The 230,686-nt window shown below is 53.0% G+C and carries 201 protein-coding genes, 8 tRNA genes, 6 rRNA genes, 1 other RNA gene, 14 pseudogenes and 1 riboswitch (1 of these 231 only partly in view); of the genes and pseudogenes, 148 read left to right on the forward strand and 82 right to left on the reverse strand.

What is annotated here, in order from left to right; genetic code table 11:
• Positions 1-31: 31 nt before the first annotated feature.
• Positions 32-1,864, forward strand: a complete 1,833-nt coding sequence (recQ, locus tag JEM67_RS01300; protein ID WP_037433859.1) for an ATP-dependent DNA helicase RecQ — start codon at positions 32-34, stop codon at positions 1,862-1,864.
• Positions 1,865-1,876: 12 nt separating this feature from the next.
• Positions 1,877-2,503: a threonine export protein RhtC gene (rhtC, locus tag JEM67_RS01305; protein WP_199636456.1), complete on the forward strand. Its 627-nt coding sequence runs from the start codon at positions 1,877-1,879 to the stop codon at positions 2,501-2,503.
• 50 nt (positions 2,504-2,553) lie between these two features.
• Here rhtC and rhtB read toward each other — a convergent pair whose 3' ends face one another.
• Positions 2,554-3,174, reverse strand: coding sequence for a homoserine/homoserine lactone efflux protein (gene rhtB / locus JEM67_RS01310; RefSeq protein WP_013811061.1), 621 nt, complete (start codon positions 3,172-3,174; stop codon positions 2,554-2,556).
• Between the two features lie 136 nt (positions 3,175-3,310).
• Here rhtB and pldB point away from each other — a divergent pair, with 136 nt between their 5' ends.
• Both pldB and yigL read left to right on the forward strand, forming a co-directional pair.
• A complete protein-coding gene (pldB, locus tag JEM67_RS01315; protein WP_199636457.1) occupies positions 3,311-4,348 on the forward strand; it encodes a lysophospholipase L2 in 1,038 nt (345 codons plus the stop codon).
• Between the two features lie 11 nt (positions 4,349-4,359).
• On the forward strand, positions 4,360-5,160 hold the full coding sequence (gene yigL, locus JEM67_RS01320) for a sugar/pyridoxal phosphate phosphatase YigL (RefSeq protein ID WP_199636458.1): 801 nt from the start codon (positions 4,360-4,362) through the stop codon (positions 5,158-5,160).
• 153 nt (positions 5,161-5,313) lie between these two features.
• On the opposite strand, the gene glpQ is transcribed toward yigL, so the two are convergent.
• Entirely contained in the window at positions 5,314-6,393 is a 1,080-nt protein-coding gene (gene glpQ / locus JEM67_RS01325) for a glycerophosphodiester phosphodiesterase (RefSeq protein ID WP_199636459.1), read from the reverse strand.
• A 90-nt stretch (positions 6,394-6,483) separates the two neighbouring features.
• A complete protein-coding gene (gene glpT / locus JEM67_RS01330) occupies positions 6,484-7,839 on the reverse strand; it encodes a glycerol-3-phosphate transporter (protein ID WP_199636460.1) in 1,356 nt (451 codons plus the stop codon).
• Positions 7,840-8,201: 362 nt separating this feature from the next.
• Here glpT and glpA point away from each other — a divergent pair, with 362 nt between their 5' ends.
• The 3 genes from glpA to glpC are packed head-to-tail and all read left to right on the forward strand — an operon-like array spanning position 8,202 to position 12,302.
• Positions 8,202-9,845 (forward strand): anaerobic glycerol-3-phosphate dehydrogenase subunit A, encoded by a 1,644-nt coding sequence (gene glpA / locus JEM67_RS01335; protein ID WP_199636461.1) that lies wholly within the window; start codon positions 8,202-8,204, stop codon positions 9,843-9,845.
• Positions 9,835-11,106, forward strand: coding sequence for a glycerol-3-phosphate dehydrogenase subunit GlpB (glpB, locus tag JEM67_RS01340; protein WP_199636518.1), 1,272 nt, complete (start codon positions 9,835-9,837; stop codon positions 11,104-11,106). Before glpA ends, glpB begins: the two co-directional genes overlap by 11 nt.
• A complete protein-coding gene (glpC, locus tag JEM67_RS01345) occupies positions 11,103-12,302 on the forward strand; it encodes an anaerobic glycerol-3-phosphate dehydrogenase subunit GlpC (protein WP_199636462.1) in 1,200 nt (399 codons plus the stop codon). Before glpB ends, glpC begins: the two co-directional genes overlap by 4 nt.
• A 47-nt stretch (positions 12,303-12,349) precedes the next feature.
• On the opposite strand, the gene JEM67_RS01350 is transcribed toward glpC, so the two are convergent.
• The 3 genes from JEM67_RS01350 to JEM67_RS01360 all read right to left on the reverse strand — a co-directional run bounded on the left by JEM67_RS01350 (position 12,350) and on the right by JEM67_RS01360 (position 14,136).
• On the reverse strand, positions 12,350-12,913 hold the full coding sequence (locus JEM67_RS01350; protein WP_013811070.1) for a DcrB family lipoprotein: 564 nt from the start codon (positions 12,911-12,913) through the stop codon (positions 12,350-12,352).
• 80 nt (positions 12,914-12,993) lie between these two features.
• Positions 12,994-13,428 (reverse strand): GNAT family N-acetyltransferase, encoded by a 435-nt coding sequence (locus JEM67_RS01355; protein ID WP_199636463.1) that lies wholly within the window; start codon positions 13,426-13,428, stop codon positions 12,994-12,996.
• Positions 13,429-13,470: 42 nt separating this feature from the next.
• The gene (locus JEM67_RS01360) at positions 13,471-14,136 is read right to left on the reverse strand and encodes a 7-cyano-7-deazaguanine/7-aminomethyl-7-deazaguanine transporter (protein ID WP_013811072.1); all 666 of its coding nucleotides are present in this window, start codon (positions 14,134-14,136) and stop codon (positions 13,471-13,473) included.
• 220 nt (positions 14,137-14,356) lie between these two features.
• Here JEM67_RS01360 and tusA point away from each other — a divergent pair, with 220 nt between their 5' ends.
• Complete coding sequence (tusA, locus tag JEM67_RS01365) at positions 14,357-14,602, forward strand: sulfurtransferase TusA (RefSeq protein ID WP_199636465.1); 246 nt, start codon at positions 14,357-14,359, stop codon at positions 14,600-14,602.
• Between the two features lie 55 nt (positions 14,603-14,657).
• Here the strand turns inward: tusA and JEM67_RS01370 are convergent, their stop codons facing one another.
• Positions 14,658-16,973, reverse strand: coding sequence for a zinc/cadmium/mercury/lead-transporting ATPase (locus JEM67_RS01370; RefSeq protein WP_199636466.1), 2,316 nt, complete (start codon positions 16,971-16,973; stop codon positions 14,658-14,660).
• A gap of 682 nt (positions 16,974-17,655) precedes the next feature.
• On the opposite strand from JEM67_RS01370, the gene JEM67_RS01375 reads away from it, so the two are divergent.
• Positions 17,656-19,122 (forward strand): serralysin family metalloprotease, encoded by a 1,467-nt coding sequence (locus JEM67_RS01375; RefSeq protein ID WP_199636468.1) that lies wholly within the window; start codon positions 17,656-17,658, stop codon positions 19,120-19,122.
• Positions 19,123-19,174: 52 nt separating this feature from the next.
• Entirely contained in the window at positions 19,175-19,552 is a 378-nt protein-coding gene (locus JEM67_RS01380; protein WP_013811076.1) for an AprI/Inh family metalloprotease inhibitor, read from the forward strand.
• A 37-nt stretch (positions 19,553-19,589) separates the two neighbouring features.
• Here the strand turns inward: JEM67_RS01380 and JEM67_RS01385 are convergent, their stop codons facing one another.
• Complete coding sequence (locus JEM67_RS01385) at positions 19,590-20,216, reverse strand: lysoplasmalogenase (protein ID WP_004950964.1); 627 nt, start codon at positions 20,214-20,216, stop codon at positions 19,590-19,592.
• Between the two features lie 161 nt (positions 20,217-20,377).
• On the opposite strand from JEM67_RS01385, the gene JEM67_RS01390 reads away from it, so the two are divergent.
• Positions 20,378-20,731, forward strand: coding sequence for a DUF2500 domain-containing protein (locus JEM67_RS01390; RefSeq protein ID WP_199636469.1), 354 nt, complete (start codon positions 20,378-20,380; stop codon positions 20,729-20,731).
• Position 20,732: 1 nt separating this feature from the next.
• On the opposite strand, the gene JEM67_RS01395 is transcribed toward JEM67_RS01390, so the two are convergent.
• The gene (locus tag JEM67_RS01395; RefSeq protein WP_006323063.1) at positions 20,733-21,005 is read right to left on the reverse strand and encodes a DUF1145 family protein; all 273 of its coding nucleotides are present in this window, start codon (positions 21,003-21,005) and stop codon (positions 20,733-20,735) included.
• Positions 20,995-21,615, reverse strand: a complete 621-nt coding sequence (gene rsmD / locus JEM67_RS01400) for a 16S rRNA (guanine(966)-N(2))-methyltransferase (RefSeq protein ID WP_062791193.1) — start codon at positions 21,613-21,615, stop codon at positions 20,995-20,997. Before rsmD ends, JEM67_RS01395 begins: the two co-directional genes overlap by 11 nt.
• Positions 21,616-21,836: 221 nt before the next feature.
• Here rsmD and ftsY point away from each other — a divergent pair, with 221 nt between their 5' ends.
• From ftsY to rpoH, 4 genes are all read left to right on the forward strand, one after another.
• Entirely contained in the window at positions 21,837-23,378 is a 1,542-nt protein-coding gene (gene ftsY, locus JEM67_RS01405; RefSeq protein ID WP_199636470.1) for a signal recognition particle-docking protein FtsY, read from the forward strand.
• A gap of 5 nt (positions 23,379-23,383) precedes the next feature.
• Positions 23,384-24,055 (forward strand): cell division ATP-binding protein FtsE, encoded by a 672-nt coding sequence (gene ftsE, locus JEM67_RS01410; protein ID WP_004950974.1) that lies wholly within the window; start codon positions 23,384-23,386, stop codon positions 24,053-24,055.
• Complete coding sequence (gene ftsX / locus JEM67_RS01415) at positions 24,045-24,998, forward strand: permease-like cell division protein FtsX (protein WP_006323072.1); 954 nt, start codon at positions 24,045-24,047, stop codon at positions 24,996-24,998. The genes ftsE and ftsX overlap by 11 nt, the downstream gene beginning before the upstream one ends.
• Before the next feature lie 316 nt (positions 24,999-25,314).
• Positions 25,315-26,172: an RNA polymerase sigma factor RpoH gene (gene rpoH, locus JEM67_RS01420; protein WP_199636472.1), complete on the forward strand. Its 858-nt coding sequence runs from the start codon at positions 25,315-25,317 to the stop codon at positions 26,170-26,172.
• Between the two features lie 65 nt (positions 26,173-26,237).
• On the opposite strand, the gene JEM67_RS01425 is transcribed toward rpoH, so the two are convergent.
• From JEM67_RS01425 to panM, 3 genes are read right to left on the reverse strand one after another with little or no spacing between them, the layout of a single operon-like run.
• Positions 26,238-28,319 carry a hypothetical protein gene (locus JEM67_RS01425; protein WP_199636473.1) on the reverse strand — a complete coding sequence of 694 codons (2,082 nt, stop codon included), beginning with the start codon at positions 28,317-28,319 and terminating at the stop codon, positions 26,238-26,240.
• On the reverse strand, positions 28,306-29,523 hold the full coding sequence (locus JEM67_RS01430) for a DUF3142 domain-containing protein (RefSeq protein WP_199636474.1): 1,218 nt from the start codon (positions 29,521-29,523) through the stop codon (positions 28,306-28,308). Before JEM67_RS01430 ends, JEM67_RS01425 begins: the two co-directional genes overlap by 14 nt.
• Complete coding sequence (gene panM, locus JEM67_RS01435) at positions 29,520-29,912, reverse strand: aspartate 1-decarboxylase autocleavage activator PanM (protein ID WP_013811083.1); 393 nt, start codon at positions 29,910-29,912, stop codon at positions 29,520-29,522. The genes JEM67_RS01430 and panM overlap by 4 nt, the downstream gene beginning before the upstream one ends.
• Positions 29,913-30,318: 406 nt before the next feature.
• Between panM and JEM67_RS01440 the strand changes: the two genes are divergently transcribed.
• The 12 genes from JEM67_RS01440 (at position 30,319) to JEM67_RS01495 (ending at position 42,834) form a co-directional block, all read left to right on the forward strand.
• Complete coding sequence (locus JEM67_RS01440) at positions 30,319-31,434, forward strand: branched-chain amino acid ABC transporter substrate-binding protein (protein WP_013811084.1); 1,116 nt, start codon at positions 30,319-30,321, stop codon at positions 31,432-31,434.
• A 116-nt stretch (positions 31,435-31,550) separates the two neighbouring features.
• Entirely contained in the window at positions 31,551-32,477 is a 927-nt protein-coding gene (gene livH, locus JEM67_RS01445) for a high-affinity branched-chain amino acid ABC transporter permease LivH (protein ID WP_004950984.1), read from the forward strand.
• Positions 32,474-33,745, forward strand: a complete 1,272-nt coding sequence (locus tag JEM67_RS01450; RefSeq protein WP_199636475.1) for a high-affinity branched-chain amino acid ABC transporter permease LivM — start codon at positions 32,474-32,476, stop codon at positions 33,743-33,745. The genes livH and JEM67_RS01450 overlap by 4 nt, the downstream gene beginning before the upstream one ends.
• Entirely contained in the window at positions 33,742-34,509 is a 768-nt protein-coding gene (gene livG, locus JEM67_RS01455; RefSeq protein WP_013811086.1) for a high-affinity branched-chain amino acid ABC transporter ATP-binding protein LivG, read from the forward strand. The genes JEM67_RS01450 and livG overlap by 4 nt, the downstream gene beginning before the upstream one ends.
• A 2-nt stretch (positions 34,510-34,511) precedes the next feature.
• On the forward strand, positions 34,512-35,213 hold the full coding sequence (gene livF, locus JEM67_RS01460) for a high-affinity branched-chain amino acid ABC transporter ATP-binding protein LivF (protein ID WP_013811087.1): 702 nt from the start codon (positions 34,512-34,514) through the stop codon (positions 35,211-35,213).
• A gap of 134 nt (positions 35,214-35,347) precedes the next feature.
• Positions 35,348-36,535 carry a PLP-dependent aminotransferase family protein gene (locus JEM67_RS01465; protein WP_013811088.1) on the forward strand — a complete coding sequence of 396 codons (1,188 nt, stop codon included), beginning with the start codon at positions 35,348-35,350 and terminating at the stop codon, positions 36,533-36,535.
• A 190-nt stretch (positions 36,536-36,725) separates the two neighbouring features.
• A complete protein-coding gene (ugpB, locus tag JEM67_RS01470; RefSeq protein ID WP_199636477.1) occupies positions 36,726-38,045 on the forward strand; it encodes a sn-glycerol-3-phosphate ABC transporter substrate-binding protein UgpB in 1,320 nt (439 codons plus the stop codon).
• Positions 38,046-38,207: 162 nt separating this feature from the next.
• Complete coding sequence (gene ugpA / locus JEM67_RS01475) at positions 38,208-39,095, forward strand: sn-glycerol-3-phosphate ABC transporter permease UgpA (RefSeq protein ID WP_199636479.1); 888 nt, start codon at positions 38,208-38,210, stop codon at positions 39,093-39,095.
• Positions 39,092-39,937, forward strand: coding sequence for a sn-glycerol-3-phosphate ABC transporter permease UgpE (gene ugpE, locus JEM67_RS01480; RefSeq protein ID WP_013811091.1), 846 nt, complete (start codon positions 39,092-39,094; stop codon positions 39,935-39,937). Before ugpA ends, ugpE begins: the two co-directional genes overlap by 4 nt.
• Positions 39,938-39,953: 16 nt before the next feature.
• The gene (locus tag JEM67_RS01485; protein WP_073440527.1) at positions 39,954-41,030 is read left to right on the forward strand and encodes a sn-glycerol-3-phosphate import ATP-binding protein UgpC; all 1,077 of its coding nucleotides are present in this window, start codon (positions 39,954-39,956) and stop codon (positions 41,028-41,030) included.
• Positions 41,027-41,773 (forward strand): glycerophosphodiester phosphodiesterase, encoded by a 747-nt coding sequence (gene ugpQ, locus JEM67_RS01490; protein ID WP_199636481.1) that lies wholly within the window; start codon positions 41,027-41,029, stop codon positions 41,771-41,773. The genes JEM67_RS01485 and ugpQ overlap by 4 nt, the downstream gene beginning before the upstream one ends.
• A gap of 104 nt (positions 41,774-41,877) precedes the next feature.
• Positions 41,878-42,834, forward strand: a complete 957-nt coding sequence (locus JEM67_RS01495; RefSeq protein ID WP_199636483.1) for an AEC family transporter — start codon at positions 41,878-41,880, stop codon at positions 42,832-42,834.
• On the opposite strand, the gene JEM67_RS01500 is transcribed toward JEM67_RS01495, so the two are convergent.
• Positions 42,815-43,144, reverse strand: a complete 330-nt coding sequence (locus JEM67_RS01500; RefSeq protein ID WP_013811095.1) for a hypothetical protein — start codon at positions 43,142-43,144, stop codon at positions 42,815-42,817. The two genes, JEM67_RS01495 and JEM67_RS01500, sit on opposite strands and share 20 nt — an antisense overlap.
• Positions 43,145-43,296: 152 nt before the next feature.
• On the opposite strand from JEM67_RS01500, the gene JEM67_RS01505 reads away from it, so the two are divergent.
• A complete protein-coding gene (locus JEM67_RS01505) occupies positions 43,297-44,157 on the forward strand; it encodes a carboxylate/amino acid/amine transporter (protein WP_126479676.1) in 861 nt (286 codons plus the stop codon).
• A gap of 36 nt (positions 44,158-44,193) precedes the next feature.
• Here the strand turns inward: JEM67_RS01505 and metR are convergent, their stop codons facing one another.
• Positions 44,194-45,144 carry an HTH-type transcriptional regulator MetR gene (gene metR, locus JEM67_RS01510; protein ID WP_199636485.1) on the reverse strand — a complete coding sequence of 317 codons (951 nt, stop codon included), beginning with the start codon at positions 45,142-45,144 and terminating at the stop codon, positions 44,194-44,196.
• Between the two features lie 105 nt (positions 45,145-45,249).
• On the opposite strand from metR, the gene metE reads away from it, so the two are divergent.
• The gene (gene metE / locus JEM67_RS01515) at positions 45,250-47,526 is read left to right on the forward strand and encodes a 5-methyltetrahydropteroyltriglutamate--homocysteine S-methyltransferase (RefSeq protein ID WP_199636487.1); all 2,277 of its coding nucleotides are present in this window, start codon (positions 45,250-45,252) and stop codon (positions 47,524-47,526) included.
• Positions 47,527-47,658: 132 nt separating this feature from the next.
• On the opposite strand, the gene JEM67_RS01520 is transcribed toward metE, so the two are convergent.
• A complete protein-coding gene (locus JEM67_RS01520; RefSeq protein WP_013811099.1) occupies positions 47,659-48,495 on the reverse strand; it encodes a dienelactone hydrolase family protein in 837 nt (278 codons plus the stop codon).
• A gap of 508 nt (positions 48,496-49,003) precedes the next feature.
• Here JEM67_RS01520 and udp point away from each other — a divergent pair.
• The 12 genes from udp to hemB all read left to right on the forward strand — a co-directional run bounded on the left by udp (position 49,004) and on the right by hemB (position 59,873).
• Positions 49,004-49,765: a uridine phosphorylase gene (udp, locus tag JEM67_RS01525; RefSeq protein WP_013811100.1), complete on the forward strand. Its 762-nt coding sequence runs from the start codon at positions 49,004-49,006 to the stop codon at positions 49,763-49,765.
• Positions 49,766-49,973: 208 nt separating this feature from the next.
• The gene (locus JEM67_RS01530) at positions 49,974-50,756 is read left to right on the forward strand and encodes a tyrosine-protein phosphatase (protein ID WP_199636489.1); all 783 of its coding nucleotides are present in this window, start codon (positions 49,974-49,976) and stop codon (positions 50,754-50,756) included.
• Between the two features lie 86 nt (positions 50,757-50,842).
• A complete protein-coding gene (locus JEM67_RS01535) occupies positions 50,843-51,373 on the forward strand; it encodes a DedA family protein (protein WP_199636491.1) in 531 nt (176 codons plus the stop codon).
• 140 nt (positions 51,374-51,513) lie between these two features.
• Positions 51,514-53,061: a DNA recombination protein RmuC gene (gene rmuC / locus JEM67_RS01540; protein WP_013811103.1), complete on the forward strand. Its 1,548-nt coding sequence runs from the start codon at positions 51,514-51,516 to the stop codon at positions 53,059-53,061.
• A 79-nt stretch (positions 53,062-53,140) separates the two neighbouring features.
• Entirely contained in the window at positions 53,141-53,896 is a 756-nt protein-coding gene (ubiE, locus tag JEM67_RS01545) for a bifunctional demethylmenaquinone methyltransferase/2-methoxy-6-polyprenyl-1,4-benzoquinol methylase UbiE (RefSeq protein ID WP_013811104.1), read from the forward strand.
• A 13-nt stretch (positions 53,897-53,909) separates the two neighbouring features.
• Positions 53,910-54,518, forward strand: a complete 609-nt coding sequence (ubiJ, locus tag JEM67_RS01550; RefSeq protein ID WP_199636519.1) for a ubiquinone biosynthesis protein UbiJ — start codon at positions 53,910-53,912, stop codon at positions 54,516-54,518.
• Complete coding sequence (ubiB, locus tag JEM67_RS01555; RefSeq protein WP_199636493.1) at positions 54,515-56,146, forward strand: ubiquinone biosynthesis regulatory protein kinase UbiB; 1,632 nt, start codon at positions 54,515-54,517, stop codon at positions 56,144-56,146. The genes ubiJ and ubiB overlap by 4 nt, the downstream gene beginning before the upstream one ends.
• A gap of 81 nt (positions 56,147-56,227) precedes the next feature.
• Positions 56,228-56,491 (forward strand): Sec-independent protein translocase subunit TatA, encoded by a 264-nt coding sequence (gene tatA, locus JEM67_RS01560; RefSeq protein ID WP_006323098.1) that lies wholly within the window; start codon positions 56,228-56,230, stop codon positions 56,489-56,491.
• A 3-nt stretch (positions 56,492-56,494) separates the two neighbouring features.
• On the forward strand, positions 56,495-57,076 hold the full coding sequence (gene tatB / locus JEM67_RS01565) for a Sec-independent protein translocase protein TatB (protein WP_199636495.1): 582 nt from the start codon (positions 56,495-56,497) through the stop codon (positions 57,074-57,076).
• 3 nt (positions 57,077-57,079) lie between these two features.
• Entirely contained in the window at positions 57,080-57,850 is a 771-nt protein-coding gene (gene tatC, locus JEM67_RS01570; protein ID WP_199636497.1) for a Sec-independent protein translocase subunit TatC, read from the forward strand.
• A 203-nt stretch (positions 57,851-58,053) separates the two neighbouring features.
• On the forward strand, positions 58,054-58,836 hold the full coding sequence (gene tatD / locus JEM67_RS01575) for a 3'-5' ssDNA/RNA exonuclease TatD (protein ID WP_199636498.1): 783 nt from the start codon (positions 58,054-58,056) through the stop codon (positions 58,834-58,836).
• A gap of 14 nt (positions 58,837-58,850) precedes the next feature.
• Positions 58,851-59,873, forward strand: coding sequence for a porphobilinogen synthase (gene hemB, locus JEM67_RS01580; protein WP_199636500.1), 1,023 nt, complete (start codon positions 58,851-58,853; stop codon positions 59,871-59,873).
• A 47-nt stretch (positions 59,874-59,920) separates the two neighbouring features.
• On the opposite strand, the gene rfaH is transcribed toward hemB, so the two are convergent.
• Positions 59,921-60,409, reverse strand: coding sequence for a transcription/translation regulatory transformer protein RfaH (rfaH, locus tag JEM67_RS01585; protein ID WP_013811111.1), 489 nt, complete (start codon positions 60,407-60,409; stop codon positions 59,921-59,923).
• A gap of 245 nt (positions 60,410-60,654) precedes the next feature.
• Between rfaH and pepE the strand changes: the two genes are divergently transcribed.
• The 3 genes from pepE (at position 60,655) to fre (ending at position 63,717) form a co-directional block, all read left to right on the forward strand.
• Entirely contained in the window at positions 60,655-61,380 is a 726-nt protein-coding gene (pepE, locus tag JEM67_RS01590; protein ID WP_199636502.1) for a dipeptidase PepE, read from the forward strand.
• 88 nt (positions 61,381-61,468) lie between these two features.
• A complete protein-coding gene (gene ubiD, locus JEM67_RS01595; protein WP_111738389.1) occupies positions 61,469-62,965 on the forward strand; it encodes a 4-hydroxy-3-polyprenylbenzoate decarboxylase in 1,497 nt (498 codons plus the stop codon).
• A 50-nt stretch (positions 62,966-63,015) separates the two neighbouring features.
• Complete coding sequence (gene fre / locus JEM67_RS01600; protein WP_199636504.1) at positions 63,016-63,717, forward strand: NAD(P)H-flavin reductase; 702 nt, start codon at positions 63,016-63,018, stop codon at positions 63,715-63,717.
• Between the two features lie 172 nt (positions 63,718-63,889).
• Here fre and fadA read toward each other — a convergent pair whose 3' ends face one another.
• Both fadA and fadB read right to left on the reverse strand, forming a co-directional pair.
• Positions 63,890-65,053, reverse strand: a complete 1,164-nt coding sequence (fadA, locus tag JEM67_RS01605; protein WP_004951042.1) for an acetyl-CoA C-acyltransferase FadA — start codon at positions 65,051-65,053, stop codon at positions 63,890-63,892.
• A 10-nt stretch (positions 65,054-65,063) separates the two neighbouring features.
• Positions 65,064-67,253, reverse strand: a complete 2,190-nt coding sequence (gene fadB / locus JEM67_RS01610) for a fatty acid oxidation complex subunit alpha FadB (protein ID WP_199636506.1) — start codon at positions 67,251-67,253, stop codon at positions 65,064-65,066.
• A 235-nt stretch (positions 67,254-67,488) separates the two neighbouring features.
• Between fadB and JEM67_RS01615 the strand changes: the two genes are divergently transcribed.
• The 11 genes from JEM67_RS01615 to birA all read left to right on the forward strand — a co-directional run bounded on the left by JEM67_RS01615 (position 67,489) and on the right by birA (position 80,769).
• Positions 67,489-68,685 carry an MFS transporter gene (locus JEM67_RS01615; protein WP_199636508.1) on the forward strand — a complete coding sequence of 399 codons (1,197 nt, stop codon included), beginning with the start codon at positions 67,489-67,491 and terminating at the stop codon, positions 68,683-68,685.
• 113 nt (positions 68,686-68,798) lie between these two features.
• Positions 68,799-70,130: a Xaa-Pro dipeptidase gene (pepQ, locus tag JEM67_RS01620; RefSeq protein WP_199636510.1), complete on the forward strand. Its 1,332-nt coding sequence runs from the start codon at positions 68,799-68,801 to the stop codon at positions 70,128-70,130.
• Positions 70,130-70,744 (forward strand): IMPACT family protein, encoded by a 615-nt coding sequence (locus tag JEM67_RS01625; protein WP_199636512.1) that lies wholly within the window; start codon positions 70,130-70,132, stop codon positions 70,742-70,744. The genes pepQ and JEM67_RS01625 overlap by 1 nt, the downstream gene beginning before the upstream one ends.
• Positions 70,745-70,778: 34 nt before the next feature.
• A complete protein-coding gene (gene trkH, locus JEM67_RS01630; RefSeq protein ID WP_013811119.1) occupies positions 70,779-72,230 on the forward strand; it encodes a Trk system potassium transporter TrkH in 1,452 nt (483 codons plus the stop codon).
• Positions 72,231-72,252: 22 nt separating this feature from the next.
• On the forward strand, positions 72,253-72,786 hold the full coding sequence (gene hemG / locus JEM67_RS01635) for a menaquinone-dependent protoporphyrinogen IX dehydrogenase (protein ID WP_199636514.1): 534 nt from the start codon (positions 72,253-72,255) through the stop codon (positions 72,784-72,786).
• A gap of 409 nt (positions 72,787-73,195) precedes the next feature.
• Positions 73,196-74,737: ribosomal RNA gene (locus JEM67_RS01640) — 16S ribosomal RNA — on the forward strand.
• A gap of 145 nt (positions 74,738-74,882) precedes the next feature.
• A tRNA-Glu gene (locus JEM67_RS01645) sits at positions 74,883-74,958 on the forward strand.
• 246 nt (positions 74,959-75,204) lie between these two features.
• A 23S ribosomal RNA gene (locus tag JEM67_RS01650) occupies positions 75,205-78,114 on the forward strand.
• Between the two features lie 108 nt (positions 78,115-78,222).
• Positions 78,223-78,338 (forward strand): 5S ribosomal RNA (gene rrf / locus JEM67_RS01655).
• The 16S, 23S and 5S rRNA genes sit together here with 1 tRNA gene alongside, the layout of an rRNA operon.
• A 434-nt stretch (positions 78,339-78,772) precedes the next feature.
• Positions 78,773-79,810 (forward strand): UDP-N-acetylmuramate dehydrogenase, encoded by a 1,038-nt coding sequence (gene murB, locus JEM67_RS01660; RefSeq protein ID WP_199639690.1) that lies wholly within the window; start codon positions 78,773-78,775, stop codon positions 79,808-79,810.
• Positions 79,807-80,769: a bifunctional biotin--[acetyl-CoA-carboxylase] ligase/biotin operon repressor BirA gene (gene birA, locus JEM67_RS01665; protein WP_013811122.1), complete on the forward strand. Its 963-nt coding sequence runs from the start codon at positions 79,807-79,809 to the stop codon at positions 80,767-80,769. Before murB ends, birA begins: the two co-directional genes overlap by 4 nt.
• Before the next feature lie 46 nt (positions 80,770-80,815).
• Here birA and coaA read toward each other — a convergent pair whose 3' ends face one another.
• Together coaA and JEM67_RS01675 are read right to left on the reverse strand one after the other, a co-directional pair.
• Complete coding sequence (gene coaA, locus JEM67_RS01670) at positions 80,816-81,766, reverse strand: type I pantothenate kinase (protein ID WP_004954043.1); 951 nt, start codon at positions 81,764-81,766, stop codon at positions 80,816-80,818.
• 219 nt (positions 81,767-81,985) lie between these two features.
• Complete coding sequence (locus JEM67_RS01675) at positions 81,986-82,534, reverse strand: GNAT family N-acetyltransferase (protein ID WP_199639688.1); 549 nt, start codon at positions 82,532-82,534, stop codon at positions 81,986-81,988.
• A gap of 395 nt (positions 82,535-82,929) precedes the next feature.
• Between JEM67_RS01675 and JEM67_RS01680 the strand changes: the two genes are divergently transcribed.
• From JEM67_RS01680 to JEM67_RS01760, 17 genes are all read left to right on the forward strand, one after another.
• A tRNA-Thr gene (locus JEM67_RS01680) sits at positions 82,930-83,005 on the forward strand.
• A 24-nt stretch (positions 83,006-83,029) separates the two neighbouring features.
• Positions 83,030-83,114 (forward strand) — tRNA-Tyr (locus tag JEM67_RS01685).
• A gap of 46 nt (positions 83,115-83,160) precedes the next feature.
• A non-coding RNA gene (locus JEM67_RS01690) (RtT sRNA) lies at positions 83,161-83,276 on the forward strand.
• A 37-nt stretch (positions 83,277-83,313) separates the two neighbouring features.
• Positions 83,314-83,388 (forward strand) — tRNA-Gly (locus tag JEM67_RS01695).
• Between the two features lie 6 nt (positions 83,389-83,394).
• Positions 83,395-83,470 (forward strand) — tRNA-Thr (locus tag JEM67_RS01700).
• 109 nt (positions 83,471-83,579) lie between these two features.
• On the forward strand, positions 83,580-84,764 hold the full coding sequence (tuf, locus tag JEM67_RS01705) for an elongation factor Tu (RefSeq protein WP_013811124.1): 1,185 nt from the start codon (positions 83,580-83,582) through the stop codon (positions 84,762-84,764).
• Between the two features lie 258 nt (positions 84,765-85,022).
• Entirely contained in the window at positions 85,023-85,406 is a 384-nt protein-coding gene (secE, locus tag JEM67_RS01710) for a preprotein translocase subunit SecE (RefSeq protein WP_013811125.1), read from the forward strand.
• A 1-nt stretch (position 85,407) separates the two neighbouring features.
• Positions 85,408-85,953: a transcription termination/antitermination protein NusG gene (gene nusG, locus JEM67_RS01715; RefSeq protein ID WP_004953928.1), complete on the forward strand. Its 546-nt coding sequence runs from the start codon at positions 85,408-85,410 to the stop codon at positions 85,951-85,953.
• 157 nt (positions 85,954-86,110) lie between these two features.
• Positions 86,111-86,539, forward strand: coding sequence for a 50S ribosomal protein L11 (rplK, locus tag JEM67_RS01720; RefSeq protein WP_006323135.1), 429 nt, complete (start codon positions 86,111-86,113; stop codon positions 86,537-86,539).
• Positions 86,540-86,542: 3 nt separating this feature from the next.
• Complete coding sequence (gene rplA / locus JEM67_RS01725; RefSeq protein WP_012004742.1) at positions 86,543-87,247, forward strand: 50S ribosomal protein L1; 705 nt, start codon at positions 86,543-86,545, stop codon at positions 87,245-87,247.
• Between the two features lie 330 nt (positions 87,248-87,577).
• Entirely contained in the window at positions 87,578-88,075 is a 498-nt protein-coding gene (gene rplJ / locus JEM67_RS01730) for a 50S ribosomal protein L10 (RefSeq protein ID WP_006323136.1), read from the forward strand.
• A 62-nt stretch (positions 88,076-88,137) separates the two neighbouring features.
• Entirely contained in the window at positions 88,138-88,503 is a 366-nt protein-coding gene (rplL, locus tag JEM67_RS01735) for a 50S ribosomal protein L7/L12 (protein ID WP_006323137.1), read from the forward strand.
• A 329-nt stretch (positions 88,504-88,832) separates the two neighbouring features.
• Positions 88,833-92,861 (forward strand): DNA-directed RNA polymerase subunit beta, encoded by a 4,029-nt coding sequence (gene rpoB, locus JEM67_RS01740; RefSeq protein ID WP_013811126.1) that lies wholly within the window; start codon positions 88,833-88,835, stop codon positions 92,859-92,861.
• Between the two features lie 118 nt (positions 92,862-92,979).
• Positions 92,980-97,203: a DNA-directed RNA polymerase subunit beta' gene (gene rpoC / locus JEM67_RS01745; RefSeq protein ID WP_013811127.1), complete on the forward strand. Its 4,224-nt coding sequence runs from the start codon at positions 92,980-92,982 to the stop codon at positions 97,201-97,203.
• Positions 97,204-97,374: 171 nt separating this feature from the next.
• Positions 97,375-97,821, forward strand: coding sequence for a GNAT family N-acetyltransferase (locus JEM67_RS01750; protein ID WP_199639548.1), 447 nt, complete (start codon positions 97,375-97,377; stop codon positions 97,819-97,821).
• Complete coding sequence (locus JEM67_RS01755; protein ID WP_199639550.1) at positions 97,821-98,285, forward strand: oxidoreductase; 465 nt, start codon at positions 97,821-97,823, stop codon at positions 98,283-98,285. The genes JEM67_RS01750 and JEM67_RS01755 overlap by 1 nt, the downstream gene beginning before the upstream one ends.
• A gap of 1 nt (position 98,286) precedes the next feature.
• Complete coding sequence (locus JEM67_RS01760; RefSeq protein WP_199639552.1) at positions 98,287-99,561, forward strand: sensor histidine kinase; 1,275 nt, start codon at positions 98,287-98,289, stop codon at positions 99,559-99,561.
• Here JEM67_RS01760 and JEM67_RS01765 read toward each other — a convergent pair.
• The 9 genes from JEM67_RS01765 to rsd form a co-directional block, all read right to left on the reverse strand.
• Complete coding sequence (locus JEM67_RS01765) at positions 99,547-100,362, reverse strand: helix-turn-helix domain-containing protein (RefSeq protein WP_199639554.1); 816 nt, start codon at positions 100,360-100,362, stop codon at positions 99,547-99,549. The two genes, JEM67_RS01760 and JEM67_RS01765, sit on opposite strands and share 15 nt — an antisense overlap.
• Positions 100,363-100,641: 279 nt before the next feature.
• Positions 100,642-101,070: a thioesterase family protein gene (locus JEM67_RS01770; protein WP_233527891.1), complete on the reverse strand. Its 429-nt coding sequence runs from the start codon at positions 101,068-101,070 to the stop codon at positions 100,642-100,644.
• A gap of 378 nt (positions 101,071-101,448) precedes the next feature.
• Positions 101,449-102,582, reverse strand: a complete 1,134-nt coding sequence (gene thiH, locus JEM67_RS01775; protein WP_199639573.1) for a 2-iminoacetate synthase ThiH — start codon at positions 102,580-102,582, stop codon at positions 101,449-101,451.
• Positions 102,582-103,361, reverse strand: coding sequence for a thiazole synthase (locus JEM67_RS01780; RefSeq protein WP_013811134.1), 780 nt, complete (start codon positions 103,359-103,361; stop codon positions 102,582-102,584). Before JEM67_RS01780 ends, thiH begins: the two co-directional genes overlap by 1 nt.
• 1 nt (position 103,362) lies before the next feature.
• Positions 103,363-103,563 (reverse strand): sulfur carrier protein ThiS, encoded by a 201-nt coding sequence (gene thiS, locus JEM67_RS01785; protein WP_004953956.1) that lies wholly within the window; start codon positions 103,561-103,563, stop codon positions 103,363-103,365.
• Complete coding sequence (locus JEM67_RS01790) at positions 103,560-104,309, reverse strand: HesA/MoeB/ThiF family protein (protein WP_199639558.1); 750 nt, start codon at positions 104,307-104,309, stop codon at positions 103,560-103,562. The genes thiS and JEM67_RS01790 overlap by 4 nt, the downstream gene beginning before the upstream one ends.
• 4 nt (positions 104,310-104,313) lie before the next feature.
• Positions 104,314-104,952, reverse strand: a complete 639-nt coding sequence (gene thiE, locus JEM67_RS01795) for a thiamine phosphate synthase (protein ID WP_199639560.1) — start codon at positions 104,950-104,952, stop codon at positions 104,314-104,316.
• Positions 104,945-106,888, reverse strand: coding sequence for a phosphomethylpyrimidine synthase ThiC (gene thiC, locus JEM67_RS01800; RefSeq protein ID WP_233527892.1), 1,944 nt, complete (start codon positions 106,886-106,888; stop codon positions 104,945-104,947). Before thiC ends, thiE begins: the two co-directional genes overlap by 8 nt.
• Before the next feature lie 114 nt (positions 106,889-107,002).
• A riboswitch (TPP riboswitch) is annotated at positions 107,003-107,126 on the reverse strand.
• 39 nt (positions 107,127-107,165) lie between these two features.
• Positions 107,166-107,669 carry a sigma D regulator gene (gene rsd / locus JEM67_RS01805; protein WP_199639562.1) on the reverse strand — a complete coding sequence of 168 codons (504 nt, stop codon included), beginning with the start codon at positions 107,667-107,669 and terminating at the stop codon, positions 107,166-107,168.
• A gap of 99 nt (positions 107,670-107,768) precedes the next feature.
• On the opposite strand from rsd, the gene nudC reads away from it, so the two are divergent.
• The 6 genes from nudC (at position 107,769) to JEM67_RS01835 (ending at position 112,145) form a co-directional block, all read left to right on the forward strand.
• A complete protein-coding gene (nudC, locus tag JEM67_RS01810; protein ID WP_065506798.1) occupies positions 107,769-108,536 on the forward strand; it encodes an NAD(+) diphosphatase in 768 nt (255 codons plus the stop codon).
• A 39-nt stretch (positions 108,537-108,575) separates the two neighbouring features.
• Positions 108,576-109,640, forward strand: coding sequence for a uroporphyrinogen decarboxylase (gene hemE, locus JEM67_RS01815; protein WP_006323156.1), 1,065 nt, complete (start codon positions 108,576-108,578; stop codon positions 109,638-109,640).
• A 9-nt stretch (positions 109,641-109,649) separates the two neighbouring features.
• The gene (nfi, locus tag JEM67_RS01820) at positions 109,650-110,336 is read left to right on the forward strand and encodes a deoxyribonuclease V (RefSeq protein ID WP_199639565.1); all 687 of its coding nucleotides are present in this window, start codon (positions 109,650-109,652) and stop codon (positions 110,334-110,336) included.
• A gap of 48 nt (positions 110,337-110,384) precedes the next feature.
• On the forward strand, positions 110,385-110,975 hold the full coding sequence (locus JEM67_RS01825; protein ID WP_004953973.1) for a YjaG family protein: 591 nt from the start codon (positions 110,385-110,387) through the stop codon (positions 110,973-110,975).
• A 189-nt stretch (positions 110,976-111,164) separates the two neighbouring features.
• A complete protein-coding gene (hupA, locus tag JEM67_RS01830) occupies positions 111,165-111,437 on the forward strand; it encodes a nucleoid-associated protein HU-alpha (RefSeq protein ID WP_004929874.1) in 273 nt (90 codons plus the stop codon).
• Between the two features lie 36 nt (positions 111,438-111,473).
• Complete coding sequence (locus JEM67_RS01835) at positions 111,474-112,145, forward strand: DUF1481 domain-containing protein (RefSeq protein ID WP_199639567.1); 672 nt, start codon at positions 111,474-111,476, stop codon at positions 112,143-112,145.
• Between the two features lie 50 nt (positions 112,146-112,195).
• Here JEM67_RS01835 and purD read toward each other — a convergent pair whose 3' ends face one another.
• Both purD and purH read right to left on the reverse strand, forming a co-directional pair.
• On the reverse strand, positions 112,196-113,479 hold the full coding sequence (gene purD, locus JEM67_RS01840; RefSeq protein WP_013811141.1) for a phosphoribosylamine--glycine ligase: 1,284 nt from the start codon (positions 113,477-113,479) through the stop codon (positions 112,196-112,198).
• Positions 113,480-113,527: 48 nt separating this feature from the next.
• On the reverse strand, positions 113,528-115,117 hold the full coding sequence (gene purH, locus JEM67_RS01845; protein ID WP_199639570.1) for a bifunctional phosphoribosylaminoimidazolecarboxamide formyltransferase/IMP cyclohydrolase: 1,590 nt from the start codon (positions 115,115-115,117) through the stop codon (positions 113,528-113,530).
• A 635-nt stretch (positions 115,118-115,752) separates the two neighbouring features.
• Here purH and JEM67_RS01850 point away from each other — a divergent pair.
• The 5 genes from JEM67_RS01850 (at position 115,753) to rrf (JEM67_RS01870) (ending at position 121,012) form a co-directional block, all read left to right on the forward strand.
• Positions 115,753-117,294: ribosomal RNA gene (locus JEM67_RS01850) — 16S ribosomal RNA — on the forward strand.
• 103 nt (positions 117,295-117,397) lie between these two features.
• Positions 117,398-117,474, forward strand: a tRNA-Ile gene (locus JEM67_RS01855).
• Positions 117,475-117,597: 123 nt separating this feature from the next.
• A tRNA-Ala gene (locus tag JEM67_RS01860) sits at positions 117,598-117,673 on the forward strand.
• A 205-nt stretch (positions 117,674-117,878) separates the two neighbouring features.
• Positions 117,879-120,788 (forward strand): 23S ribosomal RNA (locus tag JEM67_RS01865).
• 108 nt (positions 120,789-120,896) lie between these two features.
• Positions 120,897-121,012 (forward strand): 5S ribosomal RNA (gene rrf, locus JEM67_RS01870).
• Between the two features lie 93 nt (positions 121,013-121,105).
• Here the strand turns inward: rrf (JEM67_RS01870) and JEM67_RS01875 are convergent.
• The 4 genes from JEM67_RS01875 to acs form a co-directional block, all read right to left on the reverse strand.
• Positions 121,106-121,624, reverse strand: a complete 519-nt coding sequence (locus JEM67_RS01875) for an ester cyclase (protein ID WP_199638739.1) — start codon at positions 121,622-121,624, stop codon at positions 121,106-121,108.
• A 171-nt stretch (positions 121,625-121,795) separates the two neighbouring features.
• The gene (gene actP / locus JEM67_RS01880; protein WP_199638741.1) at positions 121,796-123,448 is read right to left on the reverse strand and encodes a cation/acetate symporter ActP; all 1,653 of its coding nucleotides are present in this window, start codon (positions 123,446-123,448) and stop codon (positions 121,796-121,798) included.
• Complete coding sequence (locus JEM67_RS01885; protein ID WP_013811145.1) at positions 123,445-123,756, reverse strand: DUF485 domain-containing protein; 312 nt, start codon at positions 123,754-123,756, stop codon at positions 123,445-123,447. Before JEM67_RS01885 ends, actP begins: the two co-directional genes overlap by 4 nt.
• Before the next feature lie 91 nt (positions 123,757-123,847).
• On the reverse strand, positions 123,848-125,806 hold the full coding sequence (gene acs / locus JEM67_RS01890) for an acetate--CoA ligase (protein WP_199638743.1): 1,959 nt from the start codon (positions 125,804-125,806) through the stop codon (positions 123,848-123,850).
• Positions 125,807-126,701: 895 nt separating this feature from the next.
• On the opposite strand from acs, the gene gltP reads away from it, so the two are divergent.
• Positions 126,702-128,018 (forward strand): glutamate/aspartate:proton symporter GltP, encoded by a 1,317-nt coding sequence (gene gltP, locus JEM67_RS01895; protein WP_013811147.1) that lies wholly within the window; start codon positions 126,702-126,704, stop codon positions 128,016-128,018.
• Positions 128,019-128,179: 161 nt separating this feature from the next.
• On the opposite strand, the gene JEM67_RS01900 is transcribed toward gltP, so the two are convergent.
• On the reverse strand, positions 128,180-128,341 hold the full coding sequence (locus tag JEM67_RS01900) for a hypothetical protein (protein WP_158307040.1): 162 nt from the start codon (positions 128,339-128,341) through the stop codon (positions 128,180-128,182).
• A 53-nt stretch (positions 128,342-128,394) separates the two neighbouring features.
• On the opposite strand from JEM67_RS01900, the gene JEM67_RS01905 reads away from it, so the two are divergent.
• The 36 genes from JEM67_RS01905 to JEM67_RS02080 all read left to right on the forward strand — a co-directional run bounded on the left by JEM67_RS01905 (position 128,395) and on the right by JEM67_RS02080 (position 161,565).
• Positions 128,395-129,051, forward strand: coding sequence for a carbonic anhydrase (locus tag JEM67_RS01905; RefSeq protein WP_199638814.1), 657 nt, complete (start codon positions 128,395-128,397; stop codon positions 129,049-129,051).
• The gene (locus JEM67_RS01910) at positions 129,029-130,504 is read left to right on the forward strand and encodes a SulP family inorganic anion transporter (RefSeq protein WP_199638745.1); all 1,476 of its coding nucleotides are present in this window, start codon (positions 129,029-129,031) and stop codon (positions 130,502-130,504) included. The genes JEM67_RS01905 and JEM67_RS01910 overlap by 23 nt, the downstream gene beginning before the upstream one ends.
• A gap of 278 nt (positions 130,505-130,782) precedes the next feature.
• Positions 130,783-131,646, forward strand: coding sequence for a ParA family protein (locus JEM67_RS01915; RefSeq protein WP_370576189.1), 864 nt, complete (start codon positions 130,783-130,785; stop codon positions 131,644-131,646).
• Entirely contained in the window at positions 131,643-132,998 is a 1,356-nt protein-coding gene (dnaB-PI, locus tag JEM67_RS01920) for an SPI-7-type island replicative DNA helicase (RefSeq protein ID WP_199638749.1), read from the forward strand. The genes JEM67_RS01915 and dnaB-PI overlap by 4 nt, the downstream gene beginning before the upstream one ends.
• A gap of 2 nt (positions 132,999-133,000) precedes the next feature.
• Positions 133,001-134,737, forward strand: coding sequence for a ParB family protein (locus JEM67_RS01925; RefSeq protein WP_199638751.1), 1,737 nt, complete (start codon positions 133,001-133,003; stop codon positions 134,735-134,737).
• Positions 134,737-135,459 (forward strand): DUF2786 domain-containing protein, encoded by a 723-nt coding sequence (locus tag JEM67_RS01930; protein WP_199638753.1) that lies wholly within the window; start codon positions 134,737-134,739, stop codon positions 135,457-135,459. The genes JEM67_RS01925 and JEM67_RS01930 overlap by 1 nt, the downstream gene beginning before the upstream one ends.
• Positions 135,460-135,585: 126 nt before the next feature.
• The gene (locus JEM67_RS01935; RefSeq protein WP_199638755.1) at positions 135,586-136,215 is read left to right on the forward strand and encodes a DUF2857 domain-containing protein; all 630 of its coding nucleotides are present in this window, start codon (positions 135,586-135,588) and stop codon (positions 136,213-136,215) included.
• Positions 136,212-136,475, forward strand: coding sequence for a hypothetical protein (locus JEM67_RS01940; RefSeq protein WP_199638757.1), 264 nt, complete (start codon positions 136,212-136,214; stop codon positions 136,473-136,475). Before JEM67_RS01935 ends, JEM67_RS01940 begins: the two co-directional genes overlap by 4 nt.
• Positions 136,476-136,618: 143 nt before the next feature.
• The gene (locus JEM67_RS01945; protein WP_199638759.1) at positions 136,619-137,872 is read left to right on the forward strand and encodes an STY4528 family pathogenicity island replication protein; all 1,254 of its coding nucleotides are present in this window, start codon (positions 136,619-136,621) and stop codon (positions 137,870-137,872) included.
• 619 nt (positions 137,873-138,491) lie between these two features.
• On the forward strand, positions 138,492-139,241 hold the full coding sequence (locus JEM67_RS01950; protein ID WP_199638761.1) for a PFL_4669 family integrating conjugative element protein: 750 nt from the start codon (positions 138,492-138,494) through the stop codon (positions 139,239-139,241).
• The gene (locus JEM67_RS01955; RefSeq protein ID WP_199638763.1) at positions 139,238-139,813 is read left to right on the forward strand and encodes a hypothetical protein; all 576 of its coding nucleotides are present in this window, start codon (positions 139,238-139,240) and stop codon (positions 139,811-139,813) included. Before JEM67_RS01950 ends, JEM67_RS01955 begins: the two co-directional genes overlap by 4 nt.
• A gap of 13 nt (positions 139,814-139,826) precedes the next feature.
• Positions 139,827-141,866 carry a DNA topoisomerase III gene (locus JEM67_RS01960; protein WP_199638765.1) on the forward strand — a complete coding sequence of 680 codons (2,040 nt, stop codon included), beginning with the start codon at positions 139,827-139,829 and terminating at the stop codon, positions 141,864-141,866.
• A 714-nt stretch (positions 141,867-142,580) separates the two neighbouring features.
• Positions 142,581-143,048 (forward strand): STY4534 family ICE replication protein, encoded by a 468-nt coding sequence (locus tag JEM67_RS01965; RefSeq protein WP_199638767.1) that lies wholly within the window; start codon positions 142,581-142,583, stop codon positions 143,046-143,048.
• 72 nt (positions 143,049-143,120) lie between these two features.
• Positions 143,121-143,666 carry a single-stranded DNA-binding protein gene (locus JEM67_RS01970; RefSeq protein WP_199638769.1) on the forward strand — a complete coding sequence of 182 codons (546 nt, stop codon included), beginning with the start codon at positions 143,121-143,123 and terminating at the stop codon, positions 143,664-143,666.
• Between the two features lie 15 nt (positions 143,667-143,681).
• Positions 143,682-144,170: a DUF2442 domain-containing protein gene (locus JEM67_RS01975; RefSeq protein WP_426406343.1), complete on the forward strand. Its 489-nt coding sequence runs from the start codon at positions 143,682-143,684 to the stop codon at positions 144,168-144,170.
• Between the two features lie 70 nt (positions 144,171-144,240).
• Positions 144,241-144,675, forward strand: coding sequence for a DUF29 domain-containing protein (locus JEM67_RS01980; RefSeq protein WP_199638771.1), 435 nt, complete (start codon positions 144,241-144,243; stop codon positions 144,673-144,675).
• A gap of 137 nt (positions 144,676-144,812) precedes the next feature.
• Positions 144,813-145,445, forward strand: coding sequence for a PilL N-terminal domain-containing protein (locus tag JEM67_RS01985; RefSeq protein ID WP_199638773.1), 633 nt, complete (start codon positions 144,813-144,815; stop codon positions 145,443-145,445).
• Positions 145,442-146,185, forward strand: a complete 744-nt coding sequence (locus JEM67_RS01990) for a hypothetical protein (RefSeq protein WP_199638775.1) — start codon at positions 145,442-145,444, stop codon at positions 146,183-146,185. The genes JEM67_RS01985 and JEM67_RS01990 overlap by 4 nt, the downstream gene beginning before the upstream one ends.
• 10 nt (positions 146,186-146,195) lie before the next feature.
• Entirely contained in the window at positions 146,196-146,906 is a 711-nt protein-coding gene (locus JEM67_RS01995) for a TIGR03759 family integrating conjugative element protein (RefSeq protein WP_199638777.1), read from the forward strand.
• Entirely contained in the window at positions 146,885-147,580 is a 696-nt protein-coding gene (locus tag JEM67_RS02000; RefSeq protein WP_199638779.1) for a transglycosylase SLT domain-containing protein, read from the forward strand. Before JEM67_RS01995 ends, JEM67_RS02000 begins: the two co-directional genes overlap by 22 nt.
• Positions 147,581-147,584: 4 nt before the next feature.
• On the forward strand, positions 147,585-147,971 hold the full coding sequence (locus tag JEM67_RS02005; RefSeq protein ID WP_199638781.1) for a hypothetical protein: 387 nt from the start codon (positions 147,585-147,587) through the stop codon (positions 147,969-147,971).
• A complete protein-coding gene (locus JEM67_RS02010; protein WP_199638816.1) occupies positions 147,958-148,473 on the forward strand; it encodes an integrating conjugative element protein in 516 nt (171 codons plus the stop codon). The genes JEM67_RS02005 and JEM67_RS02010 overlap by 14 nt, the downstream gene beginning before the upstream one ends.
• Positions 148,470-149,105, forward strand: coding sequence for a restriction endonuclease (locus JEM67_RS02015; protein WP_199638783.1), 636 nt, complete (start codon positions 148,470-148,472; stop codon positions 149,103-149,105). Before JEM67_RS02010 ends, JEM67_RS02015 begins: the two co-directional genes overlap by 4 nt.
• Entirely contained in the window at positions 149,102-149,875 is a 774-nt protein-coding gene (locus JEM67_RS02020; protein WP_199638785.1) for a hypothetical protein, read from the forward strand. Before JEM67_RS02015 ends, JEM67_RS02020 begins: the two co-directional genes overlap by 4 nt.
• Positions 149,872-151,986 carry a type IV conjugative transfer system coupling protein TraD gene (gene traD / locus JEM67_RS02025; protein WP_199638787.1) on the forward strand — a complete coding sequence of 705 codons (2,115 nt, stop codon included), beginning with the start codon at positions 149,872-149,874 and terminating at the stop codon, positions 151,984-151,986. The genes JEM67_RS02020 and traD overlap by 4 nt, the downstream gene beginning before the upstream one ends.
• Entirely contained in the window at positions 151,967-152,725 is a 759-nt protein-coding gene (locus JEM67_RS02030; protein ID WP_199638789.1) for a TIGR03747 family integrating conjugative element membrane protein, read from the forward strand. Before traD ends, JEM67_RS02030 begins: the two co-directional genes overlap by 20 nt.
• 332 nt (positions 152,726-153,057) lie before the next feature.
• Positions 153,058-153,198 carry a hypothetical protein gene (locus JEM67_RS02035; RefSeq protein ID WP_199638791.1) on the forward strand — a complete coding sequence of 47 codons (141 nt, stop codon included), beginning with the start codon at positions 153,058-153,060 and terminating at the stop codon, positions 153,196-153,198.
• Between the two features lie 497 nt (positions 153,199-153,695).
• Positions 153,696-154,025 (forward strand): RAQPRD family integrative conjugative element protein, encoded by a 330-nt coding sequence (locus tag JEM67_RS02040; protein ID WP_199638792.1) that lies wholly within the window; start codon positions 153,696-153,698, stop codon positions 154,023-154,025.
• Positions 154,025-154,267, forward strand: coding sequence for a TIGR03758 family integrating conjugative element protein (locus JEM67_RS02045; RefSeq protein WP_199638794.1), 243 nt, complete (start codon positions 154,025-154,027; stop codon positions 154,265-154,267). The genes JEM67_RS02040 and JEM67_RS02045 overlap by 1 nt, the downstream gene beginning before the upstream one ends.
• A 54-nt stretch (positions 154,268-154,321) precedes the next feature.
• A complete protein-coding gene (locus JEM67_RS02050) occupies positions 154,322-154,687 on the forward strand; it encodes a TIGR03745 family integrating conjugative element membrane protein (RefSeq protein WP_199638796.1) in 366 nt (121 codons plus the stop codon).
• 11 nt (positions 154,688-154,698) lie between these two features.
• Positions 154,699-155,064: a TIGR03750 family conjugal transfer protein gene (locus JEM67_RS02055; RefSeq protein WP_197665628.1), complete on the forward strand. Its 366-nt coding sequence runs from the start codon at positions 154,699-154,701 to the stop codon at positions 155,062-155,064.
• A complete protein-coding gene (locus JEM67_RS02060; RefSeq protein WP_199638798.1) occupies positions 155,061-155,732 on the forward strand; it encodes a PFL_4703 family integrating conjugative element protein in 672 nt (223 codons plus the stop codon). Before JEM67_RS02055 ends, JEM67_RS02060 begins: the two co-directional genes overlap by 4 nt.
• Complete coding sequence (locus JEM67_RS02065) at positions 155,729-156,640, forward strand: TIGR03749 family integrating conjugative element protein (protein WP_199638800.1); 912 nt, start codon at positions 155,729-155,731, stop codon at positions 156,638-156,640. The genes JEM67_RS02060 and JEM67_RS02065 overlap by 4 nt, the downstream gene beginning before the upstream one ends.
• Positions 156,633-158,135 carry a TIGR03752 family integrating conjugative element protein gene (locus tag JEM67_RS02070; protein WP_199638802.1) on the forward strand — a complete coding sequence of 501 codons (1,503 nt, stop codon included), beginning with the start codon at positions 156,633-156,635 and terminating at the stop codon, positions 158,133-158,135. Before JEM67_RS02065 ends, JEM67_RS02070 begins: the two co-directional genes overlap by 8 nt.
• A gap of 146 nt (positions 158,136-158,281) precedes the next feature.
• Complete coding sequence (locus JEM67_RS02075) at positions 158,282-158,707, forward strand: TIGR03751 family conjugal transfer lipoprotein (protein WP_199638804.1); 426 nt, start codon at positions 158,282-158,284, stop codon at positions 158,705-158,707.
• Positions 158,707-161,565 (forward strand): conjugative transfer ATPase, encoded by a 2,859-nt coding sequence (locus tag JEM67_RS02080; protein WP_199638806.1) that lies wholly within the window; start codon positions 158,707-158,709, stop codon positions 161,563-161,565. Before JEM67_RS02075 ends, JEM67_RS02080 begins: the two co-directional genes overlap by 1 nt.
• A gap of 260 nt (positions 161,566-161,825) precedes the next feature.
• On the opposite strand, the pseudogene JEM67_RS02085 reads toward JEM67_RS02080, so the two are convergent.
• Positions 161,826-162,389: pseudogene (locus JEM67_RS02085) on the reverse strand (DUF4236 domain-containing protein); the annotation flags it as partial.
• Positions 162,390-162,826: 437 nt separating this feature from the next.
• On the opposite strand from JEM67_RS02085, the gene JEM67_RS02090 reads away from it, so the two are divergent.
• Entirely contained in the window at positions 162,827-163,867 is a 1,041-nt protein-coding gene (locus tag JEM67_RS02090; protein ID WP_199638808.1) for a CAP-Gly protein, read from the forward strand.
• 119 nt (positions 163,868-163,986) lie between these two features.
• Here the strand turns inward: JEM67_RS02090 and JEM67_RS02095 are convergent.
• The 3 genes and pseudogenes from JEM67_RS02095 to JEM67_RS02105 form a co-directional block, all read right to left on the reverse strand.
• Positions 163,987-164,172 (reverse strand): annotated as a pseudogene (locus tag JEM67_RS02095) (hypothetical protein); the annotation flags it as partial.
• 117 nt (positions 164,173-164,289) lie between these two features.
• A complete protein-coding gene (locus JEM67_RS02100) occupies positions 164,290-164,703 on the reverse strand; it encodes a MarR family winged helix-turn-helix transcriptional regulator (protein WP_199638810.1) in 414 nt (137 codons plus the stop codon).
• Complete coding sequence (locus JEM67_RS02105; RefSeq protein WP_199638812.1) at positions 164,700-165,116, reverse strand: SRPBCC family protein; 417 nt, start codon at positions 165,114-165,116, stop codon at positions 164,700-164,702. The genes JEM67_RS02100 and JEM67_RS02105 overlap by 4 nt, the downstream gene beginning before the upstream one ends.
• Before the next feature lie 146 nt (positions 165,117-165,262).
• Between JEM67_RS02105 and JEM67_RS02110 the strand changes: the two are divergent.
• Positions 165,263-165,456 (forward strand): annotated as a pseudogene (locus JEM67_RS02110) (integrase core domain-containing protein); the annotation flags it as partial.
• Positions 165,457-165,477: 21 nt separating this feature from the next.
• Positions 165,478-165,600, forward strand: a pseudogene (locus tag JEM67_RS02115) (DUF4400 domain-containing protein); the annotation flags it as partial.
• 57 nt (positions 165,601-165,657) lie between these two features.
• Here JEM67_RS02115 and JEM67_RS02120 read toward each other — a convergent pair.
• The 9 genes and pseudogenes from JEM67_RS02120 to JEM67_RS02160 form a co-directional block, all read right to left on the reverse strand.
• A pseudogene (locus JEM67_RS02120) lies at positions 165,658-165,903 on the reverse strand (phosphoadenosine phosphosulfate reductase family protein); the annotation flags it as partial.
• A gap of 339 nt (positions 165,904-166,242) precedes the next feature.
• Positions 166,243-167,196: a fimbrial protein gene (locus tag JEM67_RS02125; protein WP_199637642.1), complete on the reverse strand. Its 954-nt coding sequence runs from the start codon at positions 167,194-167,196 to the stop codon at positions 166,243-166,245.
• The gene (locus JEM67_RS02130) at positions 167,189-167,674 is read right to left on the reverse strand and encodes a fimbrial protein (RefSeq protein WP_199637644.1); all 486 of its coding nucleotides are present in this window, start codon (positions 167,672-167,674) and stop codon (positions 167,189-167,191) included. Before JEM67_RS02130 ends, JEM67_RS02125 begins: the two co-directional genes overlap by 8 nt.
• Positions 167,675-167,683: 9 nt before the next feature.
• Positions 167,684-168,217 carry a fimbrial protein gene (locus tag JEM67_RS02135; protein WP_199637646.1) on the reverse strand — a complete coding sequence of 178 codons (534 nt, stop codon included), beginning with the start codon at positions 168,215-168,217 and terminating at the stop codon, positions 167,684-167,686.
• Positions 168,218-168,229: 12 nt separating this feature from the next.
• Positions 168,230-170,815 (reverse strand): fimbrial biogenesis usher protein, encoded by a 2,586-nt coding sequence (locus tag JEM67_RS02140; protein WP_370576172.1) that lies wholly within the window; start codon positions 170,813-170,815, stop codon positions 168,230-168,232.
• Positions 170,816-170,905: 90 nt separating this feature from the next.
• On the reverse strand, positions 170,906-171,604 hold the full coding sequence (locus JEM67_RS02145; protein WP_199637648.1) for a fimbria/pilus periplasmic chaperone: 699 nt from the start codon (positions 171,602-171,604) through the stop codon (positions 170,906-170,908).
• Positions 171,605-171,672: 68 nt separating this feature from the next.
• Positions 171,673-172,218: a fimbrial protein gene (locus JEM67_RS02150; RefSeq protein WP_197928232.1), complete on the reverse strand. Its 546-nt coding sequence runs from the start codon at positions 172,216-172,218 to the stop codon at positions 171,673-171,675.
• Between the two features lie 75 nt (positions 172,219-172,293).
• A complete protein-coding gene (fimA, locus tag JEM67_RS02155) occupies positions 172,294-172,839 on the reverse strand; it encodes a type 1 fimbrial major subunit FimA (protein ID WP_199637650.1) in 546 nt (181 codons plus the stop codon).
• Positions 172,840-172,962: 123 nt separating this feature from the next.
• The gene (locus JEM67_RS02160) at positions 172,963-173,262 is read right to left on the reverse strand and encodes an adhesin biosynthesis transcription regulatory family protein (protein ID WP_199638492.1); all 300 of its coding nucleotides are present in this window, start codon (positions 173,260-173,262) and stop codon (positions 172,963-172,965) included.
• 656 nt (positions 173,263-173,918) lie between these two features.
• On the opposite strand from JEM67_RS02160, the gene hha reads away from it, so the two are divergent.
• A complete protein-coding gene (gene hha, locus JEM67_RS02165; RefSeq protein ID WP_199638490.1) occupies positions 173,919-174,122 on the forward strand; it encodes a hemolysin expression modulator Hha in 204 nt (67 codons plus the stop codon).
• Between the two features lie 152 nt (positions 174,123-174,274).
• Here hha and JEM67_RS02170 read toward each other — a convergent pair whose 3' ends face one another.
• From JEM67_RS02170 to JEM67_RS02180, 3 genes are all read right to left on the reverse strand, one after another.
• A complete protein-coding gene (locus JEM67_RS02170; RefSeq protein ID WP_199638488.1) occupies positions 174,275-174,421 on the reverse strand; it encodes a Tn3 family transposase in 147 nt (48 codons plus the stop codon).
• On the reverse strand, positions 174,384-174,581 hold the full coding sequence (locus JEM67_RS02175; protein WP_199638486.1) for a Tn3 family transposase: 198 nt from the start codon (positions 174,579-174,581) through the stop codon (positions 174,384-174,386). Before JEM67_RS02175 ends, JEM67_RS02170 begins: the two co-directional genes overlap by 38 nt.
• Before the next feature lie 206 nt (positions 174,582-174,787).
• The gene (locus tag JEM67_RS02180; protein ID WP_199638484.1) at positions 174,788-176,287 is read right to left on the reverse strand and encodes a hypothetical protein; all 1,500 of its coding nucleotides are present in this window, start codon (positions 176,285-176,287) and stop codon (positions 174,788-174,790) included.
• Positions 176,288-177,322: 1,035 nt separating this feature from the next.
• On the opposite strand from JEM67_RS02180, the gene JEM67_RS02185 reads away from it, so the two are divergent.
• The 7 genes from JEM67_RS02185 (at position 177,323) to JEM67_RS02215 (ending at position 184,709) form a co-directional block, all read left to right on the forward strand.
• Positions 177,323-177,778, forward strand: a complete 456-nt coding sequence (locus JEM67_RS02185) for a transcription termination/antitermination NusG family protein (RefSeq protein WP_199638482.1) — start codon at positions 177,323-177,325, stop codon at positions 177,776-177,778.
• 103 nt (positions 177,779-177,881) lie between these two features.
• Positions 177,882-179,645, forward strand: coding sequence for a YadA-like family protein (locus JEM67_RS02190; protein ID WP_233527844.1), 1,764 nt, complete (start codon positions 177,882-177,884; stop codon positions 179,643-179,645).
• A gap of 238 nt (positions 179,646-179,883) precedes the next feature.
• On the forward strand, positions 179,884-180,288 hold the full coding sequence (locus tag JEM67_RS02195) for a TIGR03757 family integrating conjugative element protein (protein WP_199638480.1): 405 nt from the start codon (positions 179,884-179,886) through the stop codon (positions 180,286-180,288).
• A gap of 1 nt (position 180,289) precedes the next feature.
• Complete coding sequence (locus JEM67_RS02200; RefSeq protein WP_199638478.1) at positions 180,290-181,297, forward strand: TIGR03756 family integrating conjugative element protein; 1,008 nt, start codon at positions 180,290-180,292, stop codon at positions 181,295-181,297.
• Between the two features lie 10 nt (positions 181,298-181,307).
• The gene (locus JEM67_RS02205; protein ID WP_199638494.1) at positions 181,308-182,786 is read left to right on the forward strand and encodes an integrating conjugative element protein; all 1,479 of its coding nucleotides are present in this window, start codon (positions 181,308-181,310) and stop codon (positions 182,784-182,786) included.
• Between the two features lie 16 nt (positions 182,787-182,802).
• Positions 182,803-183,174: a hypothetical protein gene (locus tag JEM67_RS02210; RefSeq protein WP_199638476.1), complete on the forward strand. Its 372-nt coding sequence runs from the start codon at positions 182,803-182,805 to the stop codon at positions 183,172-183,174.
• Complete coding sequence (locus JEM67_RS02215) at positions 183,171-184,709, forward strand: conjugal transfer protein TraG N-terminal domain-containing protein (RefSeq protein WP_199638474.1); 1,539 nt, start codon at positions 183,171-183,173, stop codon at positions 184,707-184,709. The genes JEM67_RS02210 and JEM67_RS02215 overlap by 4 nt, the downstream gene beginning before the upstream one ends.
• 42 nt (positions 184,710-184,751) lie before the next feature.
• Here JEM67_RS02215 and JEM67_RS02220 read toward each other — a convergent pair whose 3' ends face one another.
• Complete coding sequence (locus tag JEM67_RS02220) at positions 184,752-185,150, reverse strand: hypothetical protein (RefSeq protein ID WP_199638472.1); 399 nt, start codon at positions 185,148-185,150, stop codon at positions 184,752-184,754.
• Between the two features lie 68 nt (positions 185,151-185,218).
• Between JEM67_RS02220 and JEM67_RS02225 the strand changes: the two are divergent.
• Positions 185,219-185,524: pseudogene (locus JEM67_RS02225) on the forward strand (conjugal transfer protein TraG N-terminal domain-containing protein); the annotation flags it as partial.
• Between the two features lie 24 nt (positions 185,525-185,548).
• Here JEM67_RS02225 and JEM67_RS02230 read toward each other — a convergent pair.
• From JEM67_RS02230 to nanR, 7 genes are all read right to left on the reverse strand, one after another.
• Entirely contained in the window at positions 185,549-185,956 is a 408-nt protein-coding gene (locus JEM67_RS02230; RefSeq protein WP_199638498.1) for a hypothetical protein, read from the reverse strand.
• A 148-nt stretch (positions 185,957-186,104) separates the two neighbouring features.
• Entirely contained in the window at positions 186,105-186,569 is a 465-nt protein-coding gene (gene nanQ / locus JEM67_RS02235; protein ID WP_199638470.1) for an N-acetylneuraminate anomerase, read from the reverse strand.
• The gene (gene nanK / locus JEM67_RS02240) at positions 186,566-187,441 is read right to left on the reverse strand and encodes an N-acetylmannosamine kinase (RefSeq protein ID WP_199638468.1); all 876 of its coding nucleotides are present in this window, start codon (positions 187,439-187,441) and stop codon (positions 186,566-186,568) included. The genes nanQ and nanK overlap by 4 nt, the downstream gene beginning before the upstream one ends.
• Complete coding sequence (locus JEM67_RS02245; protein ID WP_199638466.1) at positions 187,438-188,127, reverse strand: N-acetylmannosamine-6-phosphate 2-epimerase; 690 nt, start codon at positions 188,125-188,127, stop codon at positions 187,438-187,440. The genes nanK and JEM67_RS02245 overlap by 4 nt, the downstream gene beginning before the upstream one ends.
• A gap of 45 nt (positions 188,128-188,172) precedes the next feature.
• Positions 188,173-189,663 (reverse strand): sialic acid transporter NanT, encoded by a 1,491-nt coding sequence (gene nanT / locus JEM67_RS02250; RefSeq protein WP_199638464.1) that lies wholly within the window; start codon positions 189,661-189,663, stop codon positions 188,173-188,175.
• 105 nt (positions 189,664-189,768) lie between these two features.
• Positions 189,769-190,662 (reverse strand): N-acetylneuraminate lyase, encoded by an 894-nt coding sequence (gene nanA / locus JEM67_RS02255; protein ID WP_199638462.1) that lies wholly within the window; start codon positions 190,660-190,662, stop codon positions 189,769-189,771.
• Between the two features lie 122 nt (positions 190,663-190,784).
• Positions 190,785-191,576 carry a transcriptional regulator NanR gene (gene nanR / locus JEM67_RS02260; protein WP_199638460.1) on the reverse strand — a complete coding sequence of 264 codons (792 nt, stop codon included), beginning with the start codon at positions 191,574-191,576 and terminating at the stop codon, positions 190,785-190,787.
• 475 nt (positions 191,577-192,051) lie between these two features.
• Here nanR and repE point away from each other — a divergent pair.
• The 3 genes and pseudogenes from repE to JEM67_RS02275 all read left to right on the forward strand — a co-directional run.
• Positions 192,052-192,689: pseudogene (repE, locus tag JEM67_RS02265) on the forward strand (replication initiation protein RepE); the annotation flags it as partial.
• 574 nt (positions 192,690-193,263) lie between these two features.
• Complete coding sequence (locus JEM67_RS02270; RefSeq protein WP_199638458.1) at positions 193,264-193,668, forward strand: DUF2251 domain-containing protein; 405 nt, start codon at positions 193,264-193,266, stop codon at positions 193,666-193,668.
• 623 nt (positions 193,669-194,291) lie between these two features.
• A complete protein-coding gene (locus JEM67_RS02275) occupies positions 194,292-195,200 on the forward strand; it encodes a proline dehydrogenase family protein (RefSeq protein WP_199638456.1) in 909 nt (302 codons plus the stop codon).
• A gap of 479 nt (positions 195,201-195,679) precedes the next feature.
• Here the strand turns inward: JEM67_RS02275 and JEM67_RS02280 are convergent, their stop codons facing one another.
• Positions 195,680-196,117, reverse strand: a complete 438-nt coding sequence (locus JEM67_RS02280; RefSeq protein WP_426406344.1) for an RrF2 family transcriptional regulator — start codon at positions 196,115-196,117, stop codon at positions 195,680-195,682.
• Positions 196,118-196,194: 77 nt separating this feature from the next.
• Here JEM67_RS02280 and JEM67_RS02285 point away from each other — a divergent pair, with 77 nt between their 5' ends.
• A complete protein-coding gene (locus JEM67_RS02285) occupies positions 196,195-197,172 on the forward strand; it encodes an alpha/beta fold hydrolase (protein WP_426406345.1) in 978 nt (325 codons plus the stop codon).
• Between the two features lie 145 nt (positions 197,173-197,317).
• On the opposite strand, the gene JEM67_RS02290 is transcribed toward JEM67_RS02285, so the two are convergent.
• The 7 genes and pseudogenes from JEM67_RS02290 to JEM67_RS02320 form a co-directional block, all read right to left on the reverse strand.
• Positions 197,318-197,599 (reverse strand): lipid II-degrading bacteriocin, encoded by a 282-nt coding sequence (locus tag JEM67_RS02290; RefSeq protein ID WP_199635579.1) that lies wholly within the window; start codon positions 197,597-197,599, stop codon positions 197,318-197,320.
• Entirely contained in the window at positions 197,599-198,441 is an 843-nt protein-coding gene (locus JEM67_RS02295) for an endo alpha-1,4 polygalactosaminidase (protein ID WP_199635580.1), read from the reverse strand. The genes JEM67_RS02290 and JEM67_RS02295 overlap by 1 nt, the downstream gene beginning before the upstream one ends.
• Before the next feature lie 467 nt (positions 198,442-198,908).
• Positions 198,909-199,172 (reverse strand): annotated as a pseudogene (locus JEM67_RS02300) (integrase core domain-containing protein); the annotation flags it as partial.
• Position 199,173: 1 nt separating this feature from the next.
• Positions 199,174-199,868 (reverse strand): annotated as a pseudogene (locus JEM67_RS02305) (transposase); the annotation flags it as partial.
• A 347-nt stretch (positions 199,869-200,215) separates the two neighbouring features.
• Entirely contained in the window at positions 200,216-201,631 is a 1,416-nt protein-coding gene (locus JEM67_RS02310; protein ID WP_199635581.1) for a PTS transporter subunit EIIC, read from the reverse strand.
• Complete coding sequence (locus JEM67_RS02315) at positions 201,621-203,279, reverse strand: glycoside hydrolase family 13 protein (RefSeq protein ID WP_199635582.1); 1,659 nt, start codon at positions 203,277-203,279, stop codon at positions 201,621-201,623. Before JEM67_RS02315 ends, JEM67_RS02310 begins: the two co-directional genes overlap by 11 nt.
• Positions 203,280-203,333: 54 nt before the next feature.
• Positions 203,334-203,516, reverse strand: a complete 183-nt coding sequence (locus tag JEM67_RS02320) for a hypothetical protein (RefSeq protein ID WP_199635583.1) — start codon at positions 203,514-203,516, stop codon at positions 203,334-203,336.
• 555 nt (positions 203,517-204,071) lie between these two features.
• On the opposite strand from JEM67_RS02320, the gene JEM67_RS02325 reads away from it, so the two are divergent.
• A complete protein-coding gene (locus JEM67_RS02325) occupies positions 204,072-204,995 on the forward strand; it encodes a LysR family transcriptional regulator (protein ID WP_233527634.1) in 924 nt (307 codons plus the stop codon).
• A gap of 284 nt (positions 204,996-205,279) precedes the next feature.
• On the opposite strand, the pseudogene JEM67_RS02330 reads toward JEM67_RS02325, so the two are convergent.
• Positions 205,280-205,869, reverse strand: a pseudogene (locus tag JEM67_RS02330) (DMT family transporter); the annotation flags it as partial.
• A 239-nt stretch (positions 205,870-206,108) separates the two neighbouring features.
• On the opposite strand from JEM67_RS02330, the pseudogene JEM67_RS02335 reads away from it, so the two are divergent.
• A pseudogene (locus JEM67_RS02335) lies at positions 206,109-206,443 on the forward strand (transporter substrate-binding domain-containing protein); the annotation flags it as partial.
• Here JEM67_RS02335 and JEM67_RS02340 read toward each other — a convergent pair.
• Positions 206,428-206,876 (reverse strand): annotated as a pseudogene (locus JEM67_RS02340) (IS66 family transposase). The pseudogenes JEM67_RS02335 and JEM67_RS02340 overlap by 16 nt on opposite strands.
• A 59-nt stretch (positions 206,877-206,935) precedes the next feature.
• Here JEM67_RS02340 and JEM67_RS02345 point away from each other — a divergent pair.
• Positions 206,936-207,124 (forward strand): annotated as a pseudogene (locus tag JEM67_RS02345) (integrase core domain-containing protein); the annotation flags it as partial.
• A 421-nt stretch (positions 207,125-207,545) separates the two neighbouring features.
• Here JEM67_RS02345 and JEM67_RS02350 read toward each other — a convergent pair.
• Positions 207,546-208,910 (reverse strand): lyase family protein, encoded by a 1,365-nt coding sequence (locus JEM67_RS02350; RefSeq protein ID WP_199635585.1) that lies wholly within the window; start codon positions 208,908-208,910, stop codon positions 207,546-207,548.
• A 40-nt stretch (positions 208,911-208,950) separates the two neighbouring features.
• Positions 208,951-210,507, reverse strand: a complete 1,557-nt coding sequence (locus tag JEM67_RS02355; protein ID WP_199635586.1) for a PTS transporter subunit EIIC — start codon at positions 210,505-210,507, stop codon at positions 208,951-208,953.
• A 252-nt stretch (positions 210,508-210,759) separates the two neighbouring features.
• Here JEM67_RS02355 and JEM67_RS02360 point away from each other — a divergent pair, with 252 nt between their 5' ends.
• The 3 genes from JEM67_RS02360 (at position 210,760) to JEM67_RS02370 (ending at position 215,179) form a co-directional block, all read left to right on the forward strand.
• The gene (locus JEM67_RS02360) at positions 210,760-212,331 is read left to right on the forward strand and encodes a helix-turn-helix domain-containing protein (protein WP_199635587.1); all 1,572 of its coding nucleotides are present in this window, start codon (positions 210,760-210,762) and stop codon (positions 212,329-212,331) included.
• A 373-nt stretch (positions 212,332-212,704) separates the two neighbouring features.
• Complete coding sequence (locus JEM67_RS02365; protein ID WP_233527635.1) at positions 212,705-213,091, forward strand: hypothetical protein; 387 nt, start codon at positions 212,705-212,707, stop codon at positions 213,089-213,091.
• Positions 213,092-214,291: 1,200 nt separating this feature from the next.
• Complete coding sequence (locus JEM67_RS02370; RefSeq protein WP_199635588.1) at positions 214,292-215,179, forward strand: integrase domain-containing protein; 888 nt, start codon at positions 214,292-214,294, stop codon at positions 215,177-215,179.
• Between the two features lie 434 nt (positions 215,180-215,613).
• Here the strand turns inward: JEM67_RS02370 and JEM67_RS02375 are convergent, their stop codons facing one another.
• Both JEM67_RS02375 and JEM67_RS02380 read right to left on the reverse strand, forming a co-directional pair.
• Positions 215,614-216,327 (reverse strand): hypothetical protein, encoded by a 714-nt coding sequence (locus tag JEM67_RS02375; RefSeq protein WP_199635589.1) that lies wholly within the window; start codon positions 216,325-216,327, stop codon positions 215,614-215,616.
• A gap of 470 nt (positions 216,328-216,797) precedes the next feature.
• Positions 216,798-217,165, reverse strand: a pseudogene (locus JEM67_RS02380) (DDE-type integrase/transposase/recombinase); the annotation flags it as partial.
• A 163-nt stretch (positions 217,166-217,328) separates the two neighbouring features.
• Between JEM67_RS02380 and JEM67_RS02385 the strand changes: the two are divergent.
• The gene (locus tag JEM67_RS02385; RefSeq protein ID WP_199635590.1) at positions 217,329-218,633 is read left to right on the forward strand and encodes a CitMHS family transporter; all 1,305 of its coding nucleotides are present in this window, start codon (positions 217,329-217,331) and stop codon (positions 218,631-218,633) included.
• 264 nt (positions 218,634-218,897) lie between these two features.
• Here JEM67_RS02385 and JEM67_RS02390 read toward each other — a convergent pair whose 3' ends face one another.
• Complete coding sequence (locus tag JEM67_RS02390; protein ID WP_199635591.1) at positions 218,898-219,155, reverse strand: hypothetical protein; 258 nt, start codon at positions 219,153-219,155, stop codon at positions 218,898-218,900.
• A gap of 169 nt (positions 219,156-219,324) precedes the next feature.
• Between JEM67_RS02390 and JEM67_RS02395 the strand changes: the two genes are divergently transcribed.
• The 3 genes from JEM67_RS02395 (at position 219,325) to JEM67_RS02405 (ending at position 223,540) form a co-directional block, all read left to right on the forward strand.
• The gene (locus JEM67_RS02395) at positions 219,325-220,773 is read left to right on the forward strand and encodes a UvrD-helicase domain-containing protein (protein ID WP_199635592.1); all 1,449 of its coding nucleotides are present in this window, start codon (positions 219,325-219,327) and stop codon (positions 220,771-220,773) included.
• On the forward strand, positions 220,767-222,422 hold the full coding sequence (locus JEM67_RS02400) for a TraI domain-containing protein (protein ID WP_199635593.1): 1,656 nt from the start codon (positions 220,767-220,769) through the stop codon (positions 222,420-222,422). The genes JEM67_RS02395 and JEM67_RS02400 overlap by 7 nt, the downstream gene beginning before the upstream one ends.
• Positions 222,423-222,508: 86 nt before the next feature.
• The gene (locus JEM67_RS02405) at positions 222,509-223,540 is read left to right on the forward strand and encodes a tyrosine-type recombinase/integrase (protein ID WP_199635594.1); all 1,032 of its coding nucleotides are present in this window, start codon (positions 222,509-222,511) and stop codon (positions 223,538-223,540) included.
• A 191-nt stretch (positions 223,541-223,731) separates the two neighbouring features.
• On the opposite strand, the gene JEM67_RS02410 is transcribed toward JEM67_RS02405, so the two are convergent.
• From JEM67_RS02410 to aspA, 6 genes are all read right to left on the reverse strand, one after another.
• Positions 223,732-223,807, reverse strand: a tRNA-Phe gene (locus JEM67_RS02410).
• 160 nt (positions 223,808-223,967) lie between these two features.
• The gene (dicD, locus tag JEM67_RS02415; protein ID WP_013811218.1) at positions 223,968-224,543 is read right to left on the reverse strand and encodes a division control transcriptional repressor DicD; all 576 of its coding nucleotides are present in this window, start codon (positions 224,541-224,543) and stop codon (positions 223,968-223,970) included.
• A 40-nt stretch (positions 224,544-224,583) separates the two neighbouring features.
• Positions 224,584-226,290, reverse strand: a complete 1,707-nt coding sequence (locus JEM67_RS02420) for a protein-disulfide reductase DsbD (protein WP_199635595.1) — start codon at positions 226,288-226,290, stop codon at positions 224,584-224,586.
• Complete coding sequence (gene cutA / locus JEM67_RS02425) at positions 226,266-226,589, reverse strand: divalent cation tolerance protein CutA (protein ID WP_013811220.1); 324 nt, start codon at positions 226,587-226,589, stop codon at positions 226,266-226,268. The genes JEM67_RS02420 and cutA overlap by 25 nt, the downstream gene beginning before the upstream one ends.
• Positions 226,590-226,715: 126 nt before the next feature.
• Positions 226,716-228,017 (reverse strand): anaerobic C4-dicarboxylate transporter, encoded by a 1,302-nt coding sequence (locus JEM67_RS02430; RefSeq protein ID WP_013811221.1) that lies wholly within the window; start codon positions 228,015-228,017, stop codon positions 226,716-226,718.
• Between the two features lie 125 nt (positions 228,018-228,142).
• Entirely contained in the window at positions 228,143-229,579 is a 1,437-nt protein-coding gene (gene aspA / locus JEM67_RS02435; protein ID WP_013811222.1) for an aspartate ammonia-lyase, read from the reverse strand.
• Between the two features lie 347 nt (positions 229,580-229,926).
• Here aspA and JEM67_RS02440 point away from each other — a divergent pair, with 347 nt between their 5' ends.
• Both JEM67_RS02440 and JEM67_RS02445 read left to right on the forward strand, forming a co-directional pair.
• The gene (locus tag JEM67_RS02440) at positions 229,927-230,418 is read left to right on the forward strand and encodes an FxsA family protein (RefSeq protein WP_013811223.1); all 492 of its coding nucleotides are present in this window, start codon (positions 229,927-229,929) and stop codon (positions 230,416-230,418) included.
• A gap of 186 nt (positions 230,419-230,604) precedes the next feature.
• Positions 230,605-230,686: the 5' portion of a co-chaperone GroES gene (locus JEM67_RS02445; protein ID WP_004952634.1), read on the forward strand. The gene runs 212 nt beyond the window's last position; only the first 82 of its 294 coding nucleotides appear in the window; its start codon is at positions 230,605-230,607; its stop codon lies beyond the right edge, outside the window.

Below are 230,686 nucleotides of genomic sequence, written 5' to 3' on the forward strand. Positions count from 1 at the left end.
CGGCACTATGCAGCAAAAAGTGGGGAAGTGTGTGTCAACCGCAGCAGTGATAAACAAAGAGTTGCTGGCAGAGCAGGTATTGCGCGATACCTTTGGCTACCAGCAATTCCGACCGGGTCAACAGACGATTATCAACGCGGCGATCGGCGGGCTGGATTGTCTGGTGGTCATGCCGACCGGCGGCGGTAAATCGTTGTGCTATCAAATCCCGGCTCTGGTGATGGATGGCCTGACGTTAGTGGTTTCCCCGTTGATCTCGCTGATGAAAGATCAGGTCGATCAACTGCTGGCTTATGGTGTTTCCGCCGCCTGTTATAACTCGACGCAGACGCGCGAGCAGCAACTGGAGGTCATGGCGGGTTGCCGCAGCGGGCAGATCAAAATGCTGTATATCGCCCCCGAACGGCTGATGATGGACAGCTTCCTCGATCTGCTCGACCACTGTCCGCCGGCGCTATTGGCGGTGGACGAGGCGCACTGTATTTCGCAGTGGGGCCATGATTTCCGTCCTGAATACCGCGCGTTGGGTCAGCTGAAGCAGCGCTTCCCGACGATGCCGGTGATTGCCCTGACCGCTACCGCCGACGAGTCTACCCGGGGCGACATCGTACGCCTGTTGGCGCTGCACGATCCGCTGGTGCAGATCAGCAGCTTTGACCGCCCAAACATTCGCTATACGCTGGTGGAGAAGTTCAAACCGCTCGATCAGCTGTGGCGCTTCGTGCAGGACCAACGTGGCAAGAGCGGTATCATTTACTGCAACAGCCGCGCCAAGGTGGAAGACACCACGGCGCGTTTGCAGAGCCGCGGGCTGAGCGTTGGTGCCTATCATGCCGGGCTGGACAACGATCGCCGCGCGCAGGTGCAGGAAGCGTTCCAGCGTGACGATTTACAGGTGGTGGTAGCCACCGTCGCCTTCGGCATGGGCATCAACAAACCCAACGTGCGTTTCGTGGTGCACTTTGATATCCCGCGCAATATCGAGTCCTACTATCAGGAAACCGGCCGCGCCGGGCGTGATGGCCTGCCGGCAGAAGCGATCCTGTTGTATGACCCGGCCGACATGGCCTGGCTGCGCCGCTGTCTGGAAGAGAAACCGGCCGGACAGCAGTTGGATATCGAACGGCACAAACTGAACGCCATGGGGGCTTTCGCCGAAGCGCAAACCTGCCGTCGTTTGGTGTTGCTCAATTACTTTGGCGAGGGTAAGCAGCAAAATTGCGGTAACTGCGATATCTGCCTCGATCCCCCCAAGCGCTATGACGGTCTGGAAGACGCACGCAAGGCGCTCTCCTGCGTGTATCGCGTCGGCCAGCGGTTCGGCCTGGGTTATATTGTCGAAGTGCTGCGCGGTTCCAATAACCAGCGCATCCGCGAATACGGGCACGACAAGTTGCCGGTGTACGGCATCGGTCGCGAGCAAACGACCGAACACTGGACCAGCGTGCTGCGTCAACTGATCCACCTGGGGTTTATTACCCAGAACATCGCCATGCATTCGGCGCTGCAATTGACCGAAGCCGCGCGCCCGGTACTGCGTGGTGAACTGGAGCTGCAACTGGCGGTGCCGCGCATCCAAAGTCTGAAGTCGCGTGGCAGCGCCAATCAGAAATCCTACGGCGGCAATTACGATCGCAAGCTGTTTGCCAAACTGCGCAAGCTGCGTAAATCGATTGCCGACGAAGAAAATATCCCGCCTTACGTGGTGTTTAACGATGCCACGCTATTGGAAATGGCGGAGCAAATGCCGATCAAGGCCGGCGACCTGCTTAGCGTTAACGGCGTTGGCCAGCGCAAACTGGAGCGTTTCGGCGCCCCGTTTATGGCGATGATCCGCGATCACCTCGATAATGACGAAGAATAAGGGCAATAAATCATGTTGATGCTGTTTCTGACCGTGGCGCTGGTGCACTTGATCGCGCTGATGAGCCCGGGGCCGGACTTCTTTTTTGTTTCGCAAACCGCCGCCAGCCGTTCGCGCCGCGAGGCGATGATGGGCGTGGTGGGCATTTCACTGGGTATTGTGGTATGGGCGGGGGTTGCGCTGATGGGCCTGCACCTGATCTTGCAGAAAATGGCCTGGCTGCATCAGATCATCATGGTCGGCGGTGGGATTTACTTATGCTGGATGGGCTGGCAACTGCTGCGTTCCGCACGCTCCCAGAACGCCCAATCCGCGCCGGCGGACGAAGTGAAAGTGGCGTTGCCAAAGGTCGGACGCAGCTTTATCCGCGGTTTCCTGACCAACCTTTCAAACCCGAAAGCGGTTATCTATTTCGGCAGCGTGTTCTCGCTGTTTGTCGGTGATGACGTGGGCGCCGGCGCGCGCTGGGGCTTGTTCCTGCTGATTATCGCCGAGACCTTTGTCTGGTTCAGCCTGGTGGCGGTCGTGTTTGCGTTACCGGCAATGCGCCGTGGCTATCAGCGTTTGGCGAAATGGATCGACGGGCTGGCGGGCGTATTGTTCACCGGTTTCGGGTTGCACCTGATCTTTACCCGTTAATCGCAGGAAGATATCGCGAGGGCCGAACAGTGATGTTCGGCCCTTTTGCATTAGGCCTTTCTGGCCGTAGCCAATAACCCGGCCACCAGAATAAACAGCGAACCGAAGATGCGGTTTAGCAACTGCATTTGGCGCGGCGTTTTCAGCCAGCCGGCAATGCGGGTCGCCAGTGTGGCGTAGCCAATCATCACCACAATATCCACCGCCACGGTGGTCACGCCGAGTATCAGATACTGCTCGGCCTGCGGCTGGTTAGGTAAAATAAACTGCGGGAACAGCGCGGCCAGAAACACGATGCTCTTCGGGTTGGTCAAATTGACCAGCACCGCGCGGCGGAACAGGCGGCGGCGCGGCAGGGTACCCGCCAGCGTATGCAGATCCAACGAACCGGCGGCGCGCCACTGCTGAATTCCGAGCCACACCAGATAAGCGGCGCCGAGCCATTTCAGCAATTCAAACGCCATCAGCGACTGTGAGACCAACGCACCCAGGCCAATGCCCACCAGCACGATATGCAGACTCAACCCGACCTGCAGGCCGGCGATCGATGCCGCCGCGCCGCGATACCCGTGGCTGATACCGGTGCTCATGGTGTTGATTGCGCCTGAGCCGGGTGAGAGGCTGAGGATAAGGGTTGTCAGCAGATAGGTTAACCACCAGTCCAAGGTCATCGTAAGGCTCCCGGGAAGTACCAATTTGTGCCAAAATAGGCTCGGTTCTTGTAAGAATTGAATCACAATACGCTAGTATTATTTCTTGTGCCAGAGGCCACATTTTTGCCGCTGGCGGCTCAGGGAAAAGCTCTCAATGACGTCGTTCACTCAAGGCACCGATGACTGGTTAATGCGTGAAACGCAGTTCGCTGCTTTCGCTACCGGCCCGCTGCTGGACTTTTGGCGGTTGCGGGAGGAGGGCGAGTTCAGTGGCGTGGGCGGCGTGCCGATCCGCTTCGTGCGTTTCAGCTCTGCACGTCACCAGCGGGTGGTGGTGATCAGCCCCGGCCGTATCGAAAGTTACGTTAAATATCCAGAAGTTGCCTACGATCTGTTCCATTGCGGTTTTGATGTGATGATTATCGATCATCGCGGGCAAGGCCGTTCTGGCCGCTTGCTGGCTGATACGCACCGCGGTCATGTGGTAAACTTTGCCGATTATATTGACGATTTCGCTCAGTTTTATCGGCAGCAAGTGGCGCCGCGCGGCTACCGACAGCACTTTGCGCTGTCGCATTCGATGGGCGGCGCGATACTGGCGCAGTTTCTGGCGCGTCAGCCGCAGGCGTTTGATGCCGCTGCGTTTTGCGCGCCGATGTTCGGCATTCATCTGCCGATGCCGGGCTGGATGGCGGACCGCATCCTTAACTGGGTGGAGAAACACCCGACGGTGCGTAATTACTATGCGATAGGCACCGGCCAGTGGAGGCCGCTGCCCTATGTGGTCAACGTATTGACCCACAGCCGTGAACGCTATCGCCGCTGTTTGCGTTATTACGCCGATTATCCCGAGTTGCAGGTGGGAGGCCCTACCTACCACTGGGTAAGAGAAAGCATTCAGGCCGGGCGGCAGATTGTCGCGCAGGCGGCTAAAATCACCACACCGCTGTTATTATTGCAGGCCGGTGAGGAACGGGTGGTCGACAACCGTTCTCAGCAGGCTTTTTGTCAGGTACTGTCAGACGCGGGGCACCCTTGCGAAGGGGGAAAACCGCGGGTTATCCAAGGCGCACGCCATGAGATCCTGTTCGAGCGGGACGCGATGCGCGCCGAAGCATTGAACGCAATCCTGCGTTTCTTTGCTCAACACTTAGGTGGCGCCCCTGCCGCCGACCACTCCATCAGAGGTTAGAACATATCCTTATGTATCACGTCGTCGCTTCCGATTTAGATGGCACGCTGCTATCACCTGACCACACCCTGTCGCCTTATGCCAAAGAGACGTTGAAGCTGCTGACCCAGCGTGACGTGCACTTTGTGTTTGCCACTGGCCGGCATCACATCGACGTTTCGCAGATCCGCGATAACCTCGATATCAGCGCCTTTATGATCACCTCCAACGGTGCCCGCGTGCATAACACCGCCGGCGAGCTGATTTTCAGCCACAACCTGGCGGAAGACATTGCCCGCGATCTCTACGGCATGCTGCATGACGATGCGGACATCACCACCAATGTTTATCGCAACGACGACTGGTTCATCAACCGGGAAAGCCCGGAGCAGGAAGAGTTCTTCCGGGAATCGATCTTCCAGTATCAGCTGTTTGAGCCGGGCCTGCTGGAGACCGACGGCGTGTGCAAGGTGTACTTCACCTGTGACGACCATGAAAAGCTGCTGCCGCTGGAAGATGCCATCAATGCGCGCTGGGGCGATCGGGTTAACGTCAGTTTCTCGTTCCCGACCTGTCTGGAAGTGATGGCGGGCGGCGTATCCAAAGGTCATGCGCTGGAAGAAGTGGCCAGAATCATCGGCTATTCGCTGAAAGAGTGCATCGCCTTCGGTGACGGCATGAATGACCTGGAAATGCTGGCGATGGCCGGCAAGGGCTGCATTATGCGCGACGCGCACCAGCGCCTGAAAGACAAACTGCCGGAACTGGAAGTGATTGGCTCCAATGCCGACGATGCGGTACCGCATTACCTGCGCAAGATGTTCCTGGGTTGATACCCTTCGTCTTTCGCGCCGCAGCGTTGTTGGCTACACGCACTTACCCCAGTCACTTACTTGAGTAAGTGACTGGGGTTGCGTTTGTTTGCCGCCTAGCTGCGACGTGAAATCCATTGGGTTGTAACCCGGACAAGGTCGCCCTTGTCCGGGTTACTTGTGCTGGCCCTGCTTTTGCAGGAACTGCACACCCTTGTCAGGGAAGTCGGTGAACACGCCGTCAACGCCCGCCTGGTTGTAAATCACGTCGTACAGCTGATTCACGTCGGTCACGTAGTTTGGCAGCGCATCGGCGCGGATGGTGAACGGATGCACCGCCAGCTTGTTGGCATGGGCTTCCTTCACCATATCGGTCAACACCACATGGCCCGGTTTGGATTTCTCCGCTTCCACCAGCATGTGGTAGTCCGGCCCGATACCGTCGGCGTACTGGGCAATCTGCTTCATCGCGCCCGGCTTGAACATCCAGTCATAGTCGTATTCCACCCATTTGCCGTCGGCTTTCTGCTCATAGGTTTCCTGCCACTTGTTGTAGGCGATCAGTTGGATCAGCTTCAGATCCATGCCCATCTTCGGTTCCAGCTCGGTTTTAATCCGCTTCAGTTCGTTGGCGTCGAAGCATTGCAGATAAACGTTGTCATTCTTGCCGGTGTAACCATACTGCTTCAGCACCGCCAGCACTTTGCTGGAGATATCCTTGCCTTCCTGCTTGTGGAACCACGGCGCTTTGATTTCCGGGTAAATACCGATGTTTTTGCCGGTCGAATGGTTCAGCCCCTGCACAAACTCGATCTCTTCCTGGAAGGTATGGACGCGGAAATCCGACTTGCCCATCGGGAAGCGGCCAGGGTAGCCCTGCACCTTTTTACCGTTTTCGATCTCAAAGCCTTCCGTGAACTTCAGCGACTTGATTTCCGCCAGGGTAAAGTCGATGGCGTAATAACGGCCGTCTTTGCGTGCTCGGCTCGGGAAGCGCTCGGCCACGTCGGTAACGCGATCGAGGTAATGGTCATGCAGCACCACCAGCTCGTTGTCCTTGGTCATCACCAGATCCTGCTCGAGGAAGTCCGCACCCTGCGCGTAGGCCATCGCCTTCGCCGGCAGCGTGTGTTCCGGCAGATAGCCGCTGGCGCCACGGTGGGCGATCACCACCTTGTCCGCTGCTTGTACGGCGCTGACCATTGAGGTGGCCAGGAAGATCCCTGCCAGCAGGGCTTTGACTTGAGTCCGCATTTTGTAATTCTCCATATTGTAGGTGCAGGGTAATAAAGTAGTAAAAAGGCCGCAGCGCGGCCTTTAAATAATGCGAAGTTTGTATGACGCTTAGCCGCGTTTGTTGGCTGCGATTTCTGCGTGGTGCTTTTTCTCGCTCAGCATGGTCAGCAACAGCAGCACTACCGCACCGATACTGCCGCCAATCATCACCATAAAGCCGCCGTCCCAACCGAAGTAATCCACGGTGTAACCGACGATGGCGCTGGCCGCAACGGAGCCGCCCAGGTAACCGAACAGACCGGTGAAGCCCGCTGCGGTGCCGGCCGCTTTCTTCGGTGCCAGTTCCAGCGCGTGCAGGCCGATCAACATCACCGGGCCGTAAATCAGGAAGCCGATGGTGATCATGCAGGCCATGTCGATGCCAGGATTACCGACCGGGTTGAGCCAGTAAACGACGGTAGCGATGGTCACCAGCGTCATAAAGAACACGCCGGTGGCGCCGCGGTTGCCTTTGAACACTTTGTCCGACATCCAGCCGCACAGCAGGGTGCCCGGAATGCCGGCGTATTCGTACAGGAAGTAGGCCCAGGAAGACTTATCCAGCGTGAAGTGCTTCACTTCTTTCAGGTAGGTCGGTGACCAGTCCAGAATGCCGTAACGCAGCAGGTAAACGAACACGTTGGCTACCGCGATGTACCACAGCAGCTTGTTCGGCAGAATGTACTGCATGAAAATCTGCTTGGCGGTCAGTTCTTCTTCCGCTTTCTCGCTGTAGTCGTCCGGGTAATCGTTTTTGTATTCTTCGATCGGCGGCAAGCCACAGGATTGCGGCGTATCGCGCATCAGTGCAAAGGCGATCAGGGCTACCAGAATGGCGCCGAAGGCCGGCATATACAGCGCCGCGTGCCAGTCGTTGAACCAGGCCATACCCAGCAGGAACAACAGCGGCGGCAGGCCGCCACCCACGTTATGCGCGCAGTTCCAGACCGAAACGATACCGCCGCGTTCTTTCTGCGACCACCAGTGCACCATGGTGCGGCCACAAGGCGGCCAGCCCATGCCCTGGAACCAACCGCACAGGAACAGCAACACGAACATGACTGCGATGCTCGATGTCGCCCACGGCACAAAGCCCATGAACAGCATCACCGCGGCGGCCAGTATCAGGCCGGCAGGCAGGAATACGCGTGGGTTGGAGCGGTCAGAAACCGACCCCATGATGAATTTGGAAAAACCGTAGGCGATGGAAATACCCGACAGCGCGAAACCGAGGTCGCCGCGGCTGAAGCCCTGATCGATCAGGTAAGGCATTGCCAGGGTGAAGTTCTTACGCACCAGATAGTAGGCGGCGTAACCGAAGAAAATCCCCATAAAAATTTGCCAGCGCAATTTACGGTAGAGCGGGTCGACTTTGTCGACCGGCACACGGGAAATGTGTGCTGCCGGCTTAAAGATACTCAACATGAGCGCCTCCGATGGCTTTTAGTTATCACATCAATATGATCGTCTACGTTCATTTGATGATTGAGCGGATAGAGAATGTGGTGTTTTTTTGTTCCATAACGAGCGTCATCCTAGTCAAAACAGCCTGGTGTCACTGTGATGAATGGCGCAAATGTTACACTTTTATGAAACTACGGCGGATTTTGAGCGATTCGTTAACGATATGAAATAGAAAAACGGCTAAAAATCGTGATTCCGATCACATTCATGGTTTTTTATGGACATTTTGTTTTCGTTTTAAGTTCGTTATTGTTCCTTATCAAACAAAGACCCCAGTAACTGTGGCCCAATAGGGTAATCACCACGGATCCTGAGGAAGCGTCATGAGCAACCATTCACCGGACAGTGAAACGGATGTGATAGTCATTGGCGGCGGTGCGACCGGAGCGGGCATTGCCCGTGACTGCGCGCGCCGAGGCCTGCGTTGCATACTGCTGGAGCGCCATGATATTGCCACCGGCGCCACCGGCCGTAACCACGGTTTGTTGCACAGCGGAGCGCGTTATGCGGTGACCGACGGCGAGTCGGCGCGTGAGTGCATAGAAGAGAACCGCATCCTCAAGCGCATCGCGCATCACTGCATCGAGCGTACCGATGGGTTGTTCATTACCCTGCCGCAGGATTCGCTGGCCTACCAACAACAGTTTATTGCTTCCTGCCACAGTGCCGGCATCAACGCCGAAGCCATTGATCCGCAATTGGCGTTGCGCCTGGAGCCGGCGGCTAACCCGGCGCTGATCGGCGCCGTGCGGGTGCCGGATGGCACCGTCGACCCGTTCCGTTTGACCGCCGCCAATATGCTCGATGCCCGCGAGCACGGCGCGCAGATCCTGACCTATCACCAGGTGGTCGGTTTGTTGCGCGTGGGCGATCGCGTGACCGGCGTGCGCGTTTTCGACCATCAAACTGCGCGCCGCTACGACATCCACGCCGAGGTGGTGGTCAACGCCGCTGGCATCTGGGGCCAGCAGATTGCGGAATACGCCGATCTGCGCATCCGCATGTTCCCGGCCAAGGGCGCATTGCTGATCCTCGGCCACCGCATCAACAACATGGTAATCAACCGTTGCCGCAAACCGGCAGACGCCGACATTCTGGTGCCGGGCGACACCATCTCGCTGATTGGCACCACCTCCACCCACATCGACTACGACCAGATCGACAACATGGTGGTGATGTCGCAGGAAGTGGACATTCTGATCCGCGAAGGTGCGCTGCTGGCGCCTGAACTGGCGCAAACCCGCATTTTGCGTGCCTATGCCGGGGTACGGCCGCTGGTGGCCAGTGACGACGACCCCAGCGGCCGTAACGTCAGCCGTGGCATCGTGCTGCTCGATCACGCCAGCCGCGATGGGCTGGAAGGATTCATCACCATCACCGGCGGCAAGTTGATGACCTATCGCCTGATGGCGCAGTGGGCGACCGACAAAGTGTGTGAAAAGCTTGGGCTAGATAGCCCATGCACTACCGCAGTGGAACCGCTGCCCGGCTCCCGACAGACGGCGGAGGAAACGGTGCGCAGCGTGGTGGCGTTGCCGGCCAGTATTCGCGGCTCGGCGGTGTATCGCCACGGCGATCGCGCCAGCCTGGTGCCGGCCGGTAATCGGCTGGACAACAGTCTGGTCTGCGAATGCGAGGCGGTCACCGCCGGTGAGGTGCGCTATGCGGTGAACTCTCTCGCCGTCAATAATCTGGTGGATCTCCGTCGCCGCACCCGTGTTGGCATGGGCACCTGCCAGGGGGAACTGTGCGCCTGTCGCGCCGCCGGGCTGCTGACGCGCTTTAACGTCGCCACCCCGCAGCAGTCGATCGATCAGTTGTCGCATTTCCTCAACGAACGCTGGAAGGGCGTACGCCCGATCGCTTGGGGCGACGCGCTGCGCGAGAGCGAGTTCACCAGTTGGGTTTATCAGGGATTGTGCGGACTGGATGCACGGGAGAAACAGGAGGCGGATGATGCGATTTGATGTGGTGGTGATTGGCGGCGGCTTGGCGGGCATGGTTTGCGCCATCGGGTTGGCGGAACAGGGCAAGCGCTGCGCCGTGGTCAGCTCAGGCCAGAGCGCGCTTTATTTCTCCTCCGGTTCGCTTGATTTGCTGGCGCAACTGCCCGACGGCACGCCGGTCGACGCGCCGCTGGCAGCGTTGCCGGAACTGGCGCGACAGGCGCCGCAGCACCCTTATTCCTTGATTGGTGCAGAACGGGTGGCGCTGTTATCTGATGAGGCGGCCCAGCTATTGCGGCGCTGCGGCCTGAACCTGCAAGGCAGCAATGAAAGGAATCATCTGCGCATTACGCCGCTCGGCACGCGCCGCGCCACCTGGCTCAGCCCGCAGGCCATTCCGGTGACGCCGCTGGCCGGTGCGCTACCATGGGAAAGCGTTGCGGTGATTGGCATTGAGGGATTTTTGGATTTTCAGCCGCAACTGGCCGCCGATTCACTTATGCAGGCGCTGGGAGTGCGCGCCGGGGTCGGTTGGTTGCATTTACCTGCGCTGGACCGGTTGCGCAACAATCCCAGCGAGTTCCGGGCGGTGAATATCGCCAGAGTGCTGGATTTGCCGGAAAATCGGATGCCGATGGCGGACGAGTTGCGCCGGCTGGCCGGTGATGCCGAGGCGATTTTCCTGCCCGCCTGTCTGGGGCTGGAGGAGGATGCCCCGCTGGTGGCGTTACAGGCGGCGGTGGGCAAACCGGTGCGTCTGTTGCCGACGTTACCGCCTTCGGTGTTGGGCATGCGTTTGCACCTGGCATTGCGCCAGCGCTTGCAACAGTTGGGCGGTGTTTTTATGCCGGGGGACAGCGTGCTGCGGGCGGATATCGACGCCGGGCGTGTTACCGGCCTGTATACCCGCAATCACGGCGATATTCCGTTGCAGGCGCAGCAGGTGGTGCTGGCCAGCGGCAGCTTCTTTAGCAATGGATTGGCGGCGGACTTCGACGGTGTACGCGAGCCGGTGTTTGGGCTGGATGTAGACAGCCAGGCGGATCGCGCCGACTGGAGCCGCAGCGATCTGTTTGCTCCGCAGCCCTATTTGCAGTTCGGCGTGCGCACCGATCGCCGGCTGCGTGCGTTAAGGCACGGGAAGGCGCTGACCAACTTGTATGCTATTGGCGCGGTGACCGGCGGATACGATCCGCTACAGCAGGGATGCGGCGCCGGCGTTTCGCTGATCGGGGCGCTGCACGTTGTGCAACAGATTGCCGCAGAGAAGGAGCGACCATGAGCCTGCAGAAAGACAACAGCTTTGAAAACTGCATCAAATGCACCGTCTGTACCACCTATTGTCCGGTCGCCAAGGTCAATCCGCTCTATCCGGGGCCAAAACAGGCGGGGCCGGACGGCGAACGCCTGCGGCTGAAAGATCCGGCGTTGTACGATGAAGCGCTGAAGTATTGCACCAACTGCAAGCGTTGTGAGGTCGCCTGCCCGTCCGACGTCAAAATCGGCGATATCATTCAGCGCGCCCGCGCCGATTACGCCCAGAGCAAACCGACGCTGCGCGACGCCATCCTCAGCCATACCGACATCATGGGGTCGCTGTCGACACCCTTTGCGCCCATAGTCAATGCCGCCACCGGTCTGAAACCGGTGCGTGCGCTGCTGGACAAAGCGTTGAAAATTGACCATCGCCGCGAGTTGCCAAAATACTCGTTCGGCACCTTCCGCCACTGGTATCGCCGGCAGGCGCAGGCCCAGCAGCGCTATGCCGAACAGGTGGCGTTTTTTCACGGCTGTTTCGTCAATTACAACCATCCGCAGCTGGGCAAGGATCTGATCAAGGTCTTTAACGCGATGAATATCGGCGTGCAGCTGCTCAAGCGCGAGAAATGTTGCGGCGTGCCTTTGATCGCCAACGGCTTTATCGCCCAGGCCAAAAAGCAGGCCAAAGTGAATGCCGAGTCGCTGCATGAGGCGGTGCTGGAACGCGGAGTTCCTGTGGTGGCGACCTCGTCGAGCTGTACCTTTACCTTGCGCGATGAATATCCGCATCTGTTGGAGGTGGATACCTCGGCGGTGCGCGAGCGGGTAGAGCTGGCGACGCGCTATTTGTATCGACTGAACAACCAGGGCCGCACTCTGCCGCTGAAGCGCACGCCGTTACGGGTGGCGTATCATACGCCGTGCCATATGGAGAAAATGGGCTGGACCGCCTATACGCTGGAGTTGTTGCGGCAAATTCCGGGCTTGGAGCTGGTGGTGCTGGATTCGCAGTGTTGCGGTATTGCCGGTACTTACGGGTTTAAATCGGAGAACTATGCGACTTCGCAGGGGATTGGCGCTTCGCTGTTTCGCCAGATAGAGGAAAGCGGTGTGGATATGGTGGTGACCGACTGCGAAACCTGCAAGTGGCAAATCGAGATGTCGACCGGTAAAGGCTGTGAACATCCGATCACCCTGCTGGCGCGGGCATTGGCATAATCGGTGATGAGGTGGCGAAACGGGGCCGGCATGCCGACCCCCTAAGGTTACTGCTTCAGTTTCAAGGTGCTGATGATGCCTTCGGCTTCACTTTGCGCCTGCTGCTGGTTATCTGCCGGCAGCGTTACCTGAATGGTCAGCATCTTGTTATCCAGTGTGCCGATCAGGATCGAAGAGTAGGCTTTCTCGCCGCCGCTGGTGATGATGCTGTCCAGTTGACGCAGAGGGACGCCGTTAACGTCGATGGCTTTGTTGGTAATCACCTGCAGATTAGCGTCACGCGAGCGCTGGGTGTCTTCCAGACGCTTGGCCAGGGTTTCCAGGTTGTCGGCGGTCTTGTCGCCGAGGATCACGATCACCGCGCGCTGGCCGGTGCTGTCGGCGTAAACGTGCATGTTGTTCGCCTGGTTGCCCAGCTTGCCGCTCTGGTCCGCCATGCCCGCCGGCAGGGTGAACGCCAGTTTACCGTCCAGTAAACTCACCTGTTGCCCGGCCGGTGCGCTGGCTGCAGCACCGCCCGCTGGCGCCTTGGTGTCTTTGGTGTCGCCGTCACAGGCCGCCAGGCCAAGCACTAACAGGCTGATACCCATCAATTTTGCTACTTTACGCATTGGGCTTCCTTCTTCCTTTCAGGTAGGTTTTTACTGCCGTATCGCAACCTATTCCACGTTGAAATGCAAGGCAGATGTTGTCACAAGGTTTTTTCAAGTAATAGCCGATAATCAGCCACTTCGCCTTTCTTTTCCAGCTGAACAATCTGATAGTGATGGCCGATGAGCATCATCAGCATCGCCTGGAACCTATTGCGTGTTTTCACCCTCACCTGGCGATAGCCCTGAGCCTGCGCCCAGCGTTCCTGTTCGGCCAATAAGGCCCGCGCCACGCCGTGGCGGCGAAACGCCGGCAGCACGCCGCCCAGCCAGCTGTAAAATACCTTTTCTTGCGTCTGATAGCCCAGTTTGAAACCGGCGGGTTGGCCGCCAATCTCGGCGATCAGCAGATGGCAGGCGGACGGCCCGACGCGTTGCTGTAAATCGGCCAGGTTATGCAGGCCACCGAATTCGGGGATTTGTTGATACAGGGCGTGGATTTCTTCGAAGGTAGCGTGGCGGGTGATTACTGTCATTGGCGGCCTCTTTAGGGTGCAGGCCGCCAATGATAACACGGCTCAGTTCGCTTGCAGGTCGCCATCATTGCGGCGAACGGCAATGCGCTTAAGCAGCATATTCAGGAGTACGCCGTACATCGGCAGGAAGAACAGCAGGCAGATCAGAACCTTGAAGCTGTAATCCACCAGCGCGATCTCCACCCAGTTATTGGCCATAAAGGCATCGCTGCTCTTATAAAACGCAATAAAGAAGAACGACAGGGTATCGCTGATATTGCCGAGGAACATTGCCGCAGCAGGAGCAACCCACCAGGCGCTGCGTTGGCGCAGCCGGTTGAAAACGTGTACGTCGAGGATCTGACCGAGCACGTAAGCCATAAAGCTGGCGATGGCGATACGTGCCACAAACAGGTTAAAGCTGCCCAACGCGGCAAAGCCCTGCCATTCGCCCTGATAGGTGACGGTAGAAATCACGTATGAGATGAACAGCGCCGGGACCATTACCGAAAGAATGATACGCCGTGCCAGCGGGGCACCGAAAATACGCACCGTCAGATCGGTTGCCAGGAAGATGAACGGAAAGGTAAAGGCCCCCCAGGTGGTATGGAAACCGAAAACGGTAATCGGCAACTGCACCAGGTAGTTACTGGAGGTAATGATGACAATATGGAACAGCGATAGCCAGACCAACGCGGTGAGGCGCTGCTGAGCGGTAAACGAATACATGTTGTAGCCTTTTTAGTCGTGGGGTGAGGGAACCCAGAGTTTCTTGTCGCAACAGCAAAATGCGCTGCGCGGCGGCATGATACGTGTTTGCGCAACCAATGCAATGGCTAAATTTAACGCAAACGTTAACGTATCTTGCGCAGAAAAACTACCGGCGTAAACTAGGCGCCAATGAGATGCGGCGGGCGTTCGCCGATCGCTTTTGATCGAGAAAAATTGCATGACTGACTTATTTTCCCAGGCAGACCAGACGCTTGACGCGCTGGGGCTGCGCTGTCCGGAACCGGTGATGATGGTGCGCAAGACCGTACGCCATATGGATGACGGTCAAACCCTGTTGATTATTGCCGATGATCCGGCCACCACCCGCGACATTCCGGGCTTCTGCCGCTTTATGGAGCACACGCTGGTGGCGCAGGAAACCGACAAGGCACCGTACCGCTACCTGTTACGCAAGGGCGTCTGATCGATGTGAGTTGCACCTCAGGGGGAATTGATTCACCCCTGAGGTATGCCGTTGCCTAGTTGCGTTTCTTCAGCAAGCGCAGTGCGTTGGCGGTGACCAGCGCGGTAGCGCCAGAGTCCGCCAGCACCGCCAGCCACAACCCGGTCATCCCCAGCAGTGTGGTGATCAGGAATATCCCTTTCAGCCCCAGCGCAATGGTGATGTTTTGCCGGATATTGGCGTGGGTAGCGCGTGAGATGCGGATCATTTCTGCCACACCGACCAGCCGATTATGGGTCAGCGCCGCATCGGCGGTTTCCAGCGCCACGTCGGTGCCGCTGCCCATGGCGATGCCGATGCTGGAGGCTTTCATCGCCGGCGCATCGTTGATGCCGTCACCGATCATCGCCGTCGGGCGCAGTTCGCTCAATTCGGTTACCGCTTTCACTTTATCTTCCGGCAGCAGCCCGGCTCGGTAATCGATCCCCAGTTCCGCGGCAATCGCCGCTGCCGCACGCGGGTTATCGCCGGTCAACATCACCCCGTGGATCCCCAGTGCGTTCAGTTCGGCAATGGCCTGTTTGGCGTCGCTACGCAACGTATCACGCAGTGCCAGCAGGCCGATCGCTACACCGCTTTCCAACACCACCACTGCCGTTTTGCCGGCGTTTTCCAGTTTTTCTACCTGGCTTTGCAACAAGGCGTCGAGCTGGCCTGCCGCCAGCTTACCCGGCGCGCTGATCAACAGAGTTTTGCCGTCAACCACGCCTTCCACCCCAACTCCCGCCAGAGCGCGACGCGCCTGAGCCGGCGGCAGAGGCGCGCCATACTGCTCGGCCCGTTTGATAATTGCCTGCGCCAGCGGATGGTGGGAGCCGGTTTCTACCGCAGCGGCCAGGGTCAGCAACTGCTGTTCGCTGATACCGTTGATCGGCAATACATCCGTGACCCTGGGTTTGCCTTCCGTCAGCGTGCCGGTCTTATCGAAGGCGATGGTTTGCACCTGGCCCAGCTGTTCCAGCGCCGCGCCGCCTTTAATCAGGGCGCCGCGCCGAGTGGCCGCCGCCAGCCCGGAGGTAATCGCCGCCGGAGTGGAGATGACCAGCGCACAAGGACAGCCGATAAGCAGCAGGGTCAGGCCACGGTAAATCCAGATATCCCAGGGCTGTGACAGCAGCAGCGGTGGCACCAGGATCACCGCAACGGCCAGCAGCATAATCGCTGGCGTGTAATAACTGCTGAACCGGTCAAGGAAACGTTCGATAGGCGCACGGCGTTCTTCGGCCTCTTCGATCAACTGCAGAATGCGGTCGATGGCGTTTTTGCCCGGCTCGGAAATCACCTTCATCTGCGCGGCCTGATCGACCGACAGGCTACCCGCCGCGACTTTCTGGCCCTGCTGACGTTCGACCGGCACCGATTCGCCGGTCAGGGTGCTTTCGTCGAAACTGGCGAACGGGTTGAGCAGTTCGGCATCGGCCGGAAGGCGGCCGCCGGGGGCAATTTCAATCACATCGCCGGGGCGCAGGCTGGTGACCGGCACGCGTTTACGCTCAGATCCTTGCAGCAGTAGCGCATCTTCCGGCACCAGCTCCATCAATGCCGTCACGCCACGGCGGGCGCGGTTGGCGGCGTAGGATTCCAGCAGCTCGCCAACCATAAACAGCAGCAGCACCATGGCCGCTTCGGCGGTAGCGCCGATAAACAGCGCGCCTATTGCCGCCACGCTCATCAGCGTTTCAATGGCAAACGGCGTACCGGAGCGGATCAGCCGCAGCGCCTTGGCAGCGACCGGCGCCAGGCCGACCAGCGTGGTGGCGATAAACGCAATGCGGCCCAGCTCAGGATTGACCATATTGAGCACCCAACTGACTACCATCAGCGTGGTGAGCAACAGCAGCGGGCCGAATTCCTTCAGGAGCGATGCCTTGGGCGACTCGGCTTTGGTTGCCTGGGTGCCGAGCAGGGTAAAGCCGGCTTGTTTCACCGCGTCCTGGATGCGCAGACTGATATCGGATTGGGCGTCGACCACCAGTTTTTCCGTGGCGAACAGCACGCGTGCGTTTTCTACGCCGGGAATGCCCGTAACGGCGTTCTCTATTTTTTTTGCGCAGCTTGGGCAGTCCATGCCGGTGACTTTCCAACTGTAACGCTGGCTGCCGGAAGGAGGGACGGCAGCCAGACTGTGGCTTTCCTCATCCGGATCCTCATGATCGTCCGTGCTGCAACAGCTGGCGCCATGATCGTGCGAATGAGCAAGACTGGTTTCAACGGTTCCGTTTTTTTGTTCGCTGCTGCAACCGTGCTGGGTTTTACCGTGGCTGTGATTGCAGCCGCAGGCACCTTCTGCATGGTTATGTTCATGATGATTATGGTTTTTATGGGTATGCATAACGTCCCCCTCCGGGCAGTTAATGATCTACATTGCGCTGACTCTACACCCTGGAGTCAACTCCAGAGTCAAGCGCCGGATGAGAATTATTGTTAACTGTAAAGCTGAGGGGAAATTGGCCGTTTCTTTCTGCCAATCATGCCGATTTCACTTTATCGGCGTTGCCGGCGAGTATTAATCGGTGGGGCGACGCAGGGGCCATTAGGCAAAAAAAGAAAATGTTATTCCCGCAGGAACTAAAAAGGCTCACCCGCTAATAATAAAGAGTTATTAATCTATAACGGTGTAGTTAAATTTAATTATTTTTCTAAAAACAGCCAGCATGATTCTCTTGTGTCTGCAGGCCGCATTCTTATTGAAGTTTGTGACTAACTTATGCGTCATTGATTGTCTTTGATTTGTAAATGTGATCAAAAAATAGCACAAATATCTTTCGTAATAAAAATATATAGTTGATTATTTTGTGTTCAGTTTTAAGTGTCTGCCTATAATTGGAATCGATTACCATTTCTGTTGGTAATATTATTTACTGATATATATGCATTAATTCTATCTAACACACTGCCGGTAACGGCGCATAAGCCCCTTCCAGCAAGCCGGTGATTCGTCTGCCGTGGCTTTCTGGCAGGTTATGTCTATCTGTCTGATTGATAACAATCAAATAATGAGTGGAATCGAACCAATGCAATCAACTAAAAAGGCAATTGAAGTTACTGAATCCAGTCTTGCCGCTACCGGCTCCGGCTATAATGCTGTAGAAGATCTGTTGCATTACCACGAGCGTGGCAACGGGATTCAGGTTAATGGTAAGGATTCATTTTCTACCGAACAGGCTGGGCTGTTTATTACCCGTGAGAACCAAACCTGGAACGGTTATAAGGTTTTTGGTCAACCGGCTAAATTAACGTTCTCATTCCCGGACTATAAGTTTTCTTCCAGCAACGTTGGCGGCGATACCGGGCTGAGCAAGTTCAGCGCGGAGCAACAGCAGCAGGCCAAGCTGTCGCTGCAATCCTGGTCTGACGTGGCGAATATCACTTTCACCGAAGTGGCCGCCAATCAGAAGGCCAATATCACCTTCGGTAATTACAGCAAGGATTACACTGGCCAATATGATTATGAAACACAGGCCTACGCTCTCCTGCCGAATACCGTCTATCAGGGCCAGAACGTAGGTGGCCAGACCTGGTACAACGTTAATCAGTCCAATATTCAACATCCGGCAAGCGAAGATTACGGTCGCCAGACGTTCACTCATGAGATTGGCCATGCGTTGGGCCTGAGCCATCCGGGCCCATACAACGCCGGGGAAGGCGTGCCAAGCTATAGCCGCGATGCTGTATACGGCGAGGATTCCCGCGAGTTCAGCCTGATGAGCTATTGGAGTGAAACCAATACCGGTGGTGACAACGGCGGACACTACGCGGCGGCACCGTTGCTGGATGATATTACCGCCATCCAGCACCTGTACGGTGCCAACTTGTCGACCCGTACCGGTGACACTGTGTACGGCTTCAACTCCAATACCGGCCGCGATTTCCTCAGCACCACCGGCAACGCGCAGAAAGTGATCTTTGCGGCCTGGGATGCGGGCGGCAATGATACCTTCGATTTCTCCGGCTACACGGCCAACCAGCGCATCAATCTGAACGAGAAATCCTTTTCGGACGTAGGTGGGCTGAAAGGTAACGTGTCGATCGCGGCGGGCGTCACCATTGAGAACGCCATTGGCGGTTCGGGCAACGACGTTATCGTCGGTAATGCGGCCAATAATGTGCTGAAGGGTGGCGCGGGCAGCGACATTCTGTTCGGCGGTGCAGGTGCCGATGAACTGTGGGGCGGCGTCGGAAAAGATACCTTTGTCTTCGCCGCCGTCAGCGATTCCAAGCCGGGCGCTGCTGACTGGATCCGCGATTTCCAGAAAGGTACCGATAAAATCGACCTGTCGTTCTTTAATCAAGGAGCGCAGGGCGGCGATCAGATCCACTTCGTCGATCACTTCAGCGGTGCAGCGGGCGAAGCCTTGCTGTCTTACAATGCGTCAAACAACGTCAGCGATTTGGCACTGAATATCGGAGGCCAGCAGGCACCGGACGTCCTGGTGAAGATCGTGGGACAGGTAGACGTCGCCACTGATTTTATCGTTTAACAGTGAGGGTAACGTCCGGTGCAGCCTGGCCGGACGTTATGCAGGAGTTAACATGAAAGGCAGCTTAGCGCGTGCCGCCGTCATGGCGGGGAACATAATGGTTACGGGGGCAGTTATGGCCAGCAGTTTGGTTCTTCCCTCCGCGAAGTCGCTGGCGGGGCAGTGGCTGATCGCCGATGCCGAACAACAGTGTCAGATTGAATTTTTGGCTGGCGAACAAAGCGAAATCAACGGTTATCAGTTGGTGGACAGTCAGCACTGTCTGAAAAAGGTGTTTACGGCGGAGGTGGCCGGCTGGCGCCCGGCGCCGGATGGCATCGCCCTGTTGCAGGCCGATGGCAGTACGCTGGCGTTCTTTTCGCGCGACGGCGAGAGTTACCGCAATCAACTCGGGGCGGATGACGGCCTGACTCTGAAGGCGCTGGCGTAATAAAACGGGTTCGGTCGCCCGAACCCACCTTGGGCATTTACAGGTACAACGAACGTACGATCAGGAAATGGCCGGAGAAGTAGCAGAACGCCACCAGCGCATCCGCCGCCCGGAAACTAAAACGGTAGCGGTTAATCAGCCATACCACGTTGGCCAGCAGCAGCAATGAGGTACCCGCCAACAGCGAGAAACTGAAATCGGTGCTGCGCATAAAGTAATGCTCGCCCGCCAGCCACACCATCAGCAATGTCATCGCTACGTAGGTGGCAATTGGCCAGCGCATCTCTTCCAGCCGGGTCCAGATAGTCGCCAGCAGCAACGCGCCGATAATCAGCAGCGCCAGCGGCAGCGGCCAAAACAGGCTGAAGCTCATCTGGCTGGCGAAGCTCAGGGTATAAAGCAGGTGCGAAAGGAAAAATGCGCCGATGGCGTACAACACGCGCTCACGCGGCAGCAGCAGCAGGGCGTCGGCGATCAGCGTCGCCACCAGGCCGAGGACGATCAGATACCCTGCGGCGCCCAGCACCGGCGCTTGCCAGGCCAGCAGCAACAGCAGCAGCAGAGTAAGCGGTTTAAACACCCAACGCTGCCAGCGTGGCCCGCGATAGGAGGCGTCTACGAACAACCAACCGGAAAAGAATACGGCAAGGAACGGCCAACTCATTGTGTCTTCCTTATTCATTATGGGAACCGCAGAGTTCGGCTCCAAATTGTCACCAGTGTCACTTCCTACGTGCAGTGTAGGCAGCGCGCCTGCAATCGACAATGCTTTCTTGAGAATGCTATGTTTACGCTGATTTAGCCGCGAAGGGAATGGGAAGAAAGATGAGTAAGCCGCCGCTGTTTTTTGTCGCCGTCATTGCGTTGATCGCCGTGCTGGCGACGCACCGTTACTTCAACCAGCGCCGCGTTGAGGCGGAAAATGACCGCGCACCGGTGCGCAGTTTAGAGGTCAAGGTTAGCGACAAGCGCGAATTTCCCGTGGCTGCCACCCGTTCGCGCCAGCGCGAACAGAGGGTCAATGAGCCGATGCATTATGAGGTGGTGTTCAGCCCGTTGCGCGGCGGTGAGGACATTCGGCTACGGCTGAAACAGTGGCAATACAACCCGATCGAAAAGGGCGCGCAGGGCACGTTGAGCATGCAGGGCACGCGCTTCGTCTCCTTTACCGCCCAATAACCTATTTCCTTTTGATCGGTGGCTGTTTTTTCTGCCATGCCAGCAGCTCGAAGACGCCAAAGACGAAGATCTTGGCTTCCTGCCAGTAGCTTATCGGCTGATCTTTCGGCTGGGTAGACTTCAGCAACACCAGTTGCAGCCCGTGCATCACCACCATAAAGAACAGCGCCACGTCGATGAAATATTTCAGCGGCTTGGGAAAAGGGTGGAACAGATTGGAGAGCAGAAAGCCCCATACGCACAGCATCAGCAGGCGGCCCAGATTAATCAGCATTGTTGGTTTTCTCTTGCGAACGAACATAAAGCCGGTAAGCCACCTGACCGGCGACTTTTTCCCGGTGTAATTGCCAGTTGGCCGGCACGTCAGCCGCAGCGCTTTCCGCTTCGGCCTCTACGTAAATCCAGGCCTCATCGGCCAGCCAACCTTGCTGTTCCAGCAGGGTGACGGTTTCTGCCAGCAGCCCTTTGCGGAACGGCGGATCGAGAAACACCACGTCAAACGGCTGGCCGTTGCCTGCCAACCAGCTCAGCGTGTTGGTGTTGACCACCGTGCCTTTACCCTGCAGCAGTGCCAGGTTTTTCTCCAGTTGCTGCGCTACCGGGCGTTCAAACTCCAACAGCGTGGCGCTGCCGGCATAGCGTGACAGCGCCTCCAGCCCCAATGCGCCGCTGCCGGCAAAACAGTCCAGGCAGCGCGCGCCCTGAATGACCGGCGCCAGCCAGTTGAACAGGGTTTCGCGGACGCGGTCGGTGGTCGGGCGCAGCCCTGGGCTGTTAGGCACCGGCAGTTTACGCCCGCGCCATTGGCCACCGATAATGCGGATCTGCCCGGCCGCGGCCTGGGGCGGTTTTTTTGCCGACGCCCGTGGCGTTAGTCTTGTCATAGGTTTGCTTTATTTCTTTCTCTGGCCGTGAGGCCGCACGAGTTAACGAAAAGTTGCACCTATTCTACCGGTGAGACGCGCCGGGGGGAACGGTAAAACTTTGTTGCCTGATTTCACAGTGGAAAGCATACCGGATGCGTGTTGCTGCGCGAGGGAAAGTGATAGACTCGGCGGATTATTGTCAGCATAAGCAAGCCTTCGGTACGGAGTAGAGTCATAACATGGCAAAAGATAAGAAACGTGGGTTTTTCTCTTGGCTGGGCTTCGGCCAGAAGGAAGAAGAGCAACAGCAACCTGAGCCGTCGGTAGAGCAGACGGAAAATCAGGCCGTGGAGACACCGGTTGAACCGGTAACCCCCCCGCTGGACGACAAGCTCCCCGCCCAGGAATCTGAACCTGCCGCCTCCGTTGATACCCCAGGGGAATGGGACGGCAGCCTGACCGGCGAGCATATCGCCGAAAGCGTACCTGTCGTCGCTGAACATTTCACCCCGGCGCAAGCGTTGGCGGAAGAGGTGGTTACCCTCACCGAGCAGGTGGCGGCGCAGCAGCAGCCGGTTAATGAAGAGATCGCCGAGCCGGTGGCGATCATTGCCCCTGTGCCTGCCGTTGAACCTGAACTCATCGCATCTGCGCCTGCTGTCGAGCCTGAGCCGGAAGTGGTTGAAACTGCGGTTGAGCCAGAGCCAGAGCCAGAGCCAGAGCCTCTGCCGGCCAGCGTTGCGCTGGCGCCGGTTATCATCGCCCCTGCCGTGGCTGAAACAATAGAAGAACAAGAGCCTGAATCGGCGGAAGCGGACCTGCTGGCCCCGGCGGTAACTCAAGAGCAGGAACGCCCGACCAAAGAAGGCTTCTTCGCCCGTCTGAAACGCAGCCTGGTGAAAACCAAGCAGAACCTGGGTTCCGGTTTTATCGGCCTGTTCCGTGGTAAGAAAATCGACGACGATCTGTTTGAAGAGCTGGAAGAACAGCTGCTGATTGCCGACGTCGGCGTGGAAACCACCAGTAAAATCATTACCTCCCTGACCCAGCACGCCAGCCGTAAGCAGTTGAAAGACGCCGAGGCGCTGTACGGCAAACTGAAGGAGGAAATGTCTGAAATTCTGACTAAAGTTGAACAACCTCTGGATGTTGGCGGTAAAAACCCCTATGTCATTCTGATGGTTGGGGTGAACGGCGTGGGTAAAACCACCACCATCGGCAAGCTGGCTCGTCAGTTCCAGGCGGAAGGCAAATCGGTGATGCTGGCGGCGGGGGATACCTTCCGTGCGGCGGCGGTGGAGCAACTGCAGGTGTGGGGCGAACGCAACCGTATTCCGGTGGTGGCGCAGCATACCGGCGCAGACTCCGCTTCGGTGATCTACGACGCGGTGCAGGCCGCCAAGGCGCGTGGTATTGACGTGCTGCTCGCAGATACCGCCGGCCGCTTGCAAAACAAGGCGCACCTGATGGAAGAGCTGAAGAAGATCGTCCGCGTCATGAAAAAACTGGACGACCAGGCCCCCCATGAGGTTATGCTGACTCTGGATGCCAGCACCGGACAGAATGCTGTCAGCCAGGCGAAATTATTTAATGAAGCCGTGGGCTTAACCGGTATCACGCTGACTAAACTGGACGGTACCGCCAAGGGTGGGGTGATCTTCGCCATTGCCGATCAGTTCGAAATCCCGATTCGCTATATTGGCGTTGGGGAAGGTATCGAAGATTTGCGGCCATTTAAGGCCGACGATTTTATTGAGGCACTTTTTGCCCGAGAGGATTAATACGGATGATTCGCTTTGAACAGGTCAGTAAAGCTTATCTGGGCGGACGGCAAGCACTGCAGGGGGTAGATTTCCATCTGCGCCCGGCGGAGATGGCGTTTCTGACCGGCCATTCCGGCGCGGGGAAGAGTACCCTGCTGAAACTGATTTGTGGTATCGAACGACCAAGCGCCGGCCATATCTGGTTTGGTGGCCACGACATCAGCCGGTTGAAAAACAGTGAGGTGCCGTTCCTGCGTCGTCAGATCGGCATGATTTTCCAGGATCACCATCTGCTGCTGGATCGCACGGTCTATGACAACGTGGCGATGCCGCTGATCATCGCCGGTGCCAGCACGGAAGACATCCGCCGCCGCGTATCCGCCGCGCTGGACAAGGTCGGGTTGCTGGATAAAGCGAAAAACTTCCCGATTCAGCTGTCCGGCGGTGAGCAGCAGCGCGTGGGCATCGCCCGTGCGGTGGTGAACAAACCGGCGGTGCTGCTGGCGGACGAACCCACCGGTAACCTGGATGATGCGTTGTCGGAGGGCATTCTGCGCCTGTTTGAAGAATTTAACCGTGTTGGCGTTACCGTGCTGATGGCCACTCACGACACCGGGCTTATCGCCCGTCGCAATTACCGCATTCTGAGCCTGAGCCAGGGCCGTATGGCTGGAGGAGCGCATCATGGCGAATAATGCAAAAAACGCCAAGAGCAAGGCGCTGCGTGGCGGCTGGCGTGAACAGTGGCGCTATGCCTGGATGAACGCCATCAAGGACATGCTGCGTCAACCGTTGGCGACGCTGCTGACGGTGATGGTGATCGCCATCTCCCTGACGCTGCCGAGCGTGTGTTATATCGTCTGGAAAAACGTCAGCACTGCAGCCACCCAGTGGTATCCGACGCCGCAGCTGACGGTGTATCTGGATAAATCTCTCGATGATGACGCCGCAGTGAAAGTGCTTGACGCCATCAAGGCGGAAGCCGGCGTAGAGAAGGTGAATTACCTGTCGCGCGAAGAGGCCCGGGGCGAATTCCGCAACTGGTCCGGCTTCGGCGGTGCGCTGGATATGCTGGAAGAGAACCCGTTGCCGGCCGTGGCCATCATCACGCCGAAGATGAGCTTCCAGAGTTCGGAAACCCTCAATACCCTGCGCGATCGCGTGGCGGCGGTTCAGGGGGTGGACGAAGTGCGGATGGATGACAGTTGGTTTGCCCGCCTGGCGGCGCTCACCGGGCTGGTTGGCCAGGTGGCGGCGATGATCGGTGTTCTGATGATTGTGGCGGTCTTCCTGGTGATCGGCAACAGCGTGCGTCTGAGCATCTTCAGCCGACGTGACACCATCAATGTGATGAAGCTGATCGGCGCGACCGACGGCTTCATCCTGCGGCCATTCCTGAACGGCGGAGCGATGCTGGGCTTTTTCGGCGCGCTGCTGTCGCTGCTGCTCTCCGGGGCGCTGGTGTGGAAACTGGAGTCGGTGGTGACCGGCGTGGCAAAAGTGTTCGGCACCACCTTTACCCTGCATGGGCTGGGGTGGGATGAGGCGCTGTTGCTGCTGATTATCTCCGCGATGATCGGCTGGATCGCCGCCTGGCTGGCGACGGTGCAACATTTACGCCGATTTACACCACAATAAAGTTTTTTTGGTATACTCTTCTTCTGCTGCTCCGAGCGTGTTGCGGGAGAAGAGTTACCGGCAGTAAAGCAAGCACCATCCAGTCTCTTCTTAGCGCACAAATTCCCTATCGGTCTCAACTTTCGTCACGTATTGTCATGTGCAATGCTGTCGAAAAACAGTGAACTTATAGGGCGGAACACGGTCAAAATTTGCAGCAAAATGTTAGGGTGCCCGGCGTGTGGACCGCTTTTGCAACAGCAACTGCCGTAAAATCAATCTTTTCCCCGCCGTGAATCATCACCTGCATGACCTGTTTTCTCAAGAGAGGGTTTGAATGACCAAAGAAATGCAAACTTTAGCTTTAGTGCCCCAGGGCAGTTTGGAAGCCTATCTCCGGGCCGCCAACACCTATCCGATGCTGACGGCAGAGGAAGAGCGGGAGCTGGCTGAACGGCTGCATTATCAGGGCGATCTGGAAGCCGCTAAGCAGCTGATCCTGTCTCACCTGCGCTTTGTCGCTCATATTGCCCGTAATTACTCTGGTTACGGCCTGCCGCAGGCAGACCTGATTCAGGAAGGTAATATCGGCCTGATGAAAGCTGTACGCCGCTTCAACCCGGAAGTTGGTGTGCGTCTGGTGTCCTTTGCGGTGCATTGGATCAAGGCAGAAATTCACGAATACGTGCTGCGCAACTGGCGTATCGTCAAGGTTGCCACCACCAAAGCACAGCGCAAGCTGTTCTTTAACCTGCGTAAAACCAAGCAGCGTCTGGGCTGGTTCAATCAGGACGAGGTGGAGCTGGTGGCCCGCGAGCTGGGTGTGACCAGTAAAGACGTGCGTGAGATGGAGTCGCGTATGGCGGCGCAGGATATGACCTTCGATCCCACGCCGGACGACGATGCGCGCGACGGTCAGTCGATGGCGCCGGTTCTGTACCTGCAGGACAAAAGCTCGGACTTCGCCGAAGGCATCGAGGAAGATAACTGGGAAAGCAACGCCGCAGACAAACTGGCCTATGCGCTGGAAGGTCTGGACGAGCGCAGCCAGCATATTATTCGTGCCCGTTGGCTGGACGACGATAACAAGTCCACGCTGCAAGAACTGGCCGATCAGTACGGCGTTTCCGCTGAGCGTGTTCGCCAGTTGGAAAAAAATGCCATGAAGAAACTGAAAATGGCGATCGAAGCCTGATCCCGCGTCAGCGTTAAAAAACCCGTTCCGCAATGAACGGGTTTTTTTGTGCCTGAAATTCGGCCTTACTGGCCTGCGGCGGCAAAATCCGGCGCCGGGCAGTCGTAGCCAAACTTGCTGGCCCAGGAATAACGGGTGCCGGTGTTGATATAGCGTTGATACAGCGCTTGGCCGGTTTTCGCGTCGCGTTTAATAACCCAACCGGCGGCATTGCATAGCACGGCAGCATACGCCTGGCTCTTGGGCGGCAACAAATCGGCGGCTTGCTGGGCAAGGTCGACCGCCTGCCAGCGATAATGCAGGAAGCGATTGTCTTGTGCCGGCAGCGCCGCCTTGGCCCGCGCCGTCTCGGCGCTGCTGATCCAACTCTTGTGTTTCAGCTCGCGGGTATCAAAGGCATCCCCCAGATACGAATAACCCGCGTCATAAATCGCGTAATCTGGCGTCATCTCGTAACCGGTGAAGGTTAGCCCTTGTGTGCGCAGTAGCGTGGCCGCCTGATAATAGGCTTTGGCGCGCGCCAGTTTGTCGGCGGTTTTGTCCTGTGCCGTTTTCAGCGTATCGGCATACCCTTGCGCCACCTGGCGGTAGTTCGGAATATCAAAGTAACCCATCGCCTCCTGTGCCCGACCGGCGCGCATCAGCCGCCGCGCCAGCAGTTCCCGCAATTGGATATCCGCCGTGATTTGCTGGCCGTTGTACTCATCGGGATTGACGGGTTTCAGCGGCGTTGCCGGCGCCGGCGCATGTTTATCAACGAAGCCTTTAAGTTCGTCGATCGTCAGCACCCGCTCGGCCACGTCGGCGACATCCGCCCAATAAATCTCTTTGCCGCGATACAGAAAATCCATCGCCTGCAGATAGTCGCCGCGATCCAAGGCAAGGATCGCCTGCTCCCCGGCCACCCGGCATTCGGGCACGATGGTTTCCGGCGTAAAGTCCGCATTGCGCTGTTCGCCCCAGCTTTCACTGGAGGGGAAGGCAGCCGCCGCTTTGGCATAGGCGGCGGTAGCGGTTTTAACATCCCCGTCGCGCAGCGCCATTTTGGCGCGCAGCCACCACGCCAGCCCGCTGTCACCGGCATGTTTTAACAAGCTGGCCGCCATGGGATATTGCCCGGCGCGATAAGCCAGTGCCGCTAGCCGGTCACTGCCGCTGAAACCGCTTTTCACCGAGGCGTTCAGCAGCGTCAGAATTTGGCTGACTATCTGTTTCGAACGGGTGCCGGTGGCATCGGTATCCGACATTTGCAAATTGCTGCCGCGCGCAAAGAGTTCGATGGTCACCAGCTGTTGGATCACCGGATCGCTAATGGCCTGTTTCAGCGCGTCAAAGTGGTCAGGATTGACCAGATAGCTGGAGACGTACTGCAACGACAACCCACCGTTTTGATCGCCCTGCGCCGCCTGCTGGGCGTACAGTTGCGCCGCCGGGGCGATATTGCCCAGCCACAGTTGGATGCGCGCTTGCTGCCCCAGGCTGCTCAGCGCCAGTTGATCAGGATCGGCAGCGCCGGCTTTAACCCGGTCAATCACCTGCTGAAAAGCCGCCTGCGCCTGCTCTAACTGTGGCTTAGCCGGGCGTTTAACCGCCGGAGCCGGCGTATCGGACTCATTTTCCGGCGTGCCGTGGTCATCCATCAGAACCCGTCCGAGCGAATACTGCGCCCGAAGTCCCCAGTCGCCCTGTTGTGCTGCGGGCAGGGCCAAGACCTGCTGGAAATACTCTACGGCACGCGGATCCGCTCCGGCAAAGGCCACGGCACCGAGTTGATAAAGGCGTGCGGCGTCTGACAACCCCTGAGAATTGACCGCATCGGCCTCCTCGACGGTCTTGGCGGCGCGCATTTTGCCGATAATGATTGTTTCCGGTGAAAGCGGCATCGGTTTCGGCGGTGTCGCCGGTGGAGGCGCTTTCCACCGCGGCAGTTGATTATCTACCGCGACCAGGCGGCTGGCCTCAAAGGCAAAATTACCTTCCGGCATATACAGCAGGGTACCGTTGCGATCGGTCAGCAAGCGGTTGGGAAAATCCGGCCCGCAGGCGAAACCGTTAATGGGCATCGCCAGCGCTGAGCCGATCAGGGCGGCGAGTGGGAGATACCGGCCGTGGCGGTTGCGTACCGCGTGTGCATCAGGGTATGACAAGAGTGCCTCCTGGCGTCAATTGTTGGCAGCGTAACCAGCCCAGCGGCCGGGATTGCCCGGCGCGCAGCTGATCGCCGCTGATGAGGACAAAGCGTTGCCGCTGAGACTCGCTTTCCAGCCGATAGTTGCCCGCCGCGTCCGCCGCCAGACAGTCCGTGGCGGCGACGGTAATTTCACGAGGCAGCGGGGCATCAACCGGCCCGTTATTATGAATTATCAGATCATACAGCCCATTTTGCTGTGGCTGAGGGCTAAATTTTACCTGCCAACTGACGCTGAGCGGCTGTTGCTCGATCACCGCCCGCAGCGTATTGAGCGACCAGGCGCGGCGATCGCCCGTCAGCGGCAGCCGGAACCAGATAATGCCGCGCAGATGCGGTGTGGCCTGGGCGTTTAATTGCTGCAGAAAGTCGGCCACTTGTTGCGGCGCTACCGTCAGCTCACGGGGATTGCCCGCCACGCGCAGTGAGGCTTCGCTCTCAACCTGTGCGCCCTGCGCATCAACGCCCAGCAGGCCCATACCGTAGGCCGGCAGCGCCACTCTGAACGGTTTGGACGTGATGTTTGCATACTGTTTTACCCAGCGCAGCGCCAGTGGGGCAGCGAACAGCCCCTGCTGCGGCGAGAGCACCGCATGTACCTGCAACACCGAGCTGTCTGCCTGTTGCAACACGCCGGGCAGTGCCGGTGAGCCGATCCAGGCCGGTAATGCGGTAATGCCGAGTTGTAAGGAGGAAGGCAGCTGTCGGCGCAGCTGTTGCAAGAAATAGCGATAGTCAGGCAGGCGAGCGGTGGCGGCGTCATGATCTATTTCGACACCGATCACCTGCAACCCGGCGGCCTGCCATTGCTGAGCCTGTTTTACCAGGCGCTGGCGAATAACCGGTGCATCGAGTTGCGCCAGTTGCCCATCCAAACGGACCACCAGCCACAGCGGGCGGCCATCCTGTTGCAACCGCGGTAGATTGACCGGGATTTCGCGCCAGCCTTCACGCGGATGCGCTTGCGCACCCAATACACGCAGGGTAGAGAACAGGTCACGGCTTTGCGCCAGCGCAGTGGCGTGTTGCGGCGTCCAGACCCGCTGCCAGATATAAACCTGGTTGTCCCGGGGCTGTGGTAGCCGTAACGCCTGGTGACGGCCGCCGAACCAGGCCGTTAACGCCAGCGCCAACAGCAGCAACGCCATCAGCCCGCGTTTCATTTTTGCCAGAGGTCGCCTTGCTGGGTGAAACCGCAGGCGCGCATAAAGTTATCCACTTCACCGCGTTCGCGCGGCGTCAGGCCGGCGGTAGAAAGCTGCCAGTGAGCGACTTGCGGTAGCTGGCGCTGCGCATCCTGCACCAGATACAGCCCGACGCCACGACGGCGCGTGACTTCACGCACCAGCAAATCCTGCAGTTGGGCGTTATCGCCATCCAGCGCAATTTTCACTGCACCCAGCAGCCGTTCGTTGAAGCGCGCGGCGAACAGGGCCCGATCGTCGTCCAGCCAGCTCTGCCATTGCTGTGGCTGCTGTTGCGGCCAGATTTTACCGAGGTCGATAAGGTCTTGCGGGGACAGCGTGGTTAATCGCTCAATAGTCAGTTTCATGCAGAATTTCCGAACGGCTAATCGATGCCGACAGTGTAATAGATCTTGCGCAGAGCGTTGTGTAAGTTTTTCTGTACGATTACTGCGCAAAATGTTTTTTGCAGCACTCATTTTCCGAGTAAATGAATTGTTAATGGATCAATAACCAGCATAACGCGCTGCGCCTGATGCAAAACAGCGCAGATTTAATCCGGATTTTATCCTGTTTACACCGCTTGTTTCTGATTGTTCAAGTTGATTTGCAGCAGAAAATTCCTGTTTAATGGTATGAAAAATAAAGTCTTATTAGAAAATATTGCCATAAAATCACCTAAATCATTATTACTTATGAATAAAAGCAGTAAATAAGGGTCAGGTGCAGGCAAACACAACAGGTACGTTCACAACGACAGATGGGGATTTGCGAATGAAATTAACAAAAGGTAAGGCGCTGTTGGCGGGTTGTATTGCGATGGCTATCGGTCATTCGGCAATGGCGAAAGACATCAAGGTGGCGATCGTGGGCGCGATGTCCGGCCCGGTCGCGCAGTATGGCGATATGGAATTTACCGGTGCCCGTCAGGCGATTGCCGATATCAACGCCAAGGGCGGCATCAAGGGCGATAAGCTGGTCGGCGTAGAATACGATGACGCCTGCGATCCAAAACAGGCCGTTGCGGTTGCCAACAAGGTGATTAACGACGGTATTCGCTATGTGATCGGCCACCTGTGCTCGTCCTCGACTCAACCGGCCTCCGATATCTATGAAGACGAAGGCGTGATCATGATTACCCCGGCGGCCACCAACGCCGATCTGACCACCCGTGGTTACAAGATGATCATGCGCACCACCGGGCTGGATTCCGATCAGGGCCCGACTGCGGCGAAATACATCCTCAGCGAGATCAAACCCAAGCGTATTGCCGTGGTCCACGACAAGCAGCAGTATGGCGAAGGCCTGGCGCGCTCGGTGCGCGACAGCCTGAAAAAACAGGGTACCGACGTGGTGATGTTTGAAGGCATCACCGCCGGTGATAAAGATTTCTCCACTCTGGTGGCGCGCCTGAAGAAAGAAAACGTCGATTTCGTATACTTCGGCGGCTACTACCCGGAAATGGGGCAGATCCTGCGCCAGGCGAAACAGGCAGGCCTGACCACCCGCTTTATGGGGCCAGAGGGCGTGGGCAACTCCTCGCTGTCCAACATTGCCGGTGCCGCCTCAGAAGGCATGCTTGTGACCCTGCCTAAACGTTACGATCAGGTACCTGCCAACAAACCTGTTGTGGATGCACTGAAAGCCAAGAAGCTGGATCCTACCGGGCCGTTCGTCTGGACCACTTACGCAGCGTTGCAATCTTTGACTACCGGGATGGAGCGCAGCGGCAGCCAGGAGCCGGCCGACATCGTCAAGGATCTGAAAACCGGCAAGCCGGTGGACACCGTGATGGGGCCGCTGAGCTGGGATGAGAAGGGCGATCTGAAAGGTTTCGAGTTCGGCGTGTTTGAGTGGCATGCAGACGGCACATCAACACCGATTAAATAAGCCATAATAATCAGGGTAGGGTGCAGCATGCTGCGCCCGCGGGCCGGTAAGCTGGCCCGTCCCCCTTTACCTGAGTTTTTTCAGGTTTGCTATACAGCGCAGCCAAGGGTCAGAGTATGTCAGAGCAGGTTCTCTATTTTCTGCAGCAGATGTTCAACGGCGTCACGTTGGGCAGCACCTATGCATTGATCGCCATCGGTTACACCATGGTCTACGGCATTATCGGCATGATCAACTTCGCCCACGGCGAGGTGTATATGATCGGTAGCTATGTCTCCTTTATTGTTATCGCCGCCCTGATGATGCTCGGTATCGACGTCGGCTGGCTGCTGATTGGTGCCGCGTTTTTGGTGTCGATCGTGATCGCCAGCGCCTACGGCTGGAGCATCGAGCGGGTGGCCTACAAGCCGGTGCGCAACTCCAAGCGCCTGATAGCGCTGATTTCCGCCATCGGCATGTCGATATTCCTGCAAAACTACGTCAGCCTGACGCAGGGCTCGCGCGATCTGGCGTTGCCAAGCCTGGTAACCGGCCAGTGGGTGCTGGGTGAAAGCAATGGCTTCGCCGCCACCATCAGCACCATGCAGCTGATTATCTGGGTCGTCACCTTCCTGGCGATGCTGGCATTGACGTTGTTTATCCGTTATTCCCGCATGGGCCGCGCTTGTCGCGCCTGCGCGGAAGATTTGAAGATGGCCAGCCTGTTGGGCATCAATACCGACCGGGTGATTTCACTGACCTTCGTGATCGGCGCCGTGATGGCGGCGGTGGCCGGCGTGCTGCTTGGTCAGTTCTACGGCGTAATCAACCCGTACATCGGCTTTATGGCCGGGATGAAAGCCTTTACTGCGGCGGTGCTGGGCGGCATCGGCAGCATTCCCGGCGCGATGATCGGCGGCCTGGTGCTGGGGGTGGCAGAAGCCCTGACCTCAGCCTACCTGAGCACCGAATATAAGGACGTGGTGTCCTTCGCGCTGCTGATCGTGGTGTTGCTGATCATGCCAACCGGCATTCTTGGGCGCCCGGAGGTTGAGAAGGTATGAAACTCAATCTGCTTAACGCGCTGATAGCCTCGGTGGTGCTGTTTGTGATGGCGTCGTTCCTGATGGGGATGCAACTGAGCCTGGACGGTACCAAGCTGGTGGTCCACGGTGCGGCGGAAGTGCGCTGGATGTGGATCGGCATCGGCTGCGTCATCGTTTTCTTCTTCCAACTGTTGCGCCCGCTGATGCAGCAGGGGCTGAAAAAACTCTCCGGCCCCTCTTTTGTATTGCCGAGCTTTGACGGCACTACCCCACGCCAGAAGCTGTTGGCGGCGGCGATGATTGTCGCTGCGATCGCCTGGCCATTTCTGGTGTCGCGCGGCTCGGTGGATATCGCCACCCTGACGTTGATCTACGTGATGCTAGGCTTGGGTCTGAACGTGGTGGTTGGGCTGTCCGGCCTGCTGGTGCTGGGTTACGGCGGCTTCTACGCCATCGGCGCCTATACCTACGCGCTACTGAATCACTATTACGGCCTCGGCTTCTGGGAAAGCCTGCCGCTGGCGGGCATCGTCACTGCCATCTTCGGTTTCCTGCTCGGTTTCCCGGTGCTGCGTTTGCGCGGTGACTACCTGGCGATTGTGACGCTGGGCTTCGGCGAGATCGTACGTATCCTGTTGCTGAACAACACCGAGATCACCGGCGGGCCGAACGGCATCAGCCAAATCCCGAAACCGACCTTTTTCGGGCTGGAGTTCAACCGCAGCGCGCGTGACGGCGGCTGGGATACCTTCCATAATTTCTTCGGCCTGAAATACGATCCGAGCGATCGCATCGTATTCCTGTATCTGGTGGCGCTGCTGCTGGTGGTGCTGACGCTGTTTGTGATCAACCGCTTGCTGCGCATGCCATTGGGCCGCGCCTGGGAAGCGCTGCGTGAAGACGAAATCGCCTGCCGCTCGCTGGGCCTGAGTCCGACCAAAATCAAACTGACCGCTTTTACCATCAGCGCCGCCTTCGCCGGTTTTGCCGGCACGCTGTTCGCCGCGCGTCAGGGCTTTGTCAGCCCGGAGTCCTTCACCTTCGTCGAGTCGGCCTTCGTGCTGGCGATTGTGGTGTTGGGCGGCATGGGATCGCAGTTCGCGGTGATCCTGGCGGCTATCCTGCTGGTAGTGTCGCGCGAACTGATGCGTGATCTGAACGAATACAGCATGCTGCTGCTGGGTGCATTGATGGTGTTGATGATGATTTGGCGGCCGCAAGGACTGCTGCCGATGAAGCGCCCGCAGCTGAAGTTGAAAACGGCCGGCAAGGAGGAACAGGCATGAGCACGCAACCTCTGTTGAAAGTTGAAGGGCTGTCGATGCGTTTCGGCGGCCTGCTGGCGGTGAATAATGTGGCGCTCGAGCTGAACGAAGGCGAAATTGTTTCGCTGATCGGCCCGAACGGCGCGGGAAAAACCACGGTGTTCAACTGCCTGACCGGCTTCTACCGCCCCACTGGCGGTACCATCAAACTGCGCGATCGCCATCTGGAAGGGCTGCCTGGCCAGACGATTGCCCGTATGGGCGTAGTGCGCACTTTCCAGCATGTGCGGCTGTTCCGCGAAATGACGGTGATCGAGAACCTGCTGGTCGCCCAGCATCAGCACCTGAAAAGCGGCGTATTCGCCGGGCTGCTGAAAACCCCAGCCTTCCGCCGTGCCGAAGCCGATGCGCTGGAACGTGCATCCGTGTGGCTGCAACGGGTTGGCCTGCTCGAGATGGCTAACCGTTCGGCGGGCAATCTGGCCTACGGCCAGCAGCGGCGGCTGGAGATTGCGCGCTGCATGGTGACCCGCCCGGAACTGCTGATGCTGGACGAACCCGCCGCGGGCCTGAACCCAAAGGAAACCGACGAGCTGGACCACTTGATCGTTGAGCTGCGCAACCAGCATAAAGTGTCGGTGTTGCTGATCGAGCACGACATGAAGCTGGTGATGGGCATTTCCGATCGTATCTATGTGGTGAATCAGGGCACGCCGTTGGCGCAGGGCTCCCCGGCAGAAATTCGTAACAACCCGGACGTTATCCGGGCCTATCTGGGCGAATAATTATGTTGTCATTTAATCAGGTTTCCGCCCATTACGGCAAAATCCAGGCGCTGCATCAGGTTAGCCTGAACATCAAGCAGGGCGAGATCGTCACCCTGATCGGCGCCAACGGTGCCGGTAAAACCACGCTGCTCGGCACGTTGTGCGGTGAGCCGCGCGCCACCGAAGGCAGCGTTACCTTCCTCGACCAGGATATTACCCAGTGGCAGACCTCGCGCATTATGCGTGAGGCGGTGGCGATAGTGCCGGAAGGGCGTCGGGTGTTCTCGCGCATGACGGTGGAAGAGAACCTGGCGATGGGCGGCTTTTTTGCCGATCGTCATCAGTACCAGGAACGTATCGAGCGGGTGTTCGGCCTGTTTCCACGCCTGCTGGAACGCCGCAACCAGCGCTCCGGCACCATGTCCGGCGGTGAACAGCAGATGCTGGCGATCGGCCGTGCGCTGATGAGCCAGCCGAAGCTGTTGTTGCTCGACGAGCCGTCTCTCGGGTTGGCGCCGATCATCATCCAGCAGATTTTCGACATTATTCAGCAGTTGCGTGAAGAGGGCATGACCATCTTCCTGGTGGAGCAAAACGCCAATCAGGCGCTGAAATTGGCGGATCGCGGTTATGTACTGGAAAACGGGCGCGTGGTGTTGGAAGATACGGGAGCCGCATTGTTAGCAAACGAAGCAGTAAGGTCGGCGTATCTGGGCGGCTAAATACCCGTCGTCTTTCAGGCTACAGCGTTGTTGGCTGCACTCACTTCCCTGTGGGGGCGAATAGGGTCGCCCGAGTCACTTGGTCGCCGTGTACCCTGCCCCTACAAAATTTATAACGATTACGAGAATAAGAAATGAAGACAGAAGGGTTACTCGCGCAGCGCATCGTCAACGTAAAAAGCTCGGCAATCCGCGAATTGCTCAAGCACAGTAAGATGGAAAACGTCATTTCGCTGGCGGGCGGCATCCCCTCTGATGCCCTGTTTGATTTTGAAGGGCTGAGTATTGCTACCCATCAGGCGATCACCGAACAGCCGAAAAGCGCCTTCCAGTACGGCCTGACCGAAGGCAGCCCGTTGCTGCGTGAACGCATTTGCGAGCTGTGCGCCGAGCGCGGCGTCGTCGCCACGGCAGAAGAAGTGATGGTGACCGCCGGTTCCCAGCAGGCGCTGGATCTGGTGATGCGCGCTATCGTCAATCCAGGCGACGTGTTTGTGGTGGAGCGTCCGACCTATCTGGCGGCGCTGCAGACGCTGGAACTGGCGGAAGCCAACATCATGTCGGTGTCATCCGACAGCGACGGCATGGTGGTTGAAGAGCTTGCCGAACTGCTGAAAACCCAGCGCATCAAGGGCGTGTACGTGGTGCCGAACTTTGGCAACCCAAGCGGCCTCACGCTGAGCGCACCGCGCCGCGAACTGCTGGTGAAACTGGCGGCCGAGCACAATTTCCTGATTATCGAAGATGATCCGTACGGCGAGCTGCGTTTTACCGAAGAGCGCAACGCCACGCTGCATCAGGTTTCGCAGCAGGTGCTGGGTCATACCGATAACATTATCTACACCTCGACCTTCTCCAAGATCCTGGCGCCGGGCTTGCGCCTGGGCTGGGCTATTCTGCCTGAGTTCCTGCTGCATAAAGTGGCGATCATCAAGCAGGCGGCGGATCTGCACGCCAGCGCGCTGTCGCAGAGCATCGTCGAATGCTACCTGGGGCTGGATCGTCTGCCGGGGCAGATCGAAAAGATCCGCGCCGCTTACAAGCAAAAGGGCGAGATCCTGGCTGCGCTGGTGGAGAAAGAGCTGGGCGAACACATCACCTTTGATATGCCGAAGGGCGGTATGTTCCTGTGGGCGCGTTTCCGTCAGCCGTTCAACGCCACAGAATGGCTGAAAACCACCCTGCAACAGGGTGTGGTGTTCGTGCCGGGGGAATATTTCTTCTCCGATAACCCGGATCGTTCAACCTTCCGCCTGTCGTTCGCCACCGCCACTGAGCAACAGATGCAAGAAGCGGTCGCCCGCCTGCGTCGTTCACTGTAATCCCCGCGGCGGCGGGGGAAAATGCCTCGTCGCCGACATCAAACCGCAACCTGCACTTCACCTCTCTGTCACTTCGCTGTCATTTTTTAGTTATTTTTCTGTCATCCGAGCATGGCATGTTAACTTCCGAACAAAAAACTGTTTCTTTTCGCTCACGCGCTTATTACACCCGCTTTTTCAGGAGTTAGGCATGCTCACCTACGCTATTCGCAAAACTACGCTGTGCGTCGCGTTGACCCTGGCGGTCAGCACTCAGGCACTGGCGGCGACCGAGATCCCGTTCTGGCATTCGATGGAAGGTGAACTGGGGAAAGAAGTGGATTCCCTGGCGGACCGCTTTAACCAGTCGCACAGCGACGTCAAAATCGTTCCGGTTTATAAGGGCAACTACGAACAGAGCCTGGCGGCGGGTATCGCGGCTTACCGTTCCGGCAAGGCGCCGGCGATTTTGCAAGTTTACGAAGTGGGCACCGCCACCATGATGGCGAGCAAAGCGATCAAACCGGTATACCAGGTGTTTAAAGACGCCGGCATCAACTTTGACGAATCGGTGTTCGTGCCGACGGTGGCCGGTTACTACACCGACAACAAGAGCGGCCATCTGCTGTCCCAGCCGTTCAACAGCTCCACCCCGGTGCTGTATTACAACAAAGATGCCTTCAAAAAAGCCGGCCTGAACCCGGATCAGCCGCCAAAAACCTGGCAAGAGCTGGCGGCGGACACCGCCAAACTGCGTGAGGCCGGCATGAAGTGCGGCTACGCCAGCGGCTGGCAGGGCTGGATCCAGCTCGAGAACTTCAGCGCCTGGCACGGTGTGCCGTTCGCTACCGAAAACAACGGCTTCGGCGGTGCGAATGCCAAGCTGGAGTTCAACAAAGCGTTGCAGGTCAAGCATATCCAACTGCTGGCGGACATGAACAAGAAGGGTGATTTCACCTATTTCGGTCGTAAGGACGAATCGACCGAGAAGTTCTACAGCGGCGACTGTGCCATCACTACCGCTTCTTCCGGTTCGCTGGCGGACATCAAACACTATGCCAAATTCAACTATGGCGTGGGCATGATGCCTTACGACGCCGACGCCAAGAATGCGCCGCAGAACGCCATCATCGGCGGCGCCAGCCTGTGGGTGATGAACGGCAAAGATACCGCCACCTACAAAGGCGTAGCCGAGTTCCTGCAGTATCTGACGCAGCCGGCAATTGCCGCCGAATGGCACCAGAAAACCGGTTACCTGCCTATTACCACCGCCGCGTACGATCTGACCAAGCAGCAGGGCTTCTATGACAAGAACCCGGGCGCCGACGTTGCGACGCGTCAGATGCTGAACAAGCCGCCATTGCCGTTCACCAAGGGCCTGCGTCTGGGCAATATGCCGCAGATCCGCAGCGTGGTGGATGAAGAATTGGAAGGCGTGTGGACCGGCAAGAAAACGCCACAGCAGGCGCTGGACGCTGCCGTACAACGCGGTGACGTGTTGCTGCGTCGCTTCGAGTCCCAGACCAAGTAATAACGGCTACTGCGCTTCGCCAGCCTGGGATTGGACAGTGTTCGCTCTCCTCATGGACTTTGTGTCCGCTCCGGGAGCCGTGCGCTGTCCGCACCCAGGCTGGCTTTGCTCGCGACGCCTTGCTTTGAGTCACCCGTTTTTTGCCTTCATGAGTCCCTGATTATGAGCTCAGATCGTCCCGGTTTTGGCTGCAGCTGGCTGCCCTATGCGCTGGTGCTACCGCAGTTGCTGATAACCGCAATATTCTTCCTGTGGCCCGCCGGTGAGGCGCTGTGGTATTCGGTGCAGAGCCTCGATCCTTTTGGCCTGTCCAGCCAGTTCGTCGGGTTGGATAACTTTAGCCAACTGTTCCAGGATCCGTACTACCTCGATTCTTTTTACACCACGCTGGTTTTCAGCTTCCTGGTGGCGGGTATCGGGCTGGTGGTGTCGCTGTTCTTCGCCGCGTTGGTGGATTACGTGCTGCGCGGCAGCCGGATTTACCAGACGTTGATGATCTTGCCCTACGCCGTGGCCCCCGCTGTGGCGGCGGTATTGTGGATCTTCCTGTTTAACCCCGGCCTGGGGCTGATTACCCATTTCCTTGGCGGACTGGGCTACAACTGGAACCACGCGCAGAACAGCGGGCAGGCGATGTTCCTGGTGGTGCTGGCTTCTGTGTGGCAGCAAATCAGCTATAACTTCCTGTTTTTCCTGGCGGCGCTGCAATCGATCCCGCGTTCGCTGGTGGAAGCGGCGGCTATCGACGGCGCCGGCCCGGTGCGGCGTTTCTTCAACCTGGTGTTGCCGTTGATCACCCCGGTGAGCTTCTTCCTGCTGGTGGTTAATCTGGTGTACGCCTTCTTCGATACTTTCCCGGTGATTGATGCCGCCACCGGCGGCGGCCCGGTACAGTCCACCACCACGCTGATCTACAAGATCTACCGCGAAGGCTTTGCCGGTCTGGATCTGTCCAGCTCAGCGGCGCAGTCGGTGATCCTGATGCTGTTGGTGATTGGCCTGACGGTGATCCAGTTCCGCTTTGTCGAACGTAAGGTGCGCTACCAATGATTGAGAACCGACGCGGGCTGGATATCTTCAGCCACGTAATGCTGATTATCGGCGTGCTGGTGGTGCTGTTCCCGCTGTACGTGGCCTTTGTCGCCGCTACGCTGGACGATAAGCAGGTGTTTCAGGTGCCGATGACCCTGATACCGGGCGGCCATCTGTGGGAAAACATCCGCAATATCTGGCAGGGCGGCGTGGGCAACCTCAAGGTGCCGTTCTCGCTGTTGTTGCTGAACAGCGTGATCATGGCGCTGGCGATTACCTTCGGCAAAATCCTGGTGTCGGTGCTGTCGGCCTACGCCATCGTGTATTTCCGTTTTCCGCTGCGCAGCCTGTTTTTCTGGCTGATTTTCCTCACCCTGATGCTGCCGGTAGAAGTGCGTATTTTCCCGACGGTGGAGGTGATCTCCAACCTGAACCTGCTGGACAGCTACACCGGCCTGACGTTGCCGCTGATGGCCTCGGCGACCGCGACCTTTCTGCTGCGCCAGTTCTTCATGACGCTGCCGGATGAGCTGCTGGAAGCGGCGCGTATCGATGGTGCCGGGCCGATGCGCTTTTTCTGGGACATCGTGCTGCCGCTGTCGAAAACCAATCTGGCGGCGCTGTTTGTCATCACCTTTATCTACGGCTGGAACCAGTACCTGTGGCCGATCCTGATCACCAGCGACGCCTCGATGGGGACCGCGGTGGCGGGCATCAAGAGCATGATCTCCACCTCCGGCGCGCCGACCCAGTGGAATCAGGTAATGGCGGCGATGATTCTGACCTTAATTCCACCGCTGACGGTGGTTCTTCTGATGCAGCGCTGGTTTGTGCGCGGTCTCGTCGACAGCGAGAAGTAACGAGAGAAATGTTCACATGGCAGGTTTAAAACTACAGGCAGTCACCAAATCCTACGACGGTAAAACGCCGGTGATTAAGCAAATCGATCTCGACGTGGCGGACGGCGAGTTTATCGTGATGGTCGGCCCTTCAGGCTGCGGAAAATCGACGCTGCTGCGTATGGTCGCCGGGCTGGAACGCACCACCAGCGGCGATATTTATATCGACAGCCAGCGGGTGACTGATATGGAGCCGAAAGATCGCGGCATCGCGATGGTGTTTCAGAACTACGCACTGTATCCGCACATGAGCGTGTACGACAACATGGCCTACGGCCTGAAAATTCGCGGCTTCGGTAAACAGCATATCCAGCAGCGGGTGGAAGAAGCCGCGCGCATTCTGGAGCTGGAGCCGCTGTTGCAGCGCAAGCCGCGCGAGCTTTCCGGCGGGCAACGCCAGCGGGTGGCGATGGGGCGCGCCATTGTGCGTGAACCGGCGGTATTCCTGTTCGATGAACCTTTGTCCAATCTGGATGCCAAGCTGCGCGTGCAGATGCGCCTGGAATTGCAGCAGCTGCATCGCCGGCTGAAAACCACCAGCCTGTACGTCACGCACGATCAGGTTGAGGCGATGACGTTGGCGCAGCGGGTGATTGTGATGAACAAGGGCGTAGCGGAACAGATTGGCACCCCGAGCGAGGTTTACCAGCGCCCGGCGTCGCTGTTTGTCGCCAGCTTTATCGGCTCTCCGGCGATGAACCTGCTGCCCGGCACGTTGAGCGCCGACGGCAGCCAACTGTTGCTGGCCGGCGGGATGACGCTGAATTTACCTCAGGCCAAAACACAGTGGGGCGGCCGCCCGTTGACGCTTGGCATCCGTCCGGAGCATATTCAACTGACCACCCTTGAACAAGGCGGCGTGCCGCTGGAGCTGCAAACGCTGGAGCTGCTGGGCGCAGATAATCTGGCGCACGGGCAATGGGGCGGCCACGGCGTGATTGCGCGGTTGTCGCATGAAACTATGCCGACGGCGGGCAGCACGCTATATTTGCAACTGCCTGCACAGGCGCTGCACTTTTTTGATTCAAACAGCGGATTACGGATGGAACAATGACCACAGCCTGGCCTTATCCTCATATCGTCGCCCACCGCGGCGGTGGTTCCCTGGCACCGGAGAATACCCTGGCGGCGATCGACGTGGGCGCGCGGCACGGCCACAAAATGATTGAGTTCGACGTCAAGCTGGCGCAGGACGGGCAGATCTTTTTGTTGCATGACGATACCCTCGATCGCACCAGCGACGGTTGGGGCGTGGCGGGCGAGCTGCCCTGGGACAAGCTGGTGCAGCTGGATGCCGGCAACTGGTACAACTCCGCCTACAAGGGCGAGCGTCTGCCGTTGCTGTTGGAAGTAGCAGAACGCTGTCAGCAGCACGGCATGATGGCGAATATCGAAATCAAACCCACCACCGGCACTGACGATGAAACCGGCCGCGTAGTGGCGCTGGCAGCACGGCTGTTGTGGCAAGGCCAGACCGAGCCGCTGCTTTCTTCGTTCTCGGTTGAGGCGCTTGAGGCGGCGCAGCGTACGGTGCCGGACCTGCCGCGCGGCCTGTTGCTGGATGAATGGGATGACAACTGGCAGGCGCTGACAGAGCGGCTGGGTTGCGTGTCGCTGCATATCAACCATAAAGAGCTGACCGCTGAGCGGGTCGCGGCGCTGAAGGCGGCCGGCCTGCGCATTCTGGTGTATACCGTTAACCAGCCGGTGCGTGCGCGTCTGTTGCTGAACTGGGGCGTTGACTGTATTTGTACCGACCGGATAGATTTAATCGGCCCGGATTTCCCCAACGAATAAACCTCCGTTGCTACGGGCGCAGTCTGCTGCGCCCGTGAATTTGCCGGCGCCTGTTGATTTTTGCGACGTCAGCCCCTTGCCGCCGCGCTAACGGAAGGGATGTGATGTCTGTCTTTATTGTTTCTCTGTGGCACCAGATAGCGCTGTCTTTGCCGCTATTTGTTCTGATCGTGCTGGGGTATGGCCTTATCCGCTGGGGTAAGTGGCCGGCCACCATCACCGACGGTTTGACCCGTTTCGTCTTCTCCCTGGCGCTGCCCGCCATGTTATTTCGCATGATGTGCGATTTCTCGCAACGCCCAGCGATGGATGCCCGCTTGCTGATCGCTTTTTTCGGCAGTTGCCTGATCGTGTTCGTGATGGGCCGTATCACCGCGCGTCGGATGTTTAAACTGGATGGGGTATCCGGTTCGGTGTTCGCGCTGGGGGGGATTTTCTCCAATAACGTGATGCTGGGCCTGCCGATCGCCAGCGTGATGTTGGGTGAGGCAGCGATCCCTTCGGTTGCTCTGGTGCTGGTATTTAACGGGCTGATCCTCTGGACGCTGGTAACCCTCTCGATCGAATGGGCGCGCAACGGCTCGCCCACCCTGCACGGCTTTATCAAAACCGCGCGCAGCGTGCTCACCAATCCCCTGATTATCGGCATTCTCTCAGGTACGCTGTTTAGCCTGACCGGGCTGCCGTTGCCGACGTTTGTCGATCAGCCGGTCAGTATGCTCGGCCAGGTGGCGGCACCTCTGTCGCTGGTGGTGCTGGGAATGGGGTTGGCGGAATATCGTATCAGCGAAGGGTGGCAACTGAGCAGCGCCATGTGTTTCTTCAAGCTGATCGTCCAGCCGCTGATCATCTGGCTGCTGGCCTGGATGATGGACCTGCCGCCAATGGAAACCCGCGTGGTGGTGCTGTTGGGTTCAATGGCGGTCGGGGTCAATGTTTACCTGATGTCACGCCAGTTCAACGTGCTTACCGGCCCGGCCGCCACCAGTCTGGTGATGTCCACCGCGCTGGCGGCGGTCACTACGCCGCTGATACTCACCATTATGGGCGTGCGGGTGTAACGGGCATCTGCGTTTGCGGCACCGTCGGTGACGTGCGGTTAAACGGATTGCGCGGTTGGTTGCCGTTTGGCAGCAATTGCCCGCCGTTTGGCGCATTTCGCAGCAACTTTTGCTGATTGTCGTCGAATTGTTGCTGTTGTTGCCGGCGGCGTTGATCCAACTGTTGGTTATTCAGCATGCGTTGCTGCTGCATCTGCTGATTGCGCTGGTTAAGGAACTGCTGTTGCGAACTGAGCTCGGTTACGCCATTGGCCGCCGTTGCCAGCCCGGACAGCAACAGCAGGCCATACAGAATACGATAACTTTTCATGATATTTATCCTCGCTTTTAATTAAGCCTAACCCACCGGCGAAAAATTGCCGAAAAGTTTATATTTTGCACAGCCGTAAACCGCCTTTTCATCACGCAGCATTTCGCCTTCCGTTACAATCGCCTTTTCTGATTGTTTAGGGTGAACCCGACGTGCTGCTTCTGGTAATTACTACCGTCTTATGGGCGTTCTCTTTCAGCCTGATTGGCGAATATCTGGCGGGCCAGGTCGACAGCTGGTTCTCGGTGCTGATGCGTATCGGGCTGGCGGCGTTGGTCTTCCTGCCTTTCCTGCGCTGGCGCAATATCAAACCGAAAGTGATCCTGATGTACATGCTGGTGGGCGCCTGCCAATTGGGCATCATGTACCTGTTCAGCTTCCGTGCCTACATGTACCTGACGGTACCGGAATTCCTGCTGTTTACCGTGCTTACGCCGCTGTACGTCACGCTGATTTACGACCTGATCAGCGGTCAACGCCTGCGCTGGGCCTATGTGTTCAGCGCGTTGCTGGCGGTACTGGGCGCGGCGATCATCCGTTACCATCAATTGAGCGAGCATTTCTGGTGGGGGCTGTTGCTGGTGCAGGCGGCGAATATCAGCTTCGCCATCGGCATGGTCGGTTACAAGCGCCTGATGGAAGTGCACCCGCTGCCGCAACATACGGCGTTTTCCTGGTTCTACCTCGGAGCCTTGGTGGTCGCGGTGGTCGCTTGGTGTCTGTGGGGTAATCCGCAACAGTTGCCGACCACTAACCTGCAATGGGGTATTCTGGTGTGGCTGGGCGTGGTGGCTTCCGGGTTGGGCTATTTCATGTGGAACTACGGTGCAACGCAGGTGGATGCCGGGACGCTCGGCATTATGAATAACATGCACGTGCCCGCCGGGTTGCTGGTGAATTTGGCTATCTGGCAGCAGCAACCGCACTGGCCGAGTTTTATTATCGGCGGGGCAGTGATTGTCGCTTCGCTGTGGGTGCACCGCCGCTGGGTGGCGCCAAAGCCGGTTAATTGAAACCACGGGCTACCCAAGCGCAGGCAGCCCGCAAAATCAGGCTTGTGAAGACAGCGGCTTGATGCTGGCGGTGAGGGTGCCCGGGCGCGCAGCGTCGCGTACGAACGGCAGGTGATTGCAGGCGTGTTGACGCGCTGAGCGGATAAAGGCTTCCGTCACCGCCTGGCGCTGCTCGCCGTCGCGTACCGCGGCATACAGGCGGCTCCACAGGCCATCGCCCAGGGTTTTTGTCACCACCAGCCCCTGGCGTTCAAAACTTTCGACTACCCAATGCGGCAGCGCCGCAATCCCCATCCGTGCCGACACCATCTGGATCAGCAGCAAGGTGTTATCGACGTTTTTCAGCGCCGGGCTGATGCCGGCCGGTTGCAGGAAATGACGCCATATATCCAGCCGCTGGCGCTGCACCGGATAAATCATCAGCGTCTCATCGCTCAAATCTTCCGGCTCAATCTGCAGTTTGCCGGCCAGCGGGTGATCCGGCGCCAGCACCAGACGCACCTCGAAATCAAACATCGGCGAATAGTGCAGGCCGCTGCGCGGCAGGATGTCTGAGGTCAGCACCAGATCCAACTCCCCCTGTTGCAGCGCCGGTTGCGGATCAAAAGTGACGCCGGACTTAAAGTCCATCACCACCTGCGGGAAGCTCTGGCGGAAGTTGTCCAACGCGGGCGTCAGCCACTGAATGCAGCTGTGGCATTCGATGGCGATGCGCAGCGTGGTTTGATGCGGCTCGTGGCACGCCTGCAACGCCTGCTGGATTTGCGGCAGTACCTGTTCCGCCAGCTGTAACAGGATTTCTCCCTGCACGGTAAAGCGCAGCGGTTGGCTTTTTCGAACGAACAGTTTGAAGCCCAGACGCTGCTCCAGATCGCTGAACTGATGCGACAGGGCCGATTGCGTCTGATGGAGTTGGGCCGCGGCGGCCGCCAGAGAGCCGGTGTTGCGCAGAGCCTGCAGCGTCCGTAAATGTTTCAGTTCGATCATGAGAGTCCTTCACAGTGACAGTGAATAAATTGCGCTTGTGGTTAATACAGTACCTGCGGATTATGGATGTGTAAACATCTGGACGGCTAAATGAGGAATATGACGATGGCAATTCTAAATCACACTCTGGGTTTTCCACGCGTTGGGCTGCGACGTGAACTGAAAAAAGCTCAGGAAAGTTACTGGGCAGGCAACTCAACGCAGGAAGAGCTGCTGGCGATTGGCCGCGAGCTGCGCGCTCGCCATTGGCAACAGCAACAGCAGGCCGGGGTGGATTTGGTGCCGGTCGGCGATTTCGCCTGGTACGATCATGTATTGACCACCAGCTTGCTGTTGGGCAACGTGCCGGCACGTCATCAAAATGCGGATGGCTCAATCGATCTGGATCAGCTGTTTCGTCTGGGCCGTGGCCGTGCACCGACCGGTGAACCGGCGGCGGCGGCGGAAATGACCAAGTGGTTTAACACCAACTACCACTACATGGTGCCTGAATTTCAGAAGGGCCAGCAGTTCAAACTGGGTTGGACTCAATTGCTGGATGAAGTTGACGAAGCGCTGGCGCTGGGCCACAAAATCAAGCCTGTGCTGCTGGGGCCGGTCACTTACCTGTGGTTGGGCAAAGTGAAGGGTGAGCCGTTTGATCGACTGTCGTTGCTGAAGGACATTCTGCCGGTTTACCGGCAGGTTCTGGGTGAACTGGCGAAGCGCGGCGTAGAGTGGGTGCAGATCGACGAACCTGCACTGGTGCTGGAGCTGCCGCAGGCATGGCTCGACGCTTTCAAACCGGCTTACGACGCGTTGCAGGGGCAGGTAAAACTGCTGTTGACCACCTATTTCGACAGCGTTGGTCACAACCTCGACACTATCCGCGCATTGCCGGTACAGGGCCTGCATGTCGATCTGGTGGCCGGTCACGACGATATCGCCGTATTGCACAAGGCATTGCCAAAAGAGTGGCTGCTGTCGCTGGGCGTCATCAATGGCCGTAACGTCTGGCGTGCCGACCTGAGCAGCTGGTTCGACCGCCTGCAACCGTTGGTTAACAGCCGTCCGCTGTGGATTGGCACCTCTTGCTCCCTGTTGCACAGTCCCATCGATCTGAGCGTGGAAACCCGCCTGGATGAAGAAGTGAAGAGCTGGTTCGCCTTCGCTCTGCAAAAATGCGCTGAAGTGGCTTTGCTAAGCGCGGCGCTGAACGCGCCAGGTGCAGAAAAGCGGGCAGAACTGGACGCGTACAGCGCGCCAATCCGCGCTCGTCGTCAGTCCAGCCGCGTACATAATGCGCAGGTAGGCCAACGTCTGGCCGCCGTTACCGCACAAGACAGCGAGCGCCACAGCCCTTACTCTCAGCGCGCTCAGGCGCAACGTGAACGCTTCAACCTGCCGGCCTGGCCGACCACCACTATCGGCTCATTCCCGCAGACCACCGAAATCCGCGGCCTGCGCCTGGACTTCAAACAGGGGCGTCTGGACGGCAACAATTACCGCACCAGCATTAGCGAGCACATCAAACAGGCGATCGTTGAACAAGAACGTCTGGGCCTGGACGTGCTGGTGCACGGCGAAGCCGAGCGTAATGACATGGTGGAATATTTCGGCGAGAACCTTGACGGCTTCGTCTTCACCCAAAATGGCTGGGTACAGAGCTACGGTTCCCGCTGCGTAAAACCGCCGGTGATCATTGGCGACATCAGCCGTCCTGAAGCCATCACCGTTGAGTGGGCGAAGTATGCGCAATCGCTGACCGACAAGCCGGTAAAAGGCATGTTGACCGGCCCGGTGACCATCCTTTGCTGGTCATTCCCGCGTGAAGACGTAACCCGTGAAGTGATCGCCAAGCAGATCGCCCTGGCGCTGCGCGACGAAGTAGAAGATCTGGAAAAAGCCGGTATCGGCATCATCCAGATTGACGAACCGGCACTGCGTGAAGGGTTGCCGCTGCGTCAATCCGACTGGGCCGCTTATCTGGACTGGGCAGTGGATGCCTTCAAACTGAACGCTGCCGTGGCGCAAGATGACACGCAGATCCACACGCACATGTGTTACTGCGAATTCAACGACATCATGGATTCCATCGCGGCGCTGGATGCCGATGTGATCACCATCGAAACCTCGCGTTCCGATATGGATCTGCTGGAAGCCTTCAAAGAGTTCGAGTATCCAAACGAAATTGGCCCAGGCGTGTACGACATCCACTCGCCAAACGTGCCAAGCGTGGAATGGATCGAAGCGCTGCTGCGTAAAGCGGCGCAGAACATCCCGGCGGAACGCCTGTGGGTTAACCCGGATTGTGGCCTGAAAACCCGTGGCTGGCCGGAAACCCGTCAGTCGCTGGCCAACATGGTGTTGGCGGCTCAGCGCCTGCGCCAGCAGCAAGCCTGATCGGAGTGCGTTGCCCGGCCATTGAAGGCCGGCGTGCAATCAATAAGGTTCTGGTGTGATTATTTTGGGCGCTTCGGCGCCCTTTTTTACATTGCAGGCGGCCACCGGTGAAGGCAGCCGTGAGGGGAGGGGTTATTTGACGCCGACCACGCCGTGTTGAGCGAACCATGCCAGCATGCGTTGCCAGCCGTCCGTCGCCGCTTCGGCATCGTAACTTGGGCGATAATCGGCATTGAAAGCATGACCCGCTTCGGGGTAGACCACGATCTCGGCATCGGCGTTAGCTGCGCGAATCGCCTGGCGCATGGTTTCCACCGTTTCCAGTGGAATTCCGCTGTCCTGGCCGCCGTATAATCCCAGCACTGGTGCAGAAAGCTGCGTAGCCACATCGACCGGGTGTTTTGGCGAGTTCAGCGTTTTTTCGCCCACTAACTTGCCGTACCAGGCTACCGCTGCCTTCAGTTGCGGGTTATGCGCGGCATACAGCCAGGTAATACGGCCGCCCCAGCAGAAACCGGTAATCGCCAGCTTGCCGGCGTCGCCGCCGTGGCGGCTGGCCCAATGGGCTGCGTGGTCGAGATCGGCCAGCACCTGGCTGTCCGGCACCTTGCCCACCAGTTTCTGGAACAATTCGCTTATGTCGGTGTAATCCCTGGCATCCCCCTGGCGGAAGTACAACTCTGGCGCTATCGCCAGGTAGCCCTGTTTCGCCAGGCGGCGGCACAGATCCTGAATATGCTCGTGAACGCCAAAAATCTCTTGTACCACCAACACCACGGGGAAGGGGCCGTTGTGGTTCGCCGGCTTGGCAATATAGGCCGGCAGGTTGTCACCTTGCGAGGGAATGGTGGTTTCCCCGGCATGAATGCCCTGTTCGTCGGTAAGCACAGTAGAGGCGGCCAACGGCGTTACGGCCGGGGCGAATCCCCCCTGAGCCTGTTTTAATGTCATCACATGGTCGGTTTTCATTGCGGTCTCCGTGCAATAGAAAAAAGCGCTGAGAATAACTATAGGAAAGATTACCCGTTATTGGCACCCGGTTGAGCATTTTCGGTCAAGTCTGTAAAAAACGATTAATTATCTGGTTTTAACGCACTTTTGTTATCTTTTTATCAGGATATTGCGCATTTTGGCCTGTATTAGCGCCATAAGGTACGTTAGCCCCATTTTTTGTTGCTAAGTCACCGATAAAATAAGGCTATTTTTCGGTAGCGACATAAGTGGCCTCGTGGTGGGAAAGGGGGCTTGTCGCCAAGAGGAAGGCGGTAAATGGCGGGCTGTTTTGTCGGCTAGACTTGTGGCAGGTGCGACGTTTATAGCGTCTTTGGGTTATTTTTTGTGATTTATGTCGCAAAAATTATGTAGATTGATCTTTGTTTCTTTATTCATGGTGATAGCCATCACGAAATTGGATGGCGATTTTCAGTAGAGTACTTTTTTGTTCCTCCCAATAAACATGATCTATGAGGAGTCTCGTATGTCTCAATCTGATGTTTTTCATCTTGGCCTCACTAAAAACGATTTACAAGGGGCCCAGCTTGCCATCGTTCCGGGCGATCCGCAGCGCGTAGAGAAAATTGCCAAGCTGATGGAAAATCCGGTGCACCTGGCTTCCCATCGTGAATTTACTACCTGGCGCGCAGAGCTGGACGGCAAGGCGGTGATCGTCTGCTCCACCGGCATCGGCGGCCCGTCTACCTCGATCGCCGTTGAAGAACTGGCGCAACTGGGGATCCGTACCTTCCTGCGTATCGGCACCACAGGGGCTATTCAGTCGAACATCAACGTCGGTGACGTGCTGGTCACTACCGCGGCGGTTCGCCTTGACGGCGCCAGCCTGCACTTTGCGCCGATGGAATTCCCCGCCGTGGCCGACTTCGCCTGCACCACCGCACTGGTCGAGGCCGCCAAGGCCAGCGGTGCCACCACGCATATTGGCGTGACCGCGTCTTCTGACACCTTCTATCCAGGCCAGGAACGTTACGATACCTATTCCGGCCGCGTCGTCAGCCGCTTTAAGGGCTCGATGGAAGAATGGCAGGCGATGGGCGTGATGAACTATGAAATGGAATCCGCCACTCTGCTGACCATGTGCGCAAGCCAGGGCCTGCGTGCAGGTATGGTTGCCGGCGTGATCGTCAACCGCACCCAGCAGGAAATTCCAAACGCAGAAACCATGAAAAACACCGAAAGCAAAGCGGTACAGATTGTGGTTGAAGCGGCGCGCCGCCTGCTGTAGTTGCTTCCCACCTTCAACGGGCCGCCAACGCGGCCCGTTTTTCCATTCAGCCTTAATCTGTTACGGTTATACCCACGCCTTGCAAACTGCGGTTGGCCGCAACGTGAAAGCCTGGGTGTATATAGCCCTCAGCGCCCTCCTTTCGGCCGTCTCTTTATCCGTTGATTTTTCAGGTTGCGCCTTTTAGACAATAACCACGAGGACGTCTATGACCGCCCAAATTCTGCTTCATCCTTCACTTGCTCCGCTTGATGGCGGCATTAACTTCCGCGATCTAGGCGGCAACAGCGTCGTCGACGGTCGCCGTATCAAACGCGGTCTGTTGTTCCGTTCCGGCTCGCTGGATTGCCTGACGGAAAACGACTGCGCCTTCCTGGCCGGCGTGCCGGTGCGCTCGGTGCTGGACTACCGCGACGCCGATGAAGTGCAGGGCAAGCCTGATATTCTGTGGCGTGGCGCCGATTACCATCATGTTCCGGCCAACCCATTGAGCAGTAAGGTTAATGCTAACCTGGAAAAGCTGACCAGTCAGACGCTGGCCGGTTTCGACGCGCAGGCGTTTATGCAGGAGCTGTATCGCCGGTTGCCGTTCGGCAATCCTGCGTATCAACGGCTGACCCAACTGCTGAAGGCCCCCGATAGTGGCGCGATCGTCCAGCATTGCGCGGTGGGCAAGGATCGCACCGGGGTGGGGGCGGCGCTGGTGTTGTTTGCCCTGGGGGCCGACGAGGCGACGGTAGTTGAAGATTACCTGCTGACCGAAACCACGCTGGCGACTTTCCGCGAGCACATGCTGGATCAACTGTCGATTCGCCTGAACGCCTCGGCGCTGGGGCAGTTCACCTACGTGCTAAGCGTTCGCGAAGAGTTCCTGATGACAGCGCTGAGCTGTATTCGCGCTCAATATGGTTCCACCGATCACTGGCTGGAGGCAGAATACGGCCTGGGCCCAAGTCAGCGTGAAACGCTGCAGGCGTTCTACCTCGAGTAAACCGCTACATGTTTAGTCGGGGTTTAACCTGCCCCGGCCGGCATTGCGTATCCTTGGCACAGAAAACCCCGCATCAGGAGCCCGTATTGAGCCTCAACGACATTATCAACTGGGTCAGCGACGCCGTGCGTCAGCACGAAGGCTGGGCTATCCCCATTATTTTCTTCCTGGCATTCGGCGAATCGCTGGCGTTCTTGTCCCTGCTGTTGCCGGCCACGGTGATCCTGCTGGCGTTGGGCGCGTTGATTGGCGAGAGCGGCATCGCTTTTTGGCCTATCTGGGCCGCCGCCGCCATAGGGGCATTTTTCGGCGACTGGCTTTCTTACTGGATCGGTTACCGCTATCAAGACCGCGTGGCGCACATGTGGCCGCTATCGCGTAATCCGCAGTTGCTGGACCGCGGCCATGCGTTTTTTGAACGCTGGGGCGTGTTGGGTATTTTTATCGGCCGTTTCTTCGGCCCGCTGCGCGCGGTGGTGCCGCTGGTCGGCGGTATCTGCGGCATGCCCCAACGTTACTTCCAATTGGCGAATATCACTTCAGCGATGATCTGGGCGTTCGGCATTCTTGCGCCGGGGGCGTTTGGCATCAAGTGGTTAAGCCAGTGGTTTGGCTAGTTTTTGCCTGACTTGCGCGGCGTTTCGCAATATTGCGTTGCCGGGGCAAAATCAAACTGGACATCCATACAGCATCCCCTTAACGTGACGGGCAACGGGCGCATAAACGCAGGAACGGCAAGGCGTAACAGGAGGCAGGGGTGGATACCAGTTTGGTTTACGGTGTGGGCGGAGTCGTGGTCGGCATGCTGCTGGGGTGGTTGATCGCCAGCCTGCGCGTGCAGCAGGCCCATGCGCAGCATGAAACCGAGCTGCGGCTGCTGGAACAGTCATTGCAGCAGGCACAGCAGGAAACGGCGGCCCGGCAGGAAATTCTACAGAGAAATGAACAGCAAATGCGGCAAACCGATTTGGAACTGCGCAATTTGCACAGCCAATTGGCGGCCGGGCATGAAAAATTGCAGCAGCTCAATCACTGGCGCAACGAATGTGAACTGCTCAATCAGGAGCTGCGCGCCCAGCGTGAGGTCAACAGCGCTCAGGAAGCCGAACTGCGCGAAGTGACCATCCGTCTGGAAGAGACCCGCATGGCGGCGGAAGAGAAGCAGCGCCTGTTGATCAACAGCGAACAGCGGCTCACCACCCAGTTTGAAAACCTGGCCAACCGCATCTTCGAACACAGCGGGCGCAAGGTGAACGAACAGAACCAGCAAAGCCTGGATCGCCTGTTGCTGCCGTTGCGCGAGCAACTGGATGGTTTCCGCCGGCAGGTGCAGGACAGCTTTGGCCAGGAAGCCCGCGAACGCCATACTCTGACCCATGAAATACGTAACCTGCAGCAACTCAACGCACAAATGGCGCGCGAGGCGATTAACCTCACCAAGGCGCTGAAAGGCGACAATAAAACCCAGGGCAATTGGGGTGAGGTGGTGCTGAGTCGGGTGCTGGAAGCCTCGGGTTTGCGCGAGGGGCACGAGTATGAAACTCAGGTTAATGTGCGGTTGGATCATCAGAGCCGTATGCAGCCTGACGTTATTGTGCGTCTGCCGCAGGGTAAGGACGTTGTGATCGATGCGAAAATGTCGCTGGTCGCCTACGAACGTTATTTCAACAGTGAAGATGAAGAGGAACGCGAGGCGGCGCTGAGCGAGCATATTGCCTCGCTGCGCGGCCACATTCGCTTGCTGGGGCGCAAAGATTATCAACAGTTGCCCGGCCTGCGTTCACTGGACTATGTGTTGATGTTTATTCCGGTGGAGCCGGCTTTCCTGCTGGCCATCGACCGGGAGCCGGAATTGATAAGCGAAGCGCTTAAACACAATATTATGCTGGTCAGCCCGACCACGCTATTGGTGGCGCTTCGCACCATTACCAACCTGTGGCGCTATGAGCACCAGAGCCAGAATGCTCAGCGCATTGCCGACCGGGCGGCGCGGCTGTATGACAAGATGCGGCTGTTTGTCGACGACATGTCGGCGCTGGGGCAGAGCCTGGACAAGGCCCAGGGGAGTTATCGCCAGGCGATGAACAAACTGAGCGAAGGCCGTGGTAATCTTATCGGCCAAACCGAAGGGTTCCGCGCGCTGGGGGTTGAGGTGAAACGACCGATCAATCCGTTGCTGGCACAGCAAGCCGGCGCGCAGCATGATGAAGACGATGAGGCAGCGGATGACGATGACGTCAACGCGCTGCCGCAGGCGGAAGACGACGATTCCGCCGAAGAACCACGCTCCGCTTCGCAGGCATGACAGCCGCCTCGAGGTGGGGTATTCCGTGGGGTTCTGGTACACTCGACCACACAAAATTGACTGAATAGCAGGCAGGACAATGGCAGATCAATCGCAGGAAACCACAGATTTCGGTTTTCGCACCGTAGCTAGAGACGAAAAGCAGGCCATGGTGGCAGACGTTTTTCATTCGGTAGCGGCAAAGTATGACGTGATGAACGACCTGATGTCGTTTGGCATCCACCGTATCTGGAAGCGGTTTACCATTGACTGCAGCGGCGTGCGCCGTGGACAGCGTGTGCTGGATCTGGCCGGCGGCACCGGCGATCTGGCCGCAAAGTTCTCCCGCATGGTCGGTGAGCAAGGGCAGGTAGTGCTGGCGGACATTAACGACTCCATGCTGAAGATGGGCCGCGAGAAGCTGCGCGATCGCGGCATTATCGGCAACATCAGCTATGTGCAGGCTAATGCTGAAGCGCTGCCGTTCCCGGATAACTATTTTGACTGCATCACCATTTCCTTCGGCCTGCGCAACGTCACCGACAAAGACAAAGCGCTGCGTTCGATGTTCCGTGTGCTGAAGCCAGGCGGCCGCCTGCTGGTGCTGGAGTTCTCCAAACCGCTGCTGGCGCCGCTGAGCAAAGCCTATGATGCCTATTCGTTCCACGTTCTGCCGAAAATCGGCGAGCTGGTGGTGAAGGATCCGGAAAGCTACCGTTATCTGGCCGAGTCGATCCGCATGCATCCCGACCAGGAAACGCTGAAGGGCATGATGGGGTCGGCCGGTTTCGACAACGTGACCTATTTCAATCTTACCGGCGGTATTGTGGCCCTGCATCGTGGCTTCAAGTTCTGATATGGACATGCCGATGCTGCTAACCCCCTTGTTGACCGGCGCGCTGGAGACATCGCTCAATAGCCTGCTGTTCCGCGATCGCAGTATGAAGGCCGCCCGTCTGCGGTTGGCCGGCAAAATACTGCGTATTGAGTTGCAGGAACTTGCTTCGCCGCTGGTGCTGATCTTCAGCGAACAGCGGGTGGACGTGCTTGGCCAGTCTGACGATACCGCCGATTGCACGGTGCGCAGCCGGGTATCGGTGTTGTTGAAGTTGCGCGATCGTCAGCAGCTTTCGCCATTGATGCGCAGCGGCGAGTTGATCGTCGAGGGCGATATTCAGGTGGTGCAACAACTGGTGGGGCTGCTTGATCTGGCAGAGTGGGATCCGGCGGAATGGCTGGCACCCTATATCGGTGATATCGCCGCGCAGGGTATTACCCAGGTGCTCGGTAAAGGCGCAAGCCTGTTGAGATCGGGGTTGCAGCGTCAGCAGCATTACGTGGCGGAAACCCTGACGGAAGAGTGGCGCGTGGCGCCGGGGCCGCTGGAAGTGGTGTGGTTCAACGAGGAAGTTGACGCCACCGTTCGCAGTGCCGAAGCGCTGATTGCCCGCATGGACAAGTTGGAGGGTAAACGATGACCCCTGGCGAACTACGCCGCCTGTATTTGATCGTCCGCGTTTTTCTCAGCTATGGCCTGGATGAACTGATCCCCAAGATGCGCCTGACGTTGCCGTTGCGTTTTGGCCGCCGCCTGCTGTTTTGGATGCCAAACCGCCATGCAGACAAGCCTCTGGGCGAGCGTTTGCGCCTGGCTCTGCAAGAGCTGGGGCCGGTATGGATCAAGTTCGGTCAGATGATGTCCACTCGCCGCGACCTGTTCCCACCGCAGATTGCCGATCAACTGACCTTGTTGCAGGATCGGGTTGCGCCGTTCGACGGCGCGTTGGCGCGCAAGCACATCGAGTTGGCGATGGGTGGCCCGCTGGAAACCTGGTTCGATGATTTTGACCAGCAGGCGCTGGCATCTGCATCGATAGCGCAGGTGCATACTGCGCGCCTGAAAACTACCGGGCAAGAAATTGTGCTGAAGGTCATTCGGCCGGATATTGGGCCTATCATCAAGGCCGATGTTCGCCTGATGTATCGTTTGGCCGGCTGGGTGCCGAAGCTGATGCCGGATGGGCGTCGCTTGCGGCCGCGTGAAGTGGTGCGCGAGTACGAAAAGACCCTGCTGGACGAGCTGAATCTGCTGCGTGAAGCGGCAAATGCCATCCAGCTGCGCCGTAATTTTGATGGTAGCCCGATGCTGTACGTACCGGAGGTTTACTCTGATTACTGCCGTGAAAGCGTGCTGGTGATGGAGCGCATCTACGGTATCCCGGTTTCGGATATCGCTATGCTGGAAAAACAGGGCACCAACATGAAGTTGTTGGCCGAGCGTGGGGTGCAGGTATTCTTTACCCAGGTATTTCGTGACAGCTTTTTCCATGCGGACATGCATCCCGGTAATATTTTTGTCAGCTACGAGCACCCTGAAGATCCCTGTTATATCGGTATTGACTGCGGCATCGTCGGCTCGCTGAACAAGGACGACAAACGCTATCTGGCGGAAAACTTTATCGCCTTCTTCAACCGCGATTACCGCAAAGTGGCGGAGCTGCACGTCGATTCGGGCTGGGTACCGCGTGATACTAACGTAGAGGACTTCGAGTTCGCCATCCGCACCGTGTGCGAGCCGATCTTCGAGAAGCCGTTGGAGGAAATTTCGTTCGGCAACGTGCTGTTGAACCTGTTCAATACCGCACGCCGCTTCAATATGGAAGTGCAGCCGCAACTGGTGTTATTGCAGAAGACCTTGCTGTATGTTGAAGGCCTGGGGCGGCAGCTCTATCCGAAGCTGGATTTATGGACTACCGCCAAGCCGTTCCTTGAGAGCTGGATGCGCGATCAGGTCGGCATACCGGCGGTGATTCGCGCCCTGAAGGAAAAAGCGCCGTTTTGGGCGGAGAAGCTGCCTGAATTGCCTGAATTATTTTACGATAGCCTGCAGCAGCATAAACGGTTGCAACAAAGCGTTGATAAGCTGACCCATCAGATGCAGGGCCAGCGCGTTCGTCAGGGGCAATCGCGTTATTTGTTCGGCGTTGGCGCTACACTGTTAGTAAGCGGTACGATTTTGCTGTTAGGGAAGGTCGAGATTTTTCCCGCGTGGCTGATGGCTGCCGGCATCGTATCCTGGGTGATTGGCTGGAAGCGAACCACCTGAATTGATTAAAAACTCTGGTAAAAACGGCCGTATAATGCGGTAGATTTTGAAAAAAACCCTGTAAAAATAGAGGTAACTGCAATGGGCGGTATTAGTATTACGCAATTGTTGATCATCGCGGTGATCGTGGTGCTGCTGTTTGGTACCAAAAAACTCCGTACGCTGGGTTCCGATCTCGGTGCATCCATCAAGGGTTTTAAAAAGGCGATCGGCGACGACAACACGCCTCCGACCAACACGGCTGAGAAAAGCAGCCTGGATGACGCTGACTTCACGGCAAAGCCTATTACCGATAAGCAGCCGGAAGTGAAAACGGAAGAGTCGAAGAACAAAGAGCAGGTATAAACCGTGTTTGACATAGGGTTTAGTGAACTGCTGCTGGTTTTGGTCATTGGCCTGGTGGTACTCGGGCCAGAACGGTTGCCGGTAGCGGTTAGAACAGTTTCGGGTTGGATCCGCGCCCTGCGTTCGTTGGCGGCTTCGGTGCAGAATGAACTTTCTCAGGAACTGAAGCTGCAGGAACTGCAAGACAGCCTGAAAAAGGTTGAGAAGGCGGGCCTGCAGAATTTGTCGCCAGAGCTGAAGGCGTCAATGGATGAACTGAAAGACGCGGCGGAATCGCTGAAACGCTCTTATCATCATGGCGAAGACAAAGACGAACCGGCGCACACCATCCACAACCCTCTGGTCACCGACCCGGAAGCCATTCATGACGGCGTGACCCCGGCGGAGGCTGCGACCACCGCCGCCTCACCGGCTGCCGTACCGAAACCGGTAGCGACGGAGCCTGTCGTTGCGGCAACGCCGCAGGCAGTGCAAGCGCCGGCCGCGCAGCCGGTTAAGCAGCCTGCTGCGGTGACCGTGGAGGCAACCCCAGAACCTGTTGCGGATAAAACCCCAGCGTCTCACCAACCTAGTGGCGATCGTTAAAACATGGCTGTTGAAGATACCCAACCCCTTATCAGTCATCTGATAGAACTGCGTAAGCGGTTGTTAAACTCGATTATCAGCGTGCTGGTGATCTTCCTGGTGCTGGTTTATTTCGCCAACGACATTTATCAACTGGTGTCTGCGCCGCTGATCAAACAGCTGCCTGCCGGGGCTAGCATGATCGCCACCGACGTGGCGTCACCGTTCTTTACCCCCATCAAGCTGACCATGATCGTCTCGGTGTTTGTTTCTGCGCCGGTGATCCTGTATCAGGTCTGGGCCTTTATCGCCCCGGCGCTGTACAAGCATGAACGTCGCCTGATGATGCCTTTGCTGGTCTCCAGCAGCTTGCTGTTTTATCTCGGCATGGCGTTTGCCTATTTTATCGTGTTCCCGCTGGCGTTCGGTTTTTTTGCCAAGACCGCGCCGGCTGGGGTCATGATAGCCACCGACATCAATAACTACCTCGATTTCGTCATGGCGCTGTTTATGGCGTTTGGCGTAGCGTTTGAGGTGCCGGTTGCCATTATTCTGCTGTGCTGGAGTGGCGTCACTTCGCCGGAAGACCTGAAAAAGAAACGACCTTACGTCCTGGTCGGGGCTTTTGTGGTTGGCATGTTGTTAACGCCGCCGGATGTCTTCTCGCAGACCTTGCTGGCGATCCCGATGTATCTGCTGTTTGAAGTGGGCGTATTCTTTGCCCGTTTCTACACCGGCAAACGCCGCCCGCGACCGGAAGAAGAAGACGAGGATGACGACCCCCCGGCAGCTTAATCCGCGTTTTGTCTCTAAAGCTGCCCGATGGGCGGTTTTAGATTGATGACAAACACCCGAAAAGCGTGGTTTTCGGGTGTTTGGGGTAACCCGTAAACATAATCCTTTGTTTTTAATCGCACGAAGATCATTACTTTTAAGCGCAGAGGACTTTGTCGGCCGTATCAAGCCGCCCAATGGGCGGCTTTTGCTTTGGAAAAACCATGTTTGATATCGGTGTTAATCTTACCAGCTCGCAGTTTGCCAAAGACCGCCCAGCAGTGGTGGATCGTGCACGAGCCGCAGGGGTGAAGGGGTTGCTGATTACCGGTACCGACCTGCAGGAGAGCCAGGCCGCCAGTGAACTGGCGCAGCCCCATGCCGGCTACTGTTGGTCTACTGCCGGTGTGCATCCACATCAGGCGAGCAGTTGGAACGACCGGGTTGAGGAGCAAATTCGCGCCTTGGCCTCCCGGCCAGAGGTGGTAGCTATCGGTGAATGCGGGTTGGATTTCAACCGCAATTTCTCCACCCCGGAGCAGCAAGAAGAGGCTTTCAGCGCCCAGTTGGCGTTGGCCGCAGAGCTGAGGATGCCGGTATTTCTTCATTGCCGCGATGCGCACGCACGTTTTGCCGCGCTGTTGGTGCCGTGGTTGGATAAACTGCCTGCGGCTGTGGTGCACTGCTTTACCGGCACCACCCAGGAATTAGACAGCTGTCTGTCGCTGGGTCTTTCGATCGGCATTACCGGTTGGGTCTGTGATGAGCGGCGTGGCCTGGAGCTGCGAGCGCTGTTGCCGCAGATCCCGGCGGACCGTTTATTGCTGGAAACCGACGCACCCTATCTGTTGCCCCGGGATTTACACCCTAAACCCGCATCTCGCCGCAACGAACCCTGTTTTTTGCCTCATATCGTCCGGCAGGTGGCTGCCTGGCGGCAAGAAGATCCTGAATGGTTGGGGCAGAAAACCGATGAGAACGCCCGCCGGCTGTTCCGGCTGGTATGAGTTAGGAGAAAACTATGAGCTATGCATTTCCGGGCACCTTTCCAGGCCGCCGTATGCGCCGTGTGCGCCGTCATGATTTCAGCCGTCGTCTGGTGGCGGAGAATCAACTGACGGTTAACGACCTGATTTATCCGGTATTTGTCATGGAAGGCAGTAACCGTCAGGAAGCGGTAGCATCCATGCCCGGCGTATCGCGCATGAGCATCGACTTGTTGATTAAGGAAGCGGAAGCCATCGCCAAACTTGGCGTGCCGGTGATCTCCCTGTTCCCGGTGATTGAACCGAGCCTGAAGTCATTGCATGCGGAAGAAGCTTATAATCCGGACGGTTTGGTGCAACGTACGGTGCGTGCGTTGAAAGACGCGGTGCCAGAGTTGGGTATTCTGACTGACGTGGCACTGGATCCTTACACCACTCACGGCCAGGATGGCGTGATTGATGAGCACGGCTACGTCATTAACGATATCAGCAAAGATATACTGGTGCGTCAGGCATTATCCCATGCGGAAGCCGGAGCGGAAATCGTGGCGCCGAGCGATATGATGGACGGCCGTATCGGCGCTATCCGCGATCGTCTGGAGCATCAGGGGCTGGTTAATACCCAGATCATGGCGTACTCCGCCAAATATGCCTCCTGCTACTATGGCCCGTTCCGCGATGCGCTCGGTTCCAGCAGCAATCTGAAAGGCGGCAATAAGAAAACCTATCAGATGGACCCTGCCAACAGTGACGAAGCGCTGCAGGAAATTGCGCAAGATCTCCAGGAAGGCGCGGATATGGTGATGGTGAAACCCGGTATGCCTTATCTGGATGTGGTGCGTCGGGTGAAAGACACCTTTGGCGTGCCGACCTTTGCCTATCAGGTTTCAGGTGAATATGCGATGCACATGGCGGCGATTCAGAACGGTTGGTTGCAGGAGCAACCGGCGGTGATGGAGTCGCTGATGTGCTTTAAGCGCGCCGGGGCTGATGGCGTGCTGACCTACTTCGCCAAGCGGGTAGCTCAGTGGATGCATGATGAAGCGATGCAGCGCTAAGGCGTGAGTATCCAATAACAAAGGCGCCTTTTGGGCGCCTTTTCGCTTTATAGCTTTTGGAACTGCCGATTATCAACGCTTTGGCTGACCTGCTTGTTAATCAGGTTCAGCAGCAGCATTGAGCGCGCTTCCCCGTCCGGCTCGGTGTAAATCGCTTTCAGCCCTTCGAACATGCCGTCGACGATCAGCACGGTATCGCCCGGCTGAGGGGTTTCCGGGTCGAAGTAGGTTTCACAGGCATGAGTCTGCAGCTCTTCGATAACCTTCTGCGGGATGGTCGTCGGCAGCGAACCAAAGCGCACGAAATGGCTGACACCACGCGTTGCACTGATGGTCGTGGTGTGAATACGCTCCGGATCGAACTCCACAAACAGGTAGTTGGGGAACAGAGGCTCGCTGACCGCAATGCGTTTGCCGCGCACGACTTTTTCCAGTGTGATGATCGGGCTCAGGCAGTTCACTTCCTGTCGCACCAGATGTTCCTGCGCCCGTAAAAGTTGGCCGCGTTTGCAATACAGTAAGTACCAAGATTCCATAATTTCACATGCCTTTCTGTCAGCCGGTAAGCATATCAAAAGCCGGTACGGATACATAGTGATGCAGGTTTTAGCCTGTAACAGCTGTTATCTGCATGAATCGTTGGCAATTAGCGGAGAGTCACACACTTATTCGCACGGCTTGGGTATAACAGAGGACTAAAAATTTGTTACCGTCGCAAGTATGCCTTGGCCTGATGTGGCCTGATGTGACGCTATTCATCGTTTTTGATTGAGGGGAAGACATGGAGTTATTTCTGTTGAGCAACGGCAAGCTGTCCGGCGAGGATGAATTGTTGGGTTATGCCAAAAGCCGACTGCTGGCGATGATCGAGCGCCGCGGGATTACGTCTGCCGTATTCGTCCCTTATGCCTTGATCCGTACTGACTACGATCAACGCGCGCAGGAACTGGCACAGACCCTGGGTATCCAGGTGACCAGCATTCATCACGCCGAATCTCCGGCGGCGGCGATTGATCAGGCGCAATGCATTTTGGTCAGTGGCGGCAACACCTGGATGCTGAACCAGATGCTGCATGAAAAGGGCCTTATCGTCCCCATCCAGCGGGCGGTTCGTGAACGTGGTGTACCCTATGTTGGTTGGAGCGCCGGCTGCAATGTCGCGACGCCAAGCATTCGCACCACTAATGATATGCCGGTGCGCAACAGCGTAGTGTTGCCGGCATTGGGTTTGTTCCCGGTACAGATTAACCCGCACTATATTGATGCTCATATCAGTGGCCACATGGGCGAAACCCGCGATGAACGTTTGGCGGAGTTCTGCGCGGTCAATCCGAGCGAATCGGTTGTGGCGCTGCGCGAGGGCAGCCTGCTGCACGTTGAGGGCAATGATTTACGCTATTTCAGCGCCAGAGCTCAGAGCTTCAAGGTATTCCGCCACGGTGTGGAGGCCCAGGAGTATGACAATACGCAGGCGCTACGCCCGCTGGTGCCATTCACGTGCCACTGAGAACCGGCGATGCCTTTACCGGTGTTTAACAAAAGTGCAGCAACAACCGTGAAGAGGGCTTATAATGCTCTCCTCACTGGCCGTTATAATGATCAGCATGAAATACCGTGACTTACGCGATTTCCTCTCGTTGCTGGAAAAGAGAGGGGAACTAAAACGCATCAGCCAGCCGATTGATCCCTATCTGGAAATGACAGAAATTGCCGATCGCACTTTACGTGCAGGCGGCCCGGCGTTGCTGTTCGAAAACCCGAAAGGGTATGACATGCCGGTGCTGTGCAATCTGTTCGGCACGGCCAATCGCGTGGCGATGGGCATGGGCCAGGAGGATGTCAGCTCATTGCGCGAGGTCGGCAAACTGTTGGCGTTTCTTAAAGAGCCGGAGCCGCCGAAGGGGTTTCGCGATCTGTTCGACAAGCTGCCGAAGTTCAAGCAAGTGCTGAATATGCCGACCAAGGTACTGGGCTCCGCGCCTTGCCAGGAGCAGGTATGGCAGGGCGATGACGTCGATCTCGGCCGTATTCCGGTGATGCACTGCTGGCCTGAAGACGCCGCACCGCTCATCACCTGGGGGCTGACCGTTACCCGCGGGCCGCAAAAAGAGCGGCAGAACCTGGGCATTTACCGTCAGCAGGTGCTGGGCAAGAATAAAGTGATCATGCGTTGGCTGTCGCACCGCGGCGGCGCGTTGGATTACCAGGAATGGTGCCAGGCGCATCCCGGTGAGCGTTTCCCGGTTGCGGTGGCATTGGGTGCGGATCCCGCCACTATCCTCGGTGCCGTCACGCCGGTGCCGGACAACCTGTCTGAATATGCCTTTGCCGGGCTGTTGCGCGGCAATAAAACCGAAGTGGTCAAATGCATTTCCTGCGATCTGGAAGTACCCGCCAGTGCGGAAATCGTATTGGAAGGCTACATTGAGCCGGGTGAAATGGCACCAGAAGGTCCTTATGGCGATCACACCGGTTACTACAACGAGATAGATCACTTCCCGGTATTCACCATCACCCACATCACCCAGCGTCGCGATGCAATTTATCACTCGACCTACACAGGTCGTCCGCCGGATGAGCCGGCGGTCTTGGGTGTGGCGCTGAACGAAGTCTTTGTTCCCATCTTGCAAAAGCAGTTCCCGGAAATCGTAGATTTCTATCTGCCACCAGAAGGCTGCTCTTACCGCCTGGCGGTGGTGACTATCAAGAAACAGTATGCCGGTCACGCCAAGCGCGTGATGATGGGCGTCTGGTCGTTCCTGCGTCAGTTCATGTACACCAAGTTTGTTATCGTCTGTGATGATGACATTAACGCACGTGACTGGAATGATGTGATTTGGGCGATCACCACCAGAATGGATCCGGCAAGGGATACCGTTATGGTGGAGAACACGCCGATCGATTATCTGGACTTCGCCTCCCCGGTTTCCGGATTGGGCTCGAAGATGGGGCTGGATGCCACCAATAAATGGCCGGGTGAAACCCAGCGCGAATGGGGCCGTCCAATTCAGATGGATGAAAAGGTGCGCGCGCGCGTCGATGAAATCTGGGATGAGCTCGCAATTTTCAGTGACAGAGAACCGACGTTGTAGCGTCAGGCTCCGTTCTCAGTTTTGCATTGATGACCCGACAGAGGGAACGCATGACAATATTGAGCTGTAAAGTGACCTCCGTAGAGGCCATTACCGATACGGTTTATCGGGTACGTTTGGTGCCAGAGGCGCCGTTTTCTTTCAAGGCAGGACAGTATCTGATGGTGGTGATGGATGAGCGCGACAAGCGTCCTTTCTCGCTGGCATCGACGCCTTCACAGCAAGAATATATCGAGCTGCATATCGGCGCTTCGGAGCTGAATCTGTACGCTATGGCGGTGATGGATCGTATTCTGAAAGAGCAGGCGATTACCGTCGATATCCCGCACGGCGACGCCTGGCTACGAGAAGAAGGCAGCCGTCCGTTGGTGTTGATCGCCGGCGGTACCGGCTTCTCCTATGCGCGTTCAATTCTGCTGACTGCGCTGGAGCAACAGCCTGACCGCGATATCTCTATCTATTGGGGCGGGCGCGAGCTGAAGCACCTGTATGATTTGAGTGAGCTGGAAGCGCTGTCGTTGCAACACCCGAACCTGAAGGTGATCCCGGTGGTCGAACAGCCGGAAGACGAGTGGCGTGGCCGCAGCGGCACGGTGCTCAGTGCGGTATTGCAGGATTTCGGCACGCTGGTGGAGCACGATATTTATATTGCCGGCCGGTTCGAGATGGCCAAAATTGCCCGCGAGCGTTTCTGCGCTGAACGCGGTGCGCAGGAAGCGCATATGTTTGGCGACGCCTTCTCGTTCATCTGAGGCGTAAGGTTGGTATAAAGTGGGGTAGCCGGTGGCTGCCCTTTTTTATTGGGGCGCCTGTAGATTTCAGGCATAAAAAAACCCGCCCCTGACAGGCGGGAAGTACGGCAACTAAACTTGTCGGGATGCTGCGGTTTGAATGAGTTACGCAGTCATCCCAAGATAGACACAGCTAAACGCGTTCAAATACGGTGGCAATCCCCTGACCCAGGCCGATACACATGGTCGCCAGACCAAATTGCACGTCACGGCGTTCCATGTTGTTCAACAGCGTGGTGGAGATACGTGAGCCCGAGCAGCCCAGAGGGTGGCCCAAGGCAATGGCACCGCCGTTCAGGTTAATCTTATCGTCGATGCTGTCCAACAGCCCCAGATCCTTGATGCAGGGTAGTGACTGGGCGGCAAAGGCTTCATTCAATTCAAACAGATCGATGTCCTGTATGCTCAGGCCGGCGCGCTTCAGCGCCAGTTTGCTGGCCGGTACCGGGCCATAACCCATAATGGACGGATCGCAACCGACCACCGCCATAGAACGAATGCGGGCGCGGGCTTTCAGGCCGAGCGCTTTGGCGCGTGATTCGCTCATCAGCAACATGGCGGATGCACCGTCGGATAAGGCCGAAGAGGTGCCGGCGGTTACAGTACCATTGACCGGATCGAACGCCGGTCGCAGTGCCGCCAGGCTGGCAACGGTGGTTTCCGGGCGAATGACTTCGTCGTAGTCATAACGGGTCAGCACGCCATCAGCGTCATGGCCGGTGGTGGGGATGATTTCATTTTTGAAGTAACCGGCCAGGGTGGCGGCGTGCGCGCGTTGGTGCGAGCGTGCCGCGAATTCATCCTGCATCTGGCGGCTGATATTGTGCATCTTGGCCAGCATTTCGGCGGTCAGACCCATCATACCGGCGGCTTTCGCTACGCTGCGGCTCAGGCCAGGGTGGAAATCGACGCCGTGATTCATCGGCACGTGGCCCATGTGCTCAACGCCGCCAATCAGGCTAACCTGCGCATCGCCGACCATAATGGCGCGTGCTGCGTCGTGCAGAGCCTGCATGGACGAGCCGCACAGTCGGTTGACGGTAACGGCCGGTACGCTATGCGGGATTTCGGCCAGCAGCGAGGCGTTACGGGCAATGTTAAAACCTTGCTCCAGCGTTTGTTGCACGCAGCCCCAGTAAATATCGTCAATTTCGGCCGCGTCCAGAGCCGGGTTACGGCTCAGCACGGCACGCATCAGGTGAGCGGAAAGATCTTCAGCGCGTACCTGGCGGAAAGCGCCGCCCTTGGAGCGGCCCATCGGCGTGCGTACGGCGTCAACAATAACTACGTTTTCCATCTTTATGACCTCATGCCGGTTGGCCAGTGGCGATATCGGACAATGGCGTCGCCACCGGGTAGTAGCTTTCATTACGTTCAGCTTTGGCGCGCAGGCCGGCAGGCACTTGATACAGAGCGCCAAGATGCGTGTAACGCTGGGCCAGTTCGACATAGTTGGCGGTACCAAGCGTATCCAGGTAACGGAATGCCCCACCGTGGAAGGGAGGGAACCCGATGCCGTAAACCAATGCCATATCGGCTTCAGCCGGGCTGGCGATGATGTTTTCTTCCAGGCAGCGCACCACTTCGTTGATCATCGGGATCATCATTCGAGCGATAATTTCTTCATCACTGATGGTCTGGCGTGGCTGGGAGACTGCGGCCAATAGCGCATCGGTCTGCTCATCGTTATCTTTACGCGGCTTGCCTTTGTTGTCCTGACTGTAACGGTAGAAGCCCAACTGGTTTTTCTGACCAAAACGTTGGTTGTCGAACATCACGTCAATGGCGTCGCGATAATCTTTGCCCATACGCTCAGGGAAACCGGCAGCCATTACCGCTTGGGCATGGTGCGCGGTATCGATCCCCACCACGTCGAGCAGGTAAGCCGGGCCCATTGGCCAGCCAAACTGTTTTTCCATTACCTTATCGATTTGGCGGAAATCCACCCCATCACGCAGCAGCATGCTGAAGCCGGCAAAATAGGGGAACAGTACGCGGTTGACGAAGAACCCCGGACAGTCGTTGACCACGATCGGCGTTTTGCCCATGCGGGTGGCGTAGGCCACTACGGCGGCGATGGTGTTGTCGCTGGTCTGCTCGCCGCGGATGATTTCCACCAGCGGCATGCGGTGCACCGGGTTAAAGAAGTGCATGCCACAGAAGTTTTGCGGGCGCTTCAGCGATTTTGCCAGGTGATTAATCGGAATGGTCGAGGTATTGGATGCCAGCACTGTGTCTTCACCGATCAGACCTTCCACCTCGGACAACACTGCCGCTTTAATCTTCGGATTCTCGACCACAGCTTCAACGATCACCTGCGCGCGTTCGATACCGGCATAATCCAGCGTCGGTTGAATGGTCGACAGCACCTGCGCCATCTTCAGGCCATCCAGTTTGCCGCGCTCCAGCTGTTTGTTCAGCAGCTTGGCGGCTTCATTCATGCCAAGCGCCAGGGATTTGTCGCTGATGTCTTTCATTATCACCGGCACGCCTTTCAGCGCGGACTGGTAAGCGATGCCGCCTCCCATGATACCGGCGCCCAGAACCGCAGCCTGCTTCGGCGCTTCCACGTTTTTGGCCAGCTTTTTCGCCTGGCTTTTCACAAACTGATCGTTGAGGAAGATACCGACCAGTGCGCGCGCTTCGTTGGAACGGGCCAAAGGCACAAAGCTGGCGGTTTCCAATTTCAAGGCTTCATCGCGGCCCAATTTGGCGGCGGCTTCGATGGTTTTCACCGCAGTCATCGGCGCTGGATAATGTTTTCCTGCGGTTTGCAGCACCATGCCTTTGGCAGTGGTGAAGCTCATGGCCGCTTCGATTGGGCTGAGTTTCAACGGATCGAGTTTCGGTTGACGATAGGCGCGCCAGTCCAACTGGCCATCAATGGCCTGTTGCAGCATTTTCAGCGCGGCTTCTACCAGTTTTTCCGGTGCGACCACCGCATCCACCAGACCGACCTTCAGCGCGTCTTTGGCGCTGACGTCTTTACCGGCGGCGATAATCTCTAGTGCACTGTCGTTACCCAACAGGCGTGGCAAGCGAACGGAACCGCCGAAGCCCGGCATAATGCCCAGCTTGGTTTCCGGCAGGCCAATGCGCGCATCGGGAGAGGCGACCCTGAAGTCGGTTGCCAGAATGCATTCGCAGCCGCCACCGAGCGCATAGCCGTTAATGGCCGAAATGGTCGGTACCGGCAGATCTTCCAGCCGGTTAAAGGTCGCGTTGGCGAAGGCTAGCCATTGGTACAATTTTTCAGCCGGAGCCGCGAACAGCGAAAGGAATTCGGTGATATCGGCACCGACAATAAATGCGGCCTTGCTGGAACGCACCAGCAGCCCTTTCAGCTCGGTCTGTTTTTCCAGTACGTCGAGCGCTTCGCCCAGGCTGGCAACGGTACGGGTATCCAGCTTGTTTATCGAGCCCGGGGCATTGAACACCAACTCGGCGATGCCGTTATCGAGCCAGTGCAGTTGTAATGTTTCGCCTTGGTAGAGCATGTCTATCTCCTGAATCAGCGTTTGATCTGGTATGACCAGATGATGAGGAGTGTGGTTTTTATGTTAACAATATGCAAATCAGAGATTGCGTTTTTGCAAAGCGGATCACATGGCAATGATCTAATATATTGATTTAATATAAAAATTATATTTTAGATATTCTTGTCATTTGCCGGGAACCAAAAGGCCCAATACACTTGCCCAAGATAGAGCGCTATCCATGCAGGGGGGCAGGATGAGTAAAGCGGTATGTGCAAGACAGAGCGGATTTTGGAGTATTCCCGCCAGAACCATGACACTGTCGTGTTTGCTGGTCTTTATGGCGCAGATGGCGACAACGGTGTATTTGCCTTCTTTGCCGACGGTGATGCAGGAACTGGCGATGACACGCCGCGCCACTGAGCTTTCCATATCCCTGTTCGTGATTGGTGCCGCAGTGCCGGTGCTGTTTTGGGGGGCCGCGGCCGATCGTTTTGGCCGCCGTCTGCCGCTGACGCTTTCCCTGGTGTTGTTTATCGGTTGCAGCGCGCTGTTGGCGTTTTGTCATAATGGCATCCAACTGTTGGTGCTACGTGCCTTGCAGGGCGTTGCTGCCGGCGGTGCGGCGATCATCGCGCGCATCATTGTGCGTGACAACTGGAGCGGGGATGAGCTGGCGCGGCGTCTCTCAGTGCTGTCGATAGCCTTTATCACTGCACTGGGCGGCGGACAGTTTATTGGCGGGCTGCTCAGCCGGTATTCGCACTGGCAAATGGGTTTTGTGCTGATGGGGCTGACCGGGCTGGCGATCCTGCTGTTAATGGTGACGTTGCCGTTGGAGGCGGGCCGTGCGGTGGGCCAACGCCCTGCAATGGCGGCGACCTATTGGCGTATCCTGCTTCGTCCGGGTTTTTTCTGGCCGGCCTGCGTGGGCGGGTTGGGGTTTGCTACTACAGTAACCTTGCAGGAAGTCAGCCCGTTTGTGATGCAGCAGGGCTTTGGCCTCAACGTTACCGCCTTTGGTGCGCTGGGGCTGGTGATCGGCGTGGCTTACTTTACCGGAGCGATGGCGGTGAACCGTACGGTGGCGCGCTTGGGCGGCAAACGGCTGATGCAGGTGGGAACGAGCCTGGTCGCATTGGCGACCGCTGCGATCATGCTGTTGTGGTGGAGTGGGATGTTGGTGGGAGTTTCCGGCATGACGATATTCATCACCTTGTATTGCCTGACGATTTTTGGCCAGGCGGTGCTGTTCCCGAATAGCATGGCGATGGCCGTCAGCGACGCTAAAGAACAGGGGGCTTATGCCATGGCGCTATGCGGTTTTCTGCAGCAATGCCTGGCGGGCGTGGCCGCAGCCGGTGCTGTCTTGCTGGAGCATCGTGGTCTGTGGACGGTGGCAATTGCACTGCTTGGTTTACTTGGGTGGCTGATTGTTCAGCGGCGGATGTAACGACGTTTACGCTGATTTGCGAACTGCCCCGCATGCCGGAAGTGATGGGGTTGGTGCGCCAGAGCGGTGTGTTAAGATGGCGCATTCCGTTTTAAGGGTATAAGGGTATTGTGATGGAAACGCTGGCTTCATTGTATAACGACCACCTGGCAGAGCTGCAAAAACGGGCGCGCGAAGTATTGGCGCGCAACAAACTGGATGCTTTGTTGATTCACTCCGGAGAACTGCAACGGGTTTTTCTGGACGACCATAGCTATCCGTTCAAAGTGAATGCGCACTTCAAGGCTTGGGTGCCCGTCACATCGGTACCGAACTGCTGGTTATGGGTGGATGGCGTTAACAAACCGAAGCTGTGGTTCTATTCGCCGGTTGATTACTGGCACAGCGTTGAGCCGCTGCCGGACAGCTTCTGGACCAAGTCCATCGATCTGTTGCCGCTGGCCAATGCGGATGATATCGCTCAGCAGCTTCCTGCTCAGCGTGAGCGCGTGGGCTATATCGGTTACGGGCAGCAACGCGCCCGCGATCTCGGTATCCCAGCGGAAAACGTGAACCCGAAAGCGGTGCTGAACTACCTGGATTTCCATCGCTCAATCAAAACCGGTTACGAGCAGGCCTGCATGCGCGAAGCGCAAAAGACGGCCGTTATGGGGCACCGCGCAGCCCATGAAGCCTTCCTGTCCGGCATGAGTGAGTTTGACATCAATCAGGCCTACCTTACTGCTACAGGTCACCGCGATACCGATGTGCCTTATGACAATATTGTGGCGCTGAATGAACATGCGGCAGTGTTGCATTACACCAAGCTGAACCATCAGCCGCCAGCCGAAGCGCTGAGCTTCCTGCTTGACGCCGGTGCGGAATACAACGGCTATGCCGCCGATTTGACGCGCACTTACGCAGGCCAGAGCGGCAGTGATTTCGCGCAGTTGGTGAAGGACCTCAATGCCGAGATGTTGGCGCTGGTGGGTACCATCAAAACGGGAGTGCGCTACACCGACTACCATGTACAGATGCATCAACGTATCGCCAAACTGCTCAAGAATCACAAGCTGGTGAGCGGTATCAGCGAAGAAGCCATGGTGGAACAGGGGATCACCACACCATTCCTGCCGCATGGCCTTGGCCATCCTCTGGGCTTGCAGGTGCACGACGCCGCCGGCTTTATGCAGGATGAGCAGGGTACACATCTGGCAGCGCCGTCCAAATATCCGTTCCTGCGCTGTACCCGAGTGTTACAGCCCGGCATGGTGCTGACTATCGAACCTGGCCTGTATTTTATTGAGTCATTATTGGCGCCATGGCGTAGCGGTGAGTTTAGCAAGCACTTTGCCTGGGATCGCATTGATGCGCTGAAACCTTATGGGGGGATGCGTATTGAAGACAATATCGTGATCCACGAGAAGCGTATCGAGAACATGACGCGCGATCTGAATCTGGCCTGATGCAGCCTTATCCGATCCCTGCAGGGCCCGTCAGTGTCAGCGAGGAGATAAAAAAGAGTCGTTTTATCACCCTGCTGGCGCCGACGTGCGGGACCTATGCAGCAAAGGCATTTATCCAACAGACCCGTGATGAGCACCCGGCGGCAAGGCATCATTGTTGGGCGTTTATCGCCGGGCCACCGAATGATTCACAGCAGTTGGGTTTCTCCGACGACGGTGAGCCTTCCGGCACCGCGGGTAAACCGATCCTCGCGCAGCTTATGGGCAGCGGCATAGGTGAAATTACCGCCGTAGTGGTACGTTATTACGGCGGTATCAAGTTGGGCACCGGTGGCCTGGTGCGAGCCTATGGCAGCGGCGTGCAGCAGGCGCTAAAGCAGTTGATTGTGATCCACAAGGTTCCGCAGGCCGAATATACTTTGCTATGTGACTATGCGCAGCTGGCGCTGGTCGAGAATCTGTTACAGCAAACTGAAGGGCGGATCGTTCAGGGTGAATATGGCGCCTGTGTCATGCTGCACCTGGCTTTGCCGGTAACCGTCGTTGAGACCTTTGGGAAAAAATTACGTGATCTTAGTCGCGGTAATTTGCAATTGACCCCTGTTTCGCAATAATTCCCCCAACTGAATTGCTAAGGATTGTGCTGAAATGCATTTTCGCGCCATAACCCGTATCGTAGGTTTGCTGGTCATCTTATTCTCCGGGACGATGTTTATTCCTGGTCTGGTGGCGTTGATATATCGCGATGGGGCGGGCAGGGCTTTCAGCCAGACCTTCTTTGTGGCGGTGACGATTGGCCTGATCCTGTGGTGGCCTAATCGTAAACAAAAACATGAGCTGAAGCCACGCGAAGGTTTCCTGATTGTAGTGCTGTTCTGGACGGTACTGGGTAGCGTGGGGGCACTGCCATTTTTGTTCTCGGAACGGCCTAATCTGTCGCTTACTGATGCTTTCTTTGAGTCGTTTTCCGGCTTGACTACCACCGGCGCGACGACGCTGGTGGGGTTGGATTCGTTGCCTAAAGCCATTTTGTTCTACCGGCAGATGCTGCAGTGGATGGGTGGGATGGGGATCATCGTGTTGGCGGTAGCAATATTGCCGATCCTCGGCGTCGGCGGCATGCAGCTGTATCGCGCGGAAATGCCCGGCCCGCTGAAAGATAACAAAATGCGCCCGCGTATCGCCGAAACGGCCAAAACCCTGTGGCTGATCTATGTTCTGTTGACGATTGCCTGTGCGCTGGCGTTATGGGGGGCGGGGATGTCGGTCTTTGACGCTATCGGCCACAGCTTCTCGACCATCGCCATTGGTGGTTTCTCTACCCACGATGCCAGCATCGGTTATTACGCCAGTCCGACCATCAACACCATAATTGCTATTTTCCTGTTGATCTCTGGTTGTAACTACGGCTTGCACTTCGCTCTGCTAAGCGGCCGCAGCTTGAAAGTGTACTGGCGCGATCCTGAGTTCCGCATGTTCATTGCCGTGCAGTTTACGTTGGTAGTGGTCTGTACTGCGGTACTGTGGGGCCATGGCGTCTATAAAACCGGCATGGAGACACTTAATCAGGCTTTCTTCCAGGTGGTGTCTATGGCGACGACGGCGGGTTTTACTACTGACAGTATTTCCAAGTGGCCGCTATTCCTGCCCATGTTGCTGTTGTGCTCTGCTTTTATTGGCGGCTGTGCAGGCTCGACCGGCGGCGGTCTGAAGGTTATCCGTATTTTGTTGCTGTATCTGCAAGGTTCGCGTGAGCTGAAAAGGTTGGTGCATCCTAATGCGGTTTATACCATTAAGCTGGGTCACCGTGCGCTGCCGGAAAGGATCCTGGAGGCGGTGTGGGGATTCTTCTCAGCTTACGCCCTGGTATTTATCGTCAGCATGTTGGCGATTATCGCCACTGGCGTTGATGATTTCTCCGCCTTTGCCGCCGTAACGGCAACGCTGAATAACCTTGGGCCGGGACTGGGCGTGGTAGCGGATAACTTTACTACTATGCCTGCGGCGGCGAAGTGGATTCTGGTACTGACCATGCTGTTCGGACGACTGGAAGTCTTTACGCTGCTGGTTCTCTTTACGCCAACATTCTGGCGTGAATGATCCTGATAGAAGGAGTAACGCCGTGAAGGCACTGATTCTTTATTCGAGCCGTGATGGGCAAACGCGTTCTATCGCTTCTTATATAGCAAGTAAATTGCAGGATACATTGGGCTGTGACGTGATTGACTTGTTGCAGGCAGACAATGTCGATCTCAGCCAGTATCAACAGGTGTTGATTGGCGCTTCGGTGCGTTACGGCAATTTCCATCCGGTGCTGGAAAAGTTCGTTAAGCAGCATGCCGACCAGCTGAACCAAATGCCGAGTGCGTTCTTTTCCGTTAACTTGACCGCCCGCAAGGCGGACAAACGTTCGCCGCAGACCAATGCTTATACCCGTAAGTTCTTGCTTTCCTCGCCATGGCAGCCAAAACAGTGCGTGGTGTTTGCCGGTGCGCTGCGCTACCCGCGTTATCGTTGGTTTGATCGCGTCATGATTCAATTTATTATGCGTATGACGGGAGGAGAAACGGATACCAGTAAAGAGGTGGAGTATACCGATTGGCAGCAGGTGGACCGTTTTACCCAAGAGTTTGGCCAAATTCAGTATGAAAAGTGACGGAATCGCTGGCTTGTGCAGCGTTTTGCCGAAAAAATCCGCGCTTGAAAAGTTTTTTGCATTTAGGGGTTGCGGCCTTCTGAGAACTCCCTATAATGCGCCTCCACTGACCGGGAACAACGACTCCTCTAACGAGAACCAGTCGCCAGGTCGGTAAGAGAAAAGCGAAATAAACGCTTGACTCTTCGGGTGAAAAGCGTAGTATACGCCACCTCGAGATAGCAAGCTACGGCGGCTAACTCACTGCTCTTTAACAATTTATCAGACAATCTGTGTGGGCACTCCACAAGACGATATCCAGTACCTTCGGGTACGAAAAAATATCAAGTCTTGAAGAGTGACTACTGAAGTAAAATTCATTTAGTAACCTTTGAGCATCGCTTCACGAGTTGAAGCAAATCGAACTTTTAAATTGAAGAGTTTGATCATGGCTCAGATTGAACGCTGGCGGCAGGCCTAACACATGCAAGTCGAGCGGTAGCACAAGAGAGCTTGCTCTCTGGGTGACGAGCGGCGGACGGGTGAGTAATGTCTGGGAAACTGCCTGATGGAGGGGGATAACTACTGGAAACGGTAGCTAATACCGCATAACGTCTACGGACCAAAGTGGGGGACCTTCGGGCCTCACGCCATCAGATGTGCCCAGATGGGATTAGCTAGTAGGTGGGGTAATGGCTCACCTAGGCGACGATCCCTAGCTGGTCTGAGAGGATGACCAGCCACACTGGAACTGAGACACGGTCCAGACTCCTACGGGAGGCAGCAGTGGGGAATATTGCACAATGGGCGCAAGCCTGATGCAGCCATGCCGCGTGTGTGAAGAAGGCCTTAGGGTTGTAAAGCACTTTCAGCGAGGAGGAAGGGTTCAGTGTTAATAGCACTGTACATTGACGTTACTCGCAGAAGAAGCACCGGCTAACTCCGTGCCAGCAGCCGCGGTAATACGGAGGGTGCAAGCGTTAATCGGAATTACTGGGCGTAAAGCGCACGCAGGCGGTTTGTTAAGTCAGATGTGAAATCCCCGCGCTTAACGTGGGAACTGCATTTGAAACTGGCAAGCTAGAGTCTTGTAGAGGGGGGTAGAATTCCAGGTGTAGCGGTGAAATGCGTAGAGATCTGGAGGAATACCGGTGGCGAAGGCGGCCCCCTGGACAAAGACTGACGCTCAGGTGCGAAAGCGTGGGGAGCAAACAGGATTAGATACCCTGGTAGTCCACGCTGTAAACGATGTCGATTTGGAGGTTGTGCCCTTGAGGCGTGGCTTCCGGAGCTAACGCGTTAAATCGACCGCCTGGGGAGTACGGCCGCAAGGTTAAAACTCAAATGAATTGACGGGGGCCCGCACAAGCGGTGGAGCATGTGGTTTAATTCGATGCAACGCGAAGAACCTTACCTACTCTTGACATCCAGAGAATTCGCTAGAGATAGCTTAGTGCCTTCGGGAACTCTGAGACAGGTGCTGCATGGCTGTCGTCAGCTCGTGTTGTGAAATGTTGGGTTAAGTCCCGCAACGAGCGCAACCCTTATCCTTTGTTGCCAGCGATTCGGTCGGGAACTCAAAGGAGACTGCCGGTGATAAACCGGAGGAAGGTGGGGATGACGTCAAGTCATCATGGCCCTTACGAGTAGGGCTACACACGTGCTACAATGGCGTATACAAAGAGAAGCGAACTCGCGAGAGCAAGCGGACCTCATAAAGTACGTCGTAGTCCGGATTGGAGTCTGCAACTCGACTCCATGAAGTCGGAATCGCTAGTAATCGTAGATCAGAATGCTACGGTGAATACGTTCCCGGGCCTTGTACACACCGCCCGTCACACCATGGGAGTGGGTTGCAAAAGAAGTAGGTAGCTTAACCTTCGGGAGGGCGCTTACCACTTTGTGATTCATGACTGGGGTGAAGTCGTAACAAGGTAACCGTAGGGGAACCTGCGGTTGGATCACCTCCTTACCTAATGATATTGATTCGAGTGGCGTGCTCACACAGATTGTCTGATGAAAAAGTAATGAGCAAAAGCGCTACCTGTTGATGTAATGAGTCTCTGACTCATGCTGATACGAACCGATTAAGACGTTCAGTTTAATCGGATTTTCGTGTCCCCATCGTCTAGAGGCCTAGGACACTGCCCTTTCACGGCTGTAACAGGGGTTCGAATCCCCTTGGGGACGCCAATCCGATAATGAGTGAAAGACATTATCACCGGTTAGTCATAACCGAAAAAATCTTAAAGATGACTCTTGCGAGTCGTGTTTAAGATATTGCTCTTTAACAATCTGGAACAAGCTGAAAATTGAAACATGACAGCTGAAACTTATCCCTCCGTAGATGTATTGGGGTAAGGAGTAACCTGTCATAGAGTCTCTCAAATAAACAGCACGACAGTGTTTTCTGTTTACAGAAACACCTTCGGGTTGTGAGGTTAAGTGACTAAGCGTACACGGTGGATGCCTAGGCAGTCAGAGGCGATGAAGGGCGTGCTAATCTGCGAAAAGTGTCGGTAAGGTGATATGAACCGTTATAACCGGCAATACCCGAATGGGGAAACCCAGTGCAATTCGTTGCACTATCATACGATGAATACATAGTCGTATGAGGCGAACCGGGGGAACTGAAACATCTAAGTACCCCGAGGAAAAGAAATCAACCGAGATTCCCCCAGTAGCGGCGAGCGAACGGGGAACAGCCCAGAACCTGAATCAGTTTGTGTGTTAGTGGAAGCGTCTGGAAAGTCGCACAGTAAAGGGTGATAGTCCCGTACACTAAAATGCATATTCTGTGAGTTCGATGAGTAGGGCGGGACACGTGACATCCTGTCTGAATATGGGGGGACCATCCTCCAAGGCTAAATACTCCTGACTGACCGATAGTGAACCAGTACCGTGAGGGAAAGGCGAAAAGAACCCCGGCGAGGGGAGTGAAATAGAACCTGAAACCGTGTACGTACAAGCAGTGGGAGCCTACTTTGTTGGGTGACTGCGTACCTTTTGTATAATGGGTCAGCGACTTATATTTTGTAGCAAGGTTAACCGTATAGGGGAGCCGTAGGGAAACCGAGTCTTAACTGGGCGAATAGTTGCAAGGTATAGACCCGAAACCCGGTGATCTAGCCATGGGCAGGTTGAAGGTTGGGTAACACTAACTGGAGGACCGAACCGACTAATGTTGAAAAATTAGCGGATGACTTGTGGCTGGGGGTGAAAGGCCAATCAAACCGGGAGATAGCTGGTTCTCCCCGAAAGCTATTTAGGTAGCGCCTCGTGAACTCATCTTCGGGGGTAGAGCACTGTTTCGGCTAGGGGGCCATCCCGGCTTACCAAACCGATGCAAACTCCGAATACCGAAGAATGTTATCACGGGAGACACACGGCGGGTGCTAACGTCCGTCGTGAAGAGGGAAACAACCCAGACCGCCAGCTAAGGTCCCAAAGTCATGGTTAAGTGGGAAACGATGTGGGAAGGCATAGACAGCCAGGATGTTGGCTTAGAAGCAGCCATCATTTAAAGAAAGCGTAATAGCTCACTGGTCGAGTCGGCCTGCGCGGAAGATGTAACGGGGCTAAACCATGCACCGAAGCTGCGGCAGCGACGCTTAGGCGTTGTTGGGTAGGGGAGCGTTCTGTAAGCCGTTGAAGGTGGCCTGTGAGGGTTGCTGGAGGTATCAGAAGTGCGAATGCTGACATAAGTAACGATAAAGCGGGTGAAAAACCCGCTCGCCGGAAGACCAAGGGTTCCTGTCCAACGTTAATCGGGGCAGGGTGAGTCGACCCCTAAGGCGAGGCCGAAAGGCGTAGTCGATGGGAAACAGGTTAATATTCCTGTACTCGGTGTTACTGCGAAGGGGGGACGGAGAAGGCTAGGCTAGCCGGGCGACGGTTGTCCCGGTTTAAGCGTGTAGGGGGAGAGAATTGGTAAATCCGTTCTCTTATTCAACCCTGAGGCGTGATGACGATGCACTACGGTGCAGAAGTAGTTGATGCCAAGCTTCCAGGAAAAGCCTCTAAGCATCAGGTAACACAGAATCGTACCCCAAACCGACACAGGTGGTCAGGTAGAGAATACCAAGGCGCTTGAGAGAACTCGGGTGAAGGAACTAGGCAAAATGGTGCCGTAACTTCGGGAGAAGGCACGCTGGCGCGTAGGTGAAGAGACTTGCTCTTGGAGCCGAAGCCAGTCGCAGATACCAGCTGGCTGCAACTGTTTAATAAAAACACAGCACTGTGCAAACACGAAAGTGGACGTATACGGTGTGACGCCTGCCCGGTGCTGGAAGGTTAATTGATGGGGTCAGCCGCAAGGCGAAGCTCTTGATCGAAGCCCCAGTAAACGGCGGCCGTAACTATAACGGTCCTAAGGTAGCGAAATTCCTTGTCGGGTAAGTTCCGACCTGCACGAATGGCGTAATGATGGCCAGGCTGTCTCCACCCGAGACTCAGTGAAATTGAACTCGCTGTGAAGATGCAGTGTACCCGCGGCAAGACGGAAAGACCCCGTGAACCTTTACTATAGCTTGACACTGAACATTGAGCCTTGATGTGTAGGATAGGTGGGAGGCTTTGAAGCGTGGACGCCAGTCTGCGTGGAGCCAACCTTGAAATACCACCCTTTAATGTTTGATGTTCTAACTCGGCCCCGTGATCCGGGGTGAGGACAGTGTCTGGTGGGTAGTTTGACTGGGGCGGTCTCCTCCCAAAGAGTAACGGAGGAGCACGAAGGTTAGCTAATCACGGTCGGACATCGTGAGGTTAGTGCAAAGGCATAAGCTAGCTTGACTGCGAGAGTGACGGCTCGAGCAGGTACGAAAGTAGGTCTTAGTGATCCGGTGGTTCTGAATGGAAGGGCCATCGCTCAACGGATAAAAGGTACTCCGGGGATAACAGGCTGATACCGCCCAAGAGTTCATATCGACGGCGGTGTTTGGCACCTCGATGTCGGCTCATCACATCCTGGGGCTGAAGTAGGTCCCAAGGGTATGGCTGTTCGCCATTTAAAGTGGTACGCGAGCTGGGTTTAGAACGTCGTGAGACAGTTCGGTCCCTATCTGCCGTGGGCGTTGGAAGATTGAGAGGGGTTGCTCCTAGTACGAGAGGACCGGAGTGAACGCACCACTGGTGTTCGGGTTGTCATGCCAATGGCATTGCCCGGTAGCTAAGTGCGGAAAAGATAAGCGCTGAAAGCATCTAAGCGCGAAACTTGCCTCGAGATGAGTCTTCCCTGGGCCTTTAAGGCCCCTGAAGGAACGTTTAAGACTAAGACGTTGATAGGCTGGGTGTGTAAGTGCAGCGATGCATTGAGCTAACCAGTACTAATGATCCGTGAGGCTTAACCTTACAACACCGAAGGTGTTTTAGAGAGATTAGTGTAGATTTTCAGCGAAGTTCCGAGATTGGTTTCAATGGCGACACGAGAGTGAAGCGGTTGGAATGAAACAGAATTTGCCTGGCGGCAATAGCGCGGTGGTCCCACCTGACCCCATGCCGAACTCAGAAGTGAAACGCCGTAGCGCCGATGGTAGTGTGGGGTCTCCCCATGCGAGAGTAGGACACTGCCAGGCATCAAACCAAGTCGAAAGCCTCATGCGAAAGCATGGGGCTTTTTGCTTTGCGGTCAGGAAATACCGGACGCAGCTCAATTTACCGCCACTTCACGAATAAAATACTGCTTAAATTATACTTATAACCATAAGTGGGAGCGATGTTTAAAAATGATAAATAATTTCATACATATAAAGAGCGATAAATAGTAGGCATTGTGCTGCGTGACCATAGGCGTCAAATTAAGATAATACCTTTATTAATCACGCCGCTCATTATCTTCATTACATTACCTCATCTATTTATATAAATATTTCCTTATAAAACAATTAGAAATATATTCCATGCGGATGATTACCTGGCTAAATTAAAAACAATAAAAACAAATATTAGCCTAGCGCGTCGAATCTAGTAGACTAGGTAAAAGTTTATTTCCGTATAGGTATTTAACGTTATGTCTACTGAACGTGCGTCTTTAAAAACACACAATACCTTTGCGCTCCCGGTTAACGCAGCGCAGCTGGTCATTGCAGATAGAATCGAACTAATGATCAAGGTTTGGCAGAAAACGCAAAAGCGTCAAGAGCCATTGTTGGTGCTCGGTGAAGGAAGTAATGTCCTGTTTCTTGAGGATTTTGCCGGTACGGTTATGATCAATCAATTCAAAGGCATCGATATCAGAGAAGAGACAGATGCCTGGTACCTTCATGTTGGTGCCGGCGAAAACTGGCATGGTTTGGTCTGTAATACGTTGGATAACGGTATTCCTGGGCTGGAAAACCTGGCTTTGATTCCGGGTCTGGTCGGTTCTGCACCTATTCAAAATATTGGTGCCTACGGTATCGAACTGAAAAGTGTATGCGACTACGTTGATTTACTGGACTTTAATACTGGTGCCATCGATCGTATCCCGACATCAGAGTGCGGATTCGGTTATCGTGAAAGCATTTTCAAGCATGATTTTCAGACCGGCCATATCATTGTCGGCGTAGGCTTGCGATTGAGCAAACAGTGGAGCCCGATGCTGAATTATGGCGATCTGACGAAACTGGATCCGGAAACGGTGACGCCACGTCAGATATTTGAGTCGGTATGCACCATGCGCCGCAGCAAGTTGCCTGATCCCGCGGTTACCGGTAATGCAGGTAGTTTCTTCAAGAATCCGCTGGTCAGTGAGCAGAAGGGCGCTGAGCTGATTGCTCTTTATCCGGGTATGCCACATTATCCGCAACAGGATGGCCGGGTGAAGCTGGCTGCCGGCTGGTTGATCGACCGGTGTGAGCTGAAGGGTTATCAAATTGGCGGTGCAGCGGTACATCGTCAACAGGCGCTTGTTCTGGTTAACCTGGGTGATGCCTGTAGCCAGGACGTAGTCGCTTTGGCTCGCCATGTACGTAATACGGTAGCGAAGAAGTTCGATGTGTGGTTGGAGCCTGAAGTTCGTTTTATCGGTGCGACGGGTGAACGTAATGCTGTGGAAGTTCTCTCATGAAAGACTCTAAAGTCCCACTAAAGATAATTGCGCTATTGGCTGATGGGAGTTTCCATTCAGGAGAGCATCTGGGCGAGTATCTCGGGATGAGTCGCGCAGCGATTAATAAACATATCCAGACAATTCGTGAGTGGGGTCTGGATGTATTTACCGTGCCGGGAAAAGGATACAGTCTGCCTGCTCCCATCCAACTGCTCGATTCAAAACGTATTCTTGGCCAACTGGCAGATAAGCGTGTAACTGTGTTATCGGTAGTAGACTCCACCAACCAATATCTGCTGGATCGCATCACTGAGTTACAATCGGGTGATGCCTGTGTCGCTGAGTATCAGCAGGCGGGACGTGGCCGACGCGGGCGGCAATGGATATCGCCGTTTGGTGCTAATTTGTATCTTTCGATGTTTTGGCGTCTGGAGCAGGGACCGGCAGCGGCAATGGGTCTCAGCCTGGTGATTGGTATAGTGATGGCGGAGGTGTTGCAACGCCTTGGCGCTGAGGAGGTCAGGGTTAAATGGCCTAATGATTTATACCTCAACGATCGTAAACTGGCTGGTATCTTGGTTGAATTAACAGGAAAAACCGGTGATGCTGCGCAGTTGGTGATGGGCGCTGGTATCAATTTGGCGATGCGTGAAAGCAATGCCAATGCTATCAATCAGGGTTGGATAAATCTGCAGGAAGCGGGGATTAGCATAGATCGCAATGAGCTGGCAGCAACCTTGCTGAATGAGTTGCGTCAATCTTTGCAGCAGTTTGAGATTGATGGACTGGCACCCTTTATTTCGCGATGGCGTGCTTTGGATAACTTTATTGATCGGCCTGTTAAACTGCTAATAGGCGAACAACAAATTTTTGGTATTGCGCGTGGTATTGATCAGCAAGGGGCATTACTGCTCGAACAGAATGGTGCGATAAAGCCATTTATCGGGGGGGAAATATCTCTACGTAGCGCCGAATAACAATTATTGATAGGGGACCAAGATTGTCCCCATCTATTTTATAGCATTATTTCCTCAATCGCACATGTTCGACCGCATGATTAGCGCTTTTCGTCATTATCAGGCTGGCTCGCTCACGGGTTGGAAGAATATTTTGCTGTAAATTCAATCCATTAATCTCGTTCCATAGTTGGGTGGCAATGTTAATGGCCTCCGGCTCTGGCAGCTTTGCGTAGTTATGGAAATAAGAGTCAGGATTAGAAAATGCACCCTGACGAAATTTCAGGAACCGGTTGATATACCAGGTTTGCAGCAATTGCTCAGGCGCATCGACATATATTGAGAAATCAACGAAGTCAGAAACAAATACGTGATGTGGATCGTGAGGGTAATCCATTCCGCTCTGTAATACGTTTAGTCCTTCCAGAATAAGAATATCTGGCTGCTCAATAACTTTATTGCCATCCGGAACGACGTCATAGATCAGGTGGGAATATACGGGTGCCGTCACGCGTTTGGCGCCGGATTTCACCTCAGAAACGAATTTCACCAGGCTGTGCATATCGTAAGACTGCGGGAATCCTTTTTTCTTCATCAACCCCCGTTCGTTCAGCACCTTATTAGGGTGCAGAAAACCGTCGGTGGTGATCAGTTCAACACTCCGATGCTCCGGCCAACTGCTGAGTAATGCCTGGAGTAAACGTGCGGTAGTGCTTTTACCTACGGCAACGCTGCCGGCAATGCCGATGACATAGGGAATTTTCTGGCCATCGGTACCGAGAAATTGTTCAAGTACGGCCTGACGACGAAGGTTGGAACTGATATAAAAATTCAGCAGACGCGATAGCGGCAGATAAATCTGTGCTACCTCTTCCAAAGAGAGATCTTCGTTAATCCCTTTTAGTTTAACGATCTCTTCTTCTGACAGCGTCAGCGGCACCGAATCTCGCAACGCAGCCCACTGGGTACGATCGAACTGAAGGTAAGGCGTCGCTAAAGATTGATCTCTTTTTATCATAAGCCAAATTCTGCCTGTTAACGCAGGTTGGGAAAGGCGCCAGACGCCAAGTCCAGATAATAAACAAGCTGCATATTATAGACAGCTTGGTTTTTGGCGTAGACTTTTTTCGCAAAAGTTGGCGATTAGTAGGAGTTTATGTCAATTGTGCGAGGCGGCGCGCAGTTGATTGATAGGGGCCGCAAAGCGGTATCACCCGGTGATGATACCGCTTTCATGCTAGCTGGCGATTGCGCGAAAAGGCTGATTTACGGCAAACAGGCGTTTGTAATAAATCACCGTGGGATGGTAACTGCCATCTGGCGCGGCGGCATAATCCGGCAGCTCACCCAGGAAGCGATAACCAAGAGAACGATACAAGGCTTCTGCAGCTGAGCCGGTCTGAGTATCTAGATACAACAAGCCTCGATGCTGCTGCAGGGCGCTCTTCTCTAATGCCTTCATTAAGGCGTGCCCAACACCGTTACGCTGTGCGCGGCTGTGCACCAACAGTTTTTGTACCTCAGCGCGATTGCGGCCATTCGGTTTTTGGCAGAGCTCGAGTTGCACGGTGCCGATGACGCCACTGTCATCCCTGGCGATCCACAGCAGCAGCTCTCCTTTGGCCAGTGCCGGGCGCAGGCTATGGAAATAGCTCTCGGCATCTTCATGGGGAATCAACGTGTCATAGTCGACAGAAGCGCCGTGAGCGACCGCATCGGTTAATAGACGGGCCAGCTCATCGCGGTAAATAGGTAACGTGGCTGCATTAATCAAAACAAGTTTCATTGGTCATTCCTCCTGGGCGGGGGTAATGAAAAGAAGCAATAACTGCGCCAAAGCGGTAAGGGCGCATTGATGGCTAGGCCGATGAAGTCTGAGCGCAGTTTATGCATCCGCATAGGGCAGTATCCTCTTTGTGGTGCATCGGCTTGGCTCAGAGTTTGCCAAAATTCGAACGATCGGTTTGAGATTGCCAGTACGGAGAAATACCGAGTCAACACTTGTAAAAATCCAATAGATTTTTGCAGAATGATGCTTGCGATTGATGAATGTTTGCACGTCGTGCGGTGCGAATTGCCCGGTAGTATGCAAAATTGGGTGATTTGTGAGCGAAAGTGCACGGAACGCAATTTTTTTGTTGCATAGGTCGCTCGCTCTACCTAGAATGCGCTGCACTTGATGCCGGCTTAGCTCAGTTGGTAGAGCAACTGACTTGTAATCAGTAGGTCACCAGTTCGATTCCGGTAGCCGGCACCAATCAAGTCACAGTAGTTAAAATCTGGTGGGGTTCCCGAGCGGCCAAAGGGAGCAGACTGTAAATCTGCCGTCACAGACTTCGAAGGTTCGAATCCTTCCCCCACCACCAAATCTTGCCTTCGGCAGTTGACTGACCAGCGGATAACTCGCAACAGTTAATGTGCGGAAGGGGAAGGCGAAAGTCTTCAGCAAGGTTCGAGTTGTGCAGTGCAAAGCGCAGCAGGCTCGAAGGGTGAGAGTTAAGCGACGAACAATCCTTCTCCCACCTAAAAATTCTACAGAAAAGTCAGGTAGCCGAGTTCCAGGATGCGGGCATCGTATAATGGCTATTACCTCAGCCTTCCAAGCTGATGATGTGGGTTCGATTCCCACTGCCCGCTCCAAGATGTGCTGATATAGCTCAGTTGGTAGAGCGCACCCTTGGTAAGGGTGAGGTCGGCAGTTCGAATCTGCCTATCAGCACCACTTCTTATTATCTCGCCCCCTGATTTTCTTTCTGTTCTGGATTCAACAAGCAAATGCTTGGTTGATGTGGTGATACCACCGATTTATCCGTGTCTTAGAGGGACAATCGATGTCTAAAGAAAAGTTTGAACGTTCAAAACCGCACGTTAACGTCGGTACTATCGGCCACGTTGACCACGGTAAAACTACCCTGACTGCAGCAATCACCACCGTTCTGGCTAAAACCTACGGCGGTTCTGCACGTGCTTTCGACCAGATCGATAACGCGCCAGAAGAAAAAGCTCGTGGTATCACCATCAACACTTCTCACGTTGAATATGACACCCCAAGCCGTCACTACGCGCACGTTGACTGCCCAGGGCACGCCGACTACGTTAAAAACATGATCACCGGTGCTGCTCAGATGGACGGCGCAATCCTGGTTGTTGCTGCGACTGACGGCCCAATGCCTCAGACCCGTGAGCACATCCTGCTGGGTCGTCAGGTTGGCGTTCCTTTCATCATCGTATTCATGAACAAATGCGACATGGTTGATGATGAAGAGCTGCTGGAGCTGGTAGAAATGGAAGTTCGTGAACTTCTGTCTGCTTACGACTTCCCTGGTGATGACCTGCCGGTTGTTCGTGGTTCAGCGCTGAAAGCACTGGAAGGCGAACCTGAGTGGGAAGCTAAAATCATCGAGCTGGCCGGTTTCCTGGATTCTTACATCCCAGAACCAGAGCGTGCTATCGACAAGCCGTTCCTGCTGCCAATCGAAGACGTATTCTCCATCTCCGGTCGTGGTACCGTTGTTACCGGTCGTGTTGAGCGCGGTATCGTTAAAGTTGGCGAAGAAGTTGAAATCGTGGGTATCAAAGACACCGTTAAGTCTACCTGTACCGGCGTTGAAATGTTCCGCAAACTGCTGGACGAAGGCCGTGCTGGTGAGAACGTGGGTGTTCTGCTGCGTGGTATCAAGCGCGAAGATATCGAACGTGGTCAGGTTCTGGCTAAACCAGGTTCAATCAAGCCGCACACCAAGTTTGACTCAGAAGTGTACATCCTGAGCAAAGAAGAAGGTGGTCGTCATACTCCATTCTTCAAAGGCTACCGTCCACAGTTCTACTTCCGTACAACTGACGTGACCGGTACCATCGAACTGCCAGAAGGCGTAGAGATGGTAATGCCAGGTGACAACGTGAACATGGTTGTTACCCTGATCCACCCAATCGCGATGGACGACGGCCTGCGTTTCGCAATCCGTGAAGGCGGCCGTACTGTTGGCGCTGGTGTTGTTGCTAAAGTTATCGCTTAATCGCTGATAACATTTGACGCGACACGCGGTAAAAGGGCATCATTTGATGCCCTTTTTCTACGCTGTGAACTAGAACCTATCTCATCAGCGATTTTGCAGTCATAATCATTGGTGAGATGGGCTCTTAAACCGTATTGACTGAGATACGTCATAGCGTAAAACACCGAAATGTTGCCGAAGCAGCATCTGATCGGTTTGGTTTGCCTCGCGATGTGAGGCAAAGTTGTCTGTTCTGAATTCATTGTGACAGGTTGGTTTATGAGTGCGAATACCGAGGCTCAAGGGAGCGGGCGCGGCCTGGAAGCGGCTAAGTGGCTGATCGTCGCCGTTCTGTTGGTTGTGGCTATTGTCGGTAATTATTACTACCGTGATTTCAGCCTGCCATTACGTGCGCTGGCTGTTGTAGTGGTTATCGCCGTTGCAGGCGCAGTAGCGCTGATGACCACCAAAGGCAAAGCTACCGTTGCGTTTGCGCGCGAAGCGCGTACTGAAGTGCGCAAAGTGATTTGGCCAACTCGTCAGGAAACGCTACATACCACGTTGATCGTTGCCGCGGTAACTGCCGTGATGTCGCTGATTCTGTGGGGGCTGGATGGTATTCTGGTCCGTCTGGTATCGTTTATTACTGGCCTGAGGTTCTAAAATGTCTGAAGCTCCAAAAAAACGTTGGTACGTCGTTCAGGCGTTTTCCGGTTTTGAAGGTCGCGTTGCGCAATCGCTGCGTGAACATATCAAACTGCACGATATGGAAGAGCTGTTCGGCGAAGTGATGGTTCCTACGGAAGAAGTTGTTGAAATCCGTGGTGGCCAACGCCGTAAAAGCGAGCGCAAATTCTTCCCGGGCTATGTGCTGGTTCAGATGGTGATGAATGACGCTAGCTGGCACTTGGTGCGCAGCGTTCCACGCGTAATGGGTTTCATCGGCGGTACCTCTGACCGTCCGGCACCGATCAGCGATAAAGAAGTCGATGCGATTATGAACCGCCTGCAGCAGGTTGGTGATAAACCGCGTCCTAAAACGCTGTTCGAACCGGGTGAACTGGTCCGCGTTAACGATGGTCCATTTGCTGACTTCAACGGTGTTGTTGAAGAAGTGGACTACGAGAAGAGTCGCCTGAAAGTTTCTGTTTCCATCTTTGGGCGTGCAACGCCGGTGGAACTGGATTTTGCTCAGGTTGAAAAAGGCTGATCAATTAATCAGCAATAAGTGGCTTTTGCCGCTTGTCAGAGGCGCGAAATTGAACTATAATTTCGCGCCTTTTGTTTTTATAGGCCTTGCTCGTTGAGCGGGGTGAAACACGGGGAGCCTCTTTTGAGGCGTTATTACCCAAACCGAGGAATTGTAAATGGCCAAGAAAGTACAAGCCTACGTTAAGCTGCAAGTTGCAGCCGGTATGGCGAACCCAAGTCCGCCAGTTGGTCCAGCTCTGGGTCAGCAAGGCGTTAACATCATGGAATTCTGTAAGGCGTTCAATGCTAAGACTGACAGCGTTGAGAAAGGTCTGCCGATTCCGGTTGTTATTACTGTTTATTCTGACCGCTCCTTCACTTTCGTTACCAAAACCCCGCCAGCAGCAGTTCTGCTGAAAAAAGCGGCTGGTATCAAGTCTGGTTCAGGCAAGCCGAACAAAGACAAAGTAGGTAAAGTGACTAGTGCTCAGGTACGTGAAATCGCAGAAACCAAAGCTGCGGACATGACTGGTTCTAACGTTGAAGCGATGACTCGCTCCATCGAAGGTACTGCTCGTTCCATGGGCCTGGTAGTGGAGGATTAAGAAATGGCTAAGCTGACCAAGCGCATGCGCGTGATCCGTGACAAAGTTGATGCTACTAAACAGTATGACATCACCGAAGCTGTTGCTCTGCTGAAAGAGCTGGCCACTGCTAAATTCGTAGAAAGCGTTGACGTTGCTGTTAACCTCGGCATCGACGCTCGTAAATCTGACCAAAACGTTCGTGGCGCTACCGTTCTGCCAAACGGCACCGGTCGTTCCGTTCGCGTTGCCGTATTTGCCCAAGGCCCTAACGCTGAAGCAGCTAAAGCTGCTGGCGCAGAGCTGGTAGGTATGGAAGATCTGGCAGACCAGATCAAGAAAGGCGAAATGAACTTCGACGTTGTTATTGCATCTCCAGATGCAATGCGCGTTGTTGGTCAACTGGGCCAGATCCTGGGTCCACGTGGCCTGATGCCAAACCCGAAAGTGGGTACCGTTACTCCGAACGTTGCTGAAGCAGTGAAAAACGCTAAAGCAGGCCAGGTTCGTTACCGTAACGACAAAAACGGCATCATCCATACCACTATCGGTAAGGTTGATTTCGAGTCAGACAAGCTGAAAGAAAACCTGGAAGCTCTGCTGGTTGCGCTGAAAAAGGCAAAACCATCTCAGGCTAAAGGCGTGTACATCAAGAAAGTTAGCCTCTCCACCACCATGGGTGCTGGCGTTGCTATCGATCAAAGCGGCCTGACTGCTGTAGCGAACTAATCGCCTTGCGATTATCGCTTTGACTTGGGGCTAAGATTTGTCTAGAATCTTATCCCCCAAGGTTTCGCTATTGGTCATAGCCATCAGCGGAACAAAGATTTTTCGGTTGGAGCCTGGCCTATCCAGGCCTCCGTCCAAGACCGCAGGTGTATCGAAAGGTACTTAATCCTTCCTGCGTAGACGGTGACAGAGCCTAAAGAAAATTTTAAATTGTCTTTGCTGGATTCTGCTCACCGTGTTTGAACGCTCTCACCGCGTGATTTATCACTAGGTGCTGAGTGATGTGAGTGCCGGGGATTTCCCCCGGCTAAATCCAGGAGCAAAAAGCTAATGGCATTAAATCTTCAAGACAAACAAGCGATTGTTGCTGAAGTCAACGAAGTAGCCAAAGGCGCGCTGTCTGCGGTTGTTGCGGATTCCCGTGGCGTTACCGTTGATAAAATGACTGAACTGCGTAAAGCAGGTCGTGAAGCTGGCGTTTACATGCGTGTTGTTCGTAACACCCTGATGCGTCGCGTAGTTGAAGGCACTCCGTTCGAATGCCTGAAAGACACGTTTGTCGGTCCTACCTTGATTGCATTTTCTCATGAACACCCGGGCGCTGCTGCTCGTCTGTTCAAAGATTTCGCGAAAGCGAATGCAAAGTTCGAGATTAAAGCTGCGGCCTTTGAAGGTGAGCTGATCCCTGCGGCACAAATTGACCGCTTGGCAACTCTGCCTACTTACGATGAAGCAATCGCACGCCTGATGGCAACCATGAAAGAAGCCGCTGCTGGCAAATTGGTTCGCACTCTGGCTGCACTGCGCGATCAGAAAGAAGCGGCATAAGCCCTCTCTCTTATCCGTTGCTTACGTATTTAAACTATTTCTGAATTTTAGGAACTTTTGTTATGTCTATCACTAAAGACCAAATTATCGAAGGCGTTGCAGCTCTGTCTGTAATGGAAATCGTTGAACTGATCGCCGCTATGGAAGAGAAGTTCGGTGTTTCTGCTGCTGCTGTAGCTGCAGGTCCTGCTGCTGCTGCTGAAGTTGTTGAAGAAAAAACTGAATTCGACGTTGTTCTGTCTGCTATCGGCGGCAACAAGGTTGCAGTTATCAAAGCAGTACGTGGCGCAACCGGTCTGGGCCTGAAAGAAGCCAAAGACCTGGTAGAATCTGCTCCAGCAGTACTGAAAGAAGGCATCAGCAAAGACGACGCTGAAGCACTGAAAAAAGCTCTGGAAGAAGCTGGCGCTTCTGTTGAAGTTAAGTAAGTTTAACTTCTCAGAGTGCAGTCTGACTTAACAGACTGATGGCTGGTGACTTTTTGGTCGCCAGCCTTTTTGCGCTGTAGGGCGTCAGTAGAGTTTCACACTGTTTGGCTACTGGCTAACCCCAATATTTCTTTCTATCGACGACTTAATATATTGCCCTCCCTGCCGCAGCCGAATATGCCGCATAGCGCGATGAAATGATTTAAGCGTGATAGAAACGAGTATTGCGGAAAGTGTTCCCGCTTTCCGATCCACAAAATGGTGTTGCATGAACCGTCCTCTATCCGGACGGACAGATTGGGTCACTGATCAGCGAGCTGAGGAACCCTATGGTTTACTCCTATACCGAGAAAAAACGTATTCGTAAGGATTTTGGTAAGCGTCCACAAGTTCTGGACATACCATATCTCCTTTCTATCCAGCTTGACTCGTTCCAGAAGTTTATCGAGCAAGACCCAGAAGGGCAGTACGGCCTTGAAGCCGCATTCCGTTCTGTTTTCCCTATCCAGAGCTACAGTGGCAATTCGGAGCTGCAATACGTTAGCTACCGTCTTGGTGAGCCGGTGTTCGACGTCAAAGAGTGCCAGATCCGTGGTGTGACGTATTCTGCACCGCTGCGCGTAAAACTGCGCCTGGTAATCTATGAGCGCGAAGCTCCGGAAGGTACGGTCAAAGACATCAAGGAACAAGAAGTCTATATGGGCGAAATTCCGCTCATGACCGAAAACGGTACCTTTGTGATCAACGGTACTGAGAGGGTTATCGTATCTCAGCTTCACCGTAGTCCTGGCGTATTCTTTGACAGCGATAAGGGTAAAACCCACTCCTCGGGTAAAGTGCTGTACAACGCACGTATCATCCCTTACCGCGGTTCATGGTTGGATTTCGAGTTTGACCCGAAAGACAACCTGTTCGTGCGTATTGACCGTCGCCGTAAACTGCCTGCGACCATCATTCTGCGCGCGCTGCAATTCACCACTGAGCAGATCCTTGACCTGTTCTTTGCGAAAGTTGTGTTCGAGATCCGTGATAACAAGCTGCAGATGGAGCTGGTTCCAGAGCGTCTGCGTGGTGAAACTGCTTCGTTTGATATCGAAGCCAACGGCAAGATCTACATTGAGAAAGGCCGTCGTATCACCGCTCGTCATATCCGTCAGCTCGAAAAAGACGAAATTCAGAGTATTGAAGTACCGGTTGAGTACATTGCGGGCAAAGTGGTCGCGAAGGACTATATCGATACCAATACCGGTGAGCTGATCTGCGCAGCCAACATGGAGCTGTCGCTGGATTTGCTGGCCAAACTGAGCCAGTCAGGCCACAAGCGTATCGAAACGCTGTTCACCAACGATCTGGATCACGGTGCGTATATCTCTGAGACTATACGTGTCGACCCAACCAGCGATCGTCTGAGCGCACTGGTAGAAATCTACCGCATGATGCGCCCTGGTGAGCCGCCAACGCGCGAAGCTGCCGAAAGCCTGTTCGAGAACCTGTTCTTCTCTGAAGACCGCTACGATCTGTCTGCGGTTGGTCGTATGAAGTTCAACCGTTCCCTGCTGCGCGACGAGATCGAAGGTTCGGGCATCCTGAGCAAAGACGACATCATTGAAGTGATGAAGAAGCTCATCGATATCCGTAACGGTAAAGGCGAAGTGGACGATATCGACCACTTGGGCAACCGTCGTATTCGTTCCGTCGGCGAAATGGCTGAGAACCAGTTCCGTGTAGGCCTGGTGCGTGTTGAGCGTGCGGTTAAAGAACGTCTGTCCCTGGGCGATCTGGACACCCTGATGCCTCAGGACATGATCAACGCCAAGCCGATTTCGGCTGCGGTGAAAGAGTTCTTCGGTTCCAGCCAGCTGTCTCAATTTATGGACCAGAACAACCCGTTGTCCGAGATTACGCACAAACGTCGTATCTCTGCATTGGGCCCAGGCGGTCTGACCCGTGAACGTGCCGGCTTTGAAGTTCGAGACGTACACCCGACTCACTATGGTCGCGTGTGTCCAATCGAAACGCCGGAAGGTCCAAACATCGGTCTGATCAACTCCTTGTCCGTGTACGCACAGACCAACGAGTATGGCTTCCTGGAAACCCCGTACCGCCGCGTGCGTGACGGTCTGGTTACCGATGAAATCAACTACCTGTCTGCTATTGAAGAAGGCAACTTCGTTATCGCTCAGGCGAACTCCAACCTGGATGATGACGGCCGCTTCGAAGAAGACCTGGTCACCTGTCGTAGCAAAGGCGAATCGAGCCTGTTTAGCCGCGATCAGGTTGACTATATGGACGTATCAACCCAGCAGGTTGTCTCCGTTGGTGCTTCACTGATTCCATTCCTGGAACACGATGACGCCAACCGTGCATTGATGGGTGCGAACATGCAACGTCAGGCGGTTCCGACTCTGCGTGCTGACAAGCCGCTGGTTGGTACCGGTATGGAACGTGCGGTTGCGGTTGACTCCGGTGTTACTGCCGTAGCCAAACGTGGCGGCGTGATCCAGTACGTGGATGCTTCCCGTATCGTTATCAAAGTTAACGAAGACGAGATGCTCGCGGGCGAAGCAGGTATCGATATTTATAACCTGACCAAGTACACCCGTTCTAACCAGAACACCTGCATCAACCAGATGCCGTGTGTGAACCTGGGTGAGCCAATCGAGCGCGGCGACGTGCTGGCAGATGGCCCGTCCACGGATCTGGGTGAATTGGCGCTGGGCCAGAACATGCGCGTGGCGTTCATGCCGTGGAACGGCTACAACTTCGAAGACTCCATCTTGGTGTCCGAGCGCGTGGTTCAGGAAGATCGCTTCACGACCATCCACATTCAGGAACTGGCGTGCGTGTCTCGCGACACCAAGCTGGGGCCTGAAGAGATCACTGCCGATATCCCTAACGTGGGTGAAGCTGCGCTCTCCAAACTGGATGAATCCGGTATCGTGTATATCGGTGCTGAAGTGACCGGTGGCGACATTCTGGTGGGTAAGGTAACGCCGAAAGGTGAAACCCAGCTGACGCCAGAAGAGAAGCTGCTGCGCGCGATCTTCGGTGAGAAAGCGTCTGACGTTAAAGACTCTTCTCTGCGTGTACCAAACGGCGTTTCCGGTACGGTTATCGACGTGCAGGTCTTCACCCGTGATGGCGTGGACAAAGACAAGCGTGCGTTGGAAATCGAAGAAATGCAGCTGAAGCAGGCGAAGAAAGACCTGACTGAAGAACTGCAGATCCTGGAAGCTGGCCTGTTTGCACGTATCCATGCGGTGTTGGTTGCCGGCGGCGTTGAAGCTGAGAAGCTGAGCAAGCTGCCACGCGATCGCTGGCTGGAACTGGGCCTGACCGACGAAGAGAAGCAAAACCAGCTGGAACAGCTGGCAGAGCAGTACGACGAGCTGAAATCCGACTTCGAGAAGAAGCTGGACGCCAAGCGTCGTAAGATCACCCAAGGCGACGATCTGGCACCAGGCGTGCTGAAAATCGTTAAGGTTTATCTGGCCGTTAAGCGTCAGATTCAACCGGGTGACAAGATGGCAGGCCGCCACGGTAACAAGGGTGTTATCTCCAAGATCAACCCGATCGAAGATATGCCTTACGATGAAAACGGCACGCCGGTTGACATCGTACTGAACCCGCTGGGCGTACCATCACGTATGAACATCGGTCAGATCCTGGAAACCCACCTGGGTATGGCTGCGAAAGGCATTGGTGAGAAGATCAACCAAATGCTGAAGCAGCATCAGGAAGTGGCCAAGCTGCGTGAGTTCATTCAGAAGGCTTACGATCTGGGCGACGATGTCTGCCAGAAAGTTGACCTGAACACTTTCACCGACGACGAAGTACTGCGTCTGGCAGAGAACCTGAAAAAAGGTATGCCAATCGCCACGCCGGTGTTTGATGGTGCGAAAGAGAGTGAAATCAAGCAACTGCTGGAAATGGGCGGAATCCCAACTTCTGGTCAGATTACGCTGTTCGATGGCCGTACCGGTGAGCAGTTCGAGCGCCAGGTTACCGTTGGCTATATGTACATGCTGAAACTGAACCACTTGGTTGACGATAAAATGCACGCCCGTTCAACCGGTTCGTACAGCTTGGTTACTCAGCAGCCGCTGGGTGGTAAGGCGCAGTTCGGTGGTCAACGCTTCGGTGAGATGGAAGTGTGGGCACTGGAAGCATACGGCGCAGCTTATACCCTGCAGGAAATGCTCACCGTTAAGTCGGATGACGTTAACGGCCGTACCAAGATGTACAAAAACATCGTGGATGGCGATCACCGCATGGAACCAGGCATGCCGGAGTCCTTCAACGTACTGTTGAAAGAAATCCGCTCGCTCGGTATCAACATCGAACTGGAAGACGAGTAATCGTTTTTCCGGCTCAGGCTCCCGGCCTTAGGGAGCCTGAGGGTGGTTGTTCAGGTCACACGGGCGCGCGATTTGTCAGCGTGCGCCCAACAGGTTTAACTCCGACAGGAGCCAATCCGTGAAAGACTTATTGAAGTTTCTGAAAGCGCAAACTAAGACCGAAGAGTTTGATGCGATCAAGATTGCTCTGGCATCGCCAGATATGATCCGTTCGTGGTCGTTCGGTGAAGTTAAGAAGCCGGAAACCATTAACTACCGTACGTTCAAACCTGAACGTGACGGCCTTTTCTGCGCCCGTATCTTTGGGCCGGTAAAAGACTATGAGTGCCTGTGCGGTAAGTACAAGCGCTTAAAACACCGCGGCGTGATCTGTGAGAAGTGCGGCGTTGAAGTGACCCAGACCAAAGTGCGCCGTGAGCGCATGGGCCACATCGAGCTGGCTTCACCGACTGCGCACATCTGGTTCCTGAAATCGCTGCCTTCGCGCATCGGTTTGCTGCTGGATATGCCGCTGCGTGACATCGAACGTGTACTGTACTTCGAATCCTATGTGGTTGTTGAAGGCGGTATGACCAACCTCGAGCGTCGTCAGATCCTGACTGAAGAGCAGTATCTGGACGCGCTGGAAGAGTTCGGTGACGAATTCGACGCCAAGATGGGTGCGGAAGCCATTCAGGCCCTGTTGAAAAACATGGATCTGGAAGCGGAATGCGAGCAGCTGCGTGAAGAGCTGAACGAAACCAACTCCGAAACCAAGCGTAAGAAGCTGACCAAGCGTATCAAGCTGCTGGAAGCGTTCGTGCAGTCTGGCAACAAGCCAGAGTGGATGATCCTGACCGTGCTGCCGGTACTGCCGCCGGATCTGCGTCCTCTGGTTCCGCTGGATGGTGGTCGTTTCGCGACTTCAGATCTGAACGATCTGTACCGCCGCGTTATCAACCGTAACAACCGTCTGAAACGCCTGCTGGATCTGGCCGCACCTGACATCATCGTGCGCAACGAAAAGCGTATGCTGCAAGAAGCGGTAGATGCCCTGCTGGATAACGGCCGTCGCGGTCGTGCGATCACCGGTTCCAACAAACGTCCTCTGAAATCTTTGGCCGACATGATCAAAGGTAAGCAGGGTCGTTTCCGTCAGAACCTGTTGGGTAAACGTGTTGACTACTCCGGTCGTTCTGTAATCACCGTAGGTCCATACCTGCGTCTGCATCAGTGCGGTCTGCCTAAGAAAATGGCGCTGGAGCTGTTCAAACCGTTCATCTACGGCAAGCTGGAACTGCGTGGCCTGGCCACGACCATCAAAGCTGCCAAGAAAATGGTTGAGCGCGAAGAAGCTGTCGTTTGGGACATCCTGGACGAAGTTATCCGCGAACACCCGGTACTGCTGAACCGTGCACCAACTCTGCACCGTTTGGGTATCCAGGCGTTTGAACCGGTTCTGATCGAAGGCAAGGCAATCCAGCTGCACCCGCTGGTTTGTGCGGCATACAACGCCGACTTCGATGGTGACCAAATGGCTGTACACGTACCGCTGACGCTGGAAGCCCAGCTGGAAGCGCGTGCGTTGATGATGTCTACCAACAACATCCTGTCACCTGCGAACGGCGAGCCAATCATCGTTCCTTCTCAGGACGTTGTACTGGGTCTGTACTACATGACCCGTGACTGTGTTAACGCCAAAGGCGAAGGCATGGTGCTGAGCGGCCCGAAAGAAGCGGAACGTATTTACCGCGCCGGTCTGGCCTCTCTGCATGCGCGTGTCAAAGTGCGTATCACTGAAGAGATCAAAAACACCGAAGGTGAGTCTGTACATCAGACTTCGATCATCGACACTACCGTTGGTCGCGCCATCCTGTGGATGATCGTACCAAAAGGTCTGCCGTACGCGATCGTTAACCAGCCTTTGGGCAAGAAAGCGATTTCTAAGATGCTGAACACTTGTTACCGCATCCTGGGCCTGAAGCCGACCGTTATCTTTGCTGACCAGATCATGTATACCGGTTTTGCCTATGCAGCCCGTTCAGGCGCTTCAGTAGGTATCGATGACATGGTTATCCCGGCCAAGAAAGCGGAGATCATCGAAGAAGCGGAAACCGAAGTTGCCGAGATCCAGGAGCAGTTCCAGTCTGGTCTGGTCACCGCCGGTGAACGTTACAACAAAGTGATCGATATCTGGGCTGCGGCAAACGAACGTGTTGCTAAAGCGATGATGGAAAACCTGTCGGTTGAAGACGTAGTTAACCGTGACGGCGTTGTGGAACAGCAAGTTTCCTTCAACAGCATCTTTATGATGGCCGACTCCGGTGCGCGTGGTTCCGCCGCTCAGATTCGTCAGCTGGCCGGTATGCGTGGTCTGATGGCGAAGCCGGACGGTTCCATTATCGAAACGCCAATCACCGCGAACTTCCGTGAAGGTCTGAACGTACTCCAGTACTTCATTTCTACTCACGGTGCTCGTAAAGGTTTGGCGGATACCGCACTGAAAACGGCTAACTCCGGTTATCTGACCCGTCGTCTGGTTGACGTGGCGCAGGATCTGGTGGTTACCGAAGATGACTGTGGTACTCACAACGGCATCACGATGACTCCGGTTATCGAAGGTGGCGACGTTAAAGAGCCACTGCGTGAACGCGTTCTGGGTCGTGTAACTGCAGAAGATGTCATCAAGCCGGGTACGGCGGACATTCTGGTTCCACGCAACACGCTGTTGCATGAGAAGACCTGTGACCTGTTGGAAGAGAACTCTGTCGACAGCGTTAAAGTCCGTTCCGTAGTTAGCTGTGAAACCGACTTTGGTGTGTGTGCAAACTGCTATGGTCGCGACCTGGCACGTGGTCACATCATCAACAAAGGCGAAGCTATCGGCGTTATCGCGGCACAGTCAATCGGTGAGCCGGGTACACAGCTGACGATGCGTACGTTCCACATCGGTGGTGCGGCATCTCGTGCGGCTGCTGAATCCAGCATCCAGGTGAAAAACAAGGGTACTCTGAAGCTGAGCAATGTGAAGTTCGTTATGAACGCCACAGGCAAGCTGGTGATTACCTCTCGTAACACCGAACTGAAGTTGATCGACGAATTCGGCCGTACCAAAGAACGCTATAAAGTGCCTTACGGTTCTGTCATGGGCAAAGGTGACGGTGCAGAAGTTAACGGCGGCGAGACCGTTGCTAACTGGGATCCGCACACCATGCCAGTTATCACCGAAGTGAGTGGTTTCATCCGCTTCGCTGATATGGTTGACGGCCAGACCATTACTCGCCAGACCGACGAACTGACCGGTTTGTCTTCTCTGGTAGTTCTGGACAGCGCAGAGCGTACCGGTAGCGGTAAAGACCTGCGTCCGGCACTGAAAATCGTTGATGCCAAAGGCGACGACGTATTGATCCCAGGTACTGATATGCCTGCTCAATACTTCCTGCCAGGTAAAGCGATTGTGCAGTTGGAAGACGGCATTCAGATCGGTGCGGGTGATACCTTGGCGCGTATTCCTCAGGAATCCGGCGGTACCAAGGATATTACCGGTGGTCTGCCACGCGTTGCGGATCTGTTCGAAGCTCGTCGTCCGAAAGAGCCGGCAATCCTGGCTGAAATCAGCGGGATTATCTCGTTCGGTAAAGAGACCAAAGGCAAACGTCGCCTGGTAATTTCTCCGCTGGACGGCAGCGACGCATACGAAGAGATGATTCCAAAATGGCGTCAGCTCAACGTGTTTGAAGGCGAAATTGTGGAGCGTGGCGACGTTGTTTCTGACGGCCCAGAGTCTCCGCACGACATTCTGCGTCTGCGTGGTGTGCATGCGGTTACCCGCTACATCACCAACGAAGTGCAGGAAGTTTACCGTCTGCAAGGCGTTAAGATTAACGATAAACACATCGAAGTTATCGTTCGTCAGATGTTGCGTAAAGGCACCATCGTTAGTGCTGGTAGCACCGAGTTCCTGGAAGGCGAGCAGGCTGAAGTGTCTCGCGTTAAGATTGCCAACCGTCAACTTGCTGCTGCAGGCAAAATCGAGGCAACCTTCTCACGCGATCTGCTGGGTATCACCAAGGCTTCCTTGGCGACCGAGTCCTTCATCTCCGCAGCATCGTTCCAGGAAACGACGCGCGTTCTGACCGAAGCGGCTGTTGCCGGTAAGCGTGATGAACTGCGCGGCCTGAAAGAGAACGTCATCGTGGGCCGTCTGATCCCAGCCGGTACCGGTTACGCTTATCACCAGGATCGTATGCGCCGTAAAGCACAGGGTGAAGTGCCGGTTGTTCCGCAGGTAAGCGCGGAAGAAGCGACAGCTAACCTGGCTGAATTGCTGAACGCAGGTAACCTGGGCGGCAACGACGAGTAATCGTTGATATGCCCTGGGGGCCGGTATGCCGGACCCTTGCCAGATAAACCGCTCCTTCGGGGGCGGTTTTTTTTTACTTGCTACAAAGGCTGACAAGTTTTGCAACTATGGAAAAAGTATACATAATGAGTAAATTGCTTATGTGTCTAACCTGCTAAGGATAGTGAAAATATGGACAGCCTTCTCACCTTCGAAAAACTCACCGAGAAACACCTGCCTTATCTTTATGAGATCAGATTCTCTGTCGAAGAGAATCTTCTTCACCCGCACCAAATTCAATACCTCCAGCGAAAACAGGCGTTGGAAGATATCAATCAGGGAGGAGGATGGATTTGTAAGTACGGTAACGATTATGCTGGTGTTGGTTTAGGTCTTTTTATTCCGGATCCACTGATAGGTGGGTTGTTTGTTAAACCGGAATATCAGTCGAAAGGTATTGGCTCCCAGTTGCTGAGTTTTGTGACCGGGTGGATGTTCGATAATGGCGCAGACGAAATCCACCTAACCACAGATCCTGGTTCCAAGGCTGAGGCGTTTTATCAGCGGCGTGGCTGGGTTGCCATTGGCAAGGATGAATTTGGGCAGGCAGAGCTGGTTAAACATAAAGGCGATAAATAATGAAAATCAAAGGACTGATAGCATTATTTCTGACTTATCTTGTTAGCGTTCCGCTTTATGCGAGCGTTGACTATTTTTATCTTAAAAAGAGCGATGGCGAGAAGGTCAAGATTACGCTGCAGGCGTTAGAGGCGATGCCATCCTCTTCGATTAAAACCTCGACCAACTTCACACCTGAGGCCGTTTTTACCGGTGTTGAGTTCACCTCGTTGGCAAAAGAATATGGGCTGACGGGAAACAATGTTCGCGCTTTTGCATGGGATGATTATTCATATTCAATGCCAGCCGCCGAGCTATCTAAATATAAAGTCATTATCGCTTATAAGAAAAATGGTGAGCTCATGGATGTTTCGGAGTTGGGGCCGTTTGCGATTATCTATCCTCGCGATAGCTACCCAGAGTTGAACAACATTGATGTGAACGCAAAAACCGTTTGGCAAATAAAAATGCTAGAGGTTAAGTGAAATGAGCAAGAAATTTATCGGGACCCTTATCTCCCTGGTTGCGGTGCTGGTGCTGTTGATTTTATTGATTGCCGTAAATTTCGGTAATGTGAAAGAGCGATACAAGCAGATTGAACCCAATCTCGATAACTACTCCGTTGCTGAAATTCTCTTTTTATCCTTCGAACGGACGAAAACCGCACTACTGCTGGGCGACGAGGATAACTACGATAGTTTTATGCTCAAGAAGAAAATATTTGCCTCAAAGATTGCCATTCTTGAAAGCCGTTCTACGTTCAGCGACTCTTTTTATTATGACGATGAATTTATAAAAACAGTGGCGGTATTGAAGCGCCAATATGCCGAGCTGGATCAACTTGGCGTCGAGCTGCGCAATGGCACCAAAACCAGAGCCGATATACTCTCTTTTATGGAAGAGATGGAAATCACCCTGGTCGATATTCAAGAGATGATTTACAAAATACAGATAAGGAACTTCACCGAGGTTAAAGACATCATCAAAGACAATTCAGGTAAAGCCGAGCTATTTGCCATGTTCTCGCTGGTGCTGATTTTCTTGATGATGTTTCTTATCTTGAAGAACGCGTTTTCACTGAAGGAGATAGTTAAGAATAAGAACATATTTATTTCTTCCATCTACCATGAGATCGCTGGCTCAACGCAGGCTATCGTGATTGCGGCAGACATCATGGAGCACGAGCTGGTTCAGGATGAGTTGAAGAAAGAAGCCAGGCTCATCTCGCACCATGGCAATAAAATTGCAGAGCAAACGCGCGAGGTGATGGATTACTCACGGCTTGAAATGGGGGAGGTAAAGGTAAATGATTCCCTGTTTTCACTCAATGAAGTGGTTGACGATGCCGTCGCCGCGGTGAGCGGGGAAGGTCGCAATCAATTTATTATCCGACATTCGTCTTATGCAGGGAAAATCCATGCCGATAAGTACAAACTATATCGAATACTCGTCAACCTGTTGGGCAATGCCGATAAATATACGCATGGCGGCCTGGTTATCGTGAATGTGAAGGTCTGTAATAGCCGCCTTTATCTTCTGGTGAAGGATAACGGCATCGGCTTTGACGTGAAAAATATTGACAGATTATATAAGGCATTCAATCAGGGATTGGAAAGGGAGACGCGTCAGGGGCTGGGCTTGGGGCTAACCATTATAAAGAACTATGTGACCAGGATGAAAGGCACCATCAGAGTGAAATCAGCCGTGGGCAAAGGGTCGTCATTCCTCATTTGCCTGCCAATAAAATTAGTTGAAGAATAAATGGGAAAGCAACAGCGAAGAGATAATGAGCGGCTTGGCCGGCTTCTCAACCAAATGCACGTCGTAGTTTAATATCATATCGCCTATGTTTTTCTCATAGTGGTTTAACTGGCCGGTCAGGATGATGATCTGCGCAGGGGGGAGCATCAGGTCTTTTATCTTTTCTACGACCTTTTCGGACGTCTCGCCGAAGTCTAACAGCCAATCAAGGATAAAGGCCTCGTAGGTGTGCTGCTCCAGGCCATCGATGATCGCCGTCGCCGTTGGGAAGGTATCTGTTTCAATCCCGTAGCGGGTGGTGATTTTCTTCAGCAACTCCAGTATGTCTTGATCGTTGTCGAGTATGGCTATCCTTGGTGTGGGCAAAAAGTCTATTTTTCTGACCTTATACAGCTCTGCACCCACGCTTTTATCTCTGTCGGTGTTAATAATAAAAAGATCGTTTTTTCTGAACGCATAGGTTTCCGTATCCTCAATGTGATCTACCGGCTTGTCGTCAACCTCAATATTGCATCGTTTATGTATGTTGTTCATGATAAAGACGCAGTTATGGGCTCTGCGCCCTCCAAACGATTCGTTGAAGTATTGAAATATCTTCTTTATCTCGTCGAGAGTGATGCCTCTTTTACCGTCCAGTTTCTGCTTGGCGCTGTTGTACTGGAGGTTCAGTATGCTCGCCATCGTTGATGCGTGCTTTCTGTCTCCAACCCCTTTCTGGGCCAGCAGCGTACTGATTGCATCTGCGTAATTTAGCGCTTTCTTCATGATCACCTTGATTTTCCTGACGTTGACCACGAGCATTTTGTGTCCCGAGGCTATCTGTTGGCTCGATTATAGATGATGTCAGGATGGCTGCGGCTATATCCGTTTGATTTTATTAATTAAACTCAAAAAGAACTCAATTTTTCATTAAAAGACACTCAAAAAACATTCACATTTTACCGTTGATATGATTAATTAGCACTCATACGTGTGATTTGCGTTCCTGGGGGGGCTGCCAGTCTCACAAAATAAGCTGCCTGCACTCGCCTCCAAGACGAGTGCAGGCAGTAAAAAGATACACGGCCAACACCATTGCCATTACAGCATCAGGGACTCACTGCGACGTTGCTGATATTGCCGAACGCTTGCTATCACCACGTCCGGTGCGACCACACCTTCCCGCCCTAAAATCACCGCCCGCGATGTGCCCTGAGCGACGATCCGATCGCCAACGCTGAAAGTATGGGTGGCATAGAAATAGCGTTCGTCCCAGTGGGTAATGCTCATGCTGACCTGATAGCGCTGGAACGGCTGTAGCGCCTTTTTGTAATCCATGGTGTGCTGGCTGATGATCGGTGACCAGTGTCGTTTAAGCATTAACGCCATCAGGCCGGTGCGGATAAACAAATCGACCCGGTTCAGGTCGCATACCGTCATGTAACGGCCGTTGTTCATATGCAAATTGAGATCGATATCATTCAGCCAAACTCGGGTCGCCAGTTGGTTGGTCAAAGCATCCATCGACATGCGTGGCTTCCAACATGATGAGAGTAAAACCCAGATCAGTCGCAGGTACAGATTCATAGTGGTTATCTCGCAGAATTATCAGACCGCTTCAGCGATCGGACTTTAACTGTGGTCCAACCAGTTTGGTTTGTCAAAAGGCCGGTGAGATGAATGCGGGAGGAGTCAAACATTAGGAGGTCCCGGAGTCGCGCGGGAGGGTGTCCGGCGCGATCCGGGGGTTGGTAAGCAGAGCCGTTGAGAAAATAGCGGCTCCGGCTGGTGCCGGATTCGGAAGCCAGCATCGCCACTATAGCCGCGCTGATTTCCCATACCAGTAGCCTCTGCAGGCTTTGCGCTGTGCTTCCATGGCTTTTCCAAAGGTGCTGCAAAGATTGCAAATTACTGCGCGCTACGCCCCAGATATCCGTCCCAGTCTTTCCACACAGGCTGCAAACCGGCGTCGCTGATAGCTTGCGACACCTGCTGCGGTGTGCGGCCGTCGTGTGGTTCGAACTGTTCCAGTTCAGGCGGCACATCGTCGGCATAGCCGCCGGGTTGGGTTTTGGAGCCGGCGCTGACGCTGTTGATCGCTACCGGGATCATATGATCGCGGAAGAACGGTGACTCGCGTGTCGACAGAGAAAGCTCTACGTCAGGAGCGAAAAGGCGAAAGGCGCAGATTAACTGTACGAGCTGCGGTTCGCTCATGATTGATGCCGGTTCGATGCCGCCGGCGCAGGGACGCAGCCGTGGGAATGAAATTGAGTAGCGGCTCTGCCAGTAAGTTTGCTGGAGATAGAACAGGTGTTCGGCCAGCATATAGCAATCGGTGCGCCAGCTATTGGAAAGCCCGATTAGCGCGCCAAGGCCGATCTTGTCGATCCCCGCGCGGCCGAGACGATCCGGCGTGGCCAGCCGCCAGTGAAAGTCCTGTTTCTGGCCGCGCAGGTGATGTTGCTGGTAAGTGGAAGGGTGATAGGTTTCCTGGTACACCAGCACCCCGTCCAGCCCCAGCGTTTTCAGCTCGGCATATTCCTCCTGCGCCAACGGCTGCACTTCCATCATCAGCGAACTGAAGTGGGCGCGGATCGCCGGAATATGCTCGCGGAAATAGTTCATGCCGACCTTGGTCTGGTGCTCGCCGGTGACCAGCAACAGGTGCTCGAAACCCAACGCCTTAATCGCCAGGCATTCGCGCTCGATCTCGGTAGCATTGAGCGTTTTGCGTTTGATGTGGTTACTCATCGAGAAACCGCAATAGGTGCAATCGTTGGCGCACAGGTTGGACAGGTACAGTGGCACGTAGAAGCCGACCACGTTGCCAAAGCGTTGGCGCGTCAGCTGTTGTGCACGTTGTGCCAGCGGCTCCAGGTAGGGCGCAGCTGCGGGCGAGATCAACGCCATAAAGTCTTCACGCGTCAATTTTTCCGCATTGAGCGCCCGTTCGACATCCAGCGCAGTTTTACCGTTGATGCGCAGTGAGATATCGTCCCAATCGAGCTGTTGCCAGCGGCTGCTGAAATCCTCTGCCATCATAACGCCTCCCCAGGTTGGCTAAGGAAAGCGGTCAGTGGGCTGGAGGCTACTGCATTGCGGCTGCGGCCACCCAACCCGGCCTGACGAGCCAGTTCACCGGCTTCCAGTGCCAAACGAAACGCACGCGCCATTTGTACCGGGTCGCGCGCCACGGCGATTGCGGTATTCACCAGCACCGCATCGGCACCCAGTTCCATCGCCTCCAGTGCATGGCTTGGCGCACCGATGCCGGCATCGACCACCACCGGCACTTTGGCCTGTTCGATGATGATTTCCAGGAAGTCGCGGGTCCGCAGCCCGCGATTGGATCCTATCGGTGCGCCGAGCGGCATCACCGCTGCGCAGCCCACCTCTTCCAGCCGTTTACACAACACCGGATCGGCGCCGCAGTAGGGCAACACCACAAAGCCCTCTTTAACCAGCGTTTCAGCCGCTTTCAAGGTTTCAATCGGGTCCGGCAGCAGATATTTCACGTCGGGATGAATTTCCAGTTTTACCCAATGGGTGCCAAGCGCCTCACGCGCCAGTCGGGCGGCAAACACGGCTTCAGCCGCGGTTTTGGCGCCCGAGGTATTGGGTAACAGGCGCACGCCCAACTGTTGAAGTGGCGCAAGAATGGCATCATTGCCGCCGCGCAGGTCAACGCGCCTCATCGCCATGGTCACTAACTGTGAGCCGGAGGCTTGTAGCGCGTCCAGCATCAGCCCAGGGGTGGCGAATTTTCCGGTGCCGGTAAACAGGCGTGAAGTAAAGGTGGTATCGGCGATTTGCAGCATGTCAGCCTCCGGCAATCGCTTGAAACAGCAGGATGTCATCACCGTCCTGCACCTGGTGGTTAGCCCAGTCGGCGCGCGGGATGATAGTTTGGTTAATAGCCAGTGCAGTGCCTGGCTGGTGGCGTTCCAACTGCTCAAGCAGGGCGGTGACGCTCAGTGGTTGCGCCAGTTCCAGCGGTTGGTCATTCAGCCGGATTTTCATGCCGCGCCTCCGCATACCGGGCAGGTGCTGGCCTGGCTGAGCTGCAACGTACTCCAGCTTTGCTGTTTGCCGTCGAATAGCCGCAACTTGCCGCTGAGTGACGAGGGCATGCCCGCCAGCATTTTTATCGCCTCGAGCGCCTGCAAGGTGCCAATGACGCCAACTACCGGGCCGAGCACGCCTGCGGTGCGGCAGTTGCGTTGCGGCTCGGTTTGCTCCGGATACAGACAGGCGTAGCAGCCGTGGGCATAGGGCGGTTCAATCACCAGCAATTGGCCGCTGAAGCCCACCGCGCTGCCGCTTATCAGCGGTTTGCCGGCGGCGATACAGGCGGCGTTCACCTCATGGCGGGTGGTCATGTTATCGCTGCAATCCAGGATAAGATCGGCGCGCTCCACGGCGTCTTGCAAGGTTTTTCCTTGCAGACGTTGTTCCAGCGCGATGGATTCCACCTGCGGGTTCAGCGCTTGCAATTGACGCTGCGCCAGAGCGGCTTTGCTTTTGGAAACGTCGGTACTGCGGTAGAGGATCTGACGCTGCAGATTGGTGATGTGCAGCGTATCGTCATCGGCCAACAGCAGCGTGCCGACGCCGGCAGCGGCCAGATAGAGTGCTGCGGGGGAGCCTAATCCCCCCAGCCCGACCAGCAAAACCGATGCCTGTTTAAGCTTTTTCTGGCCTTGCGGACCTACGTCCTCCAGCAGCAGCTGGCGGCTGTAGCGCAGAAATTCTTGATCGTTAAGCATCGAATCACTCCTTACCTTCGATCAATTGCAAAAGCTGCACGGTGGCCACACGCCAGTCCGGAGCTTTGGTGATAGCGCTGACTACGGCTACGCTACCGACTCCGCAATCCAGCACTGCCGCCACGCGATCAATCCCGATCCCGCCGATCGCCACCGTTGGATAGTCATCCAGTTCGGCGACATGGCGTTTCAGCTCAGCCAGGCCTTGAGGTGCGGAAGGCATCTCTTTGGTTTGGGTTGGGAAGATATGTCCCAGCGCGATATAAGAGGGTTTGACTGCGATTGCCCGGGCTAATTCGGCATCGTCATGGGTGGAAACGCCAAGCCGTAATCCTGCCCGATGGATCGCCGCCAGATCGGTGGTATCCAAATCTTCCTGACCGAGGTGTACGCCATAGGCGCCGTGCTTAATCGCCAGTTGCCAGTAGTCGTTGATAAACAGCCGGGCGTGATATTGCTTGCCGAGGGCTATGGCGGCGGCGATATCATCCTCGACTTGCTCATCCGGCAAATCCTTGATGCGCAGTTGGATCGTGGTCACGCCCGCCTCCAGCAGGCGGGCAATCCATTCAATGCTGTCGACGACCGGGTATAGCCCCAGCCTGTGCGGCGTGGCGGGGAAAGGCGTGATGATATCAGTCATTGCTCATCTCCCCCTGCAGGTTACCGGCGCTGTGGTAAAGCTCGCTACCCCGTGAACGGAACTCGGCCGACATCTTTTCCATACCGGTCAGCTGCACCTCTATCGGCTTGGCCGCTTCCTGCGCGGCGGCGTAGTCGCGGACCTCTTGCGAGATCTTCATCGAGCAGAACTTCGGCCCGCACATTGAGCAGAAATGGGCGATTTTGCCGGACTCCTGCGGCAGGGTTTCGTCGTGATAGGCACGGGCGGTGGCGGGATCGAGCGCCAGATTGAACTGATCTTCCCAGCGGAATTCGAAGCGAGCTTTGGACATGGCGTTATCACGGATTTGCGCACCTGGGTGGCCTTTGGCCAGGTCAGCAGCGTGGGCGGCGATCTTATAGGTGATCAATCCCTGCTTCACGTCTTCTTTGTTTGGCAGGCCGAGGTGTTCCTTCGGTGTGACGTAACACAGCATAGCGCAGCCGAACCAGCCGATCATCGCGGCCCCTATGCCGGAGGTGAAGTGGTCATAACCGGGTGCGATATCGGTGGTCAACGGGCCTAAGGTATAGAACGGCGCTTCGTGACAGTGTTCCAGTTCTTCGGTCATATTGCGGCGGATCATCTGCATCGGCACGTGGCCTGGGCCTTCGATCATCACTTGCACGTCATATTCCCAGGCGATTTTTGTCAGTTCGCCCAGCGTGTGCAGCTCAGCGAACTGTGCTTCGTCGTTGGCGTCCTGAATCGAGCCGGGCCGCAGGCCGTCACCCAGCGACAGCGATACGTCGTAGGCGGCGCAGATCTCACAAATTTCGCGGAAGTGTTGATACAGGAAGTTTTCCTGATGATGCGACAGGCACCACTTGGCCATGATCGAACCGCCACGAGAGACGATGCCGGTCAGGCGTTTGGCGGTCATCGGCACATAACGCAGCAGCACACCGGCGTGGATGGTGAAGTAGTCGACGCCTTGCTCCGCCTGCTCCAGCAGCGTATCGCGGAACATTTCCCAGGTCAGATTCTCGGCCACGCCGTTCACTTTTTCCAGCGCCTGATAGATAGGCACAGTGCCGATCGGCACCGGGCTGTTACGCAGGATCCATTCACGGGTTTCGTGGATATAACGGCCGGTGGACAAATCCATCACGGTGTCCGCACCCCAGCGGGTCGACCACACCAGCTTCTCCACTTCTTCTTCGATTGACGAAGTCACTGCCGAATTGCCGATATTGGCATTGACCTTCACCAGGAAGTTACGGCCGATGATCATCGGTTCGGATTCCGGGTGGTTGATGTTGGCGGGAATGATGGCGCGGCCGGCGGCCACTTCCTGGCGAACGAATTCCGGCGTGATGTTTTGCGGCAGGTTGGCGCCCCAGCTTTGACCTGGATGCTGGTGGCGCAGCACTTCGCCGCGGATACGCTCACGGCCCATGTTTTCGCGGATGGCGATGAATTCCATTTCCGGGGTGACGATGCCGGCGCGAGCGTAGTGCAACTGGGTGACGCATTTGCCCGGTTGCGCCTTGCGCGGCAGCGGCAGATGCTCGAAGCGCAGATGATCCAACCCTTCGTCCGCCAGGCGCTGCTGAGTGAATCCGGAACTGACGCCTGTGAGGGCTTCGGTGTCGCCACGTTCTTCGATCCAGCCGGCGCGCAGTTTCGCCAGGCCGCGATGCACATCGAGCTCGGATTGCGGATCGCCGTACGGGCCGGCGGTGTCATATACCGGGATAGCTTCGTTCTGCTCGTAGCGCGGGTTGTCTTTGTCGCCGCCAATCAGCGTCGGGCTGAGCTGGATTTCACGCATCGGGACCAGTACATCGCTGCGTGAGCCTTGCAGATAGATGCGGTGTGAATTGGGAAAGGATACGCCTTGCAGAGTGTCGATAAACTGCTGGGCTTCTTCGCGCTGTTCTTTACGGGCGCGCGGTTTTTTAACGTTAGACATAGCAAATTCCTACCAGTGTAATGAGTGGGGAAAATTGCTTGTCTGGAGCTCGGAGGGAGTAATGATACTGGCCGGCAAGGCGGAGTATCCCCGTTCGGGAAGCCCTGCCAGTGGCGATAGATTACTCTTGTTCCCTTCGCGGGTATTAACCCGATCAGGTTCCGCGGATCCCGAATTAACGGTCTCAGCCTGGCCAATTTGATGAGCAAATCAGCGCTAGGCACTCCGACAAGATGTCCTCCAGTATAGGAGGGATAATAAAAAAAACTACAAAATTCTAACGCGTCTTATCCAGCGCTTTATCCGGCAGTGGTTGCTGCGAGGCTTCGGTCGCCAGTTGGATCAGCTTATCTTCCAGGGCAAAACGTGCCGCAAGTGTTTCACCGATATCCGACAGCGCCTGGTGGAATTCGATACACACGTCCTGATCGATATCCACTTCGGTATAGCGATCGTGGAAAGCCATGATCTGCTCGGTATTGACCCAAAGTTTGGGATAGATGTTCACCGATAGCGCCATTTTCGGACTGGGTGCGGCTTCCACTTGTTTGATAATTCTGTCATAGATATGAAAATGCCCGGCAGAGAGATAATCCACCAAATTATGGCAAAAGTTCTCCAGCGCTTTTTCATTCAGCGGCGTATGCTTTTCTTTGTTCGGTTTGATGCCCACGAGGGTGCAATAGGCGACGAGCAACTGCTTGCGCGCCTGAAGCCATTGATCAACTAATTCATTACTACCACCAACGCGCTGAGTCAGGCTTTCCAAACGGTTGAGCATGTTTGACTCCGTAAGTAATAAAAAGTAACAGTAAGTTATTAAAATGTAACAAGGCCGATTTGTAGAGTGCCAGTGAAGCTGAGGTTGTGCAACAACGATATGGAACTTGCATTAACGGGTAATGAAAATGGCTGGTGGATCGTCAGCCATGAAAGCAAGCTTTGGTTACCGCACGGTGAATTGCCGTTCGGTTCGGCGGCGTCGTTTTCCCTGCAGGGGCGAATGGCGCGCACCATTGGTGAATGGGAAGGGCTGCCGGTGTGGCTGGTGCGCCAGACGATGCCGCAGGATATGGGCTCGGTGCGCCAACTGCTCGAGCTCGATCGCGGGTTGTTTCAGCTTGCCGGGCGCGGCGTGCAACTGGCCGACTTTTACCGCTCTCATCGCTTCTGCGGTTATTGCGGCCATGAGATGCACCTCAGCCGTACCGAGAGCGCCTGTCTGTGCGGTCACTGTAGGGAGCGTTACTACCCGCAGATTGCACCTTGCGTGATCGTCGCTATTCGGCGCGACGATGAGATCCTGCTGGCGCAGCATGTGCGTCATCGCGGTGGCATTCATACTGTGCTGGCCGGTTTTGTCGAGGTCGGCGAAACGCTGGAGCAGGCGGCCGCGCGCGAGGTGATGGAAGAAAGTAACATTGAAATCAAAAACCTGCGTTATGTGACTTCTCAACCTTGGCCGTTCCCGCATTCGCTGATGATGGCCTTTATGGCCGATTACCACCGCGGTGAGATTCGTCACGATCCGAAAGAGCTGCTGAACGCCGGCTGGTACCGTTATGACCAGTTGCCGCTGTTGCCGCCACCCGGCACCGTGGCGCGCCGCCTGATAGAGGACACCGTAGCCTTATGCCGTGAGCAATAAATCGCTACAATAACGGCAGATGAATAAGGGAACCCTATGATGAATGAGTTGAAGAACGATCGTTACCTGCGCGCGCTGCAACGTATGCCGGTGGATGTGACCCCTGTATGGATGATGCGTCAGGCCGGTCGTTATTTGCCGGAGTACAAGGCCACCCGCGCTCAAGCCGGCGATTTCATGTCGCTGTGCAAGAACGCGGAGTTGGCCTGTGAGGTTACGCTGCAACCGCTGCGCCGCTATGCGCTGGATGCCGCTATCCTGTTCTCCGATATCCTCACCATTCCCGATGCTATGGGGCTGGGCCTGTATTTCGAAGCCGGTGAAGGCCCACGCTTCTCTTCGCCAATCACCAGCCGTGCCGACGTGGACAAACTGCCGGTGTTCGATCCGGAGGTGGAACTGGGCTATGTGATGAACGCGGTACGCACCATCCGTCGCGAACTGAAAGGCGAAGTGCCGCTGATTGGCTTCTCCGGTAGCCCGTGGACGCTGGCGACCTATATGGTGGAAGGCGGCAGCAGCAAAGCCTTCACCAAGTTGAAAAAAATGATGTACGCCGAACCGGCCACGCTGCATTTGCTGCTGGATAAGCTGGCGGACAGCGTCATTTTGTATCTTAACGCCCAGATTAAAGCCGGCGCGCAGTCGGTGATGGTGTTCGATACCTGGGGCGGCGTGCTGACCGGCCGCGACTATCGTGAATTCTCGCTGCACTACATGCACAAGATTGTCGACGGGCTGCTGCGTGAAAACGACGGCCGCCGCGTGCCGGTCACGTTATTTACCAAAGGCGGCGGCCAGTGGCTGGAGGCGATGGCGGCGACCGGGTGTGACGCGCTGGGTCTGGACTGGACTACCGACATCGCGGATGCGCGCCGTCGCGTAGGCGACAAAGTGGCGCTGCAGGGGAATATGGATCCGTCCATGTTGTATGCGTCGCCTGAACGCATCGGTCAGGAAGTGGAAACTATTCTCGCCGGTTTCGGCCACGGCGAAGGCCACGTGTTCAATCTGGGCCACGGCATTCATCTGGACGTACCGCCGGAGAACGCCGGCGTGTTTGTGGAAGCTGTTCACGCTCAATCGGCGAAATACCATCGCTAAGGACGGGATGTGATTGATACCCAAGCCCTGCGCGCTGAGCAGTTGCAGCGTGCGTCTGACGTTATTCGCCACGATGACTTTCTGGTCGATACACCGGCTTTTATCGCCGGCGCTGACGTGGGTTTTGAGCAGGAAGGTGCGGTGACGCGAGCCGCCATCGCCATCCTGCGGTATCCGTCGCTGGAACTGGTTGAATACCAGATTGCCCGTGTGGCTACTACCATGCCCTATATTCCGGGTTTTCTTTCATTCCGCGAATATCCTGCGTTGCTTGCCGCATGGGAACGGCTGCAACAGAAGCCGGACCTGGTTTTTGTCGACGGTCATGGCATCTCGCATCCGCGCCGCCTGGGCGTCGCCAGCCACTTTGGGTTGTTGGTCAATGTGCCGACCATCGGCGTGGCGAAGAAGCGCCTGTGCGGTAAATTCGCGCCTCTGGATATCGCCGCAGGTGCGCTGGCGCCGCTGGAGGATAAAGGCGAACAGCTTGGCTGGGTCTGGCGGAGCAAGGTGCGCTGCAACCCGTTGTTTATCGCCACCGGCCACCGCGTCAGCACTGACAGCGCACTGGCCTGGGTACAGCGCTGCATGGCGGGTTACCGTTTACCGGAACCCACTCGTTGGGCCGATGCCATCGCTTCGCGCCGACCGGCCCTCCAGCGCTGGCTGCAACAGCATCCAGAGGTGCCGCAATGACCGATTTCGGGTACACTGCGGCGCAGATAACGCGTAAGAGAGTGAATAATGCTACGTAACCCGATTCATTTACGTCTGGAAAAGCTTGAAAGCTGGCAACATTTGACCTTTATGGCCAGTTTGTGCGAGCGTATGTATCCGAATTACCAGATGTTCTGCCTGCAGACCGAGTTCGGCGATCCGGCCATTTACCGCCGCATTCTGGATTTGGTGTGGGAAACCCTGGTGGTGAAGGATGCCAAGGTCAACTTTGACAGCCAACTGGAGAAGTTGGAAGAGGCGATACCTTCGGCAGAAGATTACGATCTTTACGGCGTTTACCCGGCGATTGACGCCTGTATCGCATTAGGGGAACTGATCCATTCGCGGCTCAGCGGGGAGACGCTGGAGCACGCCATTGCCATCAGCGAAACGTCAATTCGCACCGTGGCGATGTTGGAAATGACTCAGGCCGGTAAAGAAATGACCGACGATGAGCTGAAGGTTCTGCCTGCGGTAGAGGAAGAATGGGACATTCAATGGGAAATTTTCCGCCTGTTGGCCGACTGCGAAGAGCGTGATTTAGAGCTGATCAAAGGGTTGCGTTCGGACCTTCGCGAGGCTGCGGTAAGTAACATCGGGATAAATTTAACGCAATAAGGCAAGAAAACGTGATTTAACGCCTGATTTGTCATGCCTTAAGGCTTCACATCCGCACCCTGTCTGGTCTACATTTGGGGGGCGTAAAAAAAGTGGCTATCGGTGCGTGTATGCAGGAGGGTGCTGTCAATCGGCATATCCGTCGCACTCGATGCTTTGCAAACGATAAACACACTGTAAGGATAACTTATGAACAAGACTCAACTGATTGATGTAATCGCGGACAAGGCTGACCTTTCCAAAGCACAAGCTAAACTGGCTCTGGAATCCACCCTGGCTGCTATTACTGAGTCTCTGAAAGAAGGTGATGCGGTACAATTGGTTGGTTTCGGTACTTTCAAGGTAAACCATCGTAGCGAGCGCACTGGCCGCAACCCACAGACTGGTAAAGAAATCAAAATCGCAGCTGCCAACGTGCCTGCGTTCGTTTCTGGTAAAGCACTGAAAGACGCAGTTAAGTAATACTGCGTGTTGGTGAAAAGATTAAACAGAGGGGCGATGGCGCCCCTTTTGTTTGTCCGACAGGCGCTGCTGGTCATTGGCATTGCCGGTGGTCTAAGCGCCTGCAGCAGTCATTCCGATCTCCCCACCTTTACCGCCAGCGGCTATGTGGCTGACCAGGGCGTTATGCGTCTGTGGCGTAAAGACGACGACCAGCAACGCCCACAGGTGTTGATGAGTGTCTACAGCCCTTATCGCGGGCCAGGTACGGTCACCACCCTGTACGAATACCAGAACGGCAAACTGCGCCAGATTAAGCGTACTGACGCCGATCGCGACCAAGACTCCATTCAATTGCGCTTTGCCGATGATGGCACGGTGAGCTTTATGCAACGCCAACTGGCTACGCGGCGTGAGCAGTTGACCAGCGACGAGATCGCCTTGTACCAATATCAGGCGCGGCGAGTTCTTGAACTGAGCGATGCGTTGCGTGTCGGTAAGGTGAAGCTAATGCAGGGGCGTTGGCAGCAGGGCGTGGTGCAAACCTGTGATGGGCAATCAATCAAGCCGGGGCTGGATAAGCATGCAGAAGCCTGGATCGCGCGGCGCGCCCGCAACAGCAGCCAACCGGTGAATATAGCCTGGTTGGATGCGCCTGAAGGACGCGAACTGCTGCTGGTGGCGAACGACGATTTTTGCCGCTGGGAACCGAAAGAAGATACGCTATAAAAAAGGGCTCTGTATGCAGAGCCCCGTTGGATTGTGGTGCGACGTTCAGATCATTTGCCGCGGGCAATCGCGCGATAGCCAATATCGTTGCGACAGAAACTGCCCTGCCACTGAATGCCTTTCGCCAACTGGTATGCGCGTTGCTGCGCTTCCGCCACCGTTGCACCCAGCGCCGTCACGCAAAGTACGCGTCCACCGTTAGTGACAACATCCTCGCCTTGCATGCGCGTACCGGCATGGAACACTTTGCCGTCGACACTTTCCTGCTGCGGTAAGCCCTGAATCACGTCACCGTTGCTGTAGTCGCCCGGGTATCCACCGGCCGCCAGTACCACGCCCAAAGCAGGGCGATCGTCCCACTCCGAGGTTTTTTCGCCCAGCTTGCCTTCCGCCCCGGCCAGACACAGTTCAACCAGATCGGAACGCAGACGCAGCATGATGGGCTGCGTTTCCGGATCGCCGAAGCGGCAGTTGAACTCAATCACCTTCGGCTGGCCGTCTGCAGAAATCATCAGCCCGGCATACAGGAAACCGACGTAGGTATTACCTTCCGCGGCCATACCACGTACCGTTGGCCAAATGACCTGATCCATTGCGCGCTGGTGGATTTCATCCGTGACCACTGGGGCAGGGGAATAGGCGCCCATGCCGCCGGTGTTAGGGCCGGTATCGCCATCGCCAACGCGTTTGTGATCCTGGCTGGTGGCCATCGGCACCACGTTCTCGCCGTCGACCATCACGATAAAACTGGCTTCCTCACCCTCGAGGAACTCTTCCACCACGATACGGTGGCCCGCATCGCCAAAAGCGTTGCCGGCCAGCATGTCCTGCACTGCGTCTTCCGCTTCCTGCAGCGTCATGGCGACGATAACGCCTTTACCGGCGGCAAGGCCATCAGCCTTAATGACGATGGGCGCGCCTTTACTGCGTACATAAGCCAGCGCCGGTTCAACGTCGGTAAAGTTCTGGTACTCGGCGCTCGGAATGTTATGGCGCGCCAGGAAGTCTTTGGTAAAGGCTTTAGAGCCTTCCAACTGTGCGGCCGCCTGGGACGGGCCAAAGATTTTCAGGCCGGCGGCCTGGAAGGCGTCAACCACGCCAATCACCAGCGGCGCTTCCGGGCCAACAATGGTCAGACCGATGTCATGGCTCTGTGCAAAGGCAACCAGCGCCGGAATATCGGTGGCGGAGATCGCCACGTTTGCCAGGTTGGGTTCCAGCGCGGTACCGGCGTTGCCCGGAGCGACGTAAACGTTGTCCGCCAGAGGCGACTGAGCGACTTTCCATGCCAGCGCATGTTCACGCCCGCCGTTGCCGATAATTAAAATGTTCATCAGGTACTCCATGCAGAGCGTGCGCCGCAGCGCACGCGGCAAAAGGGATTAATGGCGGAAGTGGCGCATGTCGGTGAAGATCATCGCAATGCCGTGCTCGTTGGCGGCGGCAATCACTTCGTCGTCGCGGATTGAACCGCCAGGCTGGATCACGCAGGTGATGCCAACCGCCGCGGCCGCATCGATACCGTCACGGAACGGGAAGAAGGCGTCGGATGCCATGGCGGAACCTTTCACCTCAAGCCCTTCGTCAGCCGCTTTGATTCCGGCGATTTTGGCGGAGTAAACGCGGCTCATCTGGCCGGCGCCTATACCGATGGTCATGTTATCGCGCGCATAAACGATGGCGTTGGATTTAACGAACTTGGCCACTTTCCAGCAGAACAATGCATCACGCAGTTCCTGAGCGCTTGGCTGACGTTCGGATACCACGCGCAGATCGCCCTCGTTAACCATACCCAGATCGCGATCCTGCACCAACAGGCCGCCGTTGACGCGTTTGAAGTCCAGAGCGGCAACGCGCTGCTGCCACTGGCCGCAGGCCAGTACGCGCACGTTTTGTTTGGCGGCCAACAGCGTGCGGGCTTCCTGGCTGATGCTCGGTGCGATGATCACTTCCACGAACTGGCGGCTAATGATGGCTTGCGCGGTCGCGGCATCTAGCTCACGGTTGAAGGCGATGATACCGCCAAACGCCGAGGTCGGGTCGGTCTGGTAGGCGCGCTCGTAGGCCGCCAGAATATCGTCGCCGATCGCCACACCGCATGGGTTGGCGTGCTTGACGATCACGCAGGCCGGCTCGCCGAACTCTTTTACGCATTCCAGCGCGGCGTCGGTATCGGCGATGTTGTTATAGGACAGTGCCTTGCCCTGCAACTGGTCTGCGGTAGCGACAGAAGCTTCCTGAACGTTCTCTTCTATATAGAAGGCAGCTTGCTGGTGGCTGTTTTCACCGTAGCGCATATCCTGCTTCTTGATGTAGTTAAGGTTCAGGGTGCGGGGGAAACGGCCGGCAGGTTGTTCAGTATCACCGTGATAGGCCGGAACCAGTGCGCCGAAGTAGTTGGCGATCATGCTGTCGTAGGCGGCGGTATGCTCGAAGGCTTTAATCGCCAGATCGAAACGGGTGGCGTATTGCAGCGAGCCATCGTTGTTATCCATCTCGGTAATGATGGCGGCGTAGTCGCTGCTCTTCACCACGATAGCGACGTCTTTATGGTTCTTGGCTGCGGAGCGCACCATGGTCGGGCCGCCGATATCGATATTCTCGACGGCGTCTTCCAGCGAGCAGTCCGGGCGCGCGACTGTCTGGGCGAACGGATAAAGGTTAACGACCACCATGTCGATCGGCTTGATGTCGTGCTGGCCCATGATCGCATCGTCCTGACCGCGACGGCCCAGAATGCCACCGTGTACTTTGGGATGCAGGGTCTTAACTCGTCCGTCCATCATTTCCGGGAAACCGGTGTAGTCGGAAACTTCGGTAACAGGCAGGCCGGCATCTGCCAGCAAGCGGGCGGTGCCGCCGGTGGAGAGTAGTTCGACGCCACGCTGGGAAAGCGCTTCGGCGAATTCAACGATACCGGCTTTGTCGGAGACGCTGAGCAGAGCCCGGCGGATTGGACGAGGTTGTTGCATGGTTTTATCCCTTGGCTTTGGAGTCGCAATAAAGAGCGTTACGTGAATTTCCACCTGCTTCTCTCTATAAGGAAAGGATTTTCTCTCTATAGAGGAGCAATCGGGCACAGATTCAGGTAACGACCTTATAAAAGAGGGAGCGTTTCGTCGCGAGGAATTGTAGCGAAAACGTTTGCGCGGTGCTCGTAAATTTTCCGCGCAAATGGGTTCTGTGGATAAAGTTGTGCACAACAGGGTATAAAGACGGGTTTTGCTGTGGAATGCAGCAAACGATCGTTTTTGACGAAAATACCTGTTGCGGCCTGCGAGGAACTCCCTATAATGCGCCTCCATCGACACGGAACATGTGAACAACTTCACAGAGTCTCCGGGGTTCGAAGAGAAAAAATCCTGAAAATTGGGGTTGACTCTGAAAGAGGAAAGCGTAATATACGCCACCTCGAGATAGCAAGCTACGGCAGCTAACTCACTGCTCTTTAACAATTTATCAGACAATCTGTGTGGGCACTCCACAAGACGATATCCAGTACCTTCGGGTACGAAAAAATATCAAGTCTTGAAGAGTGACTACTGAAGTAAAATTCATTTAGTAACCTTTGAGCATCGCTTCACGAGTTGAAGCAAATCGAACTTTTAAATTGAAGAGTTTGATCATGGCTCAGATTGAACGCTGGCGGCAGGCCTAACACATGCAAGTCGAGCGGTAGCACAGGAGAGCTTGCTCTCTGGGTGACGAGCGGCGGACGGGTGAGTAATGTCTGGGAAACTGCCTGATGGAGGGGGATAACTACTGGAAACGGTAGCTAATACCGCATAACGTCTACGGACCAAAGTGGGGGACCTTCGGGCCTCACGCCATCAGATGTGCCCAGATGGGATTAGCTAGTAGGTGGGGTAATGGCTCACCTAGGCGACGATCCCTAGCTGGTCTGAGAGGATGACCAGCCACACTGGAACTGAGACACGGTCCAGACTCCTACGGGAGGCAGCAGTGGGGAATATTGCACAATGGGCGCAAGCCTGATGCAGCCATGCCGCGTGTGTGAAGAAGGCCTTAGGGTTGTAAAGCACTTTCAGCGAGGAGGAAGGGTAATGTGTTAATAGCACATTGCATTGACGTTACTCGCAGAAGAAGCACCGGCTAACTCCGTGCCAGCAGCCGCGGTAATACGGAGGGTGCAAGCGTTAATCGGAATTACTGGGCGTAAAGCGCACGCAGGCGGTTTGTTAAGTCAGATGTGAAATCCCCGCGCTTAACGTGGGAACTGCATTTGAAACTGGCAAGCTAGAGTCTTGTAGAGGGGGGTAGAATTCCAGGTGTAGCGGTGAAATGCGTAGAGATCTGGAGGAATACCGGTGGCGAAGGCGGCCCCCTGGACAAAGACTGACGCTCAGGTGCGAAAGCGTGGGGAGCAAACAGGATTAGATACCCTGGTAGTCCACGCTGTAAACGATGTCGATTTGGAGGTTGTGCCCTTGAGGCGTGGCTTCCGGAGCTAACGCGTTAAATCGACCGCCTGGGGAGTACGGCCGCAAGGTTAAAACTCAAATGAATTGACGGGGGCCCGCACAAGCGGTGGAGCATGTGGTTTAATTCGATGCAACGCGAAGAACCTTACCTACTCTTGACATCCAGAGAATTCGCTAGAGATAGCTTAGTGCCTTCGGGAACTCTGAGACAGGTGCTGCATGGCTGTCGTCAGCTCGTGTTGTGAAATGTTGGGTTAAGTCCCGCAACGAGCGCAACCCTTATCCTTTGTTGCCAGCGATTCGGTCGGGAACTCAAAGGAGACTGCCGGTGATAAACCGGAGGAAGGTGGGGATGACGTCAAGTCATCATGGCCCTTACGAGTAGGGCTACACACGTGCTACAATGGCGTATACAAAGAGAAGCGAACTCGCGAGAGCAAGCGGACCTCATAAAGTACGTCGTAGTCCGGATTGGAGTCTGCAACTCGACTCCATGAAGTCGGAATCGCTAGTAATCGTAGATCAGAATGCTACGGTGAATACGTTCCCGGGCCTTGTACACACCGCCCGTCACACCATGGGAGTGGGTTGCAAAAGAAGTAGGTAGCTTAACCTTCGGGAGGGCGCTTACCACTTTGTGATTCATGACTGGGGTGAAGTCGTAACAAGGTAACCGTAGGGGAACCTGCGGTTGGATCACCTCCTTACCTAATGATATTGATTCGAGTGGCGTGCTCACACAGATTGTCTGATGAAATGAAAGAGAGCATAAGGCTTAATCTTATCGGTTAAGTCTTAAAGCACCTTGTCGGGTCTGTAGCTCAGGTGGTTAGAGCGCACCCCTGATAAGGGTGAGGTCGGTGGTTCAAGTCCACTCAGACCCACCAATTCCCTCCTATCCTGCGTTGTCGACTCACATGTTTACGTCAGTAAACGTTGTAAGCCTTCGCTTTGACGAGAAGCGAATTGGCGAAGGTAGTAGACAGGGTGTAAAAATGCTTTTCTGATATGGGGCTATAGCTCAGCTGGGAGAGCGCCTGCCTTGCACGCAGGAGGTCAGCGGTTCGATCCCGCTTAGCTCCACCATATCAAAAAATCTTAAAACTGATTCGTAAGAGTCACGTTTAAGATATTGCTCTTTAACAATCTGGAACAAGCTGAAAATTGAAACATGACAGCTGAAACTTATCCCTCCGTAGATGTATTGGGGTAAGGAGTAACCTGTCATAGAGTCTCTCAAATAAACAGCACGACAGTGTTTTCTGTTTACAGAAACACCTTCGGGTTGTGAGGTTAAGTGACTAAGCGTACACGGTGGATGCCTAGGCAGTCAGAGGCGATGAAGGGCGTGCTAATCTGCGAAAAGTGTCGGTAAGGTGATATGAACCGTTATAACCGGCAATACCCGAATGGGGAAACCCAGTGCAATCCGTTGCACTATCATACGATGAATACATAGTCGTATGAGGCGAACCGGGGGAACTGAAACATCTAAGTACCCCGAGGAAAAGAAATCAACCGAGATTCCCCCAGTAGCGGCGAGCGAACGGGGAACAGCCCAGAACCTGAATCAGTTTGTGTGTTAGTGGAAGCGTCTGGAAAGTCGCACAGTAAAGGGTGATAGTCCCGTACACTAAAATGCACATTCTGTGAGTTCGATGAGTAGGGCGGGACACGTGACATCCTGTCTGAATATGGGGGGACCATCCTCCAAGGCTAAATACTCCTGACTGACCGATAGTGAACCAGTACCGTGAGGGAAAGGCGAAAAGAACCCCGGCGAGGGGAGTGAAATAGAACCTGAAACCGTGTACGTACAAGCAGTGGGAGCCTACTTTGTTGGGTGACTGCGTACCTTTTGTATAATGGGTCAGCGACTTATATTTTGTAGCAAGGTTAACCGTATAGGGGAGCCGTAGGGAAACCGAGTCTTAACTGGGCGAATAGTTGCAAGGTATAGACCCGAAACCCGGTGATCTAGCCATGGGCAGGTTGAAGGTTGGGTAACACTAACTGGAGGACCGAACCGACTAATGTTGAAAAATTAGCGGATGACTTGTGGCTGGGGGTGAAAGGCCAATCAAACCGGGAGATAGCTGGTTCTCCCCGAAAGCTATTTAGGTAGCGCCTCGTGAACTCATCTTCGGGGGTAGAGCACTGTTTCGGCTAGGGGGCCATCCCGGCTTACCAAACCGATGCAAACTCCGAATACCGAAGAATGTTATCACGGGAGACACACGGCGGGTGCTAACGTCCGTCGTGAAGAGGGAAACAACCCAGACCGCCAGCTAAGGTCCCAAAGTCATGGTTAAGTGGGAAACGATGTGGGAAGGCATAGACAGCCAGGATGTTGGCTTAGAAGCAGCCATCATTTAAAGAAAGCGTAATAGCTCACTGGTCGAGTCGGCCTGCGCGGAAGATGTAACGGGGCTAAACCATGCACCGAAGCTGCGGCAGCGACGCTTAGGCGTTGTTGGGTAGGGGAGCGTTCTGTAAGCCGTTGAAGGTGGCCTGTGAGGGTTGCTGGAGGTATCAGAAGTGCGAATGCTGACATAAGTAACGATAAAGCGGGTGAAAAACCCGCTCGCCGGAAGACCAAGGGTTCCTGTCCAACGTTAATCGGGGCAGGGTGAGTCGACCCCTAAGGCGAGGCCGAAAGGCGTAGTCGATGGGAAACAGGTTAATATTCCTGTACTCGGTGTTACTGCGAAGGGGGGACGGAGAAGGCTAGGCTAGCCGGGCGACGGTTGTCCCGGTTTAAGCGTGTAGGGGGAGAGAATTGGTAAATCCGTTCTCTTATTCAACCCTGAGGCGTGATGACGATGCACTACGGTGCAGAAGTAGTTGATGCCAAGCTTCCAGGAAAAGCCTCTAAGCATCAGGTAACACAGAATCGTACCCCAAACCGACACAGGTGGTCAGGTAGAGAATACCAAGGCGCTTGAGAGAACTCGGGTGAAGGAACTAGGCAAAATGGTGCCGTAACTTCGGGAGAAGGCACGCTGGCGCGTAGGTGAAGAGACTTGCTCTTGGAGCCGAAGCCAGTCGCAGATACCAGCTGGCTGCAACTGTTTAATAAAAACACAGCACTGTGCAAACACGAAAGTGGACGTATACGGTGTGACGCCTGCCCGGTGCTGGAAGGTTAATTGATGGGGTCAGCCGCAAGGCGAAGCTCTTGATCGAAGCCCCAGTAAACGGCGGCCGTAACTATAACGGTCCTAAGGTAGCGAAATTCCTTGTCGGGTAAGTTCCGACCTGCACGAATGGCGTAATGATGGCCAGGCTGTCTCCACCCGAGACTCAGTGAAATTGAACTCGCTGTGAAGATGCAGTGTACCCGCGGCAAGACGGAAAGACCCCGTGAACCTTTACTATAGCTTGACACTGAACATTGAGCCTTGATGTGTAGGATAGGTGGGAGGCTTTGAAGCGTGGACGCCAGTCTGCGTGGAGCCAACCTTGAAATACCACCCTTTAATGTTTGATGTTCTAACTCGGCCCCGTGATCCGGGGTGAGGACAGTGTCTGGTGGGTAGTTTGACTGGGGCGGTCTCCTCCCAAAGAGTAACGGAGGAGCACGAAGGTTAGCTAATCACGGTCGGACATCGTGAGGTTAGTGCAAAGGCATAAGCTAGCTTGACTGCGAGAGTGACGGCTCGAGCAGGTACGAAAGTAGGTCTTAGTGATCCGGTGGTTCTGAATGGAAGGGCCATCGCTCAACGGATAAAAGGTACTCCGGGGATAACAGGCTGATACCGCCCAAGAGTTCATATCGACGGCGGTGTTTGGCACCTCGATGTCGGCTCATCACATCCTGGGGCTGAAGTAGGTCCCAAGGGTATGGCTGTTCGCCATTTAAAGTGGTACGCGAGCTGGGTTTAGAACGTCGTGAGACAGTTCGGTCCCTATCTGCCGTGGGCGTTGGAAGATTGAGAGGGGTTGCTCCTAGTACGAGAGGACCGGAGTGAACGCACCACTGGTGTTCGGGTTGTCATGCCAATGGCATTGCCCGGTAGCTAAGTGCGGAAAAGATAAGCGCTGAAAGCATCTAAGCGCGAAACTTGCCTCGAGATGAGTCTTCCCTGGGCCTTTAAGGCCCCTGAAGGAACGTTTAAGACTAAGACGTTGATAGGCTGGGTGTGTAAGTGCAGCGATGCATTGAGCTAACCAGTACTAATGATCCGTGAGGCTTAACCTTACAACACCGAAGGTGTTTTAGAGAGATTAGTGTAGATTTTCAGCGAAGTTCCGAGATTGGTTTCAATGGCGACACGAGAGTGAAGCGGTTGGAATGAAACAGAATTTGCCTGGCGGCAATAGCGCGGTGGTCCCACCTGACCCCATGCCGAACTCAGAAGTGAAACGCCGTAGCGCCGATGGTAGTGTGGGGTCTCCCCATGCGAGAGTAGGACACTGCCAGGCATCAAACCAAGTCGAAAGCCTCATGCGAAAGCATGGGGCTTTTTGCTTTGCGGTCAGGAAATACCGGGCGCAGCTACGCTGCGCCTCAATAAGCTACATTTCCACGATCCCCAACTGCTGTAATAACGTCATATTATCCTCAATATGCCAATTGGCGGTTATTGAACCTTGTTTGATCTGATAGATATCTGTCGCAATAAAATCAATGGGTTGTCCCTTTCCCTGTTTACCCTGAAAACGGCCGGTAAAATGCCCGCTAAAGTGCAAATGCGCCACGACGCGATCGCCGGTGACAATCATTTGCGCTACCTCACAACGCAAATCCGGGATGGCTTGGCGGAAGGTTTTCGAGGCCTGCAACGCGCCGCGGATGCCCTGTATTCTGCCTGCGGGTAAGGTCATATCGGTAAAGTCGCTGGCCAGCGCCTGTTTTGCCAGCGCTTCATCGCCGGTATTCCAGAAGCTGTCGTAGCGTTTGGCGGCAAGTACCTGCGCCTGCAACTGTGCGGCCGGCAGGGTGTGGTCGCTAATCAATTGCAGTGGTTCGATAAGCGGGGTTGCCAGTGCGTTGCCGGCAAAGGCCAGCAATAGTAAGGCCATAGGCTGTTTCATGATTCTGTCTCTTGTATTGTTCAGAGCATCTATCTTGATTCTTGTTATTCGAATGAAAAACCCCGATATCAGCGATGAACCTTCAAAGATTATTTACAACTGACAGAACGAGAAAAGGCCCCGAAGGGCCTTTGATTAGGGGGTGTTTGCATTTTTTCACTTATTATTCGGTTAATGCGAGCTACCCTGAGAGATGCCCAATCCGGTTTGCGAACGTACAAACTGAGAGCGGAAGCGTTCGCGTTCCTGCTGCCCGGCTAGCGAACTGTCGGTGACTGAGAACAGCCAGGTACCCACAAACGCCACCAGCATGGAGAACAGCGCCGGATATTCATAAGGGTAGATCGGTTTTTCATGGCCAAGGATCTGCACCCAAATCGTCGGGCCCAGGATCATCAGGATCACTGCGGTCAGCAAGCCCAGCCAGCCGCCGATCATCGCTCCACGGGTTGTCAGGCGTGACCAGTACATTGAAAGAATGATAATCGGGAAGTTACAGCTGGCAGCGATAGAGAAGGCCAGTCCTACCATAAAGGCGATATTCTGCTTCTCAAACAAAATTCCCAGCGCGATTGCCACGATCCCCAGGATCACTACCGTGATTTTGGAAACCCGCAGCTCATCACGTTCGGTCGCCTTGCCATCTTTAACTACGCTAGCGTACAGGTCGTGAGATACCGCAGATGCCCCTGCCAGCGTCAGGCCGGCAACCACCGCAAGGATGGTGGCAAAGGCCACTGCCGAGATAAAGCCAAGGAAGAAGTTCCCGCCAACTGCATTGGCTAAATGCACTGCCGCCATATTGGTGCCGCCCAGCAGCGCACCGGTGGCATCTTTGAATGCCGGGTTAGGGCTGACCAGCAAAATAGCGCCAAAACCGATAATAAAGGTCAGGATATAGAAGTAGCCGATAAAACCAGTGGCATAGAACACGCTCTTACGCGCTTCCTTGGCGTCACTCACGGTAAAGAAGCGCATCAGAATATGCGGCAACCCGGCGGTACCGAACATCAGCGCCAGCCCCAGGGAAAGCGCCGAAATAGGATCGGAGACCAAACCACCCGGGCTCATAATGGCGATACCCTTCGGATGCACTTTTACGGCTTCGGCGAACAGGGTGTTGAAGTCAAAGTTGACTGATTTCATCACCATCAGAGCCATAAAGCTTGCACCGGCCAGCAGCAGCACCGCTTTGATAATTTGTACCCAGGTCGTGGCCAGCATGCCGCCGAACAGCACGTACAACACCATCAAAATACCGACTAAAATCACCGCCACGTGGTAGTTCAACCCGAACAATAACTGGATCAACTTGCCGGCCCCGACCATCTGAGCAATCAGATACAGCGCGACCACCACCAATGAACCGCAGGCAGAGAGTGTGCGGATCGGTTTTTGCTTCAGACGATAAGAGGCTACGTCAGCGAAAGTATAGCGGCCAAGGTTACGCAGGCGTTCGGCAATCAGGAACAGAATGATCGGCCAGCCGATCAAAAAGCCGATAGAGTAAATCAGCCCGTCATAGCCAGAGGTATACACCAGTGCGGAAATACCCAGGAAAGAAGCCGCCGACATAAAGTCACCGGCGATGGCAAGACCGTTCTGCAGGCCGGTGATTTTCCCCCCTGCGGTGTAGTAGTCCTGGCGCGAGCGGGTGCGCTTGGAGGCCCAATAGGTGATATACAACGTGGCGCCGACAAACAACACGAACATGACGATCGCCTGAATATTCAACGGCTGGCGGTGTACTTCACCGCTAATGGCATCGGCAAAGGCCAACCCCGGCAGAGCCAGCAGAGTTACGGCGGACAATAAACGCTTCATTTCTGCACCTCACGCAGGATTTCTGCAGTCAGGCGATCGAACTCGCCATTGGCGCGGAATACGTAGATCCCGGTCAGTACGAAAGAAATAACGATCAGGCCCACACCTACCGGGATCCCACGGGTGATGGTCGATCCGGCGGCGATCGGCGTGCCAAGCCACTGCGGATCGAAAGCGATCAGTAAAATAAAGCTAACGTAAAGCACCAGCGTAATCAACGAAAGCAGCCAGGCGAAACGGCCACGTTTTCGTACCAGCTCTTTAAAACGCGGGTTTTCCTCAATCCTTTGATAAATGGTGTCATTCATCAGTGCGTCTCCAGTAGGTATTGATCGAGAACGCCGCGCAGACAGCCGTCCATCGGGTGATTTCCTGATGAACGGCCGGAGACGGCGGAAATTACGACGGTACTTTCATGGATTGTTTTTCTTCCAACAGCTTGTCTACTACGGCCGGGTCCGCCAGGGTTGAGGTGTCCCCGAGATTACTGGTGTCACCCGCAGCGATTTTGCGCAGGATGCGACGCATGATCTTACCTGAACGCGTTTTAGGCAGAGAGTCTGTCCAGTGCAGCACGTCCGGCGTAGCGATCGGCCCTATTTCCTTGCGTACCCAGTTACGAACTTCGGTATAGAGTTCGGGAGAAGGTTCTTCGCCATGATTCAGCGTGATATAGGCATAAATTGCCTGACCTTTAATGTTATGCGGAATACCGACTACCGCCGCTTCGGCGATTTTCGGATGCGAGACCAGCGCAGACTCGATTTCTGCGGTACCCAGACGGTGCCCGGAAACGTTCAGCACGTCATCGACGCGACCTGTGATCCAGTAATATCCATCTTCATCGCGGCGTGCGCCGTCACCGCTGAAATACATCCCCTTAAAGGTTGAGAAGTAAGTCTGCTCAAAGCGATCGTGATCGCCAAACAGCGTACGAGCCTGGCCTGGCCAGGAATCGGTGATCACCAAATTGCCTTCGCAGGCACCTTCCTGCGGTGTGCCGATGTTATCGACCAAGGCAGGCTGCACGCCGAAGAACGGGCGCGTGGCAGAGCCGGCTTTCAACTCGGTTGCACCCGGCAGCGGGGTGATCATAAAGCCGCCGGTTTCGGTCTGCCACCAGGTGTCGACGATCGGGCATTTGCCGTTACCGATTTTGTTGTAATACCACTCCCAGGCTTCCGGGTTGATCGGCTCCCCGACCGAACCCATGATGCGCAGTGAATCGCGTTTGGTGCCTTCAATCGCTTTATCGCCTTCGGCCATCAGCGCACGAATGGCGGTGGGGGCGGTATACAAGATATTGACCTGATGCTTATCAATCACCTGTGACAGGCGGTTGACGCCAGGATAGTTCGGCACGCCTTCGAACATCAGGGTGATGGCGCCGCAGGCCAGCGGGCCGTAGAGCAGATAGCTGTGGCCTGTAACCCAGCCGACGTCGGCCGTACACCAGTACACGTCACCGTCGTGGTAGTCGAAGACGTACTTGAAGGTCATGGCGGCATACACCAGATAGCCACCGGTGGTGTGCAGCACGCCCTTGGGTTTGCCGGTCGATCCGGAGGTATAAAGGATAAACAACGGGTCTTCCGCATTCATTTCTTCCGGTGGACAGTCGGCGGAAACGCCGTTGGTCAGTTCATGCCACCATAAATCACGGCCTTCCTGCCAATAACCCGGCTTGCCGGTGCGTTGGAAAACGACCACGTTGGTGATGCTTTTCACGCCAGGATTTTTCAGCGCGTCGTCGACGTTCTTTTTCAGCGGTACGGCGCGCCCGGCGCGCAGGCCTTCGTCAGCGGTGATAACCAGCTTGGAATTGGAGTCGATAATGCGGCCGGCGACCGCCTCTGGCGAGAAACCGCCAAAGATTACCGAGTGCACCGCACCGATACGTGCACAGGCCAGCATGGCGACCGCGGCTTCCGGCACCATGGGCATATAGATAGCCACGACGTCGCCTTTTTTGACGCCCAACTTTTTCAGTACGTTGGCGAACTGGCAGACATCGTGATGCAGCTGTTTGTAGGTCACCTGTTTCGACTGGGTGGGGTCGTCACCTTCCCAGATAATGGCGGTCTGGTCACCGCGTTCGGCCAGATGGCGATCGAGACAGTTGGTCGCCAGGTTCAGAGTGCCGTCTTCAAACCAGCGGATACTGATATGGCCCGGGTCGAACGACGTGTTTTTTACCCGGCTATAAGGTTTGATCCAGTCCAGGATCTTTCCTTGCTCGCCCCAGAAAGTCTCTGGGTCTTGGACAGACTGTTGATAATATTGTTGGTATTGTTCTGGGTTAATCAGGGCGTGTTCTGCAATTGCAGAAGGAATAGCGTGTTTATGCACTTGGCTCATAGCTTTTCTCCTTGAAGTTGTTAATGATATGTCAACTGAAGGTTAAGTATAGTTTGCTATGATTCTTTGTTTCTTTTTTGCGCGGCAGATCACGCAACAAAGATATTGATTTGTAATAGTTCTGTCTCATTTGCGCTGTGTATCTATCTACTTGGCGGAAAAATTCGGTTAAATAGGTAGTTTTTGTCAGAAAACGCTATCTAAAGAACCAAAAAGAATAACCAATCCCAGACTAAATGCACTTCCTATAGATCATAGCGAATATAAAACCTTGTGTATTAATTTCTGCTAAATCATTTATACGTATGTTGGCTATTAATATACCTGCTGCTATTAATAGTGTGGTTATTATCACTACTCTTGGCTTAATAAACCTGTCTGGGCTTTGCCGTGTTTGATAAATATTTTTATGAATACTCACTTAGAAGAATAATTCTCATTTGTGTTTCCAGCGAAAAATATCAACAAAATAATTACCAGGCGAAATGTTTTTTTGTTTTCATTTTAAAAACCTTTATGCAACATAATATAAACATAGTTAGCGGACTAAATATGCAGATTCTGCGAAAAATAACGCATTTTTATAATGGGTGAAAATTGAACGATCGGATTAATGTGTGATTTACGACACACAAAATTATGTTTTTAATAACAAGTAATTATGCTATGTGAAACTGAGGTGAATAATTTTTATGATTCGATTCAGCGCGCAAGCCTGATAAAACAAGGGTTGCAGACAAGGTCGCTCAAATGGTACTGATTTAAGCAGCGTCACGCTAAGGGCAGGTGGACGCCTTCTTGTAATGAACATAAGCCCGTATTAAATGATTAATTATTCTTTTCTTCGTGTTGCAATTAAATACGTTGAAAGGAGTCTTTTGAGGACTCTTTGGGTATGAAAAGTGTAAAAATTAGCCTTGCTTGGCAAATCCTGATAGCGCTGGTGTTAGGTATTATCGTCGGTGCGGTACTTCATAATCAGACGGAGTCACGCGAGTGGCTTGTCAGTAATGTTCTTAGTCCTGCGGGTGATATTTTTATTCGCCTGATTAAGATGATTGTCGTGCCGATCGTTATTTCTACGTTGGTGGTAGGTATCGCCGGAGTCGGTGATGCGAAAAAGTTAGGCCGCCTCGGATTGAAAACCATTATTTATTTCGAAGTGATTACCACTGTTGCCATTGTGGTGGGGTTGACGTTGGCTAATGTTTTTCAACCCGGTCACGGTATCGATATGTCGACGCTGACGGCGGTCGATATCTCTCAATATGAAAAAACCACTGAGCAAGTACAAAGCGGTTCGCATAGCTTGGTGGGAACCATTCTGTCGTTGATTCCTTCGAACGTCTTTGCCTCCATGGCCAAAGGCGACATGCTGCCGATTATCTTCTTCTCGGTGCTGTTTGGCCTTGGCCTGTCGTCATTGCCGAAAGAAACCAAAGAACCGCTGCTGAAGGTGTTTAAAGCCGTTTCCGAAAGCATGTTCAAAGTCACCCATATGATCATGCGTTATGCGCCAATTGGGGTATTTGGTCTGATCTCCGTGACGGTAGCCAACTTTGGTTTCGCTTCGCTGTTGCCGCTCGCCAAATTGGTGTTATTGGTGTACTTCGCCATCGCCTTTTTCGCTCTGGTGGTGCTGGGCGTGGTCGCCCGCTTATGCAACCTGCGTATCTGGACGCTAATCCGTATCCTGAAGGACGAACTGATCCTGGCTTATTCCACCGCCAGTTCGGAAACCGTGCTGCCACGCATTATTGAAAAGATGGAAGCCTACGGTGCACCGAAGGCGATCACCAGCTTTGTGGTGCCCACCGGTTACTCCTTTAATCTGGACGGTTCCACGCTGTACCAGAGCATTGCCGCCATCTTTATTGCGCAGTTGTACGGGATTGAGTTGTCTTTAGGCCAGGAAATCGTGCTGGTGGTGACGCTTATGGTCACGTCCAAGGGGATCGCAGGCGTACCCGGCGTTTCGTTTGTGGTGTTGCTGGCGACCTTGGGTAGCGTCGGTATTCCGCTGGAAGGGCTGGCGTTTATTGCCGGCGTCGACCGTATCCTGGATATGGCGCGCACCGCTTTGAACGTAGTGGGTAATGCGCTGGCGGTACTGGTCATTGCCAAATGGGAACATCAGTTCGACAGTAAAAAAGCGTTGGCTTATGAGAAAGAGTTCTTGTCAGGCAATGCCAAACAGGCAAGCGAGACTTAATAGTCTGCTTGTGCAATTATTAGAAAACCCGTCTTATGGCGGGTTTTTTTATGCCCGATTTCTGGCGGGGCAGGCAGCGAATGTAAAGAATGCTCTCTTTGGAGTTATTTTAGTTTTTTAATATGCCTGCCGTGATTGATTAATCAACAAAATCAAAATGTTTACTTGTTTTTGTTAAAAGTTCCCGGCTGTTTTCCCTTGTCAGATTCGTTGCTGCTTCTATGGTTAATAGGGGCCTTTCCTGATGGAGGAACGGCGCTGTGCGTGTAAAAAATGCCCCATGCCAATTTTGGCTTTGGGATAAAACCATCATTTTGATTCATGTAATTGGCTCCTGGGCGGGTAGGCGAGAGCCTGTTTGTCCCCCAACAGAGAGATGCATGCCGTGACGATACTTAAACCCCTGATAGCCAGAAACCGCAGCTGGGCGCTACAGCAGCGCCAGCGCAACCCGCATTACTTCCGCAAGCATGTCGCCGGTCAGCAGCCGCAGGCGTTGTGGATAGGCTGTTCCGACAGCCGTGTCCCGGCCGAGGTACTGACCGGCACACACCCTGGTGAGCTTTTCGTTCATCGCAATATCGCCAATATGGTTCTTGAGGATGACGATAGTCTGATGAGCGTATTGCAATATGCGCTGGAATATCTGCAAGTCTCCGCCATTGTATTGTGCGGCCATTACGGTTGCGGCGGCGTACAGGCTGCAGTGGCGTTGCCGGCAATGTCGCTGGCGAAAGAAGACAGCGCCTTGGCGCGACGGATGGCGCATTTGCGGCGTTCACTGGAACATGACTTGCAGGATTATCAGCAGGCGGAGGGGAACGACGCTGTACGTCTGAACCGGCTTATCGACGCGCACGTGGTAACCCAGTTCGCCCATTTGATTGCCAGCGAACCGGTACGCCGACGCTGGGAGCAGGGCAAGATGCTGGACGTTTTTGGCTGCGTGTACGATCTGCAAGAAGGGCATTTGAAGGAGCTCGTCCATCAGAACGCTGCGGAGGTGGGTCATGAACTTCAGCACTCTGCGTAATGATATTCCTGCCGGAATAGTGGTGTTTCTGGTGGCATTGCCGCTCAGCCTTGGCATTGCGCAGGCCAGTGGTTTACCGCCTTTTGTCGGGCTGCTGACCGGGGTCATCGGCGGCATTGTGGTCACCTTGCTGAGCCCTTCGCGTTACGCTGTCAGCGGGCCTGCGGCCGGCCTGGTCACCATTGTGACCGCTGCCATGGAAACGCTGGGTTCATTTTCATTGCTGCTGGTGGCGCTGATGCTGGCGGGGGCGCTGCAGCTTATTTTCGGCCTGCTGCGCGCCGGACGGTGGATCACGCTGGTGCCTGGTACGGTGATCCAGGGCATGCTGGTAGCCATCGGTATTTTGCTGATCATGCAGCAGGTGCCGGTCGCGTTGGGCGTACAGGGGGACGCAAGCCTGAAGGCGTTGCTGGCCGACGGTGCCGAGCTGCTGTCGCCCGCCTCGGCGCTGGTTGCCTTGGGGGCTCTGTTGATCATGTGGCTGTGGACCACCGCGCCGGTGAAACGGATCCCGTTGGCCCGTTATCTTCCCGGCCCGCTGGTGGCTGTGCTCTGGGGCAGCCTGGCCGTGGTCTTTGGTGAACGGTGGATGCCGGAAAGCATCGGCGCCATGCCGCGCATTTCATTGCCTAAATTCGACAGTGCCGAGGCGTTGGGCGAGCAGCTCAGCCGCCCGGACTGGCAAGGTGCCTGGCGCAACCCTTCGGTTTATCTCATCGCGTTGACGTTGGCGCTGGTGGCTAGCCTGGAAACCCTGCTGAGTCAGGAGGCGCTGAAAAAGCTGAAATCCCAAACGCCGGCACCTTCGCCGGACAAGGAAATGCGTGCTCAGGGCGTTGGCAATATGCTGAGCGGTTTTCTCGGCGGCCTGCCGATCACTGCGGTGATTGTCCGCAGCTCGGTGAACGTCAATGCCGGAGCGCGTAGCCGCATTTCGATTCTGCTGCACGGTGTGTTGCTGCTGTTATGCGGCCTGTTCTTCAGCGATGCGTTAAACACCATTCCGTTAGCCAGCCTGGCGGCGGTACTGCTGTATACCGGCTATAAGCTGGCCTCTCCGGCATTGTTTATCGCCCAGTGGCGTCAGGGGTTGCCGCAATTTATTCCCTTCATCCTCACCCTGTCCTGCATCATTATCTTCGGCATGCTGGCGGGCATTGCTATCGGGCTGATGGCGCAACTGCTGTGTAGTACCTACAAAAGCCACCGCAATGCGCTGCAACTAAGTTGTTACGACGATCATTATGTCGTGCGGTTCCACCAGAACCTGACTTTTCTGCATAATCCGCGCCTGCAAAGCCTGCTGGCGCAGATCCCCGATAATTGTGTGGTGATCGCCGAGCATGATAACGCCGAGTATATCGACCCGGATGTGAGGGCGGTGTTGGCGGAGTTTGGCGCCGGCGCGGCCGAGCGGGGGATCCAACTGAGCCGTTGGCCCGTAGTGTGAGGCCTCCGTCCGAATAATCGAACTTGTTCGATGGAGAGTCCTATCCCTGAAAAGCAAAAACCCAGCCATAGGCTGGGTTCTCTAAATATGGTGCCCGGACTCGGAATCGAACCAAGGACACGGGGATTTTCAATCCCTGCGTTTGTTGGGTAATTGTTAAAGGTATGTGATTTTACTGTTTGCACGCAAATTGATAAATTCGAGTGTAAAACATGCATACATTATCATCTAAAGCCACATCTACGAATGCTAGCTACTCAAAACCTCGTGTTATCCCTATGGTCTCAACCAAAGGAGGGGAAGGTAAATCTACCCAAAGCGCCAACCTTGCCGGCTTCCTTGCTGATGCGGGCAAAAAAACTCTCCTCATTGATGGTGACCACTCCCAACCCACTGCAAGCAGCATTTTTTCTCTTGAATATGAATCACCTAACGGTTTGTATGAGCTGTTGATGAAGACTGTCGACCTCAACCATTCGGAGCAAATTATCTCCCGTTCTGTTATCCCAAATCTGGACATCATTGTTTCCAACGATCCCCACGACCGTTTATCTTCTGCCATGCTGCATGCCCCTGATGGACGGATGCGTTTGAAGAATGTTCTGCAGCACCCTTTGTTCAACGAGTACGACGCCATCATCATTGATTCGAAAGGTGCGGCGTCTGTGATGCTCGAGCTTATTCTAGTGGCCAGTACGGAGTTCGCTGTCGGGGTTATCAAACCTATACTGCCGGATACGCGTGAGTTTCTGCGCGGCACATTGGGGTTGATGGAAGGATTATTGCCGCTGACCAGCTACGGTATTGCGTTACCGCGTATCCGTATTTTGACGAACTGCATGGAGTACACGAATCTGGATTGGCAGACCCTGAATAGTCTGCGCGGCATTATCGCAAACGGCCAATATCTGCGTGCAGATACCTTCGACGTCTCCCTTCTCGACACCATCATCCCCAAGTTGGAAATTTACAAAATGGGGCATGCTTCCGGTCAACCCGTTCATCGTCTCGAAAAAACCACAACTCGAACGTCTACACCTGCAGCCGCTGACACCATGCATATGCTGGCTTGTGAGCTATTCCCTCAGTGGAAATCAGACTTTGATGCACTGCTGGCCGGGAAATCGGAGGTGCAACCATGAACCAGGCAACAACCAAAATCCCTTATTCCTCCGATGCTGAGCAGGCCGTTCTCGGCGGCTTGATGCTGGATAACGAGCGGTGGGATGACGTTCTCCCATTAGTTGGAGAACGTGATTTTTATCTGGCGGCACATCGCCGAATTTTCCAGGCTATGGTTCGCCTGATGGCTGTACAGCAGCCGATTGATCTGATTACGCTCCACGAATCATTGGAACAACATGGTGAGCTCGAGCAGGTAGGCGGTTTTGCCTATCTGGCGGAGTTGTCTAAAAACACGCCGAGCGCAGCCAATATTGTCGCCTATGCCGAGATTGTCGCTGAACGCAGCCGCCTGCGTAGCCTGCTGCAACTCGGGCGTGAATTGAGCGCTGATGCCGCTAATCCCCGCGCAGACTCTGCTGCCCTGACCGAAAGGGCTGAACAGCAATTGTTCCAGCTCTCTGCGCAAACCCAGTCACAGCAGAATGTCAGCCTGACCGATGGGCTGAATGCTGTCGTGACCTATCTGGAGACGGTGAATGGCGGTAATGGTATCACCGGCACCCCGACCGGTTTCTCAGAGCTTGATGTGATGACGTGTGGCTTGCAGCCCGGTGATTTGGTTTTGGTTGCTGCACGTCCGTCGATGGGTAAAACCGCTTTTGCATTGAGCGCTTACACCGGTGCGCTTCGTGGCACGGAGAAACCTGCATTCTTTTTCAGCCTGGAAATGCCGCGCGAGCAACTGCTTCAACGCCTGATTGCTGTTGACGGGCGGGTTGAACTTTCAAGGCTGCGCAGCGGCCAGTTGGATGATGAAGATTGGGCGCGTATTTCCAAGGCGATGGAGCGGTTGTTGCCATTGGAAAATCGCCTGATTATTGACGATGAGTCATTTTTGACCCCCGCACTGCTGCGCTCCAGGGCACGGCGCTACACCCGGTTGTACGGGAAGCCGGGTTTAATCATGGTTGATTACCTGCAGCTAATGCGTTGCCCTGGCCAGGAAAATCGTACCCAGGAAATTTCAGAAATTTCCCGCAGTCTGAAAGCGCTGGCCAAAGAACTTGATTGTCCCGTTGTCGCGCTGTCTCAGTTGAACCGTCAGTTGGAAAGCCGTGCTGACAAACGTCCCTTTAATGGTGACCTGCGAGACTCCGGCGCGCTGGAGCAGGATGCCGATGTGATCGCATTCATCTACCGTGATGAGGTCTATTACGCTGATTCTGATGATGTCGGCACGGCAGAAATTATCATTGGTAAGCAGCGGCAGGGGGCAACGGGTACCGTTCGCGTCAAGTTTGAAGGGCAATTCACCGCGTTCAGCGATCTCCACGATGGTCAGTATGACCAATACTCGGGGAGGGCGTAAACATGGCGCGTCCTAAAACTAAGATCCTCGATCTGAACAGTGCTTTACTTCAACAGGGTAAGGCCGCAGCAGGTACGCAGCCATTAGCCGCAGGGGTTGCGGAGATCCCCGTCGCTGAAATGCCGTTGGTACTGACACTGGATGAGGTGAACCCGAACCCGGATAACCCACGAACCTCGCGTAACCCGAAATATGAGGAAATAAAGTCGTCAATCCGAGCTCGCGGTTTGGATACGGTACCAAAGGTGACTCGTGATCCGGAACGTCCAGAGCTGGGGTACTTTTTCAGCGATGGGGGCAATACGCGTTATGCCATTCTTTCCGAGCTTTGGCAGGAAACGGGAGAAGAACGATTTTACCGCTTCTCTTGTGTGTTCAAACCATGGCCCGGGCGATTATCTTGCGTGATAGGTCACCTCGCCGAGAATGAGGTTCGCGGTGACCTGAGTTTCATTGAAAAAGCCTTTGGCATTCGCCAGGCTCGAGAATTATATGAAGCACAGTTGGGTAAGCCTGTCTCATTACGAGAGCTTTCAACACTCCTTACCGCAGAAGGTTACCCCGTCCATAATTCCAGTATCAGTCGGATGGAAGATGCAGTGCAGTACCTGTATCCCTATATGCCTCACTTGTTGGAGACTGGCTTGGGGCGTCCGCAAATTCTGCAATTACTGGCGATGCGGTCTCATGCCGAAACCACATGGCAGAAGCACTGCATTACCCAAGATTCGAATCAGCCATTTGATACCGTTTTCGGTGATGTGTGCCGCCATTTTGATTCGCCTGAAGTCTACTCGCTTGATATGTTTCGCGATGAGTTGATTGGGGCACTCATCAAAGCATTGCCACACCCTTTGCTCAATTATGATCGCTGGCTACTTGAGCTCGATCCGAAAGAGCAAAACCGGCGCAAGCACCTCGGTGAACCGACGTTAACGCCTGAGTTGCCAGATAAGGCGAGTACTGTCGTGTTGGCGCCTGAGCTGCAGCAGGAAGAAAACGGTGGTTTACCCTCAACGGAATCTGAAGTGCCGGGTGGTGGCTCTTCTTTGGTGCTGGACAGCGCGTTGCATGAGTCAACGGGTGATGCCGATGATGAATCACAGGACGCTCAAGAAGTGGAAGCGCCTACAACTCAAATTGAACGCCGTGTTGAAACTCAGCCTGACTTATATGGTGCGCCTTCGGTGTTGTCGGATGACGTTGAAACGGTTTTAGACGGTGAGAATACCACCGTCCCCCTGCCTGGTACTCATGAGTCGACAACCCCTCACAGCAATACCGGGAGACAGCCAAAGCAAGGTGTGTCCCCTGTTGCAGAGGTGCCTTTTGCCGAGGTAGGACTTGAGCCGGTTTCCTCCATTTGGGCTATTTCTGCCCTGCAGGACGATATCGAGCACCTGCAGGTGATCACGTTCCGGTTGGCATTTGAACTGGCTGAAGTGGCGGGTTGCGAAGCTGAAATCAAAGCCGACAAAGCTGATTTGCAGGCTGCCGGCTACGCATTGACCGCTGATCGCCCATCTCGCTTCACCGCGTTACTTCTGACCCTTGCCGGCAACAACCTGGACGGCGCCTCATCCCACTCGCTTAATGAAGCCCTCATCGGGTCGGAAAATGCTGCTGACTGGCCTTTGCTTGACGACGTTCATGCCGTGAAATTGATGCGCCTTATTCGTGTTTTGCGTCGTTTACGTGAACTGCAGCGTGACTTACCTGCAACAGAGGAGACAGTCTGATGAGCCATTCACAACGACAGGCACGCCTGGTGAAACTGGTGCGCAAACTGCTTGAACTGGCCCGAAGCAACAGCAATGCGCATGAGGCTGGGCTGGCATTAGCCCGCGCGCAAAAACTGATGCAGAAATACGGCATCAGCGAGCTGGAAGCCAGCCTTTCCTCTATTCAGACGGCGCCGAGCCGTGGAGCGCCTTCCGAAGCGAAACAAAAATTGCCTGAATGGATGTCTGGACTGGCGTGGGCGATTGCCCGCGCCTTTGGATGCCGTTTGTATTTTTCCTGGCGGGATACCGCTTCGGGCCCGCGCCGCAACGTGACGTTTTACGGCTTTAGTGAGCGGCCGGCCGTTGCGGCTTATGCGTTTGATGTGCTGAGCCGGCAGTTGAAAGATGCTACTGCAGACTACCTGAAAACCCAGAATAAGCGCCTGAAAATGAGTACGCGCCGTGCACGAGCAGAGCAGTTTCGTGCCGGCTGGGTTGCCGGTGTCCGGAGAATAATTACGACGTTTACCGTGACAGAACAGGAATGCGAGCTGATGGGAACCTGGCTGGAAAGCCAAAAGATGGGTGAGTTGCAAACGCGTGCCCCGAAAGCCTGCTGCGGTGATGATATTGCCCGTTTACGTGGATACGAAGCAGGCCAGAATGCCCGATTACACCAAGGGGTTCAGGGGGGCGCGGTCGCAGGAATTCGTTATCAGGGAGGACGTAGCTCATGATTCCTTGTTTGTTCCTTATCACAACCCTGACCTTCATTTTGGGTTCCTGTTTGTTAAAATGGTGTTACTGGTATGCTTATTTGCTGTTTTCTCGAGATATTTTTCAGAAATTGGGGGAACTTCACTATGAGTAATAGCTTGTCTCAGGCGACGAACAGCCTGCTCACGCAGTTAGTGATGGAGCTTAAATCAGGCTATATCCGCCGCTGTGAGTCTCTGGGGTTGACGACAGAAGAGATGCAACTGCTGCGCGGACTGACTATTGAAGAGCTGCATTACCTGATGAACAGTTCGGTATCGGTGCTGACCTTCCAAATCCATCACGAGAATTTCTCCTTGATGCTGCAACATGCGCGCCGCGAGCAGCAGCGCATGCAGCGGATTGATCGTGCACTGGCGTTAGGGGGCTCTATCGAAATGATGCAGCATTATTTTGGCCTCTCAACCGTTGAAGTTGCCGCTCGCCGGCGCATGACCGGTATCAGCATTCGCCAGGGGCGCTGTGCGGCGCTCAGCGACGACGAGAATGCCGCCTTGTGGCGCCAGTGGCAAAAAGCCGACATTGATGACGTCTCCAGTGCAGATGGACTGGACGTCATGATGTTGGCTGCCGAGCAGATGGATGTTTCTCTGACGGCTGTCTGGCATGCCGTTCGCAGCTTTGATACCCCTCAGGCTGCGACCGCCAGAAAAGCCATTCAGGCCGTGCGTACGCCACGCGGTACGCCGGGAGGAAATGCAAGGAGGCGGGCATGAAGCCAGTGATGTTAATACCGGGTTTGCGGGTCCCCCGTTCGGCGCCGCTGTCCTGCCAGAAAAAGGCGAAGGAGCAGGTCAGGCGTTTCCGCCGCGGGGAACGTAACTACAAGAACCTTCATGTCAAAGGTAAGCACGCCCCCGGGCGTGCCTGGATGAAGATTGATATCGGTACCAACTGGCGGCTGCTCAGCCGAAACAGTGGTGATGACTGGGAGCTGTTGACCCACGAGCGCTACAACAACGAACTGTGGAAGTGATGATATTCAGCCTGTACCTGACTGTTGGGTACAGGCCTGAGTGCCGTTAGGCCGGATGCAGCAGCGCCTGCACGACAACCGATTGATGTCTTCGCCCTGTGGGCGGGGGCAGCGTAATAGCGTAATAAGGATGCGCAAAATCGATGAGTATAAACAGAACACCTGATGATAGCCTGATCACCTTTACTCTCGATCAAATGAATGCCCGCCTGGCGGAACGAATAGGTGCCGAAAAGCATGCGGGGACTACCGATGTCACGAATCTGCGCAGCGGTCTGCTGTACATGGGCAATGTGCATGATTCCATCCCCCGGCGGTTGCTCCTGGACACTCGTCTGTCACCACTAGATAAAACCGCGTGGATAATGATCCGCCTGTACGCGCAACAGAACCAGGGCGCCGTATTTCCGACCTATGACGAACTGCAGCTGCAGCTCGCTTCGCCGTTTAACGGTAAGGCGTCCCGCGAGACCGTCAGCCGTGTGCTGCTGATGTTACGCCTAACCGGTTGGCTCAGTTTGTGCCGGCGTGTGCGTGACGACAAGGGGCGGGTGAGGGGGAATATCTATGCCCAACACGATGAGCCACTCTCGGCCCGTGATGCGGAGACATTGGATCCGACCTGGCTGGATACGGTCGCCATGGGCTGCACGCATAAGAACCGCACCGTCAGCCAGACTGCCTGGTCGGTACTGTCCGATATTCAAAATGACCCCACGATGCGCCATCAGCATTCCCAGATGGCGGCGATTGCTGAACGGCTGGGGTCGCCACAAACTCCGCAACAGATGGCCGCCAGAGTGTCTCATCCGGACGCCGAACTCAGTAAAAAATCCCCGGGTTCGGATCCCGAACTCAGTAAATATACGTCCGGTTCGGATACCGAACTCAGTGTAAAACAGGGGAGCAAAACACCGAGTTCGCTTTCCGAACTAATTCTAGAATCAGTAACTTACGGTGCATCAACGAAACCGAACTGTAACGTACGTTCTTTCACACAGAGTGTGAATAAAACAACGTACGTACCTGAGTTACCGCCCGAACTGCAGAACAGCATGGAGGCGGATGACCAAAGACAGGTCGTAGCTCAGCTTCAAGCGTTACCCGAATCCTACGCCCGGCAGGTACTGGAGAGCCTGGCGCAAACGATGGCTCGAGGCGGCCTGAATAACCCAACTGGCTGGCTGCTGGCGGTGATCAAGCGCGCCCGGAACGGTGAACTGTATGCGAGTGGAAAATCCCCAGAGCCTGCCAGGCCTGTATCACGACGCCAAATACATTGCCCTGTGGCACCAGCAAAACCAACAGGTCCAGTCCGCCAACGCCTGGCTTCGCGGGACTATGTAAGCGGTGTTGTGGCTAAATTGCGCCAGCAAATGATGCGAGCAACAAAATGAGTTGTGAGTGCAGATAGTCAATCTTGTTCAAAAATAGAGCACTGCTGCCACTGGCAGCAATGGTTAAAAAGTGAGCATTGCTGCCACTGGCAGCAATGGTTAAAAAATGAGCACTGCTGCCACTGGCATCAATGGTTGAAAAATGAGTACCGCTGCCACTGGCAGCAATGATTAAAAAGTGAGCACTGCTGCCACTGGCAGCAATGATTAAAAAGTGAGCACTGCTGCCACTGGCAGCAATGATTAAAAAGTGAGCACTGCTGCCACTGGCAGCAATGGTTAAAAAGTGAGCACTGCTGCCACTGGCATCAATGGTTGAAAAATGAGCACCGCTGCCACTGGCAGCAATGATTAAAAAGTGAGCACCGCTGCCACTGGCAGCAATGGTTAAAAAGTGAGCACTGCTGCCACTGGCAGCAATGATTAAAAAATGAGCACCGCTGCCACTGGCATCAATGGTTGAAAAATGAGCATTGCTGCCACTGGCAGCAGTAGTTAAAAAGTGTACGGCATGGTCTTTTGAGTTTTTGTTCGTCGCGCAAAAAGAGTTTTGGATTGTTGCTAATGGTGTCTGCCGAGACTATTTCAAGCCACATACATTCCCAGAAGGATGCTTCTAATGGTTGAATCAGCAAACAATAACGAACAAAAACAGGTGACTGCACGCGCTGGTGCACTAAAATCAACTCTTACCGTAGAGCTTCATACCTTCTATGCCATTCGTTTGTGGGAAGGGCGGCGTAGTCAAAGTGCCGATCCTGAAACGTCGGGGAAGCGACGCCCTGATATTTATAGTATGCCCCGTTTTATTCTACGAGCAGGGCAGATCAATGAGGCTTCAGGTGAAGATAACCCTTATGCCGATGCTGCGATGGTCGCCCTGGAAGATACCTTAAATAAAGGTACGCAGTTACTTCAACTGGCTGTTGCCGAGCTGGATAAAACTCTGGCAAATATCCCTGCTCAAATTTCTCTTTCAGATGTTTCTTCTGTGTCTCCTTTAAATATTGGTGTATTTAGCCGCACCCCTGTGGGATATCGCTGTGTTTTCCTTCTGGTTGGCTATGACCAGCTTGCGATGAAAGCATTTCAAGCCTGGCACTATGGGCTTATATCACGTTCGGAACGCGACACTTTATTGGACCGAGGGGGGCATTGGATCCGTAGCGTTTACGGTGTCGTCCAACACTATCGTCCCGTCAAGGTGACTCGGGATGATATTCGTCTCGAAACCCCCGCAGGTAAGGATGCGATCACCCGTTTTGGTATGCCTGACGAAGGCATTATGTCGGGCGCGGTACGCTCCTCTTTCTCGCCGCCACTCAAGACCTCTGCATTAACTTCCTCTAAAAAAGGAGCTAAATCATGAGTATGAATCGACAGGTAAAGTCTTTTTTGATGCCTGGTGTTCTTTGCGCCGCGTTGTTGTTAACGGGGTGTGCAGGCACTGCGTTGGGCGAGTGGAACCAGAAAATCAGTGACGCTGCACATTCATTGGCAAGCGGTGGCAGCGGTGGTTCCAGTGGGGGTGGCATGCCCTGGATGAGCCGAGCCGGTATTTCCGGGCCCCGGCAGGATGTGCATCATACGTATACGCTCCCGGTGGACGTTGATACCGCTGCGGCGCGGCTGAAAAGTTATTATCAGTTCATCTCCTCCGAGGAGCTTGAAAGTCTGCGCCAGCGTGATCAGCACGGTGACTGGAGTGCTAGCTCCATTGATGAAGCGCGCCCGGTCTGGTCAGCAAATCGGGGCAGTTATTACAAGATGGGGCAGGAATGGAAAGGCAATGATCGCCTTGAGCTCGAAGTGGTCAAATCCGGTGCCGGCAGCCGTCTGAAAGTGACATATAGCTCACCGGATGCCTCACACCTGACAGATGCTTACCTTGGGAGACTGATGACGCAGCTGCAGCAGGTTGCCAAAGGTCAGCAGGGCTGAGGGAGGTTATCTGATGCAGCTCTACCTGTGCGAAAAACCCAGCCAGGGTAAAGATATTGGTGCCATTCTCGGAGCGACCCAGCGTAAGCAGGGCTATCTGGCGGGCGCCGGCGTCATCGTCACCTGGGCAATCGGGCATCTGCTGGAGCAAGCTCAGCCGGAGACCTACGGTGAACAGTTCGGTAGCCCCTGGCGGGAGTCTGTTCTGCCTATCGTGCCTGTTCAGTGGAAAATGACGGTAAAGAAAGATACTGCCGATCAGTTTGCTGTCATCCGCGGGTTGCTCAAACAGGTTGACTCTGTGGTAATTGCGACCGATGCGGATCGCGAAGGGGAAGTGATCGCGCGGGAATTACTGGAGCATTGCCACTTTACCGGCCCGGTTCAGCGACTCTGGTTGTCAGCGCTGGACGAGGCCAGTATTCGGCATGCTCTGGCGAACAAACTCCCTGGCGAGAAGACCGCGCCACTGTATGCAGCCGGCCTAGCACGAGCCCGGGCTGACTGGATGACGGGGATGAATTTAACCCGGCTTTACACGCTCAAGGCCCGTGAGCAGGGATACGGCGAGGTGTTATCGATCGGGCGTGTGCAGACCCCCACGCTGGCGCTGGTCGTAAACCGTGACCGAGAAATTGCCAACTTCATTTCCAAACCGTACTGGCAAGTCAAGGCTACACTGCAGAAAGGCGGGATCGCTTTCCCTGCAAACTGGGTACCTGCAGCCAACTACTGTGATGAAGAGAAGCGCTGTATTCAACAAAATGTGGCGCAGGCCGTTGTGCAGTTGTGTCAGCAAACAGGTAATGCCGTTGTGCTTGAGGTGGGGACCGAGCGCAAGAAAGAGTCCGCGCCGTTGGCATTTGACCTGGGCACCCTTCAGCAGGCTTGCTCACGCAAGTGGGGGATGAGCGCCAACCAGGTTTTGAGTATCGCGCAGTCATTGTATGAGACACACAAGGCCACCACGTATCCCCGGACGGATTGCGGCTATCTGCCGACATCGATGCGGGAAGAGGTTGCCGATGTGCTGAGTGCGGTTACCCGCACGGACCCAACGCAGATCGAAAACGTGGCCAGGCTCGACAGGGCCTTTATTTCCCGTATCTGGAACGACAAAAAAATCACGGCGCACCATGGGATTATCCCGACCAAGCAGCCGTTCGACCTGAGTAAGCTGTCTGCCGATGAGTTCAAGGTCTATCAGCTGATCCGTCAGCATTACCTGGCACAGTTCCTGCCGTTACATGAAGTGGATGTGACGGAGGCCACCTTTAATATCGGCGGACAATTGTTCCGCACCCGCGGCAAGGTCGAGGTGGTTGCTGGATGGAAAGCGCTGTTCCAGCATGACACGAGCGAGGCGAAAGAGGAGCCAACTGACACGGATGATGTCCGGCTGCCGTCACTGGTTAAAGGGGAAACCGTCGCCGTTGCAGGTGCTGAGCTCAAAACGCTGCAGACGAAGCCCCCAGGGCATTTCACTGACGGGACACTGATCGCCGCCATGAAAAATGCAGCGGCGTTCGTCAGTGACCCGCAGTTGAAGAAGGTTTTGAAAGAGAACACGGGGTTGGGTACTGAAGCGACGCGCGCCGGTATCCTGGAGACGCTGTTTAAACGGGGGTATCTGGAGAAGAAGGGCAAATACCTGCTCTCCACGCCGATTGCCGGCGAACTGATTGATGCGTTACCGACCGCGTTGACAAATCCCGGGATGACGGCGCTGTGGGAGCAGGCGCTGGACGAGATTGCCCAGGGCCAGATGACACTCGATACGTTCATGAGCCGCCAGACACAGTGGACGGGGCACCTGGTGGAGAAGGGGAAGACGCAGGCGGTGAAGTTCACAGCGCCACCTTCACCGCCGTGCCCGACATGTGGTGGGGCGATGCGCCGGCGTGCAGGCAAGAAAGGTGGAGGGGCCTTCTGGGGCTGTAGTAATTACCCCACTTGCCAGGGCATCATCAACATTGATGCAAAGGGGAGTCGTAAGGCTAAGCGCTATAAAGAAAAGTCACCGGCTAAAAATAAAACAACCGGAGCGGAGTAAGAGATTGTCTGATGTACATAGCTGAAAGTTTTGCTAATGTGGGCGGGCTTTGATGCATTGCACCCCGTGGCTGCGGATGGCAGGAAAGTTTAATGCATGGACAATTCTGCTTCAGCCCGTATCAATGGCCTCCACACTCAGGTTGATTGATTAAGCGCATGCGACTTCGTGAAAACCGCGCCAGGAGTCTACTACCCCTCCTCGAAGTCAGATGAGATCGACTACCAGTTATGGTGCAAACTCCGCGGCGCAGTCTTTGACTGTGCCGTTTTTGTTTTCTCAAATCACAAAATTGATATTCCTGGTTGACAGCAGCAGCACCTGAACTAAAAATGAACAGGCTTACTTGTTGTCTCCGGACAACCACCAATGCTCAGTGGGTCTGTGATGAGCGCTTTCGGGTGACCCTGCTGTTAATTGACAGCCACTAATGATCCCGTTACCTGTGAGGATCGCCTTCGGGTGGTAACAAAAGAACGCTTCCTTAGCCTGAGAGGGAGTACGCAGCTTAGCTGTGTGGTACATCTGCCCGCCTTTGAGAGTAGATATCGTTGATAGTGAACGCGACTTTGCGTAACGATTAAGGCTTATTCAATCTGATCAGACTGTCAGGCTATGGCGCATACCCATACCTGGCTCCCGACGGGAAATACTTTTCCCGTCGGGGAAGGTGTATTTCTCCGTCATCGAATCTTTACTCCTGGAGAAAACACCATGTCTAGCCAAACTCAACAAGCATCCAACAAAACTGAATATTTCAACCTGACTATCAAAGGGATGGGGTATCTCAGCAACATTCGACAAGTCAATGGCCCGAATGGCACCTTTATCAGCTGTGTCGTCAATGGACTCTCCGGTCCTACCGATAACGCCAGTTACACGCGTTTCGATGTGACGGTCGCCGGTAAAGAAGCCAGCAGCCTGATCAACCGCTGTCAAAAGTCGGTTGATGAAGACAAAAAGGTCCTGATTGGTTTTGTGCTCAGCAATCCCAAAGCGGACATCTTCATGCTTAACAGCGGCGAACATGCCGGTGAACAGCGCGTCAGCCTCAAAGCTCGCCTTATCAAGATCGATTGGATCAAAATCGGTCAGGAAAAGGTGTATCAGGCTGAGAAATCCGACTCTACGCCACCTCAGCAAGGTTCCGCACAGCAACAATACGCGGAAAACTCCTTCTGATAACGCCCTCTACGCCTCGATTTTTCGGGGCGTTTTTCTCTTTCCAATTCTATTCCCTATGAGGATTTGATTATGGCGTCTCGTGGCGTAAACAAAGTCATACTTGTCGGTCATCTCGGCCAGGATCCGGAAGTCCGTTACATGCCAAATGGCGGTGCGGTTGCTAACATTACCCTGGCGACCTCTGAGAGCTGGCGCGATAAGGCGACCGGTGAGCAGAAAGAAAAAACCGAATGGCACCGCGTCGTGCTGTTCGGCAAACTTGCCGAAATTGCCGGTGAATATTTGCGTAAGGGCTCGCAGGTTTACATAGAAGGTTCCCTGCAGACACGCAAATGGACCGATCAGGCAGGTGTTGAAAAATACACCACTGAAATCGTCGTCAACATTGGCGGCTCTCTGCAGATGTTGGGGGGGCGTTCGCAACCTGCTAACGCCGCACAATCAGGCCATGGAAGTTGGGGGAAACCTCAGCAACCCTCGCACAGTGGTGCGCCGGCTCAGTATCCCCAGCCAGCTCAATCGGGTGGGAATGCCGCGCCGATGGATTTTGACGATGACATACCGTTCCTTGGTTTTGGTTACGGTATCGCAAAATCAGCCATTTACGCTCTATGATTGTCGGGAGACATTATGCCGACAATTCTTAGGGTAGGTGGTTTTCGCTTTTACTTTTACAGTCATCAACCTAATGAACCGGCGCATGTTCATATTGATAAGGGCAATGCAACCGCTAAAATATGGTTACATGATGTCAGTATTGCGCGTAGTGTGGGATTTACATCACATGAACTGCGTATACTGCAGCGTCTGGTGACTGAGCATCGGACACTTTTACAGGGGGCCTGGATGCTTACTTTACGCAATGAAAATGATCTGCGTGTAATGAATGTCCGCATTGATGATGACCGTTTGTCGGTTGATTTGATGGATGGCCGAACTATTTCGGCACCGTTAGCTTGGTATCCCCGGCTTGCGGCTGGTACGCCTGCGCAACGGGAAAACTGGGAACTCTGCGGGGCTGGAATGGGTATACACTGGCCAGATCTGGATGAGGACTTAAGTACGGAAGGGTTGCTGATGGGGGCGAAAGGTATTACTCGTACACCTTCATTACCCTGATGTTGTTCCTCGTCATTGCACATAGCGTCTGCTGTGTGCAGTTTTTCTATCTACTATACCGGAGGCTCCCATGGGAACTCGTTACGATACCGACGTGGTCGCCTGGGCGAATGAACAGGCGGCGTTACTGCGTGCCGGTAAACTTAGCCAACTGGATATTGAAAACATTGCCGAGGAAATTGAGGACGTGGGCAAGAGTGAAAAACGCGAACTGGCCAGCCGGATGGCGGTTTTATTGGCTCACCTTCTGAAGTGGCAATTTCAGCCGGGGCGTCGAGGCTCAAGCTGGCAGCGAACAATAAAAGAGCAGCGTAAATCAGTACGCTTGCGTATACGTAAAACGCCAAGTCTGAAAATCTGCCTTGCAGACGCGGAATGGCTCGAAGAGGTGTGGTCTGATGCTGTAGCAAGTGCGGCAGAAGAGACTGGCCTCGATGGTTTCCCTGATAATTGTGTCTGGTCTACGGTTCAGATCCTGGAAGAAGACTTCTACCCAGAGCAGTAAATCAGGATAGAGAGTATGAGCGCTGACCTTTGGTTGGCGCTTTTTTTATTTTGCAATAAAGAGTTGTTAATTGAGCGTCCCGGACGGTAACCGCACAGTGACACCTGTCAATTGTCACTGAACAGGAAACCTTCCGGATGAAAAAAACAATTCTCGTCTCTTCCCTGGCAGCACTCATGCTGACCGGATGTGTTACTCAGCAGCCTCTGCAGCAGCGCGATATTTCCCCTGTCATGCCATCTGTCACCGTCAATCGCAATGTTCAGCCGGTCAGCCCGGATGCCTACGGGCAGGCGCCGGAGGTGGTGCGCTACGACCGTTATTTACTGGTCAGTACTGACCCGGCGGCGGTTCAGCGTGATCCGCTCTCGCAAATCATCGATATCCGTATTCCGGCGTCAGTAAAACCGACGGTTGCTGATGCATTGCGCTACGCGCTGCGCCAGTCGGGCTATTCCCTGTGCGTGACCGGACCGGCAAACGGCGTGCTGTACCGCCAGGCGTTGCCGGCGGTGCAGTATCAACTGGGGCCGATGCGTTTGCGTACGGCCCTGCAAGTGTTGGCCGGCCCCGCGTGGCAGCTGGAGGTAGACGACGTACAGCGTGTTGTCTGCCACAGCTTGCGTGACGGGTATCAATTGCCGGCGACACAGCTTCCGCCAGTGACGGTAGTACCAGATAAGCCGGTTTCAGCACGTCCAGCTTCGACGGTCATTGCACCTCAAGCCGTTAACTCGGTACCGGCAACAGGTGGGTGGCTGAAAAAATGACAGGGCATAATGAAGACATGGTGCCGATGACGTCGGCAAAAAAAGGGTTGCTGAAAAGCCAAACCTTCTGGGTGGCAACGGCAGGCGTCGTTGTTGTTCTGGTTGCCGGCCTCGTCGGTTCTGGGGCTATCAAACATGTCGACCAGCGTATTACCCAGCTTGAGCAGGTACAGAAAGCGCTGGCGTCGCAGGATGGCATGAACTCGATGGCCGATGAGCTGCAGACGCATGCTAAACAGCTTAAAAGCCTGGCTGAGCGCCAGGACTCGCTCACGCGGCAGATTGGGGCGCTGACGCTAACCAATGGGCTACCGGAAAAACTTGAGCAACAGCTGCAGGCTCAGCAGGTTGAGCTGGATGCTCTGAAAGACAGCATTGAGTCTGTGAAAAAGTCAGCAACTGAAAAGCCTGTACCGACTGTAGCACCATCAACGGACGTACCCGCTGCACCTTCAGCCACCGCCAAAATCATCCCAAAGCACAAGCCCACGCCAATTAAATCCTCCCCGCGTAATGCTGTATCCCGTGTGGCGCGCAAGGCGCCATTCGTGCTGACCGGTGTGGAGCAGCGTGGGGCGTCGGCCTTCGCTGCCGTGGCGCCGCAGGGATTCAGTGATTTGTCGCAGGTGCGGTTAATCGGGGAAGGGGAGTCGGTCGCCGGTTGGACCCTGGTCAGTGCTGGCTACGGGCAAGCGACGTTTCGAGTGAACGGCCGTTTGCAGACCGTCAGCGCCCAATAAGGAGAGCGCGATGAAACTGAAATACAGCGTGATTGCCCTGGTGCTGCTGAGTCCGTTATCACAGGCGGCACAGCAGACGGCCATCGAGAACAGCCAGTCTACACTGAGCCAGCTTCAGCAAAGCCAGGCGAATAAGACGGCTGAACAGGGCAAGCAGTGGGGGCTCAGTGGGGAAGAATACCAGCGTTACCAGCAGTTGATGGATGGCCCCCGTGGGACCCAATCCCCCGGTCTTGATCCATTAACCGCCCTCGGTATTGAGGCTCAGAGCGATGCCGAACGTAAAAAGTACGCCGAGCAGTGGGTAAAACAGGAGTTTGCCCGCACCGAGAAAGAGCTGAAGTTCCAGCGTGAGGTGGATGCCGCCTGGCAGCGTATGGGGGTGTTGCCGGTCAACATGGGCAATGCCGTGGGTATTGCACACGACACCGGCGGGCGACTGGCGCTGTTCGTGAAAGCGAAGGACTGCGCTCAGTGTGATGCACGACTGGCGGCGGTGCTGGCAGATAACCGGCCGGTCGACATTTACCTGGTCGACAGCAAGGGCAATGACAGCCTGCTGCGTGACTGGGCCCGTGCGCATCACATTCCCATCGACAAGGTACGCGCACGTCAAATCACGCTGAATCATGACGGTGGCCGATGGATGAAGTTCGGCAATGGCCTGATGCCGGTGGTGCTGCAACAAGGGGAAAACGGATGGACACTCGCCGCGTTCTGACCCGGGGGGCGTTGCCCCTGTTTGTCCTCTTCACTGCTGTGTGTGGGGGAGCCGTTCATGCTGCTACCCAACAGGTCCCTTCCGGTTATCGGGAGGTGGCGCTGCGTCACGGGGTTCCTCCGGAGTCCCTTTATTCGGTAGCGCTGGCCGAGACATCGATGGCGCCGAAAAGCATCATCTCTGTAACCCGCGGGGGCGGCCCGGCTCCTGATGTGGAACGTCCCTGGCCCTGGACTATCAACGTTGCCGGCAAAGGGTATCGTTACGCCAGCCGCCTGCAGGCCTGGGAGGCGCTGCAGCGCTTTTTGAAAACACATCCTAGCAAGCGCATCGATGTCGGGATTGCCCAGGTCAATCTGGGCTGGAACGGCCATCACTTCACGTCGACCTGGGAGGCATTTGATCCGTACACCAACCTCAACGCGGCGGCGGCCATCCTGCGGGAATGCTATGACCGTAATCCTGGGAGTTGGCTGACAGCCGCCGGGTGTTATCACCATCCTGCCGGCGGGGCGCCCGCCGCTCGTTATAAATCCATCGTGAGAACCAAACTGGCGCGCCTCAATGGCAGCGGTATCCAGGAGGCGCCAGTGGTTACTCGTCATACACCTGACCCGACACCGGCAGCGACACAAACCGCCGCGCTGACGTGGGTTGAGCCGAGGAGTCAATAGGCTGATGACCAATAAGCAACTGGAAGACCTGAAAGAACAACTGCCGGCAGCGCTGGCGACGTGGCAACAGTCGAAAGGTAGCAAAATCACCGTGGGCTGGCTGCATGTGGCTAATCCTGAGGTTATCGCAACGCTGCTGACAGCGCTGGAAAAAGCACCTCAGCTCATTAAGGAGGCGGAAGTTAGAGGTGTAGAAAAGTTGGCATCAGCTTTCAAATCCTGGTCTGGTGACAGCTCTCATCCCGATTACGAAGCACAGAGGCACTGGGCCACCGCGTGTAAAGAAGCGCTGTCATTTGCTGATGATTTGCGCAGTGGAGGTGGTAAGGCGCGGGTATCAGATTCTGGGGCCAGTGTTGAACGGGAAGGGGGACATGATGAAGAACGTTAATTTTCTGCTGTTCGGTCTGTATCTTGTGACCTCCACGGCGTTGGCCAATCTGAATGTGATTGCCGATGTTGGCGGCGAGGACGCCTCTCCGTATTTTGAAGGCATTAACGCCCAGGGCGAAACGCCGGCATTACCATCCGGCCAACCCGGTGTTGGTGACGCTCAGGCCAATATGTTGCCAGTGTCTACGCCGGAACTGACGCCCGGAGAAGTTACGGACAGACCGCTCCAACTGCCGGGGATTGGCGCCCTGTTTATTGTGGGCGATGACGATGTCAGCCGCAACTGGCTGCAGGTGAATGCGCAGGAGCTCAAATCCCGACATGCTGCAGGTTTGGTTGTGAATGTCAGCAACCTGCCGGCTCTGCAGTCTCTGCAGGCACTGGTTCCCGGTGTACCGATGGCACCGGCCTCCGGCAGTGAACTGGCGCGCCGACTGCAGCTGTCGAATTACCCGGTACTCATCACCGATACCGGGTTGTCCCAGCAGGTCACGCCATGATGTCCCCGCAGCACTTCGGCACCGCCCTGATAGCGAGCCCGTTGCTGGCGGTCTTCCTTATCGGGCTGTTTATTGCCGTGATGGCCACACTCAACCTGCGTGGCCGTGAATCGGCCTCCGCACGGCGCCACCGGCGTTATCGTGCGACCGCCGCCCGCGTTCTGCAGCGACTGCCTCAACTGGGTGGCGATGGTCAGCGTTTGATGTACCTGCGCAAAATCAATCCCTACGTCTTTGAAGAACTGCTGCTCCTGGCGTTCGAGCGTCAGGGGTATGCGGTTATCCGCAATAGCTCTTACAGCGGTGACGGAGGTCTGGATGGGCAGGTCATCATCGGCGACAAAAAATACCTCATCCAGGCTAAGCGTTACGGCCGAACCATCACGCCGTCCCATATCAAGAGTTTTGGCGCGCTGCTGCGGCATCACCACTGTCAGGGTTTTTTCATTCATACCGGCTGTACCGGCCAACTGAGCCGGGCCTTACTGCAGAACCATCCCCACGTTCACCTGGTCAGTGGTCAAAAGCTGCTGGCGTTGCTTGCCGGTAATGCGCAGTGGCTGTCTTTTTTATCCGAAAAGACGGAGTTCAAATGGAGTATACCCAATGTCTCTGAAGGGGGAGTGTCATGAACGACAAACCTTTTATTGAGCGTGTGTTAGCAAACAAACCAGCCTGGGGCGATACACAGATTGAGCCTTGGAGCCACGTTGGATACCGGCAGGCCGAAGATTTTATCACCCGTCATTACTGGACTGACAGGGGGAGTATTAATGTGTTCCGTATCGTGGGCACCGACCACCCGCAGTATGCCGGGATGAGCTGGCTCGACCTGTTGCATCGGGGCAAACGCATGGATATCAACATCCCGCTGATTGAAAGCAACCCGGGTTATTACACCGAAGCCACACAATCCCATCAGGGGATGAGCTTTGTCAGCCTGGACGGACTGGATTGGTATGTTAGCGCTGATGGGAATCATCGCAGTTGCCTGGCGCGCTTTTATTTCCATCTGCTGGGGTATGGTGTGACGCAACTGCACAATGTCTCCCTGAGCCAATATCAGGTCGACCACACTTTTATGACAGCGTGTGAAGCTCTGTCAGCGATGGTGTCGGTATTGCGGTTGCGGGGCGTATATTTGGCACTGTTAGCACGCCGGGTGCCGGTTTCCCGTGATGATACTCCTGGCTGGAAAGTGGACACCTGGCACACTGAGGTTACGGTGACGCTGGATGATACGACCAGCAATGATGGGGAGCAGAGATTTATCCTGCATCATGCCGCGGAAGCGGAGCAATTACGTCGTCAGCTTGAAATCCGGTACATCAAACCGGGGGCTACACCGAAGAAGGGGACCTGGTGGAAACGTCTGTTGGCTCCAGGCAAGGAGGGCGCATGAGTAACCGGCATGTGATGGAGGCGTTGCTGCGGCCGGCGGTGGAGCTCAATACGGCGATTGTGTCCGGGGCGGCGGCTGTGGTGTGCGCTGTCGCCCCTTGGTCGGTGGCGCTGGCGCCTGAAGTGAGTTATGTCACTGCCGGCTGCTTTGCGGTGTTGTCTGCCATACGCGCCCGACAGGGGATGCAGGTGATCCGCTATCGCCGTAACCTGCGCCAGCTGCCGCGATATGTCATGACCAGCGCCCAAATCCCGATCAGCCGGCAACGGCTGTTCCTGGGCAAGGGGTTCCGTTGGCAGCAAAAACATACCCAGCGCCTGATGGATACGCGTCGGCCGGAAGTGGAGAAGTATGTCCAGCCCTCCAGGGCTTATCAACTGGCGCGCCGCCTTGAACTGCAGACCGAGTACAGCATGCCCTGGCTGTCGCAGCTGCTGCGCAAAGACTCTGCGCTGAACCCGGTCAGGCCGCTGCCACCGGTCGGGGGAAACCCGGCCATTCACGGCATTGAACCTGATGAGCTCGATGTCTCGATGGCGTTGGGCGAGCGTGTTGGCCACAGCCTGGTACTGGGGACCACCCGTGTGGGCAAAACGCGCCTCGCTGAGTTGCTGATCACTCAGGATATTCGGCGTGGTGACATCACCATCGTGTTTGACCCGAAAGGTGATGCGGACTTGCTGCGGCGTGTCTGGGCTGAAGCCCACCGTGCCGGCCGCGGGGATGAGCTGTTCATCTTCCATCTGGGCTGGCCAGATATCTCGGCCCGCTATAACGCCGTCGGACGTTTTGAGCGCGTGTCGGAAGTCGCTGGCCGTATCTCCGGGCAGTTGAGTGGGGAGGGCAATAGTGCGGCATTCCGCGAGTTTGCCTGGCGATTCGTCAACATCGTCGCGCGTGCTCTGGTCGCGTTGGGGCAGCGACCGGACTACACCCTCATCACCCGTTATGTGAACAACATCAGCGAACTGTATGAGACCTACGCGAAAAAGGTCATTGAAACGCGTATGCCGGCACTGCAGCAGCAGATAGATAACAACCTGAAGGTGCTGACGGAGGAGGACGTGCCGCGCAACATGCAGGGACAACCGAACGCGGTCAAAATATTCGCGGTTGAAATGGCCCTGAGCTCGGAAGCCGGCAAGCAGCTGTACGACCCTATCCTGGATGGCTTGCGCTCAGCCGTGCGCTATGACCGTACCTATTTCGATAAAATCGTCGCCTCCCTGCTGCCTCTGCTGGAAAAACTCACCACCGGCAAAACGGCAGAGCTGCTGGCGCCGAACTACATGGACATGAACGATCCCCGGCCAATATTTGACTGGGAGCAGGTCATCCGCAAGCGCGGTATTGTCTACGTCGGGCTGGATGCATTGTCGGACGGTGTGGTCGCCTCTGCTGTCGGCAACAGCATGTTTGCTGATCTGGTGTCCGTGGCCGGTCATATCTATAAACACGGCATGCATGGCGGTTTACCGACCCGTGCCGACGGCAAACTTCCGATCAACCTGCACTGCGATGAGTTCAATGAGCTGATGGGTGACGAATTTATCCCTCTCATCAACAAAGGCGGTGGTGCCGGCATGCAAGTGACGGCTTACACGCAAACCGAGTCGGATATCGAGGCGCGCATCGGCAGTACCGCCAAGGCGGCCCAGGTCACGGGTAACTTCAATACCCTAATCATGCTGCGAGTGCGTGAGAACCGGACCGCGCAGTTACTTACCACACAGTTGCCGGAAGTGGATATCTACACCAAAACCCTGGTATCCGGGCATGCCGATACGGCCGATGTGGAGAAGGGACAGGATTTTACCTCCAATACCCAGGACCGTGTCGGTACCGTGAAAGCCCCATTGCTCGCCCCGGCGGATGTGATTAACCTGCCGAAAGGGCAGGCGTTCGCGCTGCTGGAAGGTGGTCAGCTGTGGAAAATTCGGATGCCGTTACCCTGCGGTGACAGGGATGATGCGCTTATGCCGCCCAACCTGCAGAAGATTGCCGAGGAGATGCAGCGCAATTACCGGACCAGTGAGTCATGGTGGTCAGCCAGCACGGTAATGCCTGATGCGGTCATGAAAGGGGGACTGAATGTCACAAGCGGTGAATAATCAGCCTCAGCAGCCCGTACAACCTCGCAAGCATGGGTTGTTTTACAACGTACTGTGGGGCTGGCCATGGATGCTGATCGGGATGTTCTTAGCCTCGTTGTTAGTGAGCCTGGTGATTGAATATGTCGGGATGGCATTCTTCTGGCCAGAACTTGGCGCGTCGCACAGTGAAGCGGTGATGCATACCGAAATGAGGTATTTGTCATCGGAGTTTACCCGCAGTCTGATGTTGTCTGAGCCGTCAGTCACTGTCACGCGGTGGATTGGCCAGGCGTATCAGTGGAGCTTCGTGGACAGTGGTTTTTGGGACTGGATCCAACGTGCCTATGACTCGCAGATGAACAGCCAGAATGCGGTGGCCCGAGAGCTGAACAGTTGGAGTGGTTGGCTGGCCGCCACGCTCAAAGAGTACCTGGTGGCGACGGTATATGTCACCGTCATCACCCTGGTGCGGGTGACCATTCTTGTGCTGACCATCCCGCTGTTTATCCTGGTGGTCCTAGTTGCGCTGACAGAAGGCCTGGGGCGGCGTGATATCCGTCGTTATGGCGCTGGCTATGAAAGCAGCTTTGTCTACCACCATGCAAAGAGGATGGTGAAGCCGGCTATCTATATTCCCTGCATGCTGTATCTGTCCTGGCCGACTGCGGTGTATCCCAACCTGTTACTATTGCCGGCTGCTATCCTGTTCGGTGTTGCGGTGACTGTGACGACAGCGTCATTTAAGAAATATTTGTAGAACTGAAAGCCAGGCTGGACGGCGGCGTACAAAACTGGTTTTTGTGCGCTGCCGTCAGCAGACAAGCCGCTGTGCGGCGCGGCAGTATCAGACGAAAGGGGGCTTCAGAGGGCTGAACGTGAGGGAGCGTTCCCTCCCTTGCCGGTGGAGTGGTGGTTGGCATTGAAGAGCACTTATCCTGTTTTGTATGAATAGTAGGGTATCAAGTGATTGATTCATTTGTTGTCACGGAAGTTTCGGGAATTCTGGCACGAGCCTCTTGATAACTTTTACTGAATTGCATATATCTAGTCTGAGGGCTTTCCTCATTAAACATTTGAAGGAATATTGTCATGGGTCTTAAACCTGGTCCGAAACCAATTGCTGATTCAACAGGGAAACCTGATCAACGCCGCCGTGATAATAAAGATACGCCGGGAAACACACCAGCATTAAAGCCTAGTAAATCTACAGGTAAAGAAAAAGGGAAGTAATAGTTAGACAATAAATAGTTTACTTGAGTTAAATTAATTGAAAATAGTTCTCACTCTCTGTACCACCAGTATTAAACTGGTGGTACTTTCGACTTAACTAGAAAGTACTTACTCTGCTATTAGGGGCTAAACAAGCCGGGTATCTAAGTCCATTGTTATATCCTCAAAGTGAGTTAATGTCCCTGTGGGTAAAGAAAGAGGATCCTACAACACAGGCTTAATTCATATTCTCTTTCCAATAAAAAATGGGTTTTGTTCCTTTTTAAGCATGTAGCCCCGCATCTTGTTATATAGTGCTTTCGCCAGTCAGTCTTTATTGATACTCGCACTGTCGGTAATTACTGGCTGACAGGCAGCCAGGCTCTTGCATACGGTCAGGCTGCATCTTCCTTCCCCGGTTTAAAAATTATCAAAATTCCATAAAGAGTTAACCACTGACCTCCCGCCACATCTATCGCACCCTGACAGCACCCTAAATCGTTAAGGAGTGCTTGTGTATGCCTATCCCTGTTATTCGTGGTCTCGGCGTAGGTTGTTTGCTGGGGCTGACTCTGCTGACTGCACTGCCTGCCCAGGCTGCTGAAAAAGATGAGTTGGCGTCTGCCCAGCGCATGCTGATTCAGGTACAGGCAGCGTTTGAACGTGCGCGTGTTGCCGCCGTTCGGGCTGACCCGTCGGAGCGCGGTCGTTTCTTCTTCGACTATGCCCGCGCTACCGCCGATCTCAAGACCATCAATGCCGGCATTGACCGCTATCTGGAACCTTCGCGCGCGCAACCGCGTGATGGCAGCGCTGTGGCCGGCAATTACCGTCGGGAGCGTCCCTGATGGCCATGACTGGTGCACAGGAACAAGCCTTCAAAGCGGCGAGTGGCGGTGTTGAAGCCAACATCCTGTCGCTGATCTGCATCGGCGGGTTGCTGGCGACGCTGTTTGTCTGGGCGGCCTGGGCGCTGACCGATATCTGGAAAGGGTGGAGCAACGAAAAGATCCGCAACGCGGCGATGGTGCAGTTTGCCGTCAGGCTCGTGCTGCTGCTGGTCGTTGTCACCTGGATGTTCGCCAGCTGAAACACTGGACGGCTTTACATGTTGTTAATTTCACTCTGCAAAAAGGAATGTTTTATGAATGCTGTAGTTCGTCTTTTCCGTCATTTCTCTGTGCGTATCGCGGTGGTGACTTCTCTGGCTTATGCCGCCAGTCAACCCGCACGGGCTGCTCTGCCAAGCGTTGAGCCACCGTCTTCCGGTGGCGGTGGTGGACTGATGGGTACGCTGAAAGGTTATCTGCAGGACGGCATTGTGCTGGTCGGTCTGGTGCTGGCTGCAGTGGCATTTATCGTGGTGGCCCAGTCAGCGGTTTCTACATTTCATGAGGTCCGTGAAGGGAAAACCAACTGGGGTAAATTCGGCGCCATTATCGTGGTCGGTATCGTGTTGGTCGTGGCGGTTATCTGGCTGGTCGGCAAGTCCGCTGAAATCCTGTTCTAAGGTCGTTCGCTATGCAGACTATCCGATTTTTGCCTGATCGCCTTAACGCTGAGCCTGTCGTTTTCCGGGGCTTTACCACCCCGGAGATGGGACTGGCGGCGCTGGCCGGTGTGGGACTGGGTCTGCTCGTGTCGCTGCCGTTTCTTCCCCTTGCCGGCTGGGTCGTGATACCCACCGGTATGCTGGTGACCCCTCTCCTCGTTATCTGGTTTGGTGGCAGCCGGTTGACGCGCCTCAAGCGCGGTAAACCGGAGAATTATATCTGGCAGCGCCTCGAGGCGCGTAAACGTCGCATGGGGTGGGGTGATCCCACCCTGATTATCGACAAACAGGGCTGGTCGTTGCGCCGTAGCCGCGTTGTTAAGAGGTCCATATGAGCCGTTTCAGACATGCGGTAAAAAACCGTGACCAGCACATTCTCACATTACGCGTTGCCTGCGGCGTGCTGGTCGTTTTCCTTCTGGTGGCCAGTATTGGCTGGATGCGGGCACCGGACAACCTGACTATCCATAATCCGCCGGACTTGCGCAGCGGCTCTACCCGCGCCTGGTGGGAGGTTCCGCCATCAACAGTCTACAGCTTCGGCTTTTATATCTTTCAGCAACTCAATGCCTGGCCAAAAAACGGTGAGGTGGATTACCCGGCCAAAATCAATGGCCTGTCGCCGTACCTGACGCCATCGTGTGAGCGCTTTCTGAAGACGGATGCCAAAAAGCGCAGCGAAAGCGGAGAGCTTGCAGGCAGGACGCGCGTGGTGTTTGAAATCCCCGAACATGGCTACAACGGTCGTTATAACCAGAGCCCGGTGACGATAAAAGGCCGTGATAACTGGGTGGTGCGCCTTGATTTGGTGGCGGACGAGTCTTTCGCCGGTGAACCGGTGAAGCGTGCTTTGACACGCTACCCCCTGAAAGTAGTTCGTGCAGAAGGGGATCCGGAGCGTAATGAATTTGGTCTGGCCCTGGATTGTTACGACAGCGTGCCACAGCGTCTGGCTGCGGCGCCAGCGGAACCCGCGCCTGAGAAGAAAGGAGTATTCCAATGATGAAAGCACGTGTTCTGGCGCTTTCCCTGAGTGTGCTTCCCCTGGCGGCAACGTTCACGGTACCGGTTTCCCAGGCGGAGGAACTGATGAAATGGGAGCGTATCCCGTTACAAATCCCGCTGGCCGTCGGCAAGGAGCGGGTGCTGTTTGCCGATAAAAATGTGCGCGTCGGCTTCCCGCCGGCACTGAACGGCAAGCTGCGGGTGCAAAGCAGTGGCGGTGCGGTTTACCTGAAAGCTGATGCTGCATTCCCGCCAACGCGTCTGCAGCTGCAGGACGTAGAGAACGGGGAGGTTATTCTCCTCGATGTTACTGCATCCGATAAAGGTTCCGCCGAGCCGGTGCGCATTGTCTATCGCGGTGACGTGACATCGGTCAGTAGCAGCAATGATACCCCGGCCTCGTCAGTTGGGAACAGTTCGGCAGTGCCTGGAGCGGAGGATGGCACTCAGGCGAAGCGTAAAAAAATCAGATACAACGCGCCGCTGCCGGTGGTGCTGACACGCTACGCTGCACAGAGCCTGTACGGTCCGGTGCGCACGGTTGAAGCGGTGCCGGGCATTCACCCGGTCAACCCGCACCTGCCGAAACGCATCACCACACTATACCCGTCAGAACCGGTGACCATCACGCCGCTGGGTGGTTGGGGCATTGGCGAGCGTAACGTGGTGGCGCTGAAGGTGCAGAACACGGCCAGCCGCAAAATCATGCTCGATCCACGGGCACTGCAGGGGCAGTTTGTGACGGCCACCTTCCAGCACCGTTATCTCGGTCCTGTGGGGACCCCGGAAGACACCACCACGCTGTACCTGGTCACCGCCGGTCGCCCGGACGGGGCGTTTGTCGCGGAGCCGTCGGTGGTTCGCAAAGCGGTGAAGGCAGCGAAGAAGAGGGCAAACCATGGCTGATGTGAAATCTAACATGCTGCCGAAAGTGATAGTGTTCGGTGTGCTGGCCGCCGCGATCCTCGTTGGGCTTAAAGCCTGCCGCGGTGGTAAAACGCAGGAGGAGACTCAACAGGCGCATAACGTTCTGGCCAGCATGTCGCCGGAGGAACTGCGGGCGTTGGGCGTGGAGGGGGATACCCCGGAGGACACGCTGCGTACCCTGGTGGGCACCCTGCGAACCACCCGGGCCCAGCAGGCTGAGTTGCAAAACAACATCGACAAGGTGTTGAAAGAAAACGAAGCGCTGCGCAAGCGTAATACCAATGTCTCCAGTCAGGTCAACGAAGCCGTGGCCGGCTTTCAAAGGCAGGCCGAGCTGCGTCAGCAGCAGCTTCAGCAGGAGCAGCAAACGCTGATGGGGAAAATCCAGACGCTGACCGATCAATTGGCCGGGAACAAAGACAAGGCGAAGAGCGACAGTGATATCCCACTCGGTCTGGGCCTGGATGGCATGGGCGCCGGAGAAGGTGGCGCAGCTCCCGGTCAGGACGGGTTGATGTGGGTGGGACCGAAGGACATGAAAGAACCCGATCCGCGCAATCCGAACAGCGCCAAAGACGGCCCGCAGTTCCCGACGTCGTTCCTCTCTGATAACGCCATCACGCGCCAGAAAGCCGCCTATGAGCAGCAGGTAAAAGGCCGCACCAATGAAAAAAGGGCGGAGGAGAATGCCGAGCCGGTGTTTACCTTGCCTGAGAACTCCACTCTGGTGGGCAGTCGTGCCATGACGGCGCTGCTGGGGCGTGTCCCGATCAACGGCACAGTGACTGACCCTTACCCGTTCAAACTGATGATTGGCAAAGACAACCTGACAGCGAACGGCATCGAGCTGCCGGACGTGGAAGGGGCGATTGTCTCCGGGACGGCCAGCGGCGACTGGACATTGTCGTGCGTGCGTGGCCAGGTCAACAGCATTACCTTTGTGTTTGCGGACGGTACGGTGCGTACCCTGCCAAAACCCAACACCAACATGAATGCCAACGGCAGCAACAATAATGCCGGCGGTAATGCGAAGGACGTCAGTACCACCGCCGGTATTGGCTGGATCTCCGATGACAACGGTATTCCGTGCATCGGTGGGGAGCGTAAATCTAATGCCTCGACCTATCTGCCGACCATTGCCGCGTTGTCGGCCGCCAGCGCCGCCGGTGAGGGGATCAGCCAGGGGCAATACACCACGCAAAACAATGTCAATGGTATCAGCGCCACCATGACCGGTAATGCCGGCCAGGCGGTGCTGGGCAAGGCGCTGTCCGGCGGAATGAAAGAGGCCGCCGATTGGGTGCGTGAGCGCTACGGCATGATGTTCGACGCCGTCTACGTCCCTCCGGGCCAGAAACTGGCCGTGCACATTACTCGCCAACTGGCGATCGACTTTGAGACCAAAGGGCGCAAGGTACGTTACGACGGCTTTAGCCTGCCTGGCGAAAACGGTAGCAACGGCGGGCTGGATTAACGCGTCATTCAGAGGTGAAAAGGCATGCTGTGGCTCTGGCGTCAATGCGAAAGGATGAGTCGCCCACAGAGTTGGGCATTGGTCTTGCTGTCCAGCAGCGCGTTTTGGTTGGGTGTGCTGCTTATGCTTATAAGAGAATCATAATCATGCGGAAAAACTTATTTAACCGAGTCCTGGCTACCGCTGTCATCGTCAGCGTCATGGCATTGGCCGGCTGCTCGACGTCGAAAGAGGAAATGCTGCCACCGGGCGACAGCTCGATGCTGGAGTTGTGGCAGGGTGAAGATGGCGGCGGTTCGGCACGTAATGCGGTGGCGGCCCGCGACAGTCTGCGCCGGCCGCTCACCGACAGCGAACGCCAGGCGACAGCGGCGGATGATCGCAGTTACAGCCGCACGCAGGAAAGCGAAATCAGCCAGCAGTTCCCGCGACTGCCGAATCCCGACATGGTGATGTATGTCTTTCCGCATCTGGCGGACGGTAACACGCCGGTGCCGGGGTACAGCACCGTGTTCCCGTTCTACAGCCAGGTGCAGTATGCGATGCCGGGTGAACGGACGGAGGCTTACTGATGCGATTTTCCCTGTTTGATAAAAAACGCCTGACGCGCGAGAAGCCGACGGTACCGGCGACGGGTGTCCAGGACACATTGACTGCGAGCGAGGATGGCGTGCCGCTGTCCGTAGACGGGCGTGAGCCATTACGGCGCCCAGGCAAGATGACGGTAAAGGATGAGCAGCTGGTGTACCACGCTAATCCGTCCATCGTTGATTACCTGCCCTGGGCGGAGTTTCTCGACCGTGAGCAGTGTATCCTGCTCGATGATGGCGTATCCGTCGGGGCTGTTTTTGACATCACGCCGGTGGCTACTGAAGGGCGGACGGACGATCGTCTGGAGCAGATGCGCGATACGGTGGAGGATGCACTGCAGGACTCCTTTGATGAACATGACGACAACCCTTGGGTAGTGCAGTTTTTCTGCCAGGACGAGAACAACGTCGAGGCGTATATCGACAGGCTGCGACATTATGTCAAACCCCATGCCCAGGGCAGCGCGTTCACCGAAGACTGGCTGAAGGAAACCGAACGTCATATGCGCGGTATCGCCCGTCCGGAAGGCTTGTTCAAAGACACGTTGATAACAGACCAGCCGTGGCGCGGGCAACAGCGACGGACCCGCATGGTGGTGTATCGCTGGATTGGCAAGAGCAATCATGATCCGATGCCACCGATTGCCATGCTCAATCAGACCTGTGAGCGGGTGACCGGGGCGCTCGCCGGCGCAGGCGTTGCCTGCGTGCGCCAGAACGGGGCTCAGGTCCATGACTGGTTGCTGCGTCATTTTAACCCTAACCCGGAGTGGGTGGATAAAGCGACGCTGTACCGCGACGCCGCCTATTTTGACAGTCGTGACACGCCGGAAGGTGTCATGCCGGTGCAGAATGATTTTGCCGAGACCCTGTTGTTCACCCCGCCCGTATCCGATCCGGATCAGGGGGTATGGTGGTTCGATAACCAGGCGCATTGCGCCATTCCCGTCGAGAAGCTGCGCCGCCCGCCGGAGCCGGGCACCATCACCGGTGAAATGAAACGCGGCGAGAAGAAAATCAATGCGCTGATGGACCTGTTCCCGGAGGGAACGATGCTGTGCATGACCATCGTGGTGCAGCCCCAGGACACGTTGGAAAACGACTTTAACCGGCTTGCCAAAAACGCCGTCGGCGAAAATACCGAGTCCGGCCGCGTGCGCCAGGACGTGGCACAGGTGAAAGAGTTCCTGGGCAATCGGCATAAACTGTACCGTGCCGGTATCACCTTCCTGCTGCGTGCCGGTGATCTGACCGCGCTCAATCACAAGCGTGTCGATCTGACCAACGTGTTGCTTGGCGCCGGCTTGCAACCGGTTCGCCCAGAGTTTGATGTGGCGCCGCTCAATACCTACCTGCGTGCACTGCCGATGTGTTTTAACCCGGAGACGGACAAGAAACACTGGTACACCCGGCTGACCTGGGTGCAACACCTGGCGGGGCTCTTGCCGGTGACCGGCCGCGAAATCGGGACCGGTAACCCCGGTATGAGCTTCTTCAACCGTGGCGGGGGTACGCTGACGTTTGATCCGCTTAACAGGCATGACCGCAGCCAAAATGCGCACATGCTGTATTTTGGTCCGACCGGCGCGGGGAAATCGGCGACGCTATGTGCGACCTTATCGCAACTGATGGCGATACACCGGCCGCGGTTGTTTATCGCAGAAGCGGGCAACTCGTTTGGGTTGCTGGCCGATTACTTCGAGAGCCAGGGGCTCAGTGTGAACAAGGTGAGCATCAAGCCAGGCAGTGGTGTCTCGCTGCCGCCGTTCTCCTACGCGCATAAACTGGTCGATGATGTGTTAACGACGCTGGCCCTGAATGAAAATGACCTGCCGGACATCGATGACTACGAGGATGATGACAAGCGCGATTACCTGGGAGAAATGGAAATCTCGGCGCGCATGATGATCACCGGCGGCGATGCGAAGGAAGAGCATGAACTGAAACGCGCCGACCGCGCGATGATCCGTGAGGCGTTGCTGATGGCAGCGCGGCAGACCTATGACGAAGGGCGGCAGATGTTGCCGGCAGACCTGCAGAAGGCGTTGTACACCCTCTCCAAAGACGAGGGGAGTGATATCCGTAACGTACAGCGCCGGGCCAAAGCGGCGGAAATGGCGGAGTCGCTCGGGATGTTTACCCAGGCCGGCAGTTTTGAAGCAGAGCTGTTTAACCGCGAAGGTAGCCTGTGGCCAGAGGCCGATGTCACCCTGATTGACCTGGGGCATCTGGCACGTGAGGGCTATGAGGCGCAGATGGCGCTAACGATGGTTAGCCTGACCAATACCATCAACAACATTGCCGAACGAGACCAGTACTCTGAGCGGGATATCGTGTTCGCGGTGGATGAGGCGCACATTGTGACGGTGAACCCGCTGCTGGCGCCATACATGACCAAAATCGTCAAAATGTGGCGTAAGCTCGGGGCCTGGCTGTGGCTGGCCACACAGAACCTGAAAGACTTCCCTGACATTGCCGAGAAGATGCTGAATATGGCGGAGTGGTGGGTCTGTCTGACGATGCCGCCGGAGGAGGTCAACGACATTGCCCGCTTCAAGGCGCTGACCGAGGAGCAAAAGGTGGTGTTACTGTCGGCCAGCAAGCTGTCCGGCTGCTATACCGAAGGTGTGGTGCTGTCGAAAAAGCTCGAGGCGCTGTTCCGTGCGGTTCCACCGAGCCTGTATTTGGCACTGGGGATGACCGAGAAAGAAGAGAAAGCCGAGCGTCGCGCGCTGATGCAGGAGTTTGGTTGCAGCGAGCTCGAGGCTGCCCGCAGGGTGGCGCAAAAGCTTGACCGCCTGCGCGGCCTGGCGGTGAACGCGGAGGCTCGGGCTGTATGATGACCCATCTGATGAAAGCCTGAACTGTCCTCCCGAGTTTGCTTTTACGCCGAGAGTTGCCGTGTTTACGGACTCTGAGATCCTTGACAATGACCTGCCTGGATGGCGTCAGTAACCCGATTAAAGTCGAAGATGCCCGGTATATTAAGCCCCATGACTTCCCCGTCACTGAACGGGGAGTCACGAGTATTATCAGGTCACGATATGGACGGCATTTTGAATGAGCGTCTCTACTTTCACCTCAACAGGTGTCAACAGATCCACGTCAACACCCGGTACTGGGTTTGGGGAAGTTCTGTCTCAAGTTCCGCAATACGGCGCTTGTAAAACCAACGGAACAGGCTTGATTTACGTCGAACCAATTCGCTCTTTTGTTTTGACTCTTCTGCAATTGCTTCTTGTAAATCAGCTTTTACCTCTGCTCTTTGCTCTCGTGCTTTGGCAATCAAATCTCGTAAAGGTAAAAGGGATGTGCTTGTCAGAACTTCAACAGAAGCGCTGGAAATTTCATTCATGCCGGCTTGGGGCATGTAAATTTTGGCGTTGGAAGGAATGTTATTTGGCACTACCTTAGGTATCTCGAAATGAGATTCTGTAGAGGACGGATTTAGTGAATTGGTAACTGGGCGCTTATCTTCGTAGGGCAAGTTAGGTGTTGTATACGATAAACCAGAACCAGGTAATCCTACTGTTGCTCTAATTCCTTTTTGTCCAACATTGACTGTTGCACCCGGCACACCAATGCTCGCGTTTATTCCACGCTTACCAATGTTGAGGCGTACGCCGGGGAAAAGAGTAAATGTTTGTCTTAAGCGGAGAGACATAAGGTAATCCTTGTGTGGTAATACACGCTAAAGTTCGAAGTTTTCTTTATATGAACATCAAGCCGATATATAAGCTGAATCCTTAGCTTATCCCCGTACTGGATTAAACAGTTGATTATCATTTAAATACAGCGATAAGCCTGCTTCTTCGCGAGTGATTTTCATACTCCACTAACATAATTTCCATAGAAATTATGTTGATGATAACCAAAGTTAACTTGTGGTAAGTATTGTTATAGCTCTTAATACCTATGAATAATTGCCAGAAATTTCTGCGCGCTTACCATGAAAGATGCTCCCTGCCTGAATCCCTCATTCTGACAGCGTAGGTGATGCTTGTTTCGGCTAATCGACTTTCAGTGATCCATATTTTTACTAAGATTAATCTGGGCGCGGATGAATCCCGCCTTTTCATAATTTTTTTAAAGGAGATTACAATGGAACATGTAAAAGAAACGGAACTGAACAGGCGAGTCTCGTGGGGCAGTATCATTGCAGGCGTGGTAACGGTAATGGCAGTGTCCCTGTTGCTGACCACACTTGGGTCCAGCCTGGGTTTTTCAATGCTTTCACCTTTGTCTGACGATGTAATTAACGGTGCTGGCAAGGCTGTTCTGATCTGGTCAGTTATCTCGATAGTGCTGAGTCTGGCCTGCGGCGGTTTTGTGGCCGGCAGGTTGGCGGGCGCGGATGGAACCATCCATGGATTTCTCTCATGGGCCACATCTCTGCTTGTTGCTTCCGTGCTGGGCTTCGCTGCCGCTGGCGGCATTCTGCACATGGCGGGAAGCGCCGTTGGCGCGGCAGCATCTGCCACAGGTTCTGCTGTGAGTGGACTGGGCAATGCCGCAGGAAAAGCGTCTGGCGCAACAGCAGATATCGCTCAGAATATTGCTGACAGGTTTGAACTGAACACTCAGCTCACGGCCCCGCAGGTGGACGGGCAGGTGCTGGATGCATTGCGCAAGAGCAACATTAAAGAGCTTCAGCCGGAGTTTCTGCAGTCCCAGCTTCAGGCGGCGGGGAGTGACATTGCGGATTCGGTTAAAGATTTGGCTGTCAACCTGGGCAACAGCGACGCCATTATTGATAAGCTAAGCGGTAAACTGAAGTCACGGGCGGAAGCGGTCAGCAAAGGTGTCGACAGGAATGAGGTGAAAAAGGCGCTGGCAGAAAATACCCGTCTGTCACCGGAAGAGGCGGACAGGGCTGTCGATAACTTCATTCAGGCGCGTGACAAAACCGTTCAGGAGGTAAGCGACCGTATGACTCAGCTCCAGAGTCATCTGAACGATGCGAAGGCGCAGTATGCGGAATTTAAAAAGCAGGCAAAAGAGAAAGCAGACGAAGCCGCCAGCGCGGCTGCAAAAATCGCACTGTGGTCATTTATCGCTCTTCTGGTGGGGGCTGTTGTCAGTGCGCTGGCCGGTTTGTGGGGGGTAAATACTCATCCTGCATACCGGAAAATTAGGGCCTGAAAGAAACCGGAGGGCATAATAATTACACCGGCATTCCGGTGTCCTTTTCTGATGTGTAGTTCACCTCCGGATTCAGTATAAATAAAAAGGCCTGCGGGTAAATCCGCGGGCCTTTTTATTTATACTGACCCGCCCTGAATCGCACGCATCAGTTGCTTCTGCTCCCATCCGTAAGGGGAAATAATGCTGTAGTTCCCTGTTTGTATATTTCTCTCATCAGGGCCCGCGACGATACGCGCTACCTCCTTATTCAGGCGTTCTCCTCGCCAACCATAAGCCGCCAGTCGCTTACGGATACGTGCGATGTGAAGTGGTCAACTAAAACTGGCCGCCGCTTTAGAGTTTCTCCAGTATTGATTTCCCGGGGGATTACTCCCAGAACGCCCAGCTTCTCCTGTGTAAGTCAGGTACGCTTACCTGCACTAGGTGAAAAACTTCCTGTCGAACTCTTCCACAAGCGGCATAGCCTCGATCAGCAACTCCCGACCTTTAGCTGTCAGCAGGATCCGCTTAGCTCTCGTGTCGGCGGTAGCTGCAGGCCGCTCGATCAGGCCGTTCTCTTCAAGCCGGGTCGCGATCTGCGAAATATGCATTCGGTCCAGCCCGAGAAAGTCGACGATTTCCTGTTGCGTCACTTCCTCGGCGTTACGCGTCATCCATCCGCAAACCGCCAGAACCGCGAACTGAGGTTGTGTCAGACCCAATGGGCGCAACTGGGCATTCAGCTCACGCTGCCAGCGCATGAAATCACGCCATAAGGTGAAACCCGGGCTTTTCTGCGGTCCAGAAAAGGCCGAGACCGATGTCCAATCCAGTTGCCCCTCGCTTACAGTCACTTTCCCTGTGCCTCACTGGCGCGCTTCAAGCCTGCCAGTGTCTTGGGAAGGGTCTGGGCGATCCCCTTACCAATGAGTTGGCGGAATAAAAAAGCAAGCGGCCCTGTGAAACGCACCCAATGCGTGACGGTGGTTCGATTTTCGTCGCCTTCCAATTCGTGTCCGAACTGCATACGACAAAGCGGCAGGCGGCTCTCGATGGTGAAAGACCTGTTCGGTACGACTTCAGCAACGTGGATGTTCGACTTAGGGCCTTGCCGAGGCTTCAACCACCCGGAAACGCCGAGGTGCAGTCCCGGAAGGTGTACCGCTGACACCTCGCTGTCCCATATGGGCCATGAGTGGATGTTTGTATAAAGTGCAAAGATCTTGCTTGCGTGGGCATTAATTTCGATGCTGTAAACGACGCTCATTTGTGGATTCAACTATATTGTAAATGTATTTACAATATAGTTGGAGTAAATCATAAAAGCAATAATGACCTCTGTTCCGGATGGCTGTTTTGTTGCCTAGTGGAACACCTGATCCCTTCCCAATATCGATGCCAGGTTAAATCAGTCAACCCGGCAAACCTCAGCAGAATGCTTATGTTGAGCGATACGACCGGACAGTGCATTATGACTGGCTGGGGCAGCACCTGTTTTCCTCGCTGGACGAATTGCAGGGCTATGCCACGCGGTGGCAATGGTTGAACATCCGAATATGGCATTGAATGGCTTCACGCCGATGCAGCATATTCAACGCATGACCTGATTCTACTTATCATCTCCGTTCCCCTGCATTCTCTACCTGTCCTGGCCGACAGCGGTGTACCCGAACCTGCTGATATCGCCGGCGGCCATGTTACTGGGACTGGCCATTACCGTGACCATCGCATCGTTCAAAAAGTATTTATAGTCAGCAGTCATCGATGATTAGATAGGTTGCGTGCACGGGACCATGAACCCCCACGACTTTCATTTTTTCGATATGCTGGATCGTATGTTGGTATTGCGCTTCCCAGTCTATAAAAATAACAGAAAAACGCCGGCTACGTTTTCGGGCGACTTCTGCCGTCAAATGGTAGAGAACGGTCGAATCTTTGCCCCCAGAGAATGATAGACAAATATTCTCAAAGGTATCAAAAACCCATGATAACCTTCTCTTTGCTTCAGATAAAACATCATTTTGGATGTATATTTTTGCGTATCTATTACTCATAATTCATTTACAAATAGGGTAAGCAGATAGACGTAAAAGGCAATGCAGGCCCCACCCTAGTAATAAGACCTGCATTGCAAGGTGGCAATGGATTTAATAGAGGTATAATTATCATGACACTTAACGTGTCGTATATAAATATATCGTGGCAACTGTGTTGGGTCAATAAAAAATGGTGTTTTTTTCATTGATTTTTGGGAGTGATATTAATTTATCTAATTGTGTTGCGGGTTCATCGGCAAGATATAATTTGGGTGGGCGCGAAAGCAGAGAACAGCAATCAGGACTGTTTTTACAGTCCTGATTGTCGTCACCATTTAAGATGGATGTTATGTCGTATTAGAAGATAGTATAGGTGACTGTAACAAGTGATTGAACCTTTCCTGACGTAATATTTTGCCCAGGAATTTGTGCATAACGTGCCGTCAGGCCCATATTGCTCTTAGTGGAATCTACAGTTTTCATTTTAGTATGTCCTGCCTCTATCGGAGAGCCGTTTTCATCAATAAATTGAATGCCAACACCTGTTGCCGGACTGGTTGATGCTATATTGGAAAAAATGGTTCTATCATTCGTCGTTGTTGCACCGTCAAGTGTATACCTTACTGGCGTTGGGGCCTTGCAAGATATAAAGGGAGGGAGTGGTGCACTCCCAGGGAAATTAGGTAAAACGACGTTCACATAAGGTTGCGCTTCACAAACCCCCTGGATAATCAGGTCATTCCTGGCAATAAACCGCAGTTCGAATTCCCTATCACTACTTGCTCCCCCAGTGGTAGATTCTTTTAAAAATTTAAGCGCACCAACTACGTCTCCTTGACGAATAAATACCCCTACATAAGGAACTGATAGGGTAGCAAACAAGCGACCGGGTATGGGTTGCCATATTCCTGGTTTGTAGACGGAATAATAAAAAGTGTCTTGCAATAATGGGAAATTAAGACCTTTCCATCTATCAAAATCAAGGCCTGCAATGGCATATTGTTGTAATTTTGGGGTAGTAGTACTACCCCTTAACACTTTGATGTAGTCAAAGTTTCTTCCCGAAGAATCCTCATTCATACATTGAAGAACATCTTCTATATTAACAAGCGTAAATGTTTGTCTATCACCTACGAGCTGCGTAGGGAGATCAACATAAACGTCATAGCTTCCATGATGGAATTCCTGCCCGGTCTGACGGTTCTGGCAAAGCATTGCCTGAGATTCTGCCGCATACATTAGTAAAAATAATGTAAGCAGAAAATAGCTCAGGGTATTTATACTCTTGAAGTTACGTAGAATATTATGCATAAGTATAGGTCACAGTAATTTGTGTGTTTATACTCCCCGCACCAGCATTACCTTGACTTACAGCACGGGCTTTAAGATTGAACGTTGCATTGCCATTCGTTACCGTTGCTCGCTCTTGCGAGCCTGGTTTTACTTGGTTGTTAGAATTCGCATCCATAAGTTCAATCATAACATTACTGGCATCCCCATTGTTCTTGTAGTAATCGGTTTGCTCAGCAGTGCCATTATAAGTAGCCGTAACCGTGGTCATGTTCTGACAGTTTTGCAGTGTCAAATCGAATGTTTTCCAGTTGGAATAACTATTGTTGTTAATCAAATCTGATGTGTACAACGTACCAAGGTCAACAGTTGCATTTGTGGGTACAGTACATGAACGCTGCACAACTTGTCCGGTTACAGTAATCGTTGTTTGTGCGTGAGCCACAACTGAATTTGTTAGCATTCCAGTCACAAGTAATATTTTCAACGCAGTTTTCATTTTTTTATCCTATTGGTAATTAAGTACGAAATTTACGACGGCATCCACATCTCCTGCAGTTACAGGGATATCAGTTGATTTTAATTGTGCATAGAATTTAAATGTTTGGTCCCCCGGTGTTAATGGGGTGTTAAATGGCGTATTTAATGCCAACTCATTTTTGTTGTTATCCAATAGTTGGATGCCTAAACCTTTTGTTCCGGTGTGGCTGTCAATTTTTACCAGTGCCGGGTTTTGATTGTCGGCTACCCCTTGAAATGTAATGTCTACCGACCGAACGGCATTCCCACAGTTTACCAGACTAATATCAAATCCAACGGGGGCGGTTTTCTCGCCCACAATGTTGAACTGTCGGGCGCTATATACTCCAAGATTTACAACCCTCCCTATTGAATCCACAGATACATTGCAGGTGTTGTTCTGTATGTTTCCTGTGATATTGACAAGAGCGCTGGCTGCATACCCCATATTAATGGTTGTCAAGCCAGCGATCATGCAACAGGTGAGTATGGAAAACTTTAAATATATTAACCCAGTTCTCATTTATGCATCCCTTCACCTGCAATTAACCGTAATGTTGCTTAATATCTCTTTTTGACTACTTTTAGGCAGTTTATAACTGGCATGGCACTGATCTTTAAGCCCGTTGCCCCATTTTACGTTGACTTTTCCGGATAGTGGCATTCCACTCAGATAAACCTGCCCATTGTCTCCGACAATACTCCCCCCTGAGTTTTCTGTTGCGACAACAGCGCCAAACGGAACGGGTTTTCCATTCCTTTTCAGCGTCATCAAGACTTTCACACCTACGCGGGTCTTGTAATCTGCCCTGACAACAGCGCCACGTGTAGGCACAACGGTAACCACCGAGTTTTCAATATCTACATTTGGAGCCAGTGTATTTGTATCCAGAGCAACCCGATTTTCACGATAATCTATTGCATAAGGCACGACAGAATACCCTCTCCAGTCTGTTGATATACCGGTCTGGTTTTCTATTCGAGTGTTAGCAGCTCCCGGCGCTTTTACGAGGATCATTGTATCCCCCATCGGTTGGCTCAGTGTCACGCCATTAGCATGAGCAAGGAGCCCACCACTCAGGCCATAATGGAATTGCTTAAAATCACTTCCATGACTGTACCCGACATTCACATTGCCATATCCTCCACGATAATTCATCGAGGCATACCCTGTCTGATGACTGTCTTGGTACCCATTATGGGTATATCCACTTTGGACACTGTATCCCAGGTTATTATCCGGGAGTAATGTTCCGTACAGTCCGGCCATACTGGTCGCCTGCCCGTCTTGTTGCCATGACTGGCTGAAACGGGCATTTGCTGTCCTCCATTCGGATGTATTGTCTGAGCGCATCCATCGACTGAATGGAATATTCACATCAAACGATAACATTCTGTCAGTTCCGTCCTGCCAGGCGTTCTTCGTTAGACTGTAATTCAGGGACCAGTTGATATTACCTACCGAAGAATTGAATCCGGCGTTCAATTGATGGTCAGTTTTCTTCGATCCCCAGTATGTTTGATGACTGCCACTTAAATATAGTGTTGATGATGCCCCCGCCTGTTGACTGATGCTGAGTTGTAATCGGCCACGCTTTTTATAAGCAAGGTTATAATAGTCAGTGTATTTGGGACGGATCTGGATGTCCCCGTCCTGGGTGGCGACACTGTAACCGTTCATTTTCTGATGTGCGGTATCAGAAAAATTGAAATATCCTTGCGTAGAGTACCGATATCCGATCAACTGTACACTGGTCCCCGTTTCTGGTAGTGCTTTGTTGTAAAGAAAACGGTAGGACTGACCATTATTATGGCTATCATCAGGCAATACGGCATTAGCCTGAGTGGCATCCAGAGACATTGCCCCCATTCGTCCCATATTTTTAGCGACGCCCAGGTTAAAAGCCCGATAACGCTCCGCTAAATGCAGACCGCCATAGGCTGTCCAACCGTCAGAAAAACCGTAGCTAAGCGTCCCCTGAGCAAAACCGGGCGTGTCCAGTTGAGTATTGCCACTTCGGAATTCGCCTGCATTGAGGGAATACTTTGCCTGCCCCTCGCGCTGCAGAAGAGGTACCGATGCCCACGGAACACTAAATTGCTGAATACTTCCGTCAGTTTCTTTTACCATAACCTGTAAATCACCGCCGCTGCTTGCCGGATAGAGGTCACTGATGACAAACGGCCCAGGCGGTACAGTGGTTTGATAGATTTCATATCCGTTCTGTTTTATGCTCACCTGCGCAGTGCCTCGCGCAATACCGCGTATTGTTGGCGCAAATCCTCGTTGGCTGTCAGGAAGCATATTCAGGTTTGACTCCAGCTTGATCCCTCTAAAATTGAAACCATCAAAAATATCACCTGACGTGTAACTATCTCCCACAGTCAAGTGGGAACGGAGCGGAATGACATCTCTTTCTATATAAGAGTTGACATGCTGCCATCGGCTTTGGGTTCCTGCCCGTCCATTGTTGTAACTCCAGTTTCTGTTATCGCGAAGACGCCAGGCACCAATATTAAAGCCGCTTTGCAGGCTAAGATAAGCACTCTCACCGCTACCTATATGACCATTACGGGAACGACTCCCGTTAAAATCATAATTAATCATGGCCGCTGTTATGCCATTGTCCCAGAATTCCGGCGCGATATATCCCCGGGCCTTATTCGACATAAATACCTGAGGGACCGTTATATTTAATCTCTGTAGGCCAACATCAAAATTATATGTTGAACCGTTTATCATCGAGGTCAGCAACATGCATACATCAGGCTCCAGCTTATCCATTCCCGGAACTGAATACTTGTTTACCCCCATCGATTCAATTTGGGTGGGGGTAAGGCACGGCATGAGTTTCCCTTCCTTTGACGGCTGAAATTCAATATCCTGGGTTGAGATGTATACGTCGTTCATATAAACATCTACCCGATATGTGCCGGGTGGGACCTCTTGACCACGTGAAAATGCAGATAAATCAGCAACGACGTCCGGATCGTCAGACAAAAAACGTGGATTAAAATATAATTCTGCACGCGCGGCAGATATGCTCATACCAATAAAATAGGCTAATGAGATAATGCGAGCCGTTACTCTTTTTTTATGCAATATACGGGCGTTCCGGATTTTTTTGGAATGAAACAAAACCCACTTACGACTGTACAAAATAAATCTCCCTAGCGTGCTTATAGTTTGTTTGGGCTAACAGGAGAGCACTTACTCTATTAGCCCTTTTCGCGCTGATGTAATGGCACCATAATCGTTGATGGTTTTATAGGTAATATCGCCTCCTGCACCTACCCCGGAAGGGATGGAAACGGAGGTTTTGCCCATTGGAGGCACAATTGTGTGCTCTAAGGCTTTACCGTCAATTCTCAAATCCGTAACAGTTAAATAATATGGCGTAGGATTATTTAACACCAGCTTGTCCTTTTGGATAGAAAAACGAAGCTTCTCAGACGCTTGCTCTGGTGCAATAGCCAACCCTTTTGGGCGATAATAAAGTTTAATTCTGCTGACAATGGCAAATTGCAGATAGTTTTCATTTTCTTTGGCTTTATCAAGAGCGGGTATCGCTTTTACATTGATCCAGAATAAGCTCTCGCGATCTTTAGGGAGCGTATCATTTGAGGAATCAATGATCCTCAGCGTATTCTCCTTCTTTCCCATCATTGAAAATAACGGGGGTGTAATAACAAAACGGTTATCTTTTTTCCCTTCGGCATTTTCAATCCACGACTGAATAAGGTAATTGCCTTTGTCGTCATTATTCGTGACGGCAAGCTGTACCTGCTTTTGTTCTGCCGGGTAGATAACTCTGGTTGCACCAAGTGCAACACCTGCATGACTTTGAGGTATCGAAAGGAAAACAAAAAAAGTTGCCACGATGGCCTTTATATTTATAGCTCTAATCATTTTTATCTTTACCTTAATAATTGTCCGGTCATTACACTGTTTTATTCACGAAAAATGTATTCTATTTGTTACTCGTAAGTTAAAAAGAACCATAATTGACCGTTTGCTTTCCCTCCCATAACAGGATACTGAATAGCTTTGTACCGGGCTAAAAGATGTAACGTAACCGGACCGTCGACTATCCTTTTCCAGAATTTTGGAGGATGGTTTAGCTTTATTGGTCGTTCATGTTCATCAAAAAAGGCTATTGCGATATTATTTGAATAATCTTGCTCGTTATTAACCGCCAGTAAGTCTGGCTCCCGGCTGTCAGCAACCCCATGAAGTGAAATCCCCACATGTTGACTAACAGAGGTACTACAGTTCTGCAAATGTATATCAAAATGTACGGGTTCGGAAAATGCACCGGCAGCATGGAAATTATTACTACTAATTTGCCCCATTGACACAGTCATTTGTTTATTTTCTAAGGCAATACTGCATGCTTCCTCGATGACCTCCCCCTGAAACTGCATATTCCCACCGGGAAGTATGACATGCCAGCGGTTTCCTGCTTGTGCAGTCGCAGATAATAATAACAACAACATCAGCAGGCGTGATATGAATATATTCATTCAATAGCTTCCATCTCGTGATGGACGGATTAGAGATCGTCCCTGATCCGAAAACGTCCTTGTTTATTCATTTACTTACTGATATTCAACTTTAAAGGCTGCATCAGCGTTTGCAGTACCTGCTGTTGCCTGACCAGTTGCATAATAAACAGCCTGGAATGGAATTTTATTGGTTCCATCAATTAGTGTATGTGCAGCACTGCCAGCACTGCCATCAACCATTACAGGCGCACCGGTAGCATCCAGGATCTGAACCCCAACATTTGTTGCACTACCTGCAGCAGAACTCTGCAATGCCAGTACATCCGTTTTGCCTGGGACAGACACACCGTCAAATCGAATTGAAGCGGTACTTGAGACGGTAGTATCACAGTCATTCAGTTCAATATTAAACCCAACAGGAGAGCTTTTATCGCCATCAGTTGCGAGTTTGGCTGTGCGAACTTGCCCAAGCAAAACGGTTTGATCGAACGAGTTCGTATTTACAGCACAAGCGGCATTGACCACATCACCTTTAAAGTGGACGGTACCACCATTGACGGTAGCGGCAGAAGCATTCATTGCAGCGCCAAGAGTTAATGCCGAAATCAAACCTGCTAAGGGGATCAATTTAAAGTTCATACAAAATCCTTTCTAATTAAATGACTTTAGGTCAAAAGAAAATAAAACATGGTAAATTATTGAATGCACAAACAAATTACCATGGGGTTATTCTCCCAATGAGATCTTTATGTTAATGTGTGGTTAATTTTTCGAAACGGTAAATCCTCCTTGGTTCTTGTTATGTGATTCTTGGTAATATGGAATTAGCTTCAATACTACCTTATTGACATTGGCTAACCGGGCTAAACTCAGACTAAAGTAACCATTATTAACACCGTATCGTTCTACAACATGTTTCCTCGTGAAGCCGAAAACAAGATAATCCTTTAGAGCCAGGATTACCTTTTCACTATGCATTGATGATATTTCTATCAATAGCCAGAAATGTTCTTCTGTTAACTTACCGGGTTTTAACTTTGCGTTCCTCAATTGATATGGCAACGCATGATCCTCCTATAAGATTAGTTGTGGTTGCTTATATCCCCTGCGTTTGGCATTCCGATTTTTCCCAAAAATTATAATCATAATTTTCATTTTTTAAACCACTTCATAATGTTTTGTTATTTATATTTTTTCTGGTTTTATATTCCTTATATCGATATCGAAGTGGAGAAATGTGCCGTTAGTTTGTGTTTTTGTGGTGTTTAAGTTTGAATTATTGTTTTTTTTGGCTTTGAGTGTTGTTTATTGTTTTGTTGTTTTTTTTATGGAGGTTTATATATAACGTAAAGAATAGAAAATATATAAAGACAGTGCCCGCAACTATTATGAGGTGTTCTAACTCTGCCCTCACGAGAAAGAGTGCAGCGCGTGAGTCACCACGCAGAAAATCCCCAGCGATTCGGGGTGAATGGGGGGGAGGCCGGGTTCATTGGCGCTAGCTCCTGCCGTCATGAAGCAGGGTTGACTACAAAGCTAATAATTCGGTAGCGTTTACGGGAGGTTGGTGAGGATATTAACTCGTCTCGTCAGGGGCAGGAAAAAGAAGGGGAGAATATGCTTTATCTGATTGTTGGACTTTTCATCGGTGCAAATATTGGCGTGTTGGCCGCCGGGTTGTGTCGGGTATCAGGAAAAACCAGTGAGGATTTAAGTTAATGGGTAAAAAGGAATGGCTTTTGAGATTAAGACGTTGTACTCGCCAGGAAACGCTGGAAAAAGTCATTGAATCTGCCCGACACAAAGTAACGAAAGCTGAACTTGAAGCGTTCAATTCTGCGGTTGATCACCGGCTCGCTGAAATGGCGATGAACAGACTGTATGACAAAGTGCCCGCCAGTGTCTGGCGGCACGTTAAATAACTGATGCGTCTCACCTCGTAGCATCTGAATTTTCAACTACCAGCCTCACACATCTTTTGTTAATAACAATCTTATCGGGGTTCTGTGGTCATTTCTGCAATAACACACGCTAAGGAAAAGTGAAGTTCCTGGGATTAAAGCTCAGCGCCCTGTTACGGAGTTCGCCAAGTTGGAAAAATGGCGGGGGCAAGAGCATGGTGGCTTTCCCCTTTGTTGAGAATGGCGTGTGATCTGCGACGTAAACGAGTATCAAGTAACCAGTCAAAGATGAAAATAGAATGTTCTATGCACCCTTTCACAAAGGGCCAGGTTGAGCCGATTTTGTTTGGGGGACGCTGCCAGCTTTTTCAGTATGACCGACGGTGGTACCAGGTCTGCTCCGATCGAAGCTTTAAGCCGCAGAACCGCATCCCAGAGTTGTTCTAAACATCCATTCTTGCCCTGCCAGCAATAGGGCATTAAGTTGTCTGTACTCTTATGAGGGAGTAATTACGTACAGTCTGCGACTATTCTTTCCAGTCCCTCCCTGTCTGGCCATCAGCGCATACTGGTGGGGCGGGAAAGCATCATTCTCAGGCTCAGCCTGCCACACCGATTAAACCGCTTCACCACGCCTGTCATGTTCCTTGGCCGACAGGGGGGAACTGTCACAACATACTGTTCTTTTAACGAGCGGCAAATAAATTATTTACCGCATATCGATATGATATGTCCAAATTATTCAACAATGATAACATAACCATATCAGTGATCTGGATTATAATATCACATTGTTCTTGGTTCATTTCTTTTGTGATAAAATGACTGTGCATATTATTATATGCAGTACATTCTTCCTCTGAGGCATGACTTCCGCTTAAATACGGGAGTAGAATGTTATGTTTCTTTTCTGCCTGTAAAGCGACTTCCCCGACATGGGAAAAAAAAGCCTTTCCACTTAACTCAAGTATCATCATAAACCAGAATCTGATAAGAGGATCTCTGTGTTTTAATCCACACAAAGAGAACTTAACAATATTTTCTCGGTGTGTATCCATATCTGCATTAAGGAAAATAAACTCAAGAGTATCACTGGCAGTCCAGCGTAACATATCATCAAGTTGCAGTGACTTCCAGTCGTTATAAAATAAACGACTGTGTTCTGCCAGATGAGCGGCATAATCATTTATAATAATTTCACTTTCTGAGTCAGGCTTCTCATAAGTAAAAACATATTTATTAATGTCTCGGTATCCCATAATGTCAACAATCCAAAGAGGAATAAAACTTTTTAATTTTAATTTTGGATCTATTGGAGAACACATTAGCCATTTATAAAATGGATGATTGGATATTTTATCCAAATAATTGTTTATATATTCAATGTTTTTATTGTTGTTGTTTTTATGTTGAATAACGAAGTCAGGGTATAGTGGTGTCACGGCGTTTTCTACAGGTAATGATTTCGAAAATGCTGGGACTCTATTCTGAAGAACATAACTGGATAGATAATTATAAAAAGCATCATGAATCCCTTCAAATATACAAAACATCCGCCGTGACAGCGCAACCATTCTGTCATAATCATCCGGGGACAGCACTATATTTTCAAAAACGCCCTCTGATTTCCATACATGCCCATTCTCGAGTTCAAGGTGAAAAGTCCCAAAATAACGGAGTGATATACCTAAATGGCTCGCAACCTGATCGGCAAGAGGGCTAATTTTTGAGAAAAATATATTTCCACAAGTTTCTCCTGATTCTGAATGCGAATAACGGAGTATGGGATTATCTTCATCATCCACACAGAGCTTCATAAAATCTATGCCATACTTTCGGAAATACTCCATTTCAGGGCTAATAAACAACCAGTATAAAATATCACTCGCTTTCCAGTCCAGTTTGTCATCTATATATAGTTTTCTCCAGTCTTCCAAAAATAGTCTTGAATGTGTTTCGTCCTCTATTGTTCCCCCATTTATAACAGATTTAAACACAGTATCAGTTTTCTCAAACCGGATAACCCATTTATTCATGTCTCTAAAATTCATTATGAAGTGAGCCATAACAGGCGCAAACAACAGTTTATCTTTTAACGCGATACTATCAGAACTGATCAAGTCATAAAAAGCGTGTTGTTCAAGTTGTTTTCTCTGTTCATCTCGAAACTGATAAAATTTCATCATACATACACTCCTTTTATTTAATGATAAATTGTATATAGTAGAACCATACGGCTCGTGTTATCAGTAAAAGTATATTTTTGAAAATGGATTTACATGTGTTAACTAATTATAATATCCACAGCAAAGGAATGAAATATTATGATTGTGAAAATTTAACATAGCGCACAGAATTTATATCAAATGTAAAGATAAACATTTACTAACGTTCAACAATATGAAACACATATCCATCAGCCGACGATATGCGCCTTGTCACCTAACTGAACTGATTTGGTGACTGTTCCTACTCGGATCAGTTACTGCCCGGATTCAACGAACTTACAGAGCAAAAGGTTACGCGCAACGGGAAATGATATCTCAACGTCCGTCAAGCCCTGCACGCAGGGCTTTTTTAGTCTCAAATTATGCTTTCATTCGAGCTGAATCACTATCTGATAGTTTGATTGGTGAAATTTTGTTAGTTTTCTTTATTGAGTGATATCTGCTCTTTTATGAAGCTATATGGTTTTTCTATTTCTGATTAATTTTGAAATATTTTTCTGGAATAATAATACATTGATTGCTTCCTTGTTGAATAAACAGATACCCTTTCTTTCGATGCGTTTTTTATGTTGTGCAAGAATACTCTGGAATTACCAACATTTATGATTTGCTAAATGCATGAGCGATTTATTTTTTATCCGCATTTTAAATTCATTCTCACAAATTTCTGATGAGTGATTTTCCCTCATTTTTTTATCATGAAACCATAAAGGTAAAGTAGACCCCAAAAATAGCGACAAGTGTAAATATAGTTACTGAAAAATATTTCGCCATTTCCTGAATGCTGGGATTATCAGATGCCAGAAAAATTAAACCTATAGTTCGGTATTGACACCCCAAAAATGCTGAATAAAATAACTGTTGCAAATTTATACAGTTAAGCTATGAGTACGCGCCCTAAGTCCCGCCAACTTAGGACGGCGGAAAATGGGGGCTTGTGCCCATTAGAAAAGACCTTATGTATGGGAGGCTTGTGTTCTTAAGGAGGGTTTTATGTATAAATGGTACGTTTTATACTGCAATAACCAGGACGTTGAACGCATAACCCGAAGAGTCGAGGGGCTGGATATAGCGGTGTTTTGCCCCCGTTATATTAAAGTCACGCCGCGAAAGGATTGCCGGACGGTCCGTAAGGAAGAGAAGGTGTTATTTCCGAATTATCTTTTCCTCTACTTTGACGTCAACATAACGCATACATCAACTATCACATCTATTCCAGGTGCACATGGTTTTATCCGCTTCGGCTCAACACCCTGCACCGTCCCCAAATCAGTGATAACAGCGATTGAATGCGCCCGTCTGATGGCACTCAATCCTGATGAAGATGCTATCGAGTGCCGAAACATCGCCCCGCATTTGCTGGCAAAAATTCAAGAACTCTCTCTTATAAGGTCTCCGCTCCTACGCCAGGTAGCCTTTTCAAAACTACTCCGAAACCAAAACCACTAACCAGCCTTAGTGCCGTATCAGGCCGCATTCGCGGCTCAGGTGCCGGGGTACTGCAATCCCCCGGCGCGTTTCTTCACCAAAAACAGCATCACACGGAAAATTTATGATGAAATCAATAAAAAACACTTTAGTCGGACTGCGTCCGGTTGCAATCGTTCTCACATCATTCTTTGCACCCACGGCGGCGCAGGCCGGAGGAATTACCGTTAAAAACGGCAATATTGTTCAGGACAACTCAACTGCAAGTGATTACACCTCGGATTCAGTGGCACTTGGCAACAGTCATCTTTCTGGCTCACTCAGTAATCGGGGACGGGTGCCGCTTAAAAATGCCTTCGCGGCAGGCAACAGCAGGGTTGACTACAACGCCGGTAATTCGGTGGCGTTAGGTAACAGCAGCGTAGACATACATTCGCAGAATGCCATTGCTGCAGGTTCGAGTCAGGTAGGGAAAAATGCCAGTCAAAGCACAGCCATCAATAAAAGCACTGTAGGTGAAGGAGTGAAGGGGGCTATGGCAGCCGGAGAGAGTAGGGTTTCATCGGGCGGCCATTATTCGGTGGCGCTTTCAGGCAGTAAAGTCGAGGGCGATGGGATTGTCAGAAACTCGCTGGCGACAGGTCAGAGTGAAGTCACGGGGAAATATTCGGTGGCCCTGACGGACAGCAGAGTTAACGCCGTGGGTTCGATTGCTACCAACAGTTCACGCATTGAAAGCGGGGCTGACGGCTCTGTCGCTCTGGTCTCCAGTCGCGTCGGCAAAGATGCCACAAGGGCGGTAGCTATTGGCAGTGCTCAGGTTTCTGCATCCAGTGGTGTTGCCATCGGGCGGGGGGCTCTGTCGGGTCATAAAAACAGTGTTGCCCTGGGGGCGGAAAGCCAGACGGACAGGGAGAACTCGGTGTCTGTCGGTAATATTAATCAGACCAAAAACATCACACATGTTTCCGACGGCAGGGGCGATACCGATGCCGTCAACAAGCGCCAGTTGGACAATGTGGACAGGAAAGCAGAGCGGGCGACGGTCATTTCTCAAAAGGCCAGCAGCGAAGCCGGCAACGCGGTTGCTCAGTCAACAACAGCCCTCAATATTGCGACAGTTACCGCTGAATCACTGGAGAAAGAAACGCAGGCACGGATGGCGGGGGATGCCGCCACGCTGGCGGCGGCCAACGCGCATAGTGACGCGAATGATGTAAAAACACTGAATAGTGCCAGGGAGTACACAAATGTCCGTGAGAAAGTCATCAAAAGTCGCACCGATGGTCTGATTAAGCGCGAACAGGGCGCTCGGGTGAAGGGTAACGCCGACACGCTGGCATCCGCGAAAGCCCACAGCGACGAAAATGACGTGAAGACGTTGGCGGTCGCGAATGCGCATACCGACAGCAGCGTGAATGCTAGCAACCAGCGTACGGACGGGCTGATAGCGACAGAACAAAAGGTACGCGTTGAGGGTGATGCCCGGACGCTTAAATCGGCAAACCACTATACCGACTTGCGGGTGGAGAACGTGATGGCGGCCTCAGTCGACACACTGCACAAATCGCAGACGTACACTGACCGCCGCTTCGATGAGGTAAGAGCCTATACTGACAGCAAGTTCGGCCAGCTCAGCAACAGGATTGAGCGGGCGGAGAAACGTCTCAATGCAGGGATTGCGGGCGTGACGGCCATTGCTTCTATTCCCTATGTGGCGGAAAACGACTTTTCGTATGGCATTGGATTAGGGAACTACCGCAACGGCAACGCGCTGGCAAGCGGCATCCAAAAAAAGCTCTCACCCAACACTAACGCTCGCCTGAATGTCTCGTGGGATTCATCCAGCAATGCGGCGCTGGGCGTTGGCTTCGCGGGCGGCTGGTAATGCTTACCGAATGGCTTCACCGGCATTTTTGGATAAAAACGCGCAGAAACAAGAACGAGGATTATTGGCTGACAATCACCCTGCCCCCTGGGTATGCAGTCATAGTCAGTAAGAAGATTTTAGCGACTTACGTTATTCGGATATTAAAATTTTCAAAATTCAATAAAGACTTCTTTGCTGCCTTTCTGAGCTGCTCATAGCACCCTGTGTGGATTCTATCCACGCAGGAGTGCACGCCATGAAAATCAGCACGTTGCTGACGTTGTTCCCTCTGCTGATGCCGGCGTCGGTGTTTGCCGGCACGGTACTCTATACCGATTCTCACCATCCCCCGACTAACGTCGATGCCTCGGTATCCGTTATTTATCTTGACGGTCCTGAACAGCTGCAGGCGCGGATGTTTGGAGAGCTGTCGTCGAACCCGGATGAAGCGCAGCGCCAGGCGCAAGCCGTACTGCAGTCACCACAATGGCAGGCTCATGAACAGGAGCTGGCCACGGTCTACCGTGCGGTGGTGCGCGCCTGGGAACTGGGCGTCAAAAAAGTCCCCGCGGTAGTGTTTGACGATAGGGAAGTGGTGTATGGCACGGCTGATATAGCCCAGGCCATGGCGTTGCGCACCCAGTCACAAGGGGGGCAGTGATATGCAGCGAACCCCTTTGCATGGGATGCCCTTGGAGCAACCTCGCCTTACCCTTAAATCCCTCAGTGTGGCCATTATGTTGACCGCGGCCAGCGTGCCGGCAGCGAATGCTGCGCTCAACAGCGCGCAGATTGTCGCTAGTGCTGTATCGCAGGCTTGTATCAGCTGGCGCGTCAGCGGCATTTGTTATTGGCTGCTGTGCACGCCGTTTGGTTGCAAGGTGCGCACTTCTGTCAAAGTCACCCACTATATCCCGGAAGCTGTGGTGTCAGCGTACAACACCCAGGGAGGTAATCCCTGGAGTGAAATGTCGATGGTAAGTCAGGCTGCCGGCGGGCTGGAAAGCAGTATCACCAGCACGCTGAGTGGTGTATCTGCCGGCGGCGGCAATAACGAGCTGAAAATTCCCGGAGAACGTAAAACCAACCTCCGCTTCAAGTATGCCGATGCCATTGGCCATCCGGCAACGTCCCTGATTGGCGGCAGCATTGCCGGCTATTCGTGCCGCAGCGCGGCGACCCCCTTTGTGCCGTATTTCCTCAGCACGCTGGACAGCCTGGCGTGGCGTACCGGTATTCCCGAATCCCTGTATCCGGAGGCGTTGATCCCTGGTCAGCGTGAAGTCGGCAGTCAGGCCACTGCAAATATGTGGGGCAACATCTATCCCCGATCGGGGTTTGTGACCCAGGTTGATGACGATAAGGCTGGCGCACTGGTAGCGCAGCGGGTGGCGGATATCATCACGCGATCTGGTCAACCACACGTGTACCAGCCTCTGATGGGACAACGTTCTGACGGCTACTGGCCACCGGGCGCCGTACAGGAAAACACCGGCACCCGTAACCACAAATGGCAGCGCCTGGCACCACAACTCAGTCGGTCCTGCGCGGTGTTTCCGGACGGTGACCATCCGCCGGCAGCGGATGCGAACGCTGCCTTTGCCCTGTGGCAACCCTACAGTTGCTGCCAGCGTCGCGGGCAGCGTTTCCTCTACAGCACGGATTTTTGAGGCATGAATGATGAAAAAAACAATGAATAAATGCACCTTGCAGGATCGCCACCGCGTGGTGTCCCTGCTGATTGCTGGCTGCCTGGCACTGACTGGTGCGAATGTGTACGCCGAAGACAATGACAGAACCTTGTTTGGGATTTCACTGCCCCAGGTAAATGACAGCAATATTGGTTACGGGAAGAACGCCAGCGGCGCGGTTTCGGACAAGCTGTTCTATTCCCTGGGCGGTGGCTCGGTGATCTCACAGCCGGCGACGCGTGGCAACATGCAGCGCCTGGGGGTGAACCTGGGCTGGAGCTCGGATTTGATGTGCGGCAACTTCGACCTGAAGACCACCATTGGTAACCAACTCAACGGGGTGACGGACGGTTTCAAGAACCTGATGGGCAGTGTTATTCAGGGGGCCACCGGCGCGGTGGCCAGCCTGCCGGCGATGGCTATTCAACGCGCCAACCCGGGGTTGTATGAAATGCTGACCAACGGGGTATTGCAGGCCAATGTGGCATTCGACAAGGCCCAACTCAGTTGCCAGAACCTCTCCAAACGGATGATGGATATGGTGAATACCGGCGACTGGAGCCAGGCTGCGGCAATGGAGGAGGCCAAAAGTCTGGTTAACAGCGGGGATGCGGATGTGATCCGAACGATGAACGCCACGGAGAAAGTGACCGGACAATCCGGGCAGACCTGGATCGGTGGACAGAAGCGAGGTGGTGTCGGCCAGCCGGCCATCAAGCCAACGCACGATCTGGTGGCCGCCGGCTACAACATGATGAATGCATTGCCGGTCACCAGTACTTCCAGCGTATCCGGCAGCAGCTGTACCGGCGGCGCCTGTACCAAATATGCCAGCAGTGAAGAAGCGGCAGCTGCAGTGGTGAAGGTGTTGGGCGACACTTCGCTGCGCACCTGCAAGGACGCAACGCAATGTACCAGTGGCGAAGTGACCGAACAGCCTGGCAGCACCGTAGCCGGTACTGGTTTTGCGCCAATGCTGGAAGAGGCAACGAAGGAGAATAACGAGCAGTTGACCAAACTGGTCAACGGGGCAGAAAAACCCACCGCGGGCAACCTGGCCAAACTCAAAACGGGCAGCCTGGTGGTGACCGCCGGGGTTATCAAGGCACTGCAGCGCGATCCGGATAATGCCGCTCTGGTAGGACGCCTGGCCAGTGAGCTGGCGATGGCGGACACCATCGAAACTGCTTTTATCATGCGGCGCATGATCACCACCGGAATGTCTGAGCCGAACGCCTCTGCGCAGAAAGTCGCGATGGAAGAAGGTGATCGGCGTATCGAGGCACTGGATCGCGAGATTACTGCGTTGAAGAACGAGATGGAGATGAAGCGTGAGATTGCGCGTAACGCGGTGCTGACCATCATCGATCGCGAGAACAACCGGGCGGAAACCAACCCGCAGCGTCAGTCGGTTGACAGCCCGGACACTAAATTCAATCAACTTGCTGTACCGGAAAGCGACCAGTAATCGTGGGGATGCATCAATGACTGGAACAGAAAATAAAGGGGTATCGCCCCGCAGGGACGGTAGGCTTGGTTACCGGGCAAAGCGTGCCCTGCAGATGCTGGGCATGATCGTGGTTGTCATGGTGATAGCTCTGGGGATGGCCCATTGGGGTATCAACCATCCAGGACAAAGTGCCGCGCTGCGTGACTGGGTGCACAGCACCCGCTATGGCTGGCTGAGCTGGCGCCTGGCGCTTTACGCCGTGCTGATCTGGGGATTCTGGAAAATCTGGCATGCGCCGGGCTGCAAACCGGAATACAGGCAACCCCTCAAACGCATGGCTATCGCGTGCGCGGTATTTGCCCTGGCGTGTGAATACTCCCTCTTTGGCGGAGGGCTGACGTTATGATGACCAACAGCTATCTGGAGTATTTCCTGACGCTGCTCGGCTGGTTGATTAACAACGGCCTATGGGAGCTGTTGGTCAGTACGGGACTGTTTGTGTTGCCATTGTTGTTCAAGGTGGCGGCTATCTGGCTGAAGGTGCGTGAGGAAGGGGAAGATGAGGGCAACAAGGGGATGTTGTCCCTGCCGCGCATTGAGAACCTGCTCTACGGCGCGTTCTTCGTGATGCTTGCCTGCTGCCTGCCGCTGATGAATGTCAGTCTGGACACCATCAAGTATGACAGCAGCCGGGCGGCGACCTGTGGTACCTGGACACCGAAAAAGCCGGATGAAACCGGGTACGCCAACATCATGTCGAGCATGAACGGCCAGACGGCGAAGGTGCCGGTGTGGTGGTTGGTGGTGCATAAGCTGTCGAAGGGGATCACGTCGGCCGCAGTGGCCACCATTCCGTGTCGGCCGGATCTGCGGCAGGTCCGCTTTGAGGTCCAGCACAGTCGGGTCAACAACCCGGCGCTGGTGAAGGAGCTGCAGGACTTCACCAACGACTGCTACGCGCTGGCGCTGTATACCTGGCAAAATCGCGACCAGGGACAAACGACCGACAAGGCTACGCTGCGCGATATCGAGTGGCTGGGGTCGAAGACCTTCCTGAACGGTGGGTACTACAACAATCTGCAGTCGAAAACGCCGCGCGCCAGTTTCCCGTGGAATGAAGGGCGGGACAGCGGCCGGCCAAACACCGGACGGGGTGGGTACCCGACCTGCAGCGAGTGGTGGTCAGCCGGCGAGACGGGCTTGGAGGCCAGGGTAGTGAAGCAGGTCGACCCGGGCGTGATGCTGCGGATGTCCGCCGCGCTTAAGATGATGGGGCAATCCGATGCGGACTATAAAGAGGCCGTGGTGCGCCGCTTGGTCAGCCCGGATAACCTGACCGTCTCCCAGGGGGGTAGGGCGTATGCCGGCTATGGCGGTAATGCTGACTTTACCTTGGACAACTCGGTTAACCGGCTCGCGTCGCTGGGCGGGACCGCGCTGGGGAGTTTGGCGGCGTATCCGGCATTTGATGCGATGCGCCAGGCGCTACCGATGGTGCAGGCAGTACTGTTGATGGCGGTGTACATCATGGTACCGCTCATCCTGGCATTCGCGGCCTATGAGTATAAGACGGTGATCACAGTGACGTTCGTGGTGTTTGCGCTGAACTTCCTGACGTTCTGGTGGGAGCTGGCGCGCTGGCTGGACAGTTGGTTGCTGGAAGCGCTATACAGCTCGGATACGCACAGTCGCTGGAACGTGGCAGGGTTCCAAAACAGCACGGATGACCTGATAATGAACTTGGTGATGGGTTGTATGTTTATTGTACTTCCGGCTGTTTGGCTAGGAGCGCTCTCTTGGGCTGGGATGAGTGTAGGGCATTCGATCGGGGCTGCAGTTAAGAGCGGGACTGATACGGCACATAACACTGGTGGGCAACTGGGTAAAACAGCAGGAGATGCAATATCGAATAAAGCGGCAGGTAACGTATTGAATAAATAGTCTCTAAATCAGATGGCGCAAGTTTGTGGCCATCTGATTTACTTATCTTCGGTAGTCATAGGGGCTGGTATTACCATCACTAATCTTTGTCTTACCTGAGTACCAACCAGGACCAAACTCACCATATGTTTTATATTCAAACGTGGATTTACGAGAGTTTTGCTCATCTAAAGGTTCGAAAACCAATGATGCGATAAGGATGATTGCTGATATTATGATACCAAGACTAGCTATGAACAGCCCGCCAAAGGCAACTGCGGCCAGTATCGAAGTTGCAAGCATGATCATCGGAATATGTCCAATCCAACCAGGAAACCTGTGCTTTCGTGCCTTAGCCACACAGCGTCGATCCCACCTCATGATCGTGTCTTTCAGGCGTGTCCACTTGCGGGCTGCCCAAATGCCTCTTTGATAGGCCTGTTGATCTCTGGTTTGGCTCATTATGCCTCCGTACATCTATTTAGCTTTTTGGGCACTATAGCCTAAATAACGACCAATGGCTATGCCGCTGGGTGGGACCGCGCTGGCTCTACAGCTGGCTACTGGAAGCGCTTTACGGCTCGGATACATACAGTCGCTGGAACGAGGCAGGGTTCCAAAACAGTACGGATGACCTGATCATGAATCTAGTGATGGGGTGTATGTTTATCGTGTTGCCGGCGGTATGGCTAGGAGCGTTCTCTTGGGCTGGGATGAGTGTAGGGCATTCTGTTAGTGCAGCGATTGCTACTGGAATGCAGGACTCAAAAGCTGCAAGAAGCCAGTTAGGAAGTGCGGCTGGTAGTGTTATCACGCATAAAGTAAGTAAAGGTTAATTGGAAGGCCGGGATACATCCGGCCTAATCATTTTGATGCCATGACTGTCTGTCATATGTATTTTTATGCTGCTCATTTTCCCATGAAAAGCGCTCAAAACTACTTTTTTCTAATTTTTTATTTTCATTCCAATTAGTTATCTCAACAGGAGTTGGCCTAAAAATATTTTTGGCAATATAAGTAATTGCCCACATAGCAAGAACACAACTGATACCAGCCAAACTAACAAGCGCATATCCAATCAAGAAGAAAATAAATCCGATGGTTACAAATGCTGTTGGAACGTGTCCTACCCAGCCAGGAAGCCTGTAATTACGAGCTTTAGACACGCAGCGGTGATCCCAACGTAAAATCGTGCCTTTAAGACGCTTCCACATACGTGCTACCCGAATGCCCCGTTGGTAGGCTTGCTGGTTTCGAGTTTGGCTCATAATGTCACCCTATATCTTGTTAGGCCTTTCCGCCACTATAGCCTAGATAATAACCAGTTGCTATTTGTCAGACTCTATAGGAGGGGAGTTTTGCTTGACGGTCAGTACCACTATCCAGAATCTTTAAAAAGAACTTTCCCGCTAATTTTTAAGCAATTAAATCAGCCTTAACCTTCACCACAACCTTTTTAATCTCACCTGGTTCACCAACAACACATCCCGGTTTATGCGGTTCTCCCGGCATAAACACGACGAACATTCCCGGTTTCAGGATGATGGTTTGCTCGTTCTCAATGGCGCTGCAAAGCTGGTAATCATCTTCATGGTGAAACTCTTCACTCTGGCGCGCAGTGCCTGCCATGCCAAACAGAATCCGCTCCTCGCCGTTTAATAACAGCTGGAGATCAATGTACTGCTCGTGCAGCTCCGCTTTTTTCTCAACGGGCGATTGAGTATTAAACGTCATGACATTCATAAAGATATTGTCGCCCTGTAATTCGTAGCGGCCCGGCGCTTTTTCCTGCGGCCTCACGGCTAATGCCAGCGTTAATGCATCTCGTAATGCCGGATGTAACCCAGCAGACGGTAACGACTGTACTTCACCCATCATCATAATTTTTCTCCCTGGGCCAACAGCGCAGCCCCTAATAAACCTGCATCGTGGCGGTAGTGCGCCGCCAGTAACTCAACATGAAATGCCGCTGGCTCCTGCGCCAGATACGTTTCCACTAATGCCAGATATCCTTCCGCCAGCCCGACGCTGCCGCCGATCACCACGTACTGGCAATCGGTCGTGGCTTTAATATCGGCGATCAACCTTGCCAACACGCGTGCAGAGCGGTGAAGCAGTTGCTGCGCTTGTTGGTCGCCCTGCCCGGCGCGCGCGAAAATAGTTTTCGCATCCGCGCCCGCCAGTTCGCCCTGCGCTGCAGCTGCAATGCCGCGACCAGATGCAATAGCTTCCACGCAACCTATGCGTCCACAGCCACAGACTGGACCATGCGGATCAGCCAGCGAATGCCCGATGTGCCCAGCCAGACCACCAGGACCGATAAGCAATTTGCCGCCGCTCACTAGGCCGCCGCCAACGCCGGTGGAAACGGTGATAAACACCATATCGGTTATATCGCCTTCCAGCGCCTGATACTCTGCCCACGCTGCGGCCTGCGCGTCGTTTATAGCAATCGTCGGCAAATCGGTAAGCTGCTCCAGAGTTTTAACTAACGGAAAGTGTAGCAATCCACCGAGATTATGCGGATTCAGCGCCAGCAAGGTGCCGTCACGGATTATCCCGGTTGAAGCGATGGCAACCTGCTGCGCATGAGCTTGTAACGGGGAGACTAACGCGGCTAAGGCATCACGCAGGGCTTCAGGTGTCTGGCTGGCTGGTGTGGGAAGTTCATGGCGATTGCGGATCTGCCCGTCAACGCCAATTAGCGCGGCGGCAAGTTTAGTACCGCCGATATCAATCGCCAGTGTGGTCATAGCACCGCCTTTTTCATCGCTGTGTTGTACCACTGGCAAATGTGTTCAAGGCGCGTGATTGCAGAACCGACCGTCACCGCCCACGCGCCGTGGCGCATTGCATCTGTCGCCTGGGCTGGAGTGTTGTAACGCCCTTCGGCAATCACCCGACATCCGGCGTCGCTCAACGTTTTCACTAGCGCCAGATCTGGCTCTTCCGGGGTTTCAGGCGTGGTATAACCAGAAAGTGTTGTGCCAATAATCTCGGCTCCCAGTTTTTGGCAAGCCAGGCCGTCTTCCTGAGTTGAGCAGTCGGTCATCGCCAGCAATCCGTGATGGTGAATACGTGCCAGTAGTGTTTCAACAGGCACCGGACGCGGGCGATTGGTGCCGTCAATAGCGATGATATCCGCGCCTGCCTGCGCCAGCGCATCGACATCTTCAATATAAGCCGTGATGCGTACCGGAGAACCCTCCAGATCGCGTTTTACAATCCCGATAATCGGCACACTCACTAACGCACGCGTGGATTTCAGATTTGCCACGCCTTCGATGCGAATGGCAACCGCACCAGCCTGCTCTGCGGCTAATGCCATGGCTGCAACGATTTCGGGTTTATCGAGCGGGCTGTCCGGAACCGGCTGGCAGGAGACAATCAGGCCACCATTGGCGGCAATTTTTTGATCCAGTTGTGCAAGTAACGACATACATCTTCCCTTAGCGAAAGGCCCGGTACAGGACCGGGCACAGGATTAATTTTTGGTTTTGACTAAATCGTTTTTGGTACTGCCAAACGGTACGGCACCGCTGAATGGTTTGCCGTCGATAGCGTCATGAGTACGCAACGCTTCTGGGCGCAGCCAACGCTGAACGCGGGAAGGCATATCCAGACCAATCAGCAGGATCACTACAAACGTTAGACTGAACGAGAGCGATGCCAGCGCAGTACCCAGATCCAGACGTTGAGCAATCAGCGCGCCAATGATCGGTGCCAGTGCGCCACCCAATGCACCAACGTTGTAGGTAAAGCCCAGCCCCGCCGCACGTTGATCAGTATCGAAATAGCCGCCGATCAGTTTCGGTAAGATCCCAGCGATCCCTTGTCCAAGCATTTGCTGGAAGAAAAGTAACAGCCCGAGTACCCAGACGTTTGCGCCGCCAACTGCAAATACCGGAATAATCAGCAATTGTGAAGCTAACAGGCTACAAACGTAGGCTTTGCGCGTTCCCAGCCAGTCACCGAGGAAGCCACCTACGCAGCAGCCAACCGCCGCACCAAAACCGCTAAAGAAAAGCACATTGGCGACAGTATGCGGGTCATATGCCAGATCGGTTTTCAGATAAGTCGGCAGCAGTGCCTGAATCGGCCATGAGTAGAGGAAGGCAAATAACACAACCACCATCAACATCACGCCTGTTGGCCAGCGTTTGCCCGTGCTCTGTACCATAAAGCTGATAAAAATTGCGGCACATACCAGCCCGAGAACAGCGACGATTGCGGCATTTTGCAGGTTACCAGCAAAGCAGAACCACAGTGCAGTGGCCGCCGCCAGCGTCATCACGATATTGGCGATACGATATTCACCACGGTAGAGAATATCCACCATTGTGCGTACCGGCGCTTTCCCCTCGTGTTTCTCTTTCCAGTCTTCCGCTTCCGGGATATTTTTTCGCAGCCAGAGAGCAAAGATGATGGGTAATATGCCGATAAAGAACAGCGCACGCCAGCCCCAAACCGGAACCACCAGGCTGTAGACCTGAGCGGCAACGACGGCCCCCACAGAGAAGCCGGAAATCAGAAATCCACTGGCTTTGTTACGCAGGTGTTTTGGCCAACTTTCAATCACATAAGTGGCACTGGAGCCATATTCACCCGCCATCCCTATGCCAATCACCAGACGAGCGATAAACATAGTGATGTAGCCTGACGCGAAGCCGCAGGCCAGCGTACCAGCAGAGAAAAGCACGATGCTGGTGACCATTGCCAGACGACGCCCGTAACGGTCGCCCATAGCACCAAGCATCAAGCCGCCGAACCAGCGAGAGATGAAAGCTGCGGAGATCAGGCTTGCCGCCTGCACCGTTGTTAGTCCGAATTCACCTTGTACTTCGGTGAGTACCAAGGCGATTAAAACGAAATCAAAACCATCAAGTAGATATCCCAACCAAGCGGCGGAAAATGCCCGCCATTGTGCGCGGTTGAGTTGGCGATACCACGGGATATTCTGGGTTGTAGTACTCATTATCAGTCTCCCACGGTGGCGATGCCACACGCTTTGGTACGAAAATTGTAGGGTACAGATGCTTTTATTTCCCCTCACCCGGTAGGGGCGAGCGAGGGGAAAAACTCACCCGCGCTCTTGTATTAACTGCTGGGCCAACGCCTTCAGCTCTGGCAGATATTTTTCATCCACCAGACCAAACGGTTTACGGCACAGCGGCACAGACACCACATCCATATAGTGCAGAACGGTTTTCAGGCCGCGGAACACTCCCGTTTTAATCAGTAAATCGATAACTTTATTACATTCGGTTTGCAGCTTCTGCGCGGTCTGAATATCACCTTCTTTCAGCGCCTTCACGATACCCTGATAACGCCAGCCCATGATGTTGTAGGTACTACCGATACCGCCATCAGCGCCCGACAGCAGACCGGAGGCGAAGATTTCGTCATAACCGTTATAGAGCACCAGATCTGGATGTTCGCGGCGAATCTGTTCCATCTGATAGAGATCGCCAGAGGTCTGTTTCAGTGCACCTACGCCTGGTAGCGTAACCAGCGTGTTGATCTGATCCAAGGTTAGTTTTACACCGCTCAGGGCCGGAATGTTGTACACCACCATCGGCAAACCATCCGCCGAATCAATAATTGTCCGGTAGTGATCGCAGTGCTCTTCAAAGCTGAAAGGATAGTAAAACGGCGTGACGGCGGAGACGGCATCGAAGCCATAACGTTTGGCAGATGCCGCAAGCTGTTGGCTTTCGGCGGTGCTGACGCACCCTACGTGGGCGATGAGTTTAATCTTGCCTTTCGCCTCTTCGGCGACGATTTCCAGCACCTGTTCACGCTCGGAAAGGCTCTGCACAAAGGCTTCACCGGTCGAACCACCTACATATAAACCATCGATACCCTGCTGAATATTGAACTGAACCAGACGGCGCAGACTCGCTTTATCCAGTGCTTGTTGTTGGTCAAAAGGAGTTAGGAGTGCGGCCATTACGCCACATAAATTCGTTGCCATAAATACCTCTGAAGTGATGCTTGCCTGATAAGTTGATATACCTTTATACCTGTTATACCAGATCAATTAATCAACACTCCACACAGAAAGCTTATAATGCGATCTGCTTCACTAAAGTTGCATTATTTCTTTTTGTTGGTGGTCTGACCGAAGGCGTGCCAAGTGGCAGAAACGCCGTTGAGATGGGATTGCAACGCGCGATCGGCTTCATCTGGAGCGTGGCGGCGGATCGCGTCAACGATCGCAATATGCTGCTGATAGCTAACGTTGTTATGTTCATGAAGCGCCTGATCGGCTACCGTCGGACGCGCGGCGATAAGCCAGTCGAGCAGGGCGACATGGATCGCCATAAAGATCGGGTTGCCGGGGATCTCCGCCAGCATGCGGTGGAAATCAACGTCAGAACGAATGAACGCAGCGCTGTTATCCAGCGACTGACGGTTAATTTCTAATGCTTTTGCCAGCAAATCGATTTGTTCATCGGTGGCGTGTTCAGCCGCATAGCGCACTAAGCTGGACTCAAAGAACAGGCGTAACTGTTCGAAATGGGCTATCCCGCCAGGATGAGTAAGGAAGTCTTTCGCCATGCCGGAAAGTTCGCCGATGATGGTGTCCGCAGAAGGACGCGAGACGCGAGCGCGTTCGCCGTTATTAATTTGTACCAGACCTTTACGTTTTAACGCTGCCAGAGCTTCACGCACAGAAGGACGCCCGACGTTAAAAAACGCCATGAGTTCGCGTTCAGAGGGCAGCTGTTCACCTTCGCCAAATTCGCTGCGGCGGATCATCTGCTCCAGCTCTTCCTCCACCATTTCGGAAAGTTTTTTGCGTGCTAGCGGACGACTACGCAAATTACGGCCGATAGCTGGTGAAGAATCTTCGGTTTGCGAATCAAATGCGTTCATAAGGCCCATTATGTAAGGTCAGTGTGATTAACATCATCCGTGACATCCTATCACAGGATTCAAAGCAGGGGAAAACGGAGGGGTTTCTCTTTGTATCTCATCATTATCATAATTAACCATGGCTAAAAATTAATGCAACGCAGATAAAAATATCCCAAATGAATTATTCATAAGAGTATTGACAGCTATTATGAATAGCTTTGTTGAATAAATCGAAATTTTGCTGAGTTGAAGGATCAGATCACGCATCCTTTGACAACGTAGGCTAGTCCCGTGGCAAAGCAGAAGTTCAGGATCACTATAACCGTCGCTCGATAGCAGAAACGGCGATGTACAGGGTAAAATAGTTGTCCGGTGGTTTACTGACGCTGCGTGATTACGATAGTCATGTTGCAGAGGCTATGGTGCGTGTGCTGACACCTGTGCGACGATTTGAGGGGCAAATTTCAGGATGTCGGAAACAGCTTTTACGGGCACGTATCCGAAGCGGATGCTCTATTTGTTTGTCGACCAGATCCGTAAACACGATACCTTCAATAACATCGAGCAACACAACGGCATATGTGAAATATCGGTATCGGATTACGCAAAAATCTACGGTCTAACGTCTGCAGAGGCGAGCAAAGATATTCGTAACGCCCTGAAAAACTTTGTGGGCAAAGAGGTTGTTTTCTACCGCCCCGAGGATGACTTAGGTGATGAGAAGGCCAACGACTCTTACCCTTGGTTCATTAAAGGCTCTCAAAGCCCAGCCAGAGGCCTCTATAGCGTCCATTTGAACCCATAGCTCATCCCTTTTTTCATTGGACTTCAAAATCGTTTTACTCAATTTCGTCTTGGCGAAACAAAAGAGATCACAAGCCCTTACGCCATGCGCCTCTATGAATCGTTGTGCCAATATCGACGAGCTGATGGTACCGGCACCGCTATCCTGGGCATTGACTGGATGATTGAACGCTACCAACTGCCGCAAAGCTATACTCGTATGCCTGATTTTCGCCGCAGATTCTTGAACCCTATTGTAGAGGAAATCAATGCAAGAACGTCAATGATCATTGATTATATTGAAAAAAATCAGGTAGAGCGACTACACATATCGTCTTCTCTTTCGTAGAAATGTGACAAATAACCCTCAACAAGGCTGTTCACCCGTGACAATGAACCCTCATATCCTGCCAGAACCGTGACAAACTGCCCTCTAAAATGGCTCTGGGTTGTATAAAGCGTGACAAATAGCCCTCAAACATTCCTTGAACCTCCAGAACCTGCGCGTATCTTTATCTGGAGAGTGCGTATCGTCACAGTTCCCCGCTTTCACCCTATGATTCGAGGGTTAGTTGTCACAGTTATCGATCTGCCTCATAAGCGGGATACTTACAACAGTGCTTCGCAGGTTTGCCGAGTACAAGCGCTTCATAAAAATCTTGAATCTGCCTGAAAAGCTGGAATAACGGTGTTTATTTGTAGTTATGGTGTAATAGTTAGGCCCTGTAACCTCTTTTGTGACTAGCAGCCTGACGCATCACTATGTAAGTAAAGTCCGCTGTGTGCCAGAAGCAGACCTTTCTAAAGCAATTGTGTGTCAACAAAGTGGGTGCAGGTCACGGGCTTAGTTCATCGCAGGGATGTTATGGTAAATTGCTTGTCAGTTTGAAAGCAGCCTAACCAAACAACCAGGGAAAGGAGAGTAATCGGTATGACGGTTTTAGTGACGATACAGGCTCAGCTCATTGCTGGAGAAGCGCAGGTGATAAAAAGCCTGGCTCCTGAGGGTATGCTGGCCGCCGTATTTGAAGACGACGGCCAGACCGGGTATTTCTACGCGCTCGATGAGTCCGTTGAAGGAAACCCGATTCAGGATGCAGTGTATATCTACAATGTCGAGGATATTTCAGACGGCCACATTCCTTCTGACGTTAAAATCGGTTGGTCAGAAGACAGTCAGAAGTGCGTGCTCCTTATTAACGGATATCCGCATGGAGCGTTCGATTTCGTGGGGAAAAATGGTTACTGCAGAAGCGGATTTCCTCCTCCGATAAACAAGGTATGGTCTGTGTCCGGCCATGAGTGGAGCGATTCGGTGGATGACTTTTTCCGGTGAGTTACGGTGGGCTTAACGCCTGCCGTTATTATCTATCCATATTGATAATGTCACTCTGAAGGGGGCGGGCGATTTCCTGAACTTTCAGGAGATAAACTATGTATTCAGAATGTCCGCTTCTCGCTCACAACGGACCTTTCCTAACCCTGAGGTTCGTTGTGTGCCAAGAGCGGAAGTTGCTACTGGCAAAAGTTAATGGACTAACACTGGTATCGTGATCAAAAGAGGGTGCCATACTAACGTATACAACATTATTGAATGTTGTATGCTCAATAGCGCATCATGGGCTTACGTTCTTTTCTGGCTATACCTTTTAAATCTTTGTATTATTTAAAAGATTTATTCTACTCAGTAGTCTTGGGTGCGCAACATCATGCGAATAGGCGATTTTTCGCCTAAAAATTTTCATCAATGACCAAGAGAAGAGTCGATGCACCTTGCAGCCTGGCCTCCACTAATTAACTGAACGTCTGCGGCGAAAGTTACCGTTATGTTTTCTTCTATACGGTAGTAAAGCTGCTCTTTTTGGCTCAAATTTGTGCCAACAGATTGCTTAGCCCTCGAATATCCAATGCTGATGCTTGGATGGGGAGATCTGCCCGTTCTTAATTTTGGATACCTGTATGCAACTTTTTAACACCTTGGTGGCACGTGCAATACCTTTCATTCCTCGTGCACTGATCCAGAAAATCTCTCGCCGTTATATCGCAGGGGACACTCTGTCAGAAGCACTTGTCCTCGTAAAACAGCTTAATGCTAAAGGCTTTTCCGTAACGCTCGACGTATTAGGTGAAACCGTTTCAACTCTTGAACAGGCAGAAGCTACTGCTGATGGCTACATCAAGTTGCTCGACGCCATCCAAACTCACGAATTGCGGGCCAATATATCGATTAAACCTTCTGCATTGGGGCTACTGCTTGATGTCCAGCAGTGCGAGCAACTCGCTGTACGTATTCTTGAATGCGCGCAACTTCATCAGAATTCTATTTGCATTGATATGGAAGATGTACAGTGTACACAGCACGAAATCGAGTTATTCATGCGCTTGCAAACACGATTCGATAACGTGGGCTTGGCACTGCAAGCCTACTTGCAGAGGACCTATCAGGACATTGAGTTACTTGTTAGAGAGCACAGTACCTTGCGTATCTGTAAAGGTATCTATGTAGAGAAGCCGTCGCATCTTGTGGCCAATGCATGGGACGATCGCAGCGCTATTAACGAACACTATCTAAACCATGTTATGAGCTGTTTCAATGCCGGCAGTTTTGTTGGCATTGCTACACACGATGCCAATCTGATCGAAGAGATTATCGCATTGATCCATCGCAATAAAGTTGACTACATCAAGTTTGAATTCCAGATGTTGCTAGGCGTATGCGAGCCGCTGCGTGACAGATTACTTGAAATGGGATTCAACGTGCGCATCTATGTGCCCTTTGGCGAGGATTGGTATGGCTACAGCACGCGCAGGCTCAAAGAGAATCCCAGTATTGCGGGTCATATAGCGAAAGCATTGCTTGGTTTCTGAGGCTAATTGAATAAGGAAGGAAGAGACGTTAATTTAGAATCTCTTCCTTAATGAATCCGTTAATGCTGACGGTGGCGACACCAGAGCTTCAAACAGGTCAACGCTGTAGTGCAAAATAATCTCTAAGAAGATAGGCAGGGAGAGGGCGCATGGTCATCTATTATTTGGAACCGTTAAATACATACCGTGCTATAGAGCTTTAGTCCGACCTGAACGTTCGTCCGCGCTAGACGTCAACGATATTGTCTCGCGTCCAGCGCGCTTTATCTTCAAGCTTGCGACCATTGTCGATAATCCGAAACTTCCCGAGGGGCAGCTTCCCCTGGTGACCCCACGCGCGCCCGTCCGTCATCAAGATAGACTATCACTGGTCGTAAACCTTCCGCAGTGAATCTACCTGAATTGCCGGTGGCGGGCAGCAACGCCAGATCATTCCCTATTTCACGTTGCACTATTGAGTACAATTCACAGGTTTTTTTCTATTTATGCGATAAGTCCCCAGGGAGTAAAGAAATCATCTGCGCAAGCTCGGATAGTGTATGCCCTTCTAATCGAGCCAACAGGACTTGCTCTGAATCGTGCATAGCCTGGACGATAAATCTATTCACAAGGCTTTCCACCGGGCATTGAGGATTGTCATCGGCCGGAGCAATGGTAAAGACCGCGCCGTGAGGGATCGCGTCATACACATCCTTTGCGGTCGTGGCGCTCAAATCTCGCGTGAGTGACCATCCCCCATTACGCCCCCCTTTTGAAGTGACAAGACAAGCGTCATGCAGAGCGGCCATAATCCGACGTACAACTACCGCATTGGTGTGTAACATCTTGGCGAGGTTTTCGGACGTTGTGGTCCCTCCACGCAAATACATGTGGATTAACACATGAAGTAAACGGGCAAGGCGGGTGTCGTATGCCATAATAAACTCAAATTTTTGTGTAACAGTAATAGTTACGATAACAGACTTTCATCCAAAAATTTGAGTGAGGATTATTGATGAGCGATTATAACCAGCGCTATGTGGAGGCCAATGGGCTCCAGATTCAAATCACCGAGGCGGGCGAAGGCCCCTTGGTGATCCTTTGCCATGGTTTTCCTGAGACAGCCTATGCCTGGCGGCATCAATTGTCTGCACTTGCCGAAGCAGGTTTTCGAGCGGTAGCGCCCGATTTACGAGGTTACGGCAACAGCGATAGTCCAGCCAACGTAGCTGATTTCACTACTTTAGATATCGTGAGTGACCTCGTTGCCCTTGTCGATGCCGAAGGGGTGAGTGAAGCGGTGATCGTGGGAGGGGATTGGGGCGCAACGATCGCCTGGCAAGCCGCGCAGGTGCGGCCCGATCGATTCCGCGCAGTGGTTGCGCTTGGTGTACCAATGATGGGACGTGCGCCGGTTGCACCGAGTCAGATATTCCCGCAAACCGCGACGGCAAGCTTCTACACTCATTATTTCAGTCAGCCAAACGTAGCCGAACAAGAGTTTGATAGGGACACCGCTTCAACCCTTAGGAAAATCTACTTTGCAGCATCCGGAGATGCTGGGCCTCGATCTGATCCAAACACCCCTAATCCATTTGGAATGGTAGATCGAGGACAGGGGCTACTCGACTCGCTTCCAGATCCTGAGGTACTCCCATCTTGGCTTAAACAAGCCGATCTGGACATTTTCGTGGGGAGCTTTCGGAAGAGCGGCTTTCGAGGGGGTCTCAACTACTACCGGAATTTGGATCGGAATTGGGTGCTACAGGGCGCTTTCGTAGGAAAGCGAGTCGAGGTACCAGCACTCTTCCTCATAGGTGAGCGAGATACGGGTCTTGCTATCCCTGGTATGGACCAAATCATTAAGGCGATGCCCGAGCTGGTGCCTCAATTGCGTTCCGCTGAGGTAATTCCAGGAGCAGGACACTGGTTGCAACAGGAGGCCCCCAGAGAAGTCAACAAAGCGCTTGTCCACTTCTTACGCACCCTTTAAGGTGAAAGTCGCATGCGACGAGAACATGCATTTCCCCCTGAAGACAAAGGAGGAACGCTCTGGTATGTGCCTCAAAAAGGCCATTCGGACCGGGGAGTGCAGACATAGACCTTAGCCACTTTGGACTGACCCCTCCGTTGATATACTATTGGCCTGTGAAGTGAACGTGAAGTTCACCGTTAATGTTGATCATATATGGTGTGCCGTTAAACGATTCTTGCAGGAAACGGCCAACGGTAGTCAAGCCCTCTGCCACCCAGTCACGATGTGTGCTCTTGTTGAAGTCATAGGTGTCAGAGAAACCACGAACAACGCCGGTGTACTCCCAGGAGCCAGAGGCGTTGCGGACAAACCACTTCCATTTTGGATGTAAGTTTAGTGTCCTGATTATTCGACCACCACATTCAGTGCTGTTTGTCAGTGGCATTAGCCACAGCTATAACGAAAGCTGTCATCCAATTCCAGTGGTAGCACCAGGGTGTGTAGCTGGTTTTTATTCGCTGCCTTACAGAGGGCCTCACGGGCGCTGGGATCTGTGATGTACTCCTCGTTGTATTCCGCGTTAAACACCGGTTTATTTTTACGGGTAAATACGCTGTAGCCTGCGCATTCACTTTGCTCGTGACACTCTTCATTGACCGCCATATCAAACCACGGCTCCAACTCAGCCAACTGATCAACATCATTTTTTAGCGCGATAGCCAGATTGCGTTTATGTGCCTCTTTAGCCAGGAAAATATTGTAATCTTTCTGATCACTGGCGGTCAGTTCAAAGCCGGTATCATTCACGTAGCCATCGACGTTATCTGGTTCGACTGCATCGCAGCCTTTTTTTACAGCCAGATCCAGCCGGGCCGTCATGATATTTTTTACATTTTCAGAACGAATATCCAGCCAGCGTTCACCTTCCCATTGGCCGCCATTACCATTATCTCCTTTGCTTAAAGGTTTACCTTTTTCGTCGTTCCTAAACAGCTTGTAATCTGAACGCCAGTCTTCGGAAGAGCCAGCCGAAAAATAACAAATCCGTTTTTTCTCCTGATTTTTCAGACTATCCATCGTGTCAGCTGAAAAATTAAACAAATCAATATCATAAGCAGTAACATCATAGTCGGTATTAATTTTTTCGCCGCGTAGTTGCCATTGCCATGTAGCATTAACGTCCGGGGTCCATCTCTCCGCCGCCTGCACGGCGATGGGGTTGATGAATCCCAGCACCAAGGCACAAAATGCGGCTTTGCCGAGTGAAATTTGAGCTGTTCTGCTCATCTGATTCTCTCCAGTAAGTGAGGTCATGAAAAGGGGAATGTGATTGACTAAAAAACGTAACCGATCCCAACGCCAGCATAATGAAACTTAGGCTGTGTCCCGTCACCGTTTTTTGTACCGCTCAGCATTGGCACAACTGTGAAAAAACGTTTTTAAGCGATACAAAACACCCAAAAATACTCAGCATTCAACCAAACATTACATTTTGGGAAGGGCTCATACAGTACTTTTTGGTAGGTAGGGAGGTTACGGGACACGCCCTAGGGGCATCAGTGGGGTAGCGTTCAAAGCGTTGGCGGCTGTGTTTATTCCGCGGCATCGCTATCACCGAGCAGGGTTGTATTGACTGATTTTTCACAACGATAGGGCATCCCAGATGACTTGCAGCATAATAGCGACAGGCTTATGGAATTATTGGATAGTATAAATCACTCAATAAAAGGTAAGGTACTGTAAGCACACCTGTTTTAGTTCCACGCACTTTTTGAGGTTTTCGGTTTTTCTGTCATCTGCCGGTACTCTTCCGGTGTCAGATTATTCAGGGATTCATGAGGCCGCTCGCTGTTATATTCCATCAACCAGCGCTCCGTGACTTCCCGGGCTTCATTCAGGGTTCTGAACAAATAAAAATCCAGTATTTCTGTCCGGTACGTCCGGTTAAAGCGTTCGATAAATGCATTCTGCGTCGGCTTTCCCGGTTTGATAAATTCAAGCAACACACCATGTTCCTCATGTGATGTCGCCTGCCCACTTCTGATTCGGGCCGCTGGCGCTGAAGTTCTGCTTCAGTAGATTCTCAGACACCGGCAGGCCGTGTTCACGGTAGCTGACCGGGCTGAACTTCCGGCTGGCTTTTGCCCGCAGTCCCTGACGGCGCAGGCTGGCGGCAATGGTTTTGATGTTGTATCCCGGCAGTTCGTCAGCAAGACGAGGCGCACCATAGTGTTGTTTTGCCTTAGTGAAGGCCTTGACGACGGCCTCATCGCAGATGAGACGGAACTGCTGACGTGAGCCTGGCTGATGGCGACGCAGACGCCAGGCATACCAGCCGCTGCGGGCAACCCGAAGCACGCGACACATGGCTTTGACGCTGAACTCAGCCCGATGTTTTGCGATAAAGACATACTTCATTTCAGGCGCTTCGCGAAGTATGTCGCGGACTTTTGGAGAATGGCGAGTTCCTCAGCCTGCTCCGCTAGTTGCCGCTTGAGGCGTGCATTTTCAGCAGCCAGTTCACTTCCACGTTCCGACGAGGTCATTTTTTGATGTTGTTTGCTGCGCCAGGCATAAAGCTGAGATTCATAGAGACTAAGTTCACAGGCTGCGGCAGCCACACCAATACGCTCAGCAAGCTTCAGGGTTTCATTGCGAAGTTCAGGTGAGTGCTGCTTACGTGGTTTTTTGCTGGTTAATGCTGATTTTGTCATGAGTCACCTCTTACTGAGAGTTTACTCACTTAATCGCGTGTCCACTATTCGCGGGTAGGATTATTATAGGTCGAGGTTGCGGGAAGTGGGACGTATGCAAGAGCGGAAGTGACATTCAGAATTTACTCTGCTCTATCATCATTATCGCAGCCAGGTAATCAGCAATTTCTCGGATCCAGTTGTGCCATTTTTCCAGCAACAACGCGCGTTATGTATTTTTTGGCATCTTTGCACTATTAGATCAGGCCGGAATTTCCCGGCCCTTAGAGGCGGATTGCCGTGGTGCTGAAAAATTTATCAGGGTGTACGTACTCAAGCCGTCGTTAAACGTGATATTTCTTCGATTATTAATCGAACCTTTTATACTTCCCGACTACAAAGCACAAAACAAATGAAGATATAAGAGAAATGGTCGTTGCGATAAAGAAAAATGTCATGTCAACGGGTTTGATTGATAAAAATCCAATATAACCGGCTGGGCCTGGGGCAATATTGATTATATGCTTGTGTATAGAGTATGCGCATCCTAGTGCAGATCCTATCATAGCACAGAGAAAAGGAAATCTCAGTTTCAAGTTAACACCAAACATCGCAGGTTCTGTGATCCCCAGGAAGGCGGACACACCAGATGATAATGCCATACCTTTAAGTTTTTTATCATCAGTCAAGAGCATTACACTTAACGCAGCGCCACCATGGGCAACATTATTACAAGCCGCCAGAGCAAGTAATAAAGATCCACCGGAGGCTATCATTTGTATGTCAATGGGTAAAAGACTGTGATGCAAGCCTGTCATATTAATTAGTGACAGAACGAATCCATATAACGCACCACCAAAAGCACCAGAAAACTCAAATAACCAAATAAGTCCGTGAGCTAGGCTGTCACCCACCGAACGCAGAGCACCGCCGACCACAAAGAAAACAAGAAAAGAGGTTATGAAAACAGATAACAAGGGTGTAAGAATGCTATCGAGTATCTCTGGAACCAATTTTCTTATCTGAGTTTCCAAGAAAGCTAGAATCCACGATGCAGCAAGAACGGGGAAAATTGTTCCCTGATACCCTACTTTATCAATATGAAATGATAATATATTCCAAACAGGGATGTTATGGTTGAGTAATGCTTCGCCATATGAGTAAGCATTCAATAATGCCGGATGAACCATAATCATTCCAACAACAGCACCAAGATATGCATTTCCACCAAATGAAGCTGTGGCAGAAAACCCTATTAATATGGGCAAAAAAATGTAAGCAGCACTTGAAAATGTACTTATCATATCAGCAAGCCCTGATATTGAAGGGTAATGCTGCACAAGTGATTCATTTTGATAAAAAATACCCTGCGCTGTGAGAATGTTGTTGATGCCTAACAATAATCCAGCAGCCACCAGAGCAGGGATAATTGGAACAAAAACATCTGATATCGACTTAATCAGACGTTGTAGAATATTCAGTTTTTGCAATGATGCCTTTTTTACATCACCTGTAGTACTCGGAGATTTTCCAGTAAATTTTATAAACTCCTTATAAACTTGATTTACAGTGCCAGTTCCGATAATTATCTGATATTGGCCGGCATTGCTGAATTGCCCTTTAATTAATGGAAGTTCAGTAATTTCAGAGGTTTTGACTATAGATTCATCTTTTAACACCAAACGCAACCGTGTTGCGCAGTGAGATGCATCAATAATATTCTCAGCGCCGCCTAGCAAGGCTACTAATGTCTGAGCTGTTTTGTTGACATCTTTATTTGACATTACCCTCTCCATTTAACTTGATTTTCAATACTAATGCTTCATAAGGTTGTAATTCAAGATTGGAAAGATTGTAATACCTATCCGGATAGTTACTTAAAAGACACTCACAAAAAACAATATCGTCGCGGCGAATATTAATTTCAGTTTTAATATTATGGAAATTACAAATAATTAATAGCGCATCAAGACCATGTCTCCTATAGTAAGCATAGATGTCAGGATGGTTATCACTTACAAGTTCATAGTCACCGATAACAAAAAGGTGCTCTGTTTTTCTTAATTCAACAAGTTTTTTATAATGATAGAATACAGAGTTCTTATCTTCTAGAGCAAGGTGAACATTAATGAAATGGTAATTTCTATTAACATTCATCCAGGGGGTTCCTGTCGTAAATCCACTATTCAAAGAATTATCCCATTGCATGGGAGTTCTTGCGTTGTCCCGTGCTTTTAAATACAATGCCTTTTCTAACTCTTTTTCGTCACAACCAGAGGACAATCGTTCACGAATAATCCATTTGGTTTCAATGTCAATGTAATCATCGCGAGTTTTTGGTAAGAAGTTGGTCATGCCAATTTCTTCGCCTTGATATATAAAAGGGGTGCCTTTCATACCATGCAAAAGAGTAGCGAGCATTTTAGCACTTTCCACCCGATATACCGTATCGTTTCCCCAGCGAGAGACTATACGGGGTAGATCATGGTTATTCCAGAACAAACTGTTCCATCCATTGCCATTCATGGCGCGTTGCCACTTACTCATCGTGTTTTTGAGATCATTCAACTCAAGCTCCTTTAAATCCCAGCGACTTTTACCTGGGATTTTATCGAGTTGGATATGCTCAAACTGAAAAATCATATCTAGTTCTTTCCGCTCCGGAGCACAAAAAAGATGCGCATTATTGACTGTTGCACCCCATGTCTCACCTACAGTTACTACTTTTTTCCCCTCGAGTACACAATTATGCATCTCCTGTAAATACTCATGAAGTCTTGGGCCATTTTCTTTAATTTTATGGTCGGGGCGTTTCCCTATTAGATCAATAACATCCAATCTGAACCCTTCAACCCCCTTACCTATCCAGTAATTCATCAAGGCCCATATTTCACTTCTCAATTCTGGGTTTTCCCAGTTTAAGTCAGGTTGCTCTTTACTGTAAAAATGGAGATAATACTGCCCCGTTGTTTCATCAAGTTCCCACGCTGAGCCACCAAAATTAGAACGAAGGTCATTAGGTTCAGAGTTATTAACCGGATCCCTCCAAATATAATAATCTCGATATTTATTGCATTTAGACTTTTTAGCCTCTTTAAACCAGTAGTGTTGATCTGAAGTATGGTTTATAACAATGTCGAGCATAATGCCGATTTCTCGGTCCCTCGCTTTAGAAATCAGTTCTTCAAAATCACTCATATTACCGAAAACTGGTGATATGGCATAATAATCACTAATATCGTAACCGTTATCTACAAATGGGGATTCGTTAATAGGACTTATCCAGATGATATCCGCACCCAAAAGTTTTACATAATCAAGCTGGGTAATTATCCCTCGAATATCACCAATGCCATCTGCATCAGAGTCACAAAAACTTCTTGGATAGATCTGATAGATAACACTTTTAGACCACCAGTTTTGATATTTCATCTTTAACACCTTATTAATTAAAACTAAGTTTCCATTTGAATGCCAAAATTAAACTCACCTCCAGCAGCCCCCCCCAGTACCACCGACAAGCGTCAAATAAGGTCCCATTTGCGTAGCTGAACCGTCTTTACCTGTAATAATACCTGAGCGAGCATATCCGCCGAATTTAAATTCACCAGAATCGCTTTTTACTTTTAAAGCAACTTTATCTTTATCTTGATTCTGTTTTTCTATCACACTATTTATTTCTTGACTTACATTACTTTTTTCTTCCGCAAGTTAAGCCTTCGTTTCTGCCTACTCTGCTATTTTTTCAGCTCGTTCAGCTCTTGCATTCGATTTTCTTAGACTATCTTCTAATTGATCTAATCTTTTGACAATAGACTGTAGAGTTGGACCTGCACACAATGCGTTGTCCAGACATGACGGTTGAAAAGATTAATATCGCAAATCTTGTTTTTTTATCATCATTTTCTCTATTGATATTTCACTGGAAATTATTATGCCGTTGGCGATAGAGGTTAGTTACACATCTAAAGCGAATATCTATTTATAATAAACAACTATAATCATAAGGATTTTAATTAAAATAACCAAAAATCCTTTTTAGTTACAGGGATATAATATATTCGTAAAAGTTATGTCACCAACTCATTCCATTAGGCATTCAGCACTTAGACCAGAGCTCAACTTGCGCTTTTATGTACATTACTTCATGACAGATATTGATTGAAATTGTTTTTTTTGTGTATGATATAGGTTAAACCTATAGCTTGGGCAAAAGTTGTGACAATGGATAAAATTCTGGAGCAGTTCATTGAAGTGGCTAATCTTAAAAATGTGAGCCACGCTGCAAAAAAATTACATCTGAGTCAGCCTACATTGACCCAGAACATTAAGAAACTAGAAGCGAAGTTAGGTGTCTCACTTTTCGAGCGCACTTCTACTGGAGTGGTTACAACGGAGTATGGTGAACTGCTACTTGAGCAGGCACAGATGATGCAACGAATTTACGCGAATACATTGTTAAAAATAAAAAATTTTAAAGAAAGGCAACAGCATAACCTAAGAATAGGAACAGGTCATGCTTGGTGGCACCTATTCGTTCTCGACTGTTTTAACACCTATCGCTCGCTTCATCCATTAGTGAATATTCACATCGATTTTGGGAATCACCTTCGTCTCATTGACCTTCTGTTAACCGGTGATATCGATTTATTCATTGGACATGAAATTCATGGGCTTACCCCAGGAATTGGCATCCATTTCGTTCCTTTTTTTTCCGTTTCCGACGCTATGTTTGCGCGTAATGGGCATCCATTGCATGGAAAAGAAGTCACTCCTGAGGCGTTGCTTGATTACCCTTATCTTAAATTAACTCCTGATGAGAAACGGTACAGGCACATGATCGGTGAAGGACAGAGGCCTAGGTTGAACAAAAACCTTCTTCATATGACGGAACAGGTGGTTTGGTCTTCTAATTCATTAACATCAATTGTCGATATGCTAAACAACTCAGATGCGGTACTTCAGGCATATCCTGCCTGTATGCGTGGATACTTCGCAGATCATGATATTATCCAATTGAAAAGCTTAAATAAAGGTGAGCTTAATATCGTAGGTATGTATTGTCTTCGCGAAAGGTTTTATACGCCGCAGGTAGCGGAAATTCTGACATTAATGCAAGATCACCTGAAGTATACCACCATTGGTTAATGCGGAGCTTCATAGCGACTATGGCTACCGCAGAAGAATGGCATTGAACGGTAATCCTCCCATTTTTAACGGTGGTGATAAGTAGGCTCAGGTTACGCGCTGAATGTGTTGCATTGGCGTGAAGCCATTCAGTGTCATATTAGGTCTCTCAGGGTTATAGAACCACTGTAACTGTGTGGCATATTCCTGCAACTCACTCAGCTGGACTTACCCCACACCTTACTTTACAGATTTGATAATTACAGTTCTGCCTATACGTCTCTCACTCAATAAGGCGAAAACCCCGGCTGCTTCCAGCCAAAGAAAATCGTTGCCAGGCCAATCAGCATGGTCATAAGTGAGAAGTAGAAAACGATCGCGCCCGGTCTTTCGATGCCATTAAAAAACGGATTTGAACCGAAGATACCGCCGTACACATAGCCGCCAGCAGCGCCAGAATCACGCCCAGCGCCCCGAAACCTGCATAAAACCGCCCGAGAGCAGCGAATTGCTGTCTGTCAGATGCGCCCACAGCATGACGATAATGCCGATGAAACCGATGCCCATCGCCAGCCAGCGGGCGGCGTGGACGTTTTCCCCCAGTAAAATGGCATCCGCCAGCGAGATATAAACTAACGCCAGATAGTTGAAATACATTCCATCAGGGCCGGAAAAGCCGAGAATTAAATGGCCGAATATATTATTCGTTTTAATTTGGGGGGGCAGGGCCCCACAATTTGAGCCAGATCAGCAGCGGGAATAAGGTAACGAAAGAGCGAAAGAATATCACTTCTCCGGTAGGTGTATTTCCGCACAGCCCTTTCACGCAAGCCAGCATTAATGTGGCACACAAGGCTGATAATATTTTTAGCGAAATACCCATTATGGCGTTCATTATTAACCTTCGTTTCTGGTGAGTAGCGGGATGAACCTGTCCGCTATTCTGGCAGCTCCTCCTTTTTCCCGGTCATACAAAAAGCGTATCGCCATACAGGGTTTAATTCTTATACAACGCCAGAGTGAGTTTATATAGTCGGGCTGACTCATAAAGAAACCGCAACCAGTTTTGCTCACAGTGAGTCAGGGGAAGTTGTCGTCAAACACTGCTAATTAAAAAATCCCGGAAAATGGATGATGAAACTGAAGTTACTGTCTTGCTCCTTGCTGGCGTTGCCACTGATGGCGGCCTTGTCTTCTGCGAAAGCTGATGTTCTTTCTGATATTCAGGCACGCGGGTCACTCAATTGTGCAGTGTATTCCGATGTGCCGCCGTTCTCGTCGCCGGATCCGAAAACGCGCCAGCTGGCGGGGATGGACGTCGATTTATGCAGGGCGTTAGCCAAACAGATGGGCGCAAAACTCTATCTGATGCCGACGTTGCGGTGATCGCCACTGGCCGCGCCGACGTGCTGATTGCTAATCTGGCGTATACCAAAACACGCGGCCAACAGATTCAGTTCAGCGAACCGAAGAACAGGAAGTTTTTGCCCCCCAGGCTTACCATCCGCAGTGCATTATCGGTGAGGTTATTGTCCTCTTCCGCGCCTAGCCGTCTTCCGCATAGTATGTCAGTACCAACCATTGGTTGAGGGCATAGGCGAACGCCTTTGCCAGCTCCAATTGGCGCGACAGCATCTTCATTTTTCTGGGGCCAACCTTCCAGTTCGTTCTGGAGCGGTTCTGCTCTCAGTTGGCGTTGGGCAAGCCGATGTTCTGCCGGCAACCCGGGCAGCTTTGCTTGTATGGCATACAACTGTTCACGGCCTCCCCTGTGATTGCCGAGGGTGTGCGGACATGGACGTAATGGATTTTACGCCGAGCATGGGCCCAGCAAGCGGCTTCCTTTATGTATCCAACGCGGTACAACTTGCTGAACCCGGCGTCAGCATCAGCCTGTAGCACACCGCTGAAGCAGGCCAGGTGCGTCTGAGGATGGATACCCTTTCTTTCCGGTGAGTAAACGGACGTACCGGACAGAGATACCGGATTTTTATCTGTTCAGGACGCTGAATGAAGCACGGGAGATCACAATGCGCTGGCTGACGGAATAGAACAGCGAGCGACCTCATGGATCCCTGAATAACCTGACGCCAGAAGAGTACCGTCTGATGGCTGAAAAACCGGAACTCTCAAAAAGCATCTGGAACTAAAACGGATGCGCTTACAGTTTCTGGGGGAGACTTGTTGATTTTTATAGAGACAGATGCCATTCGACGTGTATGTAGATATAGTGATTAGATATCATTTTCACTATTTTGTTATTTTAGTTCAAGGTAACTTGATGTGTTTTTGGCAAGACATAAAAGCACCCCGGGCGCATTTTATTTTAAGGTGTCAGTCACGGTTAATTTTAGTTGAATGTTATTCATAAATTGGCGATCATGAAATTACAGTTTATATATTACGTACATATATGATTGCAGTGATGGGTTGAAAGGGTTAAGTCACTCATGAGATTAGATGAACTTAATGGTAATAAAAACGCCCTAATCATGGTCGATGAGTAGGGCGTTGGGTCTTGTTAGCAGTAACGGTAGCACGACGATTTCATCGCTCTACCCATTATCGCTATTATTTTCTGATCAGTTTCGCTGCTGCTTGTTTTGCTTTCTGCGCCATTTCTCGCGCAATATCTATGGCTTGCCCGGTATAATTCTCAGGCTTCACCATAGTTTCCAGCTCGTCGGCAGAGAAAAATGTCGCTAACTGGGTATCTTCCTGTAGGCATTTAAGGAAGCTTTTGTTATGCAGGGTTGAATTCATCGCCAGCGCATACATTTTCGTATGTGCTTGATCCTTACCAATGACCAGCGCTAAATTCATCATCACCAGCCCGCTGTTGTCCAACCCCTGTTTTATCTCAGTATTGGCTCGCATCTTTTCCTGATTAACCTGCAGACAGCGTGTTAGCTCCTCGGTTCGCAAAATGATCTCTGTCATCAGTTCCAGGGATTCATGCAGGCAGCTCTCCAGCAACATATACGAAGAGCTATCGCCTTCATATGGACGGCAACACGATGACAGCATCACGGCGGGAAGAGAATAGAGTTTTTGGGCGTTAGCGATAATCCCCTTCGCCAGTTTCGGATTGATTTTATGCGGCAGGCTACTGCTGCCTACAGTGCCTTCGGCAAATCCTTCGAGCACTTCTCCGATCTCTTCGAGAGAGGTAGAGTACATTTCTTCGGCCATTTTATGGCACACGCTGGCCAACAGGCACAATGCCATAACATATTCCACTTTATGCGTGCCGATATTGCGTGATGGAACAGCCATTTCGGTCATTTCAAGCCGTGTGGCAACACGGGTTTGCACCTGACGACCGAGCTGCCCGCTAGCATTGAAAGCACCAACAGGCCCTCCCATCATCACACTGAAAACGCGCGGTTCAGCCTCTTGCAAACGGGAAACCGTCATCAGGAGTTCGTCAATCCATACTGAGGCTTTGAAACCATAGGTAATGGGTTCGGCATGACGTCCATGTGTGCGGCCAGGCATCACTGTTTGGCTATGTTGCTCTGCCAATTGAGCCAGATTTGCCAGTATCTCCCCGACCATCAATAAAAAACGGGCATTCACTTTTTTGGTAACCAGCAGTTGTGCCGTTTGCTGAATATTTTGTGTTGTCACGCCAATATGAACATATTTTCCGCTGTCATCGGGGCAGGCTTTAACCAATTGTTTCAGGAACGGCACAAATCCGTGGCCGATTTTATCCCGAAGTTTTACGACCTCATCAAGATCGATTTGATCCAGTTTACAGGCCGCCGCTATCTGATCCGCCGCCTGTTGCGGGATAACACCCAGCTCGGCCTGTGCCAGTGCGAGCGCCGCTTCTACATCCAGCCATGACTGAAATTTAACTCTTTCTGTCAATAACTCACGAATACCACGATCGTCTATTGATTTGGTTTTTGAATCATACAATGCACTCATGACTAACCTCTAGATAGTATTAATTTTGGGTAAGATGGCGTCACTTACTACTCATTTTATCCACAATGGCATTCTTGACAAACTCGACATGAGGTCCAAATACAACGTGTATATGATTATTTTTAGGCAAGAATACGCCAGAGCAACCTGAGTCTTTCAGTCGTTCATGATCCACTAACTCCTGGTTGTATAAGTCAATACGTAATCTGGTAATACAGTTATCTGCATTCTTTATATTATCTTTGCCACCCAGCCCTTCGATAACCAACGCCGCAATCTCTGCATAGCGTTTATCTTTAAGTAATGTGTTGCGTCTTACTTCTTCTTCACGGCCAACAGTCTTGATGTTGAATTTAACAATGGCGAAGCGGAATACGACATAAAATACGACAAAGTTAACGGCACCCAGTAATACCAGTTGAATCCAATTGGTATTATCATATAACAGGCCAAAAATACCGAAGTCGAAAATTGTCCCGCGAATGTAGCCCATTGACACTTGCAGGAATGCAAGCGGTAACGTCATTAGCCCACAAAGAATGGTATAAACCAGGAACAGACCCGGAGCGATAAACAGGAATGAGAATTCCATAGGTTCGGTAACATTACCGAGGAAAGCGGTTAACACTATAGTCAGCAAAATACCTTTGACGGCTGGGCGGTTGACTTTGTACGCCGCGTGATACATTGCCAAACCTATGGCAGGGATGCGGAACATAGCATTCAGCATCTCGGCGGGTGCCAAGTACGAGGAAAGTTTAGGCATCAGCGACCAGCTTGGATCCTGTGGTCCCAGATCAAAAAGGATTTTGTTGGTGGCATTCAGGATACCGGTATATTTTTGACCATCAATGACATAAGTGCCACCAGCCTCGGTAAAGCGCACCAACGAATCCAGAACATGGTGAAGACCGAATGGAATTAACGCTCTGTTCAGGAACCAATAAACCCCTACGCCAAATTTATCATTCATGACAACAAACGAAATGCTGGTCAGGAAACTGGTGATGCCATTCCATACAAAGGGAATGGTCAGCCCGATCGGGATCATGCACAGGAAAGTAATGATGGGCACTGACTTCTTGCCACTAAAAAAGGCGAAGGCCAATGGCAGTTCCAGTTTATAGAATTTGTCAGTGACTTTGGCCGCAACCAGCCCTGAAATGATCCCTCCCATCGCTTCCAGTTGCACCGTTTGGATACCGAGCACTAACCCCTGGCCGACCTCCGATAAATGAGTCTTCGCTAATGAACCGTCAAGCTTAAGCCAAACATTCATCACGATAACCAACGTCAGGAAGGCAAGTACCGAGGCAAAGACGGCAATGCCTTTCTCGTGCTTAGCCACGCCATAAGCCACTCCCATTGCAAACATCAGCGGGATGTTGTTAAAGAGCACGGCGGTGATATCTTTCAGGCTTTGTATCGTAAGTTGCACACCCTCATAGCCGAGAAACGGCACCTTACTGATGATATAACTTTGGGTGAGAGCGCTGCATATTCCCATAATCATGCCAATAGGCGCTAAAACCGCGATGGGCAGCAGGAGAGAACGCCCAAAGAGCTGTATCCCGTCCTTTATATTTTCTATTTTCATAATAACCTTTGTTAAACGTAAATGTAGGTGGACAAAGACAAAGTATTACCTCTCAAGTCTACGTGAGAGGAGAAGGGCATCAAGGTCACTTTGTGAGACTGAAAAAAATCAACATGTACCCTTAAAAATCAATCTGCCGTGTAATTTATGGGCAAGTGTTTTATAAATGCTTGTTACATCACAGATTGAAAGCTCGGGTATTGACAAGGCTATTATCATGCATTAGATGATTTAGATGATAAGGTGTTTTTAGTGGAGGTTGCTATCAGTATTAACAGTTTTGATATCAATTTTTTAAGCTATATGCAGGAAAACGCCGAACTGCGCTTCAATGATGCCGTTAACGTTTTTCCTGAAAAGAGTATTGTTGGCTTAAAAAGAAGTCAGTCGAGAATTAATTATTATTTACCTGATAATAAAAATATCGTCTGCGCTGGCGATGCCTTTCATTGCAAAATAAATTACAAAGAATACTCTGATTTTATTAATGCTATTACTTTAAATAAATATCTTTCTTCAGAAAATGAGCGGATTACCTTAATTTTGTTCTATTGTTTTCTGTATGGAACCGTCAATACCTCGAAACTCTACAAGGATATTGGCGTCAGCCTAAGTACCAAAAAGAAAGACATTAAAGTTTTGGTCGATTATTTATGTCAATTTGAACTACATGTAGAAATCATTAACCGCAAAGGGGTCCGGATCAGAGGGAATGAGTTGGCATTTCGCATCCTGATAATGAAGATCATTGCATCCATATGTGAGTTGAATCAGTTGAACCAGTTTATGCCGCGCATAGCCAATAATCCCTATGAAAGGTTGATGTACCAGGGGTTGAGTCGGGATGAGGTGGTTCAGGCTGTCCTGTATCGGGATTCCTTCAATGAGATTTTAAATCGGTATCAGTTAGATCTTTCCTATCCAGGAAAGAAATTTCTACTCATTTACCTGATGATCTTGGAGAAAAGACTTAGCGTCGACAATATGCAATTAAGCTTGCCCGGGATGAAAATTGAACTTCCCTTGCAGCCGGTCTTTGTTAACCCAGTTGAAAACGTTTTCGTTAACCATTTTATCAATTCTCTTGACCATAATTATTATAAATTAATTTATATCGATATTATGCTGTACCGGGCAACCACGCAGTTTGTTCAGAGCGTGCAGGAGAAAATGATTACGGGTATTAGCCATCATCGGGAATTGTACGACGAGATATATATTTATATTCAAAAATGTATTATCAGAAAAACCTATTTATATGATGTGCCTGACGTTAACTTACCCAAGGCCCGGAAGCATTACCCCGGCCTGTTTTCCTACGTTGAAGATGCGATCATCCGAACGGAAGAATTTTATACTGTTCAGTTTGATAAGAATCAAATTGCCACTTTATGTTTGATTTTAAAAAAATTTATCATGAACAGCAAGATGGTGGGACGTAACAGAAAGAGTATTGCCATCGTCACGACCTCAAGCATAGAGAAGGTGAAGTTCTTCGTGGCGAATCTGAGATGTTATGTCGATGTCGGGGATTGTTTCAACATAAATTTTAATGAAATTTATAAACTGGAAGATTTGGAACACTTCCTGACCATCGTATTTTCAAACCGTATCAGCCTGCTATTGCAGGACAAGGGTATTCCACACCTTAAGATAAATTATTATCTTCAGCCTAAAGATATAGATAAGCTGATAACTGCGGGGTTATCCAGCAATATTAATAGAAAAATCAACGCGGATGAATTTTCTAACGCTATACGCCATGTCCCCCCGGATGTTCTTGTATTATATTTGAAAGAAAAATATGGTGATCATTTTGCATGACGATAATTACCAATTTTCAATGGATACTGAGTTGAGGCATTGCCGGTATCCATTGCTTATATGTTACTAGAACCATCAGTAAACGTTATGCGACTCACAAGACTACTGAGAATGTAATAAGTACTGAGTTGAGAGTAAGCTAGCGTGTAATAGAGTGGTAAACTCGATCGAAATTCGTTGTGAACATATTAGCATGACGCTGCCCCCTTAAAACTTGTTATAACGGTAACTGACCATTGCAGGTAATTCTCTAATCAATAACAACTGAATGGCCTGAAGCCATCCATGAGTGTATTTACCTGGGATTTACTCACATCAATGAGAGCGTGAGCTAAAGGGTATGGAGTGTGATTGTGATGTAATGATAAGTGTTATGTCGGTGAACGGGATAATAGTGGGGGTATATATCGTCAGCGGGATAGCTTCAAAAAATACTCCGGAAGAAGTTTCACAACAATACTTTGGATATATGTATTTCGTTCAGGATGCTTTGGAGGAAGCTCTGCAAACTCCGATTTATTATACTTTAGGTCATGTTGACTATGAAAAACGGCCAGTTTTTGATACGAGTAAAGATAAGTTAAAAAGTAATCTGGGTAATCCTATGTCAGGTGTGGGAGCGATAAATTTACATGCGTGGTTGACGACGTCAAATATGGAAAAAATCGACCTTACGTTTGCGACCACATATGGCATTGTGAATAATTTTCTATCCGTAATTGGTCGATGTTCATTTAAACACTACTCTGTAGTTAATTAAAACATGATTTATCACCCTCAGCTGGTCGGCGAGGATTATTTGAAAAATATTGGTGTCTTCATTGACTTTATGGCGTTAAATGTATTTGTAGTATAGGGTTGGTGGCTTTCAATGTGTTTTTTATAGCGAGAGTTATGCCTCTCCTTTATTGTTTTCGACTGGCATGTATTAAAAAATAATCAACACAAAATATGAGAAGTTTTTTGATAATTAACTTGTTGTGATTGACGACATTCGGTCAAATCATTTAATCTGTCCACGTTGTACTGTCGTCTTCGGACGACCACCAATGCTCAGTGGGTCTGTGATGAGCGCCTTCGGGTGACCCTGCTGTCGATAGACAGCCACCAATGATCTGGCCATCTGCGAGGATCGCCTTCGGGTGATGGCAAAAGAAAGCTTCCGTAGCCTGAGAGGGAGCACGCCAGCTATGGTGTGGTACATCTGCCCGCCTTTGGGAGCAGATATCGCTCATCCAACGTAGTATTCGGAGCGGTTAAGGCTGCTGAAAAGTCATCTCAATGCCTTGGTGCTAACTGGCTAGGCACACATCTACATTGGGCAGTCCTTGCCTGGATAAAACAGTCACAACTGACTGATATCGCTTACATCTTTAAAGCTGTTAAAGGCTTTAATGACGTGTTGCCGACGATGCAACCTTTGAACGGACGTATAAAGCCAATGGGTACATTTTGGCTGCTTACGTGAGTCTCATTGGGAGCAAAGGAGCGCGCGTCACTTGTGAAGTGGCGAAGACACTACCAAGTGACGCGCGTAGCGCATAACGTCTCAACCCACGCACGACGTGGCTTTCAACGTTTTACTACCATCTGACCAACATGTAGTCCGTGTCAGTGCGGTTTTAAACACTCATTCACTTCAACGTAATTACAACGGAAAACACCGTTTTGAACGTTTCACTATCTAAAAGGAGGAAATCGACTCGGTATCGATGGCGACATTACGAACAGTAGTGTGTGGAGGCAAACTGACTAACGTCAGGACGGCGAAAGCCGCGAACAGGTCAGAGACCTGGGGAGCCTCGAAATAACTCAACATTTCGCCGCCCCGATGCACAGATACCAGTCGAGACGCAGGAAGCGCAAAAGTAACCGTGTCGTCGGGGTTGAAATTATCGGGATACAGATCCGTCTGCTTTGTGGAAAGCAGAGGGTTGTGTATTCCGTGGGAGGACAATCGATGTCAAAACTCAGTAAGCAACTGGTTACTCTCGCCCGCCAGGGACGGGGGAGTTTTAAAACCGTCGCTGACCGTTCGAGAATTGCAGAACGTTTTTCTGAACGTCTTGTGAAATTAAATATCCAGATCCGTGACGTGAAACATATTAAGACGTCTCATATTGAAAAGTATATTCGTAGCCGGCAGGCTGAGAATATATCGCTTCGCACATTACAAAACGAGATGGCAGCTGTGCGCTCAATTATGTCAGCTGCGGGTCGAAATAAACTGGCCGATCCCAATCATGAAAAATTGAGTAACCAGGCTTTAGGGATTTCAGGTGCGAACCGTGATGGAACAAAAGCACCTATTTCAGATGAAAAGTTAACTGCTGTCATAAATTACGCCTTCAAAAAAGATGCGGGGGTAGCATTGAGTGTTCAGTTATCTCGCTATTTAGGTTTACGAACGGAAGAAACCGTTCAGTCAGCAAAGTCATTAAAAACATGGCGGCAGGCTTTAATTAATGGCGACGAGCGTGTTCGGGTTGTTTTTGGCACGAAAGGGGGCCGCCCTCGCGATACAACCATTTTTAATCGTGAAAAAGTTTTATCTATTCTAGAGGCGGCAATAAAGTATTGTGATGAACATAATGGAAAATTGATTGATAAGCCTTCATTACATACAGCAATAGAACGTTATCGAAATATTGTCCGTGAGGCTGGAATGACAGGAAAAGATGCTCCACATAGTTTGCGTTATGCATATTCACGCGATGCGGTGATTCATCATGTTAAGAATGGGATGAGTCGCGTAGAAGCGGAGGCATTGGTATCGATGGACTTGGGGCATGGGGATGGCCGAGGACGTTACATTAAGCAAGTTTATTTTAAAGGTGATGTGGAGTAACGGATTAATTGCATTCAGTGTACAGGGTTTTATTAATTTAAGAGGGTTTTTACTGTATACGTGATTATGATCGTTCGTACATAACGGTCGCCGCTCTCACAGGGCTGCGACCTCGAAATTATAATAATTCTGAGACGTTATGTTATTCGATAAAAGATGGGTTTACTCCAAAATCAGAGGGTATAGTTTCTTGACAGATCTGCAGTTTGCTCGGAAATAAACAGGTTTATTTGTTGTCTTCGGACAACCACTAATGCTCAATGGGTCTGTGATGAGCGCCTTCGGGTAGTGGCAAAAAACGCTTCTGTAGCTTGAAAGGAATCTCGCCGTTTACGGTGTAGTAATCTGCCCGCCGTTGAGTGGAGCATACATGAAAAGGGCCCGCCGTAGCGAGCCAATACAACCCCTTCCCGAGGGTAGTCCATGAAATTTTATTAGCGCACTCTGACTACTTTAATCTCCATGTCATCAGTCTGCCCAGTGTTATATATGATGAATTTCTTACCACCAGTGCTGAACGATTCCGATAAAACCAGACGGTTATCATAACGGGCAAGGACATAGTACCAAGCATGCTCATGATAAATCATCTGATACTCCTTCTTGAAATGAGGCTTGAAGCAACCAGCAAGGAGTGAAAACACCCAGAAATAAATCATGAACCCGGCCATTACAATCTCGATACGATGACGACGAACAAAATGCATTTCAGAAATGCATTTAACCGAGAAAAGATGCCCACTCCACCTGATAATCAGCGTAATTATCAAGGCTGCAATGACAGATAAAATCAATAAATCTGTCATCAACTGTTGATGAATCACTGAAAACTCCAGGGCTGGTGGAACAAAAAGCAGCAGAACAGCCAGGAAAAGCCTGACAATACTCAAATCCCGCATACTATTTTTCTGTTTAATACTCAGGAAAAAAACAACTCCAGCAGCCCAACCAAACAGAAAAATCACGATAACTGTAACAGCATAAAACAGACTTCTTGCTACATCATCAACACCAGCCCCGACAACCCACCACGGAAAGCCGTAGTGAAAGGAAGTCCCCCAGCCATAGAAATAAGCACTTCCCCACCCCATGCATCCCATATAAGCAATAAAAAGTGAAGAATTTTTGAGCAGTGTGCTATCACCCATCCCACCTCCGCAAACAACTTAACAGCATTGATAGGTGTTACATAACAAATGAGATTTATTGTCGTCAAGAAGCATCAGGGTAAAAAGTGCATTCTACAACCAGCAGCGCATTTACCGTCATGTCCCCGCTTTTCGGGTACAAAAAGCCTGCTCCGAGGCGGGTGTTTGAGGAACGGGGCGCGGTCGATGACACCAAGCAGCAACCATGACCACTCTCGGCAGGATGCCTTGCGTGCTAAAAACGGGCTTAAGGAATTTGCCGCTCATCATGGGCAGTGTATTGCCTGAAAACGCATCCGGAGCTCTTTACTGGTGTGTCCAGAGTTAACGCCCATGCTCTCAGATTCAAGGATGTCATTCTGATTGAACAGGTGGACCGGATGTCATGCCTCAATGATGACGACTGGGATACATTTAAACGCCGTATCCTAGAGAAAGACCTGTCGGTTAACGGTATGGTGCTCGATATGCTTGATGTCTCGGTGATCCTGTTCAATAAGGTTGTTCAGGTATTTACTCTGCCTGACGGTAATGGTCTCTTCATCTGGTTTACCGCCATTGAGTGTCGTCAGCACAGCTGTATTTGCGTCACTTTATATATCTCGAGGGGTGACTACTTCCGATTCGCCATTGTGACGTATGGCGCTTTCTGAAAAAATGCAGTGCAGCTGCTGCATTCCGTTTCGCCGTCAGCAGAAAATCAATAGTCTGGTCCGATGTGTCGACTGCCCGGTACCGGTATTTCCATTGTCCTTTAACTTTTAACTTTGATATAGGTTTTATCCATTTTTCAGCGGCGTCCCACGGGATGTTTCTGGCGGTGAAAGGCACGATCTAGATTACCTGAACTGGCGCTTAATGCGATAGAGTCACTGGTTGTGCTTGTCCTACATAAATGTGAATAAAATCACATTTATAAAATGGAATGTATTTAATTTGTTAATCAAAAAGATATAATAATTTATTGTTGTATTACATATTCTTCTGAGTGAGGGAACGATATGCTTACAGTGATTGGTTTTTCTATAATAGTTTTGATTGTTGTGCTGTTGATGACAGGAAAAGCAAACCCCATAATAGCGATGTCAGCAATACCTGTTATTGGGGCTTTTTGTGCTGGTTACGGTATTACCGATATTTCTGGGTTTATAGAGCATGGATTGCGAAAAGTTAGCCCTGTTGCCACAATGTTTTTATTCGCGATAATATTCTTTAGTTTGATGAAGGATTTAAATGTATTCACACCGCTGATTAGAATGATGATAGGTATAACAAAGGGTAATGTAGTAATAGTAACCATGGTTACTGCATTAACTGCTGCGGTTGTTCATTTAGACGGTTCTGGAGCGGCGACATTTCTAATAATAATACCTGCGTTCCTGCCATTATATACCAGGCTAGGTATTAATCCTTATTTAATGCTACTAATTATGTGCATGAGTATGGGGGTTATGAATATGGTTCCGTGGGGGGGGCCACTAGGCAGAGCATCTGCCGTTACTGAAATCCCGGCGTCTACACTCTGGCAGTCAATAATTCCGGTCCAAATTATTGGTGTTGCATTTGCTACCATTATTGCAGGTATATTTGGATATAGAGAGAGTATTAGAATTAAGAAAAATCTGGCTGGTAAATTTATCGATGCACATATCGAATCAAACAGTATGATTTTCGATTCAATCGGTCAAGATAAAAAAGCACAAAAACCTTTTTTAAATTTTAGTTTAATAATCTTTTCCATTTTAATGCTGGCATTCGGCTTACTACCTGCGTCGTATGTTTTCATGATTGCGCTATCTTTGGCATTGCTTTTAAATTACCCATCACCTAAAACCCAAATGAATATAATTATGAAGCATGCACCACAGGCGGTTAATATGGTTGCGATAATTATGTCTGCCGGGGTTTTTCTTGGGGTAATGGACAAGGGAGGGATGCTAAACTCACTAGCAACTCATGTATTATATGTCATTCCAGAAAAATTTATTCCGATTCTACATGTTTTAGTAGGGGTTTTAGGTGTCCCCCTTGATATATTTACTAGTACGGACGCTTATTACTTTGCATTGTTACCTATAGTAAGCGATATCGTTGGGACTGTGGGCATTTCTCCTCAAAGTGTTGTTTATGCCATGGCTATCGGTAATAACGCAGGAACTTTCATTAGCCCATTCTCCCCGGCTGTTTGGCTTGGAGTGGGGTTAGCAGGATTGGATATGGGTAAACATATTCGTTATTCGTTCTTATGGATCTGGTTATTTAGTTTCATACCTCTATCTGCTGGTTACTTTTTAGGACTCTATTAACCAGACTCGTCTTAAAGGGGGGCGCCTGGAAAACGGAATTCTACGTTAAGCGTTTGGGCTTAACGGGTGATTTCGTTCCATTAAGCGCCCCCCTTGACTGTAAGGGAGGTACGGAACGTTCTGGCTGTCCATTAATTGTTTTGCTTACTTTCGTACACGCTATCGGCATGATTTACATCATTGGCCTCCGAACCCCGTATACAAATGACCCATTGAATCGAGAAAACAGCCCTAACCGCTATTTGTTATATAGAAATCGTGGATTTAACATAAAGGCATTTGGCGTTCCAAATTTTGGGACTGACCGAAACAAAAAGGCCAGCCCCGGAGGGCTGGCTGTTCAGTACAGGGCAATGACGGGTTTCTTGATGCTGCGTAGCGGGTCAGCGTATTGATGCTGGCTTTGGTGATGTTGTTACCTGATGTTTTGTTGCTCTTGGCATCAGGGAAATCTGGTAAAAACATTATAAAACAATAAGTTGCTATATTTTGCATGGCCTTCGGATGTATAGGTTTTCCCATCGATTTTGCCCTAAGAGACTCCAGCAATGAGGGGGGGGATGGCTGTCTATCAACCTGAAAATCGGCTGACTGCGAGAAACAATTTCTTCCGGGAAAAGATTTTTCTGTGGTGCTTGCCGTACTGACCTGCGCAGGATAAGCGCCGGTCAAGTTTTACGGAGTGCTGCTTATGTCTTATTGTGATACACCTGAACAGGCTGCCATCATTGGTTGGTCCGGCCATCGCCTGGTGGTCAGGGCGTTTGCCGGCACCGGCAAGACGTCTACATTAGTCCGTTTTGCGCAGGCAAATCCGGACTGCAGGATGCTCTACCTGGCCTATAACCGTGCAGTCAGGGATGAGGCCGAGCAAAAATTCCCCTTTAATGTCGAATGCAAGACGTCGCATCAGTTGGCCTGGCCTAACTTCGGGCGACATTATCAACAGCGGCTGACTGGCCATCTGCGGATCACTGACGTTGCTCGTCAACTCAATACACGGCACTGGCCGCTGGCTCGGGTAGCTATCGCGACCTTCAATGCCTTCCTCTGCAGTGGCGATAGAGAATTTGGCCCACAGCATCTGCCAGATGAAGAGGCTTGCAACGGTTTGTCTGCTGACAAAATTCTGGCGGCGGCGCAAATGCTCTGGCGTGAGTCTGCACGCCAGGATGGCATTTTCCCTGTCACCCATGACGTTTACCTCAAGCTGTATCAGCTCTCGCAGCCTGACCTTTCCAAACGCTGGCAGACGCTTCTGTTTGACGAGGGGCAAGACGCGAACCCGGTGACGCAGTCACTGGTATTGGCGCAATGTTGTGATGTGGTGCTGGTCGGTGACCGTCATCAACAAATTTATCGATTCCGTGGCGCGGAAAATGCTCTCGATGCCCCGGAGCTGGCCGATGCGGACCAACTTTACCTGACTCACAGTTTCCGTTTTGGTCCTGCCGTAGCTCAGGTGGCTAATATGCTGCTTGCCCGACAAGGCGAAACGATGTCTGTGGTCGGGGTGGGGGGAAACGACAGGGTTGTGGGGTGCATACCTGATGACGTGAAGGGGCAGCCTGTTGCCATATTGAGCCGAACGGTGGCGGGTGTCATCGGCGCGGCACTTGATGCCAGTCTGGCCGGCAAGAAGGTGTACTGGGTTGGGGGGATCAGCGGCTACAAAACGGAAGAACTGGAAGATCTATACTGGTTTTCGGCAGACATGCCTGAGCGAATGCAGTCCCCGCTGTTGGCACGAGAATACCGCAACTTTGAGGAGTTTGAGTCGGTTGCCAGAGCAACCAAGGATGTTGAAATGAACCAAGGGCTTCGGTTGCTTGAGCAGTATTTCCCGCTGCCACAAAAGCTGCAGGTGATGCGTGAACATGCGGTTACCGACGAAAGTCAGGCACAGGTAACAGTTTCGACGGCGCATCGAAGCAAAGGGCTGGAGTGGCCAGTGGTGGTGTTGAATCATGATTTTGCAGATATCACGGATCCCCTCATGGCCGACTGTGAACGTACTGATGAAACCAATCTGCTGTATGTCGCTGTGACCCGGGCCCGGCAAACACTGGTACTGAATGAATTGCTACAGGTGTTGATGGACAGCGAGAGTAATGACATCGCTGGAGGCATGGCATGCTGAAGGCTATCAAAGAACTGCTGGTTGGAACCAAGGTGATGCCGGCAAATTCAAAGGCAAGCATTTCAGAATCTCAATGTCCTGTAGGTTATTTTGTGCCGGCATCCGCAGAGCAGCTTTTAAGCACGACATCTCGTCAGCAGTGCCTACAACAGCTGTGGGAGAACAGCGCACTGCCCAAAGATCTCTATGAGCATTTCTATCTGCAACCACTGAAGCAGCTCGTTACGCTGATGCAGGTGCTGCCGGCCACGTCCCAGGGGGAGTATGCTAGGGAAGGAGGGCTGGTCGATGTTACCCTGCAGACGGTGACGTATGCGGTCCGACTGGCTAAGGGGCACATGTTGCCCCCAGGGGCAGCGCCCGAAGAACAATCAGCCCAGAATGTGCAGTGGAATGTCGTGGTGTTTTATGGAGCGCTATGGCACTACCTGCCGCTGTTGAGTCAGTTGCAGGGTGAGTTCCAAAGTGGCCGCGCCTGGTTACCTGGATTGACGGTGCCGAGTGAACCTTACCGTTTTCGCTTCAGAGCCACCCAGTCAGCCCCGCTCCTAGCAACAAGTCAGAGCGCAATGATTGCGGCGCGGCTGCTGCCTGAAGAGCTTATCGAATGGTTATCAACACTGCCGGCGGTTACACATTCGTTGATGACGATAGCGTCCAGGCAACCCAGCACATTACCTGTAATAGACGATATTATCCTGAAAGCGGCCAAACTAGCACGCGGCGATAGTTTAGTCGTATCGCTTTTGCCGATATCCAGCTCCGACACTTTGGCAAAAGCCTTACTGGCAGTAGCGCCGACGACAGAAAATATCACTTCTTCAGTACCCGAGATTGATTTGAAAAGTGCAGTTAGCAGCACCTACTCTCCTCTCGCTCCGGAGCAACTGCCGGCGGAGACATTAGATCAGCCCAACGGAAATGCACCGTCAGTCTCGGAAGTGTTACTAAACTCGGCTCTGGATGCGCCGGTCAACGATAAGCCTTTGGCTGAGATGGTCCTGGCGCCAGAAACGGTGGCTGGTGTGGAAGAAGATATGCAGACTCTGTTGTCATTAATGGCGGTAGAGGTGTCAGTACCGACTTGCCTGGATAACCAAGAAGAGGGAGACGCCCCTCCGAAAGAGAGCCCCCTTCCTGAAGAAAAGCAGGGGCCGGTACATGACATAACTACTGTAATTGAAAATAGCTGTGTTTTACCAGACGTAATAGAACCTGCTCTATTAGAGAGCACGGACACAACGGTTATTTTAGAAGCTCAACATTCATCAAAGGATCTGCATGTTGGGAACGCCTTTCTACAGTGGTTGAGTCTTGGGATCAAAAAAGGGGATATATCAGTTAATACCATAGGTTCCAGAGCGCATATTGTTAGTGGCTTCGTGTTTCTCTGTGTTCCAGATATTTTTCATCTGTATATCAAGGAAAACAAATTGGAGCGTACTGATCGGAACGCAATCCAAAAGGCATTTGAAAAAATGGGCAGGCATCGGATCCGTAAAGGACAGCGATTCTTTATTGGTCATCTTTATGAAAAGCCAGAGGAGGTGGGCACATATCGTCGTATCAATGGTTACCTGATTAAGGCAAATAGTTTATATGGCGGAACACGGGTGCCAGAGGACAGTCAGTTACTCGTGATCCCGTAGTCTTTTGATGTAGGGAGAAGCTCACACAATGTTGGGTAAAACTGACGGATTATGCGTGGATAAATAAATTCATTCGAGGTTATGAAATGAAAAGTGAAGAAAAGATGCACGACGAGTGGGAGCTCTTGCTCGAGGAATATTTTTTTACCAAACAACTTCGTCCAGCAACGGAATGGAGTTATAGGAAAGTAGCACTAACATTTACGCGTTTTATTGGCGGAACTATAACACCCGCCATGGTGACGCAAAGGGATGTGTTGCTTTGGCGTCGGCATCTGCTAAAGGAGAAAAATTTTTCGGTACATACCTGGAACAATAAGGTGGCTCATCTGCGGGCAATATTTAATTTGGGTATTAAAAAAGCGTTGGTTCCTCATGGTGAGAACCCTTTTAATGGAACAGTCGTCCGGTCTGACACTAAGAAAAAAAGAATATTGACGAAGTCTCAATTAACCCGTCTTTACCTCGTGATGCAACAGTATGAACAGTGGGAGAAGGAGAGAAAACCAGTGAGGGGTGTAAAGTGTGCACTCTATCCTACCTGGTTCTGGATGACGGTATTAGACACATTTCGATATACCGGTATGCGTAACAATCAGATGATCCACATCCGACTGCGGGATGTGAACATTGAGCAAGGCTGGATCGAGCTTCGGCTTGAAGGTAGCAAAACACATAGAGAGTGGAAAGTGCCAGTGGTTCGTCAATTAAGGGAGCGGATAAAGCTACTCATGATGCGCGCAATCGAGCGAGGTGCGGGTCAGCATGACCTGCTTTTTGACGTCAAACGGTTTACCAATCCACGGCATACTCATTACATCTATGACGAGAAAAAAGTTCTGCAGTCATTTCGTAGTTTTTATCGTCGGTTGTCCAGGGAAAGTGGCTTCGATATTTCCTCACACCGTTTCCGCCACACACTTGCCACGGAGCTGATGAAATCTCCGGATAGAAATCTAAAACTGGTGAAGGATTTGTTGGGACACCGTAACGTCAGCACCACAATGGAATATATCGAATTGGATATTGAAGTGGTGGGGAAAGCGCTTGAACAGGAGCTTGTTTTACATACGGATATCACTGCTACAAGAAGCTTACAACGCTTGACACAGGCATGATTTGCTGTAAATATCACCAGCGATCGAGAAAAGGACGCCTGTGCAGCCACACAGGCATCCTTCTTGGGAATTCAACTTACAACGTCGCGGTAGTAAACAGTTACTCTGTTATCTCTTTGACAAGTTGATTCCGTATTAACCGCCCGTTAAAGTTCTCATCCTCTAACCAGCGTGCTTTGATGCAGAATTAGTGGTGCCCGGACTCGGAATCGAACCAAGGACACGGGGATTTTCAATCCCCTGCTCTACCGACTGAGCTATCCGGGCAACGCGCAGCATTAAACCGTATTGGCCGGGAGGCGTCAACGGCTTTATGCGCAAAAGGCGTTAAAAAGCTGGTGACTGCTGACTTTTCAGCCAAGGAGCCTGAAAAGTGCGCTCGTTCGAACCACGGCTCTGCACGGGCTGCGCTGTACTGGCCATCAGTTCAGCCTAATGCGCCGTTCCTGCGGCACTGCGCTACCTGCAAGATATCTTCCGCCAGCCGTTTGGCGACGGATACATCCTGGAGCTGGCGTTTTACCAGCAGTTTGCTCAGGCAGCCTTCCTGAATCAGCTCCATCTGCTGCGCCACCATATCGGCGTCGTCGGCGTCCATTTGGCGCAGCAGGTCGCGGGTCAGTTCCAGCGACGTCAGCTTTTGCTGCTCCGCCAATTGGTGTATCGGGTGATCCACCTCCGGGAAGAAGCTGCAGGCGGCAATAAACAGGCAGCCGGGATAACGATCGTGCCGGACGTACTCCGCCAGAACGTCATAGCGCGCCAGCAGCTTTTGCTGCGGGCTCAGGGTTTCGTCCAACAGCAGTTGGCGGCGCCAGGTGTCAATTTGCTGGCCGTGGTAGCGCAGGCTGTCGTACAGCAGCGCCTCGCGATCCGGCCAGAAGCGTTTCAGATCGCTCGGCTGCACGTCGAGTTTGTCTGCCAGCATTTCCAGCGTGGTGGTTGCCAGGCCCTGTTGTTCCAACAGCCCCAGTGCCGTATCAAGAACGTGTTCACGTTGCACTTGTGCTCCCTCCAAATTCGGTTCTGATCCACAGTGTCGTTTACCGCACTGTTTTCTGCAAATGTGCGCTGAACGCAGGCGCATTCATAAACCCGGTGACGCGTGCGGCCGGTACTTCCTGGCCCGCGCCGTTAAAGAACAGAATGGTCGGCAGCCCAAGGACCTTCAGATGCTTGAGCAGCGCCGCCTGTTCGGCGTTGTTGGCGGTCACATCGGCCTGCAGCAGCACGGTATCGGCCAGCTTAGCCTGAACTGCCGCATCGCTGAAGGTATATTTTTCGAACTCCTTGCAAGCAACGCACCAGTCGGCGTACAGATCCAGCATCACCGGTTTCCCCTGTGCCTGCTGCAGCGCCAGATTGAGTTGTTCCACGTTATTAATCCGTGAGAAGTTCAGGTGCACCGGTGCCCTCTGCTGGGCGTTATTGGCGCCGAAGGCCCAGTCCTGCAGCGGCCTTGCGGCGATCACCGCCGCTGCCAGCAACAGCAACTGCAATACACGTACCCAGCCGCGCGAGGTTTTCAGGCTCAGCGCGAATGCCCAACCGAAGAATGCCACGCCGAGCAGGCTCCATAACCGCAGTCCCCACGCATCGCCGATTACCCGCTCCAGCAAGAAGACCGGCAGCGCCAGGATCACAAAGCCGAAGGCTTCTTTTACATACTGCATCCACGGCCCGCTGCGCGGCAGCAGGCGGTTGCCGAACAGGGTGACTAGCACCAGCGGAATACCCATCCCGAGCGCGTACAAGTACAAAGTGCCGCCGCCGGCCCACATATTGCCGCTCTGAGCGATATAGAGCAGGATGGCGCTGAGCGGCGCAGTCGTGCAGGGGGAGCAAATTAACCCGGCCAGCGCGCCCATCAGGAACACGCCAGGCAGCGAGCCGCCCTTTTGGGTGTTGCTCCAGCCTGCCAGGCGCGTTTGCAGCGAAGAGGGCAGTTGCAGCGAATACAGGCCAAACATCGACAGCGCCAGCGCGATAAACAGCACCGACAGGCCGATCAGCACGTACGGGTGCTGCAACGCCGCCTGGAACTGCAACCCGGCGGCCGCGACCACCAGACCAAGCAGGGTATAGGTTAGCGCCATACCCTGTACGTAAACCACCGCCAGCGCCAGAATGCGTCCGCTGCTGTGCGGCTTGTCTCGGCCCAGAATGATGCCGGAAATCAATGGGTACATCGGCAGCACGCAAGGGGTGAAGGCAATGCCAATGCCAATCAACAGGGCCCAAAGTGGCGAAAACGGCAGGTTGGCTGGCGCGGGTTCCGTTGGCGCGTCAACGGGGGGGGATGCAGCGGCACTCACCGCATCCAGTGGGATCACCCTGGTTTCCGGCGGGTAACAGAAGCCGGCTTCCGCACAGCCCTGATAGGTCACGCTCAGGCTGGCCCCTTTGACTGTCTGTTGCAGGGGAATTTTCACATTGAGCTGTTGCTTGAAAATAGCGACTTCGCCGAAGAACTCATCCTTATGGCTCAGCCCTTCGGGCAGCTCAAAGGTGCCTAGCGTTGCCTGCTGCGGTACCAGTTTGATTTGCTGACGATAAAGGTAGTAACCGGGGCGGATTTTCCAGCTCAGGGCCAGTTGGCGATCTTGCTGTTTAAAATCAAAGGCGAATGCCTGATCGACGGGCACGAACTGGCTGCCGCCGCTTTGGCCGAACAGCGATGCCTGAGCCGCCTGCGGCAAAAAAAACAGGCTGCAGATCAGGAAGATTAATTTAATGAGGCGTTGATCCATAACAGGTAGTCTTTATCTCCAGCCATCACCGGCAGTACCAACAGCTCGGGCGTTTGATACGGGTGATGTTGTTTCAGGGTGCTGAGCAGGGCATCTTGATGGCGGCGATCGCTTTTGAACAACATCTGCACTTCGTATTCCTGTTCCAGTTTCCCTTCCCAGTAATAGAGCGATGTCGCGCCGGGCAGCAACGTGGCGCAGGCTGCCAGTTTTTCCCCCAAAATCCGGGCCGCCAGGTCTTGCGCGGTAGCCTCATCGGGTGCAGTGCAGAGTATGACGACAGCTTCGCAATCAGACATTTTCAGCCCTCTCATCCAGATTATCAGTAGGCACTATACCCTGAAGGCGAGTTGGCTAGAAGGCGAGTTTATCGCCAGCGAGGCGAGGTTCGGGAGAGAACCGGGGCCGCAGCCCCGGTAAAAACATTACAACAGCACGCTGCCCAGCAGGAAGCCGAACAGCACCGACAATACTACCCCGATGGTGCCGGGGATAAAGAACGGGTGGTTAAACACGAAACGCCCGATGCGCGTGGTGCCGGTATCGTCCATCTGTACCGCCGCGACCAGTGTCGGGTAGGTCGGCAGAATGAACAGGCCGGAAACGGCGGCGAAGGACGCGATGGCGGTCAGCGGCGAGACGTTCAGCGCCAGCGCCATCGGCATCAGCGCCTTGGCGGTGGCGGCCTGCGAGTACAGCAGCGCCGAACAGAAGAAGAAAATCACCGCCAGCAGCCACGGATGGGATTGAATGACCGCGCCTGCGGTCTCTTTGATCCAGTCGATGTTGGCCTGCACGAAGGTATCGCCCAACCAGGCCACGCCCAGGATACAGATACAGGCGCTCATGCCGGCTTTGAAGGTACTGGAGTTGAGCACCATATCGGTATCGACCCGGCACAGCAGAGTGGTCAGGGTAGCGACGCTCAGCATGATGATCAAAATGGCATTGGTGGTGTTCATCAAAGGTTTTGCCACCAACCCAAGGCCCGGGCTGTTGATGATGGCATAGGCCACCACGCAGACCACGCCCAGCAGGAACAGCAGCACCGAGGCTTTAGCGCGCGGTTTGATGTCTATTGCCTTGTTGCCGCGCAGGGTGATCAGACCTTCTTCCAGGCGTTTCAGGTAAACCGGATCGTCTGACAGTTTGGAGTCAAACAGCCAGGACACCAGCAGCGACATCAACAGCACGGCGCAGAAGGTGGACGGCATCACCACCATCAGCATATGCAGATAGCTGACGCCATGACCTTCCATCACTGAAGACATGTACACTACGGCGGCGGAAATCGGCGAGGCGGTGATGGCAATCTGTGCAGCTACTACGGCGGTAGACAGCGGGCGGCAAGGCTTGATGCCCTGTTCTTTCGCCACTTCGGCGATGACCGGCAGTGCGGAGAGCGAGATATTGCCGGTGCCGGCGAAGATAGTCAGGAAATAGGTGACGATCGGCGCCAGAATCGTGATGTGTTTAGGGTTCTTGCGCAGCAGTTTTTCCGTTTGCTGGACCAGATAATCCATACCGCCGGCCACCTGCATGGCCGAGATAGCGGCAATCACCGCCATGATGATAGAAATCACGTCGAAAGGGATGCTGCCTGGCTTAACGCCAATCAACGCCAAGACCAAAACCCCCAACCCGCCTGCAAATCCGATACCGATACCGCCCAATCTGGCCCCTAAAAAAATGGCCAGCAGAACGATAACCAATTCTACGGCTAACATAGTGTCTACTCCTTAAAATAAGATTATTTGAAAATGAAAAGTTAAAAATTTGTGGGCGACAGAAAGTAAAAAGGCACGCTATCCAGAGGATTTAGCGTGCCTTTTAGGGCTACCGGGTGTATCTGTTATTGTTCATTTTCATCCGTATAGCGTTTGGCTTTATAGGCCGGGTGCATCAGGTTCTCCACGGAGAAGATGTCATCCAGCTCGGCTTCAGTCAGCAGACCGCGTTCCAGTACCACTTCACGTACGCTTTTGCCGGTTTCGGCGCAGATCTTCCCGACGATGTCACCGTTGTGGTGGCCAATGAACGGGTTGAGATAGGTGACGATACCGATAGAGTTGAACACGTAGTGTTCGCACACTTCTTTATTCGCGGTAATGCCGTTAATGCATTTTTCCAGCAGGTTATAGCAGGCGTTGGTCAGGATGTGGATTGACTCAAACATCGCCTGGCCAATCACCGGCTCCATTACGTTCAACTGCAGCTGGCCCGCTTCGGCGGCCATGGTAACGCAAGTGTCGTTGCCAATCACCTTGAAACACACTTGATTGACCACTTCCGGTATCACCGGGTTCACCTTGGCCGGCATGATGGAGGAGCCCGCCTGCAGTTCCGGCAGGTTGATTTCGTTCAGGCCGGCGCGCGGGCCAGAGGACAGCAGACGCAGGTCGTTACAGATCTTGGACAGTTTCACCGCCAGGCGTTTCAACGCGCTGTGTACCATCACGTAGGCACCGCAGTCGGAGGTGGCTTCGATCAGGTCTTCGGCCGGTACCACCGGCAGGTTGCTGACTTCGGCCAGTTTTTGCACCGCCAACTGTGGGTAGCCTTCCGGCGTGTTCAGTGCAGTACCAATCGCCGTTGCCCCCAGGTTCACTTCCAGCAGCAGTTCTGCCGTGCGATGCAGGTTGCGGGTTTCTTCTTTCAGCAGCACGCTGAACGCGTGGAATTCCTGGCCCAGCGTCATAGGCACGGCATCCTGCAACTGCGTGCGGCCCATTTTCAGGATGGTTTCGAACTCTGTCGCCTTGCGATCAAAGCCTTCACGCAATTGGTTAATGGCGTCGATCAGTTTCTGGTTGGAGGCGTAAACCGCAATGCGGAAACCGGTGGGATAGGCGTCGTTGGTGGATTGGCATTTATTAAGGTGATCGTTAGGGTTCAGATACTGATATTCGCCTTTCTGATGGCCCATCAGTTCCAGGCCGATATTCGCCAGCACTTCGTTGGTGTTCATGTTCAGCGAGGTACCTGCGCCGCCCTGGAACACATCGACCGGGAACTGGTCCATGCATTTGCCTTTATCCAGCACTTCGTCACAGGCTTGAATGATGACATCAGCGATTTTACGCGGAATGGTTTTCAGTTCTTTATTCGCCATCGCTGCGGCTTTTTTTACCATTACCATGCCACGGACAAACTCGGGCACATCGCTGATTTTGCTGTTACTGATATAGAAGTTTTCAATCGCACGCAGGGTATGAACACCGTAATAGGCTTCTGCGGGGACTTCACGTGTTCCTAACAGGTCTTCTTCGATACGAATGTTGTTTGACATGAGAACCTTCTTTATATTGCTGCCGAATTAATTAATAGTCAGGGAATCAAATTATGTTGCCGAAGGCTTCAGGCATGAAACGATTAACCATAGCGCCCGTTGCAGCCCAGATCATATGCTGGTTAGTAATAAATGACTGAATCCAGATCACCTTCTGAGCCTTCTGGAATCACGCTTTTCCTGTTCTGTGATCTCATTCACGTTTGTTAACTTTAGCAATAAAAAAAGGCCGTTGGTTGAAATGACGGCGGGATGACCCCATTGTAATGATGTCGGCCGTTTACCGGCCCCCCTTTTCACCTTGCCGCCACCGTGCGGGAACGTGCCGTTACTTATAGGAGAACCAGGTGCGCTGGTTACCGTTACTGCTGATATTTCTGTTGGCTTATATCGAAATATCTCTATTTATCAAAGTCGCCGCCGTATTGGGCGTGGCGATAACCCTGTTGCTGGTGGTGTTCACTTCCTGCGTCGGTATCTCGCTGGTACGAAATCAGGGCATGAAAACCTTCGTGCAAATGCAACAGAAACTGGCCGCCGGAGAAAGCCCGGCTGCGGAAATGGTGAAAAGCGTTTCACTGGTGCTGGCGGGCTTCCTGCTGTTGGTTCCGGGGTTCTTTACCGACTTCCTTGGCCTGCTGTTGCTGCTGCCGCCGGTGCAGAAATCGCTGACGCTGAAATTGATGCCGCATCTTTCGGTCTACCGGCCCGGTGGCTGGGGTCAGGGCGGCGGTGCCGCCAACGGCAACACCTTCGACGGCGAGTTTCAGCGTAAGGACGACGATCGTTATACGTTGGGAAATCAGCCGGACGATCATGACAAGCGTAACGATCGTTGAAAAAACGCGGCCCCGGCCGCGTTTTTCACATTTGTCCCCTCTGGATTGCCGTCAAAAGCGAAAATTTTTTTGACTGGCCCCTTGAAGGGGGATGGAATGCCCCCATTTCAAATCCCACGAGGCCGGTAATAACAATCCGGTGACAACCCTAAATCTGATAGAAACCTTCTTACAGGAGAGCGTTCAATGAGTATTCGTCCATTGCATGACCGCGTTATCGTCAAGCGCAAAGAAGTTGAATCAAAATCTGCTGGCGGCATCGTTCTGA

Source organism: Serratia sp. PAMC26656 (assembly GCF_016469055.2).
In the GTDB taxonomy this organism is placed as follows: domain Bacteria; phylum Pseudomonadota; class Gammaproteobacteria; order Enterobacterales; family Enterobacteriaceae; genus Serratia; species Serratia plymuthica.

What these genes read in the sequence shown, in the direction of transcription:
- rhtC (WP_199636456.1), top strand. Translation starts at nt 1,877, where the DNA reads ATGTTGATGCTGTTTCTGACCGTGGCGCTGGTGCACTTGATCGCGCTG.
- rhtB (WP_013811061.1), bottom strand. Translation starts at nt 3,174, where the DNA reads ATGACCTTGGACTGGTGGTTAACCTATCTGCTGACAACCCTTATCCTC.
- pldB (WP_199636457.1), top strand. Translation starts at nt 3,311, where the DNA reads ATGACGTCGTTCACTCAAGGCACCGATGACTGGTTAATGCGTGAAACG.
- yigL (WP_199636458.1), top strand. Translation starts at nt 4,360, where the DNA reads ATGTATCACGTCGTCGCTTCCGATTTAGATGGCACGCTGCTATCACCT.
- glpQ (WP_199636459.1), bottom strand. Translation starts at nt 6,393, where the DNA reads ATGCGGACTCAAGTCAAAGCCCTGCTGGCAGGGATCTTCCTGGCCACC.
- glpT (WP_199636460.1), bottom strand. Translation starts at nt 7,839, where the DNA reads ATGTTGAGTATCTTTAAGCCGGCAGCACACATTTCCCGTGTGCCGGTC.
- glpA (WP_199636461.1), top strand. Translation starts at nt 8,202, where the DNA reads ATGAGCAACCATTCACCGGACAGTGAAACGGATGTGATAGTCATTGGC.
- glpB (WP_199636518.1), top strand. Translation starts at nt 9,835, where the DNA reads ATGCGATTTGATGTGGTGGTGATTGGCGGCGGCTTGGCGGGCATGGTT.
- glpC (WP_199636462.1), top strand. Translation starts at nt 11,103, where the DNA reads ATGAGCCTGCAGAAAGACAACAGCTTTGAAAACTGCATCAAATGCACC.
- JEM67_RS01350 (WP_013811070.1), bottom strand. Translation starts at nt 12,913, where the DNA reads ATGCGTAAAGTAGCAAAATTGATGGGTATCAGCCTGTTAGTGCTTGGC.
- JEM67_RS01355 (WP_199636463.1), bottom strand. Translation starts at nt 13,428, where the DNA reads ATGACAGTAATCACCCGCCACGCTACCTTCGAAGAAATCCACGCCCTG.
- JEM67_RS01360 (WP_013811072.1), bottom strand. Translation starts at nt 14,136, where the DNA reads ATGTATTCGTTTACCGCTCAGCAGCGCCTCACCGCGTTGGTCTGGCTA.
- tusA (WP_199636465.1), top strand. Translation starts at nt 14,357, where the DNA reads ATGACTGACTTATTTTCCCAGGCAGACCAGACGCTTGACGCGCTGGGG.
- JEM67_RS01370 (WP_199636466.1), bottom strand. Translation starts at nt 16,973, where the DNA reads ATGCATACCCATAAAAACCATAATCATCATGAACATAACCATGCAGAA.
- JEM67_RS01375 (WP_199636468.1), top strand. Translation starts at nt 17,656, where the DNA reads ATGCAATCAACTAAAAAGGCAATTGAAGTTACTGAATCCAGTCTTGCC.
- JEM67_RS01380 (WP_013811076.1), top strand. Translation starts at nt 19,175, where the DNA reads ATGAAAGGCAGCTTAGCGCGTGCCGCCGTCATGGCGGGGAACATAATG.
- JEM67_RS01385 (WP_004950964.1), bottom strand. Translation starts at nt 20,216, where the DNA reads ATGAGTTGGCCGTTCCTTGCCGTATTCTTTTCCGGTTGGTTGTTCGTA.
- JEM67_RS01390 (WP_199636469.1), top strand. Translation starts at nt 20,378, where the DNA reads ATGAGTAAGCCGCCGCTGTTTTTTGTCGCCGTCATTGCGTTGATCGCC.
- JEM67_RS01395 (WP_006323063.1), bottom strand. Translation starts at nt 21,005, where the DNA reads ATGCTGATTAATCTGGGCCGCCTGCTGATGCTGTGCGTATGGGGCTTT.
- rsmD (WP_062791193.1), bottom strand. Translation starts at nt 21,615, where the DNA reads ATGACAAGACTAACGCCACGGGCGTCGGCAAAAAAACCGCCCCAGGCC.
- ftsY (WP_199636470.1), top strand. Translation starts at nt 21,837, where the DNA reads ATGGCAAAAGATAAGAAACGTGGGTTTTTCTCTTGGCTGGGCTTCGGC.
- ftsE (WP_004950974.1), top strand. Translation starts at nt 23,384, where the DNA reads ATGATTCGCTTTGAACAGGTCAGTAAAGCTTATCTGGGCGGACGGCAA.
- ftsX (WP_006323072.1), top strand. Translation starts at nt 24,045, where the DNA reads ATGGCGAATAATGCAAAAAACGCCAAGAGCAAGGCGCTGCGTGGCGGC.
- rpoH (WP_199636472.1), top strand. Translation starts at nt 25,315, where the DNA reads ATGACCAAAGAAATGCAAACTTTAGCTTTAGTGCCCCAGGGCAGTTTG.
- JEM67_RS01430 (WP_199636474.1), bottom strand. Translation starts at nt 29,523, where the DNA reads ATGAAACGCGGGCTGATGGCGTTGCTGCTGTTGGCGCTGGCGTTAACG.
- panM (WP_013811083.1), bottom strand. Translation starts at nt 29,912, where the DNA reads ATGAAACTGACTATTGAGCGATTAACCACGCTGTCCCCGCAAGACCTT.
- JEM67_RS01440 (WP_013811084.1), top strand. Translation starts at nt 30,319, where the DNA reads ATGAAATTAACAAAAGGTAAGGCGCTGTTGGCGGGTTGTATTGCGATG.
- livH (WP_004950984.1), top strand. Translation starts at nt 31,551, where the DNA reads ATGTCAGAGCAGGTTCTCTATTTTCTGCAGCAGATGTTCAACGGCGTC.
- JEM67_RS01450 (WP_199636475.1), top strand. Translation starts at nt 32,474, where the DNA reads ATGAAACTCAATCTGCTTAACGCGCTGATAGCCTCGGTGGTGCTGTTT.
- livG (WP_013811086.1), top strand. Translation starts at nt 33,742, where the DNA reads ATGAGCACGCAACCTCTGTTGAAAGTTGAAGGGCTGTCGATGCGTTTC.
- livF (WP_013811087.1), top strand. Translation starts at nt 34,512, where the DNA reads ATGTTGTCATTTAATCAGGTTTCCGCCCATTACGGCAAAATCCAGGCG.
- JEM67_RS01465 (WP_013811088.1), top strand. Translation starts at nt 35,348, where the DNA reads ATGAAGACAGAAGGGTTACTCGCGCAGCGCATCGTCAACGTAAAAAGC.
- ugpB (WP_199636477.1), top strand. Translation starts at nt 36,726, where the DNA reads ATGCTCACCTACGCTATTCGCAAAACTACGCTGTGCGTCGCGTTGACC.
- ugpA (WP_199636479.1), top strand. Translation starts at nt 38,208, where the DNA reads ATGAGCTCAGATCGTCCCGGTTTTGGCTGCAGCTGGCTGCCCTATGCG.
- ugpE (WP_013811091.1), top strand. Translation starts at nt 39,092, where the DNA reads ATGATTGAGAACCGACGCGGGCTGGATATCTTCAGCCACGTAATGCTG.
- JEM67_RS01485 (WP_073440527.1), top strand. Translation starts at nt 39,954, where the DNA reads ATGGCAGGTTTAAAACTACAGGCAGTCACCAAATCCTACGACGGTAAA.
- ugpQ (WP_199636481.1), top strand. Translation starts at nt 41,027, where the DNA reads ATGACCACAGCCTGGCCTTATCCTCATATCGTCGCCCACCGCGGCGGT.
- JEM67_RS01495 (WP_199636483.1), top strand. Translation starts at nt 41,878, where the DNA reads ATGTCTGTCTTTATTGTTTCTCTGTGGCACCAGATAGCGCTGTCTTTG.
- JEM67_RS01500 (WP_013811095.1), bottom strand. Translation starts at nt 43,144, where the DNA reads ATGAAAAGTTATCGTATTCTGTATGGCCTGCTGTTGCTGTCCGGGCTG.
- metR (WP_199636485.1), bottom strand. Translation starts at nt 45,144, where the DNA reads ATGATCGAACTGAAACATTTACGGACGCTGCAGGCTCTGCGCAACACC.
- metE (WP_199636487.1), top strand. Translation starts at nt 45,250, where the DNA reads ATGGCAATTCTAAATCACACTCTGGGTTTTCCACGCGTTGGGCTGCGA.
- JEM67_RS01520 (WP_013811099.1), bottom strand. Translation starts at nt 48,495, where the DNA reads ATGAAAACCGACCATGTGATGACATTAAAACAGGCTCAGGGGGGATTC.
- udp (WP_013811100.1), top strand. Translation starts at nt 49,004, where the DNA reads ATGTCTCAATCTGATGTTTTTCATCTTGGCCTCACTAAAAACGATTTA.
- JEM67_RS01530 (WP_199636489.1), top strand. Translation starts at nt 49,974, where the DNA reads ATGACCGCCCAAATTCTGCTTCATCCTTCACTTGCTCCGCTTGATGGC.
- ubiE (WP_013811104.1), top strand. Translation starts at nt 53,141, where the DNA reads ATGGCAGATCAATCGCAGGAAACCACAGATTTCGGTTTTCGCACCGTA.
- ubiJ (WP_199636519.1), top strand. Translation starts at nt 53,910, where the DNA reads ATGCTGCTAACCCCCTTGTTGACCGGCGCGCTGGAGACATCGCTCAAT.
- ubiB (WP_199636493.1), top strand. Translation starts at nt 54,515, where the DNA reads ATGACCCCTGGCGAACTACGCCGCCTGTATTTGATCGTCCGCGTTTTT.
- tatA (WP_006323098.1), top strand. Translation starts at nt 56,228, where the DNA reads ATGGGCGGTATTAGTATTACGCAATTGTTGATCATCGCGGTGATCGTG.
- tatC (WP_199636497.1), top strand. Translation starts at nt 57,080, where the DNA reads ATGGCTGTTGAAGATACCCAACCCCTTATCAGTCATCTGATAGAACTG.
- tatD (WP_199636498.1), top strand. Translation starts at nt 58,054, where the DNA reads ATGTTTGATATCGGTGTTAATCTTACCAGCTCGCAGTTTGCCAAAGAC.
- hemB (WP_199636500.1), top strand. Translation starts at nt 58,851, where the DNA reads ATGAGCTATGCATTTCCGGGCACCTTTCCAGGCCGCCGTATGCGCCGT.
- rfaH (WP_013811111.1), bottom strand. Translation starts at nt 60,409, where the DNA reads ATGGAATCTTGGTACTTACTGTATTGCAAACGCGGCCAACTTTTACGG.
- pepE (WP_199636502.1), top strand. Translation starts at nt 60,655, where the DNA reads ATGGAGTTATTTCTGTTGAGCAACGGCAAGCTGTCCGGCGAGGATGAA.
- ubiD (WP_111738389.1), top strand. Translation starts at nt 61,469, where the DNA reads ATGATCAGCATGAAATACCGTGACTTACGCGATTTCCTCTCGTTGCTG.
- fre (WP_199636504.1), top strand. Translation starts at nt 63,016, where the DNA reads ATGACAATATTGAGCTGTAAAGTGACCTCCGTAGAGGCCATTACCGAT.
- fadA (WP_004951042.1), bottom strand. Translation starts at nt 65,053, where the DNA reads ATGGAAAACGTAGTTATTGTTGACGCCGTACGCACGCCGATGGGCCGC.
- fadB (WP_199636506.1), bottom strand. Translation starts at nt 67,253, where the DNA reads ATGCTCTACCAAGGCGAAACATTACAACTGCACTGGCTCGATAACGGC.
- JEM67_RS01615 (WP_199636508.1), top strand. Translation starts at nt 67,489, where the DNA reads ATGAGTAAAGCGGTATGTGCAAGACAGAGCGGATTTTGGAGTATTCCC.
- pepQ (WP_199636510.1), top strand. Translation starts at nt 68,799, where the DNA reads ATGGAAACGCTGGCTTCATTGTATAACGACCACCTGGCAGAGCTGCAA.
- JEM67_RS01625 (WP_199636512.1), top strand. Translation starts at nt 70,130, where the DNA reads ATGCAGCCTTATCCGATCCCTGCAGGGCCCGTCAGTGTCAGCGAGGAG.
- trkH (WP_013811119.1), top strand. Translation starts at nt 70,779, where the DNA reads ATGCATTTTCGCGCCATAACCCGTATCGTAGGTTTGCTGGTCATCTTA.
- murB (WP_199639690.1), top strand. Translation starts at nt 78,773, where the DNA reads ATGTCTACTGAACGTGCGTCTTTAAAAACACACAATACCTTTGCGCTC.
- birA (WP_013811122.1), top strand. Translation starts at nt 79,807, where the DNA reads ATGAAAGACTCTAAAGTCCCACTAAAGATAATTGCGCTATTGGCTGAT.
- coaA (WP_004954043.1), bottom strand. Translation starts at nt 81,766, where the DNA reads ATGATAAAAAGAGATCAATCTTTAGCGACGCCTTACCTTCAGTTCGAT.
- JEM67_RS01675 (WP_199639688.1), bottom strand. Translation starts at nt 82,534, where the DNA reads ATGAAACTTGTTTTGATTAATGCAGCCACGTTACCTATTTACCGCGAT.
- tuf (WP_013811124.1), top strand. Translation starts at nt 83,580, where the DNA reads ATGTCTAAAGAAAAGTTTGAACGTTCAAAACCGCACGTTAACGTCGGT.
- secE (WP_013811125.1), top strand. Translation starts at nt 85,023, where the DNA reads ATGAGTGCGAATACCGAGGCTCAAGGGAGCGGGCGCGGCCTGGAAGCG.
- nusG (WP_004953928.1), top strand. Translation starts at nt 85,408, where the DNA reads ATGTCTGAAGCTCCAAAAAAACGTTGGTACGTCGTTCAGGCGTTTTCC.
- rplK (WP_006323135.1), top strand. Translation starts at nt 86,111, where the DNA reads ATGGCCAAGAAAGTACAAGCCTACGTTAAGCTGCAAGTTGCAGCCGGT.
- rplA (WP_012004742.1), top strand. Translation starts at nt 86,543, where the DNA reads ATGGCTAAGCTGACCAAGCGCATGCGCGTGATCCGTGACAAAGTTGAT.
- rplJ (WP_006323136.1), top strand. Translation starts at nt 87,578, where the DNA reads ATGGCATTAAATCTTCAAGACAAACAAGCGATTGTTGCTGAAGTCAAC.
- rplL (WP_006323137.1), top strand. Translation starts at nt 88,138, where the DNA reads ATGTCTATCACTAAAGACCAAATTATCGAAGGCGTTGCAGCTCTGTCT.
- rpoB (WP_013811126.1), top strand. Translation starts at nt 88,833, where the DNA reads ATGGTTTACTCCTATACCGAGAAAAAACGTATTCGTAAGGATTTTGGT.
- JEM67_RS01750 (WP_199639548.1), top strand. Translation starts at nt 97,375, where the DNA reads ATGGACAGCCTTCTCACCTTCGAAAAACTCACCGAGAAACACCTGCCT.
- JEM67_RS01755 (WP_199639550.1), top strand. Translation starts at nt 97,821, where the DNA reads ATGAAAATCAAAGGACTGATAGCATTATTTCTGACTTATCTTGTTAGC.
- JEM67_RS01760 (WP_199639552.1), top strand. Translation starts at nt 98,287, where the DNA reads ATGAGCAAGAAATTTATCGGGACCCTTATCTCCCTGGTTGCGGTGCTG.
- JEM67_RS01765 (WP_199639554.1), bottom strand. Translation starts at nt 100,362, where the DNA reads ATGCTCGTGGTCAACGTCAGGAAAATCAAGGTGATCATGAAGAAAGCG.
- JEM67_RS01770 (WP_233527891.1), bottom strand. Translation starts at nt 101,070, where the DNA reads ATGTCGATGGATGCTTTGACCAACCAACTGGCGACCCGAGTTTGGCTG.
- thiH (WP_199639573.1), bottom strand. Translation starts at nt 102,582, where the DNA reads ATGGCAGAGGATTTCAGCAGCCGCTGGCAACAGCTCGATTGGGACGAT.
- JEM67_RS01780 (WP_013811134.1), bottom strand. Translation starts at nt 103,361, where the DNA reads ATGCTGCAAATCGCCGATACCACCTTTACTTCACGCCTGTTTACCGGC.
- thiS (WP_004953956.1), bottom strand. Translation starts at nt 103,563, where the DNA reads ATGAAAATCCGGCTGAATGACCAACCGCTGGAACTGGCGCAACCACTG.
- JEM67_RS01790 (WP_199639558.1), bottom strand. Translation starts at nt 104,309, where the DNA reads ATGCTTAACGATCAAGAATTTCTGCGCTACAGCCGCCAGCTGCTGCTG.
- thiE (WP_199639560.1), bottom strand. Translation starts at nt 104,952, where the DNA reads ATGACTGATATCATCACGCCTTTCCCCGCCACGCCGCACAGGCTGGGG.
- thiC (WP_233527892.1), bottom strand. Translation starts at nt 106,888, where the DNA reads ATGTCTAACGTTAAAAAACCGCGCGCCCGTAAAGAACAGCGCGAAGAA.
- rsd (WP_199639562.1), bottom strand. Translation starts at nt 107,669, where the DNA reads ATGCTCAACCGTTTGGAAAGCCTGACTCAGCGCGTTGGTGGTAGTAAT.
- nudC (WP_065506798.1), top strand. Translation starts at nt 107,769, where the DNA reads ATGGAACTTGCATTAACGGGTAATGAAAATGGCTGGTGGATCGTCAGC.
- hemE (WP_006323156.1), top strand. Translation starts at nt 108,576, where the DNA reads ATGAATGAGTTGAAGAACGATCGTTACCTGCGCGCGCTGCAACGTATG.
- JEM67_RS01825 (WP_004953973.1), top strand. Translation starts at nt 110,385, where the DNA reads ATGCTACGTAACCCGATTCATTTACGTCTGGAAAAGCTTGAAAGCTGG.
- hupA (WP_004929874.1), top strand. Translation starts at nt 111,165, where the DNA reads ATGAACAAGACTCAACTGATTGATGTAATCGCGGACAAGGCTGACCTT.
- JEM67_RS01835 (WP_199639567.1), top strand. Translation starts at nt 111,474, where the DNA reads ATGGCGCCCCTTTTGTTTGTCCGACAGGCGCTGCTGGTCATTGGCATT.
- purD (WP_013811141.1), bottom strand. Translation starts at nt 113,479, where the DNA reads ATGAACATTTTAATTATCGGCAACGGCGGGCGTGAACATGCGCTGGCA.
- purH (WP_199639570.1), bottom strand. Translation starts at nt 115,117, where the DNA reads ATGCAACAACCTCGTCCAATCCGCCGGGCTCTGCTCAGCGTCTCCGAC.
- JEM67_RS01875 (WP_199638739.1), bottom strand. Translation starts at nt 121,624, where the DNA reads ATGAAACAGCCTATGGCCTTACTATTGCTGGCCTTTGCCGGCAACGCA.
- actP (WP_199638741.1), bottom strand. Translation starts at nt 123,448, where the DNA reads ATGAAGCGTTTATTGTCCGCCGTAACTCTGCTGGCTCTGCCGGGGTTG.
- JEM67_RS01885 (WP_013811145.1), bottom strand. Translation starts at nt 123,756, where the DNA reads ATGAATGACACCATTTATCAAAGGATTGAGGAAAACCCGCGTTTTAAA.
- acs (WP_199638743.1), bottom strand. Translation starts at nt 125,806, where the DNA reads ATGAGCCAAGTGCATAAACACGCTATTCCTTCTGCAATTGCAGAACAC.
- gltP (WP_013811147.1), top strand. Translation starts at nt 126,702, where the DNA reads ATGAAAAGTGTAAAAATTAGCCTTGCTTGGCAAATCCTGATAGCGCTG.
- JEM67_RS01900 (WP_158307040.1), bottom strand. Translation starts at nt 128,341, where the DNA reads ATGAATCAAAATGATGGTTTTATCCCAAAGCCAAAATTGGCATGGGGC.
- JEM67_RS01905 (WP_199638814.1), top strand. Translation starts at nt 128,395, where the DNA reads ATGCATGCCGTGACGATACTTAAACCCCTGATAGCCAGAAACCGCAGC.
- JEM67_RS01910 (WP_199638745.1), top strand. Translation starts at nt 129,029, where the DNA reads ATGAACTTCAGCACTCTGCGTAATGATATTCCTGCCGGAATAGTGGTG.
- JEM67_RS01915 (WP_370576189.1), top strand. Translation starts at nt 130,783, where the DNA reads ATGGTCTCAACCAAAGGAGGGGAAGGTAAATCTACCCAAAGCGCCAAC.
- dnaB-PI (WP_199638749.1), top strand. Translation starts at nt 131,643, where the DNA reads ATGAACCAGGCAACAACCAAAATCCCTTATTCCTCCGATGCTGAGCAG.
- JEM67_RS01925 (WP_199638751.1), top strand. Translation starts at nt 133,001, where the DNA reads ATGGCGCGTCCTAAAACTAAGATCCTCGATCTGAACAGTGCTTTACTT.
- JEM67_RS01930 (WP_199638753.1), top strand. Translation starts at nt 134,737, where the DNA reads ATGAGCCATTCACAACGACAGGCACGCCTGGTGAAACTGGTGCGCAAA.
- JEM67_RS01935 (WP_199638755.1), top strand. Translation starts at nt 135,586, where the DNA reads ATGAGTAATAGCTTGTCTCAGGCGACGAACAGCCTGCTCACGCAGTTA.
- JEM67_RS01940 (WP_199638757.1), top strand. Translation starts at nt 136,212, where the DNA reads ATGAAGCCAGTGATGTTAATACCGGGTTTGCGGGTCCCCCGTTCGGCG.
- JEM67_RS01945 (WP_199638759.1), top strand. Translation starts at nt 136,619, where the DNA reads ATGAGTATAAACAGAACACCTGATGATAGCCTGATCACCTTTACTCTC.
- JEM67_RS01950 (WP_199638761.1), top strand. Translation starts at nt 138,492, where the DNA reads ATGGTTGAATCAGCAAACAATAACGAACAAAAACAGGTGACTGCACGC.
- JEM67_RS01955 (WP_199638763.1), top strand. Translation starts at nt 139,238, where the DNA reads ATGAGTATGAATCGACAGGTAAAGTCTTTTTTGATGCCTGGTGTTCTT.
- JEM67_RS01960 (WP_199638765.1), top strand. Translation starts at nt 139,827, where the DNA reads ATGCAGCTCTACCTGTGCGAAAAACCCAGCCAGGGTAAAGATATTGGT.
- JEM67_RS01965 (WP_199638767.1), top strand. Translation starts at nt 142,581, where the DNA reads ATGTCTAGCCAAACTCAACAAGCATCCAACAAAACTGAATATTTCAAC.
- JEM67_RS01970 (WP_199638769.1), top strand. Translation starts at nt 143,121, where the DNA reads ATGGCGTCTCGTGGCGTAAACAAAGTCATACTTGTCGGTCATCTCGGC.
- JEM67_RS01975 (WP_426406343.1), top strand. Translation starts at nt 143,682, where the DNA reads ATGCCGACAATTCTTAGGGTAGGTGGTTTTCGCTTTTACTTTTACAGT.
- JEM67_RS01980 (WP_199638771.1), top strand. Translation starts at nt 144,241, where the DNA reads ATGGGAACTCGTTACGATACCGACGTGGTCGCCTGGGCGAATGAACAG.
- JEM67_RS01985 (WP_199638773.1), top strand. Translation starts at nt 144,813, where the DNA reads ATGAAAAAAACAATTCTCGTCTCTTCCCTGGCAGCACTCATGCTGACC.
- JEM67_RS01990 (WP_199638775.1), top strand. Translation starts at nt 145,442, where the DNA reads ATGACAGGGCATAATGAAGACATGGTGCCGATGACGTCGGCAAAAAAA.
- JEM67_RS01995 (WP_199638777.1), top strand. Translation starts at nt 146,196, where the DNA reads ATGAAACTGAAATACAGCGTGATTGCCCTGGTGCTGCTGAGTCCGTTA.
- JEM67_RS02000 (WP_199638779.1), top strand. Translation starts at nt 146,885, where the DNA reads ATGGACACTCGCCGCGTTCTGACCCGGGGGGCGTTGCCCCTGTTTGTC.
- JEM67_RS02005 (WP_199638781.1), top strand. Translation starts at nt 147,585, where the DNA reads ATGACCAATAAGCAACTGGAAGACCTGAAAGAACAACTGCCGGCAGCG.
- JEM67_RS02010 (WP_199638816.1), top strand. Translation starts at nt 147,958, where the DNA reads ATGAAGAACGTTAATTTTCTGCTGTTCGGTCTGTATCTTGTGACCTCC.
- JEM67_RS02015 (WP_199638783.1), top strand. Translation starts at nt 148,470, where the DNA reads ATGATGTCCCCGCAGCACTTCGGCACCGCCCTGATAGCGAGCCCGTTG.
- JEM67_RS02020 (WP_199638785.1), top strand. Translation starts at nt 149,102, where the DNA reads ATGAACGACAAACCTTTTATTGAGCGTGTGTTAGCAAACAAACCAGCC.
- traD (WP_199638787.1), top strand. Translation starts at nt 149,872, where the DNA reads ATGAGTAACCGGCATGTGATGGAGGCGTTGCTGCGGCCGGCGGTGGAG.
- JEM67_RS02030 (WP_199638789.1), top strand. Translation starts at nt 151,967, where the DNA reads ATGTCACAAGCGGTGAATAATCAGCCTCAGCAGCCCGTACAACCTCGC.
- JEM67_RS02035 (WP_199638791.1), top strand. Translation starts at nt 153,058, where the DNA reads ATGGGTCTTAAACCTGGTCCGAAACCAATTGCTGATTCAACAGGGAAA.
- JEM67_RS02040 (WP_199638792.1), top strand. Translation starts at nt 153,696, where the DNA reads ATGCCTATCCCTGTTATTCGTGGTCTCGGCGTAGGTTGTTTGCTGGGG.
- JEM67_RS02045 (WP_199638794.1), top strand. Translation starts at nt 154,025, where the DNA reads ATGGCCATGACTGGTGCACAGGAACAAGCCTTCAAAGCGGCGAGTGGC.
- JEM67_RS02050 (WP_199638796.1), top strand. Translation starts at nt 154,322, where the DNA reads ATGAATGCTGTAGTTCGTCTTTTCCGTCATTTCTCTGTGCGTATCGCG.
- JEM67_RS02055 (WP_197665628.1), top strand. Translation starts at nt 154,699, where the DNA reads ATGCAGACTATCCGATTTTTGCCTGATCGCCTTAACGCTGAGCCTGTC.
- JEM67_RS02060 (WP_199638798.1), top strand. Translation starts at nt 155,061, where the DNA reads ATGAGCCGTTTCAGACATGCGGTAAAAAACCGTGACCAGCACATTCTC.
- JEM67_RS02065 (WP_199638800.1), top strand. Translation starts at nt 155,729, where the DNA reads ATGATGAAAGCACGTGTTCTGGCGCTTTCCCTGAGTGTGCTTCCCCTG.
- JEM67_RS02070 (WP_199638802.1), top strand. Translation starts at nt 156,633, where the DNA reads ATGGCTGATGTGAAATCTAACATGCTGCCGAAAGTGATAGTGTTCGGT.
- JEM67_RS02075 (WP_199638804.1), top strand. Translation starts at nt 158,282, where the DNA reads ATGCGGAAAAACTTATTTAACCGAGTCCTGGCTACCGCTGTCATCGTC.
- JEM67_RS02080 (WP_199638806.1), top strand. Translation starts at nt 158,707, where the DNA reads ATGCGATTTTCCCTGTTTGATAAAAAACGCCTGACGCGCGAGAAGCCG.
- JEM67_RS02090 (WP_199638808.1), top strand. Translation starts at nt 162,827, where the DNA reads ATGGAACATGTAAAAGAAACGGAACTGAACAGGCGAGTCTCGTGGGGC.
- JEM67_RS02105 (WP_199638812.1), bottom strand. Translation starts at nt 165,116, where the DNA reads ATGAGCGTCGTTTACAGCATCGAAATTAATGCCCACGCAAGCAAGATC.
- JEM67_RS02125 (WP_199637642.1), bottom strand. Translation starts at nt 167,196, where the DNA reads ATGCATAATATTCTACGTAACTTCAAGAGTATAAATACCCTGAGCTAT.
- JEM67_RS02130 (WP_199637644.1), bottom strand. Translation starts at nt 167,674, where the DNA reads ATGAAAACTGCGTTGAAAATATTACTTGTGACTGGAATGCTAACAAAT.
- JEM67_RS02135 (WP_199637646.1), bottom strand. Translation starts at nt 168,217, where the DNA reads ATGAGAACTGGGTTAATATATTTAAAGTTTTCCATACTCACCTGTTGC.
- JEM67_RS02145 (WP_199637648.1), bottom strand. Translation starts at nt 171,604, where the DNA reads ATGATTAGAGCTATAAATATAAAGGCCATCGTGGCAACTTTTTTTGTT.
- JEM67_RS02150 (WP_197928232.1), bottom strand. Translation starts at nt 172,218, where the DNA reads ATGAATATATTCATATCACGCCTGCTGATGTTGTTGTTATTATTATCT.
- fimA (WP_199637650.1), bottom strand. Translation starts at nt 172,839, where the DNA reads ATGAACTTTAAATTGATCCCCTTAGCAGGTTTGATTTCGGCATTAACT.
- hha (WP_199638490.1), top strand. Translation starts at nt 173,919, where the DNA reads ATGGGTAAAAAGGAATGGCTTTTGAGATTAAGACGTTGTACTCGCCAG.
- JEM67_RS02175 (WP_199638486.1), bottom strand. Translation starts at nt 174,581, where the DNA reads ATGCCCTATTGCTGGCAGGGCAAGAATGGATGTTTAGAACAACTCTGG.
- JEM67_RS02180 (WP_199638484.1), bottom strand. Translation starts at nt 176,287, where the DNA reads ATGATGAAATTTTATCAGTTTCGAGATGAACAGAGAAAACAACTTGAA.
- JEM67_RS02185 (WP_199638482.1), top strand. Translation starts at nt 177,323, where the DNA reads ATGTATAAATGGTACGTTTTATACTGCAATAACCAGGACGTTGAACGC.
- JEM67_RS02190 (WP_233527844.1), top strand. Translation starts at nt 177,882, where the DNA reads ATGATGAAATCAATAAAAAACACTTTAGTCGGACTGCGTCCGGTTGCA.
- JEM67_RS02195 (WP_199638480.1), top strand. Translation starts at nt 179,884, where the DNA reads ATGAAAATCAGCACGTTGCTGACGTTGTTCCCTCTGCTGATGCCGGCG.
- JEM67_RS02200 (WP_199638478.1), top strand. Translation starts at nt 180,290, where the DNA reads ATGCAGCGAACCCCTTTGCATGGGATGCCCTTGGAGCAACCTCGCCTT.
- JEM67_RS02205 (WP_199638494.1), top strand. Translation starts at nt 181,308, where the DNA reads ATGAAAAAAACAATGAATAAATGCACCTTGCAGGATCGCCACCGCGTG.
- JEM67_RS02210 (WP_199638476.1), top strand. Translation starts at nt 182,803, where the DNA reads ATGACTGGAACAGAAAATAAAGGGGTATCGCCCCGCAGGGACGGTAGG.
- JEM67_RS02215 (WP_199638474.1), top strand. Translation starts at nt 183,171, where the DNA reads ATGATGACCAACAGCTATCTGGAGTATTTCCTGACGCTGCTCGGCTGG.
- JEM67_RS02220 (WP_199638472.1), bottom strand. Translation starts at nt 185,150, where the DNA reads ATGAGCCAAACCAGAGATCAACAGGCCTATCAAAGAGGCATTTGGGCA.
- JEM67_RS02230 (WP_199638498.1), bottom strand. Translation starts at nt 185,956, where the DNA reads ATGAGCCAAACTCGAAACCAGCAAGCCTACCAACGGGGCATTCGGGTA.
- nanQ (WP_199638470.1), bottom strand. Translation starts at nt 186,569, where the DNA reads ATGATGATGGGTGAAGTACAGTCGTTACCGTCTGCTGGGTTACATCCG.
- nanK (WP_199638468.1), bottom strand. Translation starts at nt 187,441, where the DNA reads ATGACCACACTGGCGATTGATATCGGCGGTACTAAACTTGCCGCCGCG.
- JEM67_RS02245 (WP_199638466.1), bottom strand. Translation starts at nt 188,127, where the DNA reads ATGTCGTTACTTGCACAACTGGATCAAAAAATTGCCGCCAATGGTGGC.
- nanT (WP_199638464.1), bottom strand. Translation starts at nt 189,663, where the DNA reads ATGAGTACTACAACCCAGAATATCCCGTGGTATCGCCAACTCAACCGC.
- nanA (WP_199638462.1), bottom strand. Translation starts at nt 190,662, where the DNA reads ATGGCAACGAATTTATGTGGCGTAATGGCCGCACTCCTAACTCCTTTT.
- nanR (WP_199638460.1), bottom strand. Translation starts at nt 191,576, where the DNA reads ATGGGCCTTATGAACGCATTTGATTCGCAAACCGAAGATTCTTCACCA.
- JEM67_RS02270 (WP_199638458.1), top strand. Translation starts at nt 193,264, where the DNA reads ATGACGGTTTTAGTGACGATACAGGCTCAGCTCATTGCTGGAGAAGCG.
- JEM67_RS02275 (WP_199638456.1), top strand. Translation starts at nt 194,292, where the DNA reads ATGCAACTTTTTAACACCTTGGTGGCACGTGCAATACCTTTCATTCCT.
- JEM67_RS02280 (WP_426406344.1), bottom strand. Translation starts at nt 196,117, where the DNA reads ATGGCATACGACACCCGCCTTGCCCGTTTACTTCATGTGTTAATCCAC.
- JEM67_RS02285 (WP_426406345.1), top strand. Translation starts at nt 196,195, where the DNA reads ATGAGCGATTATAACCAGCGCTATGTGGAGGCCAATGGGCTCCAGATT.
- JEM67_RS02290 (WP_199635579.1), bottom strand. Translation starts at nt 197,599, where the DNA reads ATGCCACTGACAAACAGCACTGAATGTGGTGGTCGAATAATCAGGACA.
- JEM67_RS02295 (WP_199635580.1), bottom strand. Translation starts at nt 198,441, where the DNA reads ATGAGCAGAACAGCTCAAATTTCACTCGGCAAAGCCGCATTTTGTGCC.
- JEM67_RS02310 (WP_199635581.1), bottom strand. Translation starts at nt 201,631, where the DNA reads ATGTCAAATAAAGATGTCAACAAAACAGCTCAGACATTAGTAGCCTTG.
- JEM67_RS02315 (WP_199635582.1), bottom strand. Translation starts at nt 203,279, where the DNA reads ATGAAATATCAAAACTGGTGGTCTAAAAGTGTTATCTATCAGATCTAT.
- JEM67_RS02325 (WP_233527634.1), top strand. Translation starts at nt 204,072, where the DNA reads ATGGATAAAATTCTGGAGCAGTTCATTGAAGTGGCTAATCTTAAAAAT.
- JEM67_RS02350 (WP_199635585.1), bottom strand. Translation starts at nt 208,910, where the DNA reads ATGAGTGCATTGTATGATTCAAAAACCAAATCAATAGACGATCGTGGT.
- JEM67_RS02355 (WP_199635586.1), bottom strand. Translation starts at nt 210,507, where the DNA reads ATGAAAATAGAAAATATAAAGGACGGGATACAGCTCTTTGGGCGTTCT.
- JEM67_RS02365 (WP_233527635.1), top strand. Translation starts at nt 212,705, where the DNA reads ATGTCGGTGAACGGGATAATAGTGGGGGTATATATCGTCAGCGGGATA.
- JEM67_RS02370 (WP_199635588.1), top strand. Translation starts at nt 214,292, where the DNA reads ATGTCAAAACTCAGTAAGCAACTGGTTACTCTCGCCCGCCAGGGACGG.
- JEM67_RS02375 (WP_199635589.1), bottom strand. Translation starts at nt 216,327, where the DNA reads ATGGGTGATAGCACACTGCTCAAAAATTCTTCACTTTTTATTGCTTAT.
- JEM67_RS02385 (WP_199635590.1), top strand. Translation starts at nt 217,329, where the DNA reads ATGCTTACAGTGATTGGTTTTTCTATAATAGTTTTGATTGTTGTGCTG.
- JEM67_RS02390 (WP_199635591.1), bottom strand. Translation starts at nt 219,155, where the DNA reads ATGGGAAAACCTATACATCCGAAGGCCATGCAAAATATAGCAACTTAT.
- JEM67_RS02395 (WP_199635592.1), top strand. Translation starts at nt 219,325, where the DNA reads ATGTCTTATTGTGATACACCTGAACAGGCTGCCATCATTGGTTGGTCC.
- JEM67_RS02400 (WP_199635593.1), top strand. Translation starts at nt 220,767, where the DNA reads ATGCTGAAGGCTATCAAAGAACTGCTGGTTGGAACCAAGGTGATGCCG.
- JEM67_RS02405 (WP_199635594.1), top strand. Translation starts at nt 222,509, where the DNA reads ATGAAAAGTGAAGAAAAGATGCACGACGAGTGGGAGCTCTTGCTCGAG.
- JEM67_RS02420 (WP_199635595.1), bottom strand. Translation starts at nt 226,290, where the DNA reads ATGGATCAACGCCTCATTAAATTAATCTTCCTGATCTGCAGCCTGTTT.
- cutA (WP_013811220.1), bottom strand. Translation starts at nt 226,589, where the DNA reads ATGTCTGATTGCGAAGCTGTCGTCATACTCTGCACTGCACCCGATGAG.
- JEM67_RS02430 (WP_013811221.1), bottom strand. Translation starts at nt 228,017, where the DNA reads ATGTTAGCCGTAGAATTGGTTATCGTTCTGCTGGCCATTTTTTTAGGG.
- aspA (WP_013811222.1), bottom strand. Translation starts at nt 229,579, where the DNA reads ATGTCAAACAACATTCGTATCGAAGAAGACCTGTTAGGAACACGTGAA.